This window comes from Bradyrhizobium sp. 192, from assembly GCF_023100965.1.
Taxonomy (GTDB): domain Bacteria; phylum Pseudomonadota; class Alphaproteobacteria; order Rhizobiales; family Xanthobacteraceae; genus Bradyrhizobium; species Bradyrhizobium symbiodeficiens.
In genome coordinates, this window is sequence record NZ_CP064690.1 from 7,390,140 (window position 1) to 7,620,825 (window position 230,686).

Annotated in this window: 203 protein-coding genes, 1 tRNA gene and 7 pseudogenes (2 of these 211 only partly in view); 96 read left to right on the forward strand and 115 right to left on the reverse strand. The window is 63.5% G+C overall.

Annotation, left to right across the window (positions count from 1 at the left end):
• The 4 genes from IVB24_RS34675 to IVB24_RS34690 all read right to left on the reverse strand — a co-directional run.
• Positions 1-205, reverse strand: partial view of a TetR/AcrR family transcriptional regulator gene (locus tag IVB24_RS34675; protein ID WP_094976855.1) — the 5' end (the start) only. The gene continues 536 nt to the left of window position 1, outside the view; the window shows 205 of its 741 coding nt (coding positions 1-205); the start codon lies at positions 203-205; its stop codon lies beyond the left edge, outside the window.
• Positions 206-335: 130 nt separating this feature from the next.
• Entirely contained in the window at positions 336-701 is a 366-nt protein-coding gene (locus IVB24_RS34680) for a YciI family protein (RefSeq protein ID WP_247771038.1), read from the reverse strand.
• A 56-nt stretch (positions 702-757) separates the two neighbouring features.
• Positions 758-1,162 carry a YciI family protein gene (locus IVB24_RS34685; RefSeq protein ID WP_094976853.1) on the reverse strand — a complete coding sequence of 135 codons (405 nt, stop codon included), beginning with the start codon at positions 1,160-1,162 and terminating at the stop codon, positions 758-760.
• A 149-nt stretch (positions 1,163-1,311) separates the two neighbouring features.
• Positions 1,312-1,677, reverse strand: coding sequence for a nuclear transport factor 2 family protein (locus tag IVB24_RS34690; RefSeq protein ID WP_166476131.1), 366 nt, complete (start codon positions 1,675-1,677; stop codon positions 1,312-1,314).
• Between the two features lie 308 nt (positions 1,678-1,985).
• Between IVB24_RS34690 and IVB24_RS34695 the strand changes: the two genes are divergently transcribed.
• The 4 genes from IVB24_RS34695 (at position 1,986) to IVB24_RS34710 (ending at position 5,882) form a co-directional block, all read left to right on the forward strand.
• Positions 1,986-3,650 (forward strand): PAS domain-containing methyl-accepting chemotaxis protein, encoded by a 1,665-nt coding sequence (locus IVB24_RS34695; RefSeq protein WP_094976851.1) that lies wholly within the window; start codon positions 1,986-1,988, stop codon positions 3,648-3,650.
• A gap of 107 nt (positions 3,651-3,757) precedes the next feature.
• Entirely contained in the window at positions 3,758-4,546 is a 789-nt protein-coding gene (locus tag IVB24_RS34700) for an SDR family oxidoreductase (protein WP_247771040.1), read from the forward strand.
• A 130-nt stretch (positions 4,547-4,676) separates the two neighbouring features.
• Positions 4,677-5,114, forward strand: coding sequence for a hypothetical protein (locus IVB24_RS34705; RefSeq protein ID WP_140481155.1), 438 nt, complete (start codon positions 4,677-4,679; stop codon positions 5,112-5,114).
• Positions 5,115-5,519: 405 nt separating this feature from the next.
• Positions 5,520-5,882, forward strand: a complete 363-nt coding sequence (locus IVB24_RS34710; RefSeq protein WP_247771042.1) for a hypothetical protein — start codon at positions 5,520-5,522, stop codon at positions 5,880-5,882.
• 111 nt (positions 5,883-5,993) lie between these two features.
• Here IVB24_RS34710 and IVB24_RS34715 read toward each other — a convergent pair whose 3' ends face one another.
• The 4 genes from IVB24_RS34715 to IVB24_RS34730 all read right to left on the reverse strand — a co-directional run bounded on the left by IVB24_RS34715 (position 5,994) and on the right by IVB24_RS34730 (position 8,732).
• Positions 5,994-6,407, reverse strand: coding sequence for a VOC family protein (locus tag IVB24_RS34715; RefSeq protein WP_166468129.1), 414 nt, complete (start codon positions 6,405-6,407; stop codon positions 5,994-5,996).
• A 29-nt stretch (positions 6,408-6,436) separates the two neighbouring features.
• Positions 6,437-6,976: an SRPBCC family protein gene (locus IVB24_RS34720; RefSeq protein WP_247771043.1), complete on the reverse strand. Its 540-nt coding sequence runs from the start codon at positions 6,974-6,976 to the stop codon at positions 6,437-6,439.
• An 89-nt stretch (positions 6,977-7,065) separates the two neighbouring features.
• Complete coding sequence (locus IVB24_RS34725) at positions 7,066-8,367, reverse strand: RNA polymerase sigma factor (RefSeq protein ID WP_247771045.1); 1,302 nt, start codon at positions 8,365-8,367, stop codon at positions 7,066-7,068.
• Positions 8,364-8,732 (reverse strand): YciI family protein, encoded by a 369-nt coding sequence (locus tag IVB24_RS34730; protein ID WP_166468127.1) that lies wholly within the window; start codon positions 8,730-8,732, stop codon positions 8,364-8,366. The genes IVB24_RS34725 and IVB24_RS34730 overlap by 4 nt, the downstream gene beginning before the upstream one ends.
• 143 nt (positions 8,733-8,875) lie before the next feature.
• Between IVB24_RS34730 and IVB24_RS34735 the strand changes: the two genes are divergently transcribed.
• Positions 8,876-9,841: a glyoxylate/hydroxypyruvate reductase A gene (locus IVB24_RS34735; RefSeq protein ID WP_247771046.1), complete on the forward strand. Its 966-nt coding sequence runs from the start codon at positions 8,876-8,878 to the stop codon at positions 9,839-9,841.
• A 176-nt stretch (positions 9,842-10,017) separates the two neighbouring features.
• On the opposite strand, the gene IVB24_RS34740 is transcribed toward IVB24_RS34735, so the two are convergent.
• A complete protein-coding gene (locus IVB24_RS34740) occupies positions 10,018-10,662 on the reverse strand; it encodes a TetR/AcrR family transcriptional regulator (RefSeq protein ID WP_247771048.1) in 645 nt (214 codons plus the stop codon).
• Between the two features lie 103 nt (positions 10,663-10,765).
• Between IVB24_RS34740 and IVB24_RS34745 the strand changes: the two genes are divergently transcribed.
• Positions 10,766-11,410 carry a glutathione binding-like protein gene (locus IVB24_RS34745; RefSeq protein ID WP_166476135.1) on the forward strand — a complete coding sequence of 215 codons (645 nt, stop codon included), beginning with the start codon at positions 10,766-10,768 and terminating at the stop codon, positions 11,408-11,410.
• Positions 11,411-11,495: 85 nt separating this feature from the next.
• Here the strand turns inward: IVB24_RS34745 and IVB24_RS34750 are convergent, their stop codons facing one another.
• The 9 genes and pseudogenes from IVB24_RS34750 to IVB24_RS34785 all read right to left on the reverse strand — a co-directional run bounded on the left by IVB24_RS34750 (position 11,496) and on the right by IVB24_RS34785 (position 23,228).
• Positions 11,496-13,646, reverse strand: a complete 2,151-nt coding sequence (locus IVB24_RS34750) for a methyl-accepting chemotaxis protein (protein ID WP_247774228.1) — start codon at positions 13,644-13,646, stop codon at positions 11,496-11,498.
• Between the two features lie 269 nt (positions 13,647-13,915).
• A pseudogene (locus IVB24_RS40265) lies at positions 13,916-14,049 on the reverse strand (C4-dicarboxylate ABC transporter permease); the annotation flags it as partial.
• A gap of 952 nt (positions 14,050-15,001) precedes the next feature.
• Positions 15,002-16,306 carry a TRAP transporter large permease subunit gene (locus tag IVB24_RS34755; RefSeq protein WP_247771050.1) on the reverse strand — a complete coding sequence of 435 codons (1,305 nt, stop codon included), beginning with the start codon at positions 16,304-16,306 and terminating at the stop codon, positions 15,002-15,004.
• Between the two features lie 25 nt (positions 16,307-16,331).
• The gene (locus IVB24_RS34760) at positions 16,332-16,925 is read right to left on the reverse strand and encodes a TRAP transporter small permease (protein WP_166468122.1); all 594 of its coding nucleotides are present in this window, start codon (positions 16,923-16,925) and stop codon (positions 16,332-16,334) included.
• 9 nt (positions 16,926-16,934) lie between these two features.
• Positions 16,935-17,936 carry a TRAP transporter substrate-binding protein gene (locus IVB24_RS34765; RefSeq protein ID WP_094976837.1) on the reverse strand — a complete coding sequence of 334 codons (1,002 nt, stop codon included), beginning with the start codon at positions 17,934-17,936 and terminating at the stop codon, positions 16,935-16,937.
• Between the two features lie 33 nt (positions 17,937-17,969).
• Positions 17,970-19,628, reverse strand: coding sequence for a hydantoinase B/oxoprolinase family protein (locus tag IVB24_RS34770; RefSeq protein ID WP_247771052.1), 1,659 nt, complete (start codon positions 19,626-19,628; stop codon positions 17,970-17,972).
• Positions 19,629-19,630: 2 nt separating this feature from the next.
• Positions 19,631-21,715, reverse strand: coding sequence for a hydantoinase/oxoprolinase family protein (locus IVB24_RS34775; RefSeq protein WP_247771054.1), 2,085 nt, complete (start codon positions 21,713-21,715; stop codon positions 19,631-19,633).
• Between the two features lie 138 nt (positions 21,716-21,853).
• Positions 21,854-22,675 carry an NAD-dependent protein deacetylase gene (locus IVB24_RS34780; RefSeq protein ID WP_247771055.1) on the reverse strand — a complete coding sequence of 274 codons (822 nt, stop codon included), beginning with the start codon at positions 22,673-22,675 and terminating at the stop codon, positions 21,854-21,856.
• A 148-nt stretch (positions 22,676-22,823) separates the two neighbouring features.
• Positions 22,824-23,228, reverse strand: a complete 405-nt coding sequence (locus IVB24_RS34785; RefSeq protein ID WP_094976833.1) for a hypothetical protein — start codon at positions 23,226-23,228, stop codon at positions 22,824-22,826.
• A gap of 667 nt (positions 23,229-23,895) precedes the next feature.
• On the opposite strand from IVB24_RS34785, the gene IVB24_RS34790 reads away from it, so the two are divergent.
• Positions 23,896-24,156 carry a DUF1488 domain-containing protein gene (locus IVB24_RS34790; protein ID WP_094976832.1) on the forward strand — a complete coding sequence of 87 codons (261 nt, stop codon included), beginning with the start codon at positions 23,896-23,898 and terminating at the stop codon, positions 24,154-24,156.
• 42 nt (positions 24,157-24,198) lie between these two features.
• Here IVB24_RS34790 and IVB24_RS34795 read toward each other — a convergent pair whose 3' ends face one another.
• Together IVB24_RS34795 and IVB24_RS34800 are read right to left on the reverse strand one after the other, a co-directional pair.
• A complete protein-coding gene (locus tag IVB24_RS34795) occupies positions 24,199-25,035 on the reverse strand; it encodes an SDR family oxidoreductase (protein WP_247771060.1) in 837 nt (278 codons plus the stop codon).
• Positions 25,036-25,108: 73 nt separating this feature from the next.
• Positions 25,109-26,428 carry a solute carrier family 23 protein gene (locus IVB24_RS34800; protein WP_247771063.1) on the reverse strand — a complete coding sequence of 440 codons (1,320 nt, stop codon included), beginning with the start codon at positions 26,426-26,428 and terminating at the stop codon, positions 25,109-25,111.
• 140 nt (positions 26,429-26,568) lie between these two features.
• Between IVB24_RS34800 and IVB24_RS34805 the strand changes: the two genes are divergently transcribed.
• Entirely contained in the window at positions 26,569-27,903 is a 1,335-nt protein-coding gene (locus IVB24_RS34805) for a dicarboxylate/amino acid:cation symporter (RefSeq protein ID WP_247771066.1), read from the forward strand.
• A 189-nt stretch (positions 27,904-28,092) separates the two neighbouring features.
• Here the strand turns inward: IVB24_RS34805 and IVB24_RS34810 are convergent, their stop codons facing one another.
• From IVB24_RS34810 to IVB24_RS34855, 10 genes are all read right to left on the reverse strand, one after another.
• On the reverse strand, positions 28,093-29,706 hold the full coding sequence (locus tag IVB24_RS34810; RefSeq protein ID WP_247771068.1) for an ABC-F family ATP-binding cassette domain-containing protein: 1,614 nt from the start codon (positions 29,704-29,706) through the stop codon (positions 28,093-28,095).
• A gap of 167 nt (positions 29,707-29,873) precedes the next feature.
• Positions 29,874-30,221 (reverse strand): RidA family protein, encoded by a 348-nt coding sequence (locus IVB24_RS34815; RefSeq protein ID WP_247771069.1) that lies wholly within the window; start codon positions 30,219-30,221, stop codon positions 29,874-29,876.
• A gap of 15 nt (positions 30,222-30,236) precedes the next feature.
• On the reverse strand, positions 30,237-31,358 hold the full coding sequence (locus IVB24_RS34820) for an FAD-dependent oxidoreductase (protein WP_247771076.1): 1,122 nt from the start codon (positions 31,356-31,358) through the stop codon (positions 30,237-30,239).
• Positions 31,355-32,773: a (2Fe-2S)-binding protein gene (locus IVB24_RS34825; RefSeq protein ID WP_247771077.1), complete on the reverse strand. Its 1,419-nt coding sequence runs from the start codon at positions 32,771-32,773 to the stop codon at positions 31,355-31,357. Before IVB24_RS34825 ends, IVB24_RS34820 begins: the two co-directional genes overlap by 4 nt.
• Positions 32,770-33,066: a (2Fe-2S)-binding protein gene (locus tag IVB24_RS34830; RefSeq protein ID WP_094976825.1), complete on the reverse strand. Its 297-nt coding sequence runs from the start codon at positions 33,064-33,066 to the stop codon at positions 32,770-32,772. The genes IVB24_RS34825 and IVB24_RS34830 overlap by 4 nt, the downstream gene beginning before the upstream one ends.
• Before the next feature lie 26 nt (positions 33,067-33,092).
• Positions 33,093-34,229 (reverse strand): FAD-dependent oxidoreductase, encoded by a 1,137-nt coding sequence (locus IVB24_RS34835; protein ID WP_247771078.1) that lies wholly within the window; start codon positions 34,227-34,229, stop codon positions 33,093-33,095.
• A gap of 8 nt (positions 34,230-34,237) precedes the next feature.
• Positions 34,238-35,047 carry an ABC transporter permease gene (locus IVB24_RS34840; protein ID WP_140481175.1) on the reverse strand — a complete coding sequence of 270 codons (810 nt, stop codon included), beginning with the start codon at positions 35,045-35,047 and terminating at the stop codon, positions 34,238-34,240.
• Positions 35,044-35,919: an ABC transporter permease gene (locus IVB24_RS34845; protein WP_247771079.1), complete on the reverse strand. Its 876-nt coding sequence runs from the start codon at positions 35,917-35,919 to the stop codon at positions 35,044-35,046. Before IVB24_RS34845 ends, IVB24_RS34840 begins: the two co-directional genes overlap by 4 nt.
• Positions 35,916-36,956, reverse strand: a complete 1,041-nt coding sequence (locus IVB24_RS34850) for an ABC transporter ATP-binding protein (protein ID WP_247771081.1) — start codon at positions 36,954-36,956, stop codon at positions 35,916-35,918. Before IVB24_RS34850 ends, IVB24_RS34845 begins: the two co-directional genes overlap by 4 nt.
• A 26-nt stretch (positions 36,957-36,982) precedes the next feature.
• Positions 36,983-38,017: an ABC transporter substrate-binding protein gene (locus IVB24_RS34855; protein WP_247771082.1), complete on the reverse strand. Its 1,035-nt coding sequence runs from the start codon at positions 38,015-38,017 to the stop codon at positions 36,983-36,985.
• Positions 38,018-38,286: 269 nt separating this feature from the next.
• Here IVB24_RS34855 and IVB24_RS34860 point away from each other — a divergent pair, with 269 nt between their 5' ends.
• Positions 38,287-39,207 carry a LysR substrate-binding domain-containing protein gene (locus IVB24_RS34860; protein ID WP_247771084.1) on the forward strand — a complete coding sequence of 307 codons (921 nt, stop codon included), beginning with the start codon at positions 38,287-38,289 and terminating at the stop codon, positions 39,205-39,207.
• A 198-nt stretch (positions 39,208-39,405) separates the two neighbouring features.
• Here IVB24_RS34860 and IVB24_RS34865 read toward each other — a convergent pair whose 3' ends face one another.
• The 9 genes from IVB24_RS34865 to IVB24_RS34905 form a co-directional block, all read right to left on the reverse strand.
• Positions 39,406-40,779, reverse strand: coding sequence for an amidohydrolase family protein (locus IVB24_RS34865; RefSeq protein WP_247771092.1), 1,374 nt, complete (start codon positions 40,777-40,779; stop codon positions 39,406-39,408).
• On the reverse strand, positions 40,776-42,359 hold the full coding sequence (locus IVB24_RS34870) for an ABC transporter substrate-binding protein (protein WP_247771094.1): 1,584 nt from the start codon (positions 42,357-42,359) through the stop codon (positions 40,776-40,778). Before IVB24_RS34870 ends, IVB24_RS34865 begins: the two co-directional genes overlap by 4 nt.
• Positions 42,360-42,572: 213 nt before the next feature.
• Positions 42,573-43,223 carry an aspartate/glutamate racemase family protein gene (locus tag IVB24_RS34875; protein ID WP_247771096.1) on the reverse strand — a complete coding sequence of 217 codons (651 nt, stop codon included), beginning with the start codon at positions 43,221-43,223 and terminating at the stop codon, positions 42,573-42,575.
• Between the two features lie 8 nt (positions 43,224-43,231).
• Positions 43,232-44,116: a polysaccharide deacetylase gene (locus tag IVB24_RS34880; RefSeq protein ID WP_247771098.1), complete on the reverse strand. Its 885-nt coding sequence runs from the start codon at positions 44,114-44,116 to the stop codon at positions 43,232-43,234.
• A complete protein-coding gene (locus IVB24_RS34885; RefSeq protein ID WP_247771099.1) occupies positions 44,103-44,918 on the reverse strand; it encodes an ABC transporter substrate-binding protein in 816 nt (271 codons plus the stop codon). Before IVB24_RS34885 ends, IVB24_RS34880 begins: the two co-directional genes overlap by 14 nt.
• A gap of 16 nt (positions 44,919-44,934) precedes the next feature.
• Positions 44,935-45,699, reverse strand: coding sequence for an amino acid ABC transporter ATP-binding protein (locus tag IVB24_RS34890; RefSeq protein ID WP_247771101.1), 765 nt, complete (start codon positions 45,697-45,699; stop codon positions 44,935-44,937).
• Complete coding sequence (locus IVB24_RS34895) at positions 45,696-46,553, reverse strand: amino acid ABC transporter permease (RefSeq protein ID WP_247771103.1); 858 nt, start codon at positions 46,551-46,553, stop codon at positions 45,696-45,698. Before IVB24_RS34895 ends, IVB24_RS34890 begins: the two co-directional genes overlap by 4 nt.
• Positions 46,550-47,377, reverse strand: coding sequence for an ABC transporter substrate-binding protein (locus IVB24_RS34900; RefSeq protein WP_247771105.1), 828 nt, complete (start codon positions 47,375-47,377; stop codon positions 46,550-46,552). The genes IVB24_RS34895 and IVB24_RS34900 overlap by 4 nt, the downstream gene beginning before the upstream one ends.
• A gap of 32 nt (positions 47,378-47,409) precedes the next feature.
• Positions 47,410-48,333 carry an N-carbamoyl-D-amino-acid hydrolase gene (locus tag IVB24_RS34905; protein ID WP_244637546.1) on the reverse strand — a complete coding sequence of 308 codons (924 nt, stop codon included), beginning with the start codon at positions 48,331-48,333 and terminating at the stop codon, positions 47,410-47,412.
• 184 nt (positions 48,334-48,517) lie between these two features.
• On the opposite strand from IVB24_RS34905, the gene IVB24_RS34910 reads away from it, so the two are divergent.
• Together IVB24_RS34910 and IVB24_RS34915 are read left to right on the forward strand one after the other, a co-directional pair.
• Positions 48,518-49,444, forward strand: coding sequence for a LysR family transcriptional regulator (locus IVB24_RS34910; RefSeq protein WP_247771106.1), 927 nt, complete (start codon positions 48,518-48,520; stop codon positions 49,442-49,444).
• 24 nt (positions 49,445-49,468) lie between these two features.
• Positions 49,469-50,173, forward strand: coding sequence for a type 1 glutamine amidotransferase (locus IVB24_RS34915; protein ID WP_247771110.1), 705 nt, complete (start codon positions 49,469-49,471; stop codon positions 50,171-50,173).
• 42 nt (positions 50,174-50,215) lie between these two features.
• Here IVB24_RS34915 and IVB24_RS34920 read toward each other — a convergent pair whose 3' ends face one another.
• The 3 genes from IVB24_RS34920 to IVB24_RS34930 form a co-directional block, all read right to left on the reverse strand.
• On the reverse strand, positions 50,216-50,683 hold the full coding sequence (locus IVB24_RS34920; protein ID WP_094976808.1) for a nuclear transport factor 2 family protein: 468 nt from the start codon (positions 50,681-50,683) through the stop codon (positions 50,216-50,218).
• Positions 50,684-50,776: 93 nt separating this feature from the next.
• Complete coding sequence (locus tag IVB24_RS34925; RefSeq protein ID WP_346771385.1) at positions 50,777-51,109, reverse strand: thioesterase family protein; 333 nt, start codon at positions 51,107-51,109, stop codon at positions 50,777-50,779.
• Positions 51,110-51,371: 262 nt separating this feature from the next.
• Positions 51,372-52,277, reverse strand: coding sequence for a LysR family transcriptional regulator (locus IVB24_RS34930; RefSeq protein WP_247447448.1), 906 nt, complete (start codon positions 52,275-52,277; stop codon positions 51,372-51,374).
• A gap of 268 nt (positions 52,278-52,545) precedes the next feature.
• Between IVB24_RS34930 and IVB24_RS34935 the strand changes: the two genes are divergently transcribed.
• Together IVB24_RS34935 and IVB24_RS34940 are read left to right on the forward strand one after the other, a co-directional pair.
• On the forward strand, positions 52,546-52,818 hold the full coding sequence (locus IVB24_RS34935) for a DoxX family protein (protein ID WP_247447447.1): 273 nt from the start codon (positions 52,546-52,548) through the stop codon (positions 52,816-52,818).
• A 57-nt stretch (positions 52,819-52,875) separates the two neighbouring features.
• On the forward strand, positions 52,876-53,244 hold the full coding sequence (locus IVB24_RS34940) for an NmrA family NAD(P)-binding protein (RefSeq protein WP_247447581.1): 369 nt from the start codon (positions 52,876-52,878) through the stop codon (positions 53,242-53,244).
• On the opposite strand, the gene IVB24_RS34945 is transcribed toward IVB24_RS34940, so the two are convergent.
• The 5 genes from IVB24_RS34945 to IVB24_RS34965 form a co-directional block, all read right to left on the reverse strand.
• Complete coding sequence (locus tag IVB24_RS34945) at positions 53,133-53,588, reverse strand: hypothetical protein (protein ID WP_247447446.1); 456 nt, start codon at positions 53,586-53,588, stop codon at positions 53,133-53,135. The two genes, IVB24_RS34940 and IVB24_RS34945, sit on opposite strands and share 112 nt — an antisense overlap.
• Positions 53,589-54,286: 698 nt before the next feature.
• Positions 54,287-77,137, reverse strand: coding sequence for a non-ribosomal peptide synthase/polyketide synthase (locus tag IVB24_RS34950; protein ID WP_247771118.1), 22,851 nt, complete (start codon positions 77,135-77,137; stop codon positions 54,287-54,289).
• Entirely contained in the window at positions 77,134-78,228 is a 1,095-nt protein-coding gene (locus tag IVB24_RS34955) for a PLP-dependent aminotransferase family protein (protein ID WP_247567687.1), read from the reverse strand. Before IVB24_RS34955 ends, IVB24_RS34950 begins: the two co-directional genes overlap by 4 nt.
• 282 nt (positions 78,229-78,510) lie before the next feature.
• Positions 78,511-79,059, reverse strand: coding sequence for a VOC family protein (locus IVB24_RS34960; RefSeq protein WP_247348853.1), 549 nt, complete (start codon positions 79,057-79,059; stop codon positions 78,511-78,513).
• Between the two features lie 946 nt (positions 79,060-80,005).
• Positions 80,006-80,191, reverse strand: a complete 186-nt coding sequence (locus IVB24_RS34965) for a DDE-type integrase/transposase/recombinase (RefSeq protein ID WP_247771119.1) — start codon at positions 80,189-80,191, stop codon at positions 80,006-80,008.
• Positions 80,192-80,610: 419 nt separating this feature from the next.
• Between IVB24_RS34965 and IVB24_RS34970 the strand changes: the two are divergent.
• The 10 genes and pseudogenes from IVB24_RS34970 to IVB24_RS35015 all read left to right on the forward strand — a co-directional run.
• Positions 80,611-80,754: pseudogene (locus tag IVB24_RS34970) on the forward strand (IS3 family transposase); the annotation flags it as partial.
• Positions 80,755-81,395: 641 nt separating this feature from the next.
• A complete protein-coding gene (locus IVB24_RS34975; protein ID WP_247442938.1) occupies positions 81,396-81,623 on the forward strand; it encodes a hypothetical protein in 228 nt (75 codons plus the stop codon).
• On the forward strand, positions 81,620-81,841 hold the full coding sequence (locus IVB24_RS34980; RefSeq protein ID WP_247298834.1) for a hypothetical protein: 222 nt from the start codon (positions 81,620-81,622) through the stop codon (positions 81,839-81,841). The genes IVB24_RS34975 and IVB24_RS34980 overlap by 4 nt, the downstream gene beginning before the upstream one ends.
• Positions 81,838-82,641 carry a hypothetical protein gene (locus IVB24_RS34985; RefSeq protein WP_247771120.1) on the forward strand — a complete coding sequence of 268 codons (804 nt, stop codon included), beginning with the start codon at positions 81,838-81,840 and terminating at the stop codon, positions 82,639-82,641. The genes IVB24_RS34980 and IVB24_RS34985 overlap by 4 nt, the downstream gene beginning before the upstream one ends.
• 105 nt (positions 82,642-82,746) lie before the next feature.
• Complete coding sequence (locus tag IVB24_RS34990) at positions 82,747-83,133, forward strand: hypothetical protein (RefSeq protein ID WP_247442943.1); 387 nt, start codon at positions 82,747-82,749, stop codon at positions 83,131-83,133.
• Positions 83,134-83,273: 140 nt separating this feature from the next.
• A complete protein-coding gene (locus IVB24_RS34995; RefSeq protein ID WP_247771121.1) occupies positions 83,274-84,353 on the forward strand; it encodes a hypothetical protein in 1,080 nt (359 codons plus the stop codon).
• 103 nt (positions 84,354-84,456) lie between these two features.
• Entirely contained in the window at positions 84,457-85,311 is an 855-nt protein-coding gene (locus IVB24_RS35000) for a trypsin-like peptidase domain-containing protein (RefSeq protein ID WP_247442947.1), read from the forward strand.
• 70 nt (positions 85,312-85,381) lie between these two features.
• Positions 85,382-86,026, forward strand: coding sequence for a hypothetical protein (locus IVB24_RS35005; protein WP_247442948.1), 645 nt, complete (start codon positions 85,382-85,384; stop codon positions 86,024-86,026).
• A gap of 346 nt (positions 86,027-86,372) precedes the next feature.
• Complete coding sequence (locus IVB24_RS35010; RefSeq protein ID WP_247442950.1) at positions 86,373-87,221, forward strand: GIY-YIG nuclease family protein; 849 nt, start codon at positions 86,373-86,375, stop codon at positions 87,219-87,221.
• A 465-nt stretch (positions 87,222-87,686) separates the two neighbouring features.
• The gene (locus tag IVB24_RS35015; protein WP_247442952.1) at positions 87,687-87,905 is read left to right on the forward strand and encodes a hypothetical protein; all 219 of its coding nucleotides are present in this window, start codon (positions 87,687-87,689) and stop codon (positions 87,903-87,905) included.
• Between the two features lie 704 nt (positions 87,906-88,609).
• Here IVB24_RS35015 and IVB24_RS35020 read toward each other — a convergent pair.
• On the reverse strand, positions 88,610-88,795 hold the full coding sequence (locus tag IVB24_RS35020; RefSeq protein ID WP_247442953.1) for a hypothetical protein: 186 nt from the start codon (positions 88,793-88,795) through the stop codon (positions 88,610-88,612).
• A gap of 339 nt (positions 88,796-89,134) precedes the next feature.
• Here IVB24_RS35020 and IVB24_RS35025 point away from each other — a divergent pair, with 339 nt between their 5' ends.
• The 5 genes from IVB24_RS35025 to IVB24_RS35045 all read left to right on the forward strand — a co-directional run bounded on the left by IVB24_RS35025 (position 89,135) and on the right by IVB24_RS35045 (position 91,679).
• Complete coding sequence (locus IVB24_RS35025; RefSeq protein WP_247442955.1) at positions 89,135-89,317, forward strand: hypothetical protein; 183 nt, start codon at positions 89,135-89,137, stop codon at positions 89,315-89,317.
• 134 nt (positions 89,318-89,451) lie between these two features.
• Positions 89,452-89,715, forward strand: coding sequence for a hypothetical protein (locus tag IVB24_RS35030; RefSeq protein WP_247771122.1), 264 nt, complete (start codon positions 89,452-89,454; stop codon positions 89,713-89,715).
• Between the two features lie 38 nt (positions 89,716-89,753).
• Complete coding sequence (locus IVB24_RS35035; RefSeq protein WP_247442957.1) at positions 89,754-89,975, forward strand: hypothetical protein; 222 nt, start codon at positions 89,754-89,756, stop codon at positions 89,973-89,975.
• 2 nt (positions 89,976-89,977) lie between these two features.
• Positions 89,978-90,199: a hypothetical protein gene (locus IVB24_RS35040; RefSeq protein ID WP_247442958.1), complete on the forward strand. Its 222-nt coding sequence runs from the start codon at positions 89,978-89,980 to the stop codon at positions 90,197-90,199.
• A 715-nt stretch (positions 90,200-90,914) separates the two neighbouring features.
• Positions 90,915-91,679, forward strand: coding sequence for a hypothetical protein (locus tag IVB24_RS35045; protein WP_247771125.1), 765 nt, complete (start codon positions 90,915-90,917; stop codon positions 91,677-91,679).
• A 758-nt stretch (positions 91,680-92,437) separates the two neighbouring features.
• Here the strand turns inward: IVB24_RS35045 and IVB24_RS35050 are convergent.
• Positions 92,438-92,794 carry a DUF6074 family protein gene (locus IVB24_RS35050; RefSeq protein ID WP_247442960.1) on the reverse strand — a complete coding sequence of 119 codons (357 nt, stop codon included), beginning with the start codon at positions 92,792-92,794 and terminating at the stop codon, positions 92,438-92,440.
• Position 92,795: 1 nt separating this feature from the next.
• The gene (locus IVB24_RS35055) at positions 92,796-93,044 is read right to left on the reverse strand and encodes a DUF6074 family protein (RefSeq protein ID WP_247442961.1); all 249 of its coding nucleotides are present in this window, start codon (positions 93,042-93,044) and stop codon (positions 92,796-92,798) included.
• 67 nt (positions 93,045-93,111) lie between these two features.
• Here IVB24_RS35055 and IVB24_RS35060 point away from each other — a divergent pair, with 67 nt between their 5' ends.
• Complete coding sequence (locus IVB24_RS35060) at positions 93,112-93,681, forward strand: hypothetical protein (RefSeq protein ID WP_247442962.1); 570 nt, start codon at positions 93,112-93,114, stop codon at positions 93,679-93,681.
• Between the two features lie 21 nt (positions 93,682-93,702).
• On the opposite strand, the gene IVB24_RS35065 is transcribed toward IVB24_RS35060, so the two are convergent.
• On the reverse strand, positions 93,703-94,941 hold the full coding sequence (locus IVB24_RS35065) for an integrase arm-type DNA-binding domain-containing protein (protein WP_247442963.1): 1,239 nt from the start codon (positions 94,939-94,941) through the stop codon (positions 93,703-93,705).
• Positions 94,942-95,326: 385 nt separating this feature from the next.
• Here IVB24_RS35065 and IVB24_RS35070 point away from each other — a divergent pair.
• Positions 95,327-95,601 (forward strand): annotated as a pseudogene (locus tag IVB24_RS35070) (SOS response-associated peptidase family protein); the annotation flags it as partial.
• Positions 95,602-95,612: 11 nt separating this feature from the next.
• Here the strand turns inward: IVB24_RS35070 and IVB24_RS35075 are convergent.
• A complete protein-coding gene (locus IVB24_RS35075; protein WP_247442964.1) occupies positions 95,613-96,023 on the reverse strand; it encodes a hypothetical protein in 411 nt (136 codons plus the stop codon).
• On the reverse strand, positions 95,996-96,301 hold the full coding sequence (locus IVB24_RS35080) for a hypothetical protein (protein WP_247442966.1): 306 nt from the start codon (positions 96,299-96,301) through the stop codon (positions 95,996-95,998). Before IVB24_RS35080 ends, IVB24_RS35075 begins: the two co-directional genes overlap by 28 nt.
• Before the next feature lie 72 nt (positions 96,302-96,373).
• On the opposite strand from IVB24_RS35080, the gene IVB24_RS35085 reads away from it, so the two are divergent.
• The 9 genes and pseudogenes from IVB24_RS35085 to IVB24_RS35125 form a co-directional block, all read left to right on the forward strand.
• Entirely contained in the window at positions 96,374-96,574 is a 201-nt protein-coding gene (locus tag IVB24_RS35085; protein ID WP_247442968.1) for a hypothetical protein, read from the forward strand.
• Positions 96,575-96,733: 159 nt separating this feature from the next.
• The gene (locus IVB24_RS35090) at positions 96,734-97,129 is read left to right on the forward strand and encodes a hypothetical protein (protein ID WP_247442969.1); all 396 of its coding nucleotides are present in this window, start codon (positions 96,734-96,736) and stop codon (positions 97,127-97,129) included.
• Positions 97,130-97,725: 596 nt separating this feature from the next.
• A complete protein-coding gene (locus IVB24_RS35095) occupies positions 97,726-98,370 on the forward strand; it encodes an aminodeoxychorismate/anthranilate synthase component II (RefSeq protein ID WP_051113056.1) in 645 nt (214 codons plus the stop codon).
• Between the two features lie 2 nt (positions 98,371-98,372).
• Positions 98,373-100,397 carry an aminodeoxychorismate synthase component I gene (gene pabB, locus IVB24_RS35100; RefSeq protein ID WP_247771131.1) on the forward strand — a complete coding sequence of 675 codons (2,025 nt, stop codon included), beginning with the start codon at positions 98,373-98,375 and terminating at the stop codon, positions 100,395-100,397.
• 89 nt (positions 100,398-100,486) lie between these two features.
• Complete coding sequence (locus IVB24_RS35105; protein ID WP_247442976.1) at positions 100,487-101,395, forward strand: hypothetical protein; 909 nt, start codon at positions 100,487-100,489, stop codon at positions 101,393-101,395.
• Complete coding sequence (locus IVB24_RS35110) at positions 101,392-101,703, forward strand: chorismate mutase (protein WP_247294229.1); 312 nt, start codon at positions 101,392-101,394, stop codon at positions 101,701-101,703. Before IVB24_RS35105 ends, IVB24_RS35110 begins: the two co-directional genes overlap by 4 nt.
• Complete coding sequence (locus IVB24_RS35115) at positions 101,703-102,281, forward strand: hypothetical protein (RefSeq protein ID WP_018458978.1); 579 nt, start codon at positions 101,703-101,705, stop codon at positions 102,279-102,281. The genes IVB24_RS35110 and IVB24_RS35115 overlap by 1 nt, the downstream gene beginning before the upstream one ends.
• 26 nt (positions 102,282-102,307) lie before the next feature.
• Positions 102,308-103,498: an MFS transporter gene (locus IVB24_RS35120; RefSeq protein WP_247348849.1), complete on the forward strand. Its 1,191-nt coding sequence runs from the start codon at positions 102,308-102,310 to the stop codon at positions 103,496-103,498.
• A gap of 307 nt (positions 103,499-103,805) precedes the next feature.
• Positions 103,806-104,152: pseudogene (locus tag IVB24_RS35125) on the forward strand (transposase); the annotation flags it as partial.
• Between the two features lie 111 nt (positions 104,153-104,263).
• On the opposite strand, the gene IVB24_RS35130 reads toward IVB24_RS35125, so the two are convergent.
• Together IVB24_RS35130 and IVB24_RS35135 are read right to left on the reverse strand one after the other, a co-directional pair.
• The gene (locus tag IVB24_RS35130; RefSeq protein ID WP_247771142.1) at positions 104,264-105,079 is read right to left on the reverse strand and encodes a transposase; all 816 of its coding nucleotides are present in this window, start codon (positions 105,077-105,079) and stop codon (positions 104,264-104,266) included.
• Positions 105,080-105,118: 39 nt separating this feature from the next.
• Positions 105,119-105,753, reverse strand: a pseudogene (locus IVB24_RS35135) (IS3 family transposase); the annotation flags it as partial.
• Here IVB24_RS35135 and IVB24_RS35140 point away from each other — a divergent pair.
• A pseudogene (locus IVB24_RS35140) lies at positions 105,750-105,938 on the forward strand (ISL3 family transposase); the annotation flags it as partial. The pseudogenes IVB24_RS35135 and IVB24_RS35140 overlap by 4 nt on opposite strands.
• Before the next feature lie 146 nt (positions 105,939-106,084).
• Here IVB24_RS35140 and ybgC read toward each other — a convergent pair.
• The gene (ybgC, locus tag IVB24_RS35145) at positions 106,085-106,528 is read right to left on the reverse strand and encodes a tol-pal system-associated acyl-CoA thioesterase (RefSeq protein WP_026232585.1); all 444 of its coding nucleotides are present in this window, start codon (positions 106,526-106,528) and stop codon (positions 106,085-106,087) included.
• Between the two features lie 1,567 nt (positions 106,529-108,095).
• On the opposite strand from ybgC, the gene IVB24_RS35150 reads away from it, so the two are divergent.
• The 4 genes from IVB24_RS35150 (at position 108,096) to IVB24_RS35165 (ending at position 112,275) form a co-directional block, all read left to right on the forward strand.
• Complete coding sequence (locus tag IVB24_RS35150; RefSeq protein WP_247771145.1) at positions 108,096-109,634, forward strand: coproporphyrinogen-III oxidase family protein; 1,539 nt, start codon at positions 108,096-108,098, stop codon at positions 109,632-109,634.
• Positions 109,631-110,845, forward strand: a complete 1,215-nt coding sequence (locus tag IVB24_RS35155) for a hypothetical protein (protein WP_247296091.1) — start codon at positions 109,631-109,633, stop codon at positions 110,843-110,845. Before IVB24_RS35150 ends, IVB24_RS35155 begins: the two co-directional genes overlap by 4 nt.
• A 71-nt stretch (positions 110,846-110,916) precedes the next feature.
• Positions 110,917-111,426, forward strand: coding sequence for a GNAT family N-acetyltransferase (locus tag IVB24_RS35160; protein WP_247296093.1), 510 nt, complete (start codon positions 110,917-110,919; stop codon positions 111,424-111,426).
• A gap of 450 nt (positions 111,427-111,876) precedes the next feature.
• Positions 111,877-112,275 (forward strand): hypothetical protein, encoded by a 399-nt coding sequence (locus tag IVB24_RS35165; RefSeq protein ID WP_247771147.1) that lies wholly within the window; start codon positions 111,877-111,879, stop codon positions 112,273-112,275.
• Here the strand turns inward: IVB24_RS35165 and IVB24_RS35170 are convergent.
• Positions 112,270-112,503, reverse strand: a complete 234-nt coding sequence (locus IVB24_RS35170) for a hypothetical protein (protein WP_247296097.1) — start codon at positions 112,501-112,503, stop codon at positions 112,270-112,272. The genes IVB24_RS35165 and IVB24_RS35170 overlap by 6 nt on opposite strands.
• Before the next feature lie 485 nt (positions 112,504-112,988).
• Here IVB24_RS35170 and IVB24_RS35175 point away from each other — a divergent pair, with 485 nt between their 5' ends.
• Entirely contained in the window at positions 112,989-113,381 is a 393-nt protein-coding gene (locus IVB24_RS35175; protein ID WP_247441661.1) for an avidin/streptavidin family protein, read from the forward strand.
• A gap of 1,158 nt (positions 113,382-114,539) precedes the next feature.
• Here the strand turns inward: IVB24_RS35175 and IVB24_RS40270 are convergent.
• The 4 genes from IVB24_RS40270 to IVB24_RS35195 all read right to left on the reverse strand — a co-directional run bounded on the left by IVB24_RS40270 (position 114,540) and on the right by IVB24_RS35195 (position 118,401).
• Positions 114,540-115,067: a hypothetical protein gene (locus IVB24_RS40270; protein ID WP_346771348.1), complete on the reverse strand. Its 528-nt coding sequence runs from the start codon at positions 115,065-115,067 to the stop codon at positions 114,540-114,542.
• A 439-nt stretch (positions 115,068-115,506) separates the two neighbouring features.
• Positions 115,507-116,790 (reverse strand): FAD-binding oxidoreductase, encoded by a 1,284-nt coding sequence (locus IVB24_RS35185; RefSeq protein ID WP_247348824.1) that lies wholly within the window; start codon positions 116,788-116,790, stop codon positions 115,507-115,509.
• Positions 116,791-116,855: 65 nt separating this feature from the next.
• Positions 116,856-118,097: a type II toxin-antitoxin system HipA family toxin gene (locus tag IVB24_RS35190; protein ID WP_247441659.1), complete on the reverse strand. Its 1,242-nt coding sequence runs from the start codon at positions 118,095-118,097 to the stop codon at positions 116,856-116,858.
• The gene (locus IVB24_RS35195) at positions 118,090-118,401 is read right to left on the reverse strand and encodes a helix-turn-helix transcriptional regulator (RefSeq protein WP_026232580.1); all 312 of its coding nucleotides are present in this window, start codon (positions 118,399-118,401) and stop codon (positions 118,090-118,092) included. Before IVB24_RS35195 ends, IVB24_RS35190 begins: the two co-directional genes overlap by 8 nt.
• 819 nt (positions 118,402-119,220) lie before the next feature.
• Between IVB24_RS35195 and IVB24_RS35200 the strand changes: the two genes are divergently transcribed.
• The gene (locus IVB24_RS35200; protein ID WP_247337627.1) at positions 119,221-119,547 is read left to right on the forward strand and encodes a hypothetical protein; all 327 of its coding nucleotides are present in this window, start codon (positions 119,221-119,223) and stop codon (positions 119,545-119,547) included.
• On the opposite strand, the gene IVB24_RS35205 is transcribed toward IVB24_RS35200, so the two are convergent.
• The 5 genes from IVB24_RS35205 to IVB24_RS40275 form a co-directional block, all read right to left on the reverse strand.
• Positions 119,492-120,850: an integrase arm-type DNA-binding domain-containing protein gene (locus IVB24_RS35205; RefSeq protein ID WP_247441671.1), complete on the reverse strand. Its 1,359-nt coding sequence runs from the start codon at positions 120,848-120,850 to the stop codon at positions 119,492-119,494. The two genes, IVB24_RS35200 and IVB24_RS35205, sit on opposite strands and share 56 nt — an antisense overlap.
• A gap of 607 nt (positions 120,851-121,457) precedes the next feature.
• Entirely contained in the window at positions 121,458-122,480 is a 1,023-nt protein-coding gene (locus IVB24_RS35210) for a HupE/UreJ family protein (protein ID WP_247771149.1), read from the reverse strand.
• Entirely contained in the window at positions 122,477-123,334 is an 858-nt protein-coding gene (locus IVB24_RS35215; RefSeq protein ID WP_247771151.1) for a peptidylprolyl isomerase, read from the reverse strand. Before IVB24_RS35215 ends, IVB24_RS35210 begins: the two co-directional genes overlap by 4 nt.
• The gene (locus IVB24_RS35220) at positions 123,331-125,277 is read right to left on the reverse strand and encodes a DUF3604 domain-containing protein (protein WP_247774230.1); all 1,947 of its coding nucleotides are present in this window, start codon (positions 125,275-125,277) and stop codon (positions 123,331-123,333) included. Before IVB24_RS35220 ends, IVB24_RS35215 begins: the two co-directional genes overlap by 4 nt.
• A gap of 406 nt (positions 125,278-125,683) precedes the next feature.
• Positions 125,684-126,166, reverse strand: a complete 483-nt coding sequence (locus IVB24_RS40275; RefSeq protein ID WP_346771349.1) for a tail fiber domain-containing protein — start codon at positions 126,164-126,166, stop codon at positions 125,684-125,686.
• Positions 126,167-126,621: 455 nt separating this feature from the next.
• On the opposite strand from IVB24_RS40275, the gene IVB24_RS35230 reads away from it, so the two are divergent.
• On the forward strand, positions 126,622-127,152 hold the full coding sequence (locus tag IVB24_RS35230; RefSeq protein ID WP_247771153.1) for a hypothetical protein: 531 nt from the start codon (positions 126,622-126,624) through the stop codon (positions 127,150-127,152).
• A 38-nt stretch (positions 127,153-127,190) separates the two neighbouring features.
• On the opposite strand, the gene IVB24_RS35235 is transcribed toward IVB24_RS35230, so the two are convergent.
• From IVB24_RS35235 to IVB24_RS35250, 4 genes are all read right to left on the reverse strand, one after another.
• Positions 127,191-127,868, reverse strand: a complete 678-nt coding sequence (locus IVB24_RS35235; RefSeq protein ID WP_247771155.1) for a hypothetical protein — start codon at positions 127,866-127,868, stop codon at positions 127,191-127,193.
• Positions 127,869-127,993: 125 nt separating this feature from the next.
• Positions 127,994-128,476, reverse strand: a complete 483-nt coding sequence (gene greA, locus IVB24_RS35240) for a transcription elongation factor GreA (RefSeq protein WP_247771158.1) — start codon at positions 128,474-128,476, stop codon at positions 127,994-127,996.
• Positions 128,477-128,536: 60 nt separating this feature from the next.
• Positions 128,537-129,022, reverse strand: coding sequence for a hypothetical protein (locus IVB24_RS35245; protein ID WP_140483164.1), 486 nt, complete (start codon positions 129,020-129,022; stop codon positions 128,537-128,539).
• Positions 129,023-129,166: 144 nt separating this feature from the next.
• On the reverse strand, positions 129,167-129,505 hold the full coding sequence (locus tag IVB24_RS35250; protein WP_247771161.1) for a hypothetical protein: 339 nt from the start codon (positions 129,503-129,505) through the stop codon (positions 129,167-129,169).
• Positions 129,506-129,789: 284 nt separating this feature from the next.
• Between IVB24_RS35250 and IVB24_RS35255 the strand changes: the two genes are divergently transcribed.
• Together IVB24_RS35255 and IVB24_RS35260 are read left to right on the forward strand one after the other, a co-directional pair.
• The gene (locus tag IVB24_RS35255) at positions 129,790-130,023 is read left to right on the forward strand and encodes a DUF3551 domain-containing protein (protein WP_094972836.1); all 234 of its coding nucleotides are present in this window, start codon (positions 129,790-129,792) and stop codon (positions 130,021-130,023) included.
• Between the two features lie 281 nt (positions 130,024-130,304).
• On the forward strand, positions 130,305-131,252 hold the full coding sequence (locus tag IVB24_RS35260; RefSeq protein ID WP_247771163.1) for a hypothetical protein: 948 nt from the start codon (positions 130,305-130,307) through the stop codon (positions 131,250-131,252).
• Positions 131,253-131,307: 55 nt separating this feature from the next.
• On the opposite strand, the gene IVB24_RS35265 is transcribed toward IVB24_RS35260, so the two are convergent.
• Positions 131,308-131,826, reverse strand: a complete 519-nt coding sequence (locus tag IVB24_RS35265; RefSeq protein WP_247771166.1) for a hypothetical protein — start codon at positions 131,824-131,826, stop codon at positions 131,308-131,310.
• A gap of 150 nt (positions 131,827-131,976) precedes the next feature.
• Entirely contained in the window at positions 131,977-133,524 is a 1,548-nt protein-coding gene (locus IVB24_RS35270; protein ID WP_247771168.1) for an acetolactate synthase large subunit, read from the reverse strand.
• A gap of 250 nt (positions 133,525-133,774) precedes the next feature.
• On the opposite strand from IVB24_RS35270, the gene IVB24_RS35275 reads away from it, so the two are divergent.
• Both IVB24_RS35275 and IVB24_RS35280 read left to right on the forward strand, forming a co-directional pair.
• Positions 133,775-134,353, forward strand: coding sequence for a L,D-transpeptidase (locus IVB24_RS35275; protein ID WP_094972840.1), 579 nt, complete (start codon positions 133,775-133,777; stop codon positions 134,351-134,353).
• A 161-nt stretch (positions 134,354-134,514) separates the two neighbouring features.
• Positions 134,515-135,330, forward strand: a complete 816-nt coding sequence (locus IVB24_RS35280; RefSeq protein WP_247771171.1) for a DUF2927 domain-containing protein — start codon at positions 134,515-134,517, stop codon at positions 135,328-135,330.
• Between the two features lie 117 nt (positions 135,331-135,447).
• On the opposite strand, the gene IVB24_RS35285 is transcribed toward IVB24_RS35280, so the two are convergent.
• Positions 135,448-136,578 (reverse strand): pyridoxal-phosphate dependent enzyme, encoded by a 1,131-nt coding sequence (locus tag IVB24_RS35285; protein ID WP_247771174.1) that lies wholly within the window; start codon positions 136,576-136,578, stop codon positions 135,448-135,450.
• Positions 136,579-136,890: 312 nt separating this feature from the next.
• Between IVB24_RS35285 and IVB24_RS35290 the strand changes: the two genes are divergently transcribed.
• From IVB24_RS35290 to IVB24_RS35305, 4 genes are all read left to right on the forward strand, one after another.
• A complete protein-coding gene (locus IVB24_RS35290; RefSeq protein WP_247771177.1) occupies positions 136,891-138,147 on the forward strand; it encodes a GTP cyclohydrolase II in 1,257 nt (418 codons plus the stop codon).
• Between the two features lie 7 nt (positions 138,148-138,154).
• Positions 138,155-139,393 (forward strand): URC4/urg3 family protein, encoded by a 1,239-nt coding sequence (locus IVB24_RS35295; RefSeq protein WP_247771179.1) that lies wholly within the window; start codon positions 138,155-138,157, stop codon positions 139,391-139,393.
• Between the two features lie 75 nt (positions 139,394-139,468).
• On the forward strand, positions 139,469-140,098 hold the full coding sequence (gene upp / locus IVB24_RS35300) for a uracil phosphoribosyltransferase (RefSeq protein WP_247771181.1): 630 nt from the start codon (positions 139,469-139,471) through the stop codon (positions 140,096-140,098).
• 73 nt (positions 140,099-140,171) lie between these two features.
• Entirely contained in the window at positions 140,172-140,384 is a 213-nt protein-coding gene (locus tag IVB24_RS35305; protein WP_247771187.1) for a hypothetical protein, read from the forward strand.
• Between the two features lie 3 nt (positions 140,385-140,387).
• Here IVB24_RS35305 and IVB24_RS35310 read toward each other — a convergent pair whose 3' ends face one another.
• The 3 genes from IVB24_RS35310 to IVB24_RS35320 all read right to left on the reverse strand — a co-directional run bounded on the left by IVB24_RS35310 (position 140,388) and on the right by IVB24_RS35320 (position 143,206).
• Entirely contained in the window at positions 140,388-140,879 is a 492-nt protein-coding gene (locus IVB24_RS35310) for a DUF305 domain-containing protein (protein ID WP_247771197.1), read from the reverse strand.
• Positions 140,880-140,947: 68 nt separating this feature from the next.
• Positions 140,948-142,057, reverse strand: coding sequence for a M48 family metallopeptidase (locus IVB24_RS35315; protein ID WP_247771199.1), 1,110 nt, complete (start codon positions 142,055-142,057; stop codon positions 140,948-140,950).
• A gap of 3 nt (positions 142,058-142,060) precedes the next feature.
• Positions 142,061-143,206 (reverse strand): DUF898 family protein, encoded by a 1,146-nt coding sequence (locus IVB24_RS35320; protein WP_247774231.1) that lies wholly within the window; start codon positions 143,204-143,206, stop codon positions 142,061-142,063.
• 363 nt (positions 143,207-143,569) lie between these two features.
• Between IVB24_RS35320 and IVB24_RS35325 the strand changes: the two genes are divergently transcribed.
• Positions 143,570-144,835, forward strand: a complete 1,266-nt coding sequence (locus IVB24_RS35325; RefSeq protein WP_247771203.1) for a cytochrome P450 — start codon at positions 143,570-143,572, stop codon at positions 144,833-144,835.
• Between the two features lie 198 nt (positions 144,836-145,033).
• Entirely contained in the window at positions 145,034-146,308 is a 1,275-nt protein-coding gene (locus IVB24_RS35330) for a cytochrome P450 (RefSeq protein WP_247771207.1), read from the forward strand.
• Positions 146,309-146,595: 287 nt separating this feature from the next.
• On the opposite strand, the gene IVB24_RS35335 is transcribed toward IVB24_RS35330, so the two are convergent.
• Complete coding sequence (locus tag IVB24_RS35335; protein WP_094972852.1) at positions 146,596-147,516, reverse strand: LysR substrate-binding domain-containing protein; 921 nt, start codon at positions 147,514-147,516, stop codon at positions 146,596-146,598.
• Positions 147,517-147,642: 126 nt separating this feature from the next.
• Between IVB24_RS35335 and IVB24_RS35340 the strand changes: the two genes are divergently transcribed.
• The 4 genes from IVB24_RS35340 to mdlC all read left to right on the forward strand — a co-directional run bounded on the left by IVB24_RS35340 (position 147,643) and on the right by mdlC (position 152,529).
• The gene (locus IVB24_RS35340) at positions 147,643-148,812 is read left to right on the forward strand and encodes an acyl-CoA dehydrogenase family protein (RefSeq protein ID WP_247771208.1); all 1,170 of its coding nucleotides are present in this window, start codon (positions 147,643-147,645) and stop codon (positions 148,810-148,812) included.
• A 10-nt stretch (positions 148,813-148,822) separates the two neighbouring features.
• Positions 148,823-149,926, forward strand: coding sequence for a CaiB/BaiF CoA-transferase family protein (locus tag IVB24_RS35345; RefSeq protein ID WP_247771209.1), 1,104 nt, complete (start codon positions 148,823-148,825; stop codon positions 149,924-149,926).
• A gap of 14 nt (positions 149,927-149,940) precedes the next feature.
• Complete coding sequence (locus IVB24_RS35350; protein ID WP_247771211.1) at positions 149,941-150,792, forward strand: MaoC family dehydratase N-terminal domain-containing protein; 852 nt, start codon at positions 149,941-149,943, stop codon at positions 150,790-150,792.
• A 114-nt stretch (positions 150,793-150,906) separates the two neighbouring features.
• On the forward strand, positions 150,907-152,529 hold the full coding sequence (mdlC, locus tag IVB24_RS35355) for a benzoylformate decarboxylase (protein WP_247771214.1): 1,623 nt from the start codon (positions 150,907-150,909) through the stop codon (positions 152,527-152,529).
• 71 nt (positions 152,530-152,600) lie between these two features.
• Here mdlC and IVB24_RS35360 read toward each other — a convergent pair whose 3' ends face one another.
• The gene (locus IVB24_RS35360; RefSeq protein WP_247771216.1) at positions 152,601-153,377 is read right to left on the reverse strand and encodes a glucose 1-dehydrogenase; all 777 of its coding nucleotides are present in this window, start codon (positions 153,375-153,377) and stop codon (positions 152,601-152,603) included.
• A gap of 75 nt (positions 153,378-153,452) precedes the next feature.
• Between IVB24_RS35360 and IVB24_RS35365 the strand changes: the two genes are divergently transcribed.
• Positions 153,453-153,908 (forward strand): MarR family transcriptional regulator, encoded by a 456-nt coding sequence (locus tag IVB24_RS35365; protein ID WP_247771224.1) that lies wholly within the window; start codon positions 153,453-153,455, stop codon positions 153,906-153,908.
• Positions 153,909-154,048: 140 nt separating this feature from the next.
• Here the strand turns inward: IVB24_RS35365 and IVB24_RS35370 are convergent, their stop codons facing one another.
• Positions 154,049-154,843: an SDR family oxidoreductase gene (locus IVB24_RS35370; RefSeq protein ID WP_247771225.1), complete on the reverse strand. Its 795-nt coding sequence runs from the start codon at positions 154,841-154,843 to the stop codon at positions 154,049-154,051.
• 51 nt (positions 154,844-154,894) lie between these two features.
• Complete coding sequence (locus IVB24_RS35375; protein WP_247771226.1) at positions 154,895-155,590, reverse strand: hemolysin III family protein; 696 nt, start codon at positions 155,588-155,590, stop codon at positions 154,895-154,897.
• Positions 155,591-155,769: 179 nt separating this feature from the next.
• Between IVB24_RS35375 and IVB24_RS35380 the strand changes: the two genes are divergently transcribed.
• Together IVB24_RS35380 and IVB24_RS35385 are read left to right on the forward strand one after the other, a co-directional pair.
• Complete coding sequence (locus IVB24_RS35380; RefSeq protein WP_247771228.1) at positions 155,770-157,239, forward strand: YcjX family protein; 1,470 nt, start codon at positions 155,770-155,772, stop codon at positions 157,237-157,239.
• Positions 157,236-158,264, forward strand: coding sequence for a TIGR01620 family protein (locus tag IVB24_RS35385; RefSeq protein WP_166467006.1), 1,029 nt, complete (start codon positions 157,236-157,238; stop codon positions 158,262-158,264). The genes IVB24_RS35380 and IVB24_RS35385 overlap by 4 nt, the downstream gene beginning before the upstream one ends.
• On the opposite strand, the gene IVB24_RS35390 is transcribed toward IVB24_RS35385, so the two are convergent.
• Positions 158,173-159,780 carry a glycosyltransferase family 39 protein gene (locus tag IVB24_RS35390; RefSeq protein WP_247774232.1) on the reverse strand — a complete coding sequence of 536 codons (1,608 nt, stop codon included), beginning with the start codon at positions 159,778-159,780 and terminating at the stop codon, positions 158,173-158,175. The genes IVB24_RS35385 and IVB24_RS35390 overlap by 92 nt on opposite strands.
• A 417-nt stretch (positions 159,781-160,197) precedes the next feature.
• On the opposite strand from IVB24_RS35390, the gene IVB24_RS35395 reads away from it, so the two are divergent.
• The 4 genes from IVB24_RS35395 (at position 160,198) to IVB24_RS35410 (ending at position 164,186) form a co-directional block, all read left to right on the forward strand.
• On the forward strand, positions 160,198-161,931 hold the full coding sequence (locus tag IVB24_RS35395; RefSeq protein ID WP_247771229.1) for an adenylate/guanylate cyclase domain-containing protein: 1,734 nt from the start codon (positions 160,198-160,200) through the stop codon (positions 161,929-161,931).
• Between the two features lie 326 nt (positions 161,932-162,257).
• Positions 162,258-163,457 carry a molybdopterin-dependent oxidoreductase gene (locus IVB24_RS35400; RefSeq protein ID WP_247771232.1) on the forward strand — a complete coding sequence of 400 codons (1,200 nt, stop codon included), beginning with the start codon at positions 162,258-162,260 and terminating at the stop codon, positions 163,455-163,457.
• Positions 163,458-163,468: 11 nt separating this feature from the next.
• A complete protein-coding gene (locus tag IVB24_RS35405; protein ID WP_162308380.1) occupies positions 163,469-163,777 on the forward strand; it encodes a cytochrome c in 309 nt (102 codons plus the stop codon).
• A 208-nt stretch (positions 163,778-163,985) separates the two neighbouring features.
• Positions 163,986-164,186, forward strand: coding sequence for a cold-shock protein (locus IVB24_RS35410; RefSeq protein WP_008134691.1), 201 nt, complete (start codon positions 163,986-163,988; stop codon positions 164,184-164,186).
• Between the two features lie 169 nt (positions 164,187-164,355).
• Here the strand turns inward: IVB24_RS35410 and IVB24_RS35415 are convergent, their stop codons facing one another.
• A complete protein-coding gene (locus tag IVB24_RS35415; protein WP_247771234.1) occupies positions 164,356-164,817 on the reverse strand; it encodes an Lrp/AsnC ligand binding domain-containing protein in 462 nt (153 codons plus the stop codon).
• A 114-nt stretch (positions 164,818-164,931) separates the two neighbouring features.
• Between IVB24_RS35415 and putA the strand changes: the two genes are divergently transcribed.
• Together putA and IVB24_RS35425 are read left to right on the forward strand one after the other, a co-directional pair.
• Complete coding sequence (gene putA / locus IVB24_RS35420; RefSeq protein ID WP_247771240.1) at positions 164,932-167,943, forward strand: bifunctional proline dehydrogenase/L-glutamate gamma-semialdehyde dehydrogenase PutA; 3,012 nt, start codon at positions 164,932-164,934, stop codon at positions 167,941-167,943.
• Between the two features lie 116 nt (positions 167,944-168,059).
• Positions 168,060-169,265 (forward strand): CoA transferase, encoded by a 1,206-nt coding sequence (locus IVB24_RS35425; protein WP_247771243.1) that lies wholly within the window; start codon positions 168,060-168,062, stop codon positions 169,263-169,265.
• A 15-nt stretch (positions 169,266-169,280) separates the two neighbouring features.
• On the opposite strand, the gene IVB24_RS35430 is transcribed toward IVB24_RS35425, so the two are convergent.
• Positions 169,281-169,829 carry a TetR family transcriptional regulator gene (locus IVB24_RS35430; RefSeq protein ID WP_247771246.1) on the reverse strand — a complete coding sequence of 183 codons (549 nt, stop codon included), beginning with the start codon at positions 169,827-169,829 and terminating at the stop codon, positions 169,281-169,283.
• Positions 169,830-169,979: 150 nt separating this feature from the next.
• Here IVB24_RS35430 and IVB24_RS35435 point away from each other — a divergent pair, with 150 nt between their 5' ends.
• Entirely contained in the window at positions 169,980-170,627 is a 648-nt protein-coding gene (locus IVB24_RS35435; protein WP_247771248.1) for a glutathione S-transferase family protein, read from the forward strand.
• A gap of 10 nt (positions 170,628-170,637) precedes the next feature.
• Here the strand turns inward: IVB24_RS35435 and IVB24_RS35440 are convergent, their stop codons facing one another.
• The 6 genes from IVB24_RS35440 to IVB24_RS35465 all read right to left on the reverse strand — a co-directional run bounded on the left by IVB24_RS35440 (position 170,638) and on the right by IVB24_RS35465 (position 175,799).
• Positions 170,638-170,802 (reverse strand): hypothetical protein, encoded by a 165-nt coding sequence (locus IVB24_RS35440; protein ID WP_162848623.1) that lies wholly within the window; start codon positions 170,800-170,802, stop codon positions 170,638-170,640.
• A 35-nt stretch (positions 170,803-170,837) separates the two neighbouring features.
• Complete coding sequence (locus IVB24_RS35445) at positions 170,838-172,349, reverse strand: hypothetical protein (protein WP_247771250.1); 1,512 nt, start codon at positions 172,347-172,349, stop codon at positions 170,838-170,840.
• Between the two features lie 92 nt (positions 172,350-172,441).
• The gene (locus tag IVB24_RS35450; protein WP_247774233.1) at positions 172,442-173,428 is read right to left on the reverse strand and encodes a hypothetical protein; all 987 of its coding nucleotides are present in this window, start codon (positions 173,426-173,428) and stop codon (positions 172,442-172,444) included.
• Positions 173,429-173,664: 236 nt separating this feature from the next.
• Positions 173,665-174,162: a TPM domain-containing protein gene (locus tag IVB24_RS35455; protein WP_247771262.1), complete on the reverse strand. Its 498-nt coding sequence runs from the start codon at positions 174,160-174,162 to the stop codon at positions 173,665-173,667.
• A 5-nt stretch (positions 174,163-174,167) separates the two neighbouring features.
• A complete protein-coding gene (locus IVB24_RS35460) occupies positions 174,168-175,058 on the reverse strand; it encodes a YgcG family protein (protein WP_247771263.1) in 891 nt (296 codons plus the stop codon).
• A gap of 132 nt (positions 175,059-175,190) precedes the next feature.
• Entirely contained in the window at positions 175,191-175,799 is a 609-nt protein-coding gene (locus IVB24_RS35465; RefSeq protein ID WP_247771265.1) for a LemA family protein, read from the reverse strand.
• A gap of 180 nt (positions 175,800-175,979) precedes the next feature.
• On the opposite strand from IVB24_RS35465, the gene IVB24_RS35470 reads away from it, so the two are divergent.
• From IVB24_RS35470 to IVB24_RS35480, 3 genes are read left to right on the forward strand one after another with little or no spacing between them, the layout of a single operon-like run.
• Positions 175,980-176,834 (forward strand): enoyl-CoA hydratase, encoded by an 855-nt coding sequence (locus tag IVB24_RS35470; RefSeq protein WP_247771266.1) that lies wholly within the window; start codon positions 175,980-175,982, stop codon positions 176,832-176,834.
• Between the two features lie 4 nt (positions 176,835-176,838).
• Positions 176,839-177,978 carry an acyl-CoA dehydrogenase gene (locus tag IVB24_RS35475; protein WP_247771269.1) on the forward strand — a complete coding sequence of 380 codons (1,140 nt, stop codon included), beginning with the start codon at positions 176,839-176,841 and terminating at the stop codon, positions 177,976-177,978.
• A gap of 15 nt (positions 177,979-177,993) precedes the next feature.
• On the forward strand, positions 177,994-179,190 hold the full coding sequence (locus tag IVB24_RS35480; protein WP_247771275.1) for an acyl-CoA dehydrogenase family protein: 1,197 nt from the start codon (positions 177,994-177,996) through the stop codon (positions 179,188-179,190).
• 224 nt (positions 179,191-179,414) lie between these two features.
• Here the strand turns inward: IVB24_RS35480 and IVB24_RS35485 are convergent, their stop codons facing one another.
• From IVB24_RS35485 to IVB24_RS35495, 3 genes are all read right to left on the reverse strand, one after another.
• Positions 179,415-181,739 (reverse strand): xanthine dehydrogenase family protein molybdopterin-binding subunit, encoded by a 2,325-nt coding sequence (locus IVB24_RS35485; RefSeq protein WP_247771277.1) that lies wholly within the window; start codon positions 181,737-181,739, stop codon positions 179,415-179,417.
• A 212-nt stretch (positions 181,740-181,951) separates the two neighbouring features.
• A complete protein-coding gene (locus IVB24_RS35490) occupies positions 181,952-183,055 on the reverse strand; it encodes a trypsin-like peptidase domain-containing protein (RefSeq protein ID WP_140483094.1) in 1,104 nt (367 codons plus the stop codon).
• Between the two features lie 176 nt (positions 183,056-183,231).
• A complete protein-coding gene (locus IVB24_RS35495) occupies positions 183,232-184,107 on the reverse strand; it encodes a dihydrodipicolinate synthase family protein (protein WP_247771280.1) in 876 nt (291 codons plus the stop codon).
• Positions 184,108-184,284: 177 nt separating this feature from the next.
• Here IVB24_RS35495 and IVB24_RS35500 point away from each other — a divergent pair, with 177 nt between their 5' ends.
• From IVB24_RS35500 to IVB24_RS35510, 3 genes are all read left to right on the forward strand, one after another.
• Positions 184,285-185,427 (forward strand): diguanylate cyclase, encoded by a 1,143-nt coding sequence (locus IVB24_RS35500; protein ID WP_247771288.1) that lies wholly within the window; start codon positions 184,285-184,287, stop codon positions 185,425-185,427.
• A gap of 186 nt (positions 185,428-185,613) precedes the next feature.
• Positions 185,614-186,480 carry a S1C family serine protease gene (locus IVB24_RS35505; RefSeq protein WP_247771290.1) on the forward strand — a complete coding sequence of 289 codons (867 nt, stop codon included), beginning with the start codon at positions 185,614-185,616 and terminating at the stop codon, positions 186,478-186,480.
• Entirely contained in the window at positions 186,477-186,848 is a 372-nt protein-coding gene (locus IVB24_RS35510) for a LuxR C-terminal-related transcriptional regulator (RefSeq protein ID WP_247771293.1), read from the forward strand. The genes IVB24_RS35505 and IVB24_RS35510 overlap by 4 nt, the downstream gene beginning before the upstream one ends.
• An 81-nt stretch (positions 186,849-186,929) precedes the next feature.
• On the opposite strand, the gene IVB24_RS35515 is transcribed toward IVB24_RS35510, so the two are convergent.
• A complete protein-coding gene (locus IVB24_RS35515; RefSeq protein WP_247771296.1) occupies positions 186,930-189,269 on the reverse strand; it encodes a Tex family protein in 2,340 nt (779 codons plus the stop codon).
• A 1,072-nt stretch (positions 189,270-190,341) separates the two neighbouring features.
• Between IVB24_RS35515 and IVB24_RS35520 the strand changes: the two genes are divergently transcribed.
• Both IVB24_RS35520 and IVB24_RS35525 read left to right on the forward strand, forming a co-directional pair.
• Positions 190,342-191,475, forward strand: coding sequence for a ring-opening amidohydrolase (locus IVB24_RS35520; RefSeq protein ID WP_247771299.1), 1,134 nt, complete (start codon positions 190,342-190,344; stop codon positions 191,473-191,475).
• Positions 191,476-191,585: 110 nt separating this feature from the next.
• The gene (locus IVB24_RS35525; RefSeq protein WP_247771302.1) at positions 191,586-193,055 is read left to right on the forward strand and encodes an amidase; all 1,470 of its coding nucleotides are present in this window, start codon (positions 191,586-191,588) and stop codon (positions 193,053-193,055) included.
• Between the two features lie 74 nt (positions 193,056-193,129).
• On the opposite strand, the gene IVB24_RS35530 is transcribed toward IVB24_RS35525, so the two are convergent.
• A complete protein-coding gene (locus IVB24_RS35530) occupies positions 193,130-193,450 on the reverse strand; it encodes a hypothetical protein (protein ID WP_162407039.1) in 321 nt (106 codons plus the stop codon).
• A 134-nt stretch (positions 193,451-193,584) separates the two neighbouring features.
• Between IVB24_RS35530 and IVB24_RS35535 the strand changes: the two genes are divergently transcribed.
• The gene (locus IVB24_RS35535; protein WP_247771305.1) at positions 193,585-194,493 is read left to right on the forward strand and encodes a PaaI family thioesterase; all 909 of its coding nucleotides are present in this window, start codon (positions 193,585-193,587) and stop codon (positions 194,491-194,493) included.
• Positions 194,494-194,560: 67 nt separating this feature from the next.
• Complete coding sequence (locus IVB24_RS35540) at positions 194,561-194,926, forward strand: hypothetical protein (protein ID WP_162308375.1); 366 nt, start codon at positions 194,561-194,563, stop codon at positions 194,924-194,926.
• Here the strand turns inward: IVB24_RS35540 and poxB are convergent.
• The 3 genes from poxB to IVB24_RS35555 all read right to left on the reverse strand — a co-directional run bounded on the left by poxB (position 194,923) and on the right by IVB24_RS35555 (position 198,327).
• Positions 194,923-196,659: a ubiquinone-dependent pyruvate dehydrogenase gene (gene poxB / locus IVB24_RS35545; RefSeq protein WP_247771311.1), complete on the reverse strand. Its 1,737-nt coding sequence runs from the start codon at positions 196,657-196,659 to the stop codon at positions 194,923-194,925. The genes IVB24_RS35540 and poxB overlap by 4 nt on opposite strands.
• A 107-nt stretch (positions 196,660-196,766) precedes the next feature.
• Positions 196,767-197,399: a 2-dehydro-3-deoxy-6-phosphogalactonate aldolase gene (locus IVB24_RS35550; RefSeq protein WP_247771314.1), complete on the reverse strand. Its 633-nt coding sequence runs from the start codon at positions 197,397-197,399 to the stop codon at positions 196,767-196,769.
• 1 nt (position 197,400) lies between these two features.
• The gene (locus IVB24_RS35555; RefSeq protein WP_166467032.1) at positions 197,401-198,327 is read right to left on the reverse strand and encodes a 2-dehydro-3-deoxygalactonokinase; all 927 of its coding nucleotides are present in this window, start codon (positions 198,325-198,327) and stop codon (positions 197,401-197,403) included.
• A 209-nt stretch (positions 198,328-198,536) separates the two neighbouring features.
• On the opposite strand from IVB24_RS35555, the gene IVB24_RS35560 reads away from it, so the two are divergent.
• Both IVB24_RS35560 and IVB24_RS35565 read left to right on the forward strand, forming a co-directional pair.
• Positions 198,537-199,634 (forward strand): LLM class flavin-dependent oxidoreductase, encoded by a 1,098-nt coding sequence (locus tag IVB24_RS35560; RefSeq protein ID WP_247771317.1) that lies wholly within the window; start codon positions 198,537-198,539, stop codon positions 199,632-199,634.
• A 58-nt stretch (positions 199,635-199,692) separates the two neighbouring features.
• A complete protein-coding gene (locus tag IVB24_RS35565) occupies positions 199,693-200,262 on the forward strand; it encodes a flavin reductase family protein (RefSeq protein ID WP_247771320.1) in 570 nt (189 codons plus the stop codon).
• A 191-nt stretch (positions 200,263-200,453) separates the two neighbouring features.
• On the opposite strand, the gene IVB24_RS35570 is transcribed toward IVB24_RS35565, so the two are convergent.
• The 4 genes from IVB24_RS35570 to IVB24_RS35585 form a co-directional block, all read right to left on the reverse strand.
• Positions 200,454-202,319 carry a sigma-54-dependent Fis family transcriptional regulator gene (locus IVB24_RS35570; RefSeq protein WP_247771323.1) on the reverse strand — a complete coding sequence of 622 codons (1,866 nt, stop codon included), beginning with the start codon at positions 202,317-202,319 and terminating at the stop codon, positions 200,454-200,456.
• Positions 202,320-202,416: 97 nt separating this feature from the next.
• Positions 202,417-205,722, reverse strand: a complete 3,306-nt coding sequence (locus tag IVB24_RS35575) for a carboxyl transferase domain-containing protein (RefSeq protein ID WP_247771326.1) — start codon at positions 205,720-205,722, stop codon at positions 202,417-202,419.
• 124 nt (positions 205,723-205,846) lie between these two features.
• Positions 205,847-206,515 carry an aspartate/glutamate racemase family protein gene (locus tag IVB24_RS35580; RefSeq protein ID WP_247771328.1) on the reverse strand — a complete coding sequence of 223 codons (669 nt, stop codon included), beginning with the start codon at positions 206,513-206,515 and terminating at the stop codon, positions 205,847-205,849.
• A 1-nt stretch (position 206,516) separates the two neighbouring features.
• On the reverse strand, positions 206,517-207,287 hold the full coding sequence (locus tag IVB24_RS35585) for a GntR family transcriptional regulator (RefSeq protein ID WP_247771331.1): 771 nt from the start codon (positions 207,285-207,287) through the stop codon (positions 206,517-206,519).
• Between the two features lie 221 nt (positions 207,288-207,508).
• Between IVB24_RS35585 and IVB24_RS35590 the strand changes: the two genes are divergently transcribed.
• The 7 genes from IVB24_RS35590 (at position 207,509) to IVB24_RS35620 (ending at position 213,363) form a co-directional block, all read left to right on the forward strand.
• Positions 207,509-208,612, forward strand: a complete 1,104-nt coding sequence (locus tag IVB24_RS35590) for an ABC transporter ATP-binding protein (protein WP_247774234.1) — start codon at positions 207,509-207,511, stop codon at positions 208,610-208,612.
• 1 nt (position 208,613) lies between these two features.
• Positions 208,614-209,663: an extracellular solute-binding protein gene (locus tag IVB24_RS35595; protein ID WP_247771334.1), complete on the forward strand. Its 1,050-nt coding sequence runs from the start codon at positions 208,614-208,616 to the stop codon at positions 209,661-209,663.
• Positions 209,664-210,521: an ABC transporter permease gene (locus IVB24_RS35600; RefSeq protein ID WP_094972897.1), complete on the forward strand. Its 858-nt coding sequence runs from the start codon at positions 209,664-209,666 to the stop codon at positions 210,519-210,521.
• The gene (locus IVB24_RS35605) at positions 210,511-211,320 is read left to right on the forward strand and encodes an ABC transporter permease (protein WP_247771336.1); all 810 of its coding nucleotides are present in this window, start codon (positions 210,511-210,513) and stop codon (positions 211,318-211,320) included. Before IVB24_RS35600 ends, IVB24_RS35605 begins: the two co-directional genes overlap by 11 nt.
• A gap of 2 nt (positions 211,321-211,322) precedes the next feature.
• Complete coding sequence (locus tag IVB24_RS35610) at positions 211,323-212,234, forward strand: polysaccharide deacetylase family protein (RefSeq protein ID WP_247771340.1); 912 nt, start codon at positions 211,323-211,325, stop codon at positions 212,232-212,234.
• A 149-nt stretch (positions 212,235-212,383) separates the two neighbouring features.
• Positions 212,384-212,884, forward strand: a complete 501-nt coding sequence (locus tag IVB24_RS35615; protein WP_247771342.1) for a hypothetical protein — start codon at positions 212,384-212,386, stop codon at positions 212,882-212,884.
• 11 nt (positions 212,885-212,895) lie between these two features.
• On the forward strand, positions 212,896-213,363 hold the full coding sequence (locus tag IVB24_RS35620) for a hypothetical protein (RefSeq protein ID WP_247771344.1): 468 nt from the start codon (positions 212,896-212,898) through the stop codon (positions 213,361-213,363).
• 34 nt (positions 213,364-213,397) lie between these two features.
• On the opposite strand, the gene IVB24_RS35625 is transcribed toward IVB24_RS35620, so the two are convergent.
• From IVB24_RS35625 to IVB24_RS35635, 3 genes are all read right to left on the reverse strand, one after another.
• Positions 213,398-214,327, reverse strand: a complete 930-nt coding sequence (locus tag IVB24_RS35625) for a GTP-binding protein (protein ID WP_247771346.1) — start codon at positions 214,325-214,327, stop codon at positions 213,398-213,400.
• A 3-nt stretch (positions 214,328-214,330) separates the two neighbouring features.
• Positions 214,331-215,821 carry an amidohydrolase family protein gene (locus IVB24_RS35630; RefSeq protein ID WP_247771348.1) on the reverse strand — a complete coding sequence of 497 codons (1,491 nt, stop codon included), beginning with the start codon at positions 215,819-215,821 and terminating at the stop codon, positions 214,331-214,333.
• A gap of 165 nt (positions 215,822-215,986) precedes the next feature.
• Positions 215,987-217,195 carry an alpha/beta hydrolase gene (locus IVB24_RS35635; protein WP_247771352.1) on the reverse strand — a complete coding sequence of 403 codons (1,209 nt, stop codon included), beginning with the start codon at positions 217,193-217,195 and terminating at the stop codon, positions 215,987-215,989.
• Between the two features lie 812 nt (positions 217,196-218,007).
• Here IVB24_RS35635 and IVB24_RS35640 point away from each other — a divergent pair.
• The 4 genes and pseudogenes from IVB24_RS35640 to IVB24_RS35655 all read left to right on the forward strand — a co-directional run bounded on the left by IVB24_RS35640 (position 218,008) and on the right by IVB24_RS35655 (position 220,458).
• A complete protein-coding gene (locus IVB24_RS35640; protein WP_247774235.1) occupies positions 218,008-218,370 on the forward strand; it encodes a DUF1778 domain-containing protein in 363 nt (120 codons plus the stop codon).
• 3 nt (positions 218,371-218,373) lie between these two features.
• Positions 218,374-218,872, forward strand: a pseudogene (locus tag IVB24_RS35645) (GNAT family N-acetyltransferase).
• Positions 218,873-218,883: 11 nt separating this feature from the next.
• Positions 218,884-219,318 carry a hypothetical protein gene (locus IVB24_RS35650; RefSeq protein ID WP_247771354.1) on the forward strand — a complete coding sequence of 145 codons (435 nt, stop codon included), beginning with the start codon at positions 218,884-218,886 and terminating at the stop codon, positions 219,316-219,318.
• Positions 219,319-219,504: 186 nt separating this feature from the next.
• A complete protein-coding gene (locus IVB24_RS35655; protein WP_247771356.1) occupies positions 219,505-220,458 on the forward strand; it encodes an alpha/beta fold hydrolase in 954 nt (317 codons plus the stop codon).
• Positions 220,459-220,518: 60 nt separating this feature from the next.
• Here IVB24_RS35655 and IVB24_RS35660 read toward each other — a convergent pair whose 3' ends face one another.
• The 3 genes from IVB24_RS35660 to IVB24_RS35670 form a co-directional block, all read right to left on the reverse strand.
• A complete protein-coding gene (locus IVB24_RS35660; protein ID WP_247771357.1) occupies positions 220,519-221,052 on the reverse strand; it encodes a 2'-5' RNA ligase family protein in 534 nt (177 codons plus the stop codon).
• A gap of 47 nt (positions 221,053-221,099) precedes the next feature.
• A complete protein-coding gene (locus IVB24_RS35665; RefSeq protein ID WP_247771358.1) occupies positions 221,100-222,101 on the reverse strand; it encodes an NADP-dependent oxidoreductase in 1,002 nt (333 codons plus the stop codon).
• Between the two features lie 69 nt (positions 222,102-222,170).
• On the reverse strand, positions 222,171-223,028 hold the full coding sequence (locus IVB24_RS35670) for an oxidoreductase (protein WP_247771359.1): 858 nt from the start codon (positions 223,026-223,028) through the stop codon (positions 222,171-222,173).
• 117 nt (positions 223,029-223,145) lie between these two features.
• On the opposite strand from IVB24_RS35670, the gene IVB24_RS35675 reads away from it, so the two are divergent.
• Entirely contained in the window at positions 223,146-223,697 is a 552-nt protein-coding gene (locus tag IVB24_RS35675; protein WP_247771361.1) for a TetR/AcrR family transcriptional regulator, read from the forward strand.
• A 97-nt stretch (positions 223,698-223,794) separates the two neighbouring features.
• Here IVB24_RS35675 and IVB24_RS35680 read toward each other — a convergent pair whose 3' ends face one another.
• From IVB24_RS35680 to IVB24_RS35705, 6 genes are all read right to left on the reverse strand, one after another.
• A complete protein-coding gene (locus IVB24_RS35680; RefSeq protein WP_247771363.1) occupies positions 223,795-224,292 on the reverse strand; it encodes a 3'-5' exonuclease in 498 nt (165 codons plus the stop codon).
• Entirely contained in the window at positions 224,240-225,613 is a 1,374-nt protein-coding gene (locus tag IVB24_RS35685; RefSeq protein WP_247771364.1) for an NERD domain-containing protein/DEAD/DEAH box helicase, read from the reverse strand. Before IVB24_RS35685 ends, IVB24_RS35680 begins: the two co-directional genes overlap by 53 nt.
• Before the next feature lie 228 nt (positions 225,614-225,841).
• Positions 225,842-226,594 carry an ABC transporter ATP-binding protein gene (locus IVB24_RS35690; protein WP_166474007.1) on the reverse strand — a complete coding sequence of 251 codons (753 nt, stop codon included), beginning with the start codon at positions 226,592-226,594 and terminating at the stop codon, positions 225,842-225,844.
• Positions 226,595-226,598: 4 nt separating this feature from the next.
• Entirely contained in the window at positions 226,599-227,744 is a 1,146-nt protein-coding gene (locus IVB24_RS35695) for an ABC transporter permease (protein ID WP_247771365.1), read from the reverse strand.
• Positions 227,741-228,997 (reverse strand): HlyD family efflux transporter periplasmic adaptor subunit, encoded by a 1,257-nt coding sequence (locus IVB24_RS35700; protein WP_247771366.1) that lies wholly within the window; start codon positions 228,995-228,997, stop codon positions 227,741-227,743. Before IVB24_RS35700 ends, IVB24_RS35695 begins: the two co-directional genes overlap by 4 nt.
• A gap of 117 nt (positions 228,998-229,114) precedes the next feature.
• Positions 229,115-229,648, reverse strand: a complete 534-nt coding sequence (locus IVB24_RS35705; protein WP_244621138.1) for a Crp/Fnr family transcriptional regulator — start codon at positions 229,646-229,648, stop codon at positions 229,115-229,117.
• Between the two features lie 128 nt (positions 229,649-229,776).
• Between IVB24_RS35705 and IVB24_RS35710 the strand changes: the two genes are divergently transcribed.
• Positions 229,777-230,253, forward strand: a complete 477-nt coding sequence (locus IVB24_RS35710; protein WP_247771367.1) for a hypothetical protein — start codon at positions 229,777-229,779, stop codon at positions 230,251-230,253.
• A 126-nt stretch (positions 230,254-230,379) separates the two neighbouring features.
• Here IVB24_RS35710 and IVB24_RS35715 read toward each other — a convergent pair.
• A tRNA-Glu gene (locus tag IVB24_RS35715) sits at positions 230,380-230,454 on the reverse strand.
• 57 nt (positions 230,455-230,511) lie between these two features.
• Positions 230,512-230,686, reverse strand: partial view of a hypothetical protein gene (locus IVB24_RS35720; protein ID WP_247771368.1) — the 3' portion only. It continues 170 nt past the right edge of the window; 175 of the gene's 345 nt are visible here — the last part of the coding sequence; the start codon falls outside the window, past its right edge — the gene reads right to left on this strand; its stop codon occupies positions 230,512-230,514.

Sequence of the window (230,686 nt, forward strand, 5' to 3'; positions counted from 1 at the left end):
TCGAAGACAACAACTCGTCGCGGTCGCGGAAATGCCGATACGGTGCCGCCGCGCTGACGCCGGCCATGCGTGCGGCATCGGCGAAGGTAAAGCCGGCCGCGCCCTTCTCGGCGATCAGCCCAAGGGCGGCCTGCAGAAGTGCTTCCTTCAGATTGCCGTGATGATAGCCGCGCTCGGCGCGGCCCTGCTCCTTGCGCCAGCTCATGTGAACGACGTTTACATGAGACGGGTGTGAAGGTCACTAGCGGCGACGAGGCAGGATTAACCCCGGACTTCCACCGTCATGCCCGGGCCGATGCGTCGGCATCGCGCCCGGAACGGGTCCGCCACCGAAGCTACATCTGCGGAATCGGCAGGACCGGCATGACTTCGATGGCCTCGCCCGGGAAGATCGCAAAATGCGGATGGTTCTCGAACAGTTTTCCCGCTTCCTCCAGCGAGGCGGCCCGCACCACCGTGAAGCCGGTCAGCGCATTGCTGATCTCGGTGATGCCGCGTCCGTCGATCCTGCGGGTCTTGCCGAGCGGGCCCCCCATCTCGACGATGACATCCTTGTGCTTCTCGACCCAGCCGTGCCAGGCGGCCATGCCCTCGCGCTCTTTCACCTTCCGTTCCGCCTCGGGCATCGCATGCCAGGCCTTCATTTTTTCGCCGCTCATGCTGCCGAGATAGACGGCGAGGAAGTTGTGTTGGGTGCTCATCGGTCTCTCCGTTGTTGAGTCTTGATGCGCCCGCGCTCTCATCGCGACCATTGCGGCTATTGCTTCAGGTCGCCAAACCCGGCGGCGGCGGCCTGCACGTCGGGTGGAAAATCGCTGATCTCCTGCACCTGCCTGATCTCGATGATTTCGTTGGGCGAGGCCGGGCACCGCTTTGCCCAGGCAATCGCCTCGGCCCGCGAGGCAACCTCGATCATCCAATAGCCGCCCAGCACTTCCTTCGCTTCCGTGAAAGGGCCGTCGGTGACGATCGGCTGGCCGGTCGCGAACGACACCCGCGCGCCCATCGACGGTGGATGCAGTCCGTCGAGCGTGATCAGCACGCCCGCGTCCTTCAGCGCCTCGTTGTAGCGCATCATCGCCGCGACGCGCTCGGGATCGAGTTGCACGTCCGGCGGCGCGGCTTCGTAGCCGAGCGGGATCATCAACATCATGAATCGCATGGGTCGTGTCCTGGGTCGTGTGCTGCCTTCTGCGGTGGTTCCGGGATGCGCCGTGAGGTGCAGGCCCGCTCGCCTTCAAGACGAATGAACTCTCGCGGAACCGACACGCCCCGCAGGAAATAATCAGGAGGCACCCGGCCCTACCGGCCCTAGCGCGGCTGCGGCAGGAAACGACCATCCTGCCGGGCAGCGCCGAAATAGACGTCGATGCGCCGAACCTTGCCGCCTGCGAAGGTAAGGAACTCCGTGTTGCGAAAACTCCTGCCATCCGTCGCAAGGCAGAGATAAGTGACGAAGGCCTCCTCGCCCCGGACGAAGATGCGCTCGATGTCATGCCGTGCGATCCAGCCGGTGTCGCCCCAGCAGCGTTCGAAATAGGTCGCCTTGCCGAGGTCGTCATCGAACGGGCTGGTGAAGCGGAAATCGTCGGACAATGCGTCGGCGACCCGCTGCCGGTCGTTGGCGAGATAGGCGGCGAAGAGGTCTCGGATCAGGCGCTCGCAGTCGTCGGACATGCGGGTCTCCTCAGTGACGTTCCCTGGAAGACGGATTTGCACCCTGCCGAGCCGACATCGCCCGCCACGACGCAATTGCGTGTGAAAAATAATGCCGTTCATTTCCGTACAATTACGGCCCGCCTTATGAACTCCGCCGTGCATATGGAGCGAGAATGCCAAAAGGTAGAAATAGATAGGCCATGCACGTGGAATTACGGAGAGGCGGCAAGGGTTTACATTTGATCAACAAGCCCATGCAACTTTTCGTCTCAGGGGACGATTATGGCGCCCCCGTCGATTCACTTGGATCATTGCGGGGGACTTACGTGTTCAATTTCCAGAGCAAGAAGGTCAGGCACGCCGTCGCGGAGGTCGAGGCGCTCGACCGCTCGCAGGCTGTGATCGAATTCGGTCTGGACGGCACCATCCTCGATGCCAATGAAAACCTGCTCAAGATGAGCGGCTACACGCTCGCCGAGATCAAGGGCAAGCACCACAGCATCTTCGTCAGCCCCGCCGAGCGCGAGAGCGCGCGCTACCGGGACTTCTGGGCCAGCCTGAACCGCGGCGAGTTCCAGACCACGCAATACAAGCGTTTCGGCAAGGGTGGCAAGGAAGTCTGGATCCACGCCTCCTACGCGCCGTTGCGCGACGAGAACGGCAAGGTGGTCAGCTTCATCAAGTTCGCCACCGACATCACGGCGTACAAGATCAAGACCATGGAGGATTCCGGCAAGATCGTCGCGATCAACCGCGCACAGGCCGTGATCGAGTTCAATATGGACGGCACCATCGTCACCGCGAACGAGAACTTTTTGACCGCAATGGGCTACTCGCTCGACGAGATCAAGGGCAAGCATCACAGCATGTTCGTGACGCCCGAAGATCGCGCGAGTGCCGGCTATGCCGCGTTCTGGGCCAAGCTGAACCGTGGCGAGTTCGAGGCGGCCGAATACAAGCGGCTCGGCAAGGGCGGCAAGGAAATCTGGATCATCGCCACCTATAATCCGATCCTCGACGAGAATGGCAAGCCATTCAAGGTGGTCAAGTTCGCAACCGACGTCACTGCGCAGAAGATGAAGGCGGCCGACAATGACGGCCAGCTCGCCGCGATCCAGAAATCGCAGGCGGTGATCGAGTTCAACATGGACGGCACGATCCGCACCGCCAACGAGAATTTCCTGAAGGCGATGGGCTATTCGCTGGCGGAGATCAGGGGTCAGCACCATTCCATGTTCGTCGAGCCGAACGAGCGGAATTCGCCGGCTTATCGCCAGTTCTGGGAGACTCTCAACCGCGGCGAGTACCAGGCGGCGGAATACAAGCGCATCGCCAAGGGCGGGCGGGAGATCTGGATCCAGGCGTCCTACAATCCGATCCTCGACCTCAACGGCAGGCCCTACAAGGTGGTGAAATACGCAACCGACATCACCGCGCAGGCGATCGGCCGCAAGAAGGCCGACAATGCGCGCGGGCTGATCGAGGCGGTCGCGGCCGGCAGCGAGCAGATGAGCGCCTCGATCCGCGAGATCTCCGAGACCATGGCGAAGTCGCGCGAGAACTCCAAGGTCGCGACCAACCGGGTCGAAGCCGCCGACGGCCAGGCCCAGAAGCTGACCGCGGCCGCACATGCCATGAGCGGCATCGTCGAGATGATCTCCGGCATCACCAGCCAGATCAACCTGCTCGCGCTCAACGCCACGATCGAATCCGCGCGCGCCGGCGAAGCCGGCCGCGGCTTCGCCGTGGTCGCCTCCGAGGTGAAGAACCTCGCGAACCAGGCCAAGCAGGCGACCGACACCATCACCTCCGAAATCGACGCGCTGAACGTCATCTCGGGGGACGTCGCCAGCTCCCTGACTGCGATCAAGGCCGCGATCGACGGCGTCAACGAGTTCATCGCCTCCACCGCCGCCGCAGTCGAGGAACAGAGCATCGTCACGTCGGACATGTCGGCCAACATGCAGCGCGCCTCGGCGGAGCTTTCGTAGAAAACGGCCTTTATCGATCTCCGTCCTTCTTGCCGCAACGAAAGCGCAGTAAAAGGCGCTGGCCGCCCGTGCGGTTTCCGTTTCCGACAGAAGGACAAGATCAGCCCATGCCTGCTTCTCCGCAAAAAGTCGCCCTCGTCACCGGAGCCGCGCGCGGCATCGGGCTTGCGACCGCGAAAAAGTTCCTGGGCGAGGGCTGGCGCGTGGCGCTGCTCGACATCGAGGGCGAGTTGCTCGGCCGGGCGGTCGCCGACATCGACCAAAGCGAGACGACGCTGGCGCTGACCTGCGACGTCTCGGATTCGGCCGCGGTGAGCGATGCAATGGAGGCGATCGAGCGCCGGTTCGGCCGGCTGGATGCGCTGGTCAACAATGCCGGCATCGCGGTGTTCGCGCCGCTGATGGAAACGTCCGAGACCGATTGGCGCCGCGTGATCGAGGTCAATCTCACCGGTCCGTTCCTCTGCACCAAGGCCGCGGTGCCCCTGATGCGCGAGGGCCATGGCGGCGCCATCGTCAACATCACCTCGATCTCGGCCGTGCGCGCCTCGACGCTGCGCTCGGCCTACGGCACCAGCAAGGCCGGGCTCGCACACCTCACCAAGCAGCTCGCGGTCGAGCTCGCCTCCCTCAACATCCGCGTCAACGCGGTCGCGCCGGGACCGGTCGACACGGCGATGGCGAAGCAGGTGCACACCAGGGAGATCCGCGCCGACTATCACGACGCCATTCCGCTCAACCGCTACGGCCTGGAGGAGGAACTGGCGGAAGCGATCTACTTCCTGTGCTCAGGCAGCGCGAGCTACATCACCGGACAAGTTTTGGCCGTGGATGGCGGCTTCGATGCGGCAGGCATCGGCCTGCCGACGCTGCGCGGACAGCGCCGCAACGGCTAGGCACGGAAATTGTAGGTTGGGCAAGGGCGCGCAAGCGCCGTGCCCACGACTTCTCCGGATTTGCGGCGCCAATGGTGGCCACGCTACGCTTTGTTTGCCCCCCTACGGATTCAAGCTTGTGGAGTACTCCATGCAACGCGCTGCTTTTCTCAACGCCCTGATGCTTGCGTCCGCGCTGCTCGCCACCGCGCCTGCGTCAGCCGAAATCCGCATCATCCAGTCTCCGGGTGGACAGGTCGGGCCGTTCCTCGATCTGTTCGAGAAGGTGCGTGAGAGCGGCGAACGCGTGGTGATCGACGGTCCCTGCCTGTCTGCCTGCACGCTCGTGCTGAGCATCGTGCCGGGCGAGCGCATCTGCGTCACCAGGCGCGCCGTGCTCGGCTTCCATGCGGCGCGTTCGGTCGACCGGCGCGGGCGCTTCTATGCCGAGCCGGAAGCATCGGTCGCGGTGCTTGCCGCCTATCCCGGCCCCGTGCGCGACTGGATCAGCCGCCGCGGCGGCCTGAGCTCGCGGTTGCTGCTGTTGAAAGGCCGCGATCTCGCCGCGATCTATCCGCGCTGCCGGTGAAGAACCCAGTCACCACACTTTGGCCAGCTTCAATAAAGAGTCTGAATCACCGGCGCCAGCTTCATGCTGGCGCAGATGAGCATCCCCCAAAGAGCAAAATTGATCTGTAGCGCCGCCACCATCGGTCGCTTCCCTTCCAAGTGACGTCCATCCCGGTTTGAAGCTTTTATGAATCACGAATAGCGATTCTGACGTGCAGAGCACAGCCCAATTTTGCGTCAATTGTTGTGCGATGCAGTCCGCGGGGTTTCACGAATTGGCCTCACTACGCCCGCAAAGTGATGCGATTCGTGAGTTCATTCCCTCAGCCATGCTGGCCCATTCGGTTTGCCTTGAGTTCCATTTGATCGACGCAGGTTCTCCACACGGAGCCTTGCGGATCGTGCACTGAATTCTGGATCCGGCATGATACGACGCGGCTTCATCTTGCTCGCTTTCTGCACGGCGCTGCTTGGCTGTGCAGTCGCACCAGCGCAGGAGCGTCGCCTGATCGCATGGGATGGCCTCGGCCAAGACCCCAACAAAGGCTCGAACCGCCCTCACGCCGCGAAGCGGCGCGCGAGGAACTCCGCGCCCGCGGCAACTGATCCCAACCAAGAACGGGAACGCGTGCTGGGCACCTTGCGGCCATACTCGGAGGCGTGGTGGGCGGTCCATGACGAGATCGAAGCGGAGAACGACAGGCAGCTCGGCACCAAGCTCGTGATCTGTCCTCGATGCGTTCAGGCGCCGCAGCGAGGCGAGGACTTGACCGGCTCGATCCGTTGAGCGCGCTCGCGGCAGATCCGGGTATGACGCGATAAATTCAAGCGTCCCCTCTCCCGCAACGCTGGAAAGAGGGGATCGCGACTCGACAGATCACGCAGGCGGTCGCGCCCGTCACATTCCTTCGGCCGGGCAGTTCACCATCCAGGGAATCCCGAACTTGTCGACGCACATGCCAAAGCCCTTGGCCCAGAACGTCTTGCTGAAGGGCATGGTGACGGACCCGCCGTCTGCGAGCGCGTTGAACTTGCGCTCGCCTTCCTCGGTATCCTTGACCGTGAGCGAGATCGAAAAGCCTTGAGCCTTGTTGAAATGCTCTGGCGGCGCATCGGAGGCCATCAATACGCTGCCGTCGGGTAGCGACATCCGCGCATGCATGATCGTCTTCTCGCGACCGGGCGCGGCGGGCACGTCCGGAGGCGCCTCCGATGACCGCATCATCGCATCGATCTTGCCGCCGAGCGCCTTGGCGTAGAAGTTGAACGCCGCTTCGCAATTGTCCTGATAGAACAGATAGGGGTTGAGCATCGTTTCTCTCCTCTTCGTTTGCAGTAGGCTCATTGCTTCTCGGTGAGCTTCTTCAGGCCGGCGAGGCCGGCCTCGAAATCCTTGCCGATCATGCTGTCCATGTTGATGAAGACCTGCATGACCTTGGACAGGAACGGGGCCGGACCGGACATCGCCCATTTCACCAGTGTCGCATCGCCTTGCGGCATAAAGGTGAACTTGGCAGTGTTGTGGCCTTCGAACGGACGTTCGAAGTCGAGCTTGATGCGGAGCTTTGACGCGGGATTCGCCTCGAGGATCTCCATGTGGCCGGCGCCGACATTGTTGTTGCCGTCCCAGGCGTAGGTCGCGCCTTTCCCTGCCGCAGCTCCACCGAAGGTGCGCTTCATGGCGGGATCGCGGCCCTCATAGGGGGACCAAGCGGTCCAGCGGTGGAAATCGGCGACCTGCGGGTAGATCGCGCCCGGCGGCGCCTTCACCGCGAGGCTGCGCTCGACGCGAAAGGTGTCGGGTTTGGTCAGAGCAAAGGCGAGGACGCCCGCAATTCCAACGGCGAGTACGACGGCGATGACGGCAATGGCTTTCAGCATGGTTGGCTCCGTGGATACGGACCTAGGACGATGCGAGGGAGCCGGGACCGACAACTCGACTCAAGATTTTTCCCGCGTCGTCCCGGGTGTCACGTCGCCTTCGCGCCCTGCCTGGCGCCGCCATTGGCCTGCTTCGGCTGGCTGTCCCGGATCAGGCGATCGATGTGCATGCGAATGTGGGCGGCTTCTGCGGAGGTGTTGGCAAGCGCGATGGCGCGGTCGAAGGCGACGCACGCCTCGTCGTTGCGGCCGAGCTGCATCAGGAAGGCGCCGCGCACGCCGTAGAAATGGAAATAGTTGGCGAGCTTCGAGGCCAGCGGCTCGATCAGATCGAGCGCGGCCTGCGGTCCGCGCACCTTGGCGACCGCGACCGCGCGGTTGAGCGTCACCACAGGAGACGGCTGCACGACCTCGAGCGCGCCGTAGAGCAGGTCGATCTGCGCCCAGTCGGTCTCCTCCGGCGTCGCCGCGCGGGCATGCAGCGCGGCGATCGCGGCCTGGATCTGATAGGGCCCGCTGCGGCGATGGCGCATCGCCTTGTCGATCAGCGCCAGCCCTTCCGCGATCATGGTGCCGTTCCACAGCGAACGGTCCTGGTCGTCCAGCAGGATCAGCGAGCCATCGGCCGCAAAGCGCGCGGCACTGCGCGCATGCTGCAGCAAGATGAGCGCCGTGAGGCCCATGATCTCCGGCTCGCTCTGAAACAGTCGTAGCAGCAGGCGGGCCAGCCGGATCGCCTCCTCGCAGAGCGGCTTGCGGATCTCCGCGGTGTCGCCGCTCGCCGAATAGCCCTCGTTGAAGATCAGATAGATGATCGCCGCGACACCGGCGAGCCGCTCGGAGCGCTCGATTGCGCCGGGCGCTTCGAACGGCGTGCCGGCCTCCGCGACCTTCGCCTTGGCGCGGGTGATACGCTGCTCCATCGCCGCGTCCGAGACCAGGAAGGCGCGCGCGATCTGCTTCACCGTGAGGCCCGAGACGATGCGCAGCGCCAGCGCGATCTGCTGCGTCGCCGGCAATTGCGGATGGCAGCAGATGAACATCAACCTCAGGATATCGTCGCGGTAGTGCGAGCCGTCCAGCCGTTCGGCCAGCGCGCCTTCGGCGTCGTCGAGATCGGAAATCGCCTGGTCGTCCTCCGGCAGCGGCTGCTGCTTGCGGGTCCGGCGCACCTCGTCGATGGCGGCATTGCGGCCGACCATGATCAGCCAGGCCGCAGGATCGCGCGGCGGCCCGTTCTGCGGCCAACTCTTGAGTGCGCGCAGGGAGGCGTTCTGGAACGCCTCCTCGGCGGTGTCGAGATCGCGGAAATAACGCAGCAGCGCGCCGACCGCCTGGGGTCGCGCCGAGGTCAGCGCGGTCTCGATCCAGGCGGTGTCGGCCTCGCTCACGTGGAAAGTCCTCCGGGCCGGAACACGCCGACGGGACGCACCTCATAGGCGCCACCGGGATTGGCAGCACCAAGATCGCGCGCGACGTCGAGCGCCTCGTCGAGATTCTTGCAGTCGACGATGTAGAAGCCGAGCAACTGCTCCTTGGTCTCGGCATAGGGGCCGTCCAGCACCAGCGGCGGATCTTCCTTGCGCAAGGTCGCCGCTGCCGTGGTCGGCAGCAGTCGCGCCACCGGCCCCAGCCGGCCCTGCTGGGTGAGCTTCTCCTGCACCACGGCGAGCTTCTTCATCACGGCCTCGTCCTGCTCCTTGCTCCAGGAGCCGACGAAGTCCTCATCGTGATAGCAAAGGATGGCGTAAAGCATGGCGGCGCTTTCCTCGAAGGCTTGATTTGAAGACGCGCCAATATGCCCCGCCCCGACAGCGCTGCGGAAATAATTTGCAGGAAATGTCCGGCAGATCGTGCCAAGGAGGGCCTTTGTAAGCGGAACCCGACGAGGCACTTCGAATGACCAAAGGCACCCTGGCCGTCCTGATCAACAGCACGCAGCAGAACTGGCTGCCGGAGCGCTGGAAGGCCCGGTTCGAAGCGGTCGGCGGCGGCCGTCGCGTGGTGCTGCTGCCGGATTCCACGCTCGATCCGGCCGAGGTGCACTATGCCACGGTGTGGAAGCCGGTGCCGGGCGATCTCGGCACTTTTCCCAATCTGCGGGCGATCTTCAATCTCGGCGCCGGCGTCGACGCGCTGATGGCGGACAAGAGCCTGCCTGACGTGCCGCTGGTCCGCGTCGCGGTGCCCGACCTCACCGGACGCATGACCGAATATGTCGTGCTGCACGTGCTGATGCACCACCGCCAGGAGCTCTATTTGCGGGACTCGCAGCGCGCGAAACGCTGGGAGCCGAAATATCAATTGCCGGCGAGCGCGGTCACGGTCGGCGTCATGGGGCTTGGCACGTTGGGAGCGGATGCGGCCGACGTGCTGCGCCGGCTCGGCTTCCGTGTCGCCGGCTGGAGCCGCAGCCCGCGCGCGATCGACGGTGTCGAATGCTTCCATGGCACCGCAGGCATGGATGCCTTTCTGCACAAGACCGACATCCTGGTGTCGCTGCTGCCGCTGACGCCGGAGACACACGGCATCCTCAACCGCGACGTCTTCACCAGGCTCAACCGCAACAGTCCGCTGGGCGCGCCGGTGCTGATCAATGCCGGCCGGGGCGGCTTGCAGAACGAGGCCGACATCCTGGCCTGCCTCGATGACGGCACGCTGGGCGCCGCCTCGCTCGACGTCTTCGTTCAGGAGCCGCAGCCGGCGGACAGCCGGTTCTGGACCCACCCCAAGGTGGTGTTGACGCCCCATAACGCAGCCGACACCGACGCGGACGCGATCTCGGCCTATGTCGCCGAGCAGATCGCGCGCTTCGAGGCCGGCGGTGCGTTGGAGAACGTGGTGGACCGGACCAGGGGGTATTAGGGCTCGGCACGCTGAGAGAGGCACGCACGCGCCCCACACCCCGGCGTCATCCCCGCGCACGCGGGGATCCATAACCCCAGGGAGACGTGTCGGGCGAGTTGGTAACTCCGAGTCGCCAAACGCCTCCCTGGGGTTATGGGTCCCGGGCTCGCGCTACGCGCGCCCCGGGACGACAGCTATGCTTTGACTCCCAACATCACATCAATCGCGCCCTTCACGATCGCCTCAAGCTCCTTGCGCGGGACACGCGCGCGGGAGCGGATGGCGATGGTGTGGATGGTGGCGGATGCGATCTGCGCCAGCACGGCGGGCTCGGCGCTCTCGGGCAACTCGCCTTTCTCCTTCGCGCGGCGGAAGCAGTTCGTAAAAGCCTTGTCGAGCTCGGTGAGACCGTCGAGCACCATGGCGCGGATCTCGGGATCGCCAACGGCTTCCGACGCCGCGGTCACCACCGTGAAGCAGCCGCGCGGACCGCTGTCGCCGGACAGATAGATGTTCAGCGCCGAGGCGAAGATGCGCTCGAGCCGCTGGCGCACCGGCATCTCCTGGCGAAAGATCTCCACCATCGCGGCGCGTGCTTCCTCGCGGTAGCGCTGGTAGCTCTTGATGTAGAGCTCGCGCTTGTCACCGAAGGCGCCATAGAGGCTCGGCCGGTTCATGCCGGTGGCTTCGCTGAGATCGTCGAGCGAGGTCGAGGCAAATCCTTGCGTGCGAAACAGATCGAGCGCCTTGCCGAGCGCGATGTCGGGTTGATAGGCGCGCGGGCGGCCGCGTCGTTTGGGTTGACTGGCAGCAGCTGGCGGCTTCGCTTTTTGTACCATTTCGCAAACTAATCCTTGACCGGTCTCATATTATGCAAGATGGTACAAAAATCAATCTGGCCAGGTTGAGCGAAACCTCAAGAATTGCCCAAGGAGGCTACAGATGGATCTCTATTTCTCGCCCCTCGCCTGTTCGATGGCAACACGCGTCGCGCTGTACGAAGCCGGCGCCGAGGCGAACTATCTCGAGGTCGACCCGCCGACCAAGACGGTGCTGAGCGACGGCTCCGACTTCCGCGCCATCAATCCGATCGGCCTGGTGCCGACGCTGCGCACCGACGAGGGCGTGATCCTGACCGAGAACGCCGCGATCCTGCAATACGTCGCCGACCGCTTCCCGCAATCGGGGCTCGGTGCCGCAGACGGCATCGATCGCACGCGGCTGCATCAATGGCTGTGCTTCATCGGCACCGAGTTGCACAAGGGGCTGTTCGTGCCTGTGCTCGACCGCAAGGCGCCGCAAGAAGCGAAAGCCTATGTGCTGGAGAGAAACCTGTCGCGGCTCGACTATCTCGACAATTACCTGAAGGGGCGCGACTTCCTGCTCGACCATTTCAGCGTCGCTGACGCCTACCTCGTCACGGTCATCAACTGGACCATGGCGACGCCGCCGATCGAGCTCGCGAAATGGCCGAACGTGAAGGCCTATTACGAGCGCCTGCGCCAGCGGCCGTCGGTCGCGAAGGCGGTTGCGGAAGAGTTCGAGCTGTACAAGGCAGAGCTCGCGCGCAAGAAGGCGGCGGCATAGGCGAACTGAACGCCGCCGCGCGCCGTCGATCAAGTCGTTGTCCCCACGAAAGCGGGACAACGACTTGCAACAGATCGGCGTACGCTCAAGCGGCCCTGACACTGTCGAGAAAGCGACCGACTTCCGTTCGCAGCCGGTTACTGTCGCTTGAAAGCGCTTGCGCGGCGTCGAGCACCTGCGCGGAGGCAGAGCCTGTTTCGGTGGCGCCACGCTGGACGTCGCTGATGTTCGACGAGACCTGATGCGTGCCTTGAGCAGCCTGCTGGACATTGCGCGCAATTTCCTGGGTCGCCGCGCCCTGCTCCTCGACCGCCGCCGCGATGGTCGAGGAGATCTCCGACAAGGACTTGATCGTACTGCTGATCATCTTGATGGCGTTGACCGAATCTTGAGTGGCGCCCTGAATGCCGGCGATCTGCTGGGAGATCTCGCCGGTCGCCTTGGCGGTCTGCTCGGCCAGGGCCTTCACTTCGGAGGCCACCACGGCAAAACCACGGCCGGCTTCGCCAGCCCGCGCGGCCTCGATCGTTGCGTTCAATGCGAGTAGATTGGTCTGGCCCGCGATCGTGTTGATGAGCTCCACGACGTCACCGATCCGGGCTGCCGCCATGGAGAGTTCGCCGACCTTCTGATCGGTGAGGCGGGCCTGCTCCACTGCCTCGTTGGCCATCCGCGCAGACTCCTGAACCTGGCGGCCGATTTCGTTGACGGAGGACGACAGCTCTTCCGTCGCACTCGCGACGGATTGCACGTTGGTGGACGCTTCTTCGGAGGCCGCTGCGACCATCGTCGCAAGCTTCTCGCCGCGCTCCGCGGTCGAGGTCAGCGTGTTTGCCGAGGCCTCAAGCTCGGTCGAAGCCGACGACACGGTTTCGATGATCTCGCCCACCGCGCTTTCGAAGCTGCCGGCCAGTTTGATCATCTCGACCTTGCGCTCGGCAGCCGACCGCCTTTGCGTCGCGCCGAGCTCATCGCGGTCGAACCGGACGATGGCCTGCAACGTCTGCAGGTTTCTGAGAGCGACACCGAGCTCGTCGTCCCGTTCGACGACGATGCGGTTGTCGAGCTTGCCGGCGTTGACGCTCAGCATCGTATCATTGAGCCGCTGGAGCGGGCGCACGATGGCGCGAATGGTCTGACGGCTGAGGAGCCCGGAGATGGTGACGCTCAAGACCAGGAGCGCCAGGGCGATGCCGATCAGCCAGCCATACTCGTATGTCGCCGCGTCGTACTCCGCCTTGGCCTCCCTGACCTGAATTGCCACCAGCTTGTCCAGTTCGGCCTTGGCCGCGTCGTACAATTCGCGGGCTGGTCCCGCGAGGGCGGCAGCAAGCTCCACGTATTTCTGCTGCGAAAGAAGCGAGAGTGCCGGCTTCAATCCCTTCTCGACATAGTTCATCCGCTTCGGCGTGAAGGCGTCGGCGACGCCCTTTTCTTCTGGTGTGAGATAAGTTGCCATGTACTCGGACCAGACCTTGCCGACCTTGTCCAGATTGGCGCCGACCCTGGTCGCAACCTCACCGACGGGCTTTCCGGCCGCGCCGTTGGAGGCGGCTTCGAACAGCAGCGCCGTGTTGTCCCTCATTCGGTCATTGATCTCGAAGAGCTGTGCGAGCGGCAGCGCCCGATCCTCGTAGATCGATTTCATCCTGACATTGCTCTCGCGCGTGCCCAGCAGGCCCGCTCCTCCAATCGCCAGGAGGAAAAACAGCAGGGTTGCGACAAGCGTGACGAGGCGCGCATTCAGCGTACCGTTGAAAATGGCAAGCCGGTCAAGCAGCGAACGTCGCCGAATGACGCCGGCATCCAGCCGGTAGGCGTGTGCCCGGTTCTCGCGGATCATCGCGTACACCTGCTCCGCCTCGACGCGTTGATCGGCAGGCAGCTTGGTGCGGATGGAGCTGTATCCGACGATCTGGCCGTTCTCTCGAATGGGAGAGGCGGTTGCCAACACCCAGTAGAAGTCGCCGTTCTTGCGTCGATTCTTCACGGCACCGGACCACGGCTTGCCCTGCTGGAGCGTCGCCCACAGATTTTCGAAGGCTGCTGACGGCATGTCCGGATGGCGGATGATGTTGTGCGGCTGCCCCATCAACTCCGCCTCGGAAAACCCCGCCGCTTCGACGAACTGATCGTTGAAGTAGGTCAGCTTTCCTTTCGTATCAGTGCGAGAGACGATGAGGGTCTCATCGGTAATCGGATATTCGACAGCCGTGACCGGAAGATTGGTCCGCATAGGAGCCTCCAAAATGGCATTCGCGAAAATCGAACCTGTGAACTTCAGGTAAGCGCCAAAGGATTTAGTTTGCCTAAATACAGAGCAACGAACCGAGCAATGAAAACACATTTGGCGCACGGTTTTCGGCAAAAACGCATCCCACGCGAGAAACCGCAGAGCTGCAGCAACCGCTGGATGGTCAAGGTCCGTCTCGATGTCGGACGCGTTCGCGGTCGCGCGTCGCAAGCTTAGATCGCACGAACGTTGCAGCCGCTTCTCGTTCGCAGCTACCCGTACAGCGCCCGCGGTAAAATCGTGACGATGCCGGCCACATCGTCAGCAACAGCACGAAGCCGACCATGATCATGAGATAAGGCAGCGTCACGCGCGCGATATAGCCGAGGCCATCCTTGACGAGGCCCCCCGGGAGCTCGCACCCGCGACGCGCTGCGCTGCCTCCGGGGCACGAGAGCGTTGTTCAATGATAGCTCGCACACAGCTTCGCGTTCTCGCGGCTTGTTTTGCCCGAGCTTTGCTTTGGTCTCGCACCCTCTGAAAGCAAGGGCGCAGGGAAGGCCGGGCGCCGGCTGGCACCCGAAGTCCCGCGTGCGAAAGAAGCGCGCACGGGGTGGACGACAGGTGTTGCCGGTCGCCCGGCCTTCCCTGCGCGATGGTTTTCACGGTGTCCTTCGTGCTCTCCTCGGGGAGCGCTGCACTATTGCCCCCGTCGCCTTGCGGATTTCAGATGCGCGCGCCGGTTGGCCGCACATCACCACATGACTTGACGCACAGACCCCGGGCGTCAGGACCACACGACTTCTCCGTCCGCGCACATCTTCGCTGGGTTCTCCACGGCTGGCGTGCGCTCACCGTCGAAGGCCATTCGAGACGCTGTCAGCGCCGTGTCGTATCGCGCCTGCCGCTGCTCACAGTTTCCCGCCCTGCAGCTCCATCGCGCGCCGACGCCGTCGCGGCCACCGCATCCCGGCCCGCGTCTCGTGACGATCGCGAAACGCCCCTTGTGGCGGGCGGGATGGCGCAGGTTGTACGGTAAAGCCGAACTTCTGTAAATACGAATATTTTGACGTGGGGCGCTCGACCCAGCGATGGCGTGTTTTGCCCGTCGGCCACCACAACGGATGGTAGGCGGGAGGACCGGCTCTGGGGCGGGGATGACATCTGTGCGCGCGCCTCGCCCTTCGAGACGACCGCTGCGCGGTCTCCTCAGGGTGAGGCTAAGCGGCAGTCCTGCCCGATGAAATGGTGGTTGCGCACTCCGTCCTCATCCTGAGGGCCCCCGAAGGGGGCAACTCGAAGGATGGCCGCAGACGAGCTTCCCGCCACGCTTTTCCTCGAACGCGATGGCCCGCGATTTACCCGTACAGCACCCGCGGAAGAATCGTGACGATGCCTGGCCACAGCGTCAGCAGCAGCACGAACCCGATCATGATCATCAGGTAGGGCATCGTGACGCGCGCGATATAGCCGAGGCCGTCGTCCGTGAGGCCCTGGATCACGAACAGGTTGAAGCCGACCGGCGGGGTGATCTGGGCCATCTCGACGGCAAGCACCAGGAAGACGCCGAACCAGACTTCGTCGAAGCCGGCCCCCTTCACGATCGGCAGCACGATCGGCAGCGTCATCACGATCATCGAGAAGCCGTCGAGGAAGCATCCGAGCACGAGATAGAAGATGATCAGCGCCACAATCAGCATGAAGGGCGACAGGCCGAGCCCCTTCACGAAGGCGGCGACCGCCTGAGGGATGCCGAGGAAGGCCGCGGCATTGCCCAGGATCGAGGCGCCGAGCACGATCAGCGCGATCATCGAGCAGGTCACGACCGAGCCGATCAGCACGTCGCGGATCACCTGCTGCGACATCGAGCCCTGCGCCCATGCAACCAGCGCGGCGCCGAGCACGCCGACGGCGGCGGCCTCCGACGGCGTGGCGAGGCCGCCATACATCGAGCCGAGCACGCAGGCGATCAGGAACAGCGCCGGCGCAAGATCCTTCAGCGCGGCGAAGCGCTCGCTCCACGGCACCTGCGAGAGCTTGGCTTCCGTCTCCGGCACCAGGCTGCGGTTCAGCGTCGTATGCAGCATCACCCAGGCCATGAAAGTGGCGGCAAGCAGGAACCCCGGCAGCACGCCGGCGGTGAACAGCTTCAGGATCGAGACGTCACCGAGCACACCGTAGATGATCATGATGTTGGACGGCGGGATCAGGAAGCCGAGCGTGCCGGCGCCGGCGAGCGAGCCGATTGCGATGTCGCGCGAATAGCCGCGGCGCGTGAGCTCGTTGAGCGACATGCGACCGATCACCTGCGTGGTCGCGGCCGACGAGCCCGAGATCGCCGCGAAGATGGTGCAGCCGATCACGTTGACGTGCAGCAGGCGGCCCGGCAGCAACCCGGCCCACGGCGCGAGGCCCTGGAACAGCGAGCGTGACAGGCGGGTGCGAAACAGCAGTTCGCCCATCAGGATGAACAGCGGCAGCGCCAGCAGCTCCTGCGTGGTCAGGATGTTCCAGGCGTATTGCGGCAAGAGCTTGTCGAGCGGGATCGAGCGGAACATCGCCAGCAGCAACGTCGCGGTGAGCGCGAGCGTCAGGCCGATCCACACGCCGCACGCCAGCAGCGCAAACAGGATCGCGAACAGGGCGGCGACTTCGATGGTCATGCGAGCTTGAATCCGGACAAAGCTGTCATTCGACGGGCGAGGCCTTCATGCGATGATCCTCCAGCGGCAGGCCGAGCAAGGCCTGGATCGCGCGCGCCAGGAACTGCAGCGTCAGCAGCAGCATGCCGAAGGTGACGACGGCTTCCGGAAACCACAGCGGCGTGTCGCTCGAGGTCGAGACCTGGCCGCGCACATAGGCGCCAAAGGCGAACTTCGCCATCGCCGAGGTCAGGAACGCCATGAAGGCGAAGCCGGCCGCAGCCGACAGGATATCGAGCGCACGCTGCACCGGTACCGGCGCGTTCTTGAGCAGCAGCACGACACGGATGTGGCCGCCGACGCGCAAGGTCATGGCGGCGCCGAAAGTGAACGACGCCGCCATCAGATAAGAAGAATATTCCCAGGCGATCGAGATCGTCGGAGGAAAGAACGGCAGGAAGTTCGAGAGGAAGCGCGTCGCGACCTCGCACAGCATCAGCAGCGTCAGCATCAGCAGGCAGCCGCCACCGATCCAGCCGTCGAGCCGGCCGAGCCGATCGATGCCGTCGAGCAGGATGCGCAGCGGCACGGGCGCCGCTGCATTGAGGCTTTGCGGTGCTTCGGACGAAACGCTCACCACGTGCTGACCTCAGCCGCGCTTCATTTCGGCGAGATAGGACCGCACCGGCTTGTCCGCCGCCGGCACGCGCTTGAGGAAGGCGTCGAGCTGCGGCGCGGTCTTGGCCCGGATCTCCGTCATCATCGCGTCCGAGACCGGTACCACCTCCATGCCGCCTTCCTTGAGACGGTTGAGGCTGTCGACGTCGGCCTTGAGCGAGTTCGCCCAGAAGCCGGGCTCCATCTTCGCCGCGATGTCCGCGACGAGCTTCTGCTGGTCTGCGGAAAGCGCCTTCCAGGAATCGAGATTGACGGTGAGCATCTGCGACGACCACACGTGATTGGTCGGGTAGACATATTTCAGGAATTCCCAGAACTTGCCGTCGACGCCCGACACCGACGAGGTGGAGACACCGGCGACCGCACCGGAGGCCAGCGCGGGGATCGTTTCGCCCCAGGGGATCATCACCGCCGCCATGCCGATGGCGTTCAGCATCTCGACCGCATTCTTGTCGGGCACGCGGATCTTGATGTTCTTCAGGCCCTCGACGTCGGCAACCTTCGCCTTGAGGTGCAGGTACTGCGTCGGCCACGGCACGATGTAGAGGATCTTCTGATTGTTGCGCGCGGCGATCTTCTCGTATTCGGGCCGCACATATTTGTGCAATACCTTCAGCTCCTCCACGGAGCCGCAGAGAAACGGAATGCTCTCGACGCCCATGAAGGGCTCGTCGCCAACCTGCTGGATGTTGAGGACGTCGGCGAGCGGCACCAGGCCGTCGCGCACGGCGCGCAGATGCTCCGGCCCCTTGAAGCCGAGCTGGCCCCCGGCCTTCACGGTGATGGCCACCGCGCCGCCCGTCTGCTTCTTCACCTCCTCCGCGAAGGCCATCGCGTTCTGGGTGTGGAAATTGCCGTCGGGCCAGACCGTCGACATATCCCAGCTCACCGTGGCGGCGCGCGCGCGGGTCGAAATATGGCCGGCGGCGAGCAGCGTCGCTGCGCCCGCAGTGAAGTTACGTCGCGTGATCATAGAGCCCCTCCATTTACCAAACGCACTGACGCGTCAGCGCGCGTACCCATAAACTGCAATTGCATTGTCCGCGGAGACGAGCCCGCTTTCGACATCGGCCTCGACCGCCGCGCGATCGCGCGTCCCGGGCGCACCGATGCCGGCGCCGCCGGGCGTCAGCACCACCAGCCGGTCGTCCGGCGGCACCTGCTGGAAACCCTTGCCGCGCAGCTTCTTGCCGGACTTCAGGCCCACGTAGCCCGCCTCGCCGTTCTTGCCGCCGTCGCGCCCGCGCGGCGGATGATCGATGCGGTCGAACGCCGCCAGGATGTCGAACGGCGCATCGACGCCGCTGCCGACCTCGATGATCTGGCCGAGGCCGCCACGGGTGCGCCCTGCGCCGCCGGAATCCGGACGCAGCTCCTTGCGCCAGAAGATCAGCGGCGTCTGTGTCTCGGCGATCTCGACCGGCGTGCCGCGCACGCCGCTCGGATAGGCCGTGGCCGACAATCCGTCCTTCGCAAAGCGGGCGCCGGTGCCGCCGTTGCTCGTCACCGCCATCGAGAATCCATAATTGCCGCCGGCGCCCGAGCGGGTCTGCCCGCGCACATTGAGATTCCAAAGGCACGAGGTGCCTTCGGCCGGCACGCGCTCGGGAATGATCTGGCGCAGGCAGCCGAACACGACGTCGGGCAGCATCTGGCCGATGATGTGACGCGAGGCGACCGGCGCCGGCTTCGGCGCGTTGAGGATCGCACCCGAGGGGGCGGACACTGTCAGCGGCGAGAGCGAGCCGGCATTGTTCGGGATCTGCGAGGCGACGACGCAGCCGAGGCCGAACACGGTATAGGCAATGGTGTAGGACAGGGGCACGTTGATGCCGAACTTCGAAGCGGCCGAGGTGCCGTCGAAATCGACGTGGATGCCCGTGTCAGAAATCGTCAGCGTCGCCGCCAGCGTGACAGGCGAATCATAGCCGTCGACGACCATGCTGTTGCGCCATGTCCCCTTCGGCAATTTTGCGATCTCGGCGAGCACGGCCTCGCGCGAGCGGTCGCAGATGTAGTCGCCCAGCACGTCGAGCGTGTCGATCTCGAACTCGGTCATCATCTCGACCAGACGCTCGCAGCCGACGTCGTTGCAGCCGGCGAGCGAATAGGTGTCGCCCTCGGTATCGATCGGCAGCCGCGTGTTGGTGCGGATCATCGCCATCAGCGTCTCGTTGACGACGCCCTGATCGATCAGCTTCAGCATCGGGATATAGAGCCCCTCCATGAACACGTCGGTGGCGTCAGGCCCGAAGCCGATGCCGCCGATGTCCATCAGATGGCTGGTGCAGGAGAACAGCGCGACCGGCTTGCCGTCCTTGAAGCAGGGGGTGGTGACGACGAAGTCGTTGAGGTGGCCGGTGCCCATCCAGGGATCGTTGGTGATGTAGGCATCGCCCTCCTTCATCGTCTCGATCGGGAAGTGGTTGATGAAGTGCTTGACCGATTCCGCCATCGAGTTGACGTGGCCGGGCGTGCCCGTCACCGCCTGCGCCAGCATCCGGCCCTTGAGGTCGAACACGCCGGCCGAGAGGTCGCCGCATTCGCGGACGATCGGGCTGAAGGCGGTGCGGAGCAGCACCTGCGCCTGCTCCTCGACCACGGCGATCAGCCGGTGCCACATGATCTGAAGGTCGATCAGGCTCGCGCCATTTACCTTGCTCATGATCAGGCTGCCTTCCGTTCCATGACGATGCTGCCGGCACCGTCGATATGGGCGTCGAAACTGTTGGAGACGAACGTGGAGGTTTCGTCCTCGGCGATCACGGCGGGGCCCGCAATCGTGGCGCCCGGCGCCATGTCCTCGCGGCGATAGAGCGGGATCTCGATCACCTCTCCCGCGCGGCCGTCAAAGAATTTGCGGCTCCCGGAGGCCTTGCCGGCGGGCGTGCGCGCGACCGAAGCAACGACGGCGGGATTGCGCGCATCGGTGGTCGCGAGCACCGACCAGCTCAAGACCTCGATCGCGGCGCCCGGAATCGAGCGCTCGAACATCGCCGAGTAGTCCGCCTCGAACTTCTGACGCAGGCCGGCCAGATCGGCCGAATTCAGCCGCCGGTTCGGCAGCTCGACCGAAATCTCGTGGCCCTGGCCGACATAGCGCATGAAGGCGGAGCGACGCTCGCGCACCGGCGCACCGGCAGCGCCCGGCTCGACCAGCGCGCGCGCCTCGGTCACCATCTCCTGCAGGAGATCCGACACCGCTTCGGTGTCGAAATCATCGAGCCGGACATGGCGGCTGCGCACCAGCTCATAGGCGATGGGAGCTGCCAAAAATCCAACGGCCGAGCCGACACCGGCATTCGACGGCACGATCACCCGGGAGACGCCGATCTTCTCGGCGACCCGCGCCGCATGCAACGGCGCGGCACCGCCGAAGGCGATCAGCGTGTGCTGGCCGACGATCTCGCCGCGCTCGACCGCATGGACGCGCGCCGCACTCGCCATGTTCTCGCAGACGACCTCGTGCACGGCATAGGCCGCAGTCTCCGCCGACAGACCGAGGGGCTCGCCGACGCTGCTCAGGAGAGCCTTCTTCGAAAGCTCCGGATCGAGCTTGATCGTGCCACCCGCAAATGCGTCGGGGTCGATCATGCCGAGCGCGACGTCCGCATCCGTCACAGCCGGACGCAGGCCGCCACGGCCGTAACACGCCGGCCCCGGTTCCGACGAGGCGCTCTCGGGGCCGACGGTAACGCGCTTCATCGCATCGACATGGGCGATCGAGCCGCCGCCGGCGCCGATCTCGACCATCTCGATCACGGGAATGCGCACCGGCAGACCGGAGCCCTTGAGGAAGCGCGCCGCGCGATCGACCTCGAACACGCGCGAGGTCTCGGGCTGGTATTTTTCGATCAGGCAAATCTTGGCCGTGGTGCCGCCCATGTCGAAGGACAGCACCTTGCTCTCGCCGAGCCGTGCCGCGATCTGCGCCGCGAAGATCGCGCCGCCGGCAGGCCCGGACTCGACGAGACGCACCGGAAAGCGCCGCGCCGTCTCGATCGACGTGACACCGCCACCTGACGTGACGAGGTAGATCGCGCCGCGGAACTGCTCGACCTGCAAGGCGTCGGCCATGCGGGCGAGATAGCCGTCGATCAAGGGTTGCACATAGGCATTCGCGACCGCAGTCGATGTGCGCTCATACTCGCGAATCTCCGGGCAAACGGCCGAGGACACGGTCACGGAGATATCAGGCATCTCCTCGGCCAGGATCGCGGCTGCGCGTCGCTCGTGCTCGGGATTGGCATACGAGTGCAGGAAGGCGATCGCGACGCTCTCAACGCCCAGCTCACGCAATTTCGGCGCGAGTGCACGCACCGACGTTTCGTCGAGCGGGAGACGGACGGCACCGTGGGCGTCGACGCGCTCGGGCACGGTGAAACGCAGACTGCGCGGCGCCAGCGGCCTCGGCTTGTCGATGGTGAGATCATACTGGTCGTAACGGCTCTCGGTGCCGATATCGAGCACGTCGCGAAAGCCTTCGGTCGCAATCAGCGCCGTCTTGGCGCCACGGCGCTCGATGATGGCGTTGGTCGCGAGCGTCGTGCCGTGAATGAAGACGTCGATGTCGCTGATATGGGCACGCGCGTCGGCGAGAATGAGACGCATTCCATCCAGCACCGCCTGCTCGGGACGCTGCGGCGTCGTCAGCAGCTTGCGCGTCTTGCGATCCAAACCCACGTCCAGCACGATGTCGGTGAACGTGCCACCGATATCGACGGCAAGCCGCACCTCGGCTCCCTCAAGCATTCCAAATTCTCCGGCTGATCGTCGAAACTGTCGTCGAAAGCGCAGCAATTTCCATGCCATGGATGACGGAGAACGCCGCGCCAAGCCATTCTGCTTGGCACCTATGCAATAGGCAAGGCGTGTTCAGTGCCTGCGCGATCAGAGCAGGAATGCAAGCGCCGACTCGCAGCGCTCCTCGACCTTGAGCGTGAGGAGATCATCGGCGCGAGTGCGTCCGAGATTCACCGCCGCAATCGGAATCTTGCGCTGCGCGGCAGCCTGCACGAAGCGGAATCCGGAATAGACCATCAGCGACGAGCCGACGACGAGCATGGCATCGGCCTGCGCCAGATGATCCTGCGCGGTGGCGACGATGTCGCGGGGGACGTTCTCGCCGAAGAACACGACGTCGGGCTTGAGGATGCCGCCGCAGGCTTCGCAAGCAGGCACCCGGAAGGACGAAAAATCCTCGTGCTCCAGATCAGCGTCGCCATCAGGTGCATCGGCCGCATCGAGCGTCAGCCATTCCGCATTCGCGCGACCAAGCGCATGCTGAAATTCATCGCGCGGTGTCTTGCCGCCGCAGCCCATGCAGCGAACCAGATCGAGCCGGCCGTGCAGGTCGATCACCTGACGGTGGCCGGCGGATTGATGCAGCCGGTCGACGTTCTGGGTCAGCAGCATCCCGCACCGGCCGCTCGCCTCGAGCTGAGCCAGCGCATGATGCGCATCGTTCGGGCGGGCCTGGCCGAACCGCCGCCAGCCGATCAGGCTGCGCGCCCAATAGCGCTGGCGCGTATGCTCCTCGGACATGAAGGCCTGGAAGTTGACCGGCTGGGTACGTTTCCAGTTGCCGTTGCTGTCGCGATAGTCGGGGATGCCCGAATTGGTGCTGCAGCCGGCGCCGGTCAGCACGAACAGTTTTTCGTGACGGTCGACGAAATCCCGAAGCGGATGGTTTGGCAGCGGAGCATTGGTCATGGCGCATGATGTAGTTCGCGCCGCGACATTTTGCCAGATCACTGCTGCGCCGGCGGCCCGAAGCCCGCGACGGATTGATCCGCGCCGGAGAAATGCCGGCGGCAACATGCTCGCGCACCAGTTTGACCCGCCCCGAGCAGATCACCCGTCAGATCTTGTTGGGATCGGTGTCATGCCTGTGCTTGTGAAGAAACCGGGCTATCTGCCCACGGAGCGCCACCGTGTCCAACAAAGTTCCGACCGATCCGGCGGTGTCGAAGATCTCCCGCTGAAGCGTCATCGGCAGAGAATTCCATTGCATGATGACGGCCGCGCCGAGACATCGCAAGACTCGCTCTTCCTCCGCCGCGAGGGCTGCGCCGCGCAGTCGCTCCGTCTCGCCGGCGTTGACCGCATCCACGTATTGGTCCGCGAGGACCTGCTCGTTGTCCGCGCGCCATGCAAGGCTGTCCTGCAATTTCTCGAATTTGCGGGTTTCATCCTTGCCTGACGAACTCTTGGCCAGTTCGCCGTACTCGGCCGCTCTTGCGCGATACTGTAGAAATTTGAACATGCCGCCTCCCATCTTGCTTGAGTTCCTTCGCTGGCGAGAAGGACGCGTGGATTTCAGCGGCATTCCCAAGAATCGCTGCCCTGCGCATTGCCGTCATGCGCTTGTCTCCCGACGGTATCTCGCGAGCTCGACGGAGGGCGTCGATCGCCATCGAGTTCAGCTCGCAACAGAGCGACGGTTGAATTGAATCCGATGAGGGACCTGCCTGATCCGACGACGAAGGCGCGCCGAATCCGACTACCATTGGATCAACATCGAAGCGGCGATCAACAGCACCAAGAAGATCGGCACCAGAAGCGGAGGTACGAGCCATTCGCTAAGGATGAATCCGGGGGAACCCGACATATTGACCGCCTCTTGGTCGCGGCGGGAGCGCAATGCTCTCGGTCACCGATAACAGCCGAGGGGCGCGCGATGATGAGCGAGATATAGTCACCTTTCGGCGAATAGCGAGGCTTGCCGAGAACTATTCGTCGCAATCGCCATCAAACCTGGTTGTAACCTCGGCGCCAAACCATCATTTGAAAGAGGCGCAACCGGCTCGCTCTCGTCAGGTCTCAATGAAACGTCCGTGTTCCTGACGTACGCAAGTCGGCCACCCAGCGTGCCCCGACTCTAACGGCGCGAAGACCGGCGCATGGCACCTGCAACCTGATCGGCTCGAACCATGATCGATTTTCCAAATCACAACCGCTCATATGACCGGACGCGACGTGCGGTGCGGTTCTGGGGTCACGACAGCGCCATCGAAGCCTCGTTCTTCATCGACGAAGGCGCGTTGAAGCGGATTCAGCCGGGCGCGCCCGCGACCGAATCGGAATTCCTGAACGCGTTCGATTGCAATCGCGACTTGATATGTGCCACTGCGGCCAGGAAGTATGTCCGTGGCAGCAGGGGCTCCTACGACCTGCTCGCAGGAGATTTCTGAAGCGGTCGATGAGTCCGTGATTTCGACCGCGAGCTCACGTGTCTAGCTCGCCCAGTTCTCGCGAAATTCGGGAAACAGCGTCAGGCCTCCGCAGGCATAGAGGGTCTGCCCCGTGATGTAGCTCGCATCATCGGAAGCGAGGAAGGCGAACACGGCGGCGATCTCTTCGGGTGTGCCGACGCGGCCCAGCGGAATATGGCTGGTGACTTCGCCGCGCTTTTTGGGATCGTCCCGCCAGGCCTCGTTGATCGGCGTGTCGATCGCGCCAGGACCAACCGCATTGACGCGGATGCCGCGGCCGGCGAATTCGAGCGCCAGCGTGCGCGTCAGATTGGCCATGCCGCCCTTGCTGATCGAATAAGCGAGATAACCCGGCTTCGGGATGATCTGGTGGACGCTGGAGCAGTTGATGATGGAGCCCCCTCCCCCGCGCGCCACGAAATGCGCGAGCGCCTTCTGCGCGCAGAGCACGGCGCCGGTGAGATTGACGTCGATGATGTTGCGATAGGTTTCGACGTCGAGCGCTTCGCTCGGCGATTCCTTCTGGAAGCCGGCGTTGTTGACCAGGCAATCGAGACGTTTCCAGCGCGAAAGGATCGCCTCGAACATCGCGGCAATCTCATGTTCATTGCCGACATCGGCCTTGACGATGAAGTGATCGGGCTCGCCGTGGCCGCGATCGCTCGAAGCCGTCCGCGCCAGCGCGAGCGTCTCCTCCGCCCGGTCCTCGTTCTGGAAATAATTGATGGCGACCGTCGCACCTTCCTGGGCAAGCCGGGTGGCGACGGCGCGGCCGATGCCTTGCGAGGCGCCGGTCACCAGGGCGTATTGGCCGACGAGGCGCGAGTGAAAGGAGGTCGAGCGATCGGTTTGCGGCATGGGTTCTCTCCGGGATGTCTCATCATCGACCGACGGCGCGTTTTGTTCCATCCCTTTCGTGCATCGCTGGGACTCATTCCGCGCGCCGCGCCAGCGGCGAGGTCAGGATCTGGTAGAGGATGATGGCGCCGAAGGTTGCGGTGCCGATCCCGCCAATCGTGAACGCGCCGAATTTGAGCGTGAGATCGCCTGCACCCGCGGTGAGCGCGACTGCGACGGTGATCAGGTTTGCCGGATTGGCGAAGTCGACCTTGTTCTCGACCCAGATCCGACCGGCCATCGCTGCGATCAGTCCGAACAGCACGATCGAGAGGCCGCCGATGACGGGCCCCGGGATCGACAGGATCAGTGCGCCGAATTTCGGCGAGAAGCCGAGCAGGATCGACACAATGGCGGCAAAGGCAAACAGCAATGTCGAATAGACCTTCGTCGCCGCCATCACGCCGATGTTTTCGGCATAGGTGGTGACGCCGGTGCCGCCACCGCAGGCCGCCACGATGGTCGCGAGACTGTCGGCGAACAAGGCGCGGCCGAGATAGGCATCGAGACTCCGGCCTGTCATGGCACCGACGGCTTTGATGTGACCGAGATTTTCGGCGACGAGAATGATCGCGACCGGCGCGATCAGAAAGATCGCATCGGCCTGGAATGTCGGCGCGGTGAAGCTCGGCATGCCCAGCCACGGCGCGGCCGAAAGCTGAGTGAAGTCGATCGGCTTGCCGAAGCCGAGGCCGTTCGCGAACAGCATGTACAGAAGATATCCGCCGATCGCGCCGAGGATGATCGGCAGGCGGCGCCACAAGCCTGGAGCTGCAACGGCAACCACGCCGATGATCAGAACGGTCGCGAGCCCGATCCAGGTGTCGAACGCGCCGGCACTCACCGCCTTGACCGCCACGGGCGCGAGGTTGAGGCCGATCGCCGCGACCACCGCGCCGGTGACGGCCGGCGGCAGCAGCCGCTCGACCCAGCCGACCCCCGACCACATCACGATGAGCGCGATCGCCCCGTAGAGCACCCCGGCGCCGATGATGCCGCCGAGCGCAACCGACAAATTCGGGTTCGGCCCCTGCCCGGCATAGCCGGTGGCGGCGATCACGACGGCGATGAACGCGAAGCTCGAGCCGAGATAGCTCGGCACGCGCCCGGCGACGATCACGAAGAAGATCAGCGTGCCGATGCCGGAGAACAGGACCGCGACGTTGGGATCGAATCCCATCAGCAGCGGGGCGATGATCGTCGAGCCCGACATTGCGACGCAATGCTGTAGACCGGAGACGATGGTCTGGCCCCATGGCAGCCGTTCTTCGGGCATGATCACGCCCGAGGTCTTGAGTTTCCAGCGGGGAAAATAACCCTGTGCCGGCTCGCCCGAGCGCGTTGCAGTCGACATGGTCCCCCCAATTGCGGTGCAGCGACCGAACTTCGTGCGAACAGACAAAAATGTGATTGTCGCTTGTGCGGCGACCATCACATGATGCAAGGCATGCAAATTCGAAATCACGCAAAATCAATGCGTTCCGGGGCCATTCTATGACACAAGTCGCGATCCAGCCAGCCATCCATCCCCGGCACCAACCCTGGTACAAGGTCCTCTACGTCCAGGTGCTGATCGCGATCGCGCTCGGCGTGCTGATCGGCTATGTCTATCCCGATCTCGGCAAGGCCCTGAAGCCGCTCGGCGACGGCTTCATCGCGCTGATCAAGATGATGATCGCGCCTGTGATCTTCTGCACCGTGGTGCACGGCATCTCCTCGATGGGCGACCTCAAGCGCGTCGGCCGGGTCGGGCTGAAGTCGCTGATCTATTTCGAGACTGTCTCGACCGTCGCGCTCGCCATCGGCCTGCTGGTCGGCGAGGTGCTGCAGCCCGGGCACGGCTTCAACATCGATCCAGCCACGATTGATCCGAAATCGGTGGCGTCATACGTCACCAAGGCCCACGAAGACGGCATCGTCGCCCATCTGCTGGGAATCATTCCCGACAGCTATGTCGGCGCGATCGCGCGCGGCGACCTGTTGCAGGTGCTGCTGGTCTCGATCCTGTCCGGCTTCGCCATCGCCTTTCTCGGCAAGGCCGGCGAGCCCATTGCGGATGCGATCGACAAGGCGGCGAAGATGTTCTTCGGCATCATCCGCATCATCGTACGCGTCGCGCCGATCGGCGCCTTCGGCGCGATGGCGTTCACCGTCGGCGCCTACGGCCTCGGCTCGCTGCTCAATCTCGCCGCCCTGATCGGCACGTTCTATCTGACCAGCATCCTGTTCGTGGTCGTGGTGCTGGGTGCTATCGCGCGGCTCGCCGGCTTCTCGATCCTGCGCTTCATCGCTTACATCAAGGACGAGCTCCTGATCGTGCTCGGCACGTCGTCCTCGGAGACGGTGCTGCCGCAGATGATCCAGAAGATGGAGCATCTCGGCGCCTCGCGCTCGGTGGTCGGCCTCGTCATCCCGACCGGCTACAGCTTCAACCTCGACGGCACCAACATCTACATGACGCTCGCGACGCTGTTCCTGGCGCAGGCGACCAACACCCATCTGACCATCTGGCAGGAGCTCGGCATTTTGGGCATCGCCATGATCACCTCGAAGGGCGCCTCCGGCGTGACCGGCGCCGGCTTCATCACGCTCGCCGCGACGCTGTCGATCGTGCCTGACATCCCGATCCAGTCGATCGCGATCCTGGTCGGCATCGACAAGTTCATGAGCGAATGCCGCGCGCTGACCAACCTGATCGGCAATGGCGTTGCCTGCGTCGTCATCAGCATCTCCGAAGGCGAGCTCGATCGCAATGCGCTGCACGAGACCATGGCCCATCCGTTGGAGAGCGGCGAATCGCTGGAGCCGGGTGGCAGCGCGGCCTCATAGACCTACGCACGGGGAACGCAAGGCCGGGTTCCAACGCGGTAGTCTCCCGGAGTAGTAAATTGATGCGGTACGCGTCACAACACTCGGATTGGGATCACGGATTGATACTCATTTTTTCCACCCGACGCGCTGGGGGCAGGGCGTCGGGTTTTTGAAAATCACTGCCGTATCCGAAACCGCCAAGCGGGATCAGATGATCCCGCCATGGATATGCAGCACCTTGGCGGCGAGATTGATCCGCCGCGTAGTCCCGATCGCCTGCAAGAACGCTTCGTCGTGGCTGACGACGAGCAGCGCGCCGTCATAGGCTCTCAAACCAGCTTCAACGGCTTCGATGGACTCGATGTCGAGGTGATTGGTCGGCTCATCCAGGATCAGCAGCCACGGCGGCCTCGTCCCGCCAAGCACGCAGGCAAGGCCCGCGCGAAACAGTTGCCCGCCACTCAGGCTGCTGACGACCTGCAAGGCGGCATCGGCGCGAAACATGAACCGGGCCAGCGCGGCATGGCACACATTTGCGTCCGCCGCTGGATTGAGACGGCCGAAGTTTTCCAGGATGGAGAGCGCGGGGTCGAGGAGGCTGACGTTCTGGTCGAACAGCGCGAAGTCGGGCCTGACCCGCACCGTACCCGCGGCGGGACGCAACTCGCCCGCAATGAGTCTCAGCAGCGTTGTCTTGCCCGAGCCGTTGGGCCCGACCAGCGCAACGCGCTCCGGACCGACGATCGAGAACGACAGGTCACGGAAAACCGGTTGCTCCGGCCGATAGCCGGCGCTGACGCCGTCGAGCCAAACCAACTCCCTGCCCGCCGGCAGACCAGTCGCGGGCAATTTGACCGACAGCGGTTGAAGAACCTCGATGCGGCGACGTGCCGTGTCGACAGTTTCCAGCGCCTCCGCGCGCCGCCGCTCGGCGATTTGCGCATGCTTGCCGCCGCTATCCTCGCTGCGGTCCTTGCGCGCGCCGGCCAGGATGCGCGGCATATCGCCCTTGGCGCGCTTCTTCCTGCCGCCGCTGTCCTTGCGCGCTTTCTTCTCCGCGGCCTCCTGCGCCTTCCCGTCGAGCTCGGATAGACGCTTCTCCGCATCTGCGAGATCTTGCCTGACGGCCGCGAGCTCGACTGCCTTCTGCTCGCGATAACGGCTCCAATTGCCGCCGTATCGTGTTGCGCCCAGCGACGTCAGTTCGACGATCGCATCCATCGATTCGAGCAAGTTCCGGTCGTGGCTAACGACGATCGCGCCGCCGCGCCAGGCCGCAAGGAGATCAATCACGGCGTTGCGGCCGTCGCGGTCGAGATTGTTGGTGGGCTCATCCAGCAGCAGGAAGTCGGGCCCGGCAAAGGCCAGCGCGGCGAGGCGAACCCGCGTGATCTGGCCTCCGGACAGGCAGGACAGCTCCGTCTCGGAAGCAAGTTCGAACCCGACGCGCGCCAGAGCGGTCTCCAGCCGCGCTTCGAGCGTCCAGTCGATTGCGGCGATGTCGTCGGCCGAGGCGTCGCCCCGCTCCGCGCGGCGCAGCAGCTCCAGCGCCGGCCGCACGCCGAACAGGTCGGCCACGGTCGCGCCCTTGAGGACCTGAACGTCCTGGCGCAGCAGGCCGATGGTGCCGTTGATCAGAACACGCCCGGACTGGGGAACATGCTCCCCGGACATCGACGCAAGCAGCGTCGTCTTGCCGACGCCGTTACGGCCGACGAGACCGGTCCGCTCGGCGCCGAACGTCAGATCGATATTGGAAAAGAGAGCGCGGCCGTCAGGCGTGGACAGCGAGAGGTTCGACAGGATGATTGAAGCAGGCATGGAATTCCCCGTGAGCAAGGCGGATGGGCTTTGCGGTCGGGGTAAGATCCATGGCTGCGAAGTTCCTGATTGAGATGCTCTAACTAACCCTATCGAAGAGCGAGATCAAGCCGGGACCGAGAGGACGACAGCGCATGAAGCGCTGACGTCCCGGTCGGCCCGCACCCTCAGCCCTTGAGCGCGGTCACCACCACCTCGATCAGCGCGCTGCCGCCGAGATCGGCGACGCCCACGGTGGCGCGGGTCGGCAGATCGTCGCCGAAGAATTCGGTCCAGGCCGCGTCCATCTCCTTCTTTTTGGAGAGATCGGTGACGAAGATCGAGGCGCTGACGACGCGGCTCTTGTCGGTTCCCGCTTCCTTCAGATAGCCGGCGATCTTGCCGAGGATGTTGCGGGTCTGCTCGCCCATCGAGACCGAGGTGTCGTCGGCGATGGTGCCGCCGAGGAAGACGAAGCCGTTGGCCTCGACGGCGCGGTGCATGATGGGCGTGCGGATGCTGCGGGTGATGCTCATGAGGTCCTCTTGTTGCTAGAGCGTGGTGGGATGAAAACGGTCGATGCCGAGATCGCTGATGCGGGTCTGGGTGCCGCCGTTGACGATCAGCTCGGCCATCACAGCACCGGCGCCGGGGCCGAGCTGAAAACCGTGCAGCGAGAAGCCGAACTGGTGATAGAGGCCCTTGTGGCGGCTGCTCGGACCGAACACCGGAATATCGTCCTTCATCTTCGCCTCGATCCCGGCCCATGCACGGACGATCGTCGCGCTGCGCATCACCGGAAACAGCTCGAACACGGTGCGCGCGCTGGTCGCAAGGCTCTTCCAGTCCAGCACCGTCTCGTTGCGATCCTGGTACGGCGTTGCCAGATGACCGCCGCCGATCAGCACGGTGCCGTTGGAGAATTGCTTGAAAGAGAGCTTGCGTCCGCGCAGGATCACGACGGGGTCGATGAAGTGCGGCACGCGCGAGGTGATCATCAGCATCGGCGCGACGGTCTCGACCGGCACCGGCTCGCCCAGTGCCGCCGCGATCTTGCCGGCCCAGGCGCCGGCGGCGTTGACCAGCACCGGCGCGGCAAAGGTTTCAGCGCCGACATCGACGTGCCAGAGCCCGTCGCTGTACCGGATGTTGCTAGCGGCGACGCCCTCGCGCATGGTGGCGCCAAGCTGCTCGGCCTTGCGCCGGAACGCCGTCGTCGTCTGCGCCGGATTGGCGGCGCCGTCGCGGCGCGAGACCACGCCGCCGGGACAGGTCTCGGCAACCGCCGGCACCAGCCGTCGCAGTTCGGTCGCGTCGATCAGCTCTTCATGGGTGAAGCCGAGCGCATTGAGTTCGGCCACGCGCGCGCGGCAGACCGCGAGCTCCTCCTCGTTCTCGGCCACTAGCACCTGGCCGTGGCTCTCGAAGCTGCAATCGTCGTCCAGAAGATCCTTGATCTTCTCCCAGATTCCCATCGAGCGGATCGAGAGCGGGATTTCAGGGATATGCCGGGAGAGCTGGCGAACGCCGCCGGCGTTGACGCCGGACGCATGGCGGCCGGCATAGTCCTTTTCGATCAGCACCGGCTTCAGGCCGGCGAGGCACAGATGCAGCGCCGTCGAGCATCCGTGGATACCGCCGCCGACGACGATCGCATCCACGTTTCGGCTCATCCGCGCACCACCGCCTTGACGTCGGCCTCGCTCTTCGGAACGGCAGCGAGCTCGGCGAGCGTGATCGGCTTCACGGGCGCACGCAGGCGGTAATAGCCGATCTCCTGCGGGCTCTTGCCGCGCGCTTGCGCCATCAGCTCCGTGACGGTGAGGCCGCAGAGCCGGCCCTGGCAGGGGCCCATGCCGGTGCGGCGATAGGCCTTGAGCTGGTTCGGCCCGGTTGCGCCGATCGCGACGGAATCGAGCACGTCCTTCGCCGTGACCTCCTCGCAACGGCACACGATGGTGTCACCGGAAGGAATACGGAACTGCGGCGCGGGGCGGAACAACGTGTCGAGGAAGACGCGGCCGCGTTCGGCCTTGCTGAGGCCGGCGCGCAAGGCTGCGATCGACGGCAGTTTTACCGCAGCCGCGGGCGCCAGCGCCTCCACCGCCGCGCGCGCCGCGATGCGGCCACGCACCACGGCTGCATTGGCACCGCCGATGCCTGCACCGTCCCCGGCGATCGCAATGCCGGCGACCGACGAGTTGCCGCTCGCATCGAGCACCGGCGACCAGCACAGTTGCAGATCGTCCCAGCGATGTTCGACGTCAGCGGACATCGCCAGATTGACGTTGGGCACGACGCCCTGATGCAGCAGCAGCAATTCCGCCGAAATGGTCTCACGCTTGCCGCCGGCGACGTAACTCACACTCGCGAGTTGACCATCACCGGCCGCGACAAGCTCGGTGACGCCGGAGACGACCTCCACCTCCGCCTTCACCTCGCGCATCATCGACAGGCCCTTGGCGAAATAGGGCGAGGTCAGGAAGGCGAAGGCGTGAGGCAGGGCGGCGAAATAATTGCCGCGTTCGGTGGTGTCGAGAATACGGTCGATGCGGCCGCCGAGGCGCAGGATCTGCGCGGCAAGCAACCACAGCAGCGGCCCCTGCCCCGCAATCACGGTACGGCCGTCGGGCACCAACGCCGATGATTTCAACATGGTCTGCGCGGCACCGGCGGTCATCACGCCCGGCAGCGTCCAGCCGGGAATCGGGAACGGCCGCTCCAGCGCGCCGGTCGCGAGAATCACGCGCTTCGCCTTGACGAAGGCGGATGCGCCACCGATCGAGACGGCGATATCGAGATTGCGATCGAGGCTCCAGACCGTGGCACGATGGATGACCTCCGCGCTGCTCGCGCGCAGCGCCTGCACGAGATCGGCACCGACCCAATAATCGGCGCCGAGTTGATTGCGATCGGTCACCGGCGTCGAGGAGATCGCGCGAAACACCTGGCCGCCCGGGCCAACATTCTCGTCCAGCAGCAGCGTCGAGAGGCCGGCTTCGGCGGAGGTCGCCGCGGCGGCGAGGCCGGCAGGCCCGGCGCCGATCACCACGACGTCATAGTCTTCGCGCTTGGGAGCCACACTCATCTTCCGATCTCCCGCTTGCCCTTCTGGATTTCGATCTGCATGCCCTCGGCCACAGGCACGAGGCAGCCCTGGCGGTTGCCGACGCCGTCGATGGTGACGAGGCAGTCGAAGCACACGCCCATCATGCAGTAAGGAAGCCGCGGCGCGCCGCTGACCGCGGTCGACCGACGCGCATCGACGCCGGAGGCCAGCAGCGCGGCGGAGACGGTGTCGCCCTGCCGCGCCGCGACGGCGACGCCATCGACGAAGATCTGCACTTGCGGACGTTTGTCCTGTTCGGATCGCTTGAACATGGGATGCCTCTGGGCTCCTTGAATCTCTAATAGCCGCTACTGTTGGCGGCGCCCACGCCGCCAAAACGGCTCGCGGAGAACGCGCCGACCAGCTCCGGCTCGAGCGCGCCCTGCACCACCATGCGCGCGATCTCGAAGGCATGGTTGGAGGCGAGCGTCACGCCGGAATGGCAGCAGGCGACGAAGGCGCCGGGATGGGTCTCCGACTGGTCATAGATCGGAAAGCCGTCCTGCGGCATGACGCGGATGCCAGCCCAGCTCCTGACCACGTTGAGCCGCGCGAGATGCGGGAACATGCGCTGCGCGCGATCGGTCATCACCGCACTGATCGAATGTTTCAGCGCGCGATCGTCGAGCTCGTCTTCCTTGCTGTCGCCGATCATCACCGTGCCCTCGTCGGTCTGGCGGATCGTGGTCAGGGGATGCGGGAGGAACGGCATGGTGCGCTCGGTCACGACGACCTGGCCGCGCGTGGGGCCCATCGGCGCGTAGAGGCCGACCATCGGCGCGAGCGACTGATTGGCATTGCCGGCGGCAAGCACGATCTTCGCGGCGCGCAGCTCGCCCTTCGGGGTCGTCAGGCTGAACTCGCCGCCGTTCTTGCTGATCGCAGAGACCGGCCGCTCCGGAAAATAGTCGATGCCGAAATCCCTGAAGCCGGTATGGAACGCGCGAAATGTCCGCAGCGAATTGACGTGGCCGTCGAGCGGACAATAGCTGCCGCCGGACACTTCCGGCCCGATCAGCGGCAGCGACTTCTTCACCTCGGATGCGGAGAGCATCTCCATCTTGTAGTCGGCAGCACCGGCCTGGTTGTGCATGCGCTTGACCAGCTCGGCGCGCTGGGCGAATTCGTCCTCGCCGAGCGTGAGATGAAAGCCGCCGTTCTGCTGAAGCGCGACATCCAGGCCGGTCTGCTGCTTCAGTTCGGATGCAAGCCTTCCCCACGCTTGCGACGCCTGCACGGTCCAGACTGTATAGGCGGGCATCCCGAGGCCCTTGCTCTGTACCCAGACCAGCGCGAAATTCGCGCGCGAGGCGCGTTTGGTGATGTCGCCTTCGTCGAGCACGGCGACCTTCTTGCCGAGCCGGCCGAGGCCCCAGGCAATGGCGGAGCCGAGCAACCCGCCGCCGACGACGGCGACGTCGTAATCCCCTGACATAAGTTCTCCTATCGTCCGGTGTCGCCACTCTTGCCGGCGAGCACACGGTCGAGCCCGTAGAAGCGGTCGAGCAGAATGAGGGCGGTCATGGTCACAGCGATCACGCAGGCCGAGACCGACGTCACCAGCGGATCGATGTTGTCCTGGATATAAAGGAACATGCGCACCGGCAACGTCTCGGTGCCAGGTGCGGCGAGGAAGACGGTCATGGTCAGATCGTCGAAGGACTGAATGAAGGCGAGCGCCCAGCCGCTGATGACGCCGGGCAGGATCAACGGCAAGGTCACGCGGCGAAACAGCGTCCAGCCCCCGGCGCCGAGCGAGACCGCCGCGATCTCGACGGTGCGGTCCATGCCGGTCGCCGCCGCCAGCGTCAACCGCAACGCGAACGGAAACACGATGATCACATGCGCGATGATCAGAGCGGCGAAACTGCCGCCGAGGCCGGCCGAGGTGAAGAAGCGCAGGAAGGCGATGCCGAGCACGACATGCGGGATCATCAGCGGAGACAGGAACAGCGCGGCGAGCGCATCGCGGCCACGGAAGCGATAGCGCGCGATCGCCAGCGCCGCCGGCACGGCAAACAGCAGCGCCACGAAGGACGAGAGCGCGCCGAGGCCAAGGCTGACCCAGAAAGCATGGATGAATTCCGGGTAGTTCGCGATCGCCCTGAACCAGCGTAACGAGAAGCCGTTGGTCGGCAGCGAGAGGAAGCCCTCGGGCGTGAAGGCGACGAGGCAGACCACCAGGATCGGCGCCACCATCACGATGACGAAGAAGGCATGGAAGACCAGCGCGAGCGGACCGTTCCGTCTCATCGGAACACCTCCGCATAGCGCCGCTCGATCAGCGTGTTGCTGCCGACGACGATCAGGACCAGCGCGACCAGCAGGAGGGTTGCGACCGCGGCACCGAGCGGCCAGTTCAATGTGTTGAGGAACTCGTCATAGGCCAGCGTCGCCGCGACCTTGAGCCGACGGCCGCCGATGATCGCCGGCGTCGCGAACGCGCTGGCCGAGAGCGAGAATACGATGATCGCACCCGACAGCACGCCCGGCATGATCTGCGGCATGATGATGCGGCGGATGATGGTGACGGGGCCGGCGCCGAGCGACATCGCGGCGTTCTCGATCTGCGGATCGAGCCGCTGCAGCGCCGCCCACACCGACAGCACCATGAATGGCATCATGACATGCGCGAGCGCGACGACCATCCCGGTCTCGGTGAACATGAAGGGGATGGGCGAGCGCATCACCCCGAGCGACATCAGGAGCTTGTTGACGAGGCCGTTGTTGCCGCCGAACAGCAGCGCCCAGCCGAGCGTGCGCGCCACCACGGAGATCAGGAGCGGCCCGAGAATGACCAGCAGGAAGAAGCTCTTCCAGCGGCCGTCCATGCGGTTGAGGATGTAGGCCTCGGGCGCGCCGAGCAGGGCCGTGAGCAGCGTGGTCAGGATCGCGATCCGAAACGTCCGCCAGAACATCTCCGCGTAATAGGGATCGGTCGCGATCTCGTGCCAGTTCTTCAGGATGAAGACCGGCTCGATGCCCTTGTACTGGCCCCAATCGTGGAACGACAGCATCACCGTCATCGCCAGCGGAATCAGCAGCACGCCGACGAACAGCATCAGGGCGGGCGCGGTGAGCGCCCATGGCGCACGAGCGCTGCGTTCCTCGGCGACCGCGCTCATGCGACCGCCCTCGCGCGCACGCTCATGTCCTCCGGCCGCCAGACGAGGCGAACCGCATCGCCCTCGGCCGGCTGCGCCTTGCCGTCGTTCTGGCGGATCACGATCGCCGGGCCGCATTCGCTGTCGCACTGGAACAGCCAGTGATTGCCCTGGAAGATACGCGTGATGATTTTTGCGCTGAGCCCTGCATCGCCGAAGCCGATTCTTTCGGGGCGAATGCTGACGATGACGGGGCCAGTGAGACCAGCCGGCGCCGGCGCGCGCCAGGAACCCGCCACTAGCTGCGTGGGCACGACGGTCCGGTCGATCGTGCCGGCAAAATCGTTGGTCTTGCCGAGGAATTGCGAGACGAAGGCCGAGGCTGGCTTCTCGTACGTCTCCTGCGGCGTGCCGATCTGCTCGATCTTGCCCTGGCTCATCACCACGATGCGGTCGGACAGCGACATCGCCTCGTTCTGATCGTGGGTGACGAGGATCGTGGTGGTGCCGATGGTGCGCTGGATCTGGCGCAGCTCGATCTGCATCTCCTCGCGCAGCTTGGCGTCGAGGTTGGACAAGGGCTCGTCGAGCAGCAGCACGCTCGGCTTGATCACCAGCGCACGCGCCAGTGCCACGCGCTGCTGCTGGCCGCCGGACATGCGGCGGGGATGGCGGTCCTCGAAGCCGGCGAGGCCTACCATCGCCAGCGCGGCACGGACGCGCTCGGCTCTTTCAGTGCGCGGCACGTTGCGCATCTCGAGACCGAAGGCGACATTTTCCGCCGCGGTCATGTGGGGAAACAGCGCGTAGCTCTGGAACACGATGCCGAGCCCGCGCTTGGCGGGATGGACCGCGGTCAGATCCTTATCCTCCAGGCGGATCGCGCCGCGGGTGGGATCGAGGAAGCCCGCGATCATCTGCAGGGTCGTCGTCTTGCCGCAGCCGGAGGGGCCGAGGAAGGAGATGAACTCCCCCTTGCCCACGGCGAGACTGAAGTCGTCGACCACAGTCTGCGCCCCGAACTGCTTGGCGACCCGATCGAGCTCGAGATAGGCCATGCGCTGTCTCCGCTGCGACGATCAGATCAACGCTCGACCTCGCGATTCCAGCGCTTGGTCCACTCCTCGCGCTTCTCGTTGATGACGGTCCAGTCCGGATTATAGAGCTTGGCGGCGCGCTCGCCGATCGGCGCCATTTTGCCGAACTCCGGCGGCACCACCAGCGATTTCAGCACCGGGCCGTAGCCGTATTCCTTCAACATCACGAGCTGGATCTTGGGATCGAGCAGCATCTTGACGAAGCTGGACGCGAGCGGCGAGGCGTTCGGCTTGGCGATCGGACATGCCGTCGTCAGCAGCGTCGCGGCGCCTTCCTTGGGATAAACGAAGTCGACGGGAAAGCCGGTATTGGCAAAGCTCTGCACGCGGCCGGTGCCCCACACCGCGATCACGGCCTGGCCGGACTGGAACAGCTCGGTCATCTTGCCCGGCGACGGCTCGTAAGCGAGCACGTTCGGATTGATCTGTTCCTTGAAGATCTTGAAGCCGGAATCGACATTGGTCTCGCCGCCGCCGTTCATCTTCGACAGCATCACCAGCGCTTCGAGACCGTAGGTGTTGTTGATGGGCGGGATCACCAGCTGCTTGGCGTATTTCGTGTCCTTGAGGTCGTTCCACGAGGTCGGCGGCGCCCAGCCCTTCTCCTTGAACACCTTGGTGTTGTACATCAGGCCGGTGGCGACGATGCCGATGGCGACGGCGCGATCATCCTTGAAGCGCGCGGTATCGTAGAGATCCGCCGGCAGGCCCTCGAGCTTGCCGCAGAAGCCCAGCTGAATCGCCTGGTACATCGGGCCGTCATCGACAATGGCGACGTCGATCTGCTGATTGCCCTTCTGCGCCTGGAGCTTTGCCAGCGTGTCGGTGGAGTTGCCGGCGACGTATTCGACCTTGACGCCGTTCTCCTTCTCGAAAGTGGGGATCACCTCGTCGCGGATCGTCTTCTCGAACGAGCCGCCATAGCCGGCGACGTAGAGCGTCTTTTGCTGGGCCGATGCGGCCGATGGGACGGCAATGAGCGCTGCGATGCTGGCCGCGGTCAGAAGGCTGAGAGTCTTCATATGGTCCGATCTCCAATACCGGGATGAGGTGACGTGCCCAAAATCTCCGACTGAGGCGCCTGCCGCATTTCCTTCCGCGCCAATCCGCCCGGACAGGGCTCCGGCCCCTGTTCGGCGGGTTTTGGCGCGATCTGGAGGTTTGAACTCCTCCAATCTGCCGAAAAAGCGGGCTGTCTCCAGTCCTGATGAAAAAGATCGCAACCTATACTTCCATCGTCCAATGAATAATGGCAACCTCTGTATGCCTAAATGTTATGGATGGATTGAGAATGGCGCGGATCAATTCGCGGCAGGTGGAAGCCTTCCGCGCGACCATGCTGACCGGCAGCGTCACCGAGGCGGCGGCGCTGATGACGGTGACGCAGCCGGCGGTGAGCCGGTTGCTGCGCGACCTCCAGGCGCTGTTGAAGATGGAGCTGTTCGAGCGGCGCGGCACCGGCCTCGTGCCGACCGCCGCGGCAATGGCGCTCTACACCGAAGTGGAGCGCTCCTTCGTCGGCCTCGAACGGATCACGGCCGCGGCCGAAGAAATTCGCGGCCGCCGCACCGGCTCGCTGCGGATCGCAGCACTGCCGGCACTGTCGAACGGCTATCTGCCGCGACTCACCGGTCACTTCCTGAAGGAGCGGCCGAATCTCAACCTGGCCTTCTTCGGCGTGATCTCGCCGATCGTGGTCGATTGGGTGCTGAACAATCAGTGCGACGTCGGCTTTGCCGAGGTGCCGATCGCGCATTCCGGCCTGCCGAGCCTGCGGCTGCCCGCCCCTGCACGCGTCGCGGTGCTGCCGACAGGTCATCGCCTCACGGAAAAGGAGGTTCTGGAGCCGCATGATTTCGAGGGCGAGACCTTCATCTCGCTGTCGGCGGGATCGTCGAGCCGGCACCTCGTCGACCAGATCTTCCACCGTCACGACGTCCGTCGCGTACTGCGGGTGGAGACTGCACTGTCCGAGATCATGTGCGGCATGGTGTCGTCGGGGCTGGGCGTCGCGATCTGCGATCCCTTCACCGCGCAGGAATTTTCGACCCGCGGCGTCGTCGTGCGCTGCTTCCTGCCACGCATCGATTTCGAGTTCTCCGCGGTGTTTCCCGCACAACGCAGCCCCTCGCCGGTCGCGCTCGATCTGGTCGAGACCATGCGCAAGTCACTCGTCGAGTTCGACAACCTGCCGGGAAGTCCTTTAGATTAAGACGATCTCGCCGCGGGCTCGCTGCAACCTCTCCCGCTTGCGGGGGAGGTCGGCGCGAAGCGCCGGGTGGGGGCTCTCTCCACCCAAGGACATTCTCAGCAGATCTCAAACAATCCCGACGCGGAAGCACCCCCACCCCAGCCCTCCCCCGCAAGCGGGAGAGGGAGCGCACCTGCTTCGTGGCTTCGAAAACGACGCTCAGCCGTTGAATGCGGCCTGCGCCTCCGGCAAATCCCAGATCTTGCCGATCGCGGCGCTGCCGGCCGCGGTGATCGCCGCTTCGCCGGCGCCGAGATAGCGCCCCTCATCGATCAGCACGCGGCCGTCGACCATGACCTGGTCGATGTTGGCGCGGTTGGCGAGCGCGATCAGCGCGCGGCGGGGATCGAACAGCGGCTGGAGATGCGGATGGGTGAAATCGACGACGGTGAGATCAGCCGTCGCGCCGGGCTCGATCCGGCCGAGATCGGACCGCTTGATGCCATCGGCGGCCACTGCCGTGTTCGCTTCGATCAGCTCGGGCGAATTGGCCACATCGGCGCGCTGCGAGGTGGTCTTGGAGATCAGCGAGGCCGCATTGAGCTCGCCGAGCAGATCCATGTTGTAACCGTCGGTGCCGACCACGGTGCGGACGCCGTGCTCGGCGAATCGGCTGAACGCCGCGGTGACACCGGCACGCGCGAACACGCGCGGGCAATTCAGCACGGTCATGCCGCGCGCCGCCATCAGCTTGAGATCGTCGTCGCTGCTGAACATGCAATGCGCCGCCATCAGGTCGGGCGCGAGCAGGCCGAGCCAGTCCAGATACTCCGCCGGCGTGCGACCGCCATAGCGCTTGCCGATGGTCTCGACCTCGGCGCGGCTCTGCGCCATGTGCGTGGTGATGGGCACGCCAAGCTCGCGCGCCCGCGTGGCGCAGGCTTTCAGCAGATCGGGGCCGCAGGTGTCGGTGGCATGCGGGCTCATGGCGAGCTTGATGCGGCCGTCGCCGCGGTTGTTCCAACGCTGGTGGAGCGCATCCCACGTCGCCATGTCGGCTGCGCCGTCATCGCCGGAATATTGCACGACGCCGTCAGGGCCGGCCTTCGCGTCCGACGTCGAGAACAGATAGGGCGCACCGTAGAAGCGGATGCCCATCTCCTCGGCGGCGTCGAACATTTCAGGGATCGAATTGCGGAACGGCTCCATCACCGTGGTGGCGCCGCCCTTGAGCAGCTGGAGGATGCCGAGCCGCGCCACCGCCATGCGTTCTTCCGCCGACAGGATATCGGCACCGCGCTTGGTCAGCGGCAACAGCACCGTGTAGACGATGCTCTGGTTGTTCTTGCGGCCGTTGCCGTCCTCGGTATGACTGCGCGCCACCGCCTCGCTGAAGCAGTGATTGTGCAGGTTGAGCAGACCCGGCAGCACGAAGCGACCGGGACGATCATAGACTTCGTCCGCGCGCGGCTTGTCGCGCGTGACAGCGGCGATCCTCTTGCCTTCGACGAGGACCCAATGGTCGCGCAGGACATCCTGCGCGCCGTCTTTCCGTGACAGCACGTAGCTGCCGAAGATTGCGATCGTGCTCATGAGGGGCGTACGTTCCAGAAGACGGCGGTGCCGTCGAGAATGCCGGTGATGGCCCTGCGATAGGCGGTCGGCTGTTTGTACAGGCCGATCGGGATGTAGGGAATCTCCTCGAACGCCACCGCCTGGATCTGGCGGCAGATGCGCTGCTGCTCCGCGAGCTCGGAAGCCGCCAGCCACTGGCTGCGCAACTCGCCCATCTTCGTGCTCGCATACCAGCCGGCGACTTTGCCCTCGCCGCGGATGTTGGTGTTGCCGGCGGGATTGAGCCAATCGATACCCTGCCAATTGCCGACCGCGGCGCTCCAGCCGCCCTGCCCGACCGGATCCTTCTTGAGCTGGCGCTGCAGCACGACGGCAAAATCGAGCCCGGCATATTCGACGTTCATGCCGGCCTTGCGCAAGCTATCGACCGCGATCTCGCCGAGCGGCTTCTGCGCCAGCGAATTGGTGGGCACGAGCACCACGATCTTCTCGCCATTGTAGCCGGCAGCCTTCAGGTCGGCCTTGACCTTGGCGTAGTCGCGCGGCCCGCGGAACACATCGAGGCCGACCTCGCTCGCCATCGGCGTGCCGGGCGCGAAGTAGCCGATCGGCGAGACCTGAAACGCGGGATCGACGCCGGCGACCGCCGTCATGAACGCGGACTGGTCGATCGCACCCAAGAGCGCGCGGCGGACCGCCGGATTGTCGAACGGCGGCTGCAGGTGATTGAGGCGCAGCATGCAGGCGTAACCTCTGGGATCGAGGATGCGCGTCTCGATGTCGCCGGCGGCCTTGATGACCGGCAACAGATCGTGCGGCGTGGTCTCCTGCCAGTCCTGCTCGCCTGTCTGCAGCGCGGCAACGCCGGTGCCGGCGTCGGGCGTGGTGGTCCACACCGCGCGATCGTAATGCACGATCTTCGGACCCGCGGTCCAATCCGGCTTGCCGTCGGTGCGCGGCTGGTAGCGCTCGAACTTGGCATAGGCATTGCGCGCGCCCTGCACGCGCTCGTCGGCGAGGTAGCGGTACGGACCGCTGCCGATGACTTCGGTCAGCGGCTTGAACGGATCCTGGCTCGCCAGCCGCTCCGGCATCATGAAGCAGGCATTGATTGCGGCCTTGCCGAGTGCCTGCGGCAGCAAAGGGAACGGGCGCTTGAGACGAAAACGGATGGTGCGGTCGTCGGCGGCGGACAGCTCGTCGGTCGCCTCCATCAGCTCGCCGCCAAAGCCGTCGCGCGCCGCCCAGCGGCGGATGCTGGCGACGCAGTCGCGCGCCAGCACCCGCTCGCCATCGTGCCAGAACAGGCCGTCGCGCAGGCTGAGGTCCCACTGGAGCTGGTCGCCGGAGATCACATGACCCGACAGCATCTGCGGCGAGACCTGGAGCGAGGCGCTCATGCCGTAGAGCGTGTCGTAGACCATGAAACCATGGTTCCGCGACACCTGCGCGGTCGAGTAGATGGGATCGACGAAGGCGAGATCGATCACGGGAATGAAGCGCAGCGTGGATTGAGATTCGGCACGGACGATGCCCGGCAATGACAGCCCCGGAACGGCAGCAGCGGCCTTGAGGAGCGAGCGGCGAGAGATGGGCATTAGTTCAGAGCTCCAGATTTGACCACAGCAGAGGTGCGCTCCCTCTCCCGCTTGCGGGAGAGGGTTGGGGAGAGGGTGTCTCGACGGGCGAGAACCCCCAAGAGGAGAGAGCCCTCACCCGGCGCTGCGCGCCGACCTCTCCCGCAAGCGGGAGAGTTGCAGCGAGCGCGCGGTTGAGATGTTTCCAGACATCGAACGGCATCATCTGACGTGTCACGTGTTGAGCAAGACCGCGCCGATCGCAGCGGCGACCGCCTGCTGCGCCGGCTCGACCACGGGCACGCCGATCGCATCCGCGATTGCCGCACGATGCGAGGCCATGCCGGCGCAGCCCATCACCACGACGTCGGCGCGGCATTGTGTGACCAGCGCAAGGCCGGCTTCGATCAGCCGTCCCCGGATATCGGCACCTGCCGTCTCGGCCGCGCTCGCGCCGACCGACCAGCTTCCGGCATAGCGGCCGTCGACGCCCATCACCCGCACCATGCGCTGCTGCCGCCGGATGCTCGACGGCGACAGCGCGATGATGCCGAAACGTTCGCCCAGCATCAGCGCGCGAAAGATGCCGCATTCGGCGATGCCCAACACGGGGCGGCCGCCGGCCGCCTCGCGCACCGCATGCAGGCCGGGATCGCTGAAGCAGGCCAGCACGAAGGCATCCGCATCGTCGCGCGAGACGCGATTGACCAGCGGCATCACGACGCTATCGGCATCGCGTTGCGAGCTGATACCGGGCGGCCCCTCGGCAAGGCCGACCACTTCGATGTCAGGCCCGCCGGCGATCCGCAGCGGCGTGACCGCCTCGTCGATCGCGGCCGTGACCGACGCCGAGGAATTCGGGTTGATGACGAGGATGCGGGTCATGGCGCTCTCTAGCGGTTGCCGGCCTCATGGCGCAGGAAGTTCTCCGCGATCTTCTCGCCGGTGGTGATCCAGACGTCCGGGCAGGACTTTGCGTAGGTCAGAAACTCGCGCAGCAGGCGCAACCGCATCGGACGGCCGCTGCATTGCGGATGCAGCACCGTCGTCACCATCGCGCCCCAGTCCCTTGTTTCGTCGAGCTCGTCCTTCCAGATCGAGAGCACGTGCTCCCTAGGGAAGATCGAGCGCGGGCTGAAGCGCGCCGACAGGCCATGCATCCAGTCGTCATAGCTCGCGGTGACCGGCAGCTCGATCGTGCCGGGCTTGCCGTCGGCAAGGCGATGGCGATAGGGCCTGACGTCGTCGCGGAACGAGGAGGTGTAGACGATGCCATGGCGCACAAGTGCTGCGCGCAGCTCCTCGGTGAACTCGCCATAGGGCGCGCGATACCCGGTCGGCCTGACGCCGAGCCGGCGCTTCAGCGCCTCGAAGCCGCGCTCCAGCTCCTCCTCGATCCAGGGATCGCCCGGATCGGGCAGCAGATGGTGATAGCCGTGATGCCCGATCTCGTGACCGGCCTTGAGAATGGATTCGGCCATCGCCGGATGCGCGTCGACCGACCAGCCCGTGACGAAGAAGGTGGCCTTGAGATCGAGCTGGTCGAGCAGCTCCAGCAGCTTCGGCGTGCCGACGCGCGCTTCAAAGCCGCCATAGCTCATGGTGATCAGGCGTTGCGCGTGAGCTGCGTCCTTGCTGGTCCATGCGCTCTCGGCGTCCACGTCGAACGACAGGAACATCGCGGATGTGTAGGGCTTCGGCCAGGGATATTCCGGCGCGGGATCTGCGGAGTTGGCCGGGATGAGCGGAATGCTCTGGAGTGCCTTACTGTCCAGCATTGATGGTCGCCTTCTCTATTGCGTTGTCGCTCAGTTTCCATTTCGCCAGCAGCGTACGATAGGTGCCATCCGCGATCAGCGCGTCGACCGCCTCCAGCATCGCCTGCTGCAACGCCTTTTCCTTGACCGGGAGCGCAATGCCGGTGAATTGCTGTGCGAGAGTCTGGCCGATCGGCACATAAGCGCCGGGCTCCTGATCCATGATGTAGGGCAGCGTCTCGTCGCCTTGAACGGCGGCATCGATGCGTCCCTGCTTGAGCTGGGTGCGGGCATCCGCCGAGCCGTCGGTGCCGACGAACACGATCGCATGGCCGCCGCAGTTCTTCTCGCTCCAGGTCGCAATCTGCGCCGGGAACATGGTGCGGCGGCTGGCGCCGACCTTCTTGCCGCAGAGCGCGGCGGCATCCTTGAACTCCGCCGCGCGAGACTGCTGAACGAAGAAGCGGGGACCGCTGCGAAGATAATCGACAAAGGTCGCGGTCTCATGCCGGCTCGCATAGTCGGTGAAGCCTGACAGAATTGCATCGACCCGGCCCGTCGCGATCGACGGCATGAACTCGGCAAAGCTGGTCTCCTGCCACTCGATCTTGACGCCGAGCTTGCGGCCGATCGCCTCGCCAAGCTCGACATCGAACCCGGACAACGCGTTGGTGGCGGGATCGCGGAACTCCATCGGCGGATAGTTCGGCACGATGCCAACCTTGATGCTGCCGCGCTTGACGATCTCCGCCGGCACCTCGACCGCCAAAGCCTGGACACTCATGGCGCCGAAAAGCGCCGCCGCAACGATAAGTCTCTTCATCAACATGCCCCCACTGCTAGATCACTGCCGAAAGAAATGCCCTGGTGCGCTCCTCGCGCGGCGCACCCAATACGTCCGAGGCGCGCCCCTGCTCGACGATCGCGCCCTGGTCCATGTAGACGACGCGGTCGGCAACCTCGCGGGCAAAGCCGAGCTCGTGCGTCACCACCATCATGGTCATGCCGCTCTTCGCCAGCTCCTTCATGACCGCGAGCACCTCGCCGACGAGCTCGGGATCGAGCGCGCTGGTCGGTTCATCAAACAGCATCAGCATCGGCTTCATTGCCAGCGCCCGCGCGATCGCGACGCGCTGCTGCTGGCCGCCGGAGAGCTGCGCGGGATAGGCGTCCGCCTTCGCGGACAATCCGACGCGGCGCAGCAGTTCGAGCGCCTCCGCGCGAACCTCGTCAGATCTGCGGCCCTGCACCTGGAGCGGACCTTCGGTGATATTCTCCAGCGCGGTCTTGTGCGGAAACAAATTGAAGCGCTGGAACACCATGCCGGTCTTCAAGCGCTGCCGCCCGATCTCGCGTTCGCTGAGCCGATGCAGCCGCCCACCCTGCTCGCGCACGCCCAACAGCTCGCCGTCGAGCCAGATGCCGCCGGCATCGATTGCAGCGAGCTGGTTGATGCAGCGGAGCAGCGTGGTCTTGCCGGAGCCGGAGGCGCCGATCAGGCACATCACCTCGCCGGGCCAGACGTCGAGCGAGACGCTCCTGAGAGCCTGGAACTCGCCAAAGTTCTTGGCGACGGAGCGGATCGCGCCGAGGGGCTTTGTCATCGCGCGAGCCGCAATGTGCCGCGCGCAAAACGGCGTTCAAGCAGCATCTGGAGCGGCGTCAGGATCGAGACCACGAGCAGGTACCAGAGCCCGGCGACGATCAGGAGCTCGATCACGCGGGAATTGGCGTAATAGATGTTTTCGGCATTGTGCAGCAATTCCGGGTACTGGATCACGCTCGCGAGTGACGTCGCCTTCACCATGCTGATGAACTCGTTGCCGAGCGGCGGGATCACCACCCGCATCGCCTGCGGCAGCACGATCCGCCGCAGCGCGCGCAACCGCCCCATGCCGATCGCCTGCGCCGCTTCATACTGCCCGATGTCGACCGCCAGCATGCCGGCGCGCATCACCTCGGAGGTGTAGGCGCCCTGGTTGATGCCGAGCCCGAGCAGCGCGGCGAGGAACGGCGTCATGACGTCGACGGCGCGTGCGGACCACAGGCCGGGAATGCCGATGGTCGGGAATACCAGCGCGAGGTTGAACCACAGCAAGAGTTGCAGGATCAGCGGCGTGCCGCGAAACAGCCAGGTGTAGCCGGCGGCGACCGTCTTCAGCACCGGATTGGGCGACAGCCGCATGACCGCCACGACGATGCCGAGAAAAATGCCGAGCGCCATCGCCAGCACCGCCATCACCATGGTGTTGACGATGCCTTCGAGGATGACCTTTGCGGTCAGGAAGCGGCTGACATAGGACCATTCGATCTGGCCGTTCGCGAACGCGCGCGCGATCGCGGCGAGCACGAGGATGATCAGCGCGGCGCTGAGCCAGCGAAACCAGTGCGGCTCACGCGCGATCTGCATCCCGGACAGGTCGGGGAAACCTTCCGCGAGTGCCGGCGCCGGCTTCATTGCGGCGCCGCGTTCAGCATGGGCTGGCCGACCGCGTTGGCACCCAGGCCCCATTTGTCGAGAACCGCCTTGTAGGCGCCATCGGCGATCATGGCGGCAAGCTTCTCGGTCACGACCTCGCGCAAGGCAACATCGTCCTTGCGGAACATGATGCCCTGATAGCCCTTGGCGAAAGGCTCGCCGACGACACGGTATTTGCCGGGCTCCTGCGTTTGCGCGTAAGGCAGCGTCTCGCTGCCCTGGACGGCGGCGTCGATGCGGCCCTGCTTGAGCTGGTTGCGGACGTCGATCGAGTTTTCGCCGGGGACGCATAAGATCGCAGGCTTGCCGGCCGGCTCGCAGTTCTGCTTGCTCCACTTCTCGATCTCGACCGGGAAGCTGGTGCTGCGAGTGGTGCCGACCTTCTTGCCGCAGAGATCGGTCGCAACCTTGGCCTCGCTCTCCGCCATCACGAAAAACTGCGGGCCGGTGGCGAGGTAATCGACGAAATCGGCGGTCTCGCGCCGCGAGGCGCGGTCGGAGATGCCGGAGATGATGAAATCGGCGCGCCTGGTCTGGAGCGAGGGGATCAGCTCGGCAAACGGCGTCTCGCTCCAGACGATCTTGAGGCCGCCGAGCCGCTTGGTGAGTTCGTTGGCCAGATCAATGTCGAGCCCGACCAGCTCGTTGGTCGCGGGATCGCGGTATTCCATCGGCGCGTAGGTGGAGTTGGCCGTGAGCTTCAGCGTGCCCGCCTGCTTGATCTCCGCCGGAAGCTCGGCCGCCTGCACGGATGTCACGGCAGTCAACGCTGCCAGCCCAAGGAAATGCAAGAGACGTGTCATGTCAGCTCCTTTGCTAAGGCCGTGCCATTTGATCAATCCGCATCGAGAACGGCCGGCTCGATGACGCCGGCACGTTCGGTGATCACCCGGTATTGCTCCGGCCGCCGGTGGGCGGCGAAGTTGAACATCTTGTCCTTGCCCTGGCGGCACAGGTCGAGATCGATGTCGGCCACGATCACCTCATCGGCGAGCGTCTGCGCCTGCGCGACGATGCGGCCATTGGGATCGACGATGCAGGAGCCGCCGATCAGCCCGGAGCCGTCCTCCTCGCCCGCCTTGGCCACCGAAATCGCCCAGGTCGCGTTCATGTAGGCGTTGGCCTGCGTCACCAGTGTCGAGTGGAAGGTGCGAAGTGCGCCGTCTTCGGTGGTGCCGCCATTGGGATCGTAGGCGGCAGAATTGTAGCCGATGCAGACGAGCTCGACGCCCTGCAGGCCGAGCACGCGCCAGGATTCCGGCCAGCGCCGATCGTTGCAGATCATCATGCCCATGATGGCGTGGGCCCAGGCCGAGCCGGCGCGGAAGGCGGGAAAGCCGAGGTCGCCATATTCGAAGTAGCGCTTCTCGAGCTGCTGGTAGCGTGCGCCCGGCCGTGGCTCCACCGAGCCCGGCAGATGCACCTTGCGATAGCGGCCGAGGATCTCGCCGTCGCGGTCGACCAGGACAGCGCAATTGTAGCGGCGGCCGTCCGGCGTCAGCTCGGCATAGCCGACATAGAAGCCGACGCGCAGCGCCCGCGCACGGTCGAACAGTTTTGCAACGGCCGGGTTCGGCATGCCGCGCTCGAAATAATGGTCGAGCTCGGCGCCTTCGAGCAACCAGCGCGGAAAGAAGGTGGTGAACGCAAGTTCGGGGAACACCACGAGGCTGGCGCCGCGGCCGGCGGCCTCCTCCAGCATGTCGAGCATCCGCTTCAGCGTATGCTCGCGCGTATCGGCTTTTTGCGTCGGCCCCATTTGTGCTGCGGCGGCGCGAAGAACACGAACCAAGATTGCCTCCAATCTGTGCGCGGTGCTGCCTCAATGGGCGAATGAACCCTTTGATGCGACGTGCAAATCCGCGGCCATTACGGGCGAGCGGGGCTGCAAAATCAATTCGTTCTGCTATGATGTTTTGGCCTTGAGTATAATCGGCAGTGATATGAACCTGCGTCAGCTCGAAATCCTGCGCGCCGTCATCCGCCATCGCACCACGGTCGCGGCCGCGGATGAGCTGGCGCTGTCGCAACCCGCGGTCAGCAACGCGCTGAAGACGATGGAGGCACAGGCGGGATTCGCCTTGTTCGAGCGGGTCAACAACCGGCTGTTTCCGACCGCGGAAGCGATGGCGCTGTACAAGGAGAGCGAGGCGATCTTCGCGCTGCATGCAAAGCTCGAGAACCGCGTGCGCGATCTGCGCGAGAACCGCTCCGGGCATCTCGCCATCGTGGCGACGCCGCCGCTGGCCTACAGCATCATTCCATCGGCGCTCTCCAGCTTCCTGCGCGGCCGCCCGGAGACGCGCATGTTCTTCGACGTGCGGCGCTACGAGGGCATCATCGAGGGCGTGCTCAGCCGCGTCGCCGAGCTCGGCTTTGCGCTCGGTCTGACCCATCATCCCGGCATCGCGCACGAGGTGGTGCACACCGGCGAGATGGTCTGCGTGCTACCGCCGCAGCACCCGCTCGCCGACAAGCCCGTGATCTCGGCCGCGGATCTGTCGGGCCTGCCTTTCATCGGGCTCGAGCGCGGCACGCGGCTTGGCGAAGCCGTGCGTGACAGTTTTGCCCGTGCCGGCGCGCCGTTCCGGCCGACGGTGGAGGTGCGCTACTGCAACACGGCCTGCGTGCTTGCGGCCGCCGGCGTCGGCGCCGCGGTGGTCGATCCCTTCTCGCCGTTGCAGAACGGCGGCAGCGGTCTCGTGGTCCGGCCGTTCACGCCGACCACGCACGCGGTGGCCTATATGCTATGGTCGGAAGCCGAGCCGCTCTCCCGCCTGGCCAAGGCGTTCCTCAACGAGGTCCGCAAGGAAAGTGCACTGCTGGAGCGTACAGCGTCACACCAGCAATATCGGGCAGAAAGCGACTGAGCTTCGCAACCTTTTCGGAGGCACATGGCACGCATCACCATCATCGAGACCGGGCAGGTCCCGCAAAAATATCGCGAGCAGCACGGCTCGTTCCCGGACATGTTCGAACGCATGGTCCGCGCCGAGGACCCGACCGCTACGGTGGACGTCGTCAGCATCCCGAACGGCGACGCGCTTCCCGATCCGGGCAAGCTCGAGGCCGTGCTGATCACCGGTGCTGCCGCCGGCGTCTATGACGGGCTCGACTGGATCGCGCCGCTGGAGGATTTCGTCCGCACCGCCTACGCCAACAAGACGCCGATGGTCGGCATCTGCTTCGGTCATCAGCTGATCGCGCAGGCGCTCGGCGGCACCGTGCGCAAATCCGAGAAAGGCTGGGGCATCGGCCGGCACGTCTATCGGGTGCTGCCGGAGAACGGCGTCGTCGATGGCGAGGAGGTCGCGATCGCCGCCTCACATCAGGATCAGGTGATCGAGCCGCCCAACGACGCGCTCACGATCCTCTCGTCCGACTTCACCCCGCATGCCGGCCTGCTCTACGCCAACGGCACCACGCTGACGGTGCAGCCGCATCCGGAGTTCGACCTGGAGTTTGCGGAAGTGTGCTGCGAGCTGCGTGACGGCAAGGTGCCGGAGGAAATTGTCGCGACGGCAAGGGCGTCGCTGGCGGAGCCGATGGACAGCGCCAAGCTCGGCGGGGCGATCACGAGGTTCCTGGCGAGGCGCTGATTTCACCTCACCCCGCTTGCGGGCAGAGGGAGAGGAAGCACTTCAGAACGGATCCGTTCCCAATCCCGGCACATCCGCGGGCCGCGGCCCGGGCGCGGCCCAGTGAAACCGGCGGTCCTTCTCCGCGATCGCGATGTCGTTGATCGACGCCTCGCGCCGCTTCATCAAGCCGTGCTCGTCGAACTCCCACTGCTCGTTGCCGTAGGAGCGATACCACTGGCCGCCGGCGTCGTGCCATTCGTACTGGAAGCGCGCGGCGATGCGGTTCTCGTCGAAGGCCCAGAGGTCCTTGATCAGGCGGTAGTCCTGCTCCTTCTCCCATTTGCGGGTGAGGAACGCGACGATGGCTTCGCGACCCTGCAAGACCTCGGAGCGATTGCGCCAGCGGCTGTCCTCGGTATAGGCGAGCGAGACGCGCACCGGATCGCGTGAATTCCAGGCATCCTCGGCCATGCGGGCCTTTTGCGCGGCGGTCTCACGGGTGAAGGGCGGAAGCGGCGGGCGCGACATGATGGCCTCATCGGTTGGTCGGGGCCGCAATCTATCGCCCCGATTGGTGGAGTCGATAGGCCACCACAAATCGGGTGATCACTTATCGGGCGATCACGAAATCAAATCGGCCTTCATCAAGGCGCGGATCGATTTCGGGATCGGCTGGGCGCGGCCGCCGCTGATGAAGGCGACGCGGACCTCGGCCTTCACCAGAACCTCCTCGCCGCGACGGACTTCCTGCGCCAGCATGATCGAGGCGCCCTTTACCGCAACCGGCCAGGTCACGACGTCGAGCACGTCGTCCATCCGCGCGGGTTTCAGGAAATCCAGATGCATCGAGCGCACCACGAACGCAAAACCCGCACCTTCGGTCTCCACCTGATCGAACAGCGCCTGCTGCTCGGCGCCCATCAGCCTGAGATGATTGGTGCGACCACGCTCCATGTAGCGCAGATAGTTCGCGTGATAGACGATGCCGGAGAACACTGGTTTGACGATGTCGCAACAGAAGCCCAGCGGGTTGGTTTCAATGGGTCGCTGGACGCGAAGGCGTGAATGAGCAGCAGATTATTTATCCATGCCCTTCCATCGCAAGCCGCAGCGCCTTCGGGATGCGCTGCGCTTTCTGTTGGACCGCCGGGCCGCCGACCGGCAGACATAATTTCAGAATGTTGATTTCGAGGCGCGGACGAAGATGTCCGTCTCGCTATTCCAGATACGGCGTCAGCACATCTTCGATCCATTTCATGAATGCGCGGACTCGACGCGACAGATCGCTCCGATGTGCTACGACGAGGGACACGGCGAGCGCCCGGCGACGAAAATCGGGTATGATCTCCACAAGCGCTCCACTCTCTAAGTATCGGCCAATCCCCAAGAGTGGCGCCTGAATCAGGCCAAGGCCGGCGAGGGCAGCGGCTTCGTAGGTCTGCGCGCTGTTGACGTGTAGCGCACCTGGCAACTGAAGCGTCGCGTAGCTGTCGCCGTCCGGATATTCCCATCCATAGGGTCTTGCGCCCAGCATCGTCGAAAAATGAATAGTCCGATGTTCCTGATGCCGGAGATCATCCAGCGATCGAGGGACGCCGTAGCGCGCCAGATAGGGGGGACTGGCAGCGTTGACCATGCGCAACAGGCCCAGTGGACGGGCAATCAGCGTCTCGTCCCCTATTGGTCCAAGCCGCAATACACAGTCGAACCCTTCTTGAACAAGATCGACTTGCCGATCCGTACTCGACACCTCCAGCTCCAACTCGGGGTGAGCCGCCATGAAATCCGGCAAGGCCGGCACGATCGTTGTGCGCGCCACCTCGGTCGGAAGATCGACCCGCAAACGCCCGCGAAGTGCCACGCGATCGCCTGCGAACATGGAGTGCAGGTCATCGACTTCAGCAAGCAGATCGCGGGCACGCGCATGAAATGCGCGTCCGTCTTCCGTCAACTGAACGCTGCGCGTCGTCCGGTGCAGGAGCCTCACACCAACATCTTCTTCCAGCTTCCGGACCGCCGTTGAAGCCCTTCCCTTCTGAATGCCCAGGCTATCGGCTGCGCGGGTGAAGCTCCCCATTTCCGCTACCGTTATGAAAATGAGGATCGGTTCGAGATTCTGCATTTTCATGCCTCGGTATTGTTCACCGCAGGGAGAACAGTGAGTTCATTTCCTGGGTGTTTATCATACCTAAGAGACACAGTAAGTGAGCTCCGAATATGGGATCCCCCCATCGGAGAACGACAAGTGTCCCAAACTATGAACCTGCATCACGTGCCTGAAGCTATGATCTTGCATCGCAGCCTATGGGCCGGCCGGATAGTGAGCGCGTTTTATCGCTCTGGTGGCAGACGGCACTATTCAGCTTTTCGCGCCGTCACAGATCGCGAGCATGTTGCACGAAACCGGGTTCGCGATGGACCTGACCTGTGTCGTGGGTCTGATCATACTCGCCTGCGCCATCCTTTACGCCATCCCGGCCACCGCCGTCCTCGGCGCGATCCTAGTGACGGGCTTTTTGGGAGGTGCCACCTGCGCCCATGTCCGCATTGGTGAGTTGGGATCGCCGCCGGAAATCATTTCCCTGCTTCTGGGCGCGATGACATGGGGCGGCCTCTACGCGCGCGATCCCCGAATCCGGGCCATTCTGCCGCTCATCCGTTGAACCAACAGGGGCAGTGCTCTGTCCCTCAAGATCAGGAGAAAACGCATGTTCTTAGTAATGGGAATCACGGGAAAAGTGGGCGGCGCAACGGCAGAACATCTCTTGGCGCACGGCAAGGAGGTACGCGCGCTAGTCCGCAATCGCGAGAAGGGGTCAAGCTGGGCGAACCAGGGCGTGGAACTGGTTGACGGTGATTGGAATTATTCGGCAGCCATCGAGCGGGCGCTCAAAGGCGTCGAAGGCGCGTTTGTCATGTTGCCGGCTATCTGGGCCCCCTCGCCCGATTACAAAGAGGCCAAGGGCGTGATTGCGAACTATGTCGAGGCGCTCACCCGCTTGCCGCGGAGAAATATCTCGACGGTCTTTTGGGTGATGCGGGCCTCACCCGTGAGCCCGTCAACCACCTCCATCGTGTGGCCGGAATAGTCGACGAACAGCTTCTCGCCGGCGACATGGACCTGGCGCAGGGTCGGCTTGAGGCGGCCGGCCCACTCCTTGTAGCGTTCGCAGAACCATGAGTAGCTGAAGCTGTCGGAGCTTGCGTCGCAATACTCCTCCCACAACAGCATCAGCGTGACGTTCGGGCGCCGCAGCTCGCGATGCACGAGCGCCCAATCCGGCTGCGGACGTTCCTCGCTGGGCCGATCAGAGGGTGGCGGATACAGGCGGTTCTCGAGCCGGACATCGTCATCCAGCTCTGGCCGCAACGGCCAGGTCAGGCCGGCGCGGCGGGCGCGGTTGAGGTACTTGCTGACCGTGCCTTGGGCCAAGCCGAGGCTGCGGAAACGGCGCGTTGCGACATGCCGACGCTGTAGTGCAGGCGTAGAGCTTCACGAATGTGGCGCATGGACAGTCTCTCTGTCGGCATCTCGATCCTCTGCGGTTGGGCAAAAGACCAAGGTAGCCGGGTTGCAGACTGTCAGCGGTGCGCGCCTCCCCGTTGCCCCCGATCATGATCGCTGGAAATAGCGATCACGATCGGCTGGAAACGACGATCACGATGCTCTGGAATGGGTGATCACGATGGCCTGGAATCGGTGATCACGATCGGCTGGAACACGCAGTCAGGGGGCCGTTTTGATGATCCCCCCGGAAAAGGCGGTGCGATTCGAGATCATTCGGACGGCCGCCTAAGTCCACTTAAATCCCGTCGCGCGTCATCTTTGGCCGTCCGCCGCTAGCTTGCGCAGGTTTCCTCCATCGGACGCTCAGACCTGTCCCGGCCGGCCCTACCCGGCCGCTCCCCCCGTCAAAGTACGGGCGCAGATCGAGTTAGACGTGGAAAACGGCGCCGGGAGCATGCCCGGTCGGCGGCGGCGCGTGCAACATCGAGCGGAATCAGCAGCTCAGGTCGGTTACAGGCGAAATTCGTGCGAAGAGTGATCTTGCCCGCGACCTCGAAAGCCGGATCTCCTCCGGCACAGGGCCCAGGACCCGATCCGGCTCGTGACTGAGTCCGCCACGGCTTTTATTCAATGGCGGACGAATGGAGAACAGCGTCGGCGAACAGGCGATTTGAGAGGTCGTCCGCGAGGACAACTACGTTTGGATGCTTCAGAAGCGAGCGATGGTCGCCAGGAAGAGGCGGCGCTTCAATGACGCTATCGAAGACAGCGCGCCATGAAGTTGCTGTGTTGGCGGAGTTCTGATTGTAAGAGACGCCGAGCGCCGAAACCTTCTTGGGTACGTAGAGTCTGCCCGCGCGAATATGGCGAACGAACACTTGGAAGATTTCCTCAAGCGCGGGTGCACCAATTTTCCATGCACCCGAGAGGGCGAGAGCAAGCGCTGCGAAGTCAGCTGGCCGAATTTCGGTCGTTGCACCGTGTTGAGGCGACAATCCACCCTCCTCCGCAAGGAATATAAGGAATTCAGACCATTCCTGGTCCATGGAGAGACTGAGAGGCGCTTCTAGGACCGACGGATAGGCACTATCGATCATAGCCACAAAATCGACCCTCACGTGTGCGGAAATAAGTACCCCAGCGATGGCGTGGGCGAGCACACCACCAAAAGACCATCCGGCGAGCGTACAAGCCATGTCCGGTAGCACTGGAAGAATGGCCCGAGCATAGACTTCAGCTATCTCGTCAATCGAACGCACCCTCGCGAGTTCGTGACCGAAGTTTAGGGCATGAATACCATAGATGTTTTGCGTAGGTGGCAACGCCCGCACGAGGTCATCATAGATGCTCAGGCCTCCGCCACGCGCGTGACAGAGGATAAGCGGCCGACTCTTGGCGACTCGAAGAGAAATGAGTTGGCCCGCAGATTTTCGATCGTCCTTTGATCGCGAGCGCACTTTCTCGGCGCACTGGTCGAGGCGGGGACTCGCGATATGCGCGGAAAGTTCGAGGGTAAGACCCCGCCGCCGGAGTTGCTCAAGCACTTGCAGTGCGAGCAGTGAGTGCCCGCCCAGCTCGAAGAAGTTGTCGTGCCGGCCGACACGTTCCAGGCCCAGAAGCTCGGCCCAGATCTGCGCCAGCGCGATCTCGATCTCGCCCCGCGGCGCCTCATAGGCTGCCCGCGCATACGCATCATCCTCTGGCGGGGGCAGCGCCTTGCGGTCCAGCTTGCCGTTCGGCGTCAACGGCAGCGCCGCAAGCCGCACAAACGCGCTCGGCACCATGTACTCGGGCAGCCGCGCACCAAGATGGGTGCGCAACGTGCCGGCAAGTTCAGTCTCCTCGGCTTCGCCGGCATGCTCCGCAGCCGTAACCACATAGGCGACCAGACGCTTCTCGCCGCTGCGATCCTCGCACGCAACCACCGCCGCGTCGCGCACCGACGCGTGCTCAACCAGCCGCGCCGCGATCTCGCCAGGCTCGATCCGGAAGCCGCGGATCTTCATCTGGTCGTCGATGCGGCCCAGAAACTCCAGATTGCCGTCCGGCAGGTACCGCGCGAGATCCCCGGTCCGGTACATCCGTGCGCCGACCTCACCACTGAACGGATCGGCCAAGAACCGCTCCGCCGTCAGTTCGGGCCGGTTCAGATAGCCACGCGCGACCCCCGCCCCGCCAATGTAGAGCTCTCCCACCGCTCCCAACGGAACGGGCGCGCCATGGCCATCGAGCAGATACACACGCGTGTTCGCAATCGGACGGCCGATGGGGAGCCGCTGCAATGTCTCATCAATCGCGGTAATCTCGCAGACTGTCGCAAAAGTCGTCGTCTCGGTCGGACCGTAGCAATGCAGGAGATGTTGCGGTCGGCTCTGGCTCAAAATCGGTGCGACTGCCGCCACATCAACCGCATCACCGCCAACCAATAGCAACCGCAAACTCGCCGGCACCGGGCCCAAATCAGCAGCGCTCTGGTTGAACAACCCGGCCGTCAAATGCAGGACGCTAATGCGGTGCTGCTGAACCAGGCCGCGCAGCACCCCTGGTTGCAGCGCATCAGTGTATGGAATCACGATCAGGCTAGAGCCGTGTAGCAGCGGTGCCCAGACTTCCAGTGTACTGATATCAAACGCGGGGTTGCCCACCCACGCCACACGATCACTCGCATTGAACTGCGCATATCCGTTGTTGATGACCAGTCGGTTTACGGCACGATGAGGAACAACAACCCCCTTCGGAAGGCCGGTCGAGCCGGAGGTGTACATGACGTAGGCGGCAGCCTCGGCGGTCAATGCCAAGCCAGGATCGGTGCTAAGGCCTGCTCCAGTCATGAGCGGCTCAATAGGCAGAACAGGAATCGTCACCTCGACCAGATCATCATCACTGTTGGTGAGCACCAGGCGCGCAGCACAGTCGGCCATCATCCAGCTCTGTCGCGCTGGTGGAAGACTGCGATCGATCGGCACATAAACTCCGCCCGCCTTCAGGATCGCCAGCTGTGCCACCACCAGGACGACGGAGCGATCCAGCATTGTCGCAAGGCGATCCCCGGGCGTGACCCCGAGTGCGATCAGATGATGCGCCAGGCGGTTGGCCCGCGCATTGAGCTCGCCATAGCTCAAGCGTTCGTCCGCACAGACCACCGCCACCGCATCCGGCGTCTTGGCGACCTGCGCCTCGAACAGCTCATGGATGCACCGCTCTGACGGATACGCCGCCGCCGTGCGGTTCAGTTCCTCCAGCAGGTACGCCCGCTCGTCAGCCGGGAGGATGTCCAGCTCTCGCACCGGCTTGTTGGGGGCATGCTCCAGCGCCTCAGCCAGTTGCTCAAGCGCCCGCTGCATGTAGCCGCAGACCCGGTCCGCAGATATGGGCGCCGCCACCTGCGCCGTCAGGCCGAGCGCCTCGCCAAAATCCTCCACCGACAAGGTCAGCGGATAGTTGGTGCGTTCTTCCGCACCCAACCATTCCACGCCGGATAGCACATCGTCCGGTCCGGAGCTTGGCGCTGGCGTGTTATGACGGTAGTTCAACAGCGCGCTGAACAGTGGCGCCGGGGCCGCAACGCTGCTGCAGCGTTGCGCCAAGGCCAGCGAGGCATGCTCGTGCGCCAGCAGCTCGGCCAGCCGGCGATGCGTGATCCGGACACTCGCCTCGACCCCGGTGCCATCCAGATCAAGCCGCAGCGGCAGGGTGTTGATGAACAGGCCCATGGCGCGGTCGGCGCCGGCGCCTCCATGCATGCGGCCGAACAGCACCGTGCCGAACACCACCTGCTCACGCCCGCTGCTGCGCGCCACCACCTGCCCCCAGGCCAGATGGCACAGGCTCGCCAGGCTCACCCCGAGCCGCCGCGCCTGCACTCGCAGCCGCTCGTTGAGCTCGCGCGGCAGCATCCGCCGCGCCTCGCCGGCTCCACTGCCGTCGCCGCGCACCTCGCTCAGCCCAAACGGCAGCGTCGGCTCATCGATGTCTGCCAGCAGTCTCCGGAAGAACTGCTCATGCTCTTGCGCTCCAACTCCCAGTCGTGCCTGCGCCACCAGATTGCGGAACGGCTGTGGTGCTGCCAGCGCGTGATCGCGACCGCCGAGCACGGCCCGAACCTCGGCATGCATCACTTCCAGCGTGGAATGATCCCCGATCAGATGGTGCAGCAGCTCCAGGAGCAGCCAGCGCGCACTGCCGGGCTCGCGCGCAATCACAAACCGCAACAAGGGCGCCCGGCCAAGATCGATCCGGTGCTGACGCGGATCAAACTGTTGCCTGAGCTGCTCAGCACCATCAGATCCATCCAGCGCGACCTCGGTGACCTCGAGTGGTGTTCGCCGCCAAACCACCTGGGCCGGGCTCGACAGGCCCTCCCAGACAAACGACGTTCTTAAGATATCGTGCCGGTCCACCACCCGCTGGACCGCGGCAAGGTAGCGCTCCAACAGAGCCCGGTCGGCAAATGCCATCTGCGAGACCAGCAGGTATGGATCGCCTCGCCTCGCCAACAGATGATGGAACAGGATGCCGTCCTGCAGCGGCGACAGGGCATAAATGTCCTGGATGTTGCCGAGACCGCCAGGCACCGTGGCGACAATCCGGTCGATCTCCGGCTGCGCCAGCTCGATGAGCGGCAGCAGCTCTGGTGTAATCGCTGCACTCTGCTCCGTGATCAGGTTGGCGGGGATCGCCACCTCATGATGGCTGCCCAGGCTTGCGGCAAGATCGGCCAGCACCGGCTTGGCGAACAGGGTGCGCACCTCGACCCCAAGCGACAGCCGCCGCAAACGTTCCATCAGTTGAACCGCCAGCAGTGAGTGCCCGCCCAGCTCGAAGAAGTTGTCGTGCCGGCCGACACGTTCCAGGCCCAGAAGCTCGGCCCAGATCTGCGCCAGCGCGATCTCGATCTCGCCCCGCGGCGCCTCATAGGCTGCCCGCGCATACGCATCATCCTCTGGCGGGGGCAGCGCCTTGCGGTCCAGCTTGCCGTTCGGCGTCAACGGCAGCGCCGCAAGCCGCACAAACGCGCTCGGCACCATGTACTCGGGCAGCCGCGCACCAAGATGGGTGCGCAACGTGCCGGCAAGTTCAGTCTCCTCGGCTTCGCCGGCATGCTCCGCAGCCGTAACCACATAGGCGACCAGACGCTTCTCGCCGCTGCGATCCTCGCACGCAACCACCGCCGCGTCGCGCACCGACGCGTGCTCAACCAGCCGCGCCGCGATCTCGCCAGGCTCGATCCGGAAGCCGCGGATCTTCATCTGGTCGTCGATGCGGCCCAGAAACTCCAGATTGCCGTCCGGCAGGTACCGCGCGAGATCCCCGGTCCGGTACATCCGTGCGCCGACCTCACCACTGAACGGATCGGCCAAGAACCGCTCCGCCGTCAGTTCGGGCCGGTTCAGATAGCCACGCGCGACCCCCGCCCCGCCAATGTAGAGCTCTCCCACCGCTCCCAACGGAACGGGCGCGCCATGGCCATCGAGCAGATACACACGCGTGTTCGCAATCGGACGGCCGATGGGGAGCCGCTGCAATGTCTCATCAATCGCGGTAATCTCGCAGACTGTCGCAAAAGTCGTCGTCTCGGTCGGACCGTAGCAATGCAGGAGATGTTGCGGTCGGCTCTGGCTCAAAATCGGTGCGACTGCCGCCACATCAACCGCATCACCGCCAACCAATAGCAACCGCAAACTCGCCGGCACCGGGCCCAAATCAGCAGCGCTCTGGTTGAACAACCCGGCCGTCAAATGCAGGACGCTAATGCGGTGCTGCTGAACCAGGCCGCGCAGCACCCCTGGTTGCAGCGCATCAGTGTATGGAATCACGATCAGGCTAGAGCCGTGTAGCAGCGGTGCCCAGACTTCCAGTGTACTGATATCAAACGCGGGGTTGCCCACCCACGCCACACGATCACTCGCATTGAACTGCGCATATCCGTTGTTGATGACCAGTCGGTTTACGGCACGATGAGGAACAACAACCCCCTTCGGAAGGCCGGTCGAGCCGGAGGTGTACATGACGTAGGCGGCAGCCTCGGCGGTCAATGCCAAGCCAGGATCGGTGCTAAGGCCTGCTCCAGTCATGAGCGGCTCAATAGGCAGAACAGGAATCGTCACCTCGACCAGATCATCATCACTGTTGGTGAGCACCAGGCGCGCAGCACAGTCGGCCATCATCCAGCTCTGTCGCGCTGGTGGAAGACTGCGATCGATCGGCACATAAACTCCGCCCGCCTTCAGGATCGCCAGCTGTGCCACCACCAGGACGACGGAGCGATCCAGCATTGTCGCAAGGCGATCCCCGGGCGTGACCCCGAGTGCGATCAGATGATGCGCCAGGCGGTTGGCCCGCGCATTGAGCTCGCCATAGCTCAAGCGTTCGTCCGCACAGACCACCGCCACCGCATCCGGCGTCTTGGCGACCTGCGCCTCGAACAGCTCATGGATGCACCGCTCTGACGGATACGCCGCCGCCGTGCGGTTCAGTTCCTCCAGCAGGTACGCCCGCTCGTCAGCCGGGAGGATGTCCAGCTCTCGCACCGGCTTGTTGGGGGCATGCTCCAGCGCCTCAGCCAGTTGCTCAAGCGCCCGCTGCATGTAGCCGCAGACCCGGTCCGCAGATATGGGCGCCGCCACCTGCGCCGTCAGGCCGAGCGCCTCGCCAAAATCCTCCACCGACAAGGTCAGCGGATAGTTGGTGCGTTCTTCCGCACCCAACCATTCCACGCCGGATAGCACATCGTCCGGTCCGGAGCTTGGCGCTGGCGTGTTATGACGGTAGTTCAACAGCGCGCTGAACAGTGGCGCCGGGGCCGCAACGCTGCTGCAGCGTTGCGCCAAGGCCAGCGAGGCATGCTCGTGCGCCAGCAGCTCGGCCAGCCGGCGATGCGTGATCCGGACACTCGCCTCGACCCCGGTGCCATCCAGATCAAGCCGCAGCGGCAGGGTGTTGATGAACAGGCCCATGGCGCGGTCGGCGCCGGCGCCTCCATGCATGCGGCCGAACAGCACCGTGCCGAACACCACCTGCTCACGCCCGCTGCTGCGCGCCACCACCTGCCCCCAGGCCAGATGGCACAGGCTCGCCAGGCTCACCCCGAGCCGCCGCGCCTGCACTCGCAGCCGCTCGTTGAGCTCGCGCGGCAGCATCCGCCGCGCCTCGCCGGCTCCACTGCCGTCGCCGCGCACCTCGCTCAGCCCAAACGGCAGCGTCGGCTCATCGATGTCTGCCAGCAGTCTCCGGAAGAACTGCTCATGCTCTTGCGCTCCAACTCCCAGTCGTGCCTGCGCCACCAGATTGCGGAACGGCTGTGGTGCTGCCAGCGCGTGATCGCGACCGCCGAGCACGGCCCGAACCTCGGCATGCATCACTTCCAGCGTGGAATGATCCCCGATCAGATGGTGCAGCAGCTCCAGGAGCAGCCAGCGCGCACTGCCGGGCTCGCGCGCAATCACAAACCGCAACAAGGGCGCCCGGCCAAGATCGATCCGGTGCTGACGCGGATCAAACTGTTGCCTGAGCTGCTCAGCACCATCAGATCCATCCAGCGCGACCTCGGTGACCTCGAGTGGTGTTCGCCGCCAAACCACCTGGGCCGGGCTCGACAGGCCCTCCCAGACAAACGACGTTCTTAAGATATCGTGCCGGTCCACCACCCGCTGGACCGCGGCAAGGTAGCGCTCCAACAGAGCCCGGTCGGCAAATGCCATCTGCGAGACCAGCAGGTATGGATCGCCTCGCCTCGCCAACAGATGATGGAACAGGATGCCGTCCTGCAGCGGCGACAGGGCATAAATGTCCTGGATGTTGCCGAGACCGCCAGGCACCGTGGCGACAATCCGGTCGATCTCCGGCTGCGCCAGCTCGATGAGCGGCAGCAGCTCTGGTGTAATCGCTGCACTCTGCTCCGTGATCAGGTTGGCGGGGATCGCCACCTCATGATGGCTGCCCAGGCTTGCGGCAAGATCGGCCAGCACCGGCTTGGCGAACAGGGTGCGCACCTCGACCCCAAGCGACAGCCGCCGCAAACGTTCCATCAGTTGAACCGCCAGCAGTGAGTGCCCGCCCAGCTCGAAGAAGTTGTCGTGCCGGCCGACACGTTCCAGGCCCAGAAGCTCGGCCCAGATCTGCGCCAGCGCGATCTCGATCTCGCCCCGCGGCGCCTCATAGGCTGCCCGCGCATACGCATCATCCTCTGGCGGGGGCAGCGCCTTGCGGTCCAGCTTGCCGTTCGGCGTCAACGGCAGCGCCGCAAGCCGCACAAACGCGCTCGGCACCATGTACTCGGGCAGCCGCGCACCAAGATGGGTGCGCAACGTGCCGGCAAGTTCAGTCTCCTCGGCTTCGCCGGCATGCTCCGCAGCCGTAACCACATAGGCGACCAGACGCTTCTCGCCGCTGCGATCCTCGCACGCAACCACCGCCGCGTCGCGCACCGACGCGTGCTCAACCAGCCGCGCCGCGATCTCGCCAGGCTCGATCCGGAAGCCGCGGATCTTCATCTGGTCGTCGATGCGGCCCAGAAACTCCAGATTGCCGTCCGGCAGGTACCGCGCGAGATCCCCGGTCCGGTACATCCGTGCGCCGACCTCACCACTGAACGGATCGGCCAAGAACCGCTCCGCCGTCAGTTCGGGCCGGTTCAGATAGCCACGCGCGACCCCCGCCCCGCCAATGTAGAGCTCTCCCACCGCTCCCAACGGAACGGGCGCGCCATGGCCATCGAGCAGATACACACGCGTGTTCGCAATCGGACGGCCGATATGCGGCACTGCGTTTTCGATGGAGAGCCGTCCCGAGGTCGCCACGACCGTAGCTTCAGTAGGGCCATAGTTGTTTATCAGCTTTAAAGGCGGTGTTAGAGACGCGGGCATACGGTGGAGACGATCACCGCCAACAAGCAAGTACTCCAATGTGGGATTTACCAGCTTGTCTTCCAACGCGATTGTGGCCAGCGGCGTGATCAGAAAGGCGACTTCGAGCGATTGATCACGCCACCATTCTAGCAGGCGGAGCGAATCTCCCGCTGCCGCTCTGGGAGGTAGAAGCAATGTGCTGCCGTTGTATAACGCAGTCCATAGCTCCCAAGTGCTGGCATCGAATGCTAGTCCGGCAGTGAGTGCGCAACAGGTTTCTGGTTGAAGACAAAACGTTTGCACATGCCAAGCTATCAGATTGACTAATCCGCGATGCTCGACCATGACGCCTTTTGGGGTGCCGGTAGATCCCGAGGTGTAGATCACATAGGCGAGATGGCGCGAGGTCAGGCCAAGCGCACGCGGGTCGGGATCCGAGGCCGGCAGCTTCGCCCAGGCCGATGTCGCCGTCTCGAGATCGACCACCGTCAGATCGGCCAGCGCATCGGCGCCCAGCGCGGATCGTCCCGCAGCATCGGCCAGCAACAGTTGCGGCTGCGCATCCTCAAGAACCTGCTTGAGCCGTGCGCACGGATAGGCCGGATCCAACGGCAGATAGGCGCCACCCGCCTTGAGGATTGCAAGCAGCCCCACCACCATCGCCACGCCGCGCTCAAGGCAGATCGCCACAGGCTGGTCCGGCTTCACCCCGAGCCCGATCAGATGATGCGCCAGCCGGTTCGCCCGTGCATTGAGCTCGCCATAGCTCAAGCGCTCGTCCTCATGGACCACCGCCACCGCGTCCGGCGCCTTGGCGACCTGTGCCTCGAACAGCTCATGGATGCACTGCTGCTCGGGATACGGCACCGCCGTCCGGTTCAGCTCCTCCAATAGATATGCGCGCTCGTCGGCCGCCAGCAGCTCAATCCGCCCGACCGCTTGCAGCGCATCGGCCACCATCGCCCGCAGCAGCGCCAGCAGATAGCCTCGCTGCCGCTCGATGCTCGCCTGATCGAACAGCGCCGTGGCATAGCCCAGCGTTCCGGCGATCGCCTCGCCATGCTCGGCAAGGTTCAGCTCCAGATCGAACTTGACCTGATCGAAGCCGTCTGCCGCCGCCTCCACACGCAGCCCAGGAAGATCGAACGCCGGGGCGGCGTTGTTCTGCCAGGCCAGCATCACCTGGAACAACGGCGTGTGATCAAGACGCCGGGGCGGCTGCACGATCTCCACCACCTGCTCAAACGGCAGGTCCTGATGCTCCTGCGCCGCCAAGGCCGTGCGCCGCGTCCGTTTGAGCAGCTCCGCCACGCTCGGCGCGCCCGACAGGTCGAGCCGCAGCGCCAGGGTGTTGACGAAGCAGCCGATCAGCTCCTCGACCTCGCGCCGACCGCGATTGGCGCTCGGCACCCCGATCACAAGGTCGTCCTGCCCCGACAGACGCGACAGCACCGCAGCCCACGCCGCCAGCACCGTCATGAACAAGGTCGTGCCATGCTGCTGGCTCAGCCGCCGCAAGCCCCGCGTCAGATCCGCATCGATCACGACCGCCACACCGGCCCCGGCAAACGACTGCTGTGCCGGCCGCGTCCGGTCGGTCCGCAAGGCCAGACGGGCCGGCGCGCCAGACAGGGCGTTGCGCCAATACTGCGCCTGGTTCGAGAGCCGCTCGCCCGACAGCCACTGCCGTTGCCAGGCGGCATAGTCCGGATACTGGATCACAAGCGGCGGCAGCGGATCGTCGTCTCCGGCCACGAACGCCCGGTACAGCTGACTGAGTTCACGCGCCAACACGCCCAGCGACCAGCCATCCGAGACAATATGATGCTGCGTCAGCAGGAACACGTGCTCCTCATCCGAGATCCGGATCAAGCGGCCGCGGATCAGCGGGCCGCGCGCCAGATCGAACGGCGTGCGCGCCTCTTCCCTGCACAGGTCCAATAGCGCCTCGTCCGCATCCGGCCTGTCCCGCAGATCGTGCTCCACAACCGGCAGCCCCGCATCCTGCGGCAGCAGCTCCACCCAGGGCTTGCCCTCCGGCGCGACAAAGACGCTGCGCAGCGCCTCCTGGCGCGCCAACACACGGTCCAGGCTGCGCTGCCAGGCGCTGCGGTCGAGCCCACCCTTGAGCCGCCACGCCAGTGGAATGTGATAGTTCGTGCCGCTCTGATCCAGCTGCGCCAAAAACCACAGCCGCTGCTGCGCAAACGACAGCACAAGCGCCGCATCACGCGGCACGGCCACAATGGCCGGCAGGTCTTGCGCGCCGGAGCGGCTCAACTCATCCACGAGGCTCGCGGCCAGATCGGCCAGCACCGGTTTCGCAAACAGCGTGCTCAGCGGCAGTGCGACGCCAACAACCTGCGAGACCCGGCTCAACAGCCGCACCGCGAGCAGCGAGTGGCCGCCGAGCGCAAAGAAGTGGTCGTGGCGTCCGACCCGCTCAACACCCAGAAGCTCGGCCCAGATCGTTGCTAGCGCGGTCTCGATCTCGCCTTGCGGTGCCTCATAGACGGCGCGTGCATACGCCTCATCTTGCGGCGCCGGCAGCGCCTTGCGGTCGAGCTTGCCGTTCGGCGTCAGCGGCAGCGCCGCCAGCTGCACAAACGCCGATGGCACCATGTACTCGGGCAACCGCTCACTTAGGTGCGCGCGCAAGGTGCCGGCAAGATCGCCCCCCTCAGCGTCGGCCGCATGCTCGGCCGCCGCGACGAGATACGCAACGAGTCGCGGCTCGCCCGTCCCATCCTGGTGCGCCACCACCACCGCCTCGCGCACCCAGGCGTGCTCGGCAAGCCGCGCCGCGATCTCACCGGGCTCGATCCGGAACCCGCGGATCTTCACCTGGTCGTCATTGCGCCCCAAAAACTCCAGATTGCCGTCCGGCAGATAGCGCGCCAGATCGCCAGTGCGGTACAGCCGGTCGGCTTCGACAAAGGGACTGGCGATGAACCGCTCCGCCGTCAGCTCGGGACGGTTCAGATAGCCGCGCGCCACTCCCGCCCCGCCGATGTAAAGCTCGCCCACCGCCCCAGACGGAACAGGCGCACCATCACCGTCAAGCAGATACACCCGCGTGTTCGCAATCGGACGGCCAATCGTCTCAACGACAGCCTCTCCCCTTCGCAAGCAGATCCAGGTTGAGTACGTGGTGGTTTCAGACGGCGCGTAAAGGTTATAAATCTTCTCTACGCGACTGCTCTCGAAGGCCTTCTCTATGAGGCCTACCTTCAGCCGCTCGCCGCACGAATTGATCACGCTTGCGGAAACCGGCACGGCTTTCTTGTCGACCAGAGCGGCGATCGCCGAGGGCACTGTGTTGATCAAGGAGATATCCAAAGACCTCTCGGCCAACGCCAGCGCATTCTCAACAACGTAAAGCGTGCTTCCTTGCGAAAGCGGAACGAAGCACTCGTAGACGGACAGATCAAAACTGATCGAGGTGGAAAACAGGGTGCGGCTGATCTCTGATTCCGCAAACACCTCGCTGCTCCAATGCAGCAGGTTCACCGTGCTCGCATGCTCGATCATGACGCCCTTGGGCGTGCCTGTGGATCCGGAGGTGTAGATCACGTAGGCGAGATGGCGCGAGGTCAGGCCGAGCGCGCGCGGGTCGAGATTACAAGCGGGCAGCTCGGCCCAGGCGGGTGTGGCTGCGATAAGATCGACAACGCTCACATCGGCCAGCGCCTCAGGGCCAAGCGCGGCACGGCCGGCTTCGTCGGCCAGCAGCAGACGCGGCGCCGCATCCTTGAGCACCTGGTGCAGCCGCGCACTCGGATAGGCCGCATCCAGCGGCAGATAGGCGCCACCCGCCTTCAGGATCGCCAAAAGCCCCACCACCATCGCAACGCTGCGCGCAAGGCAGATCGCCACCGGCTGGTCCGGCTTCACCCCGAGTGCGATCAGATGATGCGCCAGGCGGTTGGCCCGCGCATTGAGCTCGCCATAGCTCAAGCGTTCGTCCGCACAGACCACCGCCACCGCATCCGGCGTCTTGGCGACCTGCGCCTCGAACAGCTCATGGATGCACCGCTCTGACGGATACGCCGCCGCCGTGCGGTTCAGTTCCTCCAGCAGGTACGCCCGCTCGTCAGCCGGGAGGATGTCCAGCTCTCGCACCGGCTTGTTGGGGGCATGCTCCAGCGCCTCAGCCAGTTGCTCAAGCGCCCGCTGCATGTAGCCGCAGACCCGGTCCGCAGATATGGGCGCCGCCACCTGCGCCGTCAGGCCGAGCGCCTCGCCAAAATCCTCCACCGACAAGGTCAGCGGATAGTTGGTGCGTTCTTCCGCACCCAACCATTCCACGCCGGATAGCACATCGTCCGGTCCGGAGCTTGGCGCTGGCGTGTTATGACGGTAGTTCAACAGCGCGCTGAACAGTGGCGCCGGGGCCGCAACGCTGCTGCAGCGTTGCGCCAAGGCCAGCGAGGCATGCTCGTGCGCCAGCAGCTCGGCCAGCCGGCGATGCGTGATCCGGACACTCGCCTCGACCCCGGTGCCATCCAGATCAAGCCGCAGCGGCAGGGTGTTGATGAACAGGCCCATGGCGCGGTCGGCGCCGGCGCCTCCATGCATGCGGCCGAACAGCACCGTGCCGAACACCACCTGCTCACGCCCGCTGCTGCGCGCCACCACCTGCCCCCAGGCCAGATGGCACAGGCTCGCCAGGCTCACCCCGAGCCGCCGCGCCTGCACTCGCAGCCGCTCGTTGAGCTCGCGCGGCAGCATCCGCCGCGCCTCGCCGGCTCCACTGCCGTCGCCGCGCACCTCGCTCAGCCCAAACGGCAGCGTCGGCTCATCGATGTCTGCCAGCAGTCTCCGGAAGAACTGCTCATGCTCTTGCGCTCCAACTCCCAGTCGTGCCTGCGCCACCAGATTGCGGAACGGCTGTGGTGCTGCCAGCGCGTGATCGCGACCGCCGAGCACGGCCCGAACCTCGGCATGCATCACTTCCAGCGTGGAATGATCCCCGATCAGATGGTGCAGCAGCTCCAGGAGCAGCCAGCGCGCACTGCCGGGCTCGCGCGCAATCACAAACCGCAACAAGGGCGCCCGGCCAAGATCGATCCGGTGCTGACGCGGATCAAACTGTTGCCTGAGCTGCTCAGCACCATCAGATCCATCCAGCGCGACCTCGGTGACCTCGAGTGGTGTTCGCCGCCAAACCACCTGGGCCGGGCTCGACAGGCCCTCCCAGACAAACGACGTTCTTAAGATATCGTGCCGGTCCACCACCCGCTGGACCGCGGCAAGGTAGCGCTCCAACAGAGCCCGGTCGGCAAATGCCATCTGCGAGACCAGCAGGTATGGATCGCCTCGCCTCGCCAACAGATGATGGAACAGGATGCCGTCCTGCAGCGGCGACAGGGCATAAATGTCCTGGATGTTGCCGAGACCGCCAGGCACCGTGGCGACAATCCGGTCGATCTCCGGCTGCGCCAGCTCGATGAGCGGCAGCAGCTCTGGTGTAATCGCTGCACTCTGCTCCGTGATCAGGTTGGCGGGGATCGCCACCTCATGATGGCTGCCCAGGCTTGCGGCAAGATCGGCCAGCACCGGCTTGGCGAACAGGGTGCGCACCTCGACCCCAAGCGACAGCCGCCGCAAACGTTCCATCAGTTGAACCGCCAGCAGTGAGTGCCCGCCCAGCTCGAAGAAGTTGTCGTGCCGGCCGACACGTTCCAGGCCCAGAAGCTCGGCCCAGATCTGCGCCAGCGCGATCTCGATCTCGCCCCGCGGCGCCTCATAGGCTGCCCGCGCATACGCATCATCCTCTGGCGGGGGCAGCGCCTTGCGGTCCAGCTTGCCGTTCGGCGTCAACGGCAGCGCCGCAAGCCGCACAAACGCGCTCGGCACCATGTACTCGGGCAGCCGCGCACCAAGATGGGTGCGCAACGTGCCGGCAAGTTCAGTCTCCTCGGCTTCGCCGGCATGCTCCGCAGCCGTAACCACATAGGCGACCAGACGCTTCTCGCCGCTGCGATCCTCGCACGCAACCACCGCCGCGTCGCGCACCGACGCGTGCTCAACCAGCCGCGCCGCGATCTCGCCAGGCTCGATCCGGAAGCCGCGGATCTTCATCTGGTCGTCGATGCGGCCCAGAAACTCCAGATTGCCGTCCGGCAGGTACCGCGCGAGATCCCCGGTCCGGTACATCCGTGCGCCGACCTCACCACTGAACGGATCGGCCAAGAACCTCTCCGCCGTCAGTTCGGGCCGGTTCAGATAGCCACGCGCGACCCCCGCCCCGCCAATGTAGAGCTCTCCCACCGCTCCCAACGGAACGGGCGCGCCATGGCCATCGAGCAGATACACACGCGTGTTCGCAATCGGACGGCCAATCGGGACAACTGACCCATCAAAATCAGAGGGGTAACTCCAGGTCGTCGCACAGACCGTTGTTTCGGTAGGTCCATAGGCGTTGACAATAGATGTTGCAGGCAACCTTCGAATGAGTTCAGACTTTGGCAGCTCTCCAGCAAGAATGAGAGATTGCGACGCCAAATATTCCAGATTGCGGTCTCCTTGGAAAAAGGCTGGAGGCAACGTCGCGTGTGTTATGGCTTCGCTTCGCAGATAATCTGATAGCTTGTTACTCGCTTGACGGAGCTCATCCGCAGGCAAATGCAATGCGGCTCCAGCACCAAACGCCATAAGAATTTCCCAAGCGCTCGCATCAAAACCAAAGGAGGCGAACTGCACTACTCGGCTGTTTGAACAAACGCCAAAAAGCCCGATCTGAGCCAGCCCCAGGTTGACGAGGCCCCGATGCTCGATCATGACTCCCTTTGGGGTGCCGGTAGATCCCGAGGTGTAGATCACATAGGCGAGATGGCGCGAGGTCAGGCCAAGCGCGCGCGGGTCGGGATCCGAGGCCGGCAGCTTCGCCCAGGCCGATGTCGCCGTCTCGAGATCGACCACCGTCAGATCGGCCAGCGCATCGGCGCCCAGCGCGGATCGTCCCGCAGCATCGGCCAGCAACAGTTGCGGCTGCGCATCCTCAAGAACCTGCTTGAGCCGTGCGCACGGATAGGCCGGATCCAACGGCAGATAGGCGCCACCCGCCTTGAGGATTGCAAGCAGCCCCACCACCATCGCCACGCCGCGCTCAAGGCAGATCGCCACAGGCTGGTCCGGCTTCACCCCGAGCCCGATCAGATGATGCGCCAGCCGGTTCGCCCGTGCATTGAGCTCGCCATAGCTCAAGCGCTCGTCCTCATGGACCACCGCCACCGCGTCCGGCGCCTTGGCGACCTGTGCCTCGAACAGCTCATGGATGCACTGCTGCTCGGGATACGGCACCGCCGTCCGGTTCAGCTCCTCCAATAGATATGCGCGCTCGTCGGCCGCCAGCAGCTCAATCCGCCCGACCGCTTGCAGCGCATCGGCCACCATCGCCCGCAGCAGCGCCAGCAGATAGCCTCGCTGCCGCTCGATGCTCGCCTGATCGAACAGCGCCGTGGCATAGCCCAGCGTTCCGGCGATCGCCTCGCCATGCTCGGCAAGGTTCAGCTCCAGATCGAACTTGACCTGATCGAAGCCGTCTGCCGCCGCCTCCACACGCAGCCCAGGAAGATCGAACGCCGGGGCGGCGTTGTTCTGCCAGGCCAGCATCACCTGGAACAACGGCGTGTGATCAAGACGCCGGGGCGGCTGCACGATCTCCACCACCTGCTCAAACGGCAGGTCCTGATGCTCCTGCGCCGCCAAGGCCGTGCGCCGCGTCCGTTTGAGCAGCTCCGCCACGCTCGGCGCGCCCGACAGGTCGAGCCGCAGCGCCAGGGTGTTGACGAAGCAGCCGATCAGCTCCTCGACCTCGCGCCGACCGCGATTGGCGCTCGGCACCCCGATCACAAGGTCGTCCTGCCCCGACAGACGCGACAGCACCGCAGCCCACGCCGCCAGCACCGTCATGAACAAGGTCGTGCCATGCTGCTGGCTCAGCCGCCGCAAGCCCCGCGTCAGATCCGCATCGATCACGACCGCCACACCGGCCCCGGCAAACGACTGCTGTGCCGGCCGCGGCCGGTCGGTCCGCAAGGCCAGACGGGCCGGCGCGCCAGACAGGGCGTTGCGCCAATACTGCGCCTGGTTCGAGAGCCGCTCGCCCGACAGCCACTGCCGTTGCCAGGCGGCATAGTCCGGATACTGGATCACAAGCGGCGGCAGCGGATCGTCGTCTCCGGCCACGAACGCCCGGTACAGCTGACTGAGTTCACGCGCCAACACGCCCAGCGACCAGCCATCCGAGACAATATGATGCTGCGTCAGCAGGAACACGTGCTCATCATCCGACATCCGGATCAGACACGCCCGGATCAGCGGGCCGCGCGCAAGATCGAAGGGCGTGCGTGCCTCTTCATAGCACAGATCCAACCGCGCCGCCTCGGCTTCCGGCCTGTCGCGAAGATCGCGCTCCACCACTGGCAGCCCCGCACCCGGCGGCAGAACTTCAACCCAGGGCTTGCCCTCCGGCGCGACAAAGACACTCCGCAGCGCCTCATGACGCGCCAACAACCGGTCGAGGCTGCGCTGCCATGCGGTGCGGTCGAGCTCACCCCGCAACCGCCATGCCAGCAGCATGTGATAGCTCCTGCCGCCCTCATCCAGCTGCGCCAAAAACCACAGCCGCTCCTGCGCAAAGGACAGCGCAAGCGGCTCTTCGCGCGACACAGCCACAATGGCCGGCAGCTCTTGTGGACCGGAGCGGCTCAACTCATCCACGAGGCTCGCGGCCAGATCGGCCAGCACCGGTTTCGCAAACAGCGTGCTCAGCGGCAGGGCGAGGCCAACAGCTTGCGAGACCCGGCTCAACAACCGCACCGCCAGCAGTGAGTGCCCGCCCAGCTCGAAGAAGTTGTCGTGCCGGCCGACACGTTCCAGGCCCAGAAGCTCGGCCCAGATCTGCGCCAGCGCGATCTCGATCTCGCCCCGCGGCGCCTCATAGGCTGCCCGCGCATACGCATCATCCTCTGGCGGGGGCAGCGCCTTGCGGTCCAGCTTGCCGTTCGGCGTCAACGGCAGCGCCGCAAGCCGCACAAACGCGCTCGGCACCATGTACTCGGGCAGCCGCGCACCAAGATGGGTGCGCAACGTGCCGGCAAGTTCAGTCTCCTCGGCTTCGCCGGCATGCTCCGCAGCCGTAACCACATAGGCGACCAGACGCTTCTCGCCGCTGCGATCCTCGCACGCAACCACCGCCGCGTCGCGCACCGACGCGTGCTCAACCAGCCGCGCCGCGATCTCGCCAGGCTCGATCCGGAAGCCGCGGATCTTCATCTGGTCGTCGATGCGGCCCAGAAACTCCAGATTGCCGTCCGGCAGGTACCGCGCGAGATCCCCGGTCCGGTACATCCGTGCGCCGACCTCACCACTGAACGGATCGGCCAAGAACCGCTCCGCCGTCAGTTCGGGCCGGTTCAGATAGCCACGCGCGACCCCCGCCCCGCCAATGTAGAGCTCTCCCACCGCTCCCAACGGAACGGGCGCGCCATGGCCATCGAGCAGATACACACGCGTGTTCGCAATCGGACGGCCGATATGCGGCACTGCGTTTTCGATGGAGAGCCGTCCCGAGGTCGCCACGACCGTAGCTTCAGTAGGGCCATAGTTGTTTATCAGCTTTAAAGGCGGTGTTAGAGACGCGGGCATACGGTGGAGACGATCACCGCCAACAAGCAAGTACTCCAATGTGGGATTTACCAGCTTGTCTTCCAACGCGATTGTGGCCAGCGGCGTGATCAGAAAGGCGACTTCGAGCGATTGATCACGCCACCATTCTAGCAGGCGGAGCGAATCTCCCGCTGCCGCTCTGGGAGGTAGAAGCAATGTGCTGCCGTTGTATAACGCAGTCCATAGCTCCCAAGTGCTGGCATCGAATGCTAGTCCGGCAGTGAGTGCGCAACAGGTTTCTGGTTGAAGACAAAACGTTTGCACATGCCAAGCTATCAGATTGACTAATCCGCGATGCTCGACCATGACGCCTTTTGGGGTGCCGGTAGATCCCGAGGTGTAGATCACATAGGCGAGATGGCGCGAGGTCAGGCCAAGCGCACGCGGGTCGGGATCCGAGGCCGGCAGCTTCGCCCAGGCCGATGTCGCCGTCTCGAGATCGACCACCGTCAGATCGGCCAGCGCATCGGCGCCCAGCGCGGATCGTCCCGCAGCATCGGCCAGCAACAGTTGCGGCTGCGCATCCTCAAGAACCTGCTTGAGCCGTGCGCACGGATAGGCCGGATCCAACGGCAGATAGGCGCCACCCGCCTTGAGGATTGCAAGCAGCCCCACCACCATCGCCACGCCGCGCTCAAGGCAGATCGCCACAGGCTGGTCCGGCTTCACCCCGAGTGCGATCAGATGATGCGCCAGCCGGTTGGCCCGCGCATTGAGCTCGCCATAGCTCAAGCGCTCGTCCGCATGGACCACCGCCACCGCATCCGGCGTCTTGGCGACCTGCGCCTCGAACAGCTCATGGATGCACCGCTCTGACGGATACGCCGCCGCCGTGCGGTTCAGTTCCTCCAGCAGGTACGCCCGCTCGTCAGCCGGGAGGATGTCCAGCTCTCGCACCGGCTTGTTGGGGGCATGCTCCAGCGCCTCAGCCAGTTGCTCAAGCGCCCGCTGCATGTAGCCGCAGACCCGGTCCGCAGATATGGGCGTCGCCACCTGCGCCGTCAGGCCGAGCGCCTCGCCAAAATTCTCCACCGACAATGCAAGGGGATAATTGGTGCGCTCCTCCGCGCCCAGCCATTCCACTCCGGACCAAATATTATCCATTCCAGAAGTAACCACCGACATGGTGTGATGATAGTTCAACAGCGCGCTGAACAGTGGCGCCGGGGCCGCAACGCTGCTGCAGCGTTGCGCCAAGGCCAGCGAGGCATGCTCGTGCGCCAGCAGCTCGGCCAGCCGGCGATGCGTGATCCGGACACTCGCCTCGACCCCGGTGCCATCCAGATCAAGCCGCAGCGGCAGGGTGTTGATGAACAGGCCCATGGCGCGGTCGGCGCCGGCGCCTCCATGCATGCGGCCGAACAGCACCGTGCCGAACACCACCTGCTCACGCCCGCTGCTGCGCGCCACCACCTGCCCCCAGGCCAGATGGCACAGGCTCGCCAGGCTCACCCCGAGCCGCCGCGCCTGCACTCGCAGCCGCTCGTTGAGCTCGCGCGGCAGCATCCGCCGCGCCTCGCCGGCTCCACTGCCGTCGCCGCGCACCTCGCTCAGCCCAAACGGCAGCGTCGGCTCATCGATGTCTGCCAGCAGTCTCCGGAAGAACTGCTCATGCTCTTGCGCTCCAACTCCCAGTCGTGCCTGCGCCACCAGATTGCGGAACGGCTGTGGTGCTGCCAGCGCGTGATCGCGACCGCCGAGCACGGCCCGAACCTCGGCATGCATCACTTCCAGCGTGGAATGATCCCCGATCAGATGGTGCAGCAGCTCCAGGAGCAGCCAGCGCGCACTGCCGGGCTCGCGCGCAATCACAAACCGCAACAAGGGCGCCCGGCCAAGATCGATCCGGTGCTGACGCGGATCAAACTGTTGCCTGAGCTGCTCAGCACCATCAGATCCATCCAGCGCGACCTCGGTGACCTCGAGTGGTGTTCGCCGCCAAACCACCTGGGCCGGGCTCGACAGGCCCTCCCAGACAAACGACGTTCTTAAGATATCGTGCCGGTCCACCACCCGCTGGACCGCGGCAAGGTAGCGCTCCAACAGAGCCCGGTCGGCAAATGCCATCTGCGAGACCAGCAGGTATGGATCGCCTCGCCTCGCCAACAGATGATGGAACAGGATGCCGTCCTGCAGCGGCGACAGGGCATAAATGTCCTGGATGTTGCCGAGACCGCCAGGCACCGTGGCGACAATCCGGTCGATCTCCGGCTGCGCCAGCTCGATGAGCGGCAGCAGCTCTGGTGTAATCGCTGCACTCTGCTCCGTGATCAGGTTGGCGGGGATCGCCACCTCATGATGGCTGCCCAGGCTTGCGGCAAGATCGGCCAGCACCGGCTTGGCGAACAGGGTGCGCACCTCGACCCCAAGCGACAGCCGCCGCAAACGTTCCATCAGTTGAACCGCCAGCAGTGAGTGCCCGCCCAGCTCGAAGAAGTTGTCGTGCCGGCCGACACGTTCCAGGCCCAGAAGCTCGGCCCAGATCTGCGCCAGCGCGATCTCGATCTCGCCCCGCGGCGCCTCATAGGCTGCCCGCGCATACGCATCATCCTCTGGCGGGGGCAGCGCCTTGCGGTCCAGCTTGCCGTTCGGCGTCAACGGCAGCGCCGCAAGCCGCACAAACGCGCTCGGCACCATGTACTCGGGCAGCCGCGCACCAAGATGGGTGCGCAACGTGCCGGCAAGTTCAGTCTCCTCGGCTTCGCCGGCATGCTCCGCAGCCGTAACCACATAGGCGACCAGACGCTTCTCGCCGCTGCGATCCTCGCACGCAACCACCGCCGCGTCGCGCACCGACGCGTGCTCAACCAGCCGCGCCGCGATCTCGCCAGGCTCGATCCGGAAGCCGCGGATCTTCATCTGGTCGTCGATGCGGCCCAGAAACTCCAGATTGCCGTCCGGCAGGTACCGCGCGAGATCCCCGGTCCGGTACATCCGTGCGCCGACCTCACCACTGAACGGATCGGCCAAGAACCTCTCCGCCGTCAGTTCGGGCCGGTTCAGATAGCCACGCGCGACCCCCGCCCCGCCAATGTAAAGCTCTCCGATCGCCCCAAACGGAACAAGTTCGCCATGACCGTCCAGCAGATAAATCCGCGTGTTCGCAATCGGTCGGCCGATCGGGACAACTGACCTATTAAATCCAGCGGAATAATGCCAAGCAGCCGCGTCAATCGTCGCCTCAGTTGGTCCATAGAGATTGACAAGCGGCTGAGATGTCAATTGCAACCATCTGCTCGCTAATTCTTTTCTAAGAAGCTCTCCACCACAGAATGTGAAACGCAAAGAACCGATATACTTTTGCTCAACGTCGGTAAGCGCAAGCAATGCTGCAAGAAGCGACGGGACCAATTGCAGAACAGTGACACCATACTTATCCAGTAGCTCTAAAAGTTTTCGAACATCTAATTGCAGGTCGCGAGGAAGAAGAATTGAACGCGCCCCAATCGACAAGGCTGTCCATAGCTCCCATACGGCGGCATCAAACGCGGGGGAGGTTCGCTGCAAGAAAACGTCGTGGGTAGTGAAATGGAATTTATCCGCCTGCCAAATCGTGTGGTTGACCAAGCTTCGATGCTCGACCATGACGCCCTTTGGAGTGCCGGTAGATCCCGAGGTGTAGATCACATAGGCGAGATGGCGCGAAGTCAGGCCAAGCGCACGCGGGTCGGGATCCGAGGCCGGCAGCTTCGCCCAGGCCGATGTCGCCGTCTCGAGATCGACCACCGTCAGATCGGCCAGCGCATCGGCGCCCAGCGCGGATCGTCCCGCAGCATCGGCCAGCAACAGTTGCGGCTGCGCATCCTCAAGAACCTGCTTGAGCCGTGCGCACGGATAGGCCGGATCCAACGGCAGATAGGCGCCACCCGCCTTGAGGATTGCAAGCAGCCCCACCACCATCGCCACGCCGCGCTCAAGGCAGATCGCCACAGGCTGGTCCGGCTTCACCCCGAGCCCGATCAGATGATGCGCCAGCCGGTTCGCCCGTGCATTGAGCTCGCCATAGCTCAAGCGCTCGTCCTCATGGACCACCGCCACCGCGTCCGGCGCCTTGGCGACCTGTGCCTCGAACAGCTCGTGGATGCACCGATCCGACGGATAGGCCGTCGCCGTCCGGTTCAGCTCCTCTAGCAAGTACACCCGTTCGTCGAACGGCAACAGTCCAATCCGTTGCACCGGCCGATGCGCATCGGCAGCCACCTCAAACAAAAGGCTTTGCAGATGCTGCGTGATGCGGTCGATCTGGTCGGCCACCAAGCGACTTGCATCAAAGTGCAATCGAAAGCGCCCGTCTAGAGCACAAACCTCAAACGTCAATAATTCACCGGATAGGATTGCCTCTGAACTCAGGCTAACACCGGTAGCAGAACAGCTATTTGCCACAACCGTGATGCCAATCGGCCATGGTCTGCGCGATCGTAGCAGCTCAATACCCCCCAACGACGGACAACGTGCGATAAGATCCCGCGCAAAGCTATCGTACTCCCTCAGCTGAGCGCACTCGGCCGCCACCACTTTGCGCACCGCAGCAAAACCATGACCGAGGTCAATGGTAATTTCCATTGGCACGACAGAAGCGACAAGCGCGTCTATGATCTTCAACCCGGCTCGCGAACTTTTCGGTGCGGGAGTCCATCCCAACTGAAGCTCTGATTGGCCGGTGACGCGGGCGAGATAGATGAGCCACGCGCTTATCAGGTATTCCGCACGATCGGTCGGCGACAGCTCGGCCAAACCACTTGGAACGAACCACGAGCTCGACTGCCATTTGTAGCGAGCTCCAGCTTCTCGAGACGACAAAAAAGGAAACTGCAATGTCTTGAACCGCTCAAACCGCTGTCGCCAAAAACGCTCTTGAGGCGCCAACATTTCGTGGGCGACAGTTATGCTCCGCGCCTGATCATCGCCTAAAACTGGCAGACAATCCCCCACATCCAGATCGAAATCCCTCACCCCCGGGCCCCTCCGTCGCGCAGCCTCAGCAATTTCTGCTCCAGGCGCCGCGCTACATAGTGACCCAAACCTGTCACACTGGTTCGGATTTGCTCGGGAGTAACCGCGCTAAAAGCTAATCGTATCCTGCAGTCTTGAGAGTTATCCAACGCGAAGAAGCTCAACGGCGTAACGATGACATGGTCACGCCTTGCACACTCGTCTGCGCAGTCCGCGCCAAATCTGAAAGGAAGATCAAGAGTTAGAAAGAAGCCACCGGAGGGACGGCTCCATCGAATTTGATCAGAGAAAGGCGAAAATACAGTGTCCAGCTCACACAACATAATGTCGCGATTTTCACGGTACCAATCCAGAGCCGGTCGTATCCAATCGCCTAAACGTCCTCCGTTTTGAATCAAGAGCCCCGCGACGATCGCTTGGGCAATTTGGCTCGTATTGACGGTAACGAAGCTCTTGCGCTGGACCAGATCTTCCCAAAGCGACCGACGAGCAGCAACGTCTCCAAACATCGTGTCGGGCAGGCTTGCAGCTCCGACGCGAAGAGCTGGGCTTATTGTCTTCGAGAATGTGGAAAGGTAAATAACACTTCCGACCTCATCCAAAGCGGCCATCGGGGGTACCGGATCGCCGTCATACCGAAACAGCCCATATGCGTTGTCCTCTAAAACGACGAGCCGGTGTCTGGCGCACACTTGGAGGATGTTGCGTCGCTCGTCTGCATCGAGAACACGTCCGGTCGGATTGTCAAAATCGGGGATAAGATATATTGCCCGGGCCTGTTGACTTTTCTGGCGCAATTGCAGCACGGCGAGCTCGATCGCGTCAGCAAGGCAAGGTTCTGAATTGGACAACGCCGCGACAGCGACTCCTGTAGCCTTGGCTGCACCGATCGCACCGATATAGGTGGGATTGCAGACCAGCAGCACATCCGACGGCTCCGGACAGAGCGCCGGCAGGCAGAGGGCGACTGCTTCTTGGCATCCTGAGGTGATCAGTACGCGGTCCGCGCTCGCCGGAACCCCCTCATCGCATTGCACCTGTTGCGCAACGAGCTCGTTGATGATGCCGGCCGTTCGTCCATACTGCAGCAAGTGAGCCCATCCGTGGGCGCCCCCGTGACCACCAACTGAATCGTTTTGATACACGTTCACCGCGTTCAACAAAACCTGGGGATTGAGCCTATCGAAGAACCGGTCACTCGGTCTGCCTGACGCTAGCGAGACAGCTGACGGAAACAGACTGGAGACTTCGTTCAGGAAGTTCATTACTGATTTTTGCGACCTGACATTCATCCTGGAGTCTTGGAAAAGCGTGGAAGGATAAAATCACACCGGTGTCCGACATGACTCATCGAGGTGTACACGTCCTATTGCTCAATATTTTCCAGACTGCTCAAGTTGGTCGAAAAGCTGCTGGACATTCGATTCGAGAAAGCCAGTCTCTCCGCCTCGATGAATGATTTCGAAGCTAAGCCCCGTTTCAATGGACCGACTTGAGAAGGCCTGCGTCAATCCAGGACCTCGAATCACACTCGTATCGAATCCCAAGCCACGAGATTTTAGAGCCTCTACAGCAGCATCGACGTCATCGACCTCAAGAGCGATATGAGCAACTCCAACGCCGTGATGGCGCACGAGCTCTGAGACCTGAGACGTCGGTTCAGTGCCCTGGCACAGAACAAACCTGATTCCTCGGGTCTCAAGCTCGGCAGATAGCATGCCGGTCGCTCGACCCTTGATGTGAAACCGGCATTTCAATTCAAAGCCCAGCACGTCCCGAAAGAACTCAATAGAGGCTTCAAGGTCGAGCACAGCAATCGCAATATGATCGATCCCGCGAAATTGTGACAGCGAACTCGCGCTTGTTCGGTTGCCATCTATAACGGCACCCTGTTTGGCCTTACCACCGGTGGTCTTGGGCATAACATCCTCGCTCTCACTCGCAGAATTTGAACAGCGAAGCGACCCATCGCGAACGACGCTGCTACCAACAGATCAGTTCCGTTCTAAGATCAAGATCCCTCACCATCCTTTGCTCGAGTTCCGACAACTCAGCCTTATACCTGGCCACATCCAATTGAGCGCGAAGGAGCTTCGCTTTGAGCTCTTCTCGTAGCCTTAGGGCTTCTCGGAATTCCGGCGACTCCAGCATAAGTAAAGAGCACATGTACTAACCAGTGAAATGAAGGCAGCCGACCAGCGCGGTCTTTCGAGACCGCGCGGGGCAGAAGGTCGACTGTCGGACCGCCTCATCCGGCTCATCGCAAAACCTACATTATATTCGGACTTGGCGGGCGTCGCTGCCGCCCTCCAAAATCCGCAGCAACCAACGGCTCTGCCCCGCGTCCCTAGCAATCAGTGTGCCGCAAAAGGGGTGGTGCGAGTGTTGCTTAAAGAATGGCAAAAACCTCGTGCTTCGCACTGAGGCGGCGGGCTACGCGCCAGCCTTACTGTCGGACGTCCTACATGCACGTCTTCAACCGGACACGGCTCATCACAACGACACGGACCGTCAGTGAAGAGATCACCTCTGGTGCCGTTGGAACGTGTTCCCGCAACCATGATTGAAATGGACCCCGATTTTAGGACCAGAGGCTTAGTTGGAAAAGGGCCGCTCCGTTTGATAGACGGAGGGCATGATGACGAAAAGACACGACGGAAGATCGACGCGGCGTTGAAGGCAAAGATCGCGCTGGAAGCCGTGCGGGAGCAGGCGACGGTGGCCGATCTGGCCAGCGCCATGAGGTTCACGCGAACCAGATCTATGCCTGGAAGAAGCAACTGCTGGACCAGGCGGCCCGAGTTTTTGACGCGGGTGTCCGGCGGGAGAGCGAGGACGTGCGCGAACGCGAGGCCACAAGATCTATCCCTATCTGCTGCGCAACATGACGATGGTGTTGAAAATCTCCGGCGTGCCGTACGTCGCCAGCGCCTCTTCCAGAGCCGCCACGCAGAACGAGACGTCCATCGTGTTCGACAACCGCCACGCCAGAACCGCACGGCTCGCCCAGTCGATGACGGCGACGAGATAGAGAAAGCCACGGCCGATGGGCAAATACGTGATGTCGGCCGCCCACACCTGGTTTGGCCGGTCCCGGCGCCGGCTTCGTCGTGTTCGGCTTCGGTCCCAGCGCCGCGATGCCCATCTTGCGCATCAGGCGCTGCACGCGTTTGCGATTGACCTGAAGCCCCTCAGCCTTCAGCATAGTGGTCATTCGCCGCGAGCCCAGGAACGGCCAGGCGGTGAACAGCTCGTCGATCCGCTGCATCAGGGCAAGGCCGTTGTCGTTGGCCGGCCGTGGCGGCCGGTAGACCCCAGAGCGCGCGATGCCAAGCAACATGCATTGCCGGCGGATCGACAGCGCCTGGGTCGGCGCGATCGAGCATTCCTCGACGGTCCGGCGTGCTCATCTTCCGGACCTCCGTGCTAAAAAATCGCGCTCGACTGTCAGTTGTCCGATCTTGGCGTGCAGCTTCTCGATCTCCGACCAGGGCAGTCAGTTCACCAGTGCGCCTTCACCCGGCGCGTTGGCGGGCGCAGGGATCAAGATCTCCATGGATGGCCGCGGTCGTTGGATGGACTACGTCTTCATCGAGCGGCTGTGGCGGTCGCTCAAGCAATGAGGACATCGTGTGCTGTGGAAGTCAGGCTTCGGCATGAAGCCTGACGAAGCTTTGTCAGAGATGGAGGAGGGCCCTCCGAGGTCGGCCTGCAGGGGAAGACTTCAAACCAGTCCGAGCTGCGAGGGTAAAGAGCCCTGGTGGTGAGCGTTGGAAGAAAAGGCGGAGGAAACTCCGTCAGGTGAGGTCCGAGGAGACGAACGTAAGTAAACCGCTGATGACGTGTCGTAACATGTTCTATCGACGTCGAAACCGGGATCAGGATGTCTATCCCGCGAGCAAGGGTTGGGAGGAGCCTGCTGACTGCCCAACCGGCGTCCGGCATGAAGGCGGCGTGACCTCGGATCAGGCTTTGACAAGGAACACAGGAACCTGTCGCTCCGATGTGAAGGGAGGACTCCAAGCGGCCCGTCGCCGCAAGAAGCAGAGTACCGATGCGGAGCACAGGCGCGGCCCCTCAATAAACCTCCATCTATTTGATTTTGCGCAATATTCTTACAACTTAATCAACACCATACCAACAGCGCTACCAACACCTTCCGGAGGCTGGCGGAGTTTCGCCGGGGATAACGATCCCGCGAGCATGCCCGGCCGATGAATGCGTGTGTAATGTCGGTACCTGCAACCAGAGGCACATCATGGCGCGGACGCGGGTCACCGAGGATCACTTTCAGGTCGACGAAAACGAGGTCACCCACACCCGGCCCAACGATCGGTGGCCGGCCTCTCCCGGCCGCCCGGAGCCAGCTGTCTATTCTCCCGGCATGCTGGGAAGCGTCCTCCCGAACGGTGATGACTACTGGCGCGAAGCCGTCGAACCGATCGCCCTGAAGCTTCTCGCCGCCCGTCCCGACGCACAGAAATGAACCGGCTTGAGAAATTCGTCGAGCGAGGCGCCTTCGGAGAAGGTCCCGGCCGCGCCGCGTACGTGCTCGATCCTACGAAGCTGCCCAAACCCAACAGCGGCTTTGAGTGGCGCGTTGTGAGCGACTTTAGACCCGGCGAAGCCATCCTCGCGGAGCCCGGGCTGAAACCAGTATTCCAGGCGGCACTGAAACAGGGCTGCGCAGTGGTCGAGCGATGACACTCGTTTTGGTCATCCCAACCGTCGCTGGCCTGATTGTAGCGGCGGATAGCCGTCTGGGTATCAGCACTCCGGATTGGACCATCGTTTGCGACAACGTATTCAAGATCACCGAAGTCGAAGGGGTCGACCGGACAGTGGTCTTTACGAGCGGATACGGCACAATCTGGGCCCTTGCGGGCGTGCAGACCGACAAGGTCTGCGAACATGTCGCGTCAAACAAGCCAAAATTTGATGCGCAAGCGATCCTCGCGAATACGGCCCGGGGGCCGGGGGCAAGTTTGGAGGACATCGCTCGGGAGGTGGTTCTGGCGACCGCCGCCTATATCGCTTCCCATCCGGCAGACTACGCGACGCGGATCGGTCAATTTCTGTTTCAGTCGGCTTTAGCGCGTTTCGATCCGGACACCAGAAGGGCCAGCGTCGAAAGCTTCTCGGTCACGCTCGGCGTCGATCTATCGGTAAGCGCTACCGATCTGAAAACTCAACAGTACTTCCCTATCGATGGCTGCGGGCTCAAAGTTTTCGGCGAGGCCAACTACCTCACGAACGCGGTTTTCAATGGACCCGGAAGGCAGTTTCTTGGCGAGCGGTACGGACGTTTCCGCAACGCCATGACGACGATCGAACATGCGGAAGCAGAGCCAGCAGCTGACTTTGCAGTCGAAATCATCGAAGCGGCCTCACGGACGACTTCGATAGTTCCCTCAGAGACAGGTATTGGCGGGCCCGTTGATATTGTTCTTGTCGGGGACGACACTCGCCCGCAGCGCTTGCGCTGGAAAAGCGGCGGCGCTTGATGCCGCCGGCCGTGGCCCGGCGCGCGATCTTCCAACGGCGAAGTTTCCTCAACACATTGCGACGTTTGAGGTCATCCTGAAGGCGATCGGAAATAAGCAACTCCCATGAAACAAGCAAAGGACGTAGCGCCGGTGGAAGCAGATCAAGAGCGAGTTGCACGTCAGAATGCGGAGCGTGAAGACGAACTAAAGCGCGTTCCGCTTCAAACAATCGAAAAGACCCGGTGGCCACGGAACGTGCGACCGATCTCGATGAAGGAAAGCGACGGGCTTGGCATCGACAACGAGGGGCGCTTGCACTGGAACGGCAAGCCGGTGGAAATCATTGGCCGAAGGCTTGATCTAACCGGCTATCAAATATTTCTGGCGAGCGTAGTCGCGATCTTTACCGTTGTTGGAGGCGTCGGAGCGGCCGCCCAAGGCTGGGCGGCTTACCATGACTGGGCTTGCAGAAATAAGCAGCCGGCTCTGCTCAGTTGCCCATCCAATTGAATTCCATGCTCGAACGCGCTCCATTTTTAACGTGCCCGTTATGCGGCGAAGCAACGCTGGGCATCCTATCCGCCGGCGGATCGACGCTTCGACGACGCTGCCGGGCTTGTCGACATGCAGTATCAGTACCCCTTCCCGGCTTGTCGAAGAAAGTCGTCTATCTAGATCAGTTCGCAATCAGCGAAATTTACAAGGTCAAATCGGGTCGACGACGCGCCCAATCGGGTGGCCAAGCCTTCTGGGAGGAAGTTACGGCGCAGATCGATCGCGCCTGCCTGCTCCAACAGGTCATTTTCCCCGGCTCCAACATACATCGAGATGAGACCATCGTCTCACCGTTTGCAAGTGACCTAGCGCTAGCTCATGAAATGCTGAGCGGCGACGTATCGTTCGCGAACTTCGAACATATAGAACAGCGGCAAGTTCTTGACTACGCGAAGACATACCTCAACGGCCGCGCCGCGCCGTCTCTCTCCTTCCATGTCGACGAAGTTCTAGAGGGAGCCCGAAACGATTGGCTCCCCGATATGCACATTACAACCGACATGGACTATGCGGTCTTTGCCAATGGAATTCGTCGTCACCGCGACGAAACGGACGCCAGCTGCAAGGTGTTGTGGCAACGCTGGATTAGGCAAAAACCGACGTTTAACGAAGTCTTCAGTCATGAGTTCAACGATTTCGGCAACGCCAAAAAAGGCGCACTGAAATATGCAGCTCAACAAGCGCAAACGGCCCTGCAATCACACGATACTCGCGAATTCCTGAACCGACTGTCGTATCCAGCGCTGGAGGAATTTAACCAGCTGAAGCAGTTATTTCGAGACCATGGAATTGCTGAACGCGAGCTAGCTTCGTCAGTATTTGCGTTCTGGGACTGGCCCGAAAACAGGAACATGCCCACACACAGGATATCGGCATATCTCTTCGCTGGGCTGTCGCGGCGGCTCGTCTCTGCCGGGCAGAAGAAGCTGCCGTCCAAAGGAATGATGAATGATATCCGGGCGATCTCCACGTACGGCCCTTATGTCGATGCCATGTTTATCGATAAGGGCTGCGCCTCGTTGCTTTCGGAAGAGCCGCTGCGAAGTGAATTGAGGCTGAAGGCGGAAATATTCTCATCCACTTCTGGGCAAGCTTTCTTGCAGTATCTCCAGCGCCTTGACGACGAAACGCCCGCTAACGTACGGCGCCACGCTCGGGAGATTTATGGGATTTGAGCTTTCCCGTTCCTTCGCGGTCCCGGCACGGCTACTGCAGGTCGTGTCGAACGGAACCCCGAGCGACACTGATGGCGCGCACTCAACCTGATAGGACGTCTCGATGACCTCGGAAGACTTTGTACAGAGATGGAGCTTGGACCGGATAGAGTATGCCACCCGTTTCGATAAGCTCTCCATGGCATCATGCATTGTCGAAGCCCGTGGAAATGGGACCGTAAACCAAGCTTCTGGCTTTTTTTGGCGTCATGCGGGTCAACCGGTGTTCATCACCAACTGGCATGTTGTCACGGGAAATCATGCGTTCACTGGGCATAGCAAGACGGGGTGGTCGCCTGACACGCTAGTGGTACGATATTGGGAGCCAACGTCGTTAAACGAACCAGCAACGGGCAACACTCTGTTTTTTCGATGGCCCAGCATCGAACTGTCGTTATATGACGGAGACGGCGTACCAACGTGGTTGCAACATCGGGATTTCGCAGAGAAGCGCGTTGACGTTGTTGTGCTATCACTCCCCTCGGGCGACACCTCGCGCATTATTTGCGTAAACGACTATAGATTTGAGAAACTGTTCCACATATCGGGCGGGAATGTCTTCGTCGTTGGCTTCCCCCTGAAGGCGAACGATAAAGAAATCAATTTTCCGATTTGGAAACGCGGCAGCATCGCAAGCGAAATCCTCTTGCCATGGCGTTTCAGATATCCAGCTTTTGCGATTGATGCCAGGACGTCTAGCGGCATGTCCGGCTCGCCTACGTTCGCGCGGGTGATCGGTCCCGCCGTTCTAAGTAACCTGACTACCAATCTCGATGCGGCTTCAACGACCGAGTTTCTCGGTGTTTACTCTAGCCGCTTACCGGACGATGAAGGTGATCCGAGCATCGGGCTGGTGTGGCACCGGTCGGTGATCGATGACATTTTGATATCACCGGCTCCGGGCCAACGGGTGATCTGATGTACGAAAGGACGTGCCGCCTGATCCTATCAGCCGCGTCGGGCCACGGTGTGATGCCGAGGGGCGAATTATGAAGGGATACTTCGAGAAGAGGCGCATCGCATACGGAGCGCTAGCTGCGCTCTTTCTGGTCTCGCCTGAAGTGGCGACCGCCGGCGAGCGATCGACCGAGACGCCGGAATGCAAGGAAATTACGGCACGGATCATGGAGCGGACCAACACGCATTTCGACCACTTCTCGCCGTCCGGCGGAAGCGTCTTCTTCAAGGGGCCGGACATGGTCCTTATCTGCGACCCGAAGTTCGTCACCTATGTTTCCCTGAACTGGGATGCGAGCGGCTTTCCTCCGAATGATTGGTTTGCGTTGGCGGCGACCGCAGGAAGCGCCGTAACGGCGCTGATACGAAGAAATTGGAAGCGGCGGCGCATCGGTGCCACCGTGCTGCGCTCAAGGAAGCGGAGGAACAAGCTAGCGTCGCTCTTCCCAGTGCAACGGTTGGATGTCAGGCGTTCACCAGAGATGGAGGGGGCGTGGTCGTTGATGTCGCGATACCCGTGCGGAAGAATTGAAATACGCAATCTCTATGCGATCACGACCTTCGCAAGCCGGCGCCCGACGTGTTCAGCACTAGCGGCGCGCGTGGTCCGAAACGCCGCTTTGCAGGTCAAGGCAGGCGCGGCAGCACAGACTGCCGCGTTGTTGCCCGCGAAATAGCCAGAGCCTGCCCGAATTGGTTAACGGGTTGTTAATCGGCGCTCGGCAGGCTTGCGGTCAGCGCTGCCGATTAGCCCCCCAGCCACGGTGGCGCGAGCGATGGCCGGCGGCAGTGATGCACGCCGGCCATTTCATGCTGTCTGCGTTGTCTAGGGCTTAGTGGGACAACGAACGCCGCCACCCAGCCCGCAATCATCCACTAATCGTTTCGTCAGACCTTTTGGTTAGCAATCTGCCGCCGAGGCGGGAGGATTGCCGTCCCGCTCATGCAATCCAGACGTTCCGCCTGTTTCACGTCCGGGTGGTCCTCAGTTACTTTGCCGGCGTGCTTTGGGGGATCGCGCATATGCCGCAGGGGTTCGTCTACATTCTCGTTTCGCCGAACAGCGACTACATAAAGATCGGCCGCACCGAGCGGCCCATTAGCGAACGGCTTCGCGGAATAAATGGGGGCGAGGCATACGCTGCTTACGGTCCATGGGAATTGTCCGACTTTGTCCACGTGACGGACTGCTCGGTAGTGGAGAGCGCGGTCCATCGCCATTTTCGTACGAGAAACGAGGAAGTCGAGGGGACACAAGAGCTATTCAGCGTGCCCCCGCACGAGGCGAGAGAGCGGCTGCGTTCCATCAGCGATCCACTTCGCGTTGATCCCGCGAGAACGGATCAACTTTTTCACAATACGGACGTCCGCTTGTTTCTCTTTCGTTTGTTCCAGCTTTCTGGATTGTTTGGGAGCCTCGACATTCAAGGTGCATGGACCCTAAGCGTTCTCCCGCAGACCAACGGAGGGCGTTGGTTTACGGTCAACATCGGGTCGCACGAAGTCGCGTTCAGCACGCGAACGCCAATGGGCGGAAAGTTCTCGCACTACCTCGTGCTCGATCGTTTGATTCTGGAGTATCCCAAAACGATCATGTGGCTCGGCCAACGTGGAGGGGATGTTCTACAGGCCGATTACAAAGCCGCGGAACGCGCTGTATGTGTGAATTTCGACGAGGATTTTGCAAAGGCCGAACGCATCTTCGCCCTGGACGGAGTTCGGCGCGCCATGGTCGCTTATTGGGCTGATGCTCTGGCCGATCTTCGCGAGAGGAATGCAAAGAGCGTCTACGCAAGGTATCATTCCTACGATGCGGTGTCCCAATTGCTCGAATACAAACGGGCTAGAGACAAGGTGGTGATCGGCTCGTAGAAGCTAACGGATGCCGAGCCTTTTCCTGACGGACGCCGCGCGGATAAAGGTGCAATGCCCACGGAAGACGCGCGCGTGCGTGATGCCGTCGGGGCAACAACGGCCACAATCCGTTCTGTCAAGCCAGAACGTCTGGAAAAGTATTTCCGAAGAAGGGCAAGTTCTTTCCAAAAGACAGGAACGGACTGCGCACGAAAGACGAACCTGAGTGGTCGAGCTGATCCATCCCAAGGCGATGCAGGTGATCCTTTTGCATAGGCGACGAATGCGGCGTCTGGATGCGCGGAGTGGGACGATGCGAAGGTGCTAGCGTCCGCTCGCGGAGGCGACAAGGAAGACGGTCAAATCGACCTCGGGGTACTCCAGTGAGCAACTGCAAAAACGATTGTCACTTGTCGCCGAGCGTACGAGCGGTAATCTAAACTCATTTCGCGCAGCTTGATTTCAGCACCTTAGGAGATCGCCATGCCGAAGAGCGACACGGCCGTGTACGACGCAATGCGTCCTGATCCGAACGGACATCGGGAATGGGCCGGCCGACTGGGAACGCGCGAGGCGATAAGACGCGATGGTCTAGAGCTCGACGCTACCTCGCTCGCTTACTGTCCCCACGAGTGGATCAATGCCGCGGGCTATGTTGACCTCGAATTGGTGCGCAAATTCCCGCTGAAGTTTGCGCTCTGACCTCATGGCAAATCAGGACCAAGAGGCAAGCGCTCCGCCTGCCAGCGAGAGAACTATCCGGCGGCTCCTAGGTCGAGCTGCGAAGCGCCGGCGTCCATACCAGCCGGTGCCATCGGTGCCGTTCGGCACTGAGGCAGACCCAAACCGTGAATTCTCCCGGCGAAAGGAAAGATCTGAGGTTTGGTTCTTCGTCTTCTTGCCGATCTTCATGCTGCTCTTCGCGATCGTCGAGAAGATGCACGTGCGGCAAAGGGCTAGAGAGCGTTATGGACCAAAGCGCGTCGGGCGACTGCGGTGAGGTCTGTTAAGGTACTTTGTCCTTCCTCAGCCGGTTGGCTCAATTGCTCAGCGATGTACTTCCGGCTCTCATGACCGCCACCGTGCGGAAGCTCGGACAACGTCCATGTTTGCCTTGCCTGCGGTGAGACCATGAGCTTCCGAAAATCGATCTACGAACCATTGCATCAACGGTTGTTGAGCGAGCGTGGACAAATCGTTCGGCTAACCTTCTCCGAGATGGAAGAGATACTTAGGAGAAAGCTTCCGGCATCGGCTCAAAAATTTTCGGCGTGGTGGCGTAACGAAAGCTCCATGAACGTTGGACATACCCAAGCAAGGGCTTGGATGAACGCGGGATTTCGGGCGCATGCTTCGATCAAGGATCGTATCGTCGAATTCCGCCGGGTTTGATCAAACTGTCGGCCTTACCGCTTGTCGAAGGCCTTCGCACGCTGGAGCAGCACGGTTTGAAGTCCGGTAATGATCAACTTGTTCAACGTCTCACAATCGTTCCGCGACAGGTGGGGAAGCTGTCGCGAAGTCTTCCACTGCTCAATGGCGGCGGTGACGGCGGCGCGCAATTCGTCATCAGTCGGGCTCGGGCTGGTCATCGGTCGACCCCAATGCGATCGCCTACAGCTTGGCGCCTTTTGCGATGCAATTCAACCTTCGATGTACCGATTGAGGAGTTGCTTCGGCGCGGGCGAACTGACGATGCGATCGGATCGGATCGCTACCCCCATGTGCGTCGCTCGATCACTCTGGTAACTGAGCAAAGAACTTCCCACTCATTCTACTCGCCCGGCCGCGCTGTTTTTGAAAGCGCTGCAAGCGAGCGTAAACCGCTTGGCGGGTGCGGCGTAGCCGGTCGCCGACCTCTTCAGCTGTGGCACCTCCGCCAAAGAGCGAGAGCAATTCCGCCTCTTCGTCCGGCAACCACGGACGCGTCGATGTGCGACTATTCGTCATTCGCGATGCCCGCAACGCTTAAATGCGCGGCGGCGCTGGCCGCCGCGGTGGGTCGGGAAAGCGAGCTGGCCGCACTGAGCGCGGCGGCGCCGGCAAGCGGCTGGGCTCAGGGGCGCGATTACCGCGCGTCATCCACGCTGCTAGACGAGCGTAGCTTCGCCTGAGAGCTGGAACGAACCAAGCAGATGCGTCCTCGTGATCCATGCCTCGGAACAATATCCATGAACCATTTAGAAAAGATTGCCGGCTATTCCCGATCGGTAACTGATCGTAAACGATGCGATGGCAACAAACGGCCATGGAAACCGAACGCCCGCTTGAAACGATACGTCAAGACATCGGTCGGCAGGAAAAGCGCAAGCCGCTTTTTAATCAGTATCACCGGCAAATGCTCGATCCTCTTCGTGACCGCGATTGGGTGTCCTCTTCGAAGCTTCCCGATCACCCCGGAACAACGCTCGCTCTTTTACGCAACGGATGCATGGAGCGACGGTCAACCGGCGAAGGTGTCGAATATCGTATGACGGAAGCCGGTCTGTTGGAGCTTAGCCGGCCGCGATAATTCAAGCGCGGAGAGGAGGCAACGCGGTGTCAACAGCCATGGAACTGATCGTCGCTAGCTACGTCAAGGTGCGTGACCGACGCGCTCTGGTCGACTTGCTGACACATCGTCGCAAGGTGCTAGCCCAGCTGCAAGCCGTGTCGGGCATCAACCCAGAAAACGCGGTCAAAGCAATCCAAAAGGAATTGGCGGTGATCGAAGCCGGCCTCGAAGAACTTAAACCTCCGCCCGGTTCGCTGCCTGAGAACGAGTGGAACTAGCGATGCGCGCTAACAAGATCAATTGGGACAAGATCGGCCGCATGACCGAGCCCGGCCGATACAAATGCTTCTTCGGCTATCTAACCGTCACGTCAGACGACATCGAAGCGTGGACGCGCTATACCGACGCGACGTTCACTTTGATTGCGGGGCCGACGACTGAGCAATCGGTGGGCGAAGATTACCGTTTAGGCGCGTTCGACATCGGCGATCCACAACAGTAGGGCGGTTCGCCGTCGGCGAAGCCTATCAGGCTGCCCCTTGCGCCGACCTCGCCAAGGCGCTTGGCCCCGATCTTGGACCGTATTTCAGCACGTCGCGCACCAATCGTCAGGAAATGGAACGAGCAGCCAGGGCCCGTCCTCATTGTTATCGTTTGCAGCTACCGGTCTCCCGGTCGCTAGAGGCTGGGCGGCGAACTCTTCCACCTCAGCGGCACTCGCCGCGTTACGCTCGGCGCACGTTAAATCGCTTTGCATGAACAAAACTCCCCACCGGGGCACGATCGAATTTGCAGCGTCTTCGAAAAATATGGATCAAAAAATTAGGCGCGCGAGAAGATATCAGGCCCCTTTGGCAAGCGATAGGAGCGCGGCCCTGTCCTTTTTGACAAACTACTGCATGTACTCGTTGAGCGGCTGGCCGCCTGATGTCCGGTTTACCGCGAACAGCGGCCGAAGAGCTAATGGTCTCCTAGGTCGCAGATCGGCCAATAAGGGACATTGGCCTCTTCGCGCGTGAGCGAACCTGAGGTAGCTTAGTAGCAGAGCTGCCTCCGGGGACGGGCCGAGCACTTGGATCAGACTGAGAAGTCGTGTGAATCAAGGTGACGAGGAGCCTGCTATGGATTGGTACGACTTAGACGCACTAATTGACGAACTCGAAACGCATGTAACATCGAGTTTCAGCCCTCTTGAATCCAGAAATACGAAGTCCCCGATGGGTGAGTTATTCGGAAAACTCGTCTACGACTGGCGACCAGCATGGGACAAAGCGCGGGAAATCCAAGAGGCCTTCGAATCTGGCGTTCGCTATCCAACGCAAGGTCAACGACAAGAGACATGGACCCGCTTCAACAATATCCGGAACGATCTGTCGAAGCGTAGCAACGCGGATCGCGAAAGAGTATTTTCCGTTTCCAAAGATTGGCGAGATGAGATCATTGCTGACTTAGAGTTGGCCCGTTACTCAAAGTTTGCAGACGCATTGTTTTTCTTTGATCCAACCACCGTCGACGAAATGAAACAACTAGGTGAACAGCTTAATAAGACCAGCCGCAGATTGTCGGAGCACAAGGATCAAATGCTTCGAGAGCACAAGGAGGAATGCTTCCAGCGGATTCAGGAAGTTCGCGCAACTCACGATCTGTTTTGGGGGGAATACAGAAAACAGAGAGAAATTCGCCAACAAGAACATGGCGAGCGAATCAGCGACGTGCTGACCCGCATCCAAAACAACATTTCAAAAAATTATGAAAAGAAGGAGAGAGCGGAAGACGCCTTGGAGCGTGTGGAAGCTAACATTTCGAAACTGTGCGGAATGCTAGAGAACGCTAGCAGTGACGAGTACCGGGAGAGGGTGGAGGGTTGGCTCGCCGAGGCGGAGGCGAAAAAAGAGAGCATTGAGGAATCGGTTAGACGCATAGAGGAATGGATTGAGCAAGATGAACGCCGGCGCGCTGATATCTTTAGTAAACAGCGGTAGCGGCCATAAGTGCGAAGGCGACAGAAGGATCGTATTGGAGCCACGTCGCCTTTAGGTCACAAGCTCCGATCACGCCCAAGCTGGGAGACTTCCGCATTGCGTCGGTAACCTGCCTGCCGCGCAGCGCGCGGCGGAAGCGATCGCTGCGAACCCGGAGAAATCTAATCGATCCATCGCAGAGGCGATCGGCGTCAACGAAAAGACGGTTCGCAAGGCTAGCTCAACTGCGGACCAGTCCGCAGTTGAATGCGTGTCGGCAAAGATGGCAACCCGCGGCGTTGCCTCCAGACGCTGCTGTAGCCGCTCTAGCCTTTTCCGAGCGGCTTCTTTCACAGCACGCTTGGCCTTCATGTCCGCGTCAGTCATTCCAGCAATGCGGAAGGTCCTGATCCTCGCTCTGGCGTGTTCGGTCTCAGTGACGCCCAAGTCGTTGCCCAACGCTTCGGGGGTCCAAAACCTCCGCCTTCTGAACGCGGCTTCGATCGCGTCTTCGCGGCCGGCCGGTGACATCCACCCACATCTAAAGGCAAGGAAGTTGGTAGCCCTTAGACGGCCGTCTTTTCCAGACATCGCCAGCGTGTCCAGCAACCTATCTCGAAACCGCGCGCCATCATCGTTCGCGGGCAGCTTTCGTCCGTGCCGCACAGCCATGAGCCTGTAGAGTTCGCCGGGTCGGAAGCGAGCGACAGGATTTTCAACCTTCGTGAAGCGAGTAGTCTCATTCGCCGGGCCAGGACGGCGGGCGACGGCCGCTGTGCTCATTCGTCACCGCCCGGCAGCAGGACCTGTTTCCAGATTTCAGCTCGGACAGCCGCTTCAACGCGCCGGACTTCGACGTCAATCGCGATCTGATCCACGCCCATGTCTTCTAGGTTTTTGCGAAGGGCACTTAGATTGCGCCGCACGTGCTGCTCGCCTTGTTCGGCAGGTCGCGTCAGCACGAATTCCACGTGCCGGCGGACGTACGCTGCATCCCGGAAGCGGCCGGGCAGAAGGATCACCTTCGCTTGTCGGATCGCGATCTGAACATGAAGCCGGGGATCGCTTGTCATGTCGACCGGCGCGGCCTCGCGCCGGGCATCGCGCACTACTCGGATGGCAGACGTGTCGGCCATGTCATGCCACCCCTTGGGCTTGTCGACCGTCGAAGAAGGATCGCCACGCCTTGAGCGCAAAGGCGTGACAGTGCTGTTCGATCTCGGCTTCGGTGATGCCGAGACCTGCGAGCCGGTTCCACTCGATATCCAAGTGATCGATCAGGTATTGCTCGGCATCGTCCACGGACGGCCGCTTCTGCATTTCGGCCGAAATGAACTCGACGATCCGGCGATGTCTGGACGAAGGGAAGATGTAGACCTGCGCCATAGGTCAGACCTCAGATGATTTGCGACTGGGGAAGTGGGCGGCACGCCGTTAGACGGAGAGACCCGGCGTGCCGCCGGTGCCGATCGTGTACGTCCGACGACCGGCGCGCGCGGCGAGGCGTTATTCCCGCCAGCGCAAACGGGAGATATCAGGCTGCTGCCTGATCGCCCCGAAGAAGCTTGTAGAGGTCTTCGACGGGGACAGTCGTGCGACGTCCATTCTTGCGAAGGCGGATCGCGCCTTCCTTCGCGAGTTCGTAAAACCGTGTATTACCGATGCCTGCGATTTCACGAAAGCGATCAGCCGCGACGTTCGGCGGCAGGCTGTAAATCTTAATGAACTCGATAAGGGTCAGATCGCCGGACATCGAAAGCGCTCTCCTAAAATTTCATTCGTCGATGCCCGCGACCATCCGCTGCGTCGCGAACGTTCGTCAACGGCCGTCGGCGGGCGCAATAGTCAAATAGTCAAGAACCATGGGTATGCTTTTGATGCGCGAGGCCTTTTCGCATTCGAAGGCGTTCGAAGCAGTGTGCACAAATTGGTTGTTTCCGGGCGTTTTACCGGCCGTTTTGAAAAAATCGCGCAACGAGCTCGTTCGGGCGGCTCAGGTGGTCGCGCGACTGATCTGCGTTAGTATGTTCGATCGGATGGAAGTTTAGCTTGCAGCCGATCGCGATCGCCGCGCCTTCGCAATCGGCACGACGGCGCCGGACTTGCGCAGGTCGTCCAGATAGTCGGCCCACCATTGCATCATCCGAACGCGTTCGTCCCAGTATTCGGCGGCGTTGTAGGCGGCGCGGACTTCGTCGGCTTCCATGTGCGCCAGTTGACGTTCTATCGCGTCGTGATGCCACAGGCGGCTTTCATTCAGCCGCGTCGACGCGGTCGACCGGAAGCCGTGCGCTGTCATCTGGGTCTTGTCGTAACCGAGCCGACGGAGCGCCGCGTTCAAAGTGCCGTCCGATATAGGCCGATGCCACGACCTGATTTGCGGAAACAGAAAGGGCGAGGATCCGGTCACTTCGCGAAGATCGGCGATCAGCGCAATCGCCTGCCGCGACAACGGGATCAGGTGCGGCCTCGGCATCTTCATTTTTTCCTTCGGGATGCTCCAGACAGCGCCTCGCAGATCGAACTCCTTCCATTCCGCGTGCCGGAGCTCACCGGGCCGAACGAAGGTAAGCGCGATCAGCTGCAACGCCGCGCGCGTTGTGATCTGACCGTCGATATCGTCAACGGCGCGCAGAAGCGCGCCGACGCGCTTCGGTTCGGTGATTGATGCGCGGTGCTGAACCTTCGGTGAAATCAGGGCGCCTGCAAGATCGCCGGACGGGTCACGTTCGGCGCGTCCCGTCGCGATCGCGTACCGGAAGACACGGCCGGCGAGGCTGCGCGCCCGCCGCGCGCTTTCGTAGCGGCCGCGGCGTTCGACCTTCCGGAGCGCGTCCAGCAATTCCGGCGCGGCTATTTCGGCGATCGGACGATCGCCTATGTCGCCGCTCAGGAGACCGATCAGCCATTTCTTTTTTTCGATGGTGGCCGGGTCGTCGCCTTCGGCTTCGAACTTGGCGATCAGTTCGTCGGCGACGATCCGGAAGGTGTTGGTCCGGGCGATGCGGGCGGCGCCGCGGTCCAGCTTCCGCTGTGCTGACGGATCTACGCCTTTCGCCAGAAGGGCCTTGTTCGCGTCCCGCGCAATCCGGGCGTCAGCGAGGCTGACAGCTGGATATGCGCCTAGCGCGATCAGCCGCTGTTTCCCATCGAACCGGTATGCCTGGCGCCAGAGCCGCGACCCGCTCGTCTCCACAAGCAGGTACAGGCCCCCGGCGTCGCCCAACTTGTAGGGCTTCTCCGCGGATTTGGCGGAACGGCAGGCGGCATCTGAAAGCGGCATCGAAACGGTTCCCCAGCGACGATCTACCAACACGCTTTCGGCGCGATACCAACGACCCTACCAACAAAGTCACCGGATGGAGACGGAGGATGCCGAATGTCAACGGACCAGAAAGCACTTATTTTCAAGTACTTCTATCAAGTTAGCGGATGCTGGCGGAAGTCAGAGAATGGGGAAATGGTGCCCAGGGGCGGCATCGAACCCTCGCCTATCCAGCTGAAACTACATCAATTTTTGATCGAAGGTGTTCCAGTGTACCTGCCAGTGGACCCAGCGCTCTTGGCGTCGCTGCCGCGGTGCGACACTGTGCCGCCGTACCCAAGTCGCGTGCGTATCACGCTCTGCGAAAGAGATCATCAGCACCGTGCTGTGCGCTATCCCACGCGAAGAGGGTCGCCCGCTTCTGGCCTTCGCCGGCCTCTGGACAAATTGGACGGGCCTCCGAAAGGCAAGGGCAGGCAAAGTTACCATCGATGTGTTCGGCTTCTTGACGTGCGATCCGAACGCCGAGGTCAAGCGCGTTCATCCCGAGGCAATGCCCGTCATTCTGATGACGGAAGAGGAACGCGACATCTGGATGCGGGAACCGTGGGACGAGGCGTAGCGTCCCATAAGATCGTCGCGACCGGCGAGAAGGAAGATCCCGGTCCGGAGACTTGAAGCGGAACGATCTACGACGTCGCTTCCTGGATCTGGACCGACGGCTGGCGAGAAGCGGAGTTTCCAAAGATTAGCCGCAAATAGGTCACGGCATAGATCAAAGCTCCAATGCCGAAAAGCAACCACAATATGGGCTGCCAAACCGGCACGTAGGTGAGATTTCCGTCGTAACGATAGGCCGTCTTGGAAACGTCGGGGAGGCCATTCGCCGGCCAGAAATGTGCCAATACACCGACCTCCTCCTTGCAGTTTTGAGGACAGCTAAAGTTGCCGTCGATCGCAAAGTACAAACTTCTGCGCAAAAATGTTCCCTCGAGGATAGCCAAACCGAGAAGGGGCAGCCCGACGAACAGGATCAACGACCAGATCGCGACAGTGCGGGCCTTATCCGATATCAGTCGAAGATCGGATTTGGTGGCCACCTATCGAACCAGGCCCCGTCCGTATGTCGCCTCGCAAAAGCCTTCGCCCACCACAGCGGCCAGACACAAAGCGTGGCGACAACGGGAACACCGAGAAGGGCAACAGCATGAGCGTTGAGCGAAGACCAGTCTAGTCCGAGGATTTCGAGAATCTTGCCCGCTCCGGACTTCGCGCCGCGCGTCAGAAGAAATAGCGCAACGGTGCCTGAAAGCGTAAGCCGCGACGCCTTGCCCCACTGTTCGCGGAGCATGTCGTCTGGGCTTTTTTTATCGGCCATGTATTCGCGCCCTTCTTGCTACAAACCCAGACGTCTGCCGAGCTTCCTTATTTCATTGTTCGGGCCTGGCCCGTGCTCGAGATCGTGTTTTGCGTTATCAAGGTTTCTTATAATGTCATTGTTCGGCCCGAGCCCATGCTCGAGATCGTGGAGCGCATTCGTAAAGGCCTTCACGATCTCGTTGTTCTTCCCGAACTCCGCGCCTCCGAACAGAACTTTCAATATCCGAGTCGACCGATGGGCACGCCGCAGCGGCGCGTGATGCCGCCTTGACGCTGTCGGTCAGCGCGTGACGCTGAGCGATGATTTCTGGCGGCAGCTCTGCGGCGTCGGCTGAATTCATCTCGAGCTTGGCACTCACGATGTAACCGTTTTGCGTCGCCTTTAGGAGCGCGCCTTCGACAATCGTTGTCGTCTGACGGTGAAAACAACGTGTTCGCGACCTATTTCAAGAAGTACAGGCCCAGCCTCGGAGATCGTCTGTCGGCGTTGCTGCTGCAGGTCTATCTTCACTACGACCCCGCCATCGTCAAATTGCTACGCCACCGCCTACCTCTACCACGACAACGCATGGACTTTCTGTTGCTGCTCCCGGACCGCCAGCGGATCGTCATCGAGGTCGACAGCAAGCAACATTTCTCAGAGGACGGCAAACCCTCGCTGAAGGTCTACGCCGACATGGTGTCGGCCGACCGGGAATTGCGGCTTGCCGGATATGAGGTATACCGCCTCGGTGCGAACGAAGTTGTCGGCGACGGCTCCGAGGCGAGAATTGCGGATTTCTTCGACAAGCTCTTCCGACTCCATCGAGTCGGCAGTGAGAACTGATAGTGCGAGGTTGAATTGAAGCGCCACACGCTCGCACGGGCGCTTCGTTCGTAATTCTGCGGGATCTGCGATCATGAGCGAAGGGCGGGAATTTCAGGAGATCGCTCATTGCGGTGGGCAGGTGATCTTCACCGTCGACAGAGGCGACGAGGCGGCGCGTCAGTGACGAGAAACCCCTCCCTTAGATGCACCAGAAACGCATCCTGGCAGGTCTCATCATCCGGGCCCGCTGCGTTGCAGTTAATGATGCTCAGCGAGCTCGCCTACCTGGCCCAGCAATCAAACCGCACAATGCATGCGACAGCCACGCAGCCAACCCGATCAGCGTCCAAGAGCCCCAACCCTGCACTCGTTCTATAGCGACATGCCAAGCTTTGCGCGCCGGTCAACTACCAACGCTGGTGATTGATCGAGATGAACGATACATGGCAATTCTTGGTTAATGAACGTTAGGCTGAGCGTCGCGTGCCAAAAGTTGGCGCTAACGGACCTGATCGATTCCACTCGCTCATCGCCGGTAGGAATTCTGCGCACTAAGGCCGCTCCAGCCATGATGACTGTGCAAGGGATTAGGCCACTCGCGGCGGGAAAGAAATATGGCAGCAAACGGGGCAGGCTCCGAGAGATCGGTGATCCTAATCGACAACTTCGACTCATTTACATTCAACATTGCCCAGATGATCGGTGAGGTGAATGGTAGAGACCCCATCGTCCTCGATAACACCGTGCCATGGAGAGAAATCCGCAAGATCCCCCATGATCGCATTATCCTCTCGCCGGGGCCGGGAAATCCTCATACTCCAAAAGATGTCGGCGCTACGATGGATGTTTTGGCCGGCAGCGCCGTTCCGGTCTTGGGAGTATGCCTGGGGCATCAATCCATCGCCCATTTTCATGGCGCATCCGTCTCCCGCGCGCCGGAGCCCCTCCACGGCCGGATCCGCACCATCACAACCTCCGGGACGGACCTGTTCCTGGGGCTGCCCCGCTCCTTCGATGTGACAAGATACCATTCGCTGGCAGTGACCGGTGAGCTTCCGGAATGTCTTAAATGCACTGCCATGAGCGAGGATGGCGTCATTATGGGACTCCGGCATCGGCACCTGCCGCACTACGGCATACAGTTTCACCCGGAATCCATCTGCTCACAATACGGACGAGAGATGTTTGCTAACTTCCTCTCCGATGTATGCGCCCCATCGGTAGCGCGGTCCCCACTTGTGCGCCTGGAGGTGGCCTGATCATGCTGGGCATGCCCCGCCTTAGCGACTTTCCCTTCGAAACGACCAAGTATGACGCGAGAAGTTCGACGATCTCATGCAGAGCCAGCGCTGAGGATGTATTCGTGCACCTCTTCCGGGGTACACAGCCTGCTTTCTGGCTGGACAGCAGTATGCTGGTGCCCGGGCTGTCGCGTTGGTCGTTCATAGGAGGGCTTGGCGGACCGGGCAGCTATCTTGCATCCTACGATGCGTCTCGACAGGAAATCGAGATTACTCGCGACGGCCAGGCGCCCCAGCTGACCATCTCCGGATCGATTTTCAAGTTCCTCGCCGATAACCATGCCACCTGCAAGCTGCAGGATGAGGGCGACGTGCCAGATATTCCCTTTAAAGGGGGCCACGTGGGCTATTTCGGTTACGAACTGAAATCTCTCACCTGCGGCGTCAGCTCCCCACCCTCTAAATGTCCAGATGCAACCTTCATCTTCTGCACAAGATTCCTCGCCTTCGATCATGAGAATGGCAGCATCCATATCGTCGCACTCTACCCCAAAGCCGAGGCCGCATTGGCTGACGAGGTCGCCCTTTGGATCAGCAAGAACGAACGTGACATTCGGCGCATCGAAGCAGCCCCCAGCACTACCCCATCGTCACCAAACGCAAAAAGCGCTCCGCTTCAGTTCAAGCTTCGTCAGGGGCGAGCCCGGTACCTAGAACAAATCGAAAGATGCCTTTCCGAGATCCGCGCCGGCGAGACTTACGAGGTCTGCCTGACAAACGAGATTACTGTTGCGGCAGAGATCGACCCGCTTGATCTGTATCGGGTCCTAAGGCGGAGAAACCCGGCCCCTTACTCGGCTTTCCTCAGACTTGGAGATCTCTGTGTTGCCTGCTCGTCCCCGGAGCGATTCCTCAAGATCGATCGCAACCTCATTGTCGAGACCAAGCCCATTAAGGGCACTGCGGCTCGACATGAGGTCCCAGCCGAAGATGAGCGGATCGCAGAAGAATTGCGTCTGGACGAAAAGAGCCGGGCCGAAAATCTCATGATCGTGGACCTGATGCGGAATGATCTCGGCCGCATCTGCCGCACCGGAAGCGTTCATGTGCCAAGCCTCATGCACATCGAAAGCTACAAGACCGTACACCAGCTGGTCAGCACCATTCGTGGCGAACTGGTGTCGCCTGACGATATCATCCCCTGCATTTCTGCGTGTTTTCCAGGCGGGTCGATGACGGGCGCACCTAAGATTCGAACCCTAAAACTCCTCGATGAACTGGAACAAGCGCCGAGAGGTATCTATTCGGGGGCGATCGGTTATCTGTCTCTGTGCGGCCAGCTTGATCTGAATATCGTCATCCGAACGATCGTCTGCCGGGGACGCCAACTGAGTATCGGTTGCGGCGGGGCCATCGTCGCGTTGTCTGACCCCAAGGCGGAGTTCGAAGAGATTCTCCTCAAGGCGCGCCAGCCGATCCGTGCGATTGCCGAGGCCATGACAGGCAACCCAGATCATGACGTGGCGATCGATGGCCCAGACGATGATGCAGGCGCGGAAACAGTACCCGATTCTGCACATCGTGTCCGTCTGGCGACATTCCAGGACAGGGACACGATTGCACAATGCGTGGGAAGGCTTCTCACGGAGCTCGGAGGACCGGGGCCGCAATTCGACCGGCAGACGGCGGTCAGCGCTGCTGGGCAAATCGCGATGGATTCGCGGCTCGGCTTCGCCCTGATAATGGAGGATGTGCCGGCAGCCGAAGTGATCGGCATTGCTGTCGTCTCCCAGGTCACCGCAGTAAGGGCTTCAGGCCACTATGGCATCCTGCAGGAGCTCTGGGTCGATCCCCGCTATCGCTCGGCTCAAAGTGGGAGACGGCTTCTGGCCGCCCTGGATGGCGAGGCGCGGGTGCGGGGCTGGCCCATGGTCGAAGTGTCTCTTCCCTCGACCGACCGTTCCGGCGCCGAGAGGCTCGTCGCATTCTATGAAAGCATGGGCTTCGTATCGGCGGGAGAACGGCGACGAAGGAGGCTTCTGTGAACTGGCTAACCGTACACACGACGCCGGTCTCACCTAGCCCTGGGGGCCTTATCGCCGATGCGACGGGGACGAGTAAGCCTTCAAGGGAAGTGGGGGATCGAATCAACGAGATCCGAAGCGGATTGGAAAGCTCGCCTGGTGTCCAATTTATCTCGACCCCTGAGACCGTCACGGACGAGGTCGTATCGATCCTGGGCAGCCTTCATGATCCGGGCTACCTTGAGGCACTCCGCTTCGGGCCACATCCACAAGAGCCAGAGATCACCGAGCTTGCTAGAAGATATACCGCGCCCGGTGTGCCGCAAAACACATCCGTCGACGCGGGGATATATCAGCGCGCCCTTTTGTCCGCCGCTACCGGCTTCGCAGCCGCGACCACAATCGCCTCGAAGCGAACTCTAGTAAGTTACGCACTATGTCGGCCGCCAGGGCACCATGCTGGGCGCAGCTTCATGGGTGGGTATTGTTTGCTGAACAACGTCGGAGTCGCGGCGCTGAGCCTGCGCGCATCGGGCTTCCGCAAGCTGGCGATCCTCGACCTCGATTTCCACCCTGGCAATGGAACAAGCGATGTGCTGAGCACACACCCGGATATCGGATTCGCCAGCCTGCACGCCCGGACTGACGTCAATTTCCCCTGGATCCCGCAACTTCAACCAGCACTCGACAGCCACAGGTATCTTGAATTTCCGACCGATCCGAGCCCGGCAGCATACACATCGGCGCTTCGCGGGCTCTTGGAATCCGACTGGGCCGCCACGCTGGACGTTCTGGTTGTCAGCTTGGGGTTCGATATCGTCGTCGGAGATCCGCATGGTGGTTGGACACTTCCGCCAGAAATCTACCGAGAGATCGGCCTGGCATTGGCCTCGATCGGCAAGCCGATCTGCTTCGTACAGGAGGGCGGCTACCGGCTGGACACGTTGTCGGCCTGCGCCAAGCATCTAGCCGCCGGCCTGCGACTTGGAATGCAGGAAATGGGCAGGAGCCATGCATGACTGATACCTTCACCCCCGACGCGGGCCTTCTTCCATTTCGGGAGATCATCAACAAGCTGGACAAACAACTGGTGGACATCCTCAGCCGGAGGCTTTCCGTCTGCGCTGAGGTTGCACGCTACAAGAAGGAACGCGGGATCGCGATGATGCAACCCGATCGCGTTACAGAGGTAAAGGCGCGTTGCGCCGAGATTGGGGCGGAACGCGGCCTGCGCAGGGAATTCACTGAAGATCTTTATTCGCTGATCATAGGAGAAGCCTGCGAGCTCGAAGCCATGATCATAGACGAGCAGATGGACGTCTCCTGATGGTCCGCATCTACACGCTCGGCCCAGCGAGAAGCTGTCACCATCATGCGACCTTGAAATATCTCGAGTTCCAAGGGATCGAGCCGCAAGACATCATACTCGTCGACGATCTCGTGGCTGCCGCGGCCGAGGCCGCAGATCGCGGCGACAGCTATGTCCTCCAATGCAGCGCGCACCTGAATGTCCATCTCGTGACCGAGAAATTCCGCGACCGTCTGCAGGTCGTCGACACCTTCATATTGCCCACCCAGAGCATCGCGGTCGTCAAACGCAAGGACGTAAAGGAGCCTCGGTCGCTGGGTCTCCCCGAGCCAACGATGGGGTATATCGACAAGAATGCTTGGAATGAGCTGATTTTCGAAACGACAAAGCCGGTTGTAGAGAAAAAACTTCTCGAAGGCGTGTATGATGCGGGCGTTGCTTACAGCAGATCGGCGCTCGAACATCCCGAAAAGCTCGAGATCATGCAGGAGATTGGCGAGGTGGTGACGACCTGGCTATTGTACGGTCCCCGCCCTCGCTACTCCGACACGATCATCGCCAGCCCCTATCCTGAGTTGCATGACGTGCTGCCTTGAACACACGAACCTGAACGAGCACCGTCATGACCTCCTCCCCTCCTGACGCGCGAACGAAGCTCGTCATTGCCGCTCTGACCATCGCCGCCTTCGCTATCGGCCTGGACACATTTGTCATCATTGGGGCGCTCGATGTGATCTCTCGTGACCTCGGGATTTCAACCGGCGCGGCGGGCTGGATCATTTCGATCTACGCACTCTGCTACGCTGTCTTCGCGCCGCTGAATGCCTGGATGTTCAAGGCCATGAGCCGTCGCAATGTCCAAATCCTGTCCGTTTCGATCTTCATCATCGGTAACCTGATCTGCGCGGTCGCGCCGAACTTCCTAATTCTTGCTGCTGGTCGCGTCATTTCGGCCTACGGCGCGGCGATGTTCACCCCGGCGGCTACCGCACTAACCGCCGAGCTCCTGCCGCCTACCCGCAAAGGTTTCGCGTTGTCCCTCATCTTCGGCGGCATGACCGTTTCACAGGTTGCTGGCGTCCCGGCCACCAGCTGGATCGCAGGTGCTATCGGCTGGCGCTTCGCATTCGGTTTCGTCGTCATTGCCGGGCTTCTCGCATTGATGATCTTCGCCCCGATGATGTCTGGAATCCCTGCCAAGATGCCGGAGCGCGGAAACGGACCGACCTCCAAAGAATTCTCCAAAATCATCTACGGTATCCTTTCCGTGACACTATTCGTCGTTGTTTCCGAGTTCATCGTTTATTCCTATGTGAGCGTCTTCATCACCGGTTTTCTGCTTGCCGGGGTTCCGCTGCTCTCGGCCGCGCTCTTTGCCTACGGTTTCGGAGCCGTGACGGGAAACGCAGCGTGTGGCGTTCTGACTGACCGTTTCGGCCCCTATAAAGTCCTCATCGCAGCCATAGGCGCACAGCTAATCCTGCTCGTAGGTTTGGTTGCATTTGGACACCATGGTGCCCTCACCGTGCTCTTCGCCTTCCTTTGGGGCAACGTCAGCTACATGTATCTGGTGCCGATCCAGCACCGGCTCCTCGGCCTAGCCGGGGATAGGTCGAAGCTGGTCCTGGCAATGAACAGCTCGACTACCTTCGCAGGGATCGCCATCGGCGCTTTTCTCGGCGGCATCCTCGTCGAGATCAGCGGAGTCACATCGCTGGCCGTGGCGTCCATCCTGATTGGTCTCATCGGCGTCGGGCTGGCTGTTGCCTTCATGCGTGATGCAGCGCCTGCGGAAGCTGCGAATGCGGCATGAACGGGATGAAATCGAGCACGATCGACCACCAGGATGCTTGTCGGGTCTGCTTGGTCAAGCGCGGAGCAAGCCGCATACGCCCTTCGTCAGTCTAGACTATGGACATCACCATGCAGCACGTGGTCGATAGCGCTTGTCAGCCATCCATCTGGCTCATGCCACATGACTCTCGTGCGCCCGCTTCGCTCGCCCTGATTCGCTCTTGCTCACGCGGCATTGCGCTCAGCTTTACCTCACCTGCTAAGTGCAGTTGACCTGCTCCCGCCAAATGAGGCCAGTCTGAACTGGAATTTCCAATTATGATCCCGTGTCGGGACGAGGAGAGCTCCATGAAGCATCGAAGTTCAGCGAGGCCCAAATCGCATTTGTTTTGAAGCAGGCGGAAGACGGTGCGCCGGTGGCCGAAGTCTGCCGCAAGGCCGGGATCAGCGACGCCACCTTCTATGATTGGCGCAAGAAATATGCAGGACTCATGCCGTCCGAGATGAGGCGGCTGCGTCAGCTCGAGGAAGAGAACGCCAAGCTGAAGCGGATCGTCGCCGACCTGTCTTTGGACAAGGCCATGCTGCAGGACGTGCTCTCAAAAAAGCTCTGAGGCCTGGCCGCAAGCGCGAACTTGTCGACAAGTTGCGCAGCGACTGGAAGGTATCGATCGTGCACTGTACGTCTACAAGTCGAAACGCGGCGACCAGGCCGACCTCAAGCATAGGTGTCAATCGGCGTTCGACTGGGGCTCTGACGCATATTCGATGATCGTGATTGTTTTTATGGCGCGCCAATCAGCCTTGCCTGAAGGAGATCGAGCTTAGCGCGCCCGTACATCTGCCGTTTGACCAGCTTGAGCTTGGTGATCTGAGCTTCCACTTGGCCATTGGACCATGGTTGCGTGATTGCCGCGTGCACCGCGCCCTTATCGTTGGCAATGCCATTCGCGAACGAGGCAATGAGGCTCCGCTTGGATTCCTCAATCCAAGGTTCGAGCTCCATCTCGGCCTTCTTTCGGATCATCGCGTGGAAGCGGCCAACGAGAGCTTGGGCATCGGCCAGCATAGGAACGTTTTGTTCGATGACGGCAAGCGTGACGGTCTCGGCCCTGGTCAGGTGGTCGCGCTTCGTCGTCATCAGCTGCGCTATCGTCCTGGCGGCGGGGACCTTCTGCAATTGTTGATGGCTGATAGTCTCGGCACGTCGCCGTCGCGTCGCCCATTCCGCCACCACGCGCAGCGATCCCATAAAGCCTTGTCCCTTCAAACGGCGCCAGAGTTCGGCACCGTTGCGACAGCCGCCTGACCATTGCGCGTCCAGGAACGGCAGGTGCCCGTCCAGGGTGCTTTGACGGGTGCGGAACATATCCGTACCGCCACCGCGGCTAATTTGGCGAACCAGATTGCGACTATGTCCTGTGCGGCGGACGATCTCCTTGAACGGCACACCGTCGCTGACGAGAGCCGCAATTGCGGCATGGCTGTCCTGGCGCCGCAGATAGCCCTGATAGCGCAGCTTTTCCGCATAGGTCAGCAATTCCGGGTTGATCGTTGTCGCTCCGATTGCGGTTCGGATTCTGTTCATGGAGCGGCGCACTGAACCGCTCCGGGTTTGCCGGAGGCCATTTGGTTTAAGTTATGCCGCCATGGCGGGTTGTTCCCGCATGGCGTAGTAGCGTTGCTCGGCTTCGGCAGGCGGGATGTTGCCGATGGGCTCGAGGAGCCTTCGGTTGTTGAACCAGTCGAGCCATTCGAGGGTAGCGAACTCGACGGCCTCGAAGTTCCGCCACGGTCCACGCCGATGGATCACCTCCGCCTTGTAAAGTCCATTGATCGTTTCGGCGAGAGCATTGTCGTAAGAATCTCCGACGCTGCCGACAGAGGGCTCCACGCCGGCTTCGGCCAGGCGCTCGGTGTATTTAATGGATACGTATTGGCTACCCCTGTCGCTGTGACCACGAGCCCGCCACGATGGACCGGCCGTCGATCATGCAATGCCTGCTCCAGCGCATCGAGCACGAAGCCTGCATGCGCCGTGCGCGAGGCCCGCCAGCCCACGATCCCGCGGGCATAAGCATCGATCACGAAGGCAACATAGAAGAAGCCGGTCCAGGTCGCGACATAGGTGAAATCGGAAAGCCAGAGGACGTTCGGCCTCGGCGCCTTGAGCTGGCGGTTGACGTGATCCAGCGCGCATGGCGCGGCCTTGTCGCTGATCGTCGTTTTGACGGGCTTGCCGCGGATGACCCCTTGTAGACCCATGTCCCGCAAGCCTCATTGCCTCGTTCGCGAATGGGATCGCCAACGATAAGGGCGCGGTGCACGCTGCTATTACGCAACCATGGTCCAATGGCCAAGTGAAAGCTCACATCGCCAAGCTCAAGCTGGTCGAACGGCAGATGTACGGGCGCGCTAAGCTCGATCTTCTTCAGGCTAGGCTGATTGGCGCGCCATAAAAACAATCACGATCATCGAATATGCGTCAGAGCCCCGATTGGATGCCGATTACCCCGAACACTGGTTTGACTAGGTCGCAACAGAAGCTTAATGACTTGATTTCAGTGCGGCGCTGGAAGGCAAAAGCTTGAACTAAGCGGCAGATCTATCGAAGCCCTTCCATAGCGAGCCGCAGCGACTTCGGGATGCGCTGCGCCTTTCCGGCTGAAATAAACGCCACGCGTACACGCGCCGTGACTAGGAGATCGTCTCCGCGCCTGCATTCCTGCAGCAACGCAATCGACGCTCCCCTCACCTCTTGCGGGACTGTGACGACGTCAAGCAGGTCATCCAAGACCGCCGGTTTTAGAAAATCGATCGTCATGGAGCGGACAACGAAGGCAAAGCCGGGCGCATCTTTCTTGGCTTCTCTGAGTAGCGCTTGCTGAGTGGTTCCGAGCAGGCGCAAGTAGTTCGTTCTACCGCGTTCCATGAAGCGCAAAAAATTTGCGTGATAAACAATCTGACCGGAGTCAGTATCTTCGAAATAGACGCGGACCTGCATATGATGGCCGCCGTCGCGAATTTCGCCATCAAGAGAAGCTGTCACAGTGCGGTTTCCTTACTGCCGTTCTGGGACGAATTGTCTTGCACAGAGGCGCGTTCCGCAGCAAGTGCCAATGGGTTTGGTGCGTGCAGGTTGAGGCTGCCCGGCGCAAGGCCGGTCGGAGACCGGTTGCTTTGCGAGAAGCCGGCACCCCCCTATCCAGATTTCGGGCAAGTCCCGCACGCACGGATGGTTTGCAGAGCTCTTATCGCTGCTCAGCAATCCCCGAGGACCGAGGTCGCCCCACTGGCAAGCGCCTTGATCTCCGCGTACATCTCCGCTTCGCAGGCCAAAGTCGGGATTGCCCGGCAGTGCGGATTGTTCAGCAAGCAGTCCTATTCCGCGAATCCTAACATTCTTAGCAATTGTTAAACTCCGGCCGGTCAGCCATCGCGGCTGGATATTCCAGGTGAGATGGTCATGGAGATCGATGAAACCGGGCAGAATGATCCACGGTACCTTGACCGAAGAGTCGGCCGCGCCGATGCTCTGCGCCCGAGCTCGTCGCTCGGTACGACACGCACCGCGCCTGGCAAGTCCGCGCCGAGCGCTGCCAATAGATCGAAGTCGCTCCGTGGCCACCGCGCCGCAAGAAAGCGACGAGTTCATTTGCATATCCGTCACGTGCCGGGACGCTGCCTTCATGAGCCGGGCGATTCGGTCGTAAGGTGGCCGTTGGAGCAGATGCTCGAGTTCGGCATGAGAGGCCGCCAACGTCATTCAACATTCCGCGTTGTCGTGTTCAGCCGTGTCCGGCTGAAGACGTTAATGTCCGGGACCAGACACTGAGGCGCGAGTATTCCGTCGGTGGACACGAAGCACATGGTTTTGCCCTCTTCAAGCCAGGCTCGCAAATGTCTTTAGTGGCACGTGTATTGCTGGGACACCGTAAATGGATCCGCACGACCATGACGATCTCGCATTCGCCGGCCCAGGAGTTCAAATGAAACTTGCTCGACTCAATGCCTTGGACCTGCGCTATTGAGTGCGGTCCCGCCTAAAGCTTTGCCGCGTCCCTCGCGGGTGCCGCTGTCGTTCTTCGCGTCGGGTAACTCTCAAGACCACCAGACACGACTAGCATTGAGCGCGCTTACTCACGAGCAAATCCGAACCAGTGTGACACGTTTGGGCGGCTCTGTGTCGAATGCATGCAGCGGCATGCGAATGTTGGCGTCGGACCGGGAGGAAACCAAATCAAGCTTGGTCTCGAGCAATGGCCGCTTCCTGTCGAAGAGGGGAGCGGACAGAAGTTGTTCAATGGCACCCTGGAGCAGATCGAGCTCGGCGCCCGACCCGGCGCGGGTCACACTCGAAGGTGGAGCACCATTTTCTCCAGCAGTATTCGCACTCCTCAGCCCCTGAAGTCTTTCTCGGTGCCGTTTCGCAACGCCCGAAGGACATTCGGCCACGGCATCTGTCTTCCTCGCCGAACCATAATCATCCCGCGTGTCCCCGAGCGGATGGCGACACTCGGTCTGCTCTACGGTGGTTGCGTCGAGTAGGAGCCGACAAATCCGCGTCTGATCGAATTGCACGACTTCAGTATCGAGCCCGAGCTTAAGAGCGCGATGTGACACGAGCAACGAAGCTGCCATCGGGCCTTGCCTTCACAAGAAAGCTAGAGGAGTTTAAAAAAATGCGTGCGCCGTCCTATTCCGAGGCCTTGGAATTCGCGATCGACCGCTCGTACGACATTAACCTTGACATGTTGAGGTCACGGAATTTGCACCTTGACATGCACAACGATTATCTTGTCGGCACATATCCGCCTCTCAAGGCAATGGGCGACCTGAATGCCGAAAAGTTGTTGCTTCAGGTTTCGTCGTCAATTGATCTCTATTTTCACATCCCCTTCTGTGATCAGTATTGTACCTTTTGCCACTTCGCCAAGGAAATCAATCCATCTTCCGGGCGAGTAGAGCGCTATCTGGCGGCTTTAGATAAAGAGATGAGTTGGTCGGACTCAGCGCTGGGTGGCAGAGCTGTTGAGACTGCTTTTTTTGGAGGCGGCACTCCCTCGTTCTTAACCAACCGTCAACTCGAAACGCTATTTGGCATGATTAGCCGGCGCTTTGACTTGTCTAAGTCGGAAGTGAGTTTCGAATTGCATCCCTCTCTTGCAAAGCAAGTGGACGCTGCAGATCGCATATCCACACTGCTTAGAGCCGGCGTAAACCGCTTCGTATTGGGCGTTCAGAGTCTAGATCCGAGCATTTTACGCATATTGAACCGCGGGCACCACGTGGACGAGGTAGTACAACTCGTAAAGTTACTGAATGAGATGGGCGTTCAGAATCTGTCGCTTGATCTCATGTATGGGTTGCCGCAGCAAACGCTCCGGAGCTGGTACGACTCACTTATCGGCTTACTGGATATGGGAATAGAGAAGTTCAATGTATTCCCATTGATGTTTAAATCTACAGACCCCGTAGCCCGCCATTTGGCTAGCGGACGATATCAATTTGCCGGGGCTAAGGAGCGCATTATCATGCATTTTATGGCCGAGCACATCCTCACGAAACTCGGCTATCGCCATGGGCCGATTTTCTATTGGAGTAAGCAGTCGCAGCCGCACTCAATTCAACAGAGCCGCAAATACGATTCCTGGAACGACAATAATCTGGTCCCGTTTGGGGTTGCCGGGTTTGGTTACATGAGCCAGTGCCAGTTCTATAACGAGGCAGATTTAGATCGCTACCTATATAGGGTTGAGGCGGGCGAGAAGCCTGTGTGGAAGGGTGTTGTCCTGTCGCAAGATGATCTCATGCGCAGAACGGTAATGTTTGCCCTGCGAAGCAGTGGGGTGTTGCTCTCCCGCTTCGAGCGGGAGTTTGGGGTGTCGATCGAGAAATGCTTTGGCCGCGAGCTTGAACTCTTGAACGCGGCAGGACTCATCTGCATTTCAAACGGCCTGCTTTCGCTAACTGCCGCCGGCATTATCAATTCGGGCGCCGTATCGCTCCTATTTTTCTCGAACAATATACTCGAGCGGGTCGCGTACAACGACAGTAGGATAAGAGACAAACGAACTGATCTGCTCGAAAAGCACGATTACTCACCGGCCGCACGATACGGGTCAAGTGCCGAAATGCAAGTTGCGTTTCGATGAAGTCGCGTGCGCGCTCATTTATGGTCGCTCCTTTTTCCGTTTCCACCCCGCAAGGCTCGCCCTGCCAGGCGGAGGAGATATTTTCGCATCTGTCCGATAGCATTGATCGCCGGCAGCGAGAACGCCCGCTTGGGCTTGTCAGCAATTTTGTCGCCGATCAACTGCCGCACTGCATTGCGGAGATCAAATGCAGTGAACGACCAGATGAAGCGGTTAAGGCTCTTGGGCGTAATATCAACGCGATGATTGCGGAGGCGGACTATGAAGCGCAGCTGCTAAGTCTGCCGCAGTCGGACTTCGAGATCGCTAAGACAGACATCCAATATCTCGTAAATTGTGCTTATCAGATGTCTGCGTTTGCCGGCCTTCATCCCGTGGACGCCGAGCTGACGGTGGGAGAGGTACTGATCCGCCTTGCGCGCTCGACTTGTCAACGGCGGCCTGGCATTGAGGTCCTCTCCTATGAAGATATGATCCTTACGAATCCGCTGCAGAACGATCCACGCGTATACTGCCTCGGCGCGGCCGGCGTCGAGGAGCGAGATTTTTGCTTGGGCCACCAGATCATCGAGAGCGAATTGCAGTCAGCAATGGACGCTCTGCTCAAGTTGCGTGATGTGGCCGACGTGGATGCGGGGCAATGTCTTGCGACATGCCTGGAGCGCCTTGAGTCAGCAAACAATGTTCTGACGCGCTTTTATGAACATATGTCGCCGGACTTATTTGGCCAATTTCGTGTGTTTTACGGAAAGAATCCGTATAAGAATACGCTTGGTCCAAGCGGCCGCTTCTCGGCCCGTATCGTGGCGGTCTCGGTGCTACTGGTCGGTGAAGAACTCTTCCACCAGAAACCGCAATTTTATAGGGATCTGTACCGGCTGTCCGAATATTATCCGCAGAGATGCATTCACGAGGTATTCCGCTGGCTGTCGTCAGGTAAAGGGAGTGCACCGCTCAAGCCAGGTTGGCTAAAGGGGAAAGCGGACTTTCCCAGGGTTGCGACCATTTCGCCAGTCGTGGAGCATCACGGCGGCGAAATCGGAACGCTGCGCACGTCCTGTGTTTGTGCACTGGATCGGTTTACCCGGATGCATCGTAGTACGGCCTTAAAATATACGGTTGAGCCGGGTCGTCCAGTTGTCGGAGTTGAGGTATCGGAAAGTGTTGAGGCTGTCCTTTCTCAGCGGCTGTTGACAGAGGCGCGCCCGTAAGCCGACGGTGGTCTCTGCGTGGCTAAAAACAAAGGCGCAGGCGTCCGCCACCGGTCGAGAGGTAATAGTCGATGTCTCAAGACGAACTGATCCTTCGTCGGTTCGAGTCCGGGGATAGCGATGATGCATGGCATCTGCACAGAAGCGCATCGCAGGATGTTGGTGTGTGTGGCCCGGAAGGGGCTTGGGAGGATGATTTACGCAATATCGGGGAAGTATACATCGCCTCGGGCGGTGACTTCGTGGTTGCGCATATTGGTCCCCGGTTCGCTGCCATGGGTGGGCTGAAACCTTTTCATGATGATGTCGCAGAACTAAAACGTATGCGGGTCGACCCCGTCTTTCAGCGACGAGGGTTTGGAAGGAGGGTTCTTCGTGAATTGGAGTCGCGAGCTGTTGCTCTCGGTTTCAAGTGGATAATGCTCGATACAACAACGATCCAAGTAGGGGCCCAAAGACTTTATGAGAGCGCTGGCTATGTTCGCCGCAGGGAAGGGATGTTGCACGGATATGCAGTGATCTTCTACGAGAAGCGGCTCATTTGGCCAGGAATGACCCCCGCTGAGCAAATGAGGTTGTGAGACCGGACAATCCAGTGAAGCTCTACGGACGCGCAACGAGCACAAATTCAATCACTTGCCCCCTGACTAGCCGAAATGCCCAATCTCGCTCCTTGGGAATGACGTGGAATGCGCTCAGATACAACCGTATCATCCGCGAGGACTTTCTCATTGAGCTTCGCGAGATCTGCGATCGGAATGAATCGTGTCACTGTAGCTGACAAGGACGTGAAGGTTTCGCGACCGATAGGCCTCGAACGCACGCACAAACTCACGTCTGGCCGAGCCAGCGTTGCATTCAAAACGAGAGCTGATACGGTGCGCCAGCGGCGGATAGGCGAAGACGCTCTGGAGTGTCGTGGGCTCGCGACGTGAGCCTTGCCAGCCGGCATACAAATCCACCTCGATTCAACCGCAACATTCTGTTGCGTATGGAATCCAAAAGTCCGCTCTTGGCGATGCGGGTGGTGGATGCACGGGCGCGTCCAATCGCCCCCTACCAGCTTGTGGTGGTGGCCCTTCCAGATCGTGATGCTACTCGGGCGTATCGACCGGTTGCGTGCCGTAGCGCTCGCAGGCTCTCGACCAAGGACCCAGCTCGCACCCTTCTGGATCACGATCGAGTACCAAAACTGCATCAAGCAGCTGCGGATCGTGTCTCACCAGCTTCGTGGTGCTCACGCCCGTATTCGGGTCAACTACCATTCGGTAGTCTCGTTCAAGCAGCTCTCGCAGGCGCTCGATGCGAGCGAACCGGAATGGATGGACCGGTTTAATCATCGGGCCAGGCTCGATCGGGCCAGGCTCCTCGGGTCGAATGCGAACAATTGGATGATGAAAATGACGGCGGGCGACGGGTTACGTTCATGAGTCGAGCTGTCGGTTCTCCGCCGAATGCCAGTCCGCGCCGTAGAGGCGGATCATCTCCCGACGGGACCGCTCGATGAAGATGCGCTCAACGCAAAAGCCTGCTGTCACTGAAGCCGCCAGCGCAAGGCCGCAGACCATATAGTCATTCATGAAATTCCAAAACATGTTGCAGCCGGCAACTCCCATAAAAGTAAGTGCCATGACCGTATTGCGAAATGCCTTAACCATGTTGCCCCCAGTCAATGGGAACTTTACCATTGCAACCATGGCGATTAGCAGCGTTTGTCCTTGTTAGGCGCCGTCTTTCTGCTCGATCGGCCTCGGTGCGCCCGCGCTGTCGACGGCCGTGGGTTCCCCATTGCCCGGCGCAGCTCATTCGATCGCGTCGGAGTCCTGGCGCGGATTGCCCGATCCGATACAGCTCGTGGACAATGACCTCTACTCTCCGCATCTCCTCCGACGACCACAGGCGTGGCACATCAAAATAACCGAGCACCGGTTCGGCGCTCGGCCGCCCAGGCGAACCGATTCGAGGATGAGAAGCGCCGAGGGCTCGACAGGGTCGGCTACGCCGCGATCCAGCGCGATTTCGAGTATATGCGCCGCATTCCTATGCCGAACGCGAGATAATGGCAGTGAATATGACCTCAAGTTGTATCACGCTAGATGATCCACGTTGCGACCTTTAAGTGACCTCTTTTGGGGCTTTCAATATGAAGAGACTTCTGGGACTCTTGCTGCTCGCCCATTCCTTCTTCCTTTCCGCCGAGGCCATCGCACAGGGGCTTCCTGCCCCCTCGTACTGGAAGAATGAACGAGGTTCAGAACTTTTTGTTTGGTCCGCCGATAGCGGGGCAATACAAGGGACTTTCACAAACCATGCTCAAGGGTTTGCGTGCCAGGGCATTCCATATCCTGCATCGGGAGCCGTTAGCCCTGCTGGCTTGTATTTTGTTGTTACCTTTGCCCAGTGCAATTCCTTCACCCGGTGGGTTGGAAAGCTCAACGGGTCTCAAATGCCGACCTCATGGACGCTGTTCTACGTTGACAAGAACGGCAAGCCCGGCAAGTTGAAGGGTGCCGATACATTCACGCGCGTATGGTAGTTTTCAATCTTCTTGCTCTGTCGTGACCTTAGATTGGAAACTCACTCTCGCGAGTTTTTGGCTGCGTCTCTTCGGGAAATGTGGGCTCGCCTTCGTGGAGCACTGGCCTGTCCAGGATCAGCTTCGATGCTGGACAGCCGGCAAGTCGTGCCGAACGGCCCGGAAAGAAAAAACATCAAAGGGCCTCTCCCGAAATCCGAAAGGACATTCTGAATTTGCGTCCGAATCGCGGGCAGATCCGTGCACTACCGTTACTTTTCAGGTCCTTGTTTTGAAGCCGAGCGCGGGCTCCGGCAGATGCCGCTAATATCTGCGGCGGTCGCGTTGCCTGAGTTTGGTTGGCGACGTGAATTTTCAGCTCTCGATACCCAGAATTCTCACACAGCGCGATTCGCAGGCTTCGCCGCCGGAAGTAGCCAAGGGCGCGCTCAGTCTAACCGTTCCGCGAAGCTGCTTGCTATTGCCGGTTCATGTTGCGCGGCGACAAGATCGCACGTTGGCAACGAGTACGGACTTGATCCCTCTCTAGCCATTAGGTAGGTCCCGTCATTTGGAATTGGAGATACTTAGTGACGACTGGCATCGTAAAGTGGTTAAACGCGACCCAGGCTATGGATTTATCAAATCAAGCTGGATGATGGCGGAGCCGACGTTTTCGTGCACATAGGGCGGTCGAGAAGGCCGGCTATACCGTCTTGCAGAGGGGGCCTTGATCAGGTTCGAGATCAAGACTGGCAGCTCAGGCGAGGTATCGGCAGAAAATCTGCGTACAGGATGATTCGCGCTATCAGCTACATGATGCGTCAACAGTGATTCGCCTAGGGCGTCAGCATTCTTCGCGCTTACATGCCTCGATCTGACTTCGGCGAAACACTTCAGAGTCGGCAACCTCGCATGAAGGCGCACATCAGTGTTAATACGCGATCTCGTGTTTTTTCAAAACCATTATTTCTCATGTAAGAAGATTCGCAGCCGCAAGATCTTCGATTGCGGCCCGAACAGACTTGAAGAGAGTGATCTCTTGCTGCGAAAGGCGGCCAGACTTCAAACCATTGGTTAACTCATGAAGATCCCCCACAAATCATTGAGGCGTCCCACCTGCCACCCGCAATCGGCTGGAGCAGATCACCGGCTTCTTTGGGGGCACCCGCATAGTATCTACGAACACGCGGCTGCGGCAAACAGCATCGTCGTCGGTCCACGCATTTCTGGCGTGAATGCGCCGACGAGATCGAGATGTGTTCCTGGCCTGAGGTGCTGGCCTACGATCAGCGGCTCACGTGACGTGGTGGCGCAGCTAACGATGTCCGCCACCGAGAGAGCGTCCGTCAGATCAGCAGCCGGTTTCGCCTTGAGACCCTGATGCTCAAGCGTGTCCGCGAGAGCTTGGACACGTTGCGCATGGCATCCCCAGACCAGCACGGCTTCAATCGGCCTAACTGCGCGATGGGCAACGGCCAAATAGGAGGCGAGCAGGCCGGTTACAATCAGCAGCAGCGTGCGGCTGTCGGGGCGTGAGAGATGTCGTGATGCGAGCGCGGAGGCGGCGGCTGTACGCCGATTAGTGAGTGTTTCGCCATCGATCATTGCGCGCGGCCGGCCGGTTGCCGTCGAACAGCATGTAAAGCGAGGAAAGGCAGGGAGACCGCATGCCCCGCTCTTCGGAAACACGGTCACCAGCTTCACGCCGAGTGCCTTGCCCCGCTCTCAAGCCGGCATTGTCAGGAGACGACCTGGGCTTGCAGCGGTACCAACATTATAGCTCTGCCGCACTGGCATCGCTTCTCCGCCGCGCCGGACGGCTTCGCTTAAGGCATCGATCAACCTGGGATAGTCGAGGCCGGCATCTACCTCTGGGCGGAGAAATAACGCGACATGATTTCCTCGTTTTCATTCGAAGTTCGGACGAGTTTAGCACCCGTCGCTCGATGACAGCACGGTCTATACCGCCGCCAAAGAGAGGCCGTCGCCAGCGTTTAAATTCCGTGTGAAGCTCGACTGAACGTACAGAACACAAAATCTCTCGCCTCGTAGCAACAGATCGAGGTCAATGGCCGTCGGAGCGCGAAGTTGAGTCATGAGCATGCCGATGACAGTCCCATACTTGGCGAACTCGTTTGAGTAATCAGAACCGGGTATCCATTAGGTGAACAAGTTGGGACCCCGCGATGTAGAAGGCTTCCCGCGCGGCACGAAAGCGTCGCCGTTCAACGGCAGTGACCGGCAGCGGAAGATCGTTCTCCGCGATCTGACCCAGAACGTACGAAGCCAACACACTGCCAAAGACTGTGCCAGGTGCGATGCCGCGACCGTTGTAACCGCTGAAAGCAACGACGTTGCGGTCGAGCTCGTGAAAGCGCGGCAGGTTGTTCGAGGTCATTCCAATCATTCCGAACCAGCCGGTTTCAAACTCGACATGCTGAAGTCCCGGAAACAGCTTGCGCAACGATCTCTGAGCCCATGCCCGGTGAACGGATGCGCCAATACCCTCAAGGGCACCAACACTGCCAAACACGAGGCGCCCGGAGCGATCCAAGCGAAATGAAGAGAGGACCTCTCGAGTGTCCCACGCTCCCTGCCGTTCAGGCAGGATCGACTTCCTCAGACCATCCGGCAGAGAACCTGTAGCAAAGTTGAAGTAGGGCAGATGGATCTGCTCCTGCCGTACCTGCGACCAAAGTCCTTTAGCATAGGCATCCGTCGCAACGATCACCCATTCCGCATCTACCGATCCGCTTTCTGTGCTAATCCTCCAGCGCAGGCCGTTGTGTTGCGCAGTAACAGCCTCGCTCTGTGTGAATATCCTAGCCCCCGCTGCAAGCGCGGCTCTCGCTAGACCGTGCACATAGGCCAGCGGCTGTATCGTCCCGGCGCGCTTATCGAGCAGCGCCCCGCTGTATTCGCCACCGCCGACTTTCCTGCGTGTCTCATCTGCATTTAGCACTACGACAGGGGCGCCACGCTTCTGCCACTGTTCGGCGCGGGCCTCGATCTCTTGCAAGCCCTTACGTCCGACGGCACAATGCAGGGTACCGGCACGTTCCACTTCACATTCGATGCCATGCTTTTGGATGAGGTCGAACACCTTTTGCGGTCCACGGCCGAGTTGTTCAATCAACCGTTCGCCGAACGGGACGCCGAGCGTATCCGGAAGGGTGTCAGGCATCACCCACATGCCCGCGTTAACCAGACCGACGTTCCGGCCCGAACCGCCGAACCCAATTTCGGACGCCTCCAACAGCGCGACGCGCGCCCCTCCTTCGGCGAGATGAAGTGCAGACGACAGCCCGGTATATCCAGCGCCAATCACGATCACATCCGCTGCGGTGTCACTGGCGAGGGAAACAGTGTCTGGCGCCGGTGGCGCGGTGAGAGCCCACAATCCATGTGATGCTGAATTGTTTCGCATCCAGCAATCCTCATACTATTCTTGGTTCTTGATCAGCCCAGGTCGTGCTGCAATCAGTGCCGCGCCTAAGGGTCAAGGATGGGTACCATTTCGTCGATATGTGAATCGATCCGTTCGAGAACCTGCCCAGGCACGACGTCGCGTTCTGGAAGAACTGACCACTTGTCGCGCACGGCCGCCGCGGTCTCAGCTACAGCCGTCACCACTGCCCCCTCTGGAAGACGGCTGCGGTTCGCGAAATTGCGCCAGCGCTCTGGAGTCAGGGCCTTGAATGACTTTTCGCCCGCAAGGCTCAATGCTAGACCATCTTTCGGGATATAGGAAACTGTTGAGAGCACGTCGTAGATTGGCGCCAACGTAGGCCTCCGTCCGTCTCGAGGATACAGTAACGACCAATTCTTGAGATGCATGTCGCCATTGCCCGTGATCGCGGAGAGCGCAAGACGACGGACAAATTCGATCGCGGAATCGAACGAGACACCGCTGTTCAGCGCGGCCGCGATATTGTGATACGCCGCACCGGTATATTTCTCGGAGGGATAGCGGCCGAAGACCTGTGCAAAGTCCTCCATATGCACGCGCGCTGCATCGGCACCGCGATCGAAGCGACGGACAAGAAGCACTTTGCCCGTGGACATGGTGTTAAGCTCTTCCGGAATGCCGGCGAAATCCGTCTTTTCGACGAGCTCACGTGCAGGCACTTCCATCCCTAGCGCTTCCGCTAAGGCTAGGATTGCGAATTCGTTTTCCGAAAGCCCAATGTGGGTGAGGGAGGGAAATTTCGCGATGTACTGCCCTTGCTCATCGTCGACGGCGAGCGTGATCCCCCCTTTTCCGGTATTTTTGATGACGGAGAGCTTCATCTGGACACCGGCGAGCGAAAAGCGCGCCTTCTTCTTGCCTTCTGATTCTGGCCCGGCCGGAACGGGAACGCCGTCGCTCGGCAACGCTCGTACCGCTCCCGGTAGATTTGTCCCCAGTGCTGCCAAGAGATCGAAGTCGTTTCCAGGTCTTACTGACGCTGCGTGGTGCTTTTCCATTGCTTCGCGCAGTTTCTCTTCGGGCAGCAAGTTCGCGAAGAACGGCGGCAGCGCGCCGCGTATGGGTTTGGGATCCCGGCGGAGGCTGCCATCCGCCGAGCGAAGCGACAGGCTGAAGATCGGAGGGTCGTTCAAGCTCCGATACGCGGGCAAGAGATTGAATGCGCTGTAGTCGCCCGGCGTTCGCACGAGCGTGCCGACGGCAAGATCGTTTAATGAGATGTCGAGCGATTGGATACGTTCAGCCGCGAGGACAGGCTTATTCATGCTCCTCCTCAACATCTGACGTGAACGCAGGATGGTCATCATCGCCCGTAGCTGGCTGCAGCATTGATTGAATAGCCGGTACCATCGCTTGCGGAATCAGCATCATTTCCATGCCAAGGGCGCGAGCAACGTTGACGAGTGTCGTTGCGCGCGCTGCAGCGGCACCCGTTTCAATGTCGCGATAGCGGGGCCTGCTAATGTTCGCCCGGAGGGCGACTTGCTCCTGGGAGAGGCCAGCAGCCCTTCGCGCTCTGCGAAAGTGCAGGCCAAGTTCCTCGAGCAGCGGGTTTGGAGCCGAAGCCATGATATGTTATCGGATCATTAACATCGAAATGATATGTAAACAGATCAAAAATCGCAGTCAAGCGAAACGTGAACAGATCTTCTTATCGATAATGATCCTTAAACATATCTTGTTCCAGCGGCAATGTCGTCTGAACTGTTGACTCTGCTGCCAGAATGGCCCTTGGGGCTAAGGCGCCCGACGCGATGAAGGAGCCAGATCTTATCGCCAGGTTGACACAGATTCCCATGGCTCGCGTGCATTGGGCGCATAGGAATGGCCGCCAGCGAACGAACCCGATCCTGGAACGCGGTGCGTCGCTTTTATGGAACGCCAGTTGAAAGCGGTCGGTAGATGGATCATCGAAGTTCTTCCATGACGCGCCGTTCTAGTGGCGTCGTGCCGAGTCGTTTCCGTGAGGCGCCTTTGGCGCCAAGCAAGATTGCCAAATCAATTCCGATGTCCGCCGGCCCGCCTCGATGTAGCTACGAAGCGTCGAACTACCTATCAATTCGTTTTTCATTCTTCGACATGCTTCCCATGACGGCCAATAGCCTGCGGGCGTGACCGGGCCGCTGAGGTGGCCACTCGCAGGGCCGCAATGCGAGCGGAGTGGTCTCGGCTAGTATCAGCAACTTTTCTTCTATTCGCGTTGATATCCAATCCTACGACGCGCAATTAACGTGTTCCTATGCAACATCAACCGGAGCATGATGGTCAAATCGGCGGCACTCGACAGGGAAAGTTCGACGACTGCGTTGATTCTCTTGACGTCCCCGCCCAAGAAGCGACCAGGCGAATACACAAGAGCCTCGCTCGCTTCAATCGTGAGAGTTGACGATGGGCCACTTGAAGGAGACGCTCCGCACCATGAAGCGACCTCGGAAGAATCGCGGCATGCCGCCGCCCGCGACGTTCGATATCGATTCGCTGCCGGGCAGCTCAAACTTAACGGCATTAGAAACGGCCGCCGTGATCCGGCGCACGCCTGGAGCCCTGGAGCTATGGCGGCGCAATCCGAACCACCCGCTGAAATGGCGCTACGTCGATGGCCGCCCGCTTTACCGAGTTGATGCGGTGCGCGACTATCTGGCCGGACGCGATGAGACAACTAAGTCGTCGCAGCCGCATAATGCTCGCGAAGACGGCCAAGCAATTCGGCCTTGATGGGATCGAGCGGATTCGTCCGCTGCAGGCGCACGACCTTGCCTCCCCGTTTAGCGCCGACCAACTCCGCGATGTAGTCATGAGCAGCTTCGAACGCCATCTTGCGGATGATCCACTGTTCGTCGTGATTGTAGACCTGATCGATCCCGCGCGGCTTTTGCCCGACACACAACCGCTGGATTTCGTTGTCATAGCCGCAGCGTGACATGATGGTTCGCAAGCTGCGCCTTAAGTCATGCATTGTGAACTTGGCGACACCCGCTTCCTTGACCAGGCGGTCGACCAAGTTTGTGAAGCCCGACATCTGGCCGCCGGTCTTCGGTGACGGGAAGACATAGTCCGACGTCGCACGCTGGAAATGTTTTGCGGCCGTAAGCACCTCGTCAACGAGGTGGGTACGCGGCACGTCGTGGTAAACGCCCATCTTGGTCCATGCTGCCTCGAAAGTGATGCGGTCATCCATGACGTGATTTTGCCACTCGATCATGGCTGGCTCGCTGCGGCGCGGGCCGCCAAGTAGGCACATTCGTGTCAATAGCCCAAACGTCCCAAGCTTGCCGGATGCGTGCCAGACTTTGATGATCTCCTCGTCGGGCAGCGCCCGGCCCTTCGTTCGGCGCCCGACCCGCTGCGCGCGCGTCTCCTTGGGCACGCGATAGCCGGCGAGCACGTTGTGCTCGACGTAGCCTTCGCCGACGCACCATTCGAGGAACGTGTGCGTGTGCTTGCGCAAGTCCTTTGCTGCGCCGCGCTTGCCGGTCTTGCCGATCCTGTCCACCGCCGCCATGATTTGCCGTCGCGTGAGCTCGGCGATGGCGAGGTCGAAATGATCTTTCAGACCGCGTCGGAGTGCCGACATAGCCGGTTTCCAGTTGACGACCTGGCGCCCGGTCAGGGACATTTCGTAGGGGCCATCTTCAACGATCAAGGTCGCCAGTGTCGTGCACTGCCGCTCGGCCAGCGCTTGCCGCTTCGCCTCGCGCTTGCCCTCATTGGGATCGATCCCAATGACCACCTCCCCAGCGACGACGGTGGCGGCCCTGCGCGCGGCCTTCTCATTGAATTTGGGCCATGCACCCAGCGTCTTGCGTTGGGTGCCTTTCGTCCCAGGCTTTGTGAACATGAAGACCCAGGTCCTGCCACCCGTCGCGCGCATCCTGATCGCGAGCCCCGGCTGCTCTGTGTCGTGCAGATAGTGCTGCGATTTGCCCGGCGGCAGCGTCGCCGCACGGATGGCCGCGTCAGTGAGTCTCAGGTAGTTCGTCGTTCCTTCAGCTCTGAGAGATTCTTTACTCTTTTCCATCGTTTGTGCTCTCGCTCCTTGCGCCCTGAGACGGGTCGCGGCGATCCTAGAAGAAATGGACCACAAGCCATTGCCCTCGCGTTCCCAGTTAATGTGCCCTGCGGGAAATCCTCCGAAGGGCACAGCAGGGACATACAACATGTGGTAAGGCCAACCGAGGCCACGGATGGTCCAATATGGCCACAAGTCCTTACCTTACAAGGACTTTTGCAATAAAACTATGGCTGGATTAGGTTGGCTACAGTCCACCAGTTGTGGTTCACACGGGAGAGGTCCAAGGTTCGATCCCTTGTGCGCCCACCACGCTTCGCCAAGAGGCTTCGCGTGGCGCAGCCACGTCCAATAATAGCGAAGCGTGTCCGGCGTAGCTCGAAGAGCGTAGACGGACTGGGGCGTCTTGCTCCCGCTCCGGCAAAATTCTCGAAAACAACCCCATGCACAGTAGCCGAGGCCAGTCGGATCAAGGGGTTACGAATTTTCCGAACTCCGCTTGCGCCGTCGGGCAAAACGGGGGCATGATGGCATCGTCGGGGAGAGGCGCACGCGGCCATGAGCGGAAGCCGCCGGCCTCTGCATGTCGGAGTTGCCCGAACGACCTTTGCGGACTTCACACGAAAAAGGCGGAGGTCCTCTCAATCAGCCAAAACGCCGCCACAGTACCGATCGCGTACGCCGCGAACACGTCGAGCCGGTCGACCGTTCGCTGGATCGGGGCAAGTTCGAGGCGACGCGCCATTGCGGTACGAAACAAGCCGCCAGCCGTTAGCACTGAAGCCACGAAAGCCAACTGCCCAATCTCAACGCCGAGGTTGAAAAACAGCAGCGCAATGGGGATCGCGTGTTGAGGTAGTCCGACCTCAGCCAGCGCTCCGGCAAACCCAAAGCCGTGTAAAAGCCCATAGCCGAAGGCAACCAGCCACGGCAGACGCGCGGTCAGACTTGGCTTTCCTCTCCGTGCATTCAGTATCTCGACGGACACCAGCATGATGCTGAGCGCTATGGTCGCTTCCACGGGCGGACCCGGCACGTTCACGAAACCCAGCGTCGCCGCGGCGAGCGTAATGCTGTGTGCAATGGTGAAGGCCGTCACTGTGACGGCCACCCGCCTCCAGTCTCGAACGAGGATCACCAATGCCAGCACGAACAGCAGGTGATCGAAGCCGAAAAGAATGTGTTCAACGCCGAGGCGGAGATAGGTGGCCGCCACCTCTCCGGGCCCAGGCACGGCTTGAACAAGGAACGCTGTCTTGGTCGGAGAGAGCCGTTCGGTCTGTGTTGCGCCGGCAAGGCTTTCGACCCGAACCAGCACATCGGTCGACGTGGCCGACAGGCCCTCGATGGAGACCGCCTGCCCGGTAAGTCCCCCTTCGCGCCGAATGCTGCGGCGTTCGACATAGGCTCCATCGCTAAACGACGCGCGAGGCAGCCCGACGTCCTGAGTACCCACTGGCAGCTTGACATAGACCGCGAGCCGCAAGTCTTCGCCCCGTGCGGGAACCTTGAAAAGCAAATTGTAGGCGCCGGGGCCGGTCTCGCGAATCTGAAGATAGCCCGGCCGCAATTCGTCCGATGATGCAGGCTGCGCCAACAGCACCGCCATGATAGCAAGGAATAATCGGAAACGATTCATGGACTGGCAGCCTCCGCCGCCTTTGCTCGAGGCACCTCCACTACGATTTCGTAGCGCTCCCGAAGGGAGGCATAGAGCTTCTGTTCCGCCTCGAGCCGGCGCGCATTCGCCCACTCGCGGCGGACGGTTGGCCGAACATCGTCGAGCGACGGCAGGATTCCCGAAACCCGTTCGCTGACGAAGACGAAATGCTGTCCGAAGCCGGAAGAAATCGGTCCTTGCCAACGGCCCTTTTCGGTGGCGAAAACCTGTTTCGCGAATTTTTCACCAAATATGCTTGTTGCCTTGGTCGGCGATATGTCGCGAAACTCCTCGCCAAGCAGGAACGGATCGCCAAGTCCCGTCGCGTCTACAAGTCCGTCGGCCCGAGCCAGAATACTCGCAGCCTGTTTGCTATCGCTCTCGATGGTACTCGCGCGCCGCGAGGCACTCAGGAATATTTGACGGAATGTGAGTTGATCCTCGGTTCTGAAGCGGTCCGGATTGGACGCCAGAAAGGCTGCAAGCTGCTCGTCACTCGGCTCGGGTATGTCATCCGCTAGAAATTCCATCTTCTGCCGCACGCGGCGGCGAATGATGACGTCGTCGCGGTCCAGACCGGCAGCTCTGCCCTCGCGGTAAAGCACCTCATCCCGGACGTAGTCCTCAATCAGGCCCTGCAGTTCCAGCTCGCTCGGTTGCCGCCGCCACGTCCGCGCAAATCCGTCGCTGAGGTTGGCAATCCGCGAAGCGGAAACCACGATTCTCTCGGCCACCTCCCCGTTTCGCTTTCCGGCGAGCCCGTACAGCGCGAACAGCACGGCGCCGAGCGCGAGGAACTGGAGTAGCGGTTCTCGCAGTAGCCGAGCGATCAAGGCGTGTACCAGATCGGCGACGTATAGGCCCGTTCGGTGGTCGTCATCGTGACTTCCGCCGGCAGCTTGATGCCGAAATATTTGGCGTCATAGGCCGTCCAACGCGGCGTCGGTATCTCGATCACGCGCACATAGTAAAATGCTCGTAAGGACGGATCGAAGTCGGGATCTTTCCAGACTGTGATCATCTCGCCCGCGCCAATGGTGTTGGTCCAGGTCGCATTTGCGACATCAACAGTGCTGCCGACGGATGTCCTGCTGCGGCCGTCGGCGTCGATCGTGCGGCTCCCGGACACCGCAACGTCGTAAATTCGTTCTTGCGTCTGACCGTCCTTTCCAACCCAACCCTTGATGACCTGGATGCGGTCCAGATTTGCGCCGATCGGATCCTTCAATGCCGCGACGAGGAAGGAAGGCGACCTCCCGCTTGGCGCGCTGTTCAGGTCTCCGCCCATCGGCACACCTTTCGTATAACCAACGCGCGCGGGCATACGGTTGTTGGCGTCGGCAGCCTCGAATTCCCAGCCGCCAAAGAAGCGAACGACCATGCGTGGACCAGTGGTGGCATAGGTCTCGCGGCGCTTCATGGCATCGAAGATGGCTTCGCGGGTATTTTCCGTGGCCCATACTGCAGCGTAGCCGGATGCAGTCGTCTCCCAGCCCATGATGACGGCTTTGTCAGTCTTGACGAAGGGATGCATCGCGCGGTCGGCGCTGGGTTCCGAAGAAGAGGTCTTGCCGAAGAAATTGTCCTCCTCGACAGCCGCGAGCCCGGTATGCGCGTCGGTACTGCCGACCAGGCCGAACTTGTAGGGATTTACGCCAAGCTCAACCTCCATCTTGAGCCCGTTCTTGAATGCCGAACGGACGTACTCAAACTCCAGCATCTCGGGCTTCTTCATCTCGGTCAGGTCGAGGTTACCCTTGTCCCAACGTTCGAAATTGGCGAACTCGTCGTTTGGCGAGAGAAATGGATGGGTCTCGCCATCGCCTTTGATCTGGGTCGCCTCGTAAAGCGGCTCCCACCTCATACGGTTCTCGGCATATTCGCGGTCGATTCGTTTGCCGTTGAACGACTCGATGATTGGAAACATCCGGCCGTTGCTCAGATTGCCGTTGTGCGCCAGCGCCAGAATTTCTGCGCCGGTTTTTTCCTCGACCATTGCCATCCATTTCCAGAGATCGCGAGGATTTGGACTGCCAAGCGGCGGCAGCGTAGTGAAAGGCTCGACGAGACCCGCCTTTGCCCCGTTGTCGCGCCAGATGATATTGCGATGAAGATTGTTGCCGCCGGCATTCGAGGTCCACTCATAGCCGATGAAGGCGGTGAAACGGCCAGGTTCATTGGCTTCTTCCGCCGCCTTGATGGTTTCGCGCCATGCGCTGCGATAGGCCGGCGTTCCCGGTGTGGGGAAGCCCTTGGGCATTTGCCCCTTGCCGAAGCTTGTCACGATATCGATGGCGGCCTGCGCGCCCTTTCCTGAATTGATCTGGTCGTACCACTTCCGCCCCTGCGGCGTCGCCAGCAGGCCGGGATCGCCCCCAATCAACTGTGGGAAAAAGCCCATGCCATCCGAATGATCCGCGACCACAATGAAATCCAGGGGTCGCGAAAGTTTGGCGCGCTGTCCACTGGAAGCCATCACTTCCTCGCCCTTGGCAAAGCGATACGCGTCCTTTGGCCCTAGCCGAGCGCCGAACGCACCCGCATCTAACGAGAAGGCGGTGTGTGTATGCGTATCCCCGAAGAACGGCCGGGTCGGAAAATTGCGGCCCGCATAGGGGGAATACGGCGGCTGAGTAGGAAACGCCTTATCCGCCGTGTCCTTGTCGAGCGTACCGATATCAGTGGTTTGATCTTCGGCAGCAACCGCCGTAGCCAACACACATGCCGCACAAAAACCGGCGAGCGCAGCTGCGGAAATGTAAGGGAGGCGGATCATCATCAGGCCCCTGTGAAAAGGTCAATGCTCGATACTTCAAGTTGTGGCGATGCTAGGCCTTCTCGAAAGCTCTCGGAAGGCCACAATCAACGTGTAGTTCGACGGCCACCGGCGATGCCAAAATATGGGTAGGATTGAGCAGAACGAGATCGGCCTGTGCATTCAAGTTGAGGGTCGGGCTGCCGCTGGTTGACGCCGGGATTCTGCCAATCTGGATCTCTCACGCCCACGCAGCAGTGCCTGAGGCCGTTACGCTCGCGTGATAATACACCTCGACCGTCGACTATGGCACTGCCGGTGTGCGATAGCTCACTAACGTGCGCGCCTTAAGCGCTTTGATCGGAGCCGCGGATCGAAGATGGCTTGCCATCACGACAATTCATGCGCCCCGAGCTTTCTCCAAGTGTTACTGCTCGACTGGTGTGCCAGGCGGTACGTGAGCGCCTGACGCCATCCATTGGTCATAAGTCTGAAATTTCACACCGAGCATGTCGTAAGAGACTCGCAGGTAGCCGTCGCTGCCGCGGAGTACCGCGTTTGGCATAATCGTCTGCACTTCCTGCGCCATCACGCCGACATAAGGCTTGCTGCTGCCGTTGTAGGCGAAGCGATAGAAGCCGAGGCCATTTTGGAGGTGGCCTATAAGGAAGATGTCGTGCTTGAGCATCATGTCGGATCGCCGGACGACACGCCGGGTCGTCCGCCGTGCAACACCTCGCACGCCGACTACTGGCGCGACAACGGCCGCGCCAACAGGTCGGACGACGCAGCCGGCGCGGTACACACCGGCGGCACAATAGACAACAGCATTTGCCTCAGGCGTCTCAATAGCCATGGTTGTTGAGAAGGCGGTAATGCCGAGCACAGCGAGGAGGATCGGGCGCATCATTGTCTCCTTCGTTCTATTGTTGACTGTGAAGCTTCGCGCACAATAGGATCAGACTTTCGTCCGCCGAGCAATTGCTCTTCGAAGACGTGACTGCCGCACTGCACACCTCGGCCCTCAACGTGCCGACGAGGCCCTGGCCGGCAACGGCCAGGACCATCGCCGTTTTATTTTTCCGAATGAGGACACACGAGACGAAATCGCAGATAAATCGTTTCCGGCGAACTAGCGAAGGTAAGCATGTTTGTTGCGGTGGTCGCGTTCGTGTTTATCTTCTGCGGAGCCTCGCTGGGAATCTTTCTACGCAAAGCCTTTCCCGAGCACCATCTGAATTCCGACACAAGGGATGTGGTTAGGGTAGGACAGGTTTGATTGCGACGCTGTCGGCGCTCGTTCTTGGTCTTCTCATCGCCTCCGCGCAGAGCGCGCTGCAAACGCAGAGCAATTAAATCAGGCAAATGACCGCCAACGTCATTTTGCTCGACAACATGCTCGCGCGTTCAGGTGCCGATGCGCAGCCAGTGCGCGCTTTGTTACGAAGTGGCGTGCAGGGTCTCGTGGATCGAATTTGGCGCGAACAAGATGACGCTTCGACAAAAGCCGCGCCGTTCGAAGCCACAGTCCAGGCCGACCTCTTCTTCGACCGCCTGCTCAAGCTCACCCCGCACAATGACACTGAGCGCATCACGCAGACCAAGGCCATTCAGCTGGAAATCGATTTGGCGCAAACACGGGTCCTTTTTGCGCAATCATCTTATTCCATCCCAAGACCGTTCGTATGCGCACTTGTTTTTTGGTTGACGGCCATCTTCGTCAGCTTCGGGTTGTTTGCGCGCCCGAACTTGATCATCGCGGCGACGCTGTTCCTCTGTGCGCTGTCAGCATCAACCGCAATCTTTCTCATAGTCGAGTTGAGCCGTCCCTTTACTGGTCTCATGGCAATCTCGAGCGAACCGTTGCTGAACACGTTGGCGCCATTGGATCGGTAGGTCAGCGGGCACCACGACTTTAGCAAGGGACAAGACCATCAAGCCACACGCTCCGGCCGCAAGGCCGTGTAGAGACCAACGAGCGTCCCTATCGCCACCAGCGCTGCTGCGAGCAACAGCTGCAATTCCCCATCATCGGTGGGGCCGACGGACGACACCAGCCTGGTCACGATGACGAACAGGATGCCGACGGCGGCCGCAGCGCCCACGCAGAGATAAGCGAGCTCTCGCGTCAAATTGCGGCCGAGCAGTCCGAGCGCGGTGAAATACATCGCGCTGGCGTTGGGATGAACGAACAGGGCAATGCGCGCGTAAGCACCATAGGCGTCGAACAGGGATTCGCACCGGCGCAAGGCCGCTTTCGAGGCGACCCGCTGCAGGAACGGCCGGAAGAAACGCGCCTGCCCGTAGCTGAGAACGGCGCCCACGATGATGGCGAGCCACGCCGCGACGAAGACGGAGCCATCGACGGCCTTCGGACTGAGCGCCACCGACATCAGGATCAGGGCCGTGCCGGGAAAATAGCCGAAATAGGGGAACACGGCTTCAAGCAGCACGCAGACGAACATGAAGGCCGGAAACCATGCCGACCCGGTCGCGCCATGGACGATGGCGTTCAGATCGAACAGGCTCGTCCTGTAAAGGACGAGGTACATGCACATGGCCAATAGAGCCAGCGCGTAGAACGGCAACGCTCCAGTGAGAAACCGTCTCATCCAACCATCAGGCTTTGTTTGGCGGAGACGACGGCCTCGCGCTTGTCCGGATCATGCATTAGGCGAATGACACTGCTCCTGTCGATAGCGCCCTTTGCGACGCAATCCTTGGCCGCGCCCGGCCCCTACCCGATCGACAGGATCTCGATCTCCTGCGCGCCCGCGCCGACGACGTCACCCACCGCCTTCCCCATCAGCGACCGCGCCACCGGTGCGACGAACGAGATCGTCCCCGCCTTGGGGTCGGCTTCGTCCTCGCCGACGATGCGATAGGTCTGCACGCGGCCGTCGGCGCGGCTGAAGGTCACGGTGCTGCCGAAGGCGACGCTGTCGTTCGAGGTCGGGTTGGGAACGAGCTGCGCGGTGCGCAAACGCTCCGTCAGGTAGCGGGCGTCGCGCAACGGCACCGCCGATTGCCGGCGCTTCTCGTTGACGTCCTCGATTGTCTGCGCGGCTTCATAGGCCTCGCGGGCCTGCTGAAGCTGTGCCTGCAAGGCTTGCAGGCCGGCTTCCGTCACGAGGTTCGGATGCGGCGAGATCGGGCGATCCGGCAACAGCGTCTCGGACGCGGTCTCGGCGCTTTCTTCCTTGGTAAAGGCGACGCTCAATTCAAAGATCCTGTCGAACGGTCCGGAAGGCAACGCAAAGCGCTGCCGATTTGGTCCGGATTATATCTCAAGTTCGACGAAACGACGGAGCTTGAAGACAATATCCGGCATGGCCTGGCGGAACCGCGTCGCGTTCTGGAAATTGGTCGAGAACGGCGCGAAGGTGATCATGGCATTCCAATGCCGGTAACCGTAGACCGTGACCGAGGCCCCGGTCGCCGGAAAATCCTCCAGCTTGCGCAGCTCGCCAAGCACGAGATCGGCGATCGCTTCCGCCGGCAGCAGCTGTTTGCCATCCCGCGTCGTGACGATTTTTGCGGGCTGCTCGACCGGCTCCACGGCGGCCGGCGCAGCGTCGGAGGTTTCCTCCAGCTTGATCGATTTCGACTGGGCGGCAGGCGCCGCCTCCGCTTCCGCTCCGTTCGACGGCACTGTCGGCGGACCCTCGGTGAGCGGCGGCGGTGCAACATTGTCTGCGCGCTTGTTGCCTCCAAGGATGCCGCTGATCATGGCCACGAGGCCAGCATCCTTCACGTCGTCACTCATCATTCCCCCCGGGTTCGGCCTACTCTAGCATTGCGTTCGCAGACCGCCACCGGGGATGTGACATCGGCAACCGACCGGCCAGGGCCCAGTTCGGCATGCACCGGCGGCGCAACGGCTGATCGCGTCGCGCCGCCGTGCGATCGGCTACTGCTTATCGAACGGAATATATTGCTGGTACTGCTTGGGCACCGAACTGCGATAGCGCGCGGGGACGGTGCCGCTGTCGACCGAGTGGTCGATCTCCTGCTGCCGCGTCATCTTCTTCTTCGCCGGCTTCTTCGACGCGCTCTTCTTGGAGTCGGTCGGCTGGCTGGACGTGTCGGTAGTCGCAGCCGGCGGCGGCGGCGTCGCGGCCGGCGCAGTACTTGTCGCCGCAGGCGCGGCGGTTCCGCCGGCAGCCGGCGCGGTCTGGGCCGGCGCGAGCGATGTTTGCATGATGAGCGCCAGCGCCGCTGTCGCGGCCAGCAAATACGATTTTTGCATCAGAACCTCCAAAAATGACCTGACCCGAATGAGGAAAGCGTGAGCCTCAGGGAAAGCAACGCGGGCGAGTTCGATCACGATAGGCCAAAAGGCCCTCCGCGAACTGTGGCCGAGATCACATTGCCCGCCGCGGCTTGGCGCATCATAGACGCATGTCGAACGCAATGCCCACTGCGGACACCAAGACATATACGACAAAGTGTCGGGCCCATCCGGAACCCGCGCATCGCGCTGCGTGTTCCCTCGTCGACTGCTCCTCCAACCGTCCTTCCATGGAGACTGAAATGCGTCGCACCATCCTCACCCTTGCCTCGTTCGCGGCCTTGATGGCCGCGTTGGCCCCGACGGCCCAGGCTCACCCCACAAACGACAGGTACTGCCTGCAGGGCCGCATGTGGGGCTATCCCGGCAACTGCCAGTTCGCGAGCTATCAGCAGTGTCAGGCCACCGCCTCCGGCACGTCGGCCTATTGCGGCATCAACCCGCGCTACGCCTATTCGCAGCAGCGCGCCTACTGACGAGACGACGGCTGAAGACATGCGGCGTGCGTGAAGACGCACGCCGCTCAGGCTTGGCCCGTACACCTTCATTTGCACCACCGACCGCCTCGGCGAGTTGTTCCCCAGCGAAGAAGCCGTCGTCGTGGGTCCTCGCGTGTGGTGCCAACTTGCCACAACTGATCGCGAACAGGCTGCACGTTCGAGGCTTCCGATTGCCCCGTTTCGGCAAGTCATGACAATTGGCGCCAGGATGCCCATTCCGATTCGCAGGGCATCGTCACAGGCAGGCCGGGGACGTCGTGCACAAGGCAGCATTCATCGCATCCGGCCTCTTCATGCTCGCCGCTCCGGCAATCGCCGCCGATCTGCCGATCAAGGCCGTGAGGCCTGCCGAGCCGTTCAGTCTCTGGCAGATCGAGATCGGCGCACGGTACTGGTACAGCATCGGCCGCACTGCTTACGACTTGCACACCAGCGGCGCGCGATCTTCCCCGGTCATCTCGCGGCTCGACTATCACAACATGAGCACGCATTCGGGAGAGGTTTTCTTCCGGATCGACAGCCCCATGAAGTTTTTCGTCAAGGGCTATGGAGGCTTTGGAGGCATCACCGGCGGCACCATGAACGACGAGGATTTTCCGCCGTTCTTCAACGGGCCGTACACGAAGACGGAGAGCCAGACGCGCGGCTTCCTGGGTTACGCCAATCTCGATGTCGGCTATTCATTTTACGAGTCCCATCCCGTCAATGCGGAGCCGCGCCTTCGTCTGGGTGCCTTCGTCGGCTACCATTATCGCGGCGAACTGGCCGACGCATGGGGCTGCCGGCAGACCGTGACCGGCGGCCAGATCTGCGAAGGTGCCGGCGCCCTCGCCGGCAACGTCAAGGTCATCACTGAGCGCGACATCCTGCACACGGTCCGCGCGGGCGCCGTGGCCGATCTCTGGTTTACGCCGGCACTCAAGCTGACCGTCGATGCCGCCTACACCTATTCCGACGTGAGAGCTTTCGACACGCACTACTTCACCTTCGGCACCGAGCCGTCTCGCGGGTACGGCCATGGCTTTCAGCTCGAGACGGTGATGTCCTACGCCGTTACGCCCAACGCAAATGTCGGAATCGGCGCCCGGTATTGGCACACCGGAATCAACGACTTCACGGAGCCTGCGAGCGGCGCAGCGGGGCAGGCGCAGACCTATCAGGTCGACCGATACGGCACCTTCATCCAGAGCAGCTTCAGGTTCTGACCGGAAAGCGCGGGCTCTCTCCAACCCCCGCAAGGACGTGCTGTTCGCCGCGCCCTCACGCGCTCGCAGCAAGGCCGGCTTCTTGCAGCCGCTTGGCGAACCACGCCGCCAATGCGCGGTCAGGGCCCCCGCCGAAATAGACGTCTGCCAATACGACGCCGGCTTTATCCAGCACCAGCAGCACGCCGATCGTGTAGGCGAACCAGACGTGCGGATCGGTGAGCGCCCGCAGCTTGTGCTCGTCGTGCTCGAGCGGTGTATGATTGCTGGCCTTGCGGATCTCCACGGTGAGCAGGTTGTTCGGGATCTCGCGCTGATGCACGGCGACGTCAGGGTAGATCGACTTGCCGAGATGGTCATCTGTCGAGATGATGGTGCCGTGCGGCAGGTGCAGCGTGCGTTCGCCGAGCCGGTCGTAGTTGCAGTCGACCGACCAGCCGGCGAACTGCTTCTCCAGATGCACCGCGAAGCGGTGCGCGACCGCGCGCTCGCCGACGTCCTTCTCGAACAGGAAGCCTTCGCGGGCGTAGAAATCCCCGAGCGCCGCGATCACCTTGTTCAGCTCGGTCTGCATAATGCCTCCGGGCTCATCACGCGCACGCCAAAGTCAGTAGCCCGGATGGAGCGTAGCGCAATCCGGGTTCTCGCAAAACGGCGTCCCGGGTTACGCTGCCCTCTATCCGGGCTACTTAAGGCCGGAATTCGCGGCGCGATCAGCCAGACCTTACATCTGCACTTCGATCAGCCGCGGACCAGGCTCGGCGACGGCCTCGGCCAAGGCCTTGTTGAACTCGTCGGCATTGGTGACGGCGCGGCCGGGCACGCCCATGCCCTTGGCCAGGGCCACGAAATCGAGCGTCGGCCGGTCGAGCCGGAGCATGTCGTTGGCGCGCTGGCCGGGTTCGCCGGCTCCGACATTGTCGAACTCGCCGCGCAGGATCTGGTAGATGCGGTTGGCAAACACGATGGTGACGATGTTGAGGTTCTCTCTCGCCTGGGTCCACAACGACTGGATCGTGTACATCGCGCTGCCGTCGCCGACCATGCAGATCACCTTGCGGTCCGGACAGGCGATCGCGGCACCGATCGACAGCGGCGTCGAGAAGCCGATCGAGCCGCCCATGTTCTGCAGCCAGTCGTGCGGGGCGGCAGCGGCGGTCGGCGGGAAGAAGGCGCGGCCGGTGGTCAGGGATTCGTCGACCAGGATCGCATTCTCCGGGATCGCGTAGGCGATCGACTGCGCGATCGAGGCGTGGGTCAGCGCGCCGGTCGGCTTGACCAGTTCAGCCAACGCCTGCGGCTTGACGTCCTTGGCGCTGGCCTTGACCGCGCCGGCGAGCGCTTCGAGCGCGGCGACCGAGTTCTCGCCCCAGGCCGTCATGCGATGAACATCGCAGCCTTCGGGCCTGAGCACGCTCGGCTTGTTCGGATAGGCGAAGAACGCCACGGGATCGTCGGACTCGACCAGCACGATGTGACGGAACTTGGCCAGCATCGGCAGCGCCTGATCGATGACATAGTGGATGCGGTCGATCGAGAAACGGCCGCGGCCGCGCGCCATCTTCGGGCGGAAGGTCGGGCCCATCACGGTGCAGCCGGTCTTGGCGGCGATGCGCTCGGCCAGCGCCAGGCCCTGCTCGGAGAGCGCGCTGCCGGTCATCAGCAGCAGCGTGCCCTCGCCGTCGCCATGCAGGATCTTTGCGGCCTGCTCGACCGCCTGCGGCGAATAGCTCGCGCGCTGCTGCTCGGCGGGCACCTCGGCGACGCCGTCGGCCTCGTTCCAGGCGGTGTCGGCGGGCAGGATCAGGGTCGCGATCTGCGGCGGCGCGCTCTTGGCGGCGGCAATCGCGGCGGCGCCGTCGGCGGCAACCGATTTGGCATCCGGCGAGGTGCGGACCCATGACGACATCGGCCGGGCCAGGCCCTCGATGTCGGAGGTCAACGGCGCGTTGAAGCCGATATGGTAGACGGCGTGCTGGCCGACGATGTTGACGATGCCGGAATTCGCCTTCTTGGCGTTATGCAGATTGGCAAGGCCGTTGGCGAGGCCGGGGCCGAGATGCAGCAGCGTCGAGGCGGGAGTGCCCTTCATGCGGAAATAGCCGTCGGCGGCGCCGGTCACCACGCCCTCGAACAGGCCGAGCACGCAGCGCATGCCGGGTACGCGGTCGAGCGCTGCGACAAAATGCATCTCGGAGGTGCCTGGATTGGTGAAGCAGACATCCACCCCACCCTTGACCATCGTCCGCACCAGGCTTTCCGCACCGTTCATCCGCAAGCTCCCGCAACCGCCATATCCAGAGTTCCGTTTGATCAATCATTGTTCGCCCGCCCCGTCAAAGCAATAGGCGGCATCGCGGCCCTGCCCCGCGCGGGTTTGGCTAACGCTTTTCGGCAGATGCATGGTTGCCGATTTGATAACGCCTGAGCTCGATGATGTCCCTCACGGGGCCGTGGCTTGCGAAAAGCCCGCAAATATGGCCTGTGGCCCTTGTTGAATCGATTTTTTGCTGGGGGATACAATGATCCGGTTTTTTGCCGCTCCGATTGCCGCCATCGCACTGCTGTCGGCCATGGCGGGCGGCGCACGCGCCGAAGAGTTCGACTCGCGCGACGTCATGGGCGGCGGCCCGAACTTCTTCCGCGGCGGCTCCAGCCCGATCCCTCGCACCACCGTCATGTACAACGGCAATTACGCCCCCGGCACGATCGTGGTGAACACCACGGAGCGCCGGCTGTATCTGGTGCTCCAGAATGGCCAGGCCTTGCGCTACGGCATCGGCGTCGGCCGCGACGGCTTCCGCTGGGGCGGGGTCCACAAGATCACCGCCAAGAAGGAATGGCCGGCCTGGACGCCGCCGTCGCAGATGCTGGCCCGCCGGCCTGATTTGCCGCGGCACATGAAGGGCGGCATCGACAATCCGCTCGGCGCGCGCGCGATGTATCTGGGCTCGACGCTGTACCGCATCCACGGCTCCAACGAGCCGGAGACGATCGGCCAGGCGGTCTCCTCCGGCTGCTTCCGCATGACCAATGACGACGTCAGCGATCTCTACGGCCGTGTCGGGGTCGGCACCACGGTGGTGGTGCTGAACAAGTAAGCGCACCGGCGGTGCGCTCCCTCTCCCGCTCGCGGGAGAGGTTTGAGCAAGCCCGCGGCTCCAGCTGGATCACGACAAATCACGCTGCATGCGGGAACCCGCAGGCCGCGTAAATCTGCGGTCTTGTGCGCGCGACGTGAATACGGCAGCGTCGCACGACGATGAGCGCATTGAATCCGTCCTCGGCTGCCCTTCGCATCGCGCTGCTGGCGTTCGCCGCGCTCACTTGCGCGCCCGACCCCGCGACCACCGCCGCCGCGGGCGAATTGCCCGGGATCGCCTCGCGTCAGCGCGTCGAGAAGAAGAGTTTTACCGACGGCGAGATCGTCGAGGGCTTCCTGAAGACGGCGTTCGGCGCCGAATATCATCTCGCCGGCCGCGTCGACCGCATCCGCAAATTCGGCGGACCGGTGCGCGTGTTCGCCGAGAGCGACCGCACCGACCGCAAGACGCAGCTCGCTAAAGTCGTGGCCGACATCGGCAAGCGCGTGCAACATCTCGACATCGCCACGATCGACAGCAACGAAGCAGCCAACGTGCGGGTGAAGCTGGTGCGCGACCGGGACCTGTTCCGCACCCTCACCAGCTTCTACGGCGCCGAGAAGGCGCGCGAGATCCGCACCTCGCTCGACCCGCAATGCCTGTCCGGCTTCCGCAAGAACGACAATTTCGAGATCGAGCATTCCGACGTCATCCTCACCGTCGACAACGGCGATTTCACCTTCCTCGACTGCGCCTACGAGGAGCTGCTGCAATCGCTCGGGCCGATCAACGACACCGCGAGCGTGCCCTGGACCATGTTCAACGACAACGTCTCGATGGGCTATTTCGACGTCTACGACCAGTACATCCTCAATCTCCTGTACGATCCCCGCATCAAGGCGGGCATGACCGTCGCCGAGGTGAAGGCGGTGCTGCCCGCGGTGCTCGCGGATGTGCGCAGCTGGGTGAAGCAGGTGAATGATCTGAAGGAGTGACGCGTTCGTAGGGCGGGTTAGCGTCAGCGTAACCCACCTTTTTTGTCTCCGCGTTAAGAGAAGTGGTGGGTTACGCCGCGCGGACTGCGCTTCGCACATCCGCGCGGCTAACCCACCCTACGATTCCTGCACGAGATCGGCGACGGTGGTCGCGGCCTTCAGACCGGTGCCGGTGAGGACTGCCACCGTGGTTTCGCTCGGCTTGATCGCACCAGCCGCTGCGAGCTTGTCGAGCGCGGCCGCCGCGCTGGCGCTGGTGGGCTCGGCGAACAGGCCTTGGCGCGCGAGACGGCGCAAGGCGGCGACGATCTCACCTTCCGTGAGCGCGACGGTGCCGCCGCCGTTTTCGCGAAGAGCGGCGATGATCTCGCGCAGGCGCAGCGGGTGCTTGATGGCGGTGCCCTCGGCGATGGTCTTGCTCACCTCGCGCCTGACCGGCGTATCGACGCCGGCCTGAAAACTCGCATCGATCGGCGAGCAGTTGAGCGGCTGCGCCGCGAACAGCCGCGGCAGCTTCGATATCTGCCCGGCCTTCAGCAGCTCGCGGAAGCCGAAGGCGCAGCCGAGCAGGGAACTGCCGGCGCCGACTGGAACGATGACGTTGTCGGGCGCGCGGAAGCCGAGGTCTTCCCAGATCTCGTAGGCCAGCGACTTGGTGCCTTCCAGGAAGAACGGCTGCCAATTGTGGCTGGCATAAAAGGTCTGGCTCGACTGGCGGATGGCTTCCGCCTCGGACTCCTCGCGCGGGCCTTCGACGAGCTGCACCGCCGCGCCATAGGCACGCACCTGCGCGATCTTGGCGGGCGACGTCGAGGCCGGCGCGAGAATCTTCACGCGCATGCCGCCGGTGGCCCCGAGCCCCGCCATCGACGAGCCGCCATTGCCGGAGGAGTCTTCGAGAATGGCATCGACCCCGATCTGGCGCAGGAAGGACAGCATCACGGCGGAGCCGCGGTCCTTGAAGCTGCCGGTCGGGTTGAACCATTCGAGCTTGAACAACGGGCGCAGGTCACCCCAGTCTTGCTGAACCAGTGGCGTGCAGCCTTCGCCGAGCGTGATTGGATTTGAAATCTCCACCGGCAGCGCCGCGCGATAGCGCCAGAGCGAGCGCGTCCGGCCGTCAATGTCCTCGCGCGAGATCCCCGCTCCCGGCGTCACCAGCAACGGCGTGTGCTCGTCCGAGCACCAGCGCGGCTGCTCGAGCGAATAGAGCTGTCCGTTGCGGGGATCGATGTAGCTGGCGGGCATGGGGGCCTCCGAGGCGGGCTGATGCGGTCGATATGTCCGAATATGAAGGTTTTATCCAGTCGCCTGTTGGAACGCCGGAGGCAGCGCCGGCCCCTTCAAAAATTCAAGCGATTACATAGATATACGGCGTAGCGCCGCGTTCTTCGTTGGTCGGGGCGAGCGCGGGAGCGCGCCTCCGGCCGCCCCTACGATTAACTTGTCTGTCGCCTCTCGCCGCTACAATATGTTGGATTGATCTTGCGCCGCCGGTGGCGGCGCGACCGAGCCAGGCCCGTCCGAGCGGCGGGCCGTTGGCTTTTTGGGAGTTTGGTCATGAGCCGCGCGAACCGTACCGACCATATCCGCCTCACCTCGCATCCGGAGCCGGGCCGGGCAGCCGCCTTCCCGATCCACTGGGGCGCCGCGGATGCGCGCGCCCGCGGGCCGATCATCGGCACGGTGTCGCGCGCCGGGGATCGCAACGTGATCGGCAGCCATGGCGGGTCCTATGCGATGTACCGCGCGCTCGCCGTCTCCGCCGGCGCACTCGATCCCATCAGGCGCCCTGACCTCACCAACACGTTTCCGGCCGCGACCATCGGCCCGTTCGAGCAATGGCGCGATCCCGCAAAGATCGTCGCGCTCGATCCCTGGGGGCATCTGGTCGCGGAGAATTTCGGCAAGGAGATCGCCGAGGGCTCCGACATCCGGCCGAGCATCGCGGTGACGCGGGCGCGGCTCGACCTGCCCGAGATCCGCGAGGCGCTGGCCGCAAAGCGCTTACGCGCCGACGGCGAGGTCGTGCACGCCAATGGCAGCGTGTCCGTGGTGAAGATCGCGATCGATCCGGTCTGGTACCTGCCCGGCCTCGCGGAGCGCTTCGGCAACGGCGAGACCGAGCTGCGCCGCACACTGTTCGAGCAGACCGCCGGGATGTTTCCCGAGCTCGTGACACGGCCGGACATGAAGGTGTTCCTGCCGCCGATCGGCGGCACCACGGTCTACATGTTCGGCGATGTGACGAAATTGCCGGACCATCGCACCAAGATCACCTGCCGCGTGCACGACGAGTGCAACGGCTCCGACGTGTTCGGCTCCGACATCTGCACCTGCCGGCCCTATCTCATCCACGGCATCGAGGAATCCGCGCGCGGCGCGCAGGAGGGCGGGCTCGGGCTCGTGATCTACAACCGCAAGGAAGGCCGCGCGCTCGGCGAAGTCACGAAATTCCTGGTCTACAACGCGCGCAAGCGCCAGGAGGACGGCGATGCGGCCGCCGCCTATTTCGAGCGCACCGAATGCGTCGCGGGCGTCCAGGATGCGCGCTTCCAGCAATTGATGCCGGACACGATCCACTGGCTCGGCCTGAAACGCATCGACCGCTTCCTGTCGATGAGCGACATGAAGCACGATGCGCTGACCTCGCAGGGCATCGACATCGTCGAGCGCGTACCGATCCCGCTGGAACTGATTCCCGCCGACGCCCATGTCGAGATCGCCGCGAAGAAGGCCGCCGGCTATTACTCGACCGACATCGCGCCCGAGAAGGACGTGGACGGCGTGGTCGGGCGTTCGCTGGAAAAATACTGATCGCGCGATGGCGAACGCTTTGGAATTGCAAGCACGCTCGCTGCTCACCGCAGATGCGGTGCGCGCGCGGGCCGGCCAGATGCTGGAGATCGGCCTTGCCGGCGGCTTGAGCCACTTCACGATCGATCTCGACCGGATGGACGGCGTCGCGGAAGCCGTGCTCGCGGTGACGCGCAAAGCCTATCCGACGCTGGAGATTCCTTTCCACGCGCGCTGGCGGCACTTCGTGCTCGGCGGCATCGATCGCTGGGCGCAACTAGCCGACGCGACCTCGTGGCCGGATCGCGCCGCACGGGCGCGCGCGGAGTTCGACCTCGCCATCGTCAGCGTGCTGCTCGATGCCGGCGCGGGCGCGGCTTGGCGATATCGCGATGCCATGAGCGGCGAAAGCATCGGCCGGTCCGAGGGGCTCGCGATCGCGAGCCTCGGCATGTTTGCGAGTGGTCTCTTCTCGGATGACGCGCGCGCGCCGTTCAGGGCGGATGCGGACGTGCTGGCAAAACTGCCGCTCGCCGCACTCACCTCAGCCTTTCAGGCGAGCGATGCCAATCCGCTGCTCGGGCTGGAGGGACGCACCGATCTGCTGCGGCGCCTGGGCCGGCTGGTGGCCGAACGCGCGGAAGTGTTCGGCTTGCGCGATACGCCGCGACCGGGCGGCCTGTTCGACCACATCGCCGCGCAGGCGAAGGGCGGCGTCATTGCCGCGCCCGCGATCCTGTCGGCGGTGCTGAACCAGCTCGGACCGATCTGGCCGTCGCGGCTGGAGCTATCAGGCATTCCGCTCGGCGATTGCTGGCGGCACCCGGCGATCAAGGCGGACGACGGAACGGCCGGCCTCGTCCCCCTGCACAAGCTGTCGCAATGGCTGAGCTATTCGCTGATCGAGCCGCTGCAGCGCGCCGGCCTCGACGTCACCGACATCGACGGCCTGACCGGGCTTGCCGAATATCGCAACGGCGGGCTGTTCGTCGATCACGAGGTGCTGCGCCTGCGCGATCCCAATGACGCCGGGCGCGCGCATGCGGTGGATTCGCTGCTCGTCGTGGAATGGCGTGCGCTGACAGTGGCGCTGCTGGACCGGCTCACCGAACTGGTTCGCGCAAAACTCGGCCGTTCGCCGGAATCGCTGCCGCTCGCCAGCATATTGGAAGGCGGCACCTGGGCCGCCGGCCGCGCGATCGCGTTTGCGCGCCGGCCCGACGGTTCACCGCCAATCAAGGTGATCAGCGACGGCACGGTTTTCTAGAGAATGGATAGAGATTTGCGACCACGCGCGTCATTTCGAGCGCAATGACGGCCTGGTGAATTTCAGGAGCATCCCATGGAAGGCGTCACGATCGTCGATCATCCGCTGGTGCAGCACAAGCTGACGCTGGTGCGGGACAAATCGATCTCGACAAAGTCGTTCAGAGAGCTGATCAAGGAGATCGGCATGCTGCTGTGCTACGAGGTGACGCGCGACCTGCCGCTCGCCGATACCGTGATCGAGACGCCGCTGGCAACGATGCACTCGGCCAAGATCGCCGGCAAGAAGCTGGTGTTCGTGCCGATGCTGCGCGCCGGCACCACCTTCGTCGACGGCATGATGGATCTGGTGCCGACCGCGCGCGTCGCCCATATCGGGCTCTACCGCGAGCCGCACAGCTTTGCCGCAGTCGAATATTTCTTCAAATCGCCGTCCGACCTCAGTGAGCGCCTCGCCATCGTGGTGACGCCTGTCGTCGCCACCGCCAACACGACTGTGGCCGCCATCGACCGGCTCAAGGAGCGCGGCGCCAGGGACATTCGCCTCGCCTGCCTGATCGCAGCGCCGGAAGGGCTCGAACGGCTGCGCGGCCTGCATCCGGACGTGCCGATCTGGACCGCGGCGGTGGACGAGGGCCTGGACCACAACGGCTTCATCCTGCCGGGCCTCGGGGACGCCGGCGACCGCGCGTACGGAACGAGGTAAGTCGGTTCGGTCCTGCCCCCTTAGGAACAGCTTGCATCGTGCGAGGTTCTCCTGCTTTGCGATGGAGAACACGATGACCTATCAGAATGACGACTGCAGGACGGACCGAGCCCGCCGCAACAGCCCGGTCGGCTGGGCGATTGGCGCGATCTTCGTGATCGCCGTAGTCGCTGCTGTCTTCTTCTACAATGGGCGCGAGGTCGGGCCCCAGGCGACCTCGACCAGTCCGAACAGCGCACCGAGCGTCACGACCGGCTCGAACCCGCCGGCTGCGCCGGCGAAGTAACCGTCAGGTCGGTGGTCTCGCCGGCAGGTCCTTTGCATCGGCCGGCGGCGGATTCTGTTTCAGGTCGGAAATCAGACGTTCCATCTCGCCGATCTCCCGCACCTGCGCCTCGATGATGCCGTCAGCCAGCTTGCGGACGCGGGGATCGCGGATGTGCGCGCGCTCGCTCGTCAGCACCGCGATCGAATGATGTGGGATCATCGCCTCCATATAGGCGACGTCTGACACGGTCTGCTGGCTGCGAACGAGCCAGAGCGAAACCGCAAATACCACGGCGCTGGCCGCCAGAATGGCGATATTCGCTGCACGGTTCCGGTACATGCCCCACATGAAGCTCAGCATCACGGCGGCCATGACCGCGCCCATCAGCAGCGCCATCCAGGTTCGCGTCTGGCTGTACCAGACGTGATCCAGGGCGAACGTGTTGAGATACATCAGCCCGAACATGATCAGCGTGGACGCTGCTATCATCGCGGCGAAACGAGCATAAGACATGCGACACCTATCGTTGTGAGAGAGGATATGCCTGTCCGGAACAATTGTTCCTTTCTCCGGCGGTCGGATCACACCTTCCCGCTGCCGCAAATCAGCTTCAGCGACTGCCACTCTCTGTCCGTCAGCAGCGGCGGGCCGCTGGCGGGGCGGTCTTCTTTCGTCATGCGGGCGAGGCGGTCCTCGGTCAGCGGATGGCTCGCCAGGATCGAGGTGAGGCCGCCGCCTTCCTTGCCGGTGATGCGGAACATCAGTTCGGCCGCGGGCTTCGGCGAGCGGCCGAGCTTGTGCATGACCTCGATCGCGAACGTATCGGCAGCGGTTTCGGCCTCACGCGAATAGGAGGCTTCGACGACGCTGCGCGAGGCGAAGATCACAGCGGATGAGCCGGTCACGTCGCCGAACAACAGGCCGATCAGGAACGAGGTGCCACCGTTGTAGATCAGGCCGCGCATGTTGTCGTAATGCTTGAGATGGCCGAGTTCGTGGGCGAGGATGCCGGCGAGCTCGTCGGGGTTCTCCGCCTTGTCGAGCAGGCCCCTCAGCACGTAGACCTTGCCGCCGGGCAGCGCGAACGCGTTCGGCACCGGGGTCGGCAGCACACCCGCCGTCATGGAATCGTCGTCGAGGCCGGCGGCATCGCGCAGGCGGTTGACCAGTTTCGTGAAGGCGGCCTTGCCCGCTGGGTCTTCGCACACGCTGCGGCCGAAGATGGTCTTCATCTGGACTTCGGAGGCATCGCCGATGCGCCGCTCCATCGGTTTCGGCACCAGCGGCGCGAGACGGTCGGCGGCGAGCGGCACACCGAACAGCACGACGCAGACGATGGAGACGGCAGCGGCCATCGACCAGCCGACGATCCTTGCGACGCCGCGGCGCGAGGTCCCTTGCTCGTCGAGGTGAGTGCAGCGGACGGTCACGTCGGCGGCGAGCGCTGCGTCGCGGATCTCGAGCCGCGCCAGCGGCGGAGCCGCGGTGCACGCCAGTCGCAAAATCCCGGCCGGACTGTCGGCGCGGCGGATGTCGGCATAGGCCCAGCGAACCGGTGCCCCGCCCTCCTCGAGGATCTCGAGCGCATCGGCGAACGTCAGTATCACCTGCCGTCTTCGGCTCGACATGCCGTCGAAGAAGATGGTCGGCTTGGCGGACTGCGCCGGCGCCTCGGCAAACACGTCACTCACAACTCAGAATCCCGCGACATCGAGCCCGTCGGCAAAACCTTCGCCAAGCGCGCTGGCAAGCTGGCCGCTGCCGCGCACGTCCGCCGCGGCCGCGATGTCGCGCACCTCGACGGTTTCCAGCACCTTGGCCCAGAGATCACGCTGAAGATAGACCCGCATGACGATGTTGATCGCAAGCGCCAAAGCGAGATAGCCGATGACCATCATCACGACCATCGGGATGCTCCTGGCGGCATTGTCGGAGCCGAACACCTGTTCGGCCGGAACGCCGCTCAGCTGGACCACCAGCAAGGCGCTGCAGCCGAGATAGGCGGCGAAAGCCATCGAGAGCAGCGTCCACCAGCCGATCACCTTCCAGTACAGGCCGTAGAAGGCGTCGTGAGGCAGGTTGGACGACAGGCTGACGCCGCCGATGCGGATGCCGTCGAGCCACCAGCGCCATTCACGTGCTTTGAACTCGGCATAGAAGAACGGTGCGAGCGGGAAAATCAGCAGCGCGATCGGGCTGAGCAGCCACAGCCACCAGGCGCGCTTGAAGAAGGTCCAGCCGTCGCCCTCAAAATCGCCGCGGAGATCGCCGTAATGGCTGTGCTGCATCTTGTAGCGTTCGAGCGCGGCCGCGCGCCAGGGCAGCGCCAGGCCGAGCGTCAGCAGCACGAGCAGGCCCCACGCCATGGCGCGGAACGAATAGGCCCAGCCCGAGCCGTCCATCCAGAAGCGAACGCCGCGCCAGACCGTGCGCGTCAGCCGGTAGCGTCGCGCGCGAAAAATCGCGAACTGGCCGAAGGCGTAGAAGCCGATGAACAGCGGCGTCGAGGCGAAGCCCTGCCAGCGCTCGAATTCAATGCCGATCAGGAAGTAGGCGAGGTAGATCGGCACCAGGATCGCGAGTGCGAACAGGAAGCCGACCAGGAGCTCCTTGGCGCGGCCGGTATATTCGGCGGCATCGCCGTCGATCGCGGTGTTCGCCCACAGATGACGGCGAATGTCGGTGACGAGCCAGAACCGGTAGAAGCCGAAGGTGACGAGCTCCAGCATGGCACCCTTGGTGACCATTTTCCGGAATTCGGTGCGGTCACCGCTGAAATCGAACCGCGCGGGCGGCAGCGGCGGCGGCAGCGGCTCGGAGCCGATCGGGGTCCATTGCATGTCATTCACGGCGGCAACCTCGGGATGCGGTCTTGGTCGGGTCAAACTATAGATCAGAGGTTAGTCGCCCCTGAGATGGCGGGGTTCGATTTACCTCGATTTCAGTCGGTTTCTGGCACGATTTCACGACAAACGGCGTGCGGAGGGTCACGCTGGCTAGGTCCTGTAGCCCGGGTGAGCGAAGCGATACCCGGAAACGCGCGAGCAAAGTCCCGGATGTCGCTTCGCTCATCCGGGCTACGCACCCAATCTTGTGACAAAACTCTCCCTTGCTCCGGCGCGGACAACCGGCTGTAATTGCAAATCAAATACCGCAGCGCAGAATTCAACGAGAACGCGCGGTACGTGCCAGGGAGAACGGTCATGCATGGGACCATCGAGAGCGCGGCCAAGCTCGATGCACTTCGCGAGCGCGCCACGACACTGCCACTGGAGCAATTCGATCCGGGCGATCCGGAATTGTTCAGGACCGATACGTTCTGGCCGTATTTCGATCGGCTGCGCCGGGAAGATCCCGTGCACTATTGCAAGGACTCGATGTTCGGGCCGTATTGGTCGGTGACGCGCTACAACGACATCATGGAGATCGAGACCAACCATTCGGTGTTCTCCTCGGCGTCCTCGCTCGGCGGCATCACCATCCGCGACATCGACCCCGACCTGCGCCGCGAGAGCTTCATCTCGATGGACCCGCCGCGCCATGCCGCGCAGCGCAAGACCGTGGCGCCGATGTTCACGCCGACGCATCTGGACAATCTCGCCCTCAACATCCGCAAGCGCTCGGCCGAATGCCTGGACAATCTGCCCGTGGGCCAGGTGTTCGACTGGGTCGACCGGGTCTCGATCGAACTGACGACGCAGATGCTTGCGGTGCTGTTCGACTTTCCCTGGGAGGACCGCCGCAAGCTGACGCGCTGGTCCGATATCGCCACCACGATTCCCGGCCCCGACGGGCTCGTCGCAACCGAAGACGAGCGGCAGGTCGAGCTGGCCGAATGCGCCGGCTATTTCGCAAGGCTGTGGAAGGAGCGCATCGCGCAGCCGCCGAAGAGCGACCTGCTCTCGATGATGGCGCATGGCGAAGCGACACGCGACATGGACGCCAAGAACTTCCTTGGCAATCTCGTGCTTTTGATCGTCGGCGGCAACGACACCACCCGCAATACCATGTCGGGCTCGCTGCTCGCGCTGAGCCAGCATCCGGAGCAATATCGCAAGCTGCGCGAAAACCCCGCATTGCTCGACAGCTTCGTTCCCGAAGTGATCCGCTGGCAGACGCCGCTGGCGCATATGCGGCGCACCGCGCTCACCGACTTCGAGTTCCGCGGCAAGCAGATCAGGAAAGGTGACAAGGTCGTGATGTGGTACGTCTCGGGCAACCGCGACGAGGAGGCGATCGAGAGGCCCTACGACTTCATCATCGACCGCGCCCGCCCGCGCACGCATCTGTCCTTCGGCTTCGGCATCCACCGCTGCGTGGGTCTCAGGCTTGCTGAACTCCAGCTCAAGATAATTTGGGAAGAAATCCTCAGGCGTTTCGACCATATTGATGTGGTCGGCGAGCCGAAGCGGGTCTATTCCAGCTTCGTGAAGGGTCTGGAAGAGCTGCCGGTGAAGATTGCGGCGTGAGTTCGAGCTATAACGACGGGGATGCTGCGCCCCCTCTCCCGCTTGCGGGGGAGGGTTGGGGTGGGGGTCTCTCCTCAAGCGAGAACCCTCAAGAGGATAGAACCCTCACCCGGCGCGCGGGACGATGCTTTGCATCGCCCGGGACGCGCCGACCTCTCCCGCAAGCGGGAGAGGTAGACACCAACTGGAGCCACGACGATGAACATTCAAACGCCGGTTAAAGTGGACAAGGCCGAACGCATGCGCAGGGCTCGCGAGGAGGCCTATGCGACGCCGCTGGCGCAATTCCACCCCGGCGCGCCCCGGCTGTTCCAGGACGACACGCTGTGGCCGTGGTTCGAGCGGCTGCGCAAGGAAGAGCCGGTGCACTACTGCACCAACGCGCCGATCGAGCCCTATTGGTCGGTGGTGAAATACGACGACATCATGCATGTCGACACCAACCACGGCATCTTCTCCTCGGACTCGACGCTCGGCGGAATCGCGATCCGCGACGTGCCGCCCGGCTACGACTATCCGAGCTTCATCGCGATGGACCAGCCAAAACACTCGTCGCAGCGCAAGACAGTGTCGCCGATGTTCACCCCGACACATCTGGACGAGCTGGCCAAGCTGATCCGGCAGCGCTCGCAGACCGTGCTCGACAATCTGCCGCGCAACGAGACCTTCAACTTCGTCGAGCGCGTCTCGATCGAGCTGACGACGCAGATGCTGGCGACCCTGTTCGACTTCCCTTGGGAGGAGCGGCGCAAGCTGACGCGCTGGTCGGACGTCTCGACCGCGCTGCCCAAGAGCGGCATCGTCGCCTCGGCCGAGGAGCGCCGCCGCGAGATGGACGAGTGCTACGCCTACATGTCGAAGCTGTGGAACGAACGCGTCAACTCGGCGCCGCGCAACGACTTGCTGTCGCTGATGGCGCATAACGATGCCACGCGCCACATGGACCCCGACAACCTCATGGGCAATATCATCCTGCTCATCGTCGGCGGCAACGACACCACGCGCAACACCATGACCGGCTCGGTGCTGGCGCTGAACGAGAACCCCGAGCAATACGACAAGCTCCGCGCCAATCCGGAGCTGATCGACTCCATGGTGCCGGAGGTGATCCGCTGGCAGACGCCGCTGGCGCATATGCGGCGCACCGCGTTGCAGGACACCGAGATCGGCGGCAAGCACATCAGGAAGGGCGACCGCGTGGTGATGTGGTACGTCTCCGGCAACCGCGACGAGGAGATGTTCGAGAAGCCGAACGATTTCATCATCGACCGCCCGCGCCCGCGCACCCACCTCTCCTTCGGCTTCGGTATCCACCGCTGCGTCGGCATGCGCCTCGCCGAGCTGCAGCTCAAGATCGTCTGGGAGGAGATGCTGAAGCGCTTCGACCGCATCGAGGTCGTCGGCGAGCCGAAGCGGATCTATTCGAGCTTCATCAAGGGATACGAGACGCTGCCGGTGAGGATTCCGGGGTAGGCGCGCTTCCAAGAAGGCGTTTGGGGCAAGCTGCCTCTCAACCTCCACTGTCATGCTCCGCGAAAGCGGGGCATCCAGTACGCCGCGGCGTCTCGGTTCCAGCCGCGCGGCCTCTGGAATACTGGATTGCCCGCCTTCGCGGGCAATGACAGCGAGGGTGAGGCGGAGAGCGCCTCGTCCCTGACACGCGTCAGGCTCCACACCTTCAGCTATAAAATTCCGGCATGACAGCTCGCGCCAGATGCGAAGGCAGGACAGCGCCCGACTGGTCTACGACGTCAGCACATCTAGCTCAACTTGATGTCCCACACGCCGTCCTTGCGGCAGGCGGCGACCTCGTCGCGCAGGAGCGCCGTGACGGCGAGCGAAGCGATCGAGACCGGGCGGTCGATCGGAGAAGCGAAAATGAGCTCGCGTGTCATCGGCTTCGAGACCACGGCGGTTTCCAGCCGCCCGTCCGCGACCTCGCCGTGGACCGACGAGGGCGGCAGCAGCGCGAAGCCGAGGCCCTCCTCGACCAGGCTCGTCAGCACGCGAAACGAATCCGCCTCGAGCTGGACATCGAGCTTGATCTTGCGCTGGGCGGCCGCGTGCTCGATCAGCGCGCGGAGGCCGTGCGAATGAGAGGGCAGCACCAGCCGCTGCCGCAACAGCCAGCCGATGTCGACGCTCTTCTTGCGCGCAAGGCCGCAGCCGCGCGGGCCGACCGCGACGATGTTGTCGCGCCCGAGGCTCTCCACGTTGAGATGCAGATCGGCGGAGCGGCCGTAGAGGATGCCGAGATCCATCTCGCCGCGATGCAGCCATTCGACCAGATGACCGCTGTAGCTCTCGACGATGCGCAGCGAAATGCCGGGAAACTTCTCGACGCAGCGCCGCGCAAAGCGCGCCGACAGCACGCAGCTCACGGTTGGAACGAGGCCGAGCACGACCTGGCCGGACGGCGGCCCCTTGGACGACTGGATGTCGTCGCGGATCTGGTCGATCTGCCGCACGATGCCGGAGGTCCGCGCCAGCAGCAGCCGGCCGGCTTCGGTCAGCACCATGCCGCGGCCGTTGCGGGTGAACAGCTCGGTGCGCAGCTCGTGTTCCAGGAGCTTGATCTGCCTGGAGAGCGCTGGCTGCGCCACGCGCAGCGTGTCGGAGGCCTTGGACAGGCTGCCGAGCTCGGCCACGCAACTGAAGGTCCTGAGCTGACGAAAATCCATGCTTGCCAATCCTGGAAGGCTATTCCATACGCTATAACAAATAAGCATAGGGGGCTGGCGTTGTTTCCACAACGCCTCGGGATCGGCCGGCGTTATCTTGACTGCCGCTAGAGAATTGGAAACGCCATGAGTGAAGAACACCACATCGAAGATTACGCCGACATCCGCGACGCCGTCGCAAAGCTCTGCGCGCAGTTTCCCGGCGAATATTGGCGCAAGCTCGATCGCGAGATGGCCTACCCGAAGGCATTCGTCGATGCGCTGACTGAGGCCGGTTACCTCTCGGTGCTGATCCCCGAGGAATATGGCGGCGCGGGCCTGAAGCTTTCGGCGGCAGCCGCGATCCTGGAAGAGATCCAGCGCGCGGGCTGCAACGGCGGCGGCTGCCATGCCCAGATGTACACGATGGGCACGGTGCTGCGGCACGGCAACGCCGAGCAGAAGGCAAAGTATCTGCCGAAGATCGCGAGCGGCGAATTGCGCCTGCAGGCCTTCGGCGTCACCGAGCCGACCAGCGGCACCGACACCTCCTCGCTGAAGACCTTTGCGCGCAAGGAGGGCAACGACAGCTACATCGTCAATGGACAGAAGATCTGGATCAGCCGCGCCGAGCATTCCGACCTGATGGTGCTGCTGGCGCGCACCACGCCGAAGGAGCAGGCGAAGAAGCGCACCGACGGCCTCTCCGTGTTCATCGTCGACATGCGCGAGGCCAAGAACAACGGCCTCGAGATCCGCCCGATCCGCACCATGATGAACCATGCCACCACCGAAGTGTTCTTTACCGACATGAAGGTGCCGGCGGAGAACCTGATCGGCGAGGAGGGCAAGGGCTTTCGCTACATCCTCTCCGGCATGAATGCCGAGCGCATTTTGATCGCCGCTGAATGCGTCGGCGACGCCAAATGGTTCATCGCCAAGGCGACCAATTACGCCAAGGAGCGCAGCGTCTTCGGCCGACCGATCGGCCAGAACCAGGGCATCCAGTTCCCGATCGCCAAGGCTTACGCCTCGATGCGCGCGGCCGAGCTGATGGTGAAGGAAGCCACGCGCAAATACGAAGCCGGGTTAGACTGCGGCGCCGAGGCCAACATGGCCAAGATGCTGGCGGCTGACGCGTCCTGGGAAGCGGCGAATGCCTGCATCCAGACTCATGGCGGCTTCGGCTTCGCCGAGGAATACGACGTCGAGCGCAAATTCCGCGAGACGCGGCTGTATCAAGTCGCGCCGATCTCGACCAACCTCGTGCTGTCCTTCGTCGCCGAGCACGTGCTCGGCATGCCGCGCTCGTACTGAGGCCACCATCATGGGAGCATTGGACGGGATCCGGGTGATTGCGGTCGAGCAGGCGGTGGCGGCGCCGTTCTGCTCCTCGCGGCTGGCGGATGCCGGCGCGGAGGTGATCAAGATCGAGCGGCCCGAGGGCGATTTCGCCCGCGGCTATGATGCGGCGGCCAAGGGCCAGAGCAGCTATTTCGTCTGGCTCAACCGCGGCAAGCAATCGGCCGTGGTCGATCTCGCCACCAAGGAAGGCTGCGCCAAGCTGGAGCAGCTGATTGCGAGCGCCGACGTGCTGATCCAGAACCTCAAGCCCGGCTCGATGGACAAGCTCGGCTTCTCGCGCGAGCGGCTGCTGAAGGACTATCCGAAGCTGATCTCGTGCACAATCACCGGCTATGGCGACGAAGGCCCCTACGCGCACCGCAAGGCCTATGATTTGCTGATTCAGGCCGAGAGCGGCCTCGCCTCGATCACCGGCAGTCCGGACGGCGCCTCGCGTGTCGGCATGTCGATCGTGGACGTCGCCACCGGCGCCACCGCGCATGCGGCGATCCTGGAGGCACTGATCGGACGCGGGCGCACCGGCAAGGGCTGTGACATCCGCATCTCCATGTTCGACGTGATGGCGGACTGGTGCACCGTGCCGCTGCTCAATTCCGAAGCCGGCAATCCGCCCAAGCGCATGGGCCTGCGCCACCCCTCGATCGCGCCCTATGGCGTGTTCACGTCCAGCGACGGCAAGGACATTCTGATCTCGATCCAGAGCGAGCGCGAGTGGAAGACGCTGTGCGCCAAGGTGCTCGATCAGCCCGACCTTCCCGCCGATCCCCGCGTCGCCAACATGGTCGAGCGCGTGCGCAACCGCGACTTCACCGACACGACGGTGGCGGAGGCCTTCGGCAAGATGACGCGCGACGAGCTGCTCAAGCGGCTGTCGGACGCCGACATCGCCTTTGCCGAGGTCAACACCATGGCCGACCTCACCAGGCATCCGCATCTGCGCCGCATCGAAGTCGACACGCCGAATGGGCGCGTCAGCTATCCCGCGCCGGCACCGATCATCGTCGGCGAGACGCGCGCTTACGGCGCTGTTCCCGCGATCGGCGAAAAGCCAAAGTCGAACAAGTAACAGAGCGAGGCGTCATGACCGAGAAGCTCGACATCGAACACTTGCGGCAATGGATCGGCCGCAGCACGGAAGCCACCGACATCGTCACTGCGCAGCTCGTCATGGGCCTGCGTGCGACGCTGTTCCAGGAGGTCGGCGAGCCCAGGAAGGGTGACGCCGCACCGTTCACGGTGCATTGGTGCCTGGCGCAGCCGGTGTTTCCGATGTCGATGCTCGGGCCCGACGGCCATCCGACCCGCGGCGGCTTCCTGCCGCCGGTGCCGCTGCCGCGCCGGATGTGGGCCGGCGGCGAGATCGAGTTCCTGCAGCCGCTGCAGGTCGGCGATGAATCGACGCGGACCTCGCGCATTGCCGACGTGCAGGTGAAGACGGGCTCGACCGGGACGCTGTGCTTCGTTTCAGTTGAGCACAGCATCTCCTCGCCACGCGGCACCGCCATCCGCGAGCGCCACGACATCGTCTATCGCGAGATGACGAGCAACGCGCCAGCGAGCGCGAAGGCCCCGCCTCCGCCGCCGAAGGCGCAGCACCGCGAGACGCATGTCTCGGATCCCGTGCTGCTGTTCCGCTATTCCGCGCTGACCTTCAACGGCCATCGCATCCATTACGATCGCGACTACGTCACCAAGGTCGAGGGATATCCGGGCCTGATCTTCCACGGGCCGTTGCAGGCCGCGCTGATCATCGAGATGGCGGCGAAGCTGCACGGCGGCAAAGCGCCGAAGAAGTTCACCTATCGGGGCCTGCAGCCGCTGTTCGAGGGCAGCGAGTTCTCCATCAACGCCAACGAGACCGAAGCGGGCATGGAGCTGTGGACCGCAAACGCGGAAGGGCAGCCGACGATGAAGGGCACGGCGGTGTGGTAGGTTTGTCATTCCGGGGCATCGCGCAGCGATGAACCCGGAATCTCGAGATTCCAGGTTCGATGCTTCATCGCCCCGGAATGACGCCATGACAATAAGCATTCGGGGACGGAAACCATGGCCAAGAACGGCAAGAGCGGCAGCAAATCCGTCACCGTCAAGCAGGCGACGCTCGATCTGCTGCGGGCGTTCGGCATCAAAAAAATATTCGGCAATCCCGGCTCGACCGAGCTGCCGTTCCTCAGCGACTGGCCCGATGACATCGACTACGTGCTTGCTCTGCAGGAAGCCAGCGCCGTCGGCATGGCCGATGGCTACGCACAGGCGACGCGCAATGCCAGCTTCGTCAATCTGCATTCGGCCGCCGGCGTCGGCAACGCGCTCGGCAACATCTACACCGCGCATCGCAACCAGACCCCGCTGGTGATCACCGCCGGCCAGCAGGCGCGCTCGATCCTCCCCTTGCAGGCGTTTCTTTATGCGGAGCGCGCGTCGGAGTTTCCGCGGCCTTACGTCAAATACAGCGTCGAGCCGGCGCGGCCCGAGGACGTGCCGGCCGCGATCGCACGCGCCTATTACACCGCGATGCAGCCGCCATGCGGGCCGACCTTCGTGTCGATCCCGGTCGACGACTGGACGCATGCCTGCGCGCCGGTCGAGGCGCGCACGGTCAGCCGCGAGAGCGGGCCCGAGCTCGATGCGATGAAGGCGCTGGTCACAGCGTTCGGTTCGGCAAAGGACCCTGCCCTCGTGGTCGGCCCCGGAATCGATCGCGCCGGTGCGGTCGATCTGATGGTGCGCGTCGCCGAGAAGGCCAGGGCGAGCGTCTGGGTCAGCCCGTTCTCGGCGCGCTGCTCGTTTCCCGAGCGGCATCCGCAATTCGCGGGCTTCCTGCATGCTTCGCCCGCTCAACTCTCCGACGCGCTGCGCGAGCACGACCTCGTCGTCGTCATCGGCGCGCCGGTGTTCACCTTCCACGTCGAGGGCCATGCCGCGATCTTCGATGGCGGCGCGACGATCTTCCAGATCACGGACGATCCGGATGCGGCGGCGGTGACGCCCATCGGCACCAGCATCATCGCTACCATGAAGCCGGCGCTGAGCCTGCTGCTCGACCTGCTGCCGGAGAGCAAGCGCGCCACGCCAAACGGCCGCACGCTGCCGCCGGCACCGCAAGCCTCCGATCCCCTGCCGGTCGAATTCCTGCTGCACGCGCTGTCGCAGGCGATGCCGGAAGGCAGCTCGCTGGTCGAAGAAGTGCCCTCGCACCGGCCGGCGATGCAAAAGTTCATGCCGATGCACGGCCAGGACAGCTTTTACACCATGGCGAGCGGCGGCCTCGGCTACTCCCTGCCCGCCGCCGTCGGCATGGCGCTCGGCAAGCCGAACAGCCGCACCGTGTGCCTGATCGGCGACGGCTCGGCGATGTATTCGATCCAGGCACTGTGGACCGCCGCGCAGCGCAAGCTGCCGCTCACCGTGGTCGTCATCAACAATTCCGGCTACGGCGCGATGCGCTCGTTCAGCCAGGTGATGCAGGTGCGCAACGTGCCCGGTCTGGAGCTGCCGGGACTCGATTTCGTCCGGCTCGCCGAAGGCATGGGCTGCGATGCGGTGCGGGTGAGCAAGGCGGCTGAGCTCGGCGAGGCGCTCAAGCGCGGGATGGCGTTCGCCGGCACGAGCCTGGTGGAAGTCGTCGTGGATTCGGCGGTGCCGGTGCTGTACGGGCAGAAGCATTGAGGCGCGCGTAGCCCGCATGAGCGGAGCGACATGCGGGAACGCTCTCCCGGATATCGCTGCGCTCATCCGGGCTACGACGCCAAAAATCCGCCATCTGCCGCCAGCACGTGTCCGACCACATAGGACGACGCATCCGACGACAGCCACACCACGGCTTCCGCCACCTCTTCCGGGCTCCCCATCCGCCGCAGCGGCAGGCCGGCGCTGACGGTTGCGATATCGCCGACGCCGGCGCGCAGCATCATGTCGGTGACGACGCGGCCCGGCGCGATGGCGTTGATGCGGATGCCGCGCGGGGCGTTCTCCATCGCCGCCGAGCGCGTCAGCGAGATCGCGGCGGCCTTCGAGGCCGAGTAGAGCGAGAAGCCGGGATTGGGATTGCGCACGCCGCTGACGGAGGCGTTGACCACGATGCTGCCGCGCCCTTGCGCCAGCATGACGGGCAATTGATGGCGCAGGCACAGGAACAGCGCGCGGACATTGGTGTCGAACACGCTGTCGTAGATATCCGTGCCCTGCTCTTCCAGCGGCGCGCGGCGCTCCTGGAAGCCGGCATTGTTGAAGGCGACGTCGAGCCGGCCGCAGCGCTCGATCGCCGTGCCGACAAGACGCGCGACCTCGTCCTCGTGCGTGATGTCGGTCTTGAGCGCGATCGCCTCGGCGCCGAGCTTGCGGCACGAAGCGGCGGTCGCCTCGATCTCGGCTTCACGCCGTCCCGCCACGATGACCGCCTCGGCGCCTTCGGTCGCCATCCGCAGCGCTGTGGCGCGGCCGATGCCGCTGCCGCCGCCGGTCACCAGGCAGACCTTGCCCGTCATCCGCGTTCCCGCCGGCAATGCTCCGCTCATGGTCCACTCCAAAACGCTTGCGCGCGCCGTTGCGCGTATATAGTTGTATGATACAACTATGCGCAGAGAGTCAAGATGGCCGAGCTTGCCTTGATCGACGACATTCGCGCCGCCTCGCGGCTGATGGTGCGCGAGCTCGGCTTCATGGATGCGACGGTGGCGGCCTCGGACTATCCGCCGTCGGCCGTGCACACGATCCTGGAGATCGGCATTCGCGGCCCGATGAATTCGGGCGAGCTCGGCGATTTCCTGCGGCTGGAGAAGTCCAGCGTCAGCCGCCTGGTGCGCAAGCTGATCGATTGCGGCGAGCTCAGGGAGACGCCGGATGACAGTGACGCACGCAGCAAGCTGCTGTCGCTGACGGCGAAGGGCCGGCGCACGCTGGACGCGCTGCACGCGTTCGGCCGGCAGCAGGTGCGCGGCGCGCTGGCGGCGTTGACAGAAGTGGAGCAGCGCAAGGTGCGCGAGGGCATGATGCTCTATGCGCGGGCGTTGCGGGCGAGCCGGGTGGAGGAGAAGGCGGTGGTGTAAGCTGTACTCACGGTGTCATCGCCCGCGAAGGCGGGCGATCCAGTACTCCGTGACGTCAGTGATTCAATCGATGAGCTGCGGCGTACTGGATGCCCCGCTTTCGCGGAGCATGACAGCGTCAATCGCAGCAACAGCGCCGGTTACTTCCCGAAATCCTCCCGCATCCTGGCCTGGATCTTGGCCATGCCGCCGAGCCAGCGGTCGTAATTCTCAGTCTTCTTGCGCATGTAGCCGAGCACCTGGGGGTGCGGCAGGATCAGGAAGGTCTCCTGCTCGAGGCCAGCGAGCACGTCTTTCGCAACCTGCTCCGGCGTGAGGTCGCCGTCGCCGGATTGCGGGCCCTTGGGGATCGAGCGCAGCATGTTGGTGTCGACGCCCTGCGGGCAGAGGATCGAGACCTTGATGTTGTCGGCCTTGTGCGAGATCGCGAGATTCTCGGCAAAGCCCACCGCGGCGTGCTTGGTGGTGGAATAAGCAGGGCTGCCGACCTGGGACAGCAGGCCCGCGGCCGAGATCGTGTTGAGGAAATAGCCGCCGCCGCGCGCCTTCATGCGGGGGATGAGATGCCGTGCGGCATAGACATGGGCCATGACGTGGATCGCCCAGCTGCGCTGCCAGGGCTCGTCGGAGGCGCCGCCGGCATTGACCGACATCGGATCGAATCCGCCGCCGATACCGGCATTGGAGCAGAACAGATCGATGGGCCCGAACTGCCGCTCGGTCTCCTCGATGACGTGCGCGATATCCTTTTCCTGCGCGACATCGCATTTGAAGGCGGCGCCATCCACCATCGCCGCGACGGCCCTTGCGTTGTCGGCGTCCATGTCCGCGACCACGACCTTGGCCGCCCGCGCGTTGTGAAAAGCCTCACACAGCGCCTTGCCGATGCCATTGGCGCCGCCCGTGACGACCACGACCTTGCCGGTCACCTGCATGCGACGTCTCCTCTTCTTACCGCTCGTCTTATCCCGCTGGGCGGGAATTGTTCAGCTCAACACGAGGTCGAGCACCGCGGTATAATGGCATGCCGCGCCGGCCAAGACAAAGCCGTGCCAGATCGCATTCTGGAAGCGCAGCCGCCGCCAGGCGTGGAAGATGACGCCGAAGCTGTAGAGCAGGCCGCCCGCGAGGATGAAGCCCAGCACCAGCGCAGGCAGCGCCTTGACTACGGCGTCGTAGAGCATCACGCCGCTCCAGCCCATCGCGAGATAGATGCCGACGGCGACGCGGTCGAACCGGCCGGGGAAGCGAAGCTTGAGGACGATGCCGAGGATAGCAACGCACCAGACGCAGACGAGCAGCGCCAGTGCAAACACGCTGTCCTTCAGCTCCAGGATGAACGGCGTATAGGTCGCCGCGATCAGCAGGTAGATCGCCGAATGGTCGAACCGTCGCAGCAGCCATTTCGCCGGCGACACCGGCCAGAGGTTATAGGTCGCCGACAGCACCAGCATCGAGAGCAGGCCCGAGACGTAGATCGAGACGCCGACGATGTCGGTGGCGTCGGCATAGACAGCCGTCAGCACCACCAGCACGGTCGCGGCAACGAGGCCGGAGAGGACGCCGATCGCGTGGATGATTCCGTCGGCGATGAGCTCGGCGCGGTCGTAGTTCCAGCCCATCGCGTCGGCTGCGGCGTGAACGGAGGTGGATGCGAAGTGTTTCAGTTGGAAGACGGTCATGGCAATCCGCAAGGTGAGGTAAAGCCCTCTTCTATGGGTCTTTCGGGATCGGCGCGTCGTTCAAACGGCTGACTCGCCGACAAAGGCGGTGGAAGTATGGAGCTTGATTTTCCTCACGCAATTGCCACTTTTGTGAACGGCTACACAGTCCCGCCCGCCCCGGATCCAATAACGTTCATATGGCATTCAGTTTCCAGGATATGGTCGAAGAGGCGCGCCTGTCGGCCCGGGCGCTGATCGACTATGGCGAGCACTTCTTCAACCCGACGGTGCGGTTAGGCGTTACCGGCCTGTCGCGCGCCGGCAAGACCGTGTTCATCACCGCTCTGATCCACGGCCTCACCCGCGGCGGCCGGTTTCCGGTGTTCGACGCCTATGCCTCGGGCCGGATCGCACGGGCGCAGCTGGCGCCGCAGCCCGACGATGCCGTGCCGCGGTTTGCCTATGAGAGCCATCTGCGCGCGCTGGTCGAGGAACGGCATTGGCCGAGCTCGACCGTCGACATCAGCGAGCTCAGGCTCGTCATCGACTATCAGCGGCCGAACGGCGCCGACCGCACGCTGACGCTCGACATCGTTGACTATCCCGGAGAGTGGCTGCTCGACCTGCCGTTGCTGCAGAAGAGTTTCGAGCAATGGTCGACGGAGAGCCTGGCCTTGTCGCGCGAGGCGCCGCGCGCGCATCTGGCGAGCGAATGGCACGCGCATCTGGCAACGCTCAAGCCGGAGGCGCGCGAGGACGAGCAGGCGACGCTGACCGCTGCAAAGCTCTTCACCGACTATCTGCGCGCCTGCCGCGACGAGCGCTTCGCGATGAGCCTGTTACCGCCGGGCCGCTTCCTGATGCCCGGCAATCTCGCTGATACGCCGGCGCTGACCTTCGCGCCGCTCGACGTGCCCGCTGGCGGGCAGGCACCGGAAGGATCGCTGTGGGCGATGATGGTGCGCCGCTTCGAGGCCTACAAGGACGTGGTGGTGCGGCCGTTCTTCAGGGATCATTTCGCCCGGCTCGATCGCCAGATCGTGCTGGCCGACGCGCTGTCGGCGTTCAACTCCGGCCCCGAGGCGCTGCACGATCTCGAAGCAGCCCTCGCCGGCATTCTCGATTGCTTCAACATCGGCCGCAGCACGATCCTCTCCAGCCTGTTCCGCCCGCGCATCGACCGCATCCTGTTCGCGGCGACCAAGGCGGACCATCTGCATCATTCCAGCCACGACCGGCTCGAGGCCGTGCTGCGACGCGCCGTCTCCGGCGCCGTTGCGCGCGCGGAAAACACGGGCGCGGCGATCGACGTGGTGGCGCTTGCCGCGGTGCGTGCCACAAGGGAAGCGCAGGTCGCGCACGGCCGCGACAAACTGCCGTCGATCCTGGGAACACCGGCCGCAGGCGAGAGCGCCGGCGGCGAGTTCTTTGATGGTAATACGGAAGTAGCGACCTTTCCGGGCGATTTGCCGCTGGATCCCGAGCCGCTGTTCAACGGCAATGATGCGTTCCGCGGCCTCTCGACCCTGGCCGCGGAGAAGAGCGATTTCCGCTTCCTGCGCTTCCGCCCGCCCAGGCTCGAACGTGAGGGAACGAACGAGCCGACGCTGCCTCATATCCGCCTCGACCGTGCCTTGCAGTTCCTGATCGGAGACAAGCTCGCATGAACGACCGATCGAAGCCACGGCGGCCGGCGACGTTCCGGCTCGACGATCCCGGCGTCGTCGTCACCGAAGCCGACGAGACGGCGCGGCTCAGCCGCGCCACCATCCAGATCACACCGGAGCCGGATCCGGCGATGCTGCCGGTGCCGATCGCGGCCGCGCTGCCGGCGCGGCGCGGTTTTCCCTGGGGCACGCTATTCTGGTCCGGCCTCGGCGGATTGACCCTGCTCGGCGTCGGGCTTGGCGTCGTCCATCTGATCGAGGACCTGTTCGCGCGCAGCGAGACACTCGGCTATATCGGCCTCGCTTTTGCCTTCGTCACCGCGCTCGCGCTTGCCGTCGTGATCGGACGCGAGGCATACGGCCTCGCGCGCCTTGCGACGATCGAGAAACTGCATGAGCGCGCGGCATCAGTGCTTGCCAGCGACGACCGCAAGGAAAGCCGCGTCATCGTGCAGGATCTGCTCAAGATCGCGCACCAGAACCCGCAACTCGCGCGCGCCCGCGCCGCTCTGGAGAGCCACACCGGCGAGATCATCGACGGCGCCGACATGATCCGGCTCGCCGAGCGCGAGCTGATGTCGCCGCTGGATGCGGAAGCACGGCGGCTGGTGTCGTCGGCCGCGCAAAAGGTTTCGATCGTGACCGCGGTCTCCCCTCGCGCCGCGATCGACGTGCTGTTCGTGCTGGTCGCCGCGCTGCGCCTGATCCGCCAACTCGCTTTTCTCTATGGCGGCCGCCCCGGCGCGCTCGGCATGATCCGCCTGCTGCGTCACGTCATTGCCCATCTCGCCATCACCGGCGGCATGGCCGCGAGCGACAGCCTGGTGCAGCAGATGCTCGGCCACGGCATCGCGGCAAAGCTGTCGCAGCGGCTCGGCGAAGGCGTGCTGAACGGGTTGCTGACGGCGCGGCTGGGCCTTGCCGCGATCGACGTCACGAGGCCGCTGCCGTTCGCAGCGCTCCCGCCGCCGAAGCTGTCGGATCTCGCGACAGATCTGCTGCGGAAGAAGGACGGGGAGGATTAGCTTCTTCGCCTCTCCCCGCTTGCGGGGAGAGGGAGAGGAAAGCCAGCACCTTCCACCAGAACAGCGGCGAATCCTTTGGCGGCGACAGCTCGGGCGTCCAACCCGTGAGCTTTTCGATCACATAAGTATCCGAGCGAATGCCGCGCCAACGGCGTTCGACTTCGCCGAGCTGCTCGCGCTTCGCCGGGATATTCTCCCACAGCAACGAACGATCGTCCGGCTCGCGGCCGACATAGATGCCGGCGTGGCCCCTGATCCGGTCCATGCCGGGATCGCGGAAATCCTGGAAGCGGCCGCGCTCGTTGATCTCGATGACGGGCACGCGCCCCCTGAACAGCCAGCGCATCATGGCGTAGGTGCGGTAGTCCGTGGTCGCGATCCAGGTCGCGCCTGTGTCGTCGAGCGCGGCCTGCGTGCGCGCGGCGACCTGCTCGTAGCCGGACTCTGCGCCAATCGGATCGATCTTGCCGAGCAGATTCCAGGGCGCGGCGACGTAGTAGAGGAACACGATCACCACGAAGGCGATACCGGAGCCGACCGCTGTCCTCGCCCAGAACAGCGACGAGCTCAGCATCCGTGCCGACCAATCCTCCTTCATCATCGTCGCGAGGTTCACGGCCGTGGCGGCGAAGCCGACCGGCCACATGAACATCGGCCAGGTGTCGCCGACCCGAAGCGTGGTCGACTTCGCGAGGAAATACAGAAACGGCACCAGCACCGCGGCCGACAGCAGGATCGCCACCGGCTCGCGGGTGCGAGCGCCGCGCCATGCCGTCAGCACCAGCCCGGTCAGCACCACCGGCAACATGACGAAGCCGACCAGGCCGAACTGCAGGCCGATGAAGTCGCCGAGGGTGCGGAACGAGATGCCGTAATTGGCGGTGGCGCGCACGCCCTGGAAACGGAACGAGGCCCAATCGTGCTGTGCGTTCCAGACCAACACCGGCGAGAACACTGCCATTGCGACCAGCACCGCGAGATAAGGATAAGGGCTCCGCAGCCAGCGCCAGCGCCAATCCGGCACCAGCAGAAAGGCGGCAACTGCGGGGGCGAACATGATCGCGGTGAACTTCGAAAGCATCGACAGACCGGCGAACAGACCGGCCGCAAGCCACCAGCGTCCGTCGCCGCTCTGCGCCAGCCGCACCAGCGACCACATCATCGCCATTGCGAACGGGATCATGGCGACGTCGGGCGCGACCTTGGCCATCAGCAGGCCGTAATAGAGCGCAGCTTCCGGCATGAGCACGGCGAACACGACAGCGCGCGCATCATGGGTGAGGCGGCGGACGATGTCGGCCAGCAGACATTGCGTCACCAGCATCGCGACGATGCCGCCGAAGCGGACCCCGAGCGTGGTGTCGCCGAAGATCGCGGTGCCGAACCGGATCAGCCAGGCGATACCAGGGGGATGATCGAGGAAGCTGAGCGCGCCCTCCTTCGACCAGGTCCAGTAATAGGCCTCGTCGGTGCGCAGCTCGATCGCGGACGCGTAGACGATGCGCAGCAGCGTCATCGCGGCGATCACGAGCACGGCAACAAGGATGAGACGGCGTTCGGCGCCGTCTGGCTTCACGGAGATGTCGGGAGCGATCGTCACGGCCGCGCTTTTCCCCAACTTGGGACGGGGAGTCAATGTGGGGATGGTGCTCCAGTCTTCTCCCGTCGCCCCGGACGAGAGATCGTAGGGCGGGCAAAACGGCTTGTCCGCCGTAGCTCGAAGAGCGAAGGCGGAAGCGTGCCCACCATCAAGGGCTGCGATGCGAAATGGTGGGCACGACGCCAAAGGCGCCTTTGCCCACCCTACGACAGCTACGATTTCGTAACCTTGCCGCTTCGTAACCTTGCCGCCCATGTGATCCCGCCAGCTGTCCAGGCCGGGAATTAAACGCTACGCTGGCTGTTCTCATTGGTGAACTGATACAAGCGAATCATGGCCAACGCTCCTGCACAGATGTCCGAACTCGTCCGCGCGACCAGCGTGCGGCAGGTGCGGCTCATCTGCGGAATCATCCTGTTCGCCTATGTCGTCAGCCATTTCCTCAACCACGCGCTCGGCAATATCTCGGTCGAGGCCATGGAGGCCGGAGTCTACTACCATACCCTGTTCTGGCAGTTCCTCCCCGTCGCGATCGTGTTCTACACGGCCGCACTCACCCATATGGGCCTCGGCATCTACGCGCTGTATCAACGCCGGCAGTTCCGATGGCGGACGATCGAGCCGCTCCAATTGGTGCTGGGCCTGAGTATTCCCGCTTTGGTTATGGGACACGTGATCGGGGTGCGGCTCGGCTACACGCTGTACGATCATCAGAAGCTCTATCCGCAGGAGCTCTATCTGTTCTTCGTCGCCGCGCCGGGCCGGCTCTGGCAGATGACGATCCTGCTTCTCATCGCCTGGGTGCACGGCTGCATCGGCATCTTCTTCTGGCTCCGCCTCAAGCCGTTCTTCACGCGCGCCGCCCCCTATCTGCTCGCCGCCGCCGTGCTGGTCCCGACATTGTCGCTGCTCGGCATCTATCAGGGCGGCCGCAGCGTCGCGATCGAAGCCGATGACGGGGAATGGCGCACGCACAATCTCACGCGACGCCAGGTCGGCACGGTCGCGGAAGGCAACGCGCTCGACCGCATCACCGGCGGCCTCACCATCGGGTATTTCGGTCTGTTGGGATTGGCGCTGGCGGCACGCGGCGTGCGAGCATGGCGCGAGCGGCGCGGCGGCATGGTCGCGCTGTCCTACGGCAACGGCAAGACGGTGCGGGTTCCCAAGGGCCTGTCCGTGCTGGAAGCGAGCCTGCGCCACAATGTACCGCATGCCAGCGTCTGCGGTGGCCGCGCCCGCTGCTCGACCTGCCGCATCCGCATCATCGGCGACCATGACGCCCTGCCCACACCGTCGCAGCGCGAGGCCTTCGTGCTCACCCGTGTCGGCACCAACGACCCCTCGATCAGGCTGGCCTGCCAGCTGCGGCCGATGTCCGATCTCTCCTTCTTCCAGCTCTTCACGCCTCACACGCATTCGACGGACGGGCAGGCCTCGACGCCGGCCAGAATCGGCCAGGAGCGCTATCTCGTCAGCCTGTTCGTGGACATGCGCGGCTCGACCCAGCTCGCCGAGAAGCGGCTGCCGTTCGACACCGTCTTCATCGTCAACCGTTTCCTCGGCGCGGTCTCGCAGGCCGTGATCGAGAATGGCGGCCAGCCGAACCAGTTCGTCGGCGACGGCATGCTGGCGCTGTTCGGGCTCACGGCCGATCCGCAAACCGCCTGCCGGCAGGCGCTGAAGGCGGCCTCCGGCATCGCCACGCATATCGACGAACTGAACCAGCTCCTGAGCCACGATCTGCGCGAGCCGATCCGCTTCGGCATCGGCATTCACGGCGGCGAGGTCATCATCGGCGACATCGGCTATCGCGATCACGTCGTCTTCACGGCGCTGGGCGATGCCGTCAACGTCGCCGCCCGCCTCCAGGACATGACCAAGACGCTGGCCTGCGAGGCGATCGTCTCGGAGGAAATCCGCAGCACGGCGGGCCTCGCAGACGATACGCTGCCGCAACGGGAGGTCGCGATCCGCGGCCGCGACGAGCCGATGGCGGTGCGGGTGGTTGCGGATGCGAGAGAGCTGGCGGCGCTGGTCGATCGCGGAGAACGGGTCGCGGCGTAGCAGGTAGCCAAGCGCGAGGTGCGCTCCCTCTCCCGCTTGCGGGAGAGGGTTGGGGAGGGTCTCTCCACAAAGGGACAATCCCCTAGAGGAGAAAGCCCTCACCCGCGCCTTCGGCGCGACCTCTCCCGCAAGCGGGAGAGGTGCACTACCGCCGCGGCTACAGTTCGGCTCAATTCACTGCTGGCGTAACACCGGCCTGCTGCAACGCAGCGGCATGGGCCTGCTGCGAAAGCACGAATTGACTTCGCCTCGCGGGTTGCGACAGATGAGCGCGGGTCCGCGGTGATGACCGTAGGTCCGACGAAAAGCTCCCGGGAGGGGACCAGATGTTTGATCGACGCGACCTGCTCAAAGGAGCGGGCTTCACCGCACTCGCGGCCACGCTGAATTCCAGCAAGGCGCTGGCACTCGACACCGTTACGCTGCCCTTCGCCAATGGCGAGCGTCCGCTGGTGAAATATCCGCAGAAGCGGCCGATGATCGGCCTCACCAGCCGGCCACCGCAGCTCGAGACCCCGTTCGCGATCTTCAACGACGGCCCGATCACGCCGAACAATGCATTCTTCGTGCGCTATCACCTCTCTGACCTCCCCTACAATCTCGATCCCGACAAGTTCACGCTCGAGGTCAAGGGCAAGGTCGACAAGCCGCTCAAGCTGTCGCTGAAGGACATCAGGAAGATGAAGGCGACCGAGATCGTCGCGGTCAACCAGTGCTCCGGCAACAGCCGCGGCTTCTTCGAGCCGCGCGTCGCCGGCGGCCAGCTCGCCAACGGGGCAATGGGCAATGCGCGCTGGCGCGGCGTGCCGCTAAAGGCCGTGCTTGACATGGCCGGCGTACAGGCCGGCGCCAAGCAGGTCACGTTTGGCGGCATGGACGGGCCGGTCAGCGACAAGACGCCCGATTTCGTCAAGGCGCTCGATCTCGGTCACGCCACCGACGGCGAGGTCATGCTGGCCTATGGCATGAACGGCGAGGATTTGCCGTTCCTCAACGGCTTCCCGCTGCGCCTGATCGTGCCCGGCTATTACGGTACCTACTGGGTCAAGCACCTCAACGAGATCACCGTCGTCGATAACGTCTATGACGGCTTCTGGATGAAGTCGGCCTATCGCATTCCGGATACGCCGAACAATTCGGTCGAGCCCGGCACCGCACCGAAAGCGACGATCCCTATCAACCGCTTCACCATCCGCTCCTTCATCACCAGCGTGCCTGATGGTGCCAAGCTGAAAGCCGGCCGCACCACCCTGCGCGGCATCGCCTTCGACGGCGGCAAGGGCATCAAGCAGGTCGAAATCTCCACCGACGGCGGCAAGACCTGGACCAGCGCCAAGCTCGGCAAGGATCTCGGCAAATACTCGTTCCGCGAATGGATGCTGCCGGTGAAGCTCGCGGCAGGCAGCGTTGAGCTCAAGGTGCGCGCCACCGGCAATGGCGGCGAGACGCAGCCCGATGTGCCGCGCTGGAACCCGGCGGGTTATCTGCGCAACGTCGTCGAAACCGTCCGCGTCACCGTGGCTTGAGGAGAATGACCATGCAGCGCACCGTCTTCCTCGCCATCACGCTCGCCCTCGCCACCGGCCTGACGGCCGTGACCGCGGCGCCCGTCAATTACAAGCTTCCGGACGAGGTCGCGGCCTTCAAGGCCGGGCCCAATCTCGAAGTCGTCCAGGGCAATTGCAGCGCCTGCCACTCGGCCGACTACATCAAGACGCAGCCGCCGATGAAGGACAAGAAAAGCTTCTGGCAGGCCGAGGTGACCAAGATGATCAAGGTCTATGGTGCACCGATCGACGATGCCGACGTCGGCAAGATCGTCGATTACCTGGCCGCGACGTATTGACTGACGGCGCGCGGCGTGTCGGTCAATTGACCGCGAAACGGGCAAAACCGGTAGAAGCGCCGCGAAGTTGAGCGGATTTCGGCGAAAGGCGGATGTGGTTTGAGCTACCAAGCCAGCCACATTCCGCGTATCCTGTTAGGACCGAACCGGCCGGTTGGCGGGGATTGGCGGTTCGAGATCTCGGAGGAAGACCCGCGGAGAAGTCGTGATGGCTAAAGGTACGGTCAAGTGGTTCAACCCGACGAAGGGTTATGGATTTATCCAGCCTGCGTCGGGCGGCAAGGATGTGTTCGTGCATATCTCGGCAGTGCAGAAAGCCGGTCTGTCGTCCCTGAACGAAGGACAGACGGTGGAATACGAAGAGATCGCAAACCGGGGCAAGACCTCCGCAGAGAACCTCAAAGTATAAGCCCGCCAGCTTTTGCTGCCTCCCGGATTGATCCGGGAGCCGGGCCAAGGAAATTTCAGAAGACGGCCAGTGCATTCGACGACAGGCGTTGCGACTGCACACGGAGAGCTATTTCCCGCGAGGACCGCTCGTTCAACGCCTCAGCAATGACAATCGCGACGGCACTTCGTCAGCCCACCGGTAACGGTGCGTCGCGCTTGATCTCCTCCATCACCGCATAGGTCCGCGTCTCGCGCACACCCGGCATCGACAGCAGGGTCTCGCCGAGAAAGCGTCGATACGCCGCCATGTCAGCAAGCCGCGCCTTCACAAGATAGTCGAAGCCGCCGGCAACCATGTGACACTCCAGGACTTCAGGTGCGAGTTTCACCGCGCGCGCAAACCGCTCGAAATTATCCGGCGTGGTCTTGTCGAGCAGCACTTCGACGAACACCAGAAGACCGAGACCAAGCCGGTGCGGGTTGAGCCGCGCGCCATAGCCTTCGACGAAGCCCTCGCGCTGCAAGCGCTTCAGCCGCTCGCCGATCGAGGTCGGCGACAAGCCGATGCGGTCGGCGAGTTCGACATTGGCGATGCGTCCATCCTCCTGCAAAATCGAGAGGATTCTCCGGTCGATTCGATCGAGTTCCATGATTTATAAGGCCCACCGGCGTCATATCTGCATTTTCTAAGGCAAATCGACTAGATTGTCTATCGAACTACGGTCACGCGGGCCTTATCCTCGATTTTCACCACAGGACACGCCATGCCGAACATCCCGTCGCCCTTCACCGCCCCCTACGCACCCGATGATGCCGAGATCGCCGCGCGCCTGCTGCCTGCGTCACATCTCAGCCCGCCGCAGGAGGCCCGGATCGACCGCACCGCGACCCGGCTGATCGAGGCGATCCGCAAGCGCGACGACCGGCTTGCAGGCAGTCTTGGCGGGGTCGAGGACATGCTGCGGGAGTTCGCGCTCTCGACCAAGGAAGGGCTGGCGCTGATGGTGCTGGCCGAGGCACTGCTGCGCGTGCCCGATGCGCGCACCGCCGACCGGTTCATCGAGGACAAGCTCGGCGAGGGCGACTTCATCCACCACGAGACCAGGTCCACGGCCTTTCTGGTCAACGCTTCGGCCTGGGCGCTCGGCCTGTCGGCGCGGGTGATCCAGCCCGGCGAGACGCCCGACGGCACGATCGGCCGCCTGGTGAAGCGGCTCGGCGCGCCGGCGGTGCGTACCGCCACGCGTCAGGCGATGCGGCTGATGGGCAATCATTTCGTGCTGGGCGAGACCATCGCGCAAGCGCTGGAGCGGGGCAAGCCGCGCTCCGGTGAGAGGCCGCGCTATTCCTTCGACATGCTCGGCGAAGGCGCGCGCACGGCGGCGGACGCCAGGCGCTATTTCGATGCTTATGCCAGCGCGATCGAGACGATCGGCAAGACGGCGGGGAGCAATCCCCTGCCCGACCGGCCCGGTATTTCCGTCAAACTCTCGGCACTGCATCCGCGCTTCGAGACGATCAGCCGCGAGCGCGTGATGGCCGAACTGGTGCCGCTGCTGCTCGACCTCGCGCAGCGCGCCAAGGCCTATGACCTGAACTTCACCGTCGATGCCGAGGAAGCCGACCGGCTGGAGCTGTCGCTCGACGTGATCGCGGCAACGCTCGCCGATGCCTCGCTGAGAGGTTGGGACGGATTTGGCCTCGCCATTCAGGCCTATCAGAAGCGCGCCGGCGCGGTGATCGACCATGTCGATGCGCTCGCGCGCGCGCATGACCGCAAGCTGATGGTGCGGCTGGTCAAGGGCGCCTATTGGGACACCGAGATCAAGCGCGCGCAGGAGCGCGGGCTTGACGGCCATCCCGTGTTCACGCGCAAGGCGATGACGGATCTGAACTACGTCGCCTGCGCGACGAAGCTGCTGGCCCTGCGGCCGCGCATCTTCCCGCAATTCGCCACCCACAACGCGCTGACGGTCGCGACCGTACTGGAGCTTGCCGGCGATATCGGCTGCTTCGAATTCCAGCGCCTGCACGGCATGGGCGAAGCGCTCTACGAGCAGCTTGCCAAGGATCACCCTGACATCGCCACCCGCACCTATGCGCCGGTCGGCAGCCATCGCGACCTGCTCGCCTATCTGGTGCGGCGGCTGCTGGAGAACGGCGCCAATTCCTCGTTCGTGGCGCAGGCCGCGGATTATCGCGTGCCTGTCACGACGCTATTGCAGCGTCCGGCGGATGCAATCGGCCGGCCGCAGGCGGCGGCCCATCCGAAGATTCCTCTGCCGGGCGATCTCTACGCGCCGGAGCGGCGCAATTCGCGCGGCGTCGAATTCGGCGCACGCACCGCGCTTGACCGCTTGCTCACCGACGTCAAGGCCGCAGCGACCCATCTCGAGCCGATCGCGGATGCCACGCCGGATCAAGCCCATACGGCGGTGACCACCGCGCGCGCGGGCTTTGCGGCCTGGAGCCGGACACCGGCGACGACGCGTGCGGCGGCGCTGGAGCAGGCCGCGCATCTCCTGGAGAGCCGCAGCGCCCGCTTCATCGCACTGCTGCAGGCCGAAGGCGGCAAGACGCTCGATGATGCGCTGTCGGAGCTGCGCGAAGCCACCGACTTCTGCCGTTATTATGCCGCTGAGGGCCGCAAATTATTCGGCAGCGAGACGACGATGCCGGGCCCGACCGGCGAGAGCAATGCGCTGGCGATGCGCGGCCGCGGTGTCTTCGTCGCGATCTCACCGTGGAATTTTCCGCTGGCGATCTTCCTCGGCCAGGTCACGGCAGCCCTGATGGCCGGCAACAGCGTGGTGGCCAAGCCTGCCGAACAGACGCCGCGCATCGCGCGCGAGGCCGTCGCCCTGCTGCACGAGGCCGGCGTCCCGAAAGATGCGCTGCATCTCGTTGTCGGCGAAGGCCACATCGGCGCCGCCCTGACCGCGCACGCCGATATTGCCGGCGTCGTTTTCACCGGTTCGACCGAGGTCGCCCGCAGCATCAACCGGACACTCGCCGCCAAGGATGGACCGATCGTGCCGCTGATCGCGGAGACCGGCGGCATCAACGCCATGATCGCGGACGCCACCGCGCTGCCCGAGCAGGTCGCCGACGATGTCGTGACCTCCGCGTTCCGTTCCGCCGGCCAGCGCTGCTCGGCGCTGCGGCTCTTGTTCGTGCAGGAGGACGTCGCCGACCGCATGATCGAGATGATTGCGGGCGCTGCGCGCGAGTTGAAGATCGGCGATCCCTGCGACGTCGCAACCCATGTCGGCCCGGTGATTGACGCGGAGGCCAAGCAGCGGCTGGATGCGCATATCGCGCGGATGACGAGCGAGGCGCGGCTGCACTTTGCAGGCCACGCGCCGCAAGGATGCTTTGTCGCGCCGCATATCTTCGAGCTCAGGGACGCCGGCCAGCTCACCGAGGAGGTGTTCGGCCCGATCCTTCACGTCGTGCGCTACCGCGCCGAAAACCTCGAACGCGTGCTTGCTGCGATCGAGCGCACCGGCTACGGCCTCACGCTCGGCATCCATTCCCGCATCGACGACACCGTCGAAGCCATCATCGACCGCCTCCAGATCGGCAACATCTATGTCAATCGCAACATGATCGGCGCCGTGGTCGGCGTGCAGCCGTTCGGCGGCCACGGCCTGTCGGGAACCGGCCCCAAGGCGGGGGGCCCGCACTACCTCGCTCGCTTTGCGACCGAGCAGACCGTGACGATCAACACGGCCGCCGCCGGGGGTAATGCTGCGTTGCTTGCGGGGGAGGAGTGAGGCCCTGCGCCGGGCGCCGTTGCATCCCGCGGAAACATCGGTCTAATGCTGCCATCACCTGCCCCGCGCCAATTCCAGCGCGCGGGAAACGACAAGAGCGAGGGAGCTACGCCGCGATGGAAAAGGGCATCTTTTCGGGCCTGAAGGTTCTGGACTGCGCGAGCTTCATCGCAGCGCCCGCGGCCGCGACCGTGCTGTCGGATTTCGGCGCCGATGTCATCAAGATCGAGCCGCCCGGCGCCGGCGATCCCTATCGCAACCTGCCGAACCTGCCGGGCTATCCCACCGGCGAGCATAATTTCGCCTGGCTGCTGGAAGCGCGCAACAAGAAGAGCATCGCACTCGACCTCGCCAAGCCCGAAGCGCAGGCCGTACTCTACAGACTGGTCGAAGAAGCGGACGTCTTCATCACCAACATGCCGCCGCCGGTGCGCGCCAAGCTCGGCATCACCCATGATCACCTCGCCCATCTCAACGACCGGCTGATCTACGCCTCCTTCACCGGCTATGGCGAGAAGGGCGAGGAAGCCAACAAGCCCGGCTTCGACAGCAATGCCTATTGGGCGCGCTCCGGCCTGATGGACCTCGTCCGCGCCGACACCGACACCACGCCGGCCCGCTCCGTCGCCGGCATGGGCGACCATCCCTGCGCCATGGCGTTCTACGGCGCCATCGTCACCGCGCTGTATCAGCGCGAGAAGACCGGCAAGGGCTCGCATGTCGCCTCCAATCTGATGGCCAACGGCGTCTGGGCCGCGAGCGTGCTGGCGCAGGCAAAGCTCTGCGGCGCCAAATTCGGCGAGCGGCGACCGCGCGAACGCGCGCTCAACGCGGTCGCCAACCACTATCAATGCAAGGATGGCCGCTGGCTGATCCTGTCGCTGCTGAGCGAGGAGAAGCAGTTTCCGGCGCTTGCGAAGTGCCTGGGGCGCGAGGACCTCATCAGCGATCCGCGCTTCGCCACCAAGGCCGACCGTCAAGCCCGTTCGGTCGAACTGGTCCAGATTTTTGACGAGACCTTCGCCACCAGGGATCTCGCCGAATGGCGCAAGATCCTCGACGGCAATGGCCTCGTGTTTGGCGTCGTCGCCATTCTCGACGACATCCCGAACGACAAGCAGATGCTGGACAACGAGGTGCTGGTGCCGTTCGAGGACGACACCATGCTCACCATCTCCAGCCCGATCTGGATCGACGGCACCAAGAAAGTCCAGCCGCGCAAGCCGCCCGGCGTCGGCGAGCACAGTGACGAGATTTTGCGCGAGGCGGGATACGACGAGGCGGCGATCAAGCAGCTGCGGGGGTCGGGGGCGGTAGGGTAAGCCACGCGGGCGGAGCTACCTCGGTGCGATCAAGCCACCCACCAGATCCAGCAGCTCCGCCTTGGCTTCACGGCGAAAGCCGGTCTTCGGCGCAGCGAGTTGACGAAAGACCAGTCCGGTCAGCGCCGAGACGAACAACTCGGCGTGGCGGCGCGGGTGTGGTGACTTCGCGGCTTTCAGCACAAGCTCGGCACTCTGCCGCCATGTGTCGAACCACTCGGCTACCACCGGCCGATAACGCTTTTGCCGCGCGGCGGCCAGGAAGGCCTCGTAACAGGCGATGTGCGTCTCGGCCTCGGTGCTGAGCTCGCGAGCGTAGAAGTCGACCAGCGCGTCGATCCAGGCCTCGACCTCGAATGCCTTGTCCTGAAGGATGAGAGCCAGTGCACGCAACCGGCCGACTTCCCGCGCCAGCGCGAACTGCAGCGCTGCGTCCACCAGCGCATCACGGGTTCCGAAATGATGCGTGACCGCACCGAGCGAAACTCCCGCCTCGGCGGCGACTGCCCGGTGGGTCACGCCGTCGAGGCCGTTGCGCCCGATGAGCCGCAGCGTGGCCTGCATCAAGGACCGCTCGCGCTCGCCCGACTCTGGTTTTGGACCCTTGCTCATCCGCCCCTTGCGTTCCGTCTTGACGAACGACAGAACAAATGTTCTGTTATCCGGATCATATGTAATATCGACGTCCGGGCGCCCGAAGGCAAGGAGCTTTCAATGCCGAGCTATCGCCTCCATTACTTTCCCGAATCCGGCAACAGCTACAAGCTCGCCCTGATGCTGACGCTTTGCGGCGAAGCGTTCGAGCCGGTGTGGACCGATTTCGGCGGCGGCGTCACGCGCACGGCGGAGTGGCGCAAGGCCGTCAACGAGATGGGCGAAATTCCCGTGCTCGAGATCGACGGCGTGAAGATGACGCAGACCGCGCCGCTTCTGCTGCAGCTTGCCGAGCAATACGGCCGCTTCGGCGCCGAGACGGCCGAAGAAAAATTCGAGCTGCTGCGCTGGCTGTTCTGGGACAACCACAAGCTCACCGGCTACATGGCGACCTACCGCTTCATGCGCGCCTTCACCGAGAAGAACGACCCGCAGGTGCTGAAGCATTTTCGTCGCCGGCTGGAGGACTTCCTCGGCATTCTCGACGGCCATCTCCAGCACAACGCCTTCGCGATCGGTGCGAGGCCGACGGTCGCGGACATCTCGATGATGGCCTATCTGCACTATCCCAGCGACGAGCACGGCTTTGATTTCGCGACGAGCCATCCCGCCATCCACGCCTGGCTCGGCCGCATGGCCGACCTGCCCGGGCGGAAGCCGGCCTACGAGCTGCTGCCGGGCAAGCGGATGACGAATTACGCGAAGTGAGGCGCGCCGGCTACCGCAGCCCCAGCCAGCCGAGCGTGAACAGGATTCCGCCGACGATGACAACCGCCACGATGGCCGAGATGCTGACGCGGGCGCTGCCGGCGACCTGCTTGGCTTCCTCATTGCGCGCGATCTTAAGATTGCGCGCCTTGTTGGCGTTGCTGCTATCCGTCATGGGTCATCCAAATTGCTTGCAAATCGCTCGTTGGCCTAACGCGTCTTGATGAAGCACATGCCGATCTGGCGCGAGGCCGCTGCGGCCTGACAGGTCAAGCCTGTAGCACAGCTCCATGACGTAAAACTCCCATCTCGCGTTCCAGGTCCCGCGTCCTGCAAAGAACAATGCGCGCCCCAGCCGTCCTGATATTCGGTGCCGGCGAGTTCCCGGCTGCCGCGGGTCTGTGGCCGGTTGGCAAATCCGCGTGAGAAATCAGGGCGTTTGCCCGCGGCGAACGCTGTCAGGATGTCGCGGCGGCGCACCTGGTCGCCGACGAAATGCGGCGAGGCCGGCACGATGGTGGAATTCGACGGCTTGTCCGCCAGCCAATCGACGCCCGGAAAGTGAAAGCCGCCGATGCCGCGGGTCTGGTGACAGCCTGAGCAGGTGACGTCGTTGAGACGGCGCTGGAAGCCGGCGGCCGATCGAATGTTCTGCATGTTGCCGCGCGCGGTCGCCTGCTTCAACGCACCGACCACGTCGCTGTCGGTGAAGACCGGCTCGCCTTTGCCCTCCCCCTGCATCATGCCGAATTCAGGCTGCAGTGCCGAAGCATCGAGGCCGGCCGGCGTCGGCACCACCGCACTTCTGGCCAGGAATTTCTCGGGGATCAGCACGGTGCCGCGATCGAACTCGCGAAGATGCTCGGGTGCGAGCAGCCAATCCTTGAAGTCGCGCCGAAGCGCGTCGTCCGCCATGATCCGGTCGCGGTCGATCTGGTTCTCCAGCGTCGATTCTGCGAACGTCTTGGTGGCGGCGTCGTATTTGAACACCTTGAGCAGATAGTCGGAGCGGAAATCATGCAGCGCCGACTTCGCCGCGACCGAGAGCTGGATGTTGGTCTCGATGCGATCGAGCATGGCGTCGTCTCGACTGCCGATCAGCCCCTGCCAATTGTCGTTGTCGAGCCAGCGTCGCGCGAGCTCGGCGCAACTGATCGGCTTGCCATTCGCATCCGTCCGGCGTGCATCGCGCGCCTTCATCACCAGATTGAGCGTCATCGGCAGCCGAGCCGCGGTCGTGCCGTCGAACCGCGCGAGACGGTAGATCAGGCGGATCTCGCCGCAGGCCTCCTCCGACGCATAGGCGCGGTCCATGCGGTTGACGATGCCGGCCAGCACGAAGCGCGTGTCGCGCGATCTCAGATTGGCCCGGTCGAACAGCTGCACGTCAAAGCCTTCGCCGACGCCGATGGTCTCGCTCGGATACGCCGCCTTCTGCGTGACGATGTAGCGGTCGAACTCCGCCTCGATCGCCGGCGGAATGTCCTTGAGCTGGGGCAGTGACGCGAACAGCCGGTCGGTCGTCAGCGGACCGTCGGCCTTGCGCTCCGGCGACAACAGGCGCGGGAGCGTGAGAGCGTCGCTCTCGTCGAGCCTGCGCAGGAGATTGGGATCGATGACGGCCGTGCCTCGCGTCAGCGGCGCGGTCTCCGCGGCCGATAGCGCGGCGGTGCCGCAACACAGGACGGTGGCAGCAAGGAGAATTCGCAACGCGCGGCTCATGCCTGAGGTAACACCGCGGCGGTCGGCCTATTCAAGCAAAAAGGCGCTTCACATGGTGGTGAAGCGCCTTTCGAAAGTCGTATCCCAGCCGCTCAGCGCGAGACGATTAGCCCCTTGCTGGTGACGACCACCCAGCGGCCATCCTGGCGGCGGATCGCATCGACGCGGCCGAGGCCGGGGATGGGATCGCCGGGATAGACCTCGTAGAGCCCGTCACGGCCTTCGATCAGCGCACCGCCATTGCCGGCGTTGCGCAGCCGCCAGCCTTCGACCGTCGGCAGGCGGCCGACATCGGTCCTGGGCGCCGCCGGCACTGCAGCCGGTGCAGCGGCAGCGGTCGCAACCTGGGCCGGCGCGATCGAGCCGGTGGTCTCCCTCGCGGGCGACGCGGCGGCCTGCGCGGGGGCGGCGGGCGGCGCGGCGCGGAGCTTGTCGACGGTCTCGGACAGTTTTGCGATCTTGGCCATCGGCTCGGCCTGCGCCTTCTCGAGCTTGTCGAGACGGTCGTTGGCCCGGTTGAACTGGTTGATGCCGGTTTTCGAGCTGTGCTCGACATTGGCCTTGAGCGCGACGAGGTCGGCATCGATTCGGGCAACCGAAGCATCGAGCGCGCTGGTGTCGGCGACCTGCATCGGCGCCTGGGCAGGGGCCGCGAAGTGCATCATGCCGGCAGTTGCGAGCGCGCCGCTGATCGCGCCGACGCTCGCCGCGATCGCCACAACCGCGACCATGGCCGACAGGCGGCGCTTGTTGCCGGTCTCGCGCGCCTCGTCCGCCTTCACATGCGGAGCAAAATCCTCGCGGTCTCGAGAGCCGTTCCACGACCGCTCCGAGGGCGCCATGACGATGAGCTTGCCGGGCTTCGGCTCGGGCTTGGACTCGGCTTTGGCATCGAGCTTTGGAGCCTCAATCCGGGATGCTTCGATTTTTGGCGGCTCGACCTTGATCGGATCAGCCTTGGGCGGCGCTTCGTGGTCGGGCGCAATCGAGGGAGCCTCGATCCCGGCAGCCTCGATGGCCTGCGGCGTGGTCGTAGCAGCTTCGACGACGCCGGTGTCCTGGGCAGCCTGCTCGGGCATTGGTTCGCTCACGGCTCAAATACTCCAGTCTGGGTTGACCTTTTGGTAACTTTCATTGCTTGCGAAATCCTTACCTGCGGACCCGCTTACCGAAATTTTAGGAAGTCATCAGGGGCTGAATTGAGCCGGGAAGATGGAACCGGTGTGGCGGGCATGAAACAATTTGTAACCGTTCAAGATGAACGGCCGCGGAATAGCGAGGCGAGAAAGCTGCGTCAGTTGCACATCACACTCGCTCACATCACGACTGGCGCATCCGGCAGCTCGTTGCTCTGCGGACCCTGCGGCGGGAAGTGCCGTGACAATTCGCGCGACACCGCTTCGATGCCGCCGATCACGCCGCGCTCGAACTGGCCAGCGGCGAACTCGGCCTCCATCGCGCGGCAGATGCGTTCCCAGCCCTCGGCACCGACCTTGGCGTGAATGCCGCGGTCGGCGACGATCTCGACGTCGCGGTCGGCGAGCAGGAGATAGATCAGGACGCCGTTGTTGTGCGCGGTGTCCCAGACGCGTAGATGCGAGAACACGTCGAGCGCGCGCGCGCGGGCCGGCTGGTTGCGGAACAGCGGCGCGCCGTCGAGTGCGCCTTCGACGACGAAGCGAACCTGGCCGGAATGGGTGGTCTCGCCCTGCCTGATCGCCTGCTCGATGCGGGCGAGCACGGCCGGCGGAAAGATCTGCTGTGCCCGCCAATGATGCTGCACGAGATGTCTGGCAATCCGCTTGATGCTCATGACCGCTACCAGCTCCCCGAGGCGCCGCCGCCGCCAAAACTGCCGCCACCGCCGCTGAAGCCGCCGCTGCTCGACGATCCGCTGCTCCAGCCGCCCGACGACGAGCCGCTCGACCACGAGCCGCCGCGCGAGCGGCCGGTGCCGGGCGTGATCGCCGAAAACAGATCAGCGATGAATCCGATGACGAAGCCGAGACCACCCAGCGCAAGGGCAAGTCCGGCGGACCCGAGAATGAACCCGGTCAGCGCCGCAATAACGCCTCCGGTCACGAGTGATCCGAGCAACCTTCCGAGCGCCGCGCGGAAGGCGCCGCCCACGCCCACCGAGACGAACAGCGTGACGATGAACAGCGGTGCGAGATCGTCGAGACTGCCGAAGTTCACGGTTGGAGAGGGCACCGGCAAGGGTTCGCCGTCGATGACCCGCATCATGCGCTCGACGCCGTCAGCGATGCCGCCGCTGAAATCGCCGCTCCTGAATTTCGGCGTGATGATTTCGTCGATGATCCGCCGTGAGGTGACGTCGGTGAGCGCGCCTTCGAGGCCGTAGCCGACCTCGATGCGCAAATGCCGGTCGTTCTTGGCGACGACGAGGATGGCGCCATCGTCGATCTTCTTGCGGCCGATCTTCCAGGCCTCCGCGACCCGGATCGAAAACTGCTCGATCGTCTCCGGCTGCGTGGTCGGCACGATCAGGACAGCGATCTGGCTGCCCTTGCGCGTCTCGAAGTCACGCAGCTTTTGCGACAGCGCCGCAATGTCGCTGCTGGAGAGCGTGCCGGTCTGATCGACCACGCGGCCGGTGAGTTCGGGGATGGCGACGTCGGCGAAGGCGGGGAATGCGAGGGCGAGGACGAGTGCTGCAACGAAAACCACGCGCCACACATTCAGCGTCATCGCCCGGCTTGACCGGGCGATCCAGTATTCCAAAGACGCCAGCGAGATACGGAGAGGCCGCGGCGTACTGGATTCCCCGCCTTCGCGGGGAATGACAGCGGAGTGTGTGTTAGGCATCGGGACTGAACGCGCTTACTTCGACGGCAATGGCGCCGGGTTGAAATCGACCTTCGGCGCGGTCGAGATCTCCTTCTCGTTCGCCACCGAGAAGTTCGGCTTCTCCTTGTAGCCGAACACCATCGCGGTGAGATTGCTCGGGAACGAGCGGATGGTGATGTTGTAATCCTGTACCGCCTTGATGTAGCGGTTGCGCGCCACCGTGATGCGATTTTCGGTACCCTCGAGCTGCGACATCAAATCCTTGAACAGGGCGTCCGACTTGAGCTGCGGGTAGTTCTCGGTGACGACGAGCAGCCGCGACAGCGCGCTGGAGAGCTCGCCCTGAGCGGCCTGGAACTTCTGGAAGGCGGCCGGATCGTTCAGCACCTCGGGCGTCGCCTGGATGCTGCCGACCTTGGCGCGGGCATTGGTGACGCCGAGCAGCACGTCCTTCTCCTGCTGGGCAAAGCCCTTCACGGAGTTGACGAGGTTGGGCACGAGATCGGCGCGGCGCTGATACTGGTTCACGACCTCGGACCAATTGGCCTTGATCTGCTCGTCCTCGCTCTGGATCGCGTTGTAGCCGCAATTGGTGAGGCTCAGCGAGGCCAGCGCCGCCAGCACGGTCAGGATCTTGCGCATTAAATTTCTCCCGATGGAATCTGGCGCAAACTACCAGATTGAGCGCGCATGGTGCCAGACATCTTGTGCCGGCGGCGCGAAAAGCAGCCGACTGACGCAAGCCCCTTGCGTATCCCTGGCCGACATAGTCAACTTGGCGGAACAATAAGATCAAACTGGAAACGCTGAGGGGGAAGCGCGATGACCTCGTTCGAAACCATCCTCGTGCAGAGGCCCGAGCCTGACATCACCCGGATCGTGATGAACCGGCCGGAGGCGCGCAACGCGCAAAACCTGCAGATGACCTACGACCTCAACGCCGCCTTCGACACGGCGGTTCAGGACGACGAGGTCAAGGTGATCATCCTCGCCGGCAACGGCCCGCACTTCTCCTCCGGCCACGATTTGCGTCCCGGCAGCAAGAACGCAGCCGGCGTCGATTTTCCACCGATCGGGAATTGGGGCGGCTTTGCCGAACCGAATGCCCATGGTCGCTTCGCGCGCGAGCAGGAAATTTATCTCCAGATCACCCGGCGCTGGCGCAACCTGGCAAAACCGACCATTGCCGAGGTGCACGGCAAGTGCATCGCCGGAGGGCTGATGCTGGCCTGGGCCTGCGACCTCATCATTGCCAGCGACGACGCGCAGTTTTGCGACCCAGTCGTGACCATGGGCGTCTGCGGCGTCGAATGGTTCGTGCATCCTTGGGAGCTCGGTGCGCGCAAGGCCAAGGAGTTCCTGTTCACCGCCGACAACTGGAGCGCCGAGGAGGCGCATCGGCTCGGCATGGTCAACCAGGTCGTGCCGCGCGCGGAGCTGACTGCGAGCACCCTGGCGCTGGCGCGCAGGATCGCTGCAAAGCCATCCTTCGCGCTGAAGATGACCAAGGAAGCGGTGAACCGCTCGGTCGACGTGATGGGCCAGCCCGCCGCGATCGACCAGGCCTTTGCGCTGCATCAACTCTGCCACGCGCATAATCTTCAGGAGTTCGGCATGATCGTCGATCCCTCCGGCCTGCATCCCTCCGTGCGCAAGCCGTCGGCAGCCGCGGAGTAGCGATATGGATCTCAATCTCAGTGACGAGCAAAGGCTGCTGCGTGGGAGCGCGGAGCGGTTCGTGGCCGGAAGCTACGACGCCGATCACCGCCGCAAGATGGCGAACGATCCGCTCGGCTTCAGCCCGGCGGTGTGGAAACAATTCGCCGAGCTCGGCTGGCTGGCGCTGCCAATTCCCGAAGAGTTCGACGGGCTCGGCGGCGGCGCGGTCGAGATCGGCATCCTGATGGAGGCGTTCGGCCGAGGGCTGGTGTCGGAGCCCTATGTCGCGACCGTGGTGCTGGGTGCCGCACTGATCGCCAGATGCGGCACCAATGAGCAGAAGCAGGCGAGCCTGCCGAAGATCGCCGATGGATCACTGAAGCTCGCGTTTGCGCATTCGGAGCGCGCGGCAAGGTTCGATCTTGCCAAGGTCGCGACATCGGCGATCAGGACGGCGCAAGGCTGGCGCCTCGCCGGCAGCAAGGTCGCCGTGCTCGATGGCCACGCCGCCGACGAGATCATCGTCTCCGCGCTCATGCACGACCATCATGGCCCTTCGGGACGGATCGGCCTGTTCGTGGTCCCGGCGACCGCGCCGGGCCTCGCGATCTCGGACTACGCGCGCCTGGGCGGCGGACGCGCCTGCAACATTGAACTCTCGGACGTGCATCTGCCCGAGGACGCGCTGCTCGGCGACGGTCACGACGCGCTGCCTGCGATCGAATGGGCCATCGACCGCGCCATGGCCGCACTTGGCGCGGAGGCCGTCGGCATCATGCAGACGCTGCTCGACACGACGCTAGACTACACCAAGATCAGAAAACAGTTCGGCCGGCCGCTCTCGGCCAACCAGGTCATCCGCCACCGCCTCGCCGACATGGCAATGCAGGTCGACGAGGCGCGCTCGATGGCGCTGCGCGCGGCGTTGAAGGCAGACAGCGCGCCGACCGAGCGGGCCCGGGCGGCTTCGGGCGCGAAAGCGAAGATCGGCAGATGCGCGCGCTTTGTCGGCGAGCAGTCGATCCAGCTTCACGGCGGCATGGGCGTCACCGAGGAACTCGAGGTCGGTGCCTATTTCAAGCGGCTCGTCGCCTTCGACACACTGTTCGGCGGCAGCGCGCATCATTATGCCCGTCACGCCGAACTCGGCCGCAGGGCCTGACACCGGGAGAGCCTCATGGACCTCAGTTTCAACGCCGAAGAGCGCGCCTTCCAGGACGAGGTGCGCAGCTTCATCGCAAAGAATCTCACGGAGGACATGAAGCGCGCGACCGCGCTGACACCGTCAGTGTTCTCCGACCCTGATATCGGCATGGCCTGGCAGCGCGTGCTGCATGCCAATGGCTGGGGCGCACCGGGCTGGCCGGTGGAGCATGGTGGGCCGGCCTGGACGCCGGCGCAGCGCTGGATTTTCGAGACGGAGTCCGCACGCGCCGGCGTGCCCAATGTCAACGTGATGGGCGTGAAGATGGTCGGGCCCGTCATCATCGGCTTCGGCAGCCCCGAGCAGAAGAATTTTTACCTGCCGCGAATCCTCTCCGGCGAGGATTACTGGTGCCAGGGTTATTCCGAGCCGGGCTCGGGCTCCGATCTCTCTTCGCTGAAGACGCGCGCGGTGCGCGACGGCGACGACTACGTCATCAACGGCACCAAGATCTGGACCACGCACGCCCACCACGCCAACCGCATGTTCGCGCTGGTGCGAACCAGCGATGGCCCGCGCCAGCAGGACGGCATCAGCTTCATCCTGATCGACATGAAGACGCCGGGAATCACCACGCGTCCCATCCTCACCATCGGCGGCGACCACGAGGTCAACCAGGTGTTCTTCGACGACGTCCGCGTGCCCGTCGCCAACCGCGTCGGCGAGGAAGGCAAGGGTTGGACTTACGGCAAATATCTACTGGAGTTCGAGCGCGGCTCCGGCATCGCCTCGGCCAAGCTGCGCGAGGGCTTGAAGGCGATCTCCGATCTCGCTGAATCGGATCTGACCGGTCGTGCCATCGACAGCCCCGATATCGCCTCCCGCATTGCGGAGGTCGAAGTCGACATCGACGCGCTGGAGATGACCGAGCTGCGCGTGCTCTCGGCGCTGCAGACCGGGCAGAATCCCGGCGCGGTGTCATCGATCCTGAAGCTGCGCAACAGCGAAATCCGCCAGGCCGTGACGCGGCTCGGGGTCGACGTCATCGGCCACGACGCCCTCGCCGTCGAGCCGATGCGCCCGCTTTACAAGCTCAACCACGAGCCGGCCATCCCTGAGGAGATGCTGACAATGGTGCCGGAATATCTCAACGGCCGGGCGTATACGATCTTCGGCGGCACCTCGGAGATCCAGCGCGATATCATCGCGAAGATGATGCTGGGGATTTGAGGCTGCTGCCTAGCCCGCATTGGCGCGGCACCCTCTGCTGTCGTCCCGGACAAGCGAAGCGCAGATCCGGGACCCATAACCACAGGCGGACGTGGCTCCGGGGACTCGGAGTTGCCAGCTTTGCACCACAACCACTCTCTGTGGCTATGGGTCCCGGGCTCGCGCTTCGCGCGCCCCGGGACGACAGTTAAGTGTGGCGCAGCAGATCGCGCAGCAACGAGGCGCTAGCCCGCCGCCTTCGCGTCCTTGATCGCCTTCCAGATCTTCTGCGGCGTCAGCGGCGTGTTCAACTGAGTGATGCCGAGCTCGGCGAGCGCGTCCATCACGCCGTTGGTGACGCAGGGCGGGCCGCCGATGGCGCCGGATTCACCGCAGCCTTTGGCGCCGAGCGGATTGGTGCGGCAGGGCGCGGAATCGTCGAGCGTGACCACAATCGGCGGCACGTCGTCGGCGCGCGGGATGCAATAATCCTGGTAGCTCGCGGTGAGGAGCTGGCCGTCGGCGTCATACGAAACGCCCTCATACAGCGCCTGGCCGATGCCTTGCGCGACGCCGCCATGGATCTGCCCGGTGACCAGCATCGGGTTCACGGCGACACCGACGTCGTCGACGGTGGTGTAACGCACCACCTTGGAGACGCCGGTCTCCGGGTCGATCTCGACCTCGCAGATATGCGTACCGTTCGGCCAGCTCGGACCATCGACCTCGCCCTCGGAATCGACGCTGAGCTTGGCGCCGCCTTCCTTCTCGGCGATGTCGAACAGGCTGATGCGGCGGTCAGTGCCGACCACGGTGAGCATGCCGCCCTGATATTCGATGTCCTCGATCGAGGTTTCCAGCGCGTTCGCCGCCTTCTCCCGCGCCTTCTGGATCAGATCGTTGGAGGAGACCGCCACGGCCGTGCCGCCGACGAACAGCGAGCGCGAGCCGACGCTGCCAAATCCCTGCGCGAGATCGGTGTCGCCCTGCACCACGTCGATCTTGTCCATGGCGATGCCGAGCGTGTCGGAGATCATCTGGGTGTAGGTGGTCTGCAGCCCCTGCCCCATCGCCATTGTGCCGGAATGCAGCACGACGCGCCCCTGCGAGGTCGCATGCAGGCTGACCTTCTCGGTGTGGGCGCGACCGCCGGTCCATTCGATGTAGGAGGTGAGGCCGCGGCCATAGAGCAGGCCCTTCTTCTTCGCGGCCTTCTTGCGCGCGGCAAAGCCGTCCCAGTCGGCGAGCTTCACGGCACGATCGAGCATGTGCGCGAACGCGCCGGAATCGTAGACCTGCCCCGCCGCGTTGGTGTAGGGCAGCTGCGCCGGCTTGATGTAATTGGCTTTGCGGATCGCGCGCGGATCCATGCCGATCTTTCGCGCGGCGGCGTCGAACAGGCGCTCGACGATGAACACCGCCTCGGGGCGACCGGCGCCGCGATAGGCGCCGACCGGCGCGGTGTGGGTCATTACCGACTTCACCTCGAAATGGACCAGCGGCAGATCGTAGACACCGGTCTGCACGAACGGCCCGAGCACGAGCGGGATGATGTTCGCGGCTCCCGAGGAATAGGCGCCGGTGCAGCCGATCGACTTGACGCGATAGGCCAGCACCTTGCCCTTCTCATCCAGCGCGAACGAGGCGGTCGAAGTGAGATCGCGGCCATGGGTGCCGCCGACGAATTCGTCGGTGCGGTCGCCGCGCCAGCGGATCTTCTTGTTCAGCTTGGTCGCGGCGTAGGCGACGATGCCGTCCTCGGGATAGAGATTGGTCTTCTGGCCGAAGCCGCCGCCGATATCGCCGACCAGCACGCGGACGCTGTCCTTGGGACGCTTGAGCACGGCTTCCGCGAGCACGTCGCGGGTGGAGGCCGGCGTCTGCGACTGCACGTGCAGCAGCAGGCGTCCGGTCTTCTTGTCGATCTCGGCAATGGTCGAGCGCGGCTCCATCGCGGAGGGCACGAGGCGCTGGCTGACGATGTCGAGTTCGACGGTGTGCGCGGCGTTGGCAAATGCCTCGTCGACCTTGGCAGCATCGCCGTAGGCCATCGCGCCGACGATGTTGTCGGGCGCCTCCGGCCACACCACGGGAGCACCCGGCTTGACGGCCTCGACCGGATCGACCACCGCCGGCTGAACGTCGTACTCGACCGCGATCGCTTCGGCCGCGCTCTGCGCCTCAGCGCGCGAGGCCGCCACCACCGCGGCCACGGCTTCGCCGGCGTAGCGCACGACCTCATGGGCGAGCAGCCGGCGCGGCGGCACCGTCATCGGCTTGCCGTCGGGGCGCTTGAAGATGCTCAAGGTCGGAATGGTGCCGACGTCGTCCTTGACGAGGTCGGCGCCGGTGTAGATCGCGGCAACGCCCGGCATCGATGCCGCGGCGCTGCTGTCGATCGAGACGATCTTGGCGTGGGCATGCGGCGAGCGCAGCACGTGCAACCACAGCGCGCCATCGGCCGGCTTGTCGTCGATGAATTGCCCCTTCCCGGTCAGCAGTCGCTGGTCTTCCAAACGCTTGACGGGCTGGCCCGCCCCGAAACGCAAATTGCCGGGAAGAATGTTCATTCCGTTATGTCCTCGAAATCCGCAAAACGACCGCGGCGGTTTTAACCGATTTTGCGGGCCAGACAACCGAGCCCCGGCACATCTGCAATGCGCGTCCGAGCCCCTTGCTGACGCGGATCGGGGGGCTAATCAGGATAAATCGCCATCGAGCTCTAGCGTGTTGTTTAGGCATGATCTTTTCGGAAAACCGCTGCACTTTCCCCGATCATGCTTTAGGACCTGTCGATATCGATGATGCCCACATTCACGTCACGGCTGTCCGAGCCGCGCTTGACCGTGAGCCGAACGGTCTTCCCGGCCCCAGCCTGCTCCAGCGCGTCGGTTAAATCGGAGAGGCGCCGCACCGGCTTGCCTTCGGCCGCGGTGATGATGTCCCCGACCGCGCCAGTCGTCGCGTTGACACCGCGAATCCCCGCCCGCTCGGCAGGGCTGCCAGGGGCCGTCCGCACCACGATCACTCCTTCGACCCCCAGCCGCGTGGAAACATCCTCGCCGGCCGCTACGATGCCGATTCCGGGCGTCGGCACGCGGCCGTTGCGGATGAGCTCGGGAACGATCCGGTTCACGACATCGACCGGCACCGCGAAGCCGATGCCGGCGTTCGAGCCGGACGGCGATATGATCGCGGTCGTGACGCCGATCAGACGGCCGGCGGAATCCAGCAAGGGCCCGCCTGAATTGCCCGGGTTGATCGCGGCATCGGTCTGGATGACGTTGGCAATCTCCCGGCCGCCATGGGTCGGAAGCCTGCGCTTGAGCGCGCTGATGATACCGCTGGTCATCGATTGATCCAGCCCGAAGGGGTTGCCGATCGCGAAGGCGGATTGCCCGACCTTGAGATCGCTCGAACTGCCGAGGGCGATCGGCGCTGGAAGCTCGCGCACGCTGCGGATCCGCAGCACCGCGAGATCGTAATTAGGAGCCGTGCCGACGAGGTCCACCTGTGCGACTTCTCCCGACGCAAAGCGCACCGCGATCTCGCTGCCATTGGCGACGACGTGATTGTTCGTCACGAGATGGCCCTCACGGTCCCAGACGAAGCCCGTGCCGGAGGCGCCGCCGCCCTGGCCTTCCTCGCCCATGAGAGGACTGGCTGCCGACCTGACCGCAACCTGGACGACCGAAGGCGATACGCGCTCGAAGATGTCGATGGTGGCCTTTTCACCATCCGACAGGGGCCCGCGCTGCTCGACGGCGCGTGCGGAGGGCGCCGCCCATGGGTTATACGAGATCGGGACATGCAGGATCTTCGCGGCAGTGACGGCGAGCAGCAGGCCGGCGAAGGCTGTCGCGGCAATCGCGTAGGGACGATTCATGGGTGATCACCGTGTCTTGTGCTGAATGCGAGCTATGAGATGCACATGCATGAGGTGACAGGACCTCGCTCACGCAGCAACGCGCAAACGAGCGGAAGTTTCCTGATCAGGCAGATAGGGAGCGGTCTGGCTTTTCGCAGGGGGTGTCCGACGACACATTGCCGCGTGGGGTCAGGCTATCCCAGCTCCCTAAGCGCCGCTTCCACGACCTTGCGCGCATCGGCCGTCAGTGCGGCCTGCGGCGGGACGGGGTCGCCGACGTCGTAGCCCTGGATCGCAAGCCCGGCCTTGATGCAAGCGGCGAGGTTAAAGCGGGCGAAGGCCTCGTTGATGCGCCACAGCCGGCGCTGGAGCGTCATCGCCTCGTCCCAGCGGCCGGCCTTGCAGAGGTCGTAGAGCGCGACGCTCTGGCGCGGGATGATGCAGGCCGGCCCGGCCATCCAGCCGAGCCCGCCGATCAGCATCACCGCGGCCGGGATGTGGGCGGAGGCCGAGAACACCCGCAAGGAGTCCCCGCAGCGGTTCATGATCGAGAGCAGCCGGCCGGTGTTGGTCGAGGCGTCCTTGATGTAGCCGATGCGTGGATGCTCGGCGAGCCGCGCGATGACGTCGAGGGTGAGATCGGAACGCTGGAATTGCGGGTTGGTGTAGATGACGACGGGGATGTCGACGGCATCCGCGATGGCGCGGAAATAGGATTCGATCTGGGCGTCGGCGAGCGGAAAATACGCCTCCAGGATCGCCAGGATGCCGTCGGCGCCGAGCTTCTGATAGGCTTTCGCCTGCGCCACCGCGTCCGCCGTCGAGGTCGAGGCGACGCCGGCCACCACGGGCACGCGGCCACTCGCGGCCTCGATCGTGGTCCGCACGATCGCGGTACGCTGTGCCGGATTGAGATAGGCGAACTCGCCGGTCGAGCCGAGCGGCGTCAGCCCGTGCACGCCGGCGTCGATCAGATCGTCGCAAAGCTTTGCGAGCACGCCGGTGCGCACCGTGCCGTCGGCATCGACGGGCGACACCAGATAGGGGAAGACACCGCGAAATTCCGACATGGCGGGCAAGATTCCCAGGGCATCGGGGCGCCGCAAGGCCCCGTTAATCGCTGCTAACATGCGAGGAAATCGTCGGCAAGCTCGCGCATTGACCACTCCTTAAGGACGTTGCGCGCCGGCCATCATGTCGCGCCCATCGCCTACCCTATGTTAGGGAGTGACGGCGATGGTGCCGGCATGCCTCTCACAATGCTGTCCAGGTATTTGCATCCCGATCCGCGCATCCGGCGCGAGCTCGTCGATCTCCTGTACACGTCGCTGCCGCAGGTGTCCGCCATCGGCGTCACCTCGGTGACGGGGGCCGTGGCGCTCGCCGTCATGAGCGGCGATATCGGCTATGCCGTGATCTCGGTCTTCATCTTCATCACGGCCGCGGCGCGCATCTATTCCCTGTTCCGCTACAGGTCGCGCGCGGCGCAATTCTCCGATGCCGACGTGATCCGTTGGGAACGGCTTTACGGGGCCGGCGCATCCGCCTTCGGCCTTGCGCTCGGCATACTCTCCTATCGCGCGCTCGAGATCGACGACGACCCCGGCGCCTGGATCGCTTTCGGGCTCTCGATGTCGTTCTGCGTCGGCATGGTTTCGCGCGCGGCGATCCGTCCCTGGATCATCCTCATCACGGCGGCCATCCTCCTGATGCCGACGATCGTCGGCGGCCTGCTGCGGCCCGAATTCGCCTACAAGATCGGCGCGATCATGCTGGTGTTCTTCTGGCTGACCCTGCGCGAGGCCTCCAAGCATCTCAGCGCCGCCTTCGTGGAGCGCCTCGAAGCCAAGCACCGGCTGGCGCGGCAGGCCACCCACGACTTCCTCACGGGACTGCCGAACCGCGCCGCGTTCTTCCAGGCGCTGGCGGAGACACGGGACGACTTCGCCATCGTCGCCATCGATCTCGACGGCTTCAAGCCGGTCAACGACCGTCACGGCCATCAAGCCGGCGACGACCTGCTGCGTCAGGTTGCGGAGCGGCTGTCGCTCTGCGTCGGCAGCGCCGGCATCGCCGCCCGCTTCGGCGGCGACGAGTTCCTGATGCTCAAGCCGGTTGCGGCAGGCGACGACGGCCGCGAGGAAGCGCTCGCGCTCGCGCGCCAGGCCATTCGCGATCTCTCGATGCCGTTCCTGCTGACGGACGTTCCGGTCCGCATCGCGGCGAGTGCCGGCATTCTCGTCAGCACCGGCCCTGTGACCGCAGCAAAGGCCTCGCAGTTGCTGGATCGTGTCGACCGCGCCCTCTACGTCGCCAAGCGCAGTGGAGGCGGACGCTGGACCTGGTCGGACCAGGACGTCGTCGTCGAACGTGCTGCAGGCCCTCGCTGAAGGCCATAGGGGCGCAATTTTGGGATTGCTACACGTTCCCGTGAGGCGCTCCCAATCACATGCTCGTCGGCCCTGGTCTTGACGAGGTCTCTCTTGTCCTGACCACCCGGCCAGTTTCGCGATTCGCCGCGACATCCCAGATTGGGAGCAGCTACCAGGAGCCTCAACGGTTTACAGGAGCCTTGCATGACCGCCCCAACTCCCCTGTCCTCACTGTCGTCAGCCCTCGCGGATGTGGTGGCGCGCACCGCGCCTGCCGTCGTCTCGGTGCACTCGCATCGTTCCCGCGCCACCGGCTTCGTCTGGAAAGGCGGCCTGATCGTCACTGCGGACGAGGCGCTGGCCGACGAGGGCGAGGTCGAGATCGGCCTGCCCGACGGCAGCCGCGCGGCCGCCACGATCGCCGGCCGCGACCACACCACCGATATCGCGCTGCTGCGCGCCGAAATCGCGACGGCACCGCTCAAGCTCACTGCCACGGTCCCACCACTCGGTGCGTTGGCGATCGTGGTCGCAACCAGCCGCGAGACGCCGAGTGCGGCACTCGGGATGGTGTCGGCGTCCGGCAACGGCTGGCGCTCCTTGCGCGGCGGCGAGATCGATGCGCGGATCGAGCTCGACGTCCGCCTGCGCGAAAGCCAACAAGGCGGCGTTGCGCTCGATGCGTCGGGCGAAGCCTTCGGCATGGCCGTGCTCGGACCTCGGCGCGTGCTGGTTATCCCGACCGCGACGATCGAGCGCGTCGCGGCGCAGCTGGAGGTGCGCGGGCGCATCGCGCGCGGCTATCTCGGCCTCGGGCTGCAGCCGGTCCGGCTCGACGACGGCGTCGGCGCGATGGTGATGAATGTCGACAAGGCCGGACCTTCGGCCGCCGCGGGCATCCGCCAGGGCGACGTGATCGTCGCGGTCAACGACCAGAAGCTGTCAGGCGTGCGGGCGCTGTCGCGGACGCTGGGTCCTTCCAGCGTCGGCGCGGTGGTCGATGTCGCCGCGCGTCGCGGCGGTGAGCCGGTCAGCTTCAAGGTCACGGTCGGCGAGAGGCCGGAGGCGTGAGCGAGGACAACGCGCCGGAGATCGTGCTCGCTCTGGAGATCGACGACCCCGCGCTCGCCGGTCGCCTCGAGGCCTTGCTCGCCGGCGTCGCCGGGATTCGCCTCGCCGCGCCGGGCGAGAGCGCCGCGGCGACCATCGTCGCCCGCGATCCACGCGTCATGCCCGACGACATCGCGTTGACGCAGCGCGAGCTCGACGTTCTGGCGCTGATGGCCGAAGGCGCCTCCAACAAGATGATTGCGCGCCAGCTCGGCATCTCCGTGCACACCGTGAAATTCCATGTCGGCTCGCTGCTCGACAAGCTGGATGCCACCGGCCGCACCGATGCGGTCGCGCATGCGGCGCGCCGCGGCGTGATCGAGCTCTGAGCGGCGACGCGCCGCTCTCTCCGCGTCATTGCGGACGTGATCCGGCCTCTCCCCGCTCTTCTTGCGGGGAGAGGTAAGCACTCACACCCGCTTGCCGTTGTTCTTCTCCGCCGCCCGGCGCAGCGCTTCGGCGAGCGCGCCGCCACCGCCGGAGGATTCCTGCTTGCGCGGGGCCGAGGAGGTCATGCGGGCGGGATTGCGCGAGCTGTTATCGCGCTGCATGCCGGGGGCGTCCTTCTTGGCGCCGACCTCGTCGTCGAGGCGCAAGGTCAGCGAGATGCGCTTGCGGGCGACCTCGAAGTCCAGCACCTTGACCTTGACGATGTCGCCGGGCTTCACCACTTCGCGCGGATCCTTGATGTAGGTCTTCGACATCGCGGAGATGTGCACGAGGCCGTCCTGGTGCACGCCGATGTCGACGAAGGCGCCGAAGGCGGCGACGTTGGTCACGGTGCCCTCGAGGATCATGCCCTTCTTGAGATGCTTGATCTCCTCGACGCCCTCCATGAACACGGCGGCCTTGAAGGCCGGACGCGGGTCGCGGCCGGGCTTCTCCAATTCCTTCAAAATGTCGGTGACGGTCGGCAGACCGAAGGTCTCGTCGACGAAATCCTTCGGCTTCAAGGTGCGCACGATCTCGCTGGAGCCGATCAGCGCCTTGATGTCGCTCTTGGTGGCGCTGAGGATCCGGCGCACCACCGGATAAGCTTCCGGATGCACGCCGGACGCGTCGAGCGGATCCTCGCCGCCGAGGATGCGCAGGAAGCCGGCGCACTGCTCGAACGCCTTCGGCCCGAGCCGCGGCACGTCTTTCAGCGCCTTGCGCGACTTGAACGGGCCGTTGGCGTCACGGTGCGCCACGATGCTCTGGGCGAGGCCCGAGCCGACACCCGACACGCGGGCCAGCAGCGGCGCGGACGCGGTATTGACGTCGACGCCCACCGCGTTCACGCAATCCTCGACGACGGCATCCAGCGACTTTGCGAGCTTGGCCTGGCCGAGATCGTGCTGATACTGGCCGACGCCGATCGCCTTGGGCTCGATCTTGACGAGCTCGGCGAGCGGATCCTGCAGACGCCGCGCGATCGAGACCGCGCCGCGCAGGGTGACGTCGAGACCGGGCAATTCCTCCGAGGCGAAAGCCGAGGCCGAATAGACCGATGCGCCAGCTTCCGACACCACGATCTTGCTCATCTTCAGCTCGGCCAGACCCTTGACGAGATCGCCTGCGAGCTTGTCGGTCTCGCGCGAGGCGGTGCCGTTGCCGATCGCGATCAGCTCGACTTTGTGCTTCATCGCGAGCCGGCCGAGCGTTGCGAGCGACTCGTTCCACTGCCGCTGCGGCTCGTGCGGATAGATCACGGCGGTATCGACCACCTTGCCGGTCGCATCGGTGACGGCGACCTTGACGCCGGTGCGGTAGCCGGGATCGAGACCCATGGTGACGCGGGTGCCGGCCGGCGCGGCCAGCAGCAGGTCGCGCAAATTGGAGGCGAACACGCGCACGGCCTCGGTCTCGGCGGCGTTCCACAGCCGCATGCGCAAATCGATGTTGAGATGCACCTGGATCTTGGTGCGCCAGGCCCAGCGCACGGTGTCGACCAGCCAGCGGTCGCCGGCGCGCTTGAGGTCGGTGATGCCGAACCGTTTCATGATCTTCAGTTCGTAGGCGCTCGGCACGCCCGGCGGCGGCGCCTCGGCTTCGGCCTGGATTTGCAGGTCCAGGATCTCCTCCTTCTCGCCGCGGAACATCGCGAGGATGCGGTGCGAGGGCAGCTTGGTCAGCGGCTCGGAGAAGTCGAAATAGTCGGCGAACTTCTCGCCCTCGGTCTTCTTGCCGTCGCGCACCTTGGAGGCCATGCGCGCATTGGTCCACATCTCCTCGCGAAGCGCGCCGATCAGATCGGCGTCCTCGTCGAAACGCTCGACCAGGATGGCGCGGGCGCCGTCGAGTGCGGCTGCGGCGTCCGCAACGCCCTTCTCGCCGTTGACGAAGGCTTCGGCCACGATCTTCGGATCATTCGTGGGCTCCGCCATCAGCTGGTTGGCGAGCGGCTCGAGGCCTGCTTCCTTGGCGATCTCCGCCTTGGTGCGGCGCTTCGGCTTGAACGGCAGATAGATGTCTTCGAGGCGAGCCTTGCTGTCGGCGGCGAGAATGGAGGCTTCGAGCGCGGCATCGAGCTTGCCCTGCTCGCGGACCGATTCGAGGATGGCCTTGCGGCGGTCCTCGAGCTCGCGCAGGTAACCCAGGCGCTCCTCCAGGGTGCGCAATTGCGCGTCGTCGAGCGCACCGGTCGCTTCCTTGCGGTAGCGGGCGATGAAGGGAACCGTGGCGCCGCCGTCGAGCAGCGTCACCGTCGCCTCGACCTGCTCGGGGCGAACCCCAAGCTCCTGCGCAATTTTCTGGTTGATATTTGCCACGCGAATTCCTCTATCCAAGCACGCAACGCGGCGGCGAACCACCGGCCACGGGACGCCGCTTATGGACCAACCGGGGTTGATTCATCAAGGTACCGCGGAAGACCGTCGACAGGGGATTTTTTGTCGAACCGATGCGATCTCGCCACATTCGTGGGGGACGTGCTGACGTGTGCGGCAGACACGGGTGCCGTAGGGTGGACAAAGGCGCGAAGCGCAGTGCCCACCGAATTCAATTTGCGGCACGAGATGCGCGGGCACGCTTGCGCTTTGCCCACCCTACGATGTCGGAGGTTGTGACTCGCAGACATGCCTTCTCCTCCTCGCGGCGCTTCCGCCCGAGTTTTGCTGATCACTTCGCACCCTCTCAATGAAAGGGCGCAGGGAAGGCCGGGTGCCGGCTGGCACCCGCAAGACCCCCGTGCGAACACATTGCACACGCAATGCACGAGGGAGACACAGGGCAGCCGATCATCCGGCCTTCCCTGCGCGATGTTTGACGGCGTATGGCGCGCTCTCCCCGGAGACGAGTGTCCTGTTTGCCTCCGTCACCTCGCGAATTGACGGCGCGCGTCGCCCGGTCGGGCTCCGTGCACCTCCGCAAGGCTTGGCTGTGGCAACGACAGCCAGGACCACGCGATTTGACCGTACGCTTCAGCGCCGTTCGTCCGCACACGGCCGGATCTCACGGGGTCTCCCGCCCTGCTCCGCCTCTCGTGCACGACGCTGCCGCGTCCACCGCTCCCCGATCCGCGGCTCGTGACGACGTACGACCGCCCCTTTCGCCGGATCAGGATGGCCGACACATACGCCGAAACCGAATTTCGGTAAAGTGGAATATTTTTAGAGGCGCGGCTTGACACGACGGCGAAACAGGGCGTCGACGATGCGCTGTCATTCCGGGGCTCGCCCCTTGGCGAGAGCCCGGAATCCAATTAACCGCATACACGCTGCACGATGGGTTCCGGGCTCGCGCTTCGCGCGCCCCGGAACGACGCGGAGTGTTGCCCTTGACAGACGCCTCAATTCTACGCCTGTTTGATCCCGCCGGGACCACGAACTCCGAGGACCAGTCATGCCCACTGCATCGGTTGGCGTCTTCAAGATCGCCACCAAGGGCCCCGGCGACGTTTCCGGCCTCATGGCCATGATCGTTTCAGGCGCGATCGACCCGACCTCGATCTTGGCGGTTCTCGGCAAGACCGAGGGCAATGGCGGCGTCAACGACTTCACGCGGGAGTACGCGGTGGCCGCGCTGTGCACGGCGCTGGCGCCGCAGCTCGGCCTTGCCCCGCAGGAGGTCGAGCAGCGCATCGCCTTCGTGATGTCAGGCGGCACTGAGGGCGTGCTCAGCCCGCATATCACGGTGTTCACGCGCAGCGAAGTCGCGCAACGGCCCGCCGGCATCTCCGGCAAGCGCCTGAGCATCGGCATGGCTCAGACCCGCGATTTCCTGCCCGAGGAGCTTGGCCGTTCGGCGCAGATCGCCGAAACCGCCAAGGCCGTGAAGGCCGCGATGGCGGATGCCGGCATCGCCGATCCCACTGACGTCCATTTCGTGCAGATCAAGTGCCCGCTGCTCACCAGCGAGCGCGTCGAGGCGGCGGCCGCGCGCGGCAACAAGACCACGACGATCAGCTCGTACAGTTCGATGGCCTATTCGCGCGGCGCCTCCGCGCTCGGGGTTGCGGTCGCGCTCGGCGAGGTCACATCCGACATTCGCGATGACGACGTGCTGCGGCGCTACGATCTGTTCTCGAAGGTCGCCTCGACCTCGTCCGGAATCGAGCTGATGCATAACGTTGTCATCGTGCTCGGCAATTCGGGCACTTCAGCCAGCGAGTTCGAGATCGGGCATGCCGTGATGAACGATGCGATCGATGCGCCCGCGGTGGTATCTGCGTTGCAGAGCGTCGGGCTCGAGGTTGGCCTTGAGGTCGGCCTTGGGGTCGCGCCGCGGGCCAAAGCAGGCCGCGAGCTCGTCAACATCTTCGCCAAGGCCGAGGCTTCGCCCGATGGCAGCGTGCGCGGCTTCCGTCACACCATGCTGGAAGATACCGACATCAGCTCGACACGCCATGCCCGCGCGGCCGTCGGCGGCTTGATCGCAGGCCTTGCCGGCACCGGGGTGGTCTATGTCTCCGGCGGCGCCGAGCATCAGGGGCCGGCCGGCGGCGGGCCGGTTGCGGCGATCGCGCGCATGTTCTAATGACCCCGACCTGTCCGCCCGGCGCAACCCTGCCCCTCGTGCCGGCTCAGTTGATTCACGCGGTCCCTTGCTAAAAGGGTGACGCCGCACCTTGAGGAGATCAGGACTTCATGACCTTGCCGATGAGCTGGACTGAATGGGCGCAGCACGATGGCGTCGCGCTGGCGGGGCGTGTCCGCAAGGGCGAGCTGACGGCGAAGGAGCTCGCGCGCCAGGCTGCCGCGGGTGTCGCCAAGGTCAATCCGGCACTGTCCGGCGTGGTCGAGCTGTTCGAGGACGTGATCGCCGATCCCGCCAAGGACGGCGCCAATCTGGCAGGTCCGTTCGCCGGCCTGCCATTCCTGATGAAGGACCTCGGGCCGACCATGAAGGGCCGGCTGCAGGAAATGGGCTCGCTCTTGATGCGTGGCAATCGCGCCGCGGCCGATACGTTCCTCACCGGCAAATTCCGCCAGGCCGGCCTGAATCTGATCGGACGCACCACCACACCCGAATTCGGCGTGTGCTCGTCGGCCGACAATCCCGCCGTCTACGTCACCCGCAATCCCTGGAATACCGATTATACCACTTGCGGCTCGTCGGCTGGCAGCGCCGCCATGGTTGCCGCCGGCGTGGTGCCGATCGCACATTCCACCGACGGCGGCGGCTCGATCCGCATTCCCGCCGGTGTCAACGGCAATATCGGTCTGAAGGTCTCGCGCGGCGTGTTCTCGCTGGCGCCGCACATGTCCGACCTCACCGGCCTCGTCTCGATCCAGGGCTGCCAGTCGCGCTCGGTGCGCGACACCGCGGCCTTCGTCGATCACGCCCGCGGACCAGCGCCCGGCGAGTTCATGCCGTTCTGGACCACGGCGCAGCCTTATTCGGAGATGATCAAGCGCGATCCGGGCAAGCTGCGCATCGGGCTGTCGCACAGCTGGGGCGACTACACCGCGACGCCCGAGCTCGCAGCCGAACTGGAGAAGACCGGCCGCTTCCTCGAAGGCCTCGGCCACCACGTCGACTACGCGCTGCCCGAGCTGGACTTCCGCGCCGCGTTCGAGGCGCAGACGATGTGCTACATCTCGAATTTCGCGGTGGTGATTTCCAACATGCTGGCCGCGCGCGGGCTGGAAAAGCCGCCGGAAGATCTGATCGAGCCGATGAACATCCGGATCTGGGAAGCCGGCCGGCACACCAGCTTCGCCGAGCGGGCGAAGATGCAAGGCGTGTTCAACACGACCTCGCGCGGCTTCGGCGCCTTCTTCGAGCAATGGGACGTGATCCTGACGCCGATCACCGCGCTGCCGACCCCGAAGGTCGGCACCAGGGAATACCTGACCATCTCCGACAATCCTGATGTGCTCGACTGGTTCGGCAATCTATGGCGCTTCTTCGCTTTCACGCCGCTGGCCAATCTCTGCGGCATGCCCGCGATCTCGATGCCGATGGCCACCCAAGACCACGGCCTGCCGCTCGGCATCCAGGCGATCGCCAAGCAGGCCGGTGACGGCCTGTTGCTGCAGCTCGCCGCCCAGATCGAGCGAGCGCTCGACGGCAAGTGGAACGGCGGCAGGAAGCCGAAGGTGCATGTGAGCTGAGGTGCAGCTCTTCGTTTCGAAGACCACACCTGCGGCCTTCCTTCGAGACGCCCGCCGATGGCGGGCCCTCAGGATCAATTCTTAACCGCCGGGATCTCCTCCGCCACCGGCTGCTGCTGGCCCTGCCGGAACATCGCCAGGGCCTTGTCGAGCGCTTCGCGCAGCGCAAGCGCTGCGGCCACGCTGCAACGCAGGTGCGCGGTCTGGATCACGTCGACCCTGACGGCCGCGCCGACCGGCATCAGCAAATTCGCGGCGAGCTCGATCTGGATCGCGCCGTTGTGATGGCCGAAGCAGGACGCGCCGTCGAAATAGATGATCGGCGCCCGCTCCGAGCTGGAGCTCGAAATGGTGACGGGCCCCTGATTGTTGGCGGGCGTTTCGGGGTCGGCCATGGGCACTCCTTGGGGCTGGTCGGCGAACGAAGCGCTCACCATCGGTGCTTCGGCCTGCCCTGTCGAGGCCAAACCGGCCCGCGCGGGTCGATCCGGGTTTTGCGCGGCGCCCGACACTGGTCTAGAACGTCCCCATGAGCGCCATACCGACCACGCTTCCGTTCGAGGAACTCGCCGAAGCCATCAAGGGCCGCCGTTCCGACTACGGCCATATCAGCGGGCTGCAGCTCGACCGTTTCGCACCTCGCGAGGCCTGGTCCAGCCTGCCCTATCGTCCCGTCTTCGTCGGCGACACCGAAACGGGCGTGCTGCATGGCGGCGTCGTCACGGCGATGCTGGACGAGAGCTGCGGCATGGCGGTGCAGCTTGCGCTCGACGGCACGAGCGCGATCGCAACTCTCGATTTGCGCATCGACTATCAGAAACCGGCCACGCCCGGTCTCGACATCAAGGCGCATTCGGTCTGCTACCGCACCACGCGCTCGATCGCCTTCGTGCGCTCGACGGCCTACCAGGAGTCCGAGGACGATCCGGTCGCGACCGCGACCGCCTGCTTCATGATCGGCGCCAACCGCACCAACATGCTTGCCGACCGCAGGATGGACTTGCGCAGCATCCCGACGCTGGAGGCGCCGGCCGATCCGGACGGTCCGTTCGCGAACAGCCCGTTCGCGCGCGCCCTCGGCATTCGCGTCAACGACGACGGCACGCTGACGATGCCGTTCTCGCCGCAGATCATCGGCAATCCGATCCTGCCCGCGATCCATGGCGGCATGACCGGCGCCTTCCTCGAGACCACTGCGATCTTCGGCGTGAGGCGCGAGCTCGGCATCGCCGCGCTGCCCAAGCCGATCGGCCTCACCATCAACTATCTTCGCTCCGGCCGCGCGCTCGACACCTTCGCCAACGTCTCGATCGTGAAGCAGGGCCGGCGCATCGTCGCCTTCGAGGCGCGCGCCTGGCAGGACGATGCGGACAAGCCGATCGCCACCGCCTTCGGTCATTTCATGCTGCGCCCGACGCCCGGACGCGACGAGGAATAGGCGCATTTTGACTTGACGGCCGCAGTTCCGGCCACAACGATGGTACGTCCCCGCGCGAGGTATTGGATTGCGGCATCCGCTCGACATCATCGCCATGTTCGCCGCACTCTGGCTGCTGGCCTCGATGATGCTCGACGCGTTGACGCCGAAGGAACTGACCGCGATCATGATCGGCGTGGCGATCGGGCCTGCGATGGTCATCACGGCCGTATTCTACTACCTGCGCTGCCCGCGAACGGACTTCGCGGTGATGTTCGCAGCACTCTGGCTGATCTCGGACATCGCGATCGCCTTCGTCTCGCCGACGCAGTTGCCGCATTTCCTGATCGTGCTCGGCTTCGTGCCGGCACTGATGATCGGCAGCGTGCTGCACTGGCAACGCTTCCAGCGCCGCCACGAGCAACTGCCCGCGCCTTTGGTGAAGCGGGGCTAGCGCGGCAAGAGATTCGTCTTGGCGAGGTCGAGCACCTCGTCGCCGCGGCCGTTCATCACCGCGCGCAGCACCCAGAGGCTGAAGCCCTTGATCTGCTCGGGCGTGATGGTCGGCGGCATCGACAGCTCCTGCTTGGCGGTGACGACATCGAGCAGCGCCGGCCCGTCATGGGCGAGCATCTCCTTGACGGCACCGGGCAGCTCGCCGGGGTCCTCGACGCGCTTGGCAAAGATGCCCATCGCGCGTGCCATCGCTGCGAAATCGGGGTTCTCCAGGTCGACATTGGTGTCGACGAAGCCTGCCGCCTTCATCTCCAGCGCAACGAAGCCGAGCACGCCGTTGTTGAAGATCACGACCTTCACCGGCAGCTTCATCTGCGTCAGCGTGATCAGATCGCCCATCATCATGGTGAAGCCGCCATCGCCGGAGAGCGAGATCACCTGGCGGCCGGGCTGGGCGGCCTGCGCGCCGATCGCCTGCGGCATCGCGTTCGCCATCGAGCCGTGCACGAAGGAGCCGATCAGCCGGCGGCGGCCGTTCATGTCGAGATAGCGCGCGGCCCACACCGTGGGCGTGCCGACATCGGCGGTGAAGACCGCGTCGTCGGACGCATGGTCGCTGATGACCTTGGCGAGATATTGCGGATGGATCGGCTTGCTGCCGGGCGTGCCCCTGGCGAGCGAATCCAGGCCCTCGCGCGCCTTCTTGTAGTGCGCGACGGAATCGTCGAGATGCTTGCGTTGCGTCTTTGCTTTCAGCAGCGGCAGCAGCGCCTCGATGGTCAGCTTGACGTCGCCGACGAGGCCGAGATCGATCTTGCAGCGCCGTCCCAGATTCTCGGGACGAATGTCGATCTGCGCGACCTTCGCATCGGTGGGGAAGAACTGCTTGTAGGGGAAATCAGTCCCGAGCATCACCAGCGCGTCGCAGGCATGCATGGCCGCGTAGCCCGAGGAGAAGCCGATGAAGCCGGTCATGCCGACGTCGTAGGGGTTGTCGTATTCGACATGCTCCTTGCCGCCGAGCGCATGCACGATCGGGCTCTTCAGCGCTTCCGCCAGCTGCATCAGGGGCGCATGCGCGCCGGCGCAGCCGCGACCGCAGAACAGGGTGACGCGCTCGGCGCCGTTGAGGAGATCCGCCAGCGCCTGCAGCTCATCCGTCTGCGGCACCACCTTCGGCGCCGCCACGCTGAGGCCGCGCGTGGTCGACAGCGCCCGCTTGGGCGGACTGCGGAAGGCGACGTCGCCGGGCATGGCGACGACGGCGACGCCGCGCAGGCCGACCGCCGCGCGGATCGCGTTCTCCAGCACGAAGGGAAGCTGGCTCTGGTCGGAGACCAACTCGCAATAATGGCTGCATTCGCGGAACAGGTTCTGCGGATGGGTCTCCTGGAAATAGCCGCCGCCGATCTCGGACGAAGGTATCTGCGCGGCGATCGCCAATACGGGAACGCGGCTGCGATGCGCATCGAACAGGCCGTTGATCAGATGCAGATTGCCGGGACCGCAGGAGCCCGCGCACACCGCGAGGCTTCCGGTCATCTCGGCTTCGCCGGCGGCGGCGAAGGCGGCGACCTCCTCGTGGCGGACATGGATCCATTCGATGGTGCCGCGGCGGCGCAGTGATTCGGTCAGGGCGTTCAGGCTGTCGCCGACGATGCCGTAGATGCGCTTGACGCCGGCCTGTTCGAGCGTTGCCACGAACAGATCGGCCACGTTGTTGATCGCCATGTCGGTCTCCTGATGTCGCCAGTCACACTACGCGATACATCACAACAGCATCGCGGCAATATGAGGCACAATAGGCTATGACAGGATCACGGCTAGTTTATTGTCCGTCAGTCTTTCTGAATTGCCCGATCGTAAGCCGCGATGGTCGCCTTGGCGCGCGCGGCGACATCGGCTGCGCTCATGCCGGGCTTGTAGAGGCTGGAGCCGAGCCCGAAGGCTGTGACGCCGCCCTTGATGTATTCGGCAAAATTCTGATCGGAGACGCCGCCGACGGCCGCGATCATCACACCCGGCGGCAGCACGGCGCGAATCGCGGCGATGCCGGACGCACCCAACACGCTGGCCGGAAAGAACTTCAGGCCCGATGCGCCCGAGCGCGCGGCGAGCAGCGCCTCGGTCGGCGAGAACACGCCGGGCAGCGTGACCATGGCGTATTGATGCGCGCGCACCAGCACCTGCGTGTCCACGTTCGGCGAGACCATCAGCCTGCCGCCGACGTCGTTGAGACGATCGACATCCGCGGTGGCCAGCACCGTACCGGCGCCGATCAGCACGTCCGGAGGTGCCTGCTTCACCGCCGTTGCGATGGAGCGGAACGGATCGGGCGAATTCAGGGGAATCTCGATCGCGGTCATGCCGGCTTCGATCAGCACGCCGACGATCGCCTCGGTCTCCTCGGGCTTGACGCCGCGCAGGATCGCAACCAGCGGCCGCTTCATCGGCGGAAAGGGAATGCTCATCTCAAAGATCCTTTGATTTCGTCCAGATCGCGGCAGCCGCCATCGAGAGGCCGCGGCGAACGGCTTCATCCGCATCGACCGGATGAGCGTTGACCGACAGCGCCTCGAAGGCCAGCCGGTACAGCACCGCAAGCCGCCCCGCGGCAATCAACCTGACACCGGCTTGCGGCACGGAGCCGGAGAGCCCTGCCGCCAGCTCGACGCCGATCAACGTGCCCGACAGCGTCTCGCGCGCCGCAGCCGGGGTGCCGCCGAACAGCAGCTGGCGCGACCGCGCGCCGAACAAATGATTGGCAACGAAGGCCGGCGCGTCATGGGCGACTTTCACCGCCGCCTTGAAGCTCGCGATATCCTCGGCCTCGTCCGCACCCGCGACCGCGAGCGACAGGATGGTTTCGCGCGAGATGACGCTGAACAGCTCGCCGGTCATGAAGGTGGAGAAGCGTTCGACGATTCCGTCCTTCACCCGCACCCATTTCGAATGCGTGCCGGGCATGCAGACCAGCGCCTCGCCGGCGGCCTCGAGGCCGAGCGCGCCGAGCAGCTGCGTTTCCTCGCCGCGCATGACGTCGGGCGCGCTTACGTCGCGCTGCGCGATGCCCGGCAGGATGCGGATGTCGCGCGCTTCGCCGGGGACCCGCACGGCCCGGTTCAGGATTGCCGCGAGCCGTGCCGGCGTGTCGACATAGCCGGCCTCGACCCAGCCGGTTTTGGCGCCGGCCATGCCGCAGACCAGAACCGGCAGATGATCCGGCGCTTCGACCGCCGCGAGATGCGATTGCAGCACGGCCGGAAAGCCGGCCTTGGCGGCCGCCAGCATGCCCTCGCCGCTGCGGCGTTCGGCCAGCACCTGGCCGGCACGATCGACCAGCCACAGCCGGAAACTGCTGGTGCCCCAGTCCACCGCGACATAAGCGGGTTCGGTCATTCTGTCCTCGTCTCACGGCCGGGACGCCGTCTCGCGACAATGAGACGGCCTCTCGCAGGTCTGTGCCGAGATACCGGCTATTGCACGGGCAAACCAGCCCTTTCTCTGCAATTCGACGCTCCGCTGCACTGGCACAGCGCTTGCTGAACCGTCCCCGCTCAACTCCGTCAACGCGCGACAAGACGCGTCAACATCAGATGAGGAAACCCATGGAGATCGGCTATTTCACGATGCCTTCGCATCCGCCGGAGTGCGGCCTGAAGGAAGGACACGATTGGGACCTGCAGGTCCTGCGCTGGCTCGACGAACTCGGCTATCAGGAGGCGTGGATCGGCGAGCACCATACCGCACCCTGGGAACCCAATCCCACGCCGGACCTGCTGATCGCGCAGGCACTGATGCAGACCAAGAAGCTCCGCATCGGGCCGGGCGGATTCCTGCTGCCCTATCATCACCCGGCCGAGCTCGCCAACCGGGTCGCGATGCTCGACCATCTCTCCGAGGGCCGGCTCAATTTCGGCGTCGCCGCATCCGGCCTGCCGAGCGACTGGGCGATGTTCAACGTCGACGGCATGAGCGGGCAGAACCGCGACATGACCCGCGAGGCGCTCGAGATCATCCTGAAGATGTGGAGCGATCCCGCGCCCTGGACCTACAAGGGCAAGTTCTGGACGGTGACCAAGCCGGACACGATGTTCGACTTCCTCAAGCCGCACATCAAGCCGTTGCAGACGCCGCATCCGCCGATCGGCGTCGCCGGGCTTTCCAAGAACTCGGACACGCTGAAGCTTGCCGGCGAGCGCGGCTTCATTCCGATGAGCCTCAACCTCAACCCGGCCTATGTCGGCAGCCACTGGGACTCGGTCGAGATCGGGGCGGCCAAGACCGGGCGCAAGCCGAACCGTGCCGATTGGCGCCTCGTGCGCGAGGTGTTCGTCGCCGACACCGACGAGGAGGCCTGGAAACTCTCGACCGGCGATATGATGGGCCGGATGATGGGAGAGTACTTCCTGCCGCTGCTCGGCCATTTCGGCTTCAAGGACTATCTGAAGCACGCGCCCGACGTGCCCGATAGCGACGTCACCGTCGAATATTGCGCCAAGCGGAACTGGATCGTCGGCTCGCCGGCGACGGTCGCCGAGAAGATCGAAAAGATCTACGGCGAGGTCGGCGGCTTCGGCGTGCTCTGCGTGTTCGGCTTCGACTACAAGCACAAACCGGAAGCGTGGCACCACTCGCTCTCGCTGCTCAAGAACGAGGTGATGCCGCGCCTGAAGCATCTCGGCTCCGCGAAGAAGGCGGCTTGACGATCAGCGGGTGCGGCGCGATCGTGCCACACCCGCTTCTATTTTCGGAGATTTCCGCGTGACGGTCGACGCCAGTCCTCTCGACGCAAAGGATTTCAAGCAGGCGATGCGCCAATGTGCCGGAGCCGTGGCGCTGGTCACGGTCGGTGCCGAGCACGGCAAGCGCACGGGATTGACGGTGACATCGGCCTGCTCGCTGTCGGATAGCCCGCCCTCGCTGATCGTCTGCGTCAACCGCAACGCCAGCGCGCACGCGCGCATCCGCGAGGAAGGCGCCTTCGCGATCAACTTCTTGCACGAGGACCACGCGGCGCTGGCGCTGACCTTCAGCGGCCAGAAAGGCGTCAACGGCGACGACCGCTTTGCGTTCGGACAGTGGACGCGTGGGGCCACGGGTGCGCCGGTGCTGACGGACGCGATCGCCGCATTCGACTGCGTGCTGGCGCAGGAATTCGAGACGACGACGCATTCGATCTTCGTCGGGGAGGTGCGCGGCGTGTCGCACGGCGCGGAAGCGACCCCGCTGATCTATCTCCGCAGCAGCTTCCACACGCCGCGCGAGATGCGCGGCACCGTCACGGTTGGCGATCTCGACTCGCGGCATCTGAGCTGGAGCGATTTTTCGTAAAGGCGGCGACTTTGTAAGGTGGGCAAAGGCGCACTTGCGCCGTGCCCACGATCTCTCTCGATGGCAAACAATGCGTGGGCACGCTTCCGCCTTCGCTCTTTGAGCTACGGCGGACAAGTCCCTTTGCCTACCCTACGATATCAGCGGTCGCGGCAGAGACCTCTAACCTCACTTGCCGCATGCCATCGACACTACTGCGCCGTCTCGATCTTCAGCTGCTTGATCTTCCGATACAGCGTCGCGCGGCCAAGCTTCAGCGCGCGGGCTGCCTCGGTGACGCGGCCGCCGTGCTTGCGCAAAGCTTCCACGATCGTGGCACGCTCGGCCGCTTCGAGATCAGGCTCTGCTCTCCCGCCGAACGGCGGCAGATCGAGATCGGCATCGGTGATCACCCCATGCTCCGCGGTGCAGCCGGCGAGCCGCAGCACGTGGCGGAGCTGGCGCATATTGCCGGGATAGGAATAGGCGGAGAGCTGCGACCACGCTTCGTCCGAGACGCGGCAATTCGGCGCCTCCTCGCGCGCGATCTGGCGGATGACGTCGTCGCGGTCGGCGCGTTCGCGCAGGGCGGGCAGCCGCACCTCCAGGCCGCGCAGGCGGAAATAGAGATCGGCGCGGAATGCGCCTTCTTCGGCCATGCGACCGAGATCGCGGTGGGTGGCGCTGATCAGGCGGATATCGACGGCGACAGGCTTGAGCGCGCCGAGCGGCCAGACCTCGCGGTTTTCCAGCACCCGCAACAGCCGCGTCTGCAGCGCGATCGGCATGTCGCCGATCTCGTCGAGGAACAGCGTGCCGCCGTCGGCCTGCACGATCAGCCCCTTCGAGCCGTCGCGCCGCGCGCCGGTGAAAGCGCCGGCCTCGTAGCCGAACAGTTCGGCGTCGATCAGGCTCTCCGGCATCGCCGCGCAGTTCAGCGCGACATAATTGCTGCGCGCCCGGCCGCTCGCAGCGTGAATGGCGCGCGCGAACAAATCCTTGCCGACGCCGGTTTCGCCGCACAGCAGCACCGGCAGATTGTGGTCGCCGATGCTGCGGAGCCGTTTGACGCTTCTGATCAGCCCGGGATCGCGGCCGGCGAGCCGATGCAGCGCGTCAAAACGGTCGACAGGCGCGTCGCGGCGCGGTGCAAGTGGGCGCGTAGAGGATCTCGCCCGCAGCGGCGGCGCGACATGACCCTGGCCCAGCGCGGTGCCGTCGGCGCGGCGCAGCTCGACAAGCTCGTCCGCGCCGCGGCCTGCATGATGATCGAACTTGACGTAGCGCGACAGATCGATGCCGGATGCGATCAAGCCGTCGGTGAGACCCAGCAGTGCGCGCGCCGAACGGCAGGCGCCGACGATGCGGCGATCGTCGTCATAGGCGAGCAGACCGCTGCCGCCGTCATCAGGCACGGTCGCGATCCAGGCGTTGCGGAAATGACCGCGGAAGATCGCGCCCTCCATCCGGCGGGTCGCCTCCATCGTCACCGCGAGCGCGAGCTGATGCGCGGCGCGCTCGAGATCCTCTCGGCAAGAGGTGATGTTCACGGCACCGGCGAGGCGACCGGCCTGGTCGAACAGCGGCACCACGGCACAGGAGAACATGTGCCACTGCGCGCGAAAATGCTCGTCACGATGCACCAGGATCGGCTTCTGCTCGGCGAGCGCCGTGCCGAGCCCGTTGGTGCCCTCGAAAGCCTCGGCGAAGTTCGAGCCGGTGTAGATCTTCCAGTCCATGAACTGTCTTGCGTCGGCCTCGCCCGGCAGACGGCTGAACAGCATGGTCGCGTTCACATCAGCCAGATTGACGCAGTAACCAGCGTCGCGCAGCACGCGGGCGAGATCGTCGAGATCGGGTGTGACGAGCCGGATCGTCTCCTCCATAGGCTCGGCGACGTGACGGATCTCGGCTTCGGTCAGCGTCTGCGGCGGGCCCTGGCGGGCCGGGTCGAGCTTGTGGCTGATGACGCAGCGCCGCCAGGAATTGGCGATGCGCGACGAGGCGTCAACGTCGGCCACATGATGGGCGACGGACAAGACCCGGGCGACATGGTTCGAGGCCGAAAGGCTGGCCATCGCGGACGTCTCCACCCTGTATTATTGTGCAAAGTCTGGCACTACGGATGGGGATGTCAATCGGGAACCGGGAACGGCGGCTATTGCTGCACCGCCCTCACCACGTATCGATGCAAGGCCGCTTCTTCCCTGCCCTCGCCGGCGGCTTCGGCACCGACCTAAGCCCCGCCATGATCCAGCGCCGCGTCTCGGCGGGGTCGATGACGTTGTCGATCTCGAACACCGAGGCGATCGAGACGGCCTTGCCGTTGGCATAGAGCTCGGCGACCTTGTTGCGGTAATATGTCTCGCGCTCCTCGAGATCGGCGATCGCCTCCATCTCCTTGCGGAAGCCGAGCCGGACGTAGCCCTCCAGCCCCATGCCGCCGAACTCGCCGGTCGGCCAGGCCGCCGTGAAGAACGAGGCGTGGAAGCCGCCGCCGATCATCGACTGTGCGCCCAAGCCATAACCCTTGCGCAGCACGATGCCGAACAGCGGCACGGTGAGGCTCGCACCGGTGACGAACATGCGCGAAACATGGCGCACGATCGCGGTCTTCTCGGCTTCGGGACCGACCATGAAGCCGGGCGTGTCGCACAGCGAGACGATCGGCAGGTCGAAGGCGTCGCAGAGCTGCAGGAAGCGCGCCGCCTTGTCGCCGGCGTCGGCATCGATGGCGCCGCCGAGATGGCGCGGATTGTTGGCGATCAGGCCGAACGGTCTGCCCTCGATGCGGATCAGGGCGGTGATCATGCCGACGCCGTAGTCGCGGCGCAGCTCCAGCACGCTGCCCTTGTCGGCGACGAGATCGATCACGCTGCGGATATCGTAGACGCGCAGGCGGTTCTCGGGGATGGCCCGGCGCAGCAGGCGCTGATCGGCGGCCTGCCACTCCGACACCACGCCCTGGAAATAGGACAGGTATTTTTGCGCGACCCTCGTTGCCTCCTCCTCGTCCTCGACCAGGATGTCGATGACGCCGTTCGGCGACTGGAACGAGACAGGGCCGACCTCGGCCGGATGATAGACGCCGAGCCCGCCGCCCTCGATCATGGCGGGGCCGCCCATGCCGATCGAGGCGTTCTTGGTCGCGATGATGACGTCGCAGCAGCCGAGCATCGCGGCGTTGCCGGCAAAGCAATAGCCGGAGACGACGCCGATCACCGGCACGAGGCCGGAGAGCCTTGCGAACTGCACGAAGGAGGGGCCGTCGAGACCGGTCATGCCGAGCCGGTCGGTGTCGCCGGGCCGGCCGCCGCCGCCCTCGGCGTAGAACACCAGCGGCACGCGCCAGTCTTCCGCCAAGGTCAGCATGCGGTCGATCTTCTTGTGGTTCATGTGGCCCTGCGTGCCCGCGAGCACGGTGTAGTCGTAGGCCACGACGATGCAACGCGCGCCCTCGGGTCCGAACTTGTCGCCATTGACGGTGGCGACGCCCATCACGAGGCCGTCGGCCGGCGTGTTCTTGATGAGATCGTCGAGCTTGCGGCGGCGGCGCTGCGCTGCGATCGCAAGGCTGCCATACTCCATGAACGAGCCGTCGTCGACGAGCTGGGCGACGTTCTCACGCGCGGTGCGCTGGTTGGTGTTGCGGCGGCGCTCGACCGAGGCCGGACGGTTCGCATCCTGCGTATTGGCCTGACGGGCGATCAGTTCGGCCAGATCGGGACGGATGTGATCGAGGTCGATATCGGCCTCGGCCGTCGCGCTGTCAGCCGCAACGTCGAGTGGCTCCAGATAGAGGATCGCCTCGCCATGCATCAGCGTGGCGCCGTCGCTGGCGGCGAGCTTCATGACGCGGCCGCCCTGCTCAGCCATGACCAGATGCTCCATCTTCATGGACTCGATCACGGCGAGCTGCTGGCCGGGGCGCACGATCTCGCCCTCCTTCACCTGAATGGTGACGATGGTGCCTTGCAACGGTGCTGCGACCATCACCGTGCCTTCAGGCACCACTTGCGCGACATGCGTCTCGACACCGTGCGCGCCGCCTCGCTCGGACGGGGCGAAGTAGAGCGGCTTTGCCGCACCCTCGGCCGCCTCGACCAGCTTGGCGATGTTGCGATCGATGAAATCGGTCGCGATACGGTTGGTCCTGAAATCGGGATGCGCCAGCACCGCCTGGAGGAAGGCGATATTGGTGACCACGCCGTCGATCCGGAATTCGCGCAGGGCGCGCGAAGCTTTTGCAACGACGTCATGCCAGGCTTCACCCGGCGTATGCACGATGACTTTTGCAAGCAGCGAGTCGAAGGCCGCACTGGTCTTGTAGCCGGCGTAGCCAAAACTATCGACGCGCACGCCGGGTCCCGACGGCGGCTCGAACAATGCGAGCACGCCGCCGGTCGGATGCGTCGCGCCCGTTGCGTCCAGCGTCTCCATGTTGACGCGAAGCTGCATGGCGTAGCCGCGTGGCTTCGGGATCGATCCCTGCGCCAGGCCGAGTGAAGCTAGCGTCGCGCCCGATGCGACCGCGAGCTGGGCGCGGACGAGATCGAGCCCGAGCACCTCTTCGGTGACGGTGTGCTCGACCTGGAGCCGCGGATTGGCTTCGATGAAGGCAAAACTGTCCTCGGCGGTGCCGTCGACCAGGAACTCGAAGGTGCCGAGATTGTCGTAGGCAGCGGCCGTCGCAAGCTGCTTCGCCGCCTCGATGATGCGGCCGCGCAAGGGATCACTCAGCGACGGGCTGGGCGCCACCTCGATCAGCTTCTGGTGCCGGCGCTGGATGGTGCATTCGCGCTCCCAGAGGTGGGAGATCGCGCCATGACGGTCGCCGATGATCTGCACCTCGATATGACGCGCCTGCCGGATCAGCCGCTCAGCATAGACGCCGTCGAAGCCGAACGCCGCCTTGGCCTCCGACTGGCAGCGTGCATAGGCTTCGGCAAGATCGCCTGCGTTCTCCACCACGCGCATGCCGCGCCCGCCGCCGCCGGCCATGGCCTTGATCACGATCGCCGCATTATTGCCGAGCGAAGCGAAGAACGCCGCGATCTCCTCCAGCGAGGACGGCCCGCTGGTGCCGGCGATGATCGGCACGCCGCAACGTTTTGCCAATTGCCGGGCCGCGACCTTGTCGCCGAATAGTTCGAGCGCCGCCGGCTTCGGCCCAACGAAGGTGAGGCCCGCATCGGCGCAGGCTTTTGCGAACGCCGCGTTCTCGCTGAGGAAGCCGTAGCCGGGATGCACGGCATCGCAGCCGACGCTCGTCGCCGCCGTCACCACCGCCTCGATATCGAGATAGGCCCGGGCGCCGCGGCCGGGGATTTCGACGGCCTCGTCGGCCACCCGCACGTGCAGCGACAGCGCATCATCGGCGGGATGGATCGCAACGGTCGCGATGCCGGCATCGGCCGCCGCGCGCGCGATGCGGATGGCGATCTCGCCGCGATTGGCGATCAGCAGCTTCTTGAACGACATGCAGCGGTCTCCGTGCCCGCAAGCATGCGGGTTGGCCAATTCGATGATCCTGCTTCATCACTTTAACCGCTGTCGTCAAGGCTGGGGAGGCCGGTTGCGACCACCGCTCCCGCAGGCCGGAATATCAGCCGGCCGCACGCGCTGTGATGAGACCAATAATCCGCGCCACGGCAGACGGGATCGGTGCGATGATCGGCACGGTGAACATCGGCTGAAGTTTTCGCGCAGCCTCGCCGAGCGGCCCACCTCCGATGATCACAGCCTCGGCTCCGTCCTGCACGATGCAGGCTTCGACCGCGCCGGCAAGGGCAGCGCGCAGCCGTTCCGGATCGCGCATCAGGTCGTGCGGATCGCCATCGGCGAAGCGCGTGCCCGTATAGCTGGATCGCAAGCCCAGCGCTTCAGGCAAGGCGTCGATCCTCGCCTCGAGCAGCGGCGTCGTGGTCGCCACGCCGAAGCGACGACCACCTTCGGCCGCCGCGCGCATCGATGCCTCGCCGATGCCGACCGCAGGCAGCTTCAGCGCGCTCCTGATCCCGGTGAGACCCGGGTCGCCGAACGCAGCGACGATCATGCCGTCGTAGAGGTTCCGGTGCGCGCCCGCGATCTCCTCGACCTCGGGCGCGGCCGCGTCCAGCGCATCGGCCGAAACGATCATTGGGGGAGCGCGTGTTGCCATGGCGCCGACGATGTCGAAGCTGTCGGGAACTTCGGACCTCGCAATGGCGACCATCATCGCCGTGGTCGCCTCAAGGCTGTTCGGATTGATCAGGAGGATGCGACGACCCGACATGTCAGGCGCCGGCTCGTGAACGCGCACCAATCTCCTTGAAGATCGCGGTGAGTTCGTCGACCTCGTCTGCGCCCTCCTTCGGCTGGATCCGCTGTTCCATCTCCTCGATGTGATGACGCATCGAATGGATCGCGCCCGCCTTGTCCCGGGCGAGGATCAACGCCCCGATGTCCGGGTGCGCGTCCGGCGAGCAATCCGGCTCGCCCGGCTGCTCGAACGTCGCGATCGCCAGCGATGTCCGCAGCATCAGCTCGCGCGACATGTCCAACAGAACGCGGTTGCCTGCAAGCTTGGCGACCAGGATATGGAATTCCGCCGTGAGCGACAGCGAGGCCCAGCGATCGTTGCGATCGTGGCGCGCCTCCAGCTCCATGTGCGCCTTCAGCGCGGCTCTCCCGGATTTGTCCAACCGGTCGACCGCCGCGGCGACCGCGGCGACCTCGATGACGCGGCGCGCGGCGAAGATGTCCTGCGCCTCCTCCCAGCTCGGCCGATACACGAAGGCGCCGCGGTTGGGGATCTGCATCACCACCTTGCGCGAGGCGAGATGGGCGAGCGCCTGCCGGATGTGTATCCGCGTCGTGCCGAAGGCGGAAGCGAGCTTGTCCTCGCCGAGCTTGGCGCCGGGCTTCAGCCGCTTCTGGCTGATCGCGGTCAGAATGCCCTGGACCACCGGATCGTCGTCGACGCTGCGCGGATCGGCGGCATCCGGCTCGACGCGCTTCGGCTCGGCACGCTTGGTCTTGCGCTTGAGAGGACGGCTTCGCTTCATGTCCCGCTTTTACAGGATTCCCGGTTGTCACCGCAGCCCATTTTTTGCACAAAGTATCTGCCATACTGTTTACAATATAGACAATAAATTGGCGCCAATCTCTGGCGCCTTAAAATTAGCACAGCATCGACAATACCTTAGCGAGCAGCCCGCACTGGCACGGCGATTGCTAAACCTCCTTCCACAGGACAATGCGAGGGATGGAGCTGACGTTGAGTGACGTGCGCGGACATTCGCTCGATCTGAAGGGCATCGGCCACGCTTTCGGCGCGACCGTCGCGCTCGACGAGATCGAGCTTGCCGTCGCGGCAGGAGAGCTGATCGCGCTGCTCGGGCCGTCAGGCTGCGGCAAGACCACGATGCTCCAGATCATCGCCGGCTTCCTGCGCCCGTCCAAGGGCGAGGTTCGCTTCGACGGCGCGCGGGTCGAGCACATTCCCGCCAATCGCCGCCGCATCGGCATGGTATTCCAGAACTACGCGCTGTTTCCGCATCTCACCGTGTTCGAGAACGTCGCCTATGGATTGCGGGCGCGCAAACGGCCGAATGCTGAAGTCGCAGCGAAAGTCGAGCAGATGCTCGGGCTTGCCCAGATGGCGCAGTTTGCGCGCCGGCTGCCCGGCGAGCTCTCGGGCGGACAGCAGCAGCGCGTGGCGCTGGCACGCGCGCTTGCGATCGATCCGGGCCTCGTCCTGCTCGACGAGCCATTCTCTGCACTCGACAAGAATCTGCGCCTCGACATGCAGATCGAAATCAAGAGCCTGCTGAAGACCTTCGGCGTCACCTCCATCATCGTCACGCACGACCAGGAGGAGGCGCTGTCGATGGCCGACCGCATCGTCGTGCTCAACAAGGGACGCATCGAGCAGATCGACAGTCCGGATGCGCTCTACGACCGGCCGGCCAGCCTCTTCATATCGAGCTTCATCGGTCACACCAATTTGCTGCGCGGCACCGTAACCGAGACCGATCGCGTGCTGCTGGAGGCCGGTCCCGAAATCGACCTTGGGCGCTCCGCGCAACGCCGGCGCGGCACGCCGGTGACGATCTCGGTGCGGCCCGAGAACATCGCGTTCGGCGCCGCCGACCGACCCGGCGCCATTCCCGTCACGATCCGCGCCACCGTACCCCTCGGCGCGGTCAGCGTCACCGAGGGCCTGACGACGAGCGGCGAAGCCGTGAAGATCAGTCAGGCGCGCGCCGCGACAACCACGAAGGCGCGGACCGGAGAGACGGCCTGGCTCGCGATCACCGACACCTCGCGCGTCAGCATTTTCAGCACGCCGGCCGACGGCGTCCAGGACCATCAGCAAAGGAGTGTTTGACATGAGCCTATCCCGGAGATCGCTGCTCACCTCAGGTTCGGCCGCGCTCGCGGCGGCAAGCTGGGGATGGCCGACATCGTCGCGCGCCGCGGCCTCGATCGTGGCGACAACCTATCCCGGCAGCTTCGACGAAGCCTTCCGCGCCGTGGTCGGGCCGGCCTTCAAGAGAACCAGCGACAGCAGCGTCACCTTTACGCCGCTGCTCGGTGTCGACCAGATCGGCAAGATCCAGGCCTCGCGCAACGCGCCGCCCTTCGACGTGGTGCTGTTCGACGAGGGCCCGCTGATCCCGGCGATCGCGAGCGGCGTGCTGGAGAAATTCCCGGCGGAACAGTCGAAATCCTTTGCCGACATTCCGAGCGCGTTCCGCCATCCCGACGGTTACGCCCCTGTCGTCACCTGTCAGTTGATCGGCATCGCCTACAATCCGAAGAAGATCACGACGCCGCCGACCTCGTGGGAAGACCTTTGGAAGCCCGAGTACAAGGGCCGCGTCGGCATCACCGGGCTCGGCTCGAGCCTCGGCACCGCCTTCATGGTCGAGATCGCCAAGCTCAACGGCGGCTCGGAGACCAATATCGAGCCGGCTTTCGACGCCATCAAGAAGCTGCTGCCGAACGTCGGCGCGATCGCGGCCTCGCCCGGCGCGCTGGCCGCGCTGTTCCAGCAGGGCGAGATCGATATCGCCTTCAATTTCTGGAACAACGTGGCGCTGCTGGCCGCAAAGGGCGTCGACATCGCCTTCGCCAAGCCGAAGTCGGGCGCCGTCGTGATCCGCACCAGTGCACAGATCGTCAAGAACAACCAGGACCCGAAGCTGGTGCTCGACTATCTCGACACCGTGATGTCGGTCGCCGCGCAAAAGGGGCTCGAGGCCGCGCCCTGGGTGATGATGCCGACCAACAGCAAGGTGGCGCTGACCGGCGCGAACCTCACGGTGGCCAGGAGCGTCGACGATCTCGTCGCCAACAACGTGCTGCTCGACTGGACCAAGTTCCAGGCGATGCGCGGCGAATGGATCACCCGCTTCAGCAAGGAAGTGAAGATCTAGATGTCGCCGGCCGACACGACCGCGTCCAGACAGTTGCTGCCGGTGGTCCCGCTGGCAGCGCTGTTCTTCGCAGCCTTCGTGCTGCCGCTGGCCGCACTCGTGCTGGTCAGCCTGTTTCGGGACCCGCAATTCTCCGGCCTCTCGCTGGTCCAATATGTGCGATTCCTGTCGGATCCGTTCAGCCTCAAGGTGCTGTCGGACACGCTTTGGTTGGGAGCGGAGGTCGCGTTGGCGACGCTGTTCCTCGCCTATCCGCTCGCGCTCGTCTATGTCGGGAGCAGTCAGTTCATGCGCACGCTGATCACCTTCCTGATCATGCTGCCGCTGCTGACAAGCACGGTGGTGCGCACCTTCGCCTGGATCGTCATCCTCGGCCGCGACGGCATCGTCAACTCGGCGATGCTGTCGCTGGGGTTCTGGCAAGCGCCGGCGCGACTGCTGTACACCTGGGAGGGCATGGTGCTGGCGCTGACGCAGATCCAGCTTCCCCTGATGGCGCTGCCTGTCATCAACAGCCTGCTGCGGCTCGACGGTAATCTGACACGGGCTGCCGAGGGATTGGGTGCAAGCCGCGCCCGCATCTTCATCACCATCGTGCTGCCGCTGACGCTCCCGGGCGCCATCGCCGGCTGGCTGCTCGTCTTTGCAGCGGCTGCAACCGCCTTCATCACCCAGACGCTGGTCGGCGGCGGGCGCATCATCCTGATGCCGTCCTATATCTACCAGCAGGCCGTCGGCGTGCAGGACTGGCCGTTCGCGGCTGCGCTATCGCTGATCTTCACGCTGGCCGTGACCGGGATCGTCTTTGCGATCGGTGCGCTGTCCCGCCGCTACGTGCGAGGCGTCGATGCAGCGTAGCCTGGTCGACCGGGTCTATTCCGCCGTCGTCGGTACGATCACCGGCTTCGGCATGCTCCTGCTGCTGGCGCCGACGCTGGTCGTCCTCGTCATATCCTTCACCGGCGGCATCACGCTGAAATTCCCGCCGCCGAGCTGGTCGCTCCGCTGGTATGTCGAGCTGCTGCAATCGCAGGAGATCATGGAGCCAGCATTGACGAGCCTGAAAATTGCTGCGGCGGCGACAATCCTCTCCGCGGTGCTCGGCGGCGCGGCAGCGCTCGGGCTCGCACGGAGCAAATTGAAGATCGCACGCGCGCTGGATGCGCTTTTCATGTCGCCTATGGTATTGCCCGCGATGGCCTTCGGCCTGTCGCTGCTGCTGGTCTTCAACCTGCTCGGCATCCGCCTGTCCGCGGCGACGCTGGTGCTCGGCCACACCGTCATCTGCGTGCCCTTCGTGATCCGGATGGTCGGGGCCTCCGTGCAGCAGCTCAATCCGGTGCTGATCACCTGCTCGCTCAGCCTCGGCGCCAGCCGTTGGTACACGTTCCGTCGAATCACGCTGCCATTGATCCGCCGCGGCATCGCCGCGAGCTGCTTCGTCGCGTTCCTGACCTCGTTCGACAACGTGCCGGTGTCGCTGTTCCTGGCCGATGCCCGCACCGAGGTCCTGCCGATCAAGCTCTGGGCGATTCTCGAAGGCAGCCTCGACGTCCGGGTCGCCGCCGTCTCGGGCGTGATCGTGCTGGTGACGCTCGCCGGCCTCGTCTGTGCCGAAATCTTCGGCGGTGTCAGCCGCCAGATCGGGAATCGCTGATCATGCCGATCGAACGCGATCTACGAGGATACGGGAGGGCACGCCCGGATATCATCTGGCCCAACGCTGCCCGCGTCGCGGTGTCGCTCGTGGTGAACTTCGAGGAAGGCGCAGAACTCGCCGTCGAGCAGGGCGACGCCGAGACCGAGCGTTACGGCGAGGTCGCTTCGACGTCGCCGCCGGGGGTCCGAGATCTCGTGCAGGAGCAGGTGTTCGACTACGGCATGCGCGCAGGCCTGTGGCGCTTCCTCGACGCCTTTGCCGACGCGAATGTCCGCTCGACCTTCATGATGTGCGGCCGCGCGGTCGAGCGTGTGCCTGAGCTTGCTCGCGCCGTGATCGAAGCGGGACACGAGCCGGCGGTGCACGGCTGGCGCTGGTTGCCGCACGCGCGCTACGGCGATCCCGAGACCGAGCGTCGTGACATCGAGCGGACGCGCGACGTCATTGCCCGCGCCACCGGCGTCACGCCGGCCGGCTTCATGTCGCGCGGCAGCCAGAGCGCCTGGACGCGCGACCTCCTGATCGATCTCGGTTTCGCCTATGACTCCAACGCACTCGACGACGACCTGCCCTATTGGAGCCGTTCGCCGCGAGGGTCGATGCTGATCCTGCCTTACGGCTTCGACACCAACGACATGAAGTTTTTCCATCCGAACGGTTTCGTGCAGCCGGAGGATTTCTCGGACTATGTCGGTGCCGCGCTTGCGACGCTGGTCGAGGAAGCCGAACGCGGCCGCTCGGCGATGCTGTCGATCGGCTTCCACCTGCGCATTTGCGGCCGGCCCGCGCGTTTCCGCGCGGTGAAGGCCATTCTCGCGGAACTGGCGCGGCTCGAAGGCCGCGTTTGGGTGGCGACACGTGCCGACATCGCGAAGCATTTTCGCGGTGTCGCCAGCGAGCGGCGGACCTAGCTCAGGCATTCGAATCTAAACCTCTTCAAATCTAGAAGCCCTCGATATCGCCCCTACGAGCGTTGACTTGGAGAGAGCTCCGGCAGAACGATCGATGCAGACGATCCGCGCCAGCTGCGGCGCGGGCGCAGCCAGGATCCAGAGGCTCCATGCATCAATCGACATCATCAGGATCTCTCGAGCTTCCGGCGCTCAGCGCCGCGGAGCGACTCTTCATCTGGGGATTTCGCGCCAAGGCACGCAGTGGAGGCGCCGTTCCGACCGCAGCCGACATCCAGGAGGTGTACGACCATTTCCGCGTCGGCGATGCCGTGCTTTCGCTGGAATCCATCATCGAGATCTTCGCCTGCACGGCCCACACCGCGATCGAAGTGCACTGCCCGACCTGTCCGCGCATATCGGACAGCGAGCAAGGGATTCTGCACGCCATCGCCGCGGCACAGCAGGATCGCATCGACATCGTGCGCGAACGGTTCGAGAGCTGGCTGCCGCCGGTCGGTGCCGATTGGGCGTTGGCGCCGGTGCGGGGGCTCGCCACGATCTTCCGCATGGCAGGTCTCATCCTGCCCGACCGGCAGGTGCGGTCATTCGACAGGGACCGGACCATGGCGATGAAGAGCTGGCTGGTCGGAAGTCCGACATTGCACTGACGAGACCGTTCATGACCCCCGATATTTGCGGTTCTGTGCCGGACGCCGGCCAATCGCGGCTCTGTCCGCTCCAGGCCGCGCTTGGAGCGCGCCCCTGCGTCGACAATTACGATGATTTCTGCCGCGTCGCGCTGTCGCTGTTCCGCTTCATCGGGGCGGCCTATTCGACCGGCGCCTCCGATTGCTGGGAAGCCGCCTATCGCTTTGCCGACGAGGCGCCTGATATTGCCGACAGTCCGCTGCTGGTGGCGCGGGTGGCCGCGCTGGTGAGAATCCTGCGCAGCGGCCGGCCGTGCGAACTGTGCTTCATGCCGCCGTCCTGTCGTCGGCTGTCGAAGGACGAGACTGAACTGATGCGATTGCTGGCGGTCGCGCGCCGCAGGCAGCCGGGCGAGCTCGAATCCATCGTCTGCGCCTTCGTCGGCTCCGGCCAGGAAGATGCGGCGACGCGGGCGGTCAACGCGCTTGCGTTGTGCTGAGGCTTTAGCGGGTTCTGGGCGGCTCCACATCTGATCACTCGCCCGCAAGGCAAGCCGCCATGATGCCGTCGAGCTCGGCTTTCGACAGCACGCCGAGTTCGGCGATGAACACGATCCGCGTCCGCGGCACGCCCGGCGCGGGCGCATCGCCCGGGGCCAGCGTGGCGCGGCCGGCGGCGAATTGGAACACCATCTGGCGTCCGGGCTGCTCGATGGTTTCGAACAGGCCTTTGGCGCGGGCGAGTTTTGGCGCCAGCCTGCCGATGGCCTGCTGCAGGCGGGGCAGCGAGATCGGGCGGTCCGAGGTCCAGCTCAGCGTCTCGAAGCGCTCTTCTGTCGGGCGTTTCGGGCCCGGATCGCGCGGCGCGGGTGCACGCTCGACGTTCGCTGGAAACAGCAGCGCCGACGGAATCTCGCCATGCCGCGCATCGACCACCACGGCAGGAAGGCGCAAGGCGCGGATGGCCTGACGCATCCGCGCACCCGCGCCCTCGTCCGCCAGATCCAGCTTGGTCAAGGCCACGATATCGGCAACGCGCAATTGCGAACGCTGGAGGGCGTCGTCCAGCGCGGCCGGCGGTGTGCCCGCGTCGATCACGCACAGCACCGTCTCCAGCGGCGCCTCGCGCAGGATCACGGGGTCCATCAGATTGCGGACGATGTCGGCGGGATCGGCGACGCCGCTGGTCTCGATGACGATATGTTCGGGCTTCGGATCCCGCCGCAGCAGCGTCGAGAGCGTGCGCAGCAGATCGCCTTCGAGCGAGCAGCAGATGCAGCCGTTGGCGAGACTGACCACGCCGTCGCTGGCGCCCGCGATCAGTTCCGCATCGATGTTGATGGCGCCGAAATCGTTGACGATCGCGGCGATCCGCCGTCCCTCCGCATGCGCCAGCAGATGGTTCACCACCGTGGTCTTGCCCGCCCCCAAGAAGCCCGTCACCAGGAGAATGGGGACCGGCATGGGTCAGCCCCCGACGACGGGGCGGCGCACCGGCTTGCCCGGCCGCGCCGCGAGGTCCAGCGCGCCGTCACTGATCAGCACCTGGCCGCTGACCACGAGATGCCGCACGCCTTCGGAGGGACGGTTCATCGCCGTGAAGGTGGCGCGGTCGGAGAGTTTTTCGTAGTCGAACACGACGATGTCGGCGTCCGCGTCCTTCGCGAGCCGGCCCTTGGCACGCATGGCCGGCGTGCTCTGCGCCAGGATTTCCGCCGGGATCAGCGCGCATTTGCGCACGCCTTCGAGCAGCGACACGGTCTTGCGCTCGCGCACCCATTCGCGGATGAAGCGGGTGAAGCAGCCGGCCGAGCGCGGATGCGAGGTGGCATCGTCAGGCAGCGGCCAGGCATCGCCGGTGTAGGTCTTGCCGTCCGACGTCGTCCACGGCATCGCATCGGACGCGATCGCGCCGCCGGGATACAGCACCGACATGTCGAGCAGGTCGCGGTGATGCGCATTGTTCTCGATGTCGAGGATGTGCCAGAGCACCAGCGAGGACGGCTCTTCGGCCTGCGCCTTCAGGAGCTCCTCGCGGTCGTGGAAGCGATAGCCGTCGGTCACGCGCTGCACCGAATCGTAGCCGGTGCCGTTGCGCTCGACGAATTCGGGGTCGCTGAAGAAGGCCGCGGCCAGCACGGTGGAGCCGGTGCCGTAAGGATAGGCCTCGACCGTGATGGGCAGGCCCTGCGCCTGCGCTTTCGCGATCAGCACGCGGCAACGCTCGACGTCGGTCTTGCTCGACGAGTTGAAATGGCAGATGTGCATGTGCGCGCCGGTGGCGCCGGCATAACCGATCAGGCGGATATAGGCTTCCACCGCGCTTTCGGGGTCGATGCGCGACATGAAGGCGACATGGGTGAAGGTCGGCACGTTCTGCGCCGCGGCGAGCTGGCAGACCGCGGTCAACTCCTGCACGCCGGCGCCCGGCGCGTAGGCATTGAGGATGCCGATGCCGATGCCGCCCTCGTCGAGGCCACGGCCGAGACGCTCGAGAACGCCCGCGACTTCCGCATCGCTCGCCACATTGTCCATCCAGCGGCGATCGCGCATGGCATTGCCGAACGCCTCCAGCGAGCTCTCGGCGTTCGAGCCCGTCATCGCGCCGATGCGCGCAAACGCCCAGTTTGTGGCGGCGCCGTAGTTCAGCACCCGGCCTTTTCTCGCCTGGCGCTCGTACCAGGACCCGACCGGCAGCACGCCGGCCTCGAGATCGAGCGTCGTCGTGACGCCGTCGAACGCCTGCATGCGGTCGGCCGGAATGGACTGGCCATGCGCGTGCAGGTCGATGAAGCCGGGCGCGACCACGAGGCCGGTGGCGTCGATCACCCGCTCGGCGCTGCCGAGGTCCGTGCCGACGGCAGCGATCCTGCCGTCCACCACCGCCACATCGCCAACGGCGTCCATCCCGCTCGCGGGGTCCACCACCCGGCCGCCGCTGATTACCAACCCGCTCATATCGTCACTCCGAAAGCTATTGCCAAAACCGCCAAAGGCCCGGCAGCAGCTTTGGAGGCGGAGACCGGCCGCATCGCGCACCGTCCCGGCGCGCATAGAGGCAGATTTTCGGGGGAACGACTACCGCCGCCGATGCCGACGCATCATGCGGAATCGCGCGCGCCATCAGAGCCCGTCAAACCAGGATTTCCACTTCGGCACCGCCGTCGCGAAGGTGCCGCGATGGCTGGTGCTGCCGGTCGAGACGGCCTCGACCGCCATGTTGCCGCTGCCGATCGCGCGCTGATAGGTCATGGCGAGCTGGCCCAGCCCGACGCTGATGGCTTCGTCGGTCTCGCCGTAATAGTTGCGGACCGGGCTCTTGACGATCCAGCGATACGCCTGGGTCTGCGCGACCAGCCGTCCGTAGGCCGATGCCGCAAAGAACTGCGGATCGAAATAGTCGGCGCGGATCAGCTTGTGCAGGTCAGTGGGGACGTCGGCCGGATTGAAGGGTTCGCGCGTGTAAGCCTTGCGCGACACGTCGTAATAGGCATCCGCGATCAGCGAGCGCGCGAGCCCCGGCACGCCGTAATAATTCTCGAACGAGAATGCCGTCAGGATGAATAGCGAATTCACCCAGCTCGCATCGTTCTTGCGCGGGAAGCTGAGAAAGCCGTTCAGCGCCACGAACGCGTCGACCGGCGCGCTCGCGGTGGCGGCGGCGTCGACCTTGGTGCCCGATTGCTCGAGCTTCTCGAGCATGGCCATGGTCACGAACCCGCCTTGCGACCAGCCGGCGAGAAACAGTTTCGTTGTGGTGAGCTTGAGGTGATCGAGCACGGCGCGGCTTGCGATCAGCATGTCGTAGGTCGCCTGCTGGTGGCTCGCCTTGACCATGTAACCTTCCGGCTCGGACGACGTGCCCAGCCCGAAATAGTCGGCGCCGACTACCACGTAGCCCTGCCCTGCGAACTGGGCGATCATCAATTGCGTTTCCGGCGACTGCTGCGGAAACGAAGGAACCTCCTGCTTCCCGTAGACGGTGCCGTGCTGATACGACACCATCGGGAACGAGGTGCCGCTGTCCTCGGGGATCGCGAGCAAGCCGGAGGCGACCGTCGGCTTGTTGCCGCGCTCGGGCACGACGGACGGATAGGTCACGCGATAGAGCCGGACGGCATTGCGCGCCGGGCTGTGGGCTGTCGTGATCCCGGCGAAGGCAGGCGTATCGACCTGCAGAATCTTGTTGAGCTGATCGGCATCCCAGCGCGCAATGCGCTGATATTCGATGCCGGCCGGTAATTTGACGACCTGGCCTTCCTGCGCGTTGGCGGAGGCCCCCATGAGGAGTTGGACGAGCAGCAGGAGAGAGAAACGCCAAGCCGATATCATGCAGGAGACCCGTGGCAAGAAAGCGTGGAACGAGAAGGTGACAGGCCTAAGCGTGTTCGGTTGAGATTGTGTTGCACCTGGCCTCGCGCCAAGCTGGAACCGGCCTGTCGAGCCGTGCGCGATTGTCGCAGGTCGGGCGGGGCACGCGTTCGCGGTCTCGCGGCAATGATTTGCCCGAGCTGTGCTCTTCTTCACACCCTCTCGGAAAGAAAGGGTGCAGGGAAGGCCGGGCGCCGGCTGGCACCCGTAAAGCCCCCGTGCTGAACAGATGCACACGCAATGCACAGGGGAGACACAGGGCAGCCGATACCAGGCCTTCCCTGCGCGATGGTCTGACGGCCAATATGCCGCGCTCTCCCGGGAGCCGAACTTTCCTTGTGGCCTCCCTCGCCATTCGAATTGACGATGCCGCTCGCCCGGTTGAGCTCGCGCGCATCTTCGAACAGCTTGACCGTGGCAACGACGGCCAGGACGACGCGGTTTTGCCGTACGCAGGAGCGCTGTTCGTCTTCGCGGTTCACGCGCGCTCACGAGGTTCTCTCGCCCTGCACGCGCAAGCTCCGCCTTGACGCCGCCTGCGTCCACCGCAATCCCCGCCCGCGCTCGAAACGACGTACGACCGCCCCTCATGTGGGCGAGGATGGCCGACACATACGACAAATCCGAATTTCGGTAAAGTGGAATATTTTCGTGGAGAGGGGTTGACACGATGTGAGCTGTTTCGACAGGCGCATAGACGGCTTCAAAACGAAGCGGCTGTATTGCAAAATGCGCTACGGACTTCTATGTTTGATCGCAGTTGGAGGTTTGTCATGTCCCGCCCCGTTGAACGCAAGGCGCATCCGCTTTCGATGCGGCTGCCGGAAACTGACATTGCCATCATCGACCGGGCCGCCGCGTTGCGCGGGCGCTCGCGCACGGACTTCGTGCGGGACGCGACCGTGCGCGCCGCCGAGGATGCGCTGATGGAGACGACGCCCATTCGCATGAGCCCGGCTGGGTTCAAGATGTTCATGGCGGCGCTGTCCGGACCGGCGGCCCCGGTGCCGGAAATGGTCGAACTGTTCAAACGTACCGCGCCATGGGAGAGCAAAGCATCTCCAAGCTACACGGACGCAGCTCCGCGTGGAGAAGATGCCGCCAAGCGAAAGAGCCGCGCAGGCAAGAGGCGCTGAGGCTTGGCGATTTCAGCCCCCGAACCGCTGGCGTCGGCTCACCATCTCGACGAGTTCTCCTGCGGCAAGCCTTCCCTCGACCGCTGGCTCAAAACGCGCGCGTTGTCCAACCAGCAGAAGGGCTTTCACGGCCGTCATGGTCGTTCACGAGATGAATCGTGTCGTCGGCTATTATGGTCTCGCGCCGACTGCAATCATCCCCTCCTCCCTGCCGCGGTCCGTACGGACCGGCCAACCGCTCGATCCTGTGCCCTGTCTGCTGCTCGGGCAGCTCGCAACCGACGAGAATTGGATCGGTCAAGACGTGGGAACCGGCCTGCTCAAGCATGCGCTCCAGCGCTGCGTCTCGGCCGCAGGCCTGATAGGAGGCCGCGCGCTGATCGTCAACGCGGTCGATCCTGAGGCTGCTGCGTTCTGGACGCGACGCGGGTTCATTGCCTCGAAGGACGATCCGCTCGTCCTCGTCAGGTCCATCGCCGACATCGCGGCGTCGCTTCGCTAGAGGGGTATCCAATGCCCGTGAAATTCGCAGACATTCTACAGGCTTTCGAGTTCGCCGACGTCAACGGCGGCATGGGGCAGTGCCACACCTTCGTCTGCAGGCAGACGGGAAAGATTTACTACCAGTTCGATCAGGACGACCTGCAGGAACTCGAGGACGAGCAACTGCCTGACGATATCGAAGACGAGACCAAGTATCTGCGGATCCCGAACTCCCGAGATCTCGACCTCGGCAAGCCTCTGGTGATCGCCTTTGTCCGCGAGTCGCTGCCGGACGATTTGGACGACGTTCGTTATTTCTTCAGCAAGCGCGGCGCCTATCAGCAGTTCAAGAGCCTGCTCTCCCGACGGGGAGCGATCGATGCCTGGCATGACTATCGGAACAAGGCGACGGAGCGGGCCTTGCGCGACTGGTGCGAGATGCATTCCATTGAGATCGTCGACTGACAAGGCATTCCCTTGATTGCCATGGCAGGCATGAGGCGGCTCCGCCGTCATCTCGCCCCCTTTGTCATTCAGGGAGCGGGTTGGGCAGCGCTGTCGGGGGGCGAAGTTCCAGGGTTCCTCTTGATAGGCCGGCATCCCATTCAAACAAATCCTTACCTGTCACGCCGCGCTCTGCTCGGCGGACTCATGTCGGCGGGCAGCGCGCTCGCGCTCGGCGGCTGCGCTGGTCTCGGCGCGACCGGCGCGCGCTTCGACGCGTCGTCGCTGTCAGCTGATCCCACAGTGCTCGTCGCCACCACGCGCAAACCTGTGAATGGCGGTCGCACCAAGCCCTGGTTCGGGCCCGAGCGCGCGTCCAGCATGACGATCGCGCGGGCCAGGCTGGTGGCGCCGGACGAGAGCCGTCTTTCTCTCGCCTCGGTTGGAATCGGCGATTGGCGCCTCGATCGGCTAGAACCGGTGTCGGCCGACGTCGGCGATCTCGCCGCGCAGGTCGGGACAGGCGACGTGCTGATCTATGTGCACGGCTTCAAGCAGACATTCGAGACGGCCGTACTGGATGCCGCCCACCTCTCCGACGGGATCAAGTTCCACGGCCGGACGATGGTGTTCTCCTGGCCCTCCAAGGACGGACTGTTCGACTATGCCTATGACCGCGACAGCGCGATGTGGTCCCGCGACGCTTTCGAACGCGTGCTCTCAGCGCTCGTGTCGACACCAGGCGCCGGCCGCGTGCACATTGTCGCCCACAGCATGGGAACCATGCTGACGCTCGAAAGCCTGCGTCAACTCTATGCGAAATACGGCGACACCGTCACGGGCAAGATCGGCGCGGTGGTGTTTGCCGCACCCGACATCGACATGGACGTGTTCTCGTCGGCGATCCAGCGCATCGGTCCGCTGGCCGGCAAGATCACCGTGATCGCGTCGACGAACGACCGCGCATTGGCGCTGTCAGGGCAGCTCGCCGGCGGCATGACGAGGGTCGGCGCCGCCGAAAAGGCCGCCATCGCACGGCTCGGCGTGCGCGTGGTCGATGCGTCAGCGGAAGGCTGGGGCATCATCAACCACGATCTGTTCCTGTCGAACGCGGATGTGCAGAAGGTGATCCGGCGGTCGATTGACGGCACGACGGCGTAGGGCGAGCGGCGGTGCCGCATGAGTTTGACGCATCGTGATCAATGACGCCGAAGCGACCAACTACAGCGGCAATTTCCGCTCGGCGATGATCCGCACGGGCGGAAAGGCAACGCAGTCCGCCACGTCGAACAACACTTCAATGCTGCGATCAAATGCCCGTGCAAAGGCCATCGCTTCGTCGCGCCGTTCATCGGCAACGGCAGTACCGAGCGTGCAATGCGGCGTCCAGGCGCCGGGCCGGTAATGAGGACGACAATGCGCTGGATCGATCGCCACGCTGATGGCGCCGTGGATGCGAGCCAGGGTTTCGTCGACCTCCGGCTCCGCCCAGAGGACAAGCGGAGATCCTTCGAACCAGCGAATTCGTCTGAACGCGATCCGCAGTTGCCTCTCGCCGGCAATGGCTGCCTTCATCACGTCCCATGCGGTCTTCTCGTCAGCCACAGGCGAGTCGTAGATCGCAAATGTAAAATGCGGCCGGTAGTGGAGGGCACGCATCGAAGGCTCGACCTCGAATGCGGCGACCTGATCCCACAGGCTCTCGATCTCGCCTGCTGAACTGTCGTCTGCCCGGATGTTGATCGCCAATGCCACAGGCTCACTCCGCGATGTTGGACGTTCTTATTGGCCGAAATTGACGCTTACCTCATCTTTACAACGGCCTTCCCCCTGGCTCGCCCCTTTTCGAGATACGCCAGCGCCTCCTTCGCCTGTTCGAACGGAAATACCTTGTCGATCACCGGCCGGATGCGCCCGGCCTCGATAAGCTCGCCGATTTCGGCGAGTTGGCTACCGTCGGGACGCACGAACAGGAATGAATATTCCGCGCCAATCTTGCCGGCGTGGCGAATGATCTTGCGGCTCAGCAATCCGAACAGGAACACCATGAAAAAGTTCATCCCTCGGGCGCGGGCGAACGTGGCGTCCGGTGGCCCAACAAGGGAAGCTATCCTGCTCCCCGGCTTCAGGATCCGAAGCGATTTCTCGAGCGTATCGCCCCTGACCGTGGCCAGCACGGCGTCGTAGTCCCGCAGCACCTCCTCGAATTGCTGTGTCTTGTAGTCGACCACCTCGTCAGCTCCGAGGCTGCGCACCAGATCGACATTTCCTGTGCTGGTCGTCGTCCCCACCCGTGCTCCGAGATATGTCGCGAGCTGGATCGCAAAAGTGCCGATCCCGCCGGCGCCCGCGGGGATAAACACCTTCTGATGGGGCTCGAGACGCAGGCGTTCCTTGAGCGCCTGCCACGAGGTCAGGCCGACCATCGGGATCGAGGCCGCTTGCACGAAGTCCAGGTTTGGCGGCTTGAGCGCGGCGGCATCCTCCGGCACGCGCGCGAATTCGGCGAGAGCGCCGGTTCCGAAATCGAAGATGCTGGCGAAGACGGCATCGCCCGGCTTGAAGCGGGTCACGCTGCCTCCGACCTCGACGACGACGCCTGCAAGATCACTGCCCAGCGTTGCCGGCAGCTGAAACCCGAGGATGGGCTTGAACGTTCCTTTTGGAATCATGTTGTCGATCGGGTTCAAGCCCGCGGCGTGAACCTGGACCAGAATTTCATTCGGCTTGGGCGTCGGCCGGGAAATTTCAGCCAACGCGACCTGATCGGGCTTGCCGTAACGTTTGAAGACAAGAGCTTTCATTTTCCCTCTCGGTCCGAAGGTCTTCGCGGCCGCGGCGGCAAGAGGCCGCGCATACGCCGTTTGTTGCCATCAGAAGGCCCGGGCGGTGCGGACGGGCTGCGATTCCGCCCGCATATCGAGACGCAGGTCTTTTCGTATGCCGGCATCCACCAGGCCGGCTGGCGCAAATCGCCGCAACAATCGCAGGCGCTTCGCGAGGCTGCCAGCCGCGTACCGGAGCTGCGGCCGCGTCGCGCTCGCCGCCTTCAGCACGGTCTCGGCCACGACGGCCGGCTGTTCGGCCGTTGCCATCACCTCGTTCACCCTCTTGGTGACGCCCGCGCGGGCCTCGCGATATTCATCGAGCTTGGCATCAGGCTCCAGGAAGTTGGCGTCGAACGGCGTCTTGGTATACGCGGGCTCGATCACCGAGACCCGAATGCCTCTCGTGCGCAGTTCATGGTCGAGCGACTCCGAGTAGCCGGCCACCGCGTGCTTGGTTGCGGCATAGAGGGCGCCATACGGCATCGGCAGAAAGCCAAGCACAGAGCCGATGTTGATGATGCGGCCACTCCCCTGGCGTCGCATGTGTGGCACCACGGTCCGCGTCATCCGGATCAGCCCGAAGAAGTTCGTGTCGAAGATCGCGCGTGCCTGGTCCATCGAGCTCTCTTCCGCTCCCGCAGGGGCGACGCCAAAGCCGGCATTGTTCACGAGCAGGTCGATGCGGCCCTCGCGTCGGATCACTTCGCCGACGGCTGCTTCGACCGATGCGTCGCTGGTCACGTCGAGGGACAGCATCTCGAACGGATGCTTGCCAGCCTGTGTGCCCCGCCTGCTGGTGCCAAACACGTTATAGCCGGCGTTCGCCAGCCGCTCCGCCGTGGCCTGTCCGATGCCTGACGAGGCGCCGGTCACCAGCGCGATCTTCGGTTCAATCCTGTTCATAAGCCTCTCCGGCGCCCGCCTCCGGGCTGGAATGTTTTTGATTACGATCGTAACTATTGATATACATGACGATCGTAATTATAATTGTCAAGCCCTCGCGATTCAGGATCGTCGAACATGCGCGTTTCAAAGGAACAGGCTGCGAAGAACCGCGAGCGCATCCTCGATACCGCCTCGCGCCTGATGCGAGAGCGCGGCATCTCCGGCATGGGTGTCGATGCTCTTGCCGAGGCGGCCGGGATGACGCACGGCAGCCTGTACAGTCAGTTCGGTTCCAAGGAACGGCTGGTCGAAGAAGCGGTGGCCCACGCGATCGCGGCCAAGGCGCAGGAATTTCCCGAGGCCTTTGCTCTCGACGACTACGTTTCGGACTACCTCTCGCCGGCCCACCGCGACGATCCGGCAAGCGGCTGCCCCTTCGCCGCCCTGGCTTGCGAGATCTCACGCCAAAGCAGCGGCGTGAGAGAGCGCTTCACTGCCGGAGTACGGAACGCGGTAGCGCTCATGAGCGGCCGAATGGGCTCCTCACTGAAGCCTCGGCAGCGTGAGGACAAGGCACTCGCGGCCACCGCCTCCCTGGTCGGCGCCTTGGTACTCGCCCGGGCGGTGAACGACTCGAAGCTGTCGGATGATGTTCTTCGCGCGACGAGGGATTCGCTATCGAGGTGACGGGGCACTCAATCTCACCGGTTGTCGAATGCGGAAGTGCAGAAGGTGATCCGGCGGTCGATCGACGGGACGACGGCGTAGGGGGAGCGGCATAAGCCTACGCGATCAGACGTTGCACCAAGGCGGACTCGCTCGAATACGTCAGCAGCGCCTCGTGAGTCGCCCGGGTCACCCCGACATATGTCAGGCGGACGCACTCCTCGACGGTCTCGCCGTGGCGGCCGAGCAAGCCCAGGCCGGCGATGGCGACGCAGGGAAACTCCAGTCCCTTCGCGGAGTGCATGCTCAGGAACCGCACGGCCACCCGCTTGACCGAAACCCTGTTGCGATTGTCCTTGGCCATATCGATCGGCACGCCATGCCTGGCCAGGATCTGCGCGACTTTCCCTCCGATCCAGTGCTCCGGATAGAGACAGGCCATCTGCGACCACTCGTAACCGGCCTTCTTCCGGTCGAGAAACCATTCGGCGACGCAGTGAGCTTCTGCGTCGATGCTCACGCACCGTCGAACGTCCGGCTCTAGCCCTTGCCGGCCCGCATCTTCAGGCAACAGGATGGCGTGCTCGTCGTCGAGCCGTCGTTCCTGGAGCGCCAATGACGTCCGCAGCGAAGCGCCTCGCGAAGGCAACGATCTGGGCCGTGTTGCGGTAGTTGACCTTCAACACGGTGGTCCTGCCCTTGGCTTCGATTCCGAGCTGACTCCACACCGGGCGTTCGCGTCCTTTGTAGATGGCCTGGATGTCGTCGTAGACGACCATCAGCGCTTTGGTGCGCGGGTTCACCATCTTGGCCGCGAGCGCGAGCCATTGCGGCTCGAAGTCGTGGGCCTCGTCGATCAGGACGGCGTCGTATTGCTCCGCCGGGATATGGCCTTGATCGACGGCCTTCACGACCGCTGAGACGCTGGCCGCAAGCCGCTCGGCGTAATCAGGATAATCGCGTTCGGACGGCGCGGGAATGCCATACGTCCGCAGCATCCGGTAGCACCATGAATGAAAGGTGAGGACATGCACGCGGTTCTCCACGCCCCGGCTCTGCATGGCATCCTCGAGTCGCCCGGCGATGCCATTGGCGTAACACAGGATCAGCACCGGCTTCGCCGCCGCTCGCGCGAGATACTCGGCCCGGAAGGCCAGGATCAGGGTCTTGCCCGATCCGGCGACGCCGCGAATGATCCGATGCCCCTCGCCCAGGCTGCGTGCGAACTGCTCCTGATGCATGTCCATGACTGCAAGCGTGCGGTCCGAGGGATCGGCGTTGGGCGCGTCGTCCAGAGGCAGCGCAATCTGCCGGATGCGGATCTCCGGAAAGAGCAGCGCGCGCAGCCGGTCGAATTGCGGCATGGACAGCGGCTCTCCGAGACGCGGATAGACCATGCGCCACATCCGGGAGCGGAATTCCTCGGGATCGGCGCCCTCCGTCATTTCGTCCTTGAATACACAGAGCTGCTCGGAGAACACATCCTTGAGATCGGCCTGTTCGAACTGCTTGCGCGTGATGTTCGTGAACACGGCGCCATAGCCGAACGGCACGATGGCTTTGCCCATGAAGCGATGCCCGACCGGAAACAGCAATTGTCCGTCTCGCTCCAGGGTGCGCACGACGTCGAATGTGTATTTGCGCGCCTGCTCGAGCGGATTGCTCTCCCGCACAGTGCCACGACTGGTCAGCAGTTCGACCTTTGTCTTGTCCGCCGAGACGATCGTCTCCAGCCGCCAGTCCTTCACCTCGAGCACGAGCAGGCCGTTCGCGGGATGAACGATGATGAAATCCGGATGCCGGTTGAGCGGGCCGACGGGGAGGTTGTGCCAGACGACGGCGTTCTCTTCGAGGAAGTCCTTGAGCCGTTCCGCGAGTCGGAGCTCCCCACGGCTGTCGAAGCGCGCGAAGCCCAGGCTGGGGATCAGGATTGCCATGTGACGACCGCGAGCACCATTGCGGACCGCCTTGTGAGCTACGTGTGTAGCAAAGCGGTCTCCAGGCTCACATGGTTGCCCAGAGGATGCAGGTTTTCAATGGCTTAGGATTTGCTTGGCGCGCCACTCAGAATAGAACCGCGAACTTCTATATTATTGAAATCGCTGTGTAATCACCAGTTAGAACTGCCCCCTGCAGCCCCCTTCGTACTTCTTTCGGCGTCCCCGTTAGATATGGGCGGCGCCAGTTGACGCTTGCAGTTCAGGACGTGGGCCAGCAGGGACGTCGTTCTCGAGCCGGCCGTCACGAAGCCGAAAGATGTGGTCGAACCGATCCAGGATCATTTCGTCATGCGTGACGCAGATGATTGCGGCATTCTGGTCGATGGCGATCCGGCGTAGCAGATCCATCACGATTCTGGCGCGCTGCGAATCGAGCGGCGCGGTCGGTTCGTCGGCGAGAATGATCCGTGGTCGGTTGGCGAGTGCGCGCGCGATAGCCACCCGTTGGGCTTCGCCGCCCGACAGCTGCTTGGGTAAAGCATGCTTGCGGTGGCCAACTTCGAGATAGTCCAGTAACTCGACGGCGTGCACGAGAGACGCCGCAGACCCCAGTCCGGCGAGTTGGAGCACCACGGCGACATTGTCGGTGGCGTCGAGGAACGGCAGCAGATTGGGGTACTGAAAGATGAAGCCGATCTTGTCGAGGCGCAGCCGGCGCAGGTCGGCCTTGAGCCAGCGATCGTCATAGACCACCTCGCCGTCGAGCGTGAGCCGGCCGCCGCTCGGCTCCAGAATGCAGGCGATGCAGTTGAGGAGGGTCGTCTTGCCCGAACCGCTCGGACCCATGAGTCCAATAACCTGGCCCGGATAGACGTCCATGTTGATGTCGATCAGGGCATCGACCCGCGCGGTCCCGGTGCCGAAATGCTTGGAGAGGCGTTCGACGCTTACAACCGCTTGTCTGCTTTCTCCTGCCATCGTCCTACCCCGAAGTCGCCAGCGCTTCGGCCGGGTCTACCTTGAGGGCGAGCCGAATGCCGAGGATGCTCGCAATAAGGCACATGACGATGGTGATAATGAATACGATCGCAACACTTTCGGGATCAAATATCAGCCGTCGTGGAAAAAACGGCCTGAAGATGAAAACGAGCGCCAGCCCGGCGAGGTAGCCGGCAATCCCGAGCGACAGCGATTGCTGAATGATGAGACCGACGATGGTGCGATCGGGCGCGCCGACGAATTTCAGGGTGGCGATCGAGCGCACCTTGTCCATGGTCATCGTATAGATGATCAGGGCGATAATGACGGCAGATACGATCACCAGCAGTACCATGATCAGAAGCTGCTGTTTACGTGCCCTTTCGATGACGACCTTGCTCAACAGGGTTTCCTGTTGCTCCTGGGTGAGCGCCGTAAGGTGTTTCCAGCGGGAGAGCGCCGTGGCGACCTCGTTGGCTGGCACATAGGGCGAGACCTTGGCGATGACGGCATTGATCTGATCGTTGGCTTGCAGCGCGCCGCCGCGCGCCTGTTCACGCCGTGTCGACGGCGGCGCAAGTTCGAACTGCAGCGCTTGCGCGTCATGCAAGGTGATGTAGGCGACGGGATCCCCGGCCGAGGTGACCTCGTTCTGCATCAGACCGACGACGGTGAATTTGTGACCGCGAGTGCCGAGTGGGACTTCCTGGCCGAGCGCAAGGCCGGCGCCACGATCCACGATTATTTCGTAATGGCTACGCAAAATCTCGCGCCCGGCGACGAGCTTGCTGGGGCCGCCGGGGCGTCCCAGCTCGAAACCGATGAGGAAGAGGCGGTGTGGTGCGCCGTTCAGCTCGGTCTGGACCGATTGGTAGGTGACCGCGCCGGCGCGCTGCACGCCATAGACGCGGCTGACCAGCTCCCGCGTATCGCCGGGGATGCGCGACGATTCCGCGAACGGCCCTTTGGTGTCGGCCTGGACCACCCAGAGGTCGGCATTCGCGGCGCGTGCCTGCCGCAGCGCGTCGTCGATCATGCCTCCGTACACGCCGGTGATCATGATGACGATGCCGAGCAACAGGCTCAGTCCGAAATTGGTCAGTGAGAAGCGCAGCAGGTTGTGCTTGATATCGCGATAAGCCAGATTCATGGCACTTTCCCGCCGGCCACCTTCGCCGCACGGCCCACGCGCAGTCCGCTGCTTAACTGTGACACCACAAGGGCATCGTTCGGCACGCCGCCTGTAATTTCGTGGCGTCCGTCGAGCAGCCTGTGGCCGAGGGTCACCACGTGTTGCTGGAGGTGCCCATCCTCGACGGTCCATACCGTTCCTTGGCCCTTGCCGAGGCCGGCGATTGCCGCCTCCGGGACCAGCCGCGGCTGCGTCAGGCGCACGGTCGTGATGTAGACCTCGGCCTGTTCGCCCAGAGTGAATTCCGCCGGTATCTGAGCGAAGGCGACTGCGACGCGACGCTCCTCGTTCACACGATCGCTCTCGGGCTCGATGCGCGCCACGCGTCCAGCGATGCGGTGGCCCGGCTGCGAGCGCAGCACGATTTGAGCAGGTTCGCCGACGTTGATCTCCCCGGCCTTGCTTTCGTCGATGTAGGCAAGCACCCATACGGTCGCCGGATCGATCAGCGTGAAGACCGGCTCACCGGCGCCGAGGGCGGAGCCAAGCTCCTTCGTGCGCGCGATCACCATGGCGTTGTAGGGCGCCGTCAGCGTGTGGAAGTCCAGCGTCGCCGATTCCAGAAGCCCTTGGGCCTTCGCATCGTTGATGGAGGCGCGCGCCACCTCCACTTCGCTGGAGGCGAGATTGAAGTCACCGAGTGCGGCATCCTGGACTGCCTGTGCAGTTTCGGCCGCTTCGACCGAAGTGCTGTTGCTCTGAACCAGCGCTTGTCGGCGCTCGCTGATGCGCTTGGCATTGTTATAATTGGCACGTGCCTTTTCAACGCTCGCAGTGGCCTTCTGCACATTGGCTTCGGCTTGCGCAATGGATGCTTTGGTCCTGGCGACACGCGCGCTTTGTTCGCGGTCATCAAGGCGGCCCAGATTGGAGCCCTTGGCCACGCGATCACCGACATCCGCCCGAAGATCGACGAGCACGCCTGAAACCTTGAAGCCGACCTTTGATGCGACGCGGGCCTCGACGGTGCCGAGGCCGAACACCTCTACCGGCACATCGCGCTCGGCTTGCGAGACCTGTACGTTGACCGGACGGAGATAGAATGCCCAAGTACCTGCGCCGACAGCGGCGAGGACGGCGAGCAGGACGGCAAGAAGAGCAAGCCGCCCGCTCGGGTGAGTCTTCGCCCCTCCAGCGTCGGGAAAGTCTCGGCCTTTTACGGCTCCGACAACTGGAGTGACGCTTGCCGGTTTTCGCTGGGTGTCAAGCACAGGCATCCCCTCCGATCGGGACCCGCCGAGGGGCGGCTCTGCAAATATGATTTGTGGAGGGACGCTCGTATTGACCTGAATCAACGGGCGAGACGGCCAACGGAGAAGACTTGGACTTTACTGGCGGCGCTTGGCGATTTCCCGATAGAGCGCCTCTGGGCTGACGCCGATCTGGTCGGCAACAAGCTTCCATTCGCCCTTCTGCGGAAAGCTGCCGGCGTTCCAGGCCATCCAGGCGTCGAGTCTCTCGGCCACCGTTCTCAACGAAAGAATTTCCGCGCGAAGCCTTGTACTCTGAAGCTCCTGGGCGAGATGATGAGCCCAGATATCGCTGAACTCGGAACTCCTCGTGAGCAGCTTCTTGAGGCTGACCTTGGCGTACACCCGAGTATCCGCAGCGCCGAACGCGACGGCGTCGCAATGATAGATGCCGGAGTAAAGGGACGCTTCCGCCAGGATCGACCCCGGGCCTGCGCGTTGCAGGATCAAGCCCGATCCATCGCTTTGATACCGCACGAGATGGATCGACCCGGCCAGCACGATATGCATATGGGTGACGGGATCGCCCCGATGGAACAAGTGCTGGCCTGTGGCGAAGTGCTGCTGTCGAGCACGCAAGTCCCGCAGATACGGTTCAATGGATTGCAACATGATAACTATCATGTCGGAAAGCTGTTCTGGGTGGCAAGTATTATCGGCGTGCCTGCGCTCGGTCGGCTATCGCTGTCCGCGCAGGTTGGCCAAGCACGCCGCTACGCGGCCGGCCTTGAGGAGGACATATGCGCGTTTTGGTGGCCACGATCGTTGCTGCTCTGGCTGGTGGTAGCGCAACGCTCGCCGGCGCCCAGCATCAGCACAGCCATGATCCGTCTACCCCCGTTGCTCCGGACACCCGGCAGTTCGTCAAGTTTCCCGCGCCCTTGGTCGAGCACACTCTGGCGAACATGCGAGATCATCTCCAAACGCTTCAGGAGATACAATCCCAACTCGCGATGGGGCAGACGGACGTTGCTGCCAAGGTTGCGGAAACACGCCTGGGAATGTCATCGCTGGGGCTGCATGGCGCTGCGGAAGTCTCCAAGTATATGCCGCAAGGCATGCAGGATGCCGGGACAGCGATGCATCGCGCCGCAAGCCGGTTTGCAATCACTGCTCAGGAAGCGGGGGTAACGGGCGATCTAAAGCCAGTGTTTGCAGGGTTGGCGGAAATAACGGCTCAATGCGTGGGTTGTCACGCGGGATACCAGCTGAAATAGTGCGAGCCTTGGAAGGCTGCAGGATTTCCGTCCAGGAGCAGGCCCGCTGCTTTTCACCCGTCGGAGCGGCAGATGCTTGGATGCATCTTGCCATGGGGCGTCCTTCGGACCGTGTACGTCGCGGATTGGCGCTCCCTAGGGGAATCGAACCCCTGTTTCAGCCTTGAGAGGGCCGCGTCCTAACCGCTAGACGAAGGGAGCGTGAGAGCTAGCCAATAACCTCGAAATTTGTCCGCCGCAAGGACCCCGGCGGGCCTTTTAGGGCTCATTGGCGAATTTCAGCTTTCCGGCCGGCTTCAGGGTGTGGGCGTCGAAGGTGCGGATCTCGATGACGCCGCCGACGTCCAGGGTAACCACGAGGCGGTTGCCGGCGAGGCCGGTCGAGACGATTTTGGCGCCCTTCGGCAGGATGGCGGTGACGTCGCCGGCCGGC

Bases quoted from the DNA above. Each gene is read 5' to 3' on its own strand.
- IVB24_RS35095 (WP_051113056.1), top strand. From the start codon at position 97,726: ATGGCAGCAAACGGGGCAGGCTCCGAGAGATCGGTGATCCTAATCGAC.
- IVB24_RS35620 (WP_247771344.1), top strand. From the start codon at position 212,896: ATGACCCCCGATATTTGCGGTTCTGTGCCGGACGCCGGCCAATCGCGG.
- IVB24_RS35230 (WP_247771153.1), top strand. From the start codon at position 126,622: ATGACCGCCAACGTCATTTTGCTCGACAACATGCTCGCGCGTTCAGGT.
- IVB24_RS35255 (WP_094972836.1), top strand. From the start codon at position 129,790: ATGCGTCGCACCATCCTCACCCTTGCCTCGTTCGCGGCCTTGATGGCC.
- poxB (WP_247771311.1), bottom strand. From the start codon at position 196,659: ATGGCGATCAACAACGTGGCCGATCTGTTCGTGGCAACGCTCGAACAG.
- IVB24_RS35600 (WP_094972897.1), top strand. From the start codon at position 209,664: ATGTCGCCGGCCGACACGACCGCGTCCAGACAGTTGCTGCCGGTGGTC.
- IVB24_RS34975 (WP_247442938.1), top strand. From the start codon at position 81,396: ATGGCGCGGACGCGGGTCACCGAGGATCACTTTCAGGTCGACGAAAAC.
- IVB24_RS34880 (WP_247771098.1), bottom strand. From the start codon at position 44,116: ATGCTGGACAGTAAGGCACTCCAGAGCATTCCGCTCATCCCGGCCAAC.
- IVB24_RS35170 (WP_247296097.1), bottom strand. From the start codon at position 112,503: ATGGTTAAGGCATTTCGCAATACGGTCATGGCACTTACTTTTATGGGA.
- IVB24_RS34790 (WP_094976832.1), top strand. From the start codon at position 23,896: ATGATCGATTTTCCAAATCACAACCGCTCATATGACCGGACGCGACGT.
- IVB24_RS35635 (WP_247771352.1), bottom strand. From the start codon at position 217,195: ATGATATCGGCTTGGCGTTTCTCTCTCCTGCTGCTCGTCCAACTCCTC.
- IVB24_RS35210 (WP_247771149.1), bottom strand. From the start codon at position 122,480: ATGAATCGTTTCCGATTATTCCTTGCTATCATGGCGGTGCTGTTGGCG.
- IVB24_RS35045 (WP_247771125.1), top strand. From the start codon at position 90,915: ATGGGTGAGTTATTCGGAAAACTCGTCTACGACTGGCGACCAGCATGG.
- IVB24_RS35030 (WP_247771122.1), top strand. From the start codon at position 89,452: ATGGAAACCGAACGCCCGCTTGAAACGATACGTCAAGACATCGGTCGG.
- IVB24_RS34745 (WP_166476135.1), top strand. From the start codon at position 10,766: ATGGATCTCTATTTCTCGCCCCTCGCCTGTTCGATGGCAACACGCGTC.
- IVB24_RS34960 (WP_247348853.1), bottom strand. From the start codon at position 79,059: ATGCCCAAGACCACCGGTGGTAAGGCCAAACAGGGTGCCGTTATAGAT.
- IVB24_RS35710 (WP_247771367.1), top strand. From the start codon at position 229,777: ATGCGCGTTTTGGTGGCCACGATCGTTGCTGCTCTGGCTGGTGGTAGC.
- IVB24_RS34710 (WP_247771042.1), top strand. From the start codon at position 5,520: ATGATACGACGCGGCTTCATCTTGCTCGCTTTCTGCACGGCGCTGCTT.
- putA (WP_247771240.1), top strand. From the start codon at position 164,932: ATGCCGAACATCCCGTCGCCCTTCACCGCCCCCTACGCACCCGATGAT.
- IVB24_RS35470 (WP_247771266.1), top strand. From the start codon at position 175,980: ATGACCTCGTTCGAAACCATCCTCGTGCAGAGGCCCGAGCCTGACATC.
- IVB24_RS35155 (WP_247296091.1), top strand. From the start codon at position 109,631: ATGAAGTCGCGTGCGCGCTCATTTATGGTCGCTCCTTTTTCCGTTTCC.
- IVB24_RS34820 (WP_247771076.1), bottom strand. From the start codon at position 31,358: ATGAGCCGAAACGTGGATGCGATCGTCGTCGGCGGCGGTATCCACGGA.
- IVB24_RS34895 (WP_247771103.1), bottom strand. From the start codon at position 46,553: ATGAAGCCGGCGCCGGCACTCGCGGAAGGTTTCCCCGACCTGTCCGGG.
- IVB24_RS34920 (WP_094976808.1), bottom strand. From the start codon at position 50,683: ATGTCGCGCCCGCCGCTTCCGCCCTTCACCCGTGAGACCGCCGCGCAA.
- IVB24_RS35615 (WP_247771342.1), top strand. From the start codon at position 212,384: ATGCATCAATCGACATCATCAGGATCTCTCGAGCTTCCGGCGCTCAGC.
- IVB24_RS35655 (WP_247771356.1), top strand. From the start codon at position 219,505: ATGTCGGCGGGCAGCGCGCTCGCGCTCGGCGGCTGCGCTGGTCTCGGC.
- IVB24_RS35625 (WP_247771346.1), bottom strand. From the start codon at position 214,327: ATGCCGGTCCCCATTCTCCTGGTGACGGGCTTCTTGGGGGCGGGCAAG.
- IVB24_RS34850 (WP_247771081.1), bottom strand. From the start codon at position 36,956: ATGGCCTATCTCGAGCTCGATCGGGTCGCCAAGCAGTTCGGGGCGCAG.
- IVB24_RS35495 (WP_247771280.1), bottom strand. From the start codon at position 184,107: ATGTCGGAATTTCGCGGTGTCTTCCCCTATCTGGTGTCGCCCGTCGAT.
- IVB24_RS35505 (WP_247771290.1), top strand. From the start codon at position 185,614: ATGACCGCCCCAACTCCCCTGTCCTCACTGTCGTCAGCCCTCGCGGAT.
- IVB24_RS35250 (WP_247771161.1), bottom strand. From the start codon at position 129,505: ATGCAAAAATCGTATTTGCTGGCCGCGACAGCGGCGCTGGCGCTCATC.
- IVB24_RS35445 (WP_247771250.1), bottom strand. From the start codon at position 172,349: ATGAGCCGCGCGTTGCGAATTCTCCTTGCTGCCACCGTCCTGTGTTGC.
- IVB24_RS35265 (WP_247771166.1), bottom strand. From the start codon at position 131,826: ATGCAGACCGAGCTGAACAAGGTGATCGCGGCGCTCGGGGATTTCTAC.
- IVB24_RS35605 (WP_247771336.1), top strand. From the start codon at position 210,511: ATGCAGCGTAGCCTGGTCGACCGGGTCTATTCCGCCGTCGTCGGTACG.
- IVB24_RS35435 (WP_247771248.1), top strand. From the start codon at position 169,980: ATGCCGAGCTATCGCCTCCATTACTTTCCCGAATCCGGCAACAGCTAC.
- IVB24_RS34815 (WP_247771069.1), bottom strand. From the start codon at position 30,221: ATGAGCATCACCCGCAGCATCCGCACGCCCATCATGCACCGCGCCGTC.
- IVB24_RS35410 (WP_008134691.1), top strand. From the start codon at position 163,986: ATGGCTAAAGGTACGGTCAAGTGGTTCAACCCGACGAAGGGTTATGGA.
- IVB24_RS34985 (WP_247771120.1), top strand. From the start codon at position 81,838: ATGACACTCGTTTTGGTCATCCCAACCGTCGCTGGCCTGATTGTAGCG.
- upp (WP_247771181.1), top strand. From the start codon at position 139,469: ATGGAAGGCGTCACGATCGTCGATCATCCGCTGGTGCAGCACAAGCTG.
- IVB24_RS35065 (WP_247442963.1), bottom strand. From the start codon at position 94,941: ATGCCGCTTTCAGATGCCGCCTGCCGTTCCGCCAAATCCGCGGAGAAG.
- IVB24_RS35310 (WP_247771197.1), bottom strand. From the start codon at position 140,879: ATGTCTTATGCTCGTTTCGCCGCGATGATAGCAGCGTCCACGCTGATC.
- IVB24_RS35335 (WP_094972852.1), bottom strand. From the start codon at position 147,516: ATGGATTTTCGTCAGCTCAGGACCTTCAGTTGCGTGGCCGAGCTCGGC.
- IVB24_RS35320 (WP_247774231.1), bottom strand. From the start codon at position 143,206: ATGCAATGGACCCCGATCGGCTCCGAGCCGCTGCCGCCGCCGCTGCCG.
- IVB24_RS35580 (WP_247771328.1), bottom strand. From the start codon at position 206,515: ATGTCGGGTCGTCGCATCCTCCTGATCAATCCGAACAGCCTTGAGGCG.
- IVB24_RS35000 (WP_247442947.1), top strand. From the start codon at position 84,457: ATGACCTCGGAAGACTTTGTACAGAGATGGAGCTTGGACCGGATAGAG.
- IVB24_RS35275 (WP_094972840.1), top strand. From the start codon at position 133,775: ATGATCCGGTTTTTTGCCGCTCCGATTGCCGCCATCGCACTGCTGTCG.
- IVB24_RS35020 (WP_247442953.1), bottom strand. From the start codon at position 88,795: ATGACCAGCCCGAGCCCGACTGATGACGAATTGCGCGCCGCCGTCACC.
- IVB24_RS34930 (WP_247447448.1), bottom strand. From the start codon at position 52,277: ATGCAGAATCTCGAACCGATCCTCATTTTCATAACGGTAGCGGAAATG.
- IVB24_RS34690 (WP_166476131.1), bottom strand. From the start codon at position 1,677: ATGTCCGACGACTGCGAGCGCCTGATCCGAGACCTCTTCGCCGCCTAT.
- IVB24_RS34875 (WP_247771096.1), bottom strand. From the start codon at position 43,223: ATGACCCGCATCCTCGTCATCAACCCGAATTCCTCGGCGTCGGTCACG.
- IVB24_RS34680 (WP_247771038.1), bottom strand. From the start codon at position 701: ATGAGCACCCAACACAACTTCCTCGCCGTCTATCTCGGCAGCATGAGC.
- IVB24_RS35305 (WP_247771187.1), top strand. From the start codon at position 140,172: ATGACCTATCAGAATGACGACTGCAGGACGGACCGAGCCCGCCGCAAC.
- IVB24_RS34805 (WP_247771066.1), top strand. From the start codon at position 26,569: ATGACACAAGTCGCGATCCAGCCAGCCATCCATCCCCGGCACCAACCC.
- IVB24_RS35040 (WP_247442958.1), top strand. From the start codon at position 89,978: ATGCGCGCTAACAAGATCAATTGGGACAAGATCGGCCGCATGACCGAG.
- IVB24_RS34890 (WP_247771101.1), bottom strand. From the start codon at position 45,699: ATGACAAAGCCCCTCGGCGCGATCCGCTCCGTCGCCAAGAACTTTGGC.
- IVB24_RS35670 (WP_247771359.1), bottom strand. From the start codon at position 223,028: ATGAACAGGATTGAACCGAAGATCGCGCTGGTGACCGGCGCCTCGTCA.
- IVB24_RS34870 (WP_247771094.1), bottom strand. From the start codon at position 42,359: ATGCCCATCTCTCGCCGCTCGCTCCTCAAGGCCGCTGCTGCCGTTCCG.
- IVB24_RS35110 (WP_247294229.1), top strand. From the start codon at position 101,392: ATGACTGATACCTTCACCCCCGACGCGGGCCTTCTTCCATTTCGGGAG.
- IVB24_RS34990 (WP_247442943.1), top strand. From the start codon at position 82,747: ATGAAACAAGCAAAGGACGTAGCGCCGGTGGAAGCAGATCAAGAGCGA.
- IVB24_RS35195 (WP_026232580.1), bottom strand. From the start codon at position 118,401: ATGGCTTCGGCTCCAAACCCGCTGCTCGAGGAACTTGGCCTGCACTTT.
- IVB24_RS35400 (WP_247771232.1), top strand. From the start codon at position 162,258: ATGTTTGATCGACGCGACCTGCTCAAAGGAGCGGGCTTCACCGCACTC.
- IVB24_RS35325 (WP_247771203.1), top strand. From the start codon at position 143,570: ATGCATGGGACCATCGAGAGCGCGGCCAAGCTCGATGCACTTCGCGAG.
- IVB24_RS35290 (WP_247771177.1), top strand. From the start codon at position 136,891: ATGAGCCGCGCGAACCGTACCGACCATATCCGCCTCACCTCGCATCCG.
- IVB24_RS35370 (WP_247771225.1), bottom strand. From the start codon at position 154,843: ATGCAGGTGACCGGCAAGGTCGTGGTCGTCACGGGCGGCGCCAATGGC.
- IVB24_RS34810 (WP_247771068.1), bottom strand. From the start codon at position 29,706: ATGCCTGCTTCAATCATCCTGTCGAACCTCTCGCTGTCCACGCCTGAC.
- IVB24_RS35200 (WP_247337627.1), top strand. From the start codon at position 119,221: ATGGGCCACTTGAAGGAGACGCTCCGCACCATGAAGCGACCTCGGAAG.
- IVB24_RS35080 (WP_247442966.1), bottom strand. From the start codon at position 96,301: ATGGCCGATAAAAAAAGCCCAGACGACATGCTCCGCGAACAGTGGGGC.
- IVB24_RS35345 (WP_247771209.1), top strand. From the start codon at position 148,823: ATGGGAGCATTGGACGGGATCCGGGTGATTGCGGTCGAGCAGGCGGTG.
- IVB24_RS34865 (WP_247771092.1), bottom strand. From the start codon at position 40,779: ATGAGCACGATCGCAATCTTCGGCAGCTACGTGCTGTCACGGAAAGAC.
- IVB24_RS34785 (WP_094976833.1), bottom strand. From the start codon at position 23,228: ATGTTCAAATTTCTACAGTATCGCGCAAGAGCGGCCGAGTACGGCGAA.
- IVB24_RS34765 (WP_094976837.1), bottom strand. From the start codon at position 17,936: ATGATCACGCGACGTAACTTCACTGCGGGCGCAGCGACGCTGCTCGCC.
- IVB24_RS34715 (WP_166468129.1), bottom strand. From the start codon at position 6,407: ATGCTCAACCCCTATCTGTTCTATCAGGACAATTGCGAAGCGGCGTTC.
- IVB24_RS35520 (WP_247771299.1), top strand. From the start codon at position 190,342: ATGCCCACTGCATCGGTTGGCGTCTTCAAGATCGCCACCAAGGGCCCC.
- IVB24_RS34905 (WP_244637546.1), bottom strand. From the start codon at position 48,333: ATGGGGCCGACGCAAAAAGCCGATACGCGCGAGCATACGCTGAAGCGG.
- IVB24_RS35480 (WP_247771275.1), top strand. From the start codon at position 177,994: ATGGACCTCAGTTTCAACGCCGAAGAGCGCGCCTTCCAGGACGAGGTG.
- IVB24_RS34910 (WP_247771106.1), top strand. From the start codon at position 48,518: ATGAACCTGCGTCAGCTCGAAATCCTGCGCGCCGTCATCCGCCATCGC.
- IVB24_RS35365 (WP_247771224.1), top strand. From the start codon at position 153,453: ATGGCCGAGCTTGCCTTGATCGACGACATTCGCGCCGCCTCGCGGCTG.
- IVB24_RS35160 (WP_247296093.1), top strand. From the start codon at position 110,917: ATGTCTCAAGACGAACTGATCCTTCGTCGGTTCGAGTCCGGGGATAGC.
- IVB24_RS35010 (WP_247442950.1), top strand. From the start codon at position 86,373: ATGCCGCAGGGGTTCGTCTACATTCTCGTTTCGCCGAACAGCGACTAC.
- IVB24_RS35690 (WP_166474007.1), bottom strand. From the start codon at position 226,594: ATGGCAGGAGAAAGCAGACAAGCGGTTGTAAGCGTCGAACGCCTCTCC.
- IVB24_RS34700 (WP_247771040.1), top strand. From the start codon at position 3,758: ATGCCTGCTTCTCCGCAAAAAGTCGCCCTCGTCACCGGAGCCGCGCGC.
- IVB24_RS35185 (WP_247348824.1), bottom strand. From the start codon at position 116,790: ATGCGAAACAATTCAGCATCACATGGATTGTGGGCTCTCACCGCGCCA.
- IVB24_RS35330 (WP_247771207.1), top strand. From the start codon at position 145,034: ATGAACATTCAAACGCCGGTTAAAGTGGACAAGGCCGAACGCATGCGC.
- IVB24_RS35610 (WP_247771340.1), top strand. From the start codon at position 211,323: ATGCCGATCGAACGCGATCTACGAGGATACGGGAGGGCACGCCCGGAT.
- IVB24_RS34885 (WP_247771099.1), bottom strand. From the start codon at position 44,918: ATGAAGAGACTTATCGTTGCGGCGGCGCTTTTCGGCGCCATGAGTGTC.
- IVB24_RS35270 (WP_247771168.1), bottom strand. From the start codon at position 133,524: ATGAACGGTGCGGAAAGCCTGGTGCGGACGATGGTCAAGGGTGGGGTG.
- IVB24_RS34840 (WP_140481175.1), bottom strand. From the start codon at position 35,047: ATGAGACGGAACGGTCCGCTCGCGCTGGTCTTCCATGCCTTCTTCGTC.
- IVB24_RS35005 (WP_247442948.1), top strand. From the start codon at position 85,382: ATGAAGGGATACTTCGAGAAGAGGCGCATCGCATACGGAGCGCTAGCT.
- IVB24_RS35050 (WP_247442960.1), bottom strand. From the start codon at position 92,794: ATGGCCGACACGTCTGCCATCCGAGTAGTGCGCGATGCCCGGCGCGAG.
- IVB24_RS35490 (WP_140483094.1), bottom strand. From the start codon at position 183,055: ATGAATCGTCCCTACGCGATTGCCGCGACAGCCTTCGCCGGCCTGCTG.
- IVB24_RS35205 (WP_247441671.1), bottom strand. From the start codon at position 120,850: ATGGAAAAGAGTAAAGAATCTCTCAGAGCTGAAGGAACGACGAACTAC.
- IVB24_RS34800 (WP_247771063.1), bottom strand. From the start codon at position 26,428: ATGTCGACTGCAACGCGCTCGGGCGAGCCGGCACAGGGTTATTTTCCC.
- IVB24_RS35360 (WP_247771216.1), bottom strand. From the start codon at position 153,377: ATGAGCGGAGCATTGCCGGCGGGAACGCGGATGACGGGCAAGGTCTGC.
- IVB24_RS34780 (WP_247771055.1), bottom strand. From the start codon at position 22,675: ATGACCAATGCTCCGCTGCCAAACCATCCGCTTCGGGATTTCGTCGAC.
- IVB24_RS34685 (WP_094976853.1), bottom strand. From the start codon at position 1,162: ATGCGATTCATGATGTTGATGATCCCGCTCGGCTACGAAGCCGCGCCG.
- IVB24_RS35530 (WP_162407039.1), bottom strand. From the start codon at position 193,450: ATGGCCGACCCCGAAACGCCCGCCAACAATCAGGGGCCCGTCACCATT.
- IVB24_RS35630 (WP_247771348.1), bottom strand. From the start codon at position 215,821: ATGAGCGGGTTGGTAATCAGCGGCGGCCGGGTGGTGGACCCCGCGAGC.
- IVB24_RS35235 (WP_247771155.1), bottom strand. From the start codon at position 127,868: ATGAGACGGTTTCTCACTGGAGCGTTGCCGTTCTACGCGCTGGCTCTA.
- IVB24_RS35350 (WP_247771211.1), top strand. From the start codon at position 149,941: ATGACCGAGAAGCTCGACATCGAACACTTGCGGCAATGGATCGGCCGC.
- IVB24_RS35535 (WP_247771305.1), top strand. From the start codon at position 193,585: ATGAGCGCCATACCGACCACGCTTCCGTTCGAGGAACTCGCCGAAGCC.
- IVB24_RS34940 (WP_247447581.1), top strand. From the start codon at position 52,876: ATGGGAATCACGGGAAAAGTGGGCGGCGCAACGGCAGAACATCTCTTG.
- IVB24_RS34750 (WP_247774228.1), bottom strand. From the start codon at position 13,646: ATGCGGACCAATCTTCCGGTCACGGCTGTCGAATATCCGATTACCGAT.
- IVB24_RS35015 (WP_247442952.1), top strand. From the start codon at position 87,687: ATGCCGAAGAGCGACACGGCCGTGTACGACGCAATGCGTCCTGATCCG.
- IVB24_RS35220 (WP_247774230.1), bottom strand. From the start codon at position 125,277: ATGATCCGCCTCCCTTACATTTCCGCAGCTGCGCTCGCCGGTTTTTGT.
- IVB24_RS35390 (WP_247774232.1), bottom strand. From the start codon at position 159,780: ATGACGCTGCTGCGCATCGTCTACGCGTCCGCGATCGAGCTGCGCACC.
- IVB24_RS34855 (WP_247771082.1), bottom strand. From the start codon at position 38,017: ATGAAGACTCTCAGCCTTCTGACCGCGGCCAGCATCGCAGCGCTCATT.
- IVB24_RS35425 (WP_247771243.1), top strand. From the start codon at position 168,060: ATGGAAAAGGGCATCTTTTCGGGCCTGAAGGTTCTGGACTGCGCGAGC.
- IVB24_RS35705 (WP_244621138.1), bottom strand. From the start codon at position 229,648: ATGTTGCAATCCATTGAACCGTATCTGCGGGACTTGCGTGCTCGACAG.
- IVB24_RS35395 (WP_247771229.1), top strand. From the start codon at position 160,198: ATGGCCAACGCTCCTGCACAGATGTCCGAACTCGTCCGCGCGACCAGC.
- IVB24_RS34825 (WP_247771077.1), bottom strand. From the start codon at position 32,773: ATGAGTGTGGCTCCCAAGCGCGAAGACTATGACGTCGTGGTGATCGGC.
- IVB24_RS35035 (WP_247442957.1), top strand. From the start codon at position 89,754: ATGGAACTGATCGTCGCTAGCTACGTCAAGGTGCGTGACCGACGCGCT.
- pabB (WP_247771131.1), top strand. From the start codon at position 98,373: ATGCTGGGCATGCCCCGCCTTAGCGACTTTCCCTTCGAAACGACCAAG.
- IVB24_RS35340 (WP_247771208.1), top strand. From the start codon at position 147,643: ATGAGTGAAGAACACCACATCGAAGATTACGCCGACATCCGCGACGCC.
- IVB24_RS35455 (WP_247771262.1), bottom strand. From the start codon at position 174,162: ATGAGCATCAAGCGGATTGCCAGACATCTCGTGCAGCATCATTGGCGG.
- IVB24_RS35560 (WP_247771317.1), top strand. From the start codon at position 198,537: ATGGAGATCGGCTATTTCACGATGCCTTCGCATCCGCCGGAGTGCGGC.
- IVB24_RS35525 (WP_247771302.1), top strand. From the start codon at position 191,586: ATGACCTTGCCGATGAGCTGGACTGAATGGGCGCAGCACGATGGCGTC.
- IVB24_RS35555 (WP_166467032.1), bottom strand. From the start codon at position 198,327: ATGACCGAACCCGCTTATGTCGCGGTGGACTGGGGCACCAGCAGTTTC.
- IVB24_RS35685 (WP_247771364.1), bottom strand. From the start codon at position 225,613: ATGGCAATCCTGATCCCCAGCCTGGGCTTCGCGCGCTTCGACAGCCGT.
- IVB24_RS35245 (WP_140483164.1), bottom strand. From the start codon at position 129,022: ATGAGTGACGACGTGAAGGATGCTGGCCTCGTGGCCATGATCAGCGGC.
- IVB24_RS35595 (WP_247771334.1), top strand. From the start codon at position 208,614: ATGAGCCTATCCCGGAGATCGCTGCTCACCTCAGGTTCGGCCGCGCTC.
- IVB24_RS35295 (WP_247771179.1), top strand. From the start codon at position 138,155: ATGGCGAACGCTTTGGAATTGCAAGCACGCTCGCTGCTCACCGCAGAT.
- IVB24_RS35280 (WP_247771171.1), top strand. From the start codon at position 134,515: ATGAGCGCATTGAATCCGTCCTCGGCTGCCCTTCGCATCGCGCTGCTG.
- IVB24_RS34845 (WP_247771079.1), bottom strand. From the start codon at position 35,919: ATGAGCGCGGTCGCCGAGGAACGCAGCGCTCGTGCGCCATGGGCGCTC.
- IVB24_RS35190 (WP_247441659.1), bottom strand. From the start codon at position 118,097: ATGAATAAGCCTGTCCTCGCGGCTGAACGTATCCAATCGCTCGACATC.
- IVB24_RS34730 (WP_166468127.1), bottom strand. From the start codon at position 8,732: ATGCTTTACGCCATCCTTTGCTATCACGATGAGGACTTCGTCGGCTCC.
- IVB24_RS35665 (WP_247771358.1), bottom strand. From the start codon at position 222,101: ATGAAAGCTCTTGTCTTCAAACGTTACGGCAAGCCCGATCAGGTCGCG.
- IVB24_RS35450 (WP_247774233.1), bottom strand. From the start codon at position 173,428: ATGCCCGAGCAGGCTGCCCAGGACACCGGCGTCGTCGAAGCTGCTACG.
- IVB24_RS35375 (WP_247771226.1), bottom strand. From the start codon at position 155,590: ATGACCGTCTTCCAACTGAAACACTTCGCATCCACCTCCGTTCACGCC.
- IVB24_RS35460 (WP_247771263.1), bottom strand. From the start codon at position 175,058: ATGACGCTGAATGTGTGGCGCGTGGTTTTCGTTGCAGCACTCGTCCTC.
- IVB24_RS34900 (WP_247771105.1), bottom strand. From the start codon at position 47,377: ATGACACGTCTCTTGCATTTCCTTGGGCTGGCAGCGTTGACTGCCGTG.
- IVB24_RS35675 (WP_247771361.1), top strand. From the start codon at position 223,146: ATGCGCGTTTCAAAGGAACAGGCTGCGAAGAACCGCGAGCGCATCCTC.
- IVB24_RS34735 (WP_247771046.1), top strand. From the start codon at position 8,876: ATGACCAAAGGCACCCTGGCCGTCCTGATCAACAGCACGCAGCAGAAC.
- IVB24_RS34915 (WP_247771110.1), top strand. From the start codon at position 49,469: ATGGCACGCATCACCATCATCGAGACCGGGCAGGTCCCGCAAAAATAT.
- IVB24_RS35475 (WP_247771269.1), top strand. From the start codon at position 176,839: ATGGATCTCAATCTCAGTGACGAGCAAAGGCTGCTGCGTGGGAGCGCG.
- IVB24_RS34770 (WP_247771052.1), bottom strand. From the start codon at position 19,628: ATGAGCAAGGTAAATGGCGCGAGCCTGATCGACCTTCAGATCATGTGG.
- IVB24_RS34775 (WP_247771054.1), bottom strand. From the start codon at position 21,715: ATGCTTGAGGGAGCCGAGGTGCGGCTTGCCGTCGATATCGGTGGCACG.
- mdlC (WP_247771214.1), top strand. From the start codon at position 150,907: ATGGCCAAGAACGGCAAGAGCGGCAGCAAATCCGTCACCGTCAAGCAG.
- IVB24_RS35575 (WP_247771326.1), bottom strand. From the start codon at position 205,722: ATGTCGTTCAAGAAGCTGCTGATCGCCAATCGCGGCGAGATCGCCATC.
- IVB24_RS34980 (WP_247298834.1), top strand. From the start codon at position 81,620: ATGAACCGGCTTGAGAAATTCGTCGAGCGAGGCGCCTTCGGAGAAGGT.
- IVB24_RS35415 (WP_247771234.1), bottom strand. From the start codon at position 164,817: ATGGAACTCGATCGAATCGACCGGAGAATCCTCTCGATTTTGCAGGAG.
- IVB24_RS34705 (WP_140481155.1), top strand. From the start codon at position 4,677: ATGCAACGCGCTGCTTTTCTCAACGCCCTGATGCTTGCGTCCGCGCTG.
- IVB24_RS34755 (WP_247771050.1), bottom strand. From the start codon at position 16,306: ATGACCATCGAAGTCGCCGCCCTGTTCGCGATCCTGTTTGCGCTGCTG.
- IVB24_RS34860 (WP_247771084.1), top strand. From the start codon at position 38,287: ATGGCGCGGATCAATTCGCGGCAGGTGGAAGCCTTCCGCGCGACCATG.
- IVB24_RS34835 (WP_247771078.1), bottom strand. From the start codon at position 34,229: ATGTCAGGGGATTACGACGTCGCCGTCGTCGGCGGCGGGTTGCTCGGC.
- IVB24_RS35430 (WP_247771246.1), bottom strand. From the start codon at position 169,829: ATGCAGGCCACGCTGCGGCTCATCGGGCGCAACGGCCTCGACGGCGTG.
- IVB24_RS35550 (WP_247771314.1), bottom strand. From the start codon at position 197,399: ATGAGCATTCCCTTTCCGCCGATGAAGCGGCCGCTGGTTGCGATCCTG.
- IVB24_RS35055 (WP_247442961.1), bottom strand. From the start codon at position 93,044: ATGGCGCAGGTCTACATCTTCCCTTCGTCCAGACATCGCCGGATCGTC.
- IVB24_RS40275 (WP_346771349.1), bottom strand. From the start codon at position 126,166: ATGATGCGCCCGATCCTCCTCGCTGTGCTCGGCATTACCGCCTTCTCA.
- IVB24_RS34720 (WP_247771043.1), bottom strand. From the start codon at position 6,976: ATGCTGAAAGCCATTGCCGTCATCGCCGTCGTACTCGCCGTTGGAATT.
- IVB24_RS34795 (WP_247771060.1), bottom strand. From the start codon at position 25,035: ATGCCGCAAACCGATCGCTCGACCTCCTTTCACTCGCGCCTCGTCGGC.
- IVB24_RS35440 (WP_162848623.1), bottom strand. From the start codon at position 170,802: ATGACGGATAGCAGCAACGCCAACAAGGCGCGCAATCTTAAGATCGCG.
- IVB24_RS35385 (WP_166467006.1), top strand. From the start codon at position 157,236: ATGAACGACCGATCGAAGCCACGGCGGCCGGCGACGTTCCGGCTCGAC.
- IVB24_RS35570 (WP_247771323.1), bottom strand. From the start codon at position 202,319: ATGGCCAGCCTTTCGGCCTCGAACCATGTCGCCCGGGTCTTGTCCGTC.
- IVB24_RS35465 (WP_247771265.1), bottom strand. From the start codon at position 175,799: ATGCGCAAGATCCTGACCGTGCTGGCGGCGCTGGCCTCGCTGAGCCTC.
- IVB24_RS34740 (WP_247771048.1), bottom strand. From the start codon at position 10,662: ATGGTACAAAAAGCGAAGCCGCCAGCTGCTGCCAGTCAACCCAAACGA.
- IVB24_RS35640 (WP_247774235.1), top strand. From the start codon at position 218,008: ATGTCCCGCCCCGTTGAACGCAAGGCGCATCCGCTTTCGATGCGGCTG.
- IVB24_RS34830 (WP_094976825.1), bottom strand. From the start codon at position 33,066: ATGTTCAAGCGATCCGAACAGGACAAACGTCCGCAAGTGCAGATCTTC.
- IVB24_RS35695 (WP_247771365.1), bottom strand. From the start codon at position 227,744: ATGAATCTGGCTTATCGCGATATCAAGCACAACCTGCTGCGCTTCTCA.
- IVB24_RS35405 (WP_162308380.1), top strand. From the start codon at position 163,469: ATGCAGCGCACCGTCTTCCTCGCCATCACGCTCGCCCTCGCCACCGGC.
- IVB24_RS35485 (WP_247771277.1), bottom strand. From the start codon at position 181,739: ATGAACATTCTTCCCGGCAATTTGCGTTTCGGGGCGGGCCAGCCCGTC.
- IVB24_RS35500 (WP_247771288.1), top strand. From the start codon at position 184,285: ATGCCTCTCACAATGCTGTCCAGGTATTTGCATCCCGATCCGCGCATC.
- IVB24_RS35380 (WP_247771228.1), top strand. From the start codon at position 155,770: ATGGCATTCAGTTTCCAGGATATGGTCGAAGAGGCGCGCCTGTCGGCC.
- IVB24_RS35650 (WP_247771354.1), top strand. From the start codon at position 218,884: ATGCCCGTGAAATTCGCAGACATTCTACAGGCTTTCGAGTTCGCCGAC.
- IVB24_RS34925 (WP_346771385.1), bottom strand. From the start codon at position 51,109: ATGGAGCGTGGTCGCACCAATCATCTCAGGCTGATGGGCGCCGAGCAG.
- IVB24_RS34935 (WP_247447447.1), top strand. From the start codon at position 52,546: ATGTTGCACGAAACCGGGTTCGCGATGGACCTGACCTGTGTCGTGGGT.
- IVB24_RS35175 (WP_247441661.1), top strand. From the start codon at position 112,989: ATGAAGAGACTTCTGGGACTCTTGCTGCTCGCCCATTCCTTCTTCCTT.
- IVB24_RS35120 (WP_247348849.1), top strand. From the start codon at position 102,308: ATGACCTCCTCCCCTCCTGACGCGCGAACGAAGCTCGTCATTGCCGCT.
- IVB24_RS35285 (WP_247771174.1), bottom strand. From the start codon at position 136,578: ATGCCCGCCAGCTACATCGATCCCCGCAACGGACAGCTCTATTCGCTC.
- IVB24_RS35165 (WP_247771147.1), top strand. From the start codon at position 111,877: ATGCACGGGCGCGTCCAATCGCCCCCTACCAGCTTGTGGTGGTGGCCC.
- IVB24_RS35585 (WP_247771331.1), bottom strand. From the start codon at position 207,287: ATGAAGCGAAGCCGTCCTCTCAAGCGCAAGACCAAGCGTGCCGAGCCG.
- IVB24_RS35025 (WP_247442955.1), top strand. From the start codon at position 89,135: ATGTGCGACTATTCGTCATTCGCGATGCCCGCAACGCTTAAATGCGCG.
- IVB24_RS35115 (WP_018458978.1), top strand. From the start codon at position 101,703: ATGGTCCGCATCTACACGCTCGGCCCAGCGAGAAGCTGTCACCATCAT.